This is a genomic window from Veillonella rogosae JCM 15642 (assembly GCF_002959775.1).
Lineage (GTDB): Bacteria > Bacillota > Negativicutes > Veillonellales > Veillonellaceae > Veillonella > Veillonella rogosae.
The window spans coordinates 230,686-461,371 of the sequence record NZ_PPCX01000010.1 but is presented as its reverse complement, the minus strand read 5'-3'; the positions used below and the strand labels follow the sequence as shown (position 1 = coordinate 461,371).

The following is a 230,686-nucleotide window of genomic DNA, read 5'->3' as shown; positions in this document are numbered from 1 at the left end:
GAATGCTTTTGAACGTAAAATCATTCACACTGCCCTTCAAGGGGACAAACATATTGTAACGAACAGCGAAGGGGACGAACCGTTCCGTCACGTTGTGATTACGTACAAAAAATAATATAGTGGTGCAGCTTTCGAGTAACTGGGTTTTTCGGTTATTTGGGGGCTGCCCCCTTTATTCTTTAGGTTATGGTGAAAGCTAACCTAAGTTAATCTTCGCGCGGGTAAGATTAGTTTAGTTTAACTTTCACAGGCGAAGACATGAATATTGGATATATCCAAAACATATATTGTAAGCAGTAAATCAAAACGATGAATCTTGATTTCATATGTCTTATGAAATGCATAATAGATTATCGAAATACGGAGATTTTTATGTATATAGATGATACAATAGCGGCCATTGCGACGCCGCCCGGCATCGGCGGGGTTGGTATTATTCGTGTTAGCGGCAAGGATAGTTTTCCTATTGTAAATAGCCTGTTCAAGAGCGCTGGCACAGTTCCTTTGATGGACCGCCAAAATAGAACGATTCAATACGGAACCATTGTGGATCCAGCAACGAACAAGACCATCGACGAGGTTCTTGTGTTATTAATGAAAGGCCCTCATTCTTACACGGCAGAGGATGTGGTGGAAATTCAATGTCACGGCGGTATTGTGCCGGTTCGACAAATCTTGAAATTGCTCGTAAATCACGATGTGCGCATGGCAGAGGCCGGCGAATTTACGAAGCGTGCCTTTATGAATGGACGTATCGACCTCACCCAAGCGGAGGCGATCATTGATATTATTGAAGCGAAAACGGAGGACTCCCTCTCTCTCGCTGTATCGCAGCTGGATGGCACAGTTTCGTCCTTTGTAAAAGATGTGCGTGAACAGCTCATCGCTATGATTGCTCATTTAGAGGTAACCATCGATTATCCTGAGGAGGATATTGAGGACGTAACGAGCCAAGAGGTTCGTGAGCAACTAGAGCCTATTTTGAAAGCTATGGATGAACTCTTATCCACAGCGAATACGGGACGCCTCATTCGCGACGGTATTACGACGGTTATTGTAGGCCGTCCAAATGCAGGTAAATCGAGCCTTATGAACGCTCTCTTGCGCGAAAACCGCGCCATTGTAACGGATATTCCGGGGACGACGCGGGATAGTATTGAAGAATATATGACCGTAGAAGGCATCTCTCTGCGCCTCATTGATACGGCAGGTATTCGAGACACACAAGATACGGTAGAAGCCCTCGGTGTGGAACGGGCTCGCGATTATATTAATAAAGCGGATATCGTACTCTGCGTTATCGACGGGTCTACTCCATTAACCCCTGAAGAAATCGAAATTTTGACCTCTGTTAGCGGTTTGAATACCATCGTACTCCTCAATAAGTCCGATGTGGCACAAGTTGTTACAGACGAAAATATTAAAGAACACGGAACCTTTACGGCTATCGAACGCATCAGCGCTAAAGAAGGCGAAGGCTCTGCAGTTCTCTCCAAATGGGTACAAGAACTAGTCTATGGCGGTCGCGTGAAACAAGATAACAGCGCCATGATCAGTAACGTGCGTCACATCAGCCTTGTGGAACAAGCAAAGGCACAAGTCGAAGAAGCCCTCTCCTCCATCGATATGGGCATGCCAGTAGACTTTGTAGCTACCGACCTGCGCAGCGCCTGGGAACTACTAGGCGACATCACGGGCGATACCATCCGTGAATCTATGATCGACGAACTATTCAGTCGCTTCTGTTTAGGTAAGTGATGATGACAATGAGTACTTCCAAAAAGTCTCCACTGGCCAGGTCTGACTTCGGCCTACGGCCTACGCAGGGCCAAAGTCGTTTTTTGAAAGCCCTCATTGCCATTCTATGGAGAATAGGGGTAACTCGGCCTACGGCCTAGTAATTTAAATAAAATAAGCTTTCAATATAAGTAATATATAAGGAAATTCATATGTACACAGTAGATAATTATGATGTCATCGTCATCGGTGGTGGTCATGCTGGTTGTGAGGCGGCTCTTGCCGCTGCCCGCATGGGTCATCGCACGTTGATGGCGACCATCAGTTTAGATAATATTGCGCTTATGCCGTGTAACCCCGCCGTGGGTGGTCCTGGTAAAAGCCATCTTGTTTATGAACTTGACGCTTTAGGCGGTCAAATGGGTATTAACGCAGATGCTACGGCTATTCAAATGCGTATGCTCAACATGGGTAAAGGTCCTGCCGTGCATTCCTTGCGCTGCCAATCTGATAAAATCAAATACCAACATTTGATGAAACAAACCATTGAAAATACAGAGAATCTCAATGTTAAGCAAATCATGGTAACAGAGCTTAAGGTTGAGGATGGTAAGGTAACAGGTATTGTTACAGAACTTGGCGAATTCTATGGCGCTAAGGCTGTTGTTCTTTGTACAGGTACCTACTTGAAAGGTAAAATCCTCATTGGCGATATCGACTACGTAGGTGGCCCAAATGGTCAACGCGTAGCAGAACATTTCTCTCAATCTTTGCTCGACAATGGCATTGAGTTGATGCGCTTCAAGACTGGTACGCCAGCCCGTGTAGATAAACGCACCCTTAACTTTGAAAACATGGTGGAACAAGCAGGCGATGCTCACCATCACTCCTTCTCCTATATGGACGAGTGGATCAACCGTAACGAAGACGTATGTTGGTTGACGTATACTAATGAGAAAACTCATGAAATTATTCATAGCAATATTCACCGCGCTCCAATGTACAGCGGTAAAATCGAAGGCGTAGGCCCTCGTTACTGCCCTTCTATCGAAGATAAAGTAGTGCGCTTTGCCGACAAAGAACGTCATCAATTATTTGTAGAACCAGAAGGTACTGGTACAAACGAAATGTATGTACAAGGCATGAGTACGTCCCTTCCTATGGATGTACAATATGCGTTCCTTCGTACCATTCCTGGTCTTGAAAATGTTGAAATCATGCGTCCTGCATACGCTATCGAATACGATTGCTTGAACCCAACGCAATTGACGCCAGCGCTTAAAGTGAAACATATTGAAGGCCTTTACTCTGCTGGTCAAGCGAATGGTACATCTGGTTATGAAGAAGCAGCGGCTCAAGGCCTTATGGCTGGTATCAACGCAGCCTTGTGGATTGAAGGCAAAGAACCTTTCATCCTCGCTCGCTCCGAAGCGTACATCGGTGTTCTCATCGATGATCTCGTAACAAAAGGTACAAACGAACCGTACCGCATGATGACAAGCCGTAGCGAATATCGCCTATTGCTTCGTCAAGATAATGCAGACATGCGCCTTACTGAAAAAGGCCGTGAAATCGGTCTTGTAAAAGACGATCGTTGGGCTAAGTTTACTGCAAAAAAAGCTAATATCGAAGAAGCGATGGAGCTTTTACGAAACACACCTGTAAATCCATCTAAAGAAACGCAAGCCTTGCTTGAAAGTTTAGGTACAGCCCCTATTAGAACGGGCATCCACGCCTACGATCTAGTAAAACGTAACGAACTTTCTTATGCTGTCGTAGCCGAAGCATTTGGTTTGAAACGCTATACACCTGACGTTGAAGAAGCTGTTGATATCTCCATTACTTACGAAGGTTACATCAAAAAGCAAATGGACCAAGTCGATAAGGTTCGCAAACTAGAAGAAAAAATTCTTCCAAAAGAATGGGATTATACAGAAATTAAGGGCATTTCCCTTGAAGCACAACAAAAGCTCAATAAAATTCGCCCTCACTCCATCGGCCAAGCAAGCCGTATCTCTGGCGTATCCCCAGCGGATGTATCTGTTCTACTAATTCAATTGGAACAATATAACCGAAGCAAATAAAATATGTGATTGTATATAAAAAAGCTAGCTAATGTGTGATTAGCTAGCTTTTTTAGTAAATATTTATAGTTTTAATTAGCTTAATGGTTTAGACCAATCTTCAACTTCTAATTGGGTTACTCTTTCAAACTCTTTTGTATTATTAGTAACAATGGTAAGACCCTTTGATTTTGCGTGGCTTGCAATAAGTAGATCCATAGGACCAATAACTTTCCCTTGTGATTGTAAATCCGCTTTTATTTTTCCATATTCCTCAGCAGCGTGGCTGTCAAAATCAACAATTTGGATAGGTGATAATAAAAGTGTTAAGGCTAATCTATTTTTATCTTTAGATTGACTTTTTTCTACACCATGCATTAACTCAGCATATGTAATTGATGATATACATATATCTGAAGGATGATGCTTTAAAATTTTTTGTAGTACAACTTCTGGCTCTTGCTTAATGGCATAAATACATATATTTGTATCTAACATATACTTCATAAGGCTTCACGCTCCTGATGATCGATATCTTCCCGTCCGTTACACATAAAATCATCTGTAAATAATGATAAACCAGCTACAAATCCTGCCCACTCATCATCTTTTGGCATAAGTAAAACTACATTTCCAATTTTGTTGATGATTACTTCATCACCATTAAACCGAAATTCTTTTGGTAATCGTACAGCCTGGCTGCGGCCATTTTCGAATAGCTTTGCTGTGGTCATACATATCACCTCCTTGTTAATAAAAGTATATACCTTGATATATATTTTAACAAGGTATAATTTTGTATACATATTATAATGGAATTTTTGTGTATATTTGTATGAATATTTATAAAACCTTTATTGTTCTATCTATAAAATATGTACACTAGAGAAGTACACCGAGTGTACATTCAGAATAGACAATTTAACCTATGTATGAAGAAAACATTCATGGTGATAAATTAGAAATAAACAGTGAAATTTAGATACACATTGAAATAGGACAAAATACACAAAAGATAAGTCAAAAAGATAGAGCGATTTCTCAATTATTTATTTTAAATGATAATGTAGGTGTAACATCTCTCCCCTACTCTATTTTGTGTTACACAGGTCATATATTTTGGTTTCTAAATGAGAATAAGTTGAGAATATGCTATAATATAAAGAAACAATACTTAAATATTTCGCTTAAATGGTCATTTTATTAGTTTTCATATATTAACTTATATAAAATAGATTAAAAATGCCGTATAGCTTAAAATTTTGAGTTTTATAGGGTTTGAAATAAGAAATACTATTCTTATAACATATATATTGTTAATTACCTAGATTTGTTTATATGATGTACCATATGACATTAGATTTTCTAACTATATGTCGATTACTTTCACTATCATATAAATATCTGATAATTGATTAGGAGTACTTATGAAAGAAAAATACGATGTGCCTATTGCACCTGAGTCTGAATTTGTTTCATACATGATGGAGCAAATGACCAAATTTGGTCTGCCCTGTACGGAAGAACAAGCAAAAGACTTTTATGTGTATTACGCGCGCATGATTGAAACAAATAAATACCTCAACCTTACGGGTATCACAGATATGAAAGAGGTTGTAGTAAAGCATATGATCGACTCCCTCTCCTGCTATGACTCAAATATCATTAAATCCGGCATGTCTATTATTGATATTGGCACTGGCGCTGGTTTCCCTGGTATTCCGTTGGCAATCTATGACCGTAGCCTTAAGGTTACGCTCTTTGACTCTTTGAAAAAACGTCTTACCTTCCTAGAATCTATTATGGATGAGCTAAATTTGACGAATTGCACTACCTTACATGGCCGTGCCGAGGATCTTAGTCATCAAGATTACCGTGAAAGCTTCGATATTGCTACGAGCCGTGCAGTGGCACGTTTACCTATTCTCTTGGAATGGACTGTGCCCTACGTAAAAGAAGATGGCTACGTGGTGGCTTTAAAAGGCGCTATCTATGAAGAAGAAGTGGGAGAATCCTATAAAGCGCTCAGTACACTAAAAGCTAAGCTTGAAGAAGTACGAACCGTTACGCTGCCAACCTTAGATGATAAACGAGCTATCCTGTACATCAAGAAAACAGGTAAAACACCTAAGCAATACCCACGCAAACCAAAAGATATTAAAGACAAACCGCTAGTGTAATCTTTAAAGGGGAATATAGTTGCTTGTTAGCACAATATAAACAAATACTGTCCTATATAAATAACAAGAGGATGCAAATCATAGATTTGCATCCTCTTTCTCTTTGTACGCCGAATAGGCATGACTAAACCCCCAGTTAAACTGGGGGTCGGTAAAAAATTCTTAGAGAAAAGGAAAGAACCTCCTAGTGATAGAATGAAGTTGGTCTGGCAACCACAACATTTCAACATAGGAGGTTCAATGTCAATGAATGACGTAAAAAGCTTATCACATAGTAAATGGAGATGTAAATATCATATTGTTTTTGCTCCAAAGTATAGAAGACAAATAATTTATGGTCGGATAAAAGCTGATGTAGGTAAAATCTTACGAGATTTATGTAAGAGGAAAAATGTAGAGATTATAGAAGCGGAATGCTGTCCGGATCATATTCATATGCTAGTAACGATACCACCACATTTAAGCGTATCGAGTTTTATGGGATATTTAAAAAGCAAAAGTAGCCTCATGATATTCGATAAACACGCAAATTTAAAATATAAGTATGGAAATAGACATTTCTGGTGTAGAGGATATTATGTGGATACGGTAGGACGATATGAAGGAGCGATAAAAGAGTATATTCGCAATCAACTACAAGAGGATATAGCGCAAGATACATTAAACTTTAAAGAATACACCGACCCGTTTACGGGTGAGCCAGTAAAATAGGCAAAATAAAAGCCCCCGAGTAGGGGGCAGCCAGTGGTAATAGAGTGGTTGTCAGATCATTCAATGCCCTCTTTAGAGGGCCACCACTAGAGAAAGACCCTTATAGGGTCAGAGCAAACCACCCGTTCTACGGGTGGTTATGATTTCCCTAAGGTCGACTTAGCTCACTATGGAGGCCGTGGGAAAGGTGTTCTATGTTAATCTTATAATGACTTATACGTGGTCAATGATATGTAATGTTGTATCGATATCGTTTAAAGGCATAATATGTACGCCTGCAGCGATTTTTTTGATTTGCTCTAATGTTTCGATAGCGATTTCTGTACCCGCTTCTTTACCGCCTTTTTCTACGCGGTCTAGGATTTCTTGAGTAAGGTTGATCCCAGGCACTTTTTCGTGTAGGTATGTAGCCATTTTGAAGCTTTTAAGTGGAATCAAGCCAAGCATAATAGGTACATCGAATTCAGACATTGTATCGATGTAACGTTTTGCTTGTTCTAAATCGTAAATCGGTTGTGTTTGAACAAAGTGCGCGCCATTTTGGATTTTGGCAGCCAATTTTTGGCGTTCAATTTCTAAATCTGGAGCACCAGGATTACCAGTAGCACCAATGTAGAAGCTTGTAGGTGCATCTAAGTCGTTGCCTGCAAGGTCTTTACCTGCATTTAATGTTTTAGCAATGTTGAGCAAGCCCATGCAATCTACTTCGAATACGGATTGTGCAAATGGATGGTCCCCATTGTCTGGTTTGTCCCCAGTAAGGGTTAAAATGTTGTGCACGCCCAACGCTGCAGCGCCAAGCAACTCGGATTGCAAACCGATGATGTTACGATCGCGGCAAGTAAGGTGGAAAATCGTTTCGATCTCTTTGTTGTGTTGTAACAAGTAGGACAAGGAAATTGGGCTCATGCGCATTTTTGACATAGGGCTATCAGCGATGTTGATAGCATCAACCTTCCCTTTCAAACGAGCCGCTTGTTCAAAGACTTTTTCCGCAGAACTACTTTTCGGTGGGTCTAATTCAACTGTAATAGTGAACTTTCCTTGTTGATGTTTCTCTCTTAATGTCATCATGTACCTCTTTATTTAAAATTATTTCTCTAAAGTTTCAAAGAAATCGTTAGCGTGGTTAACGGCTGCGATACCGTCCTTAGCGTAGATATCTGCGCCTGCTTGGTCTGCGTAGTCTTGGGATACTACGGCGCCACCTACCATGATCTTAGTTTTGAGGCCTGCTGCACGGATTGCAGCGACAGTATTGTCGATTTGAGGCATTGTAGTAGTCATCAAGGAACAGATACCAACGAGAGCTGCCTTGTTGTCTTTAATGGCTTGAACGATAACTTCTGGATCAACGTCTTTACCGAGGTCGACGATTTTGTAACCATTGTTTTCAAGTAAGGCCGCTACGATATTTTTACCTAAATCGTGGATGTCACCTTTAACGGTAGCTACAACAACTGTACCTTTATCTAAACTTTCACTAGCAGGAATAATTTCTTTAATCGTGTTGAAAGCAGCTTGCATTGTTTCAGCAGCAAGCATTACTTGTGGCAAGAATAATTTACCAGAACCAAACTTGTCCCCTACTACGTTCATCGCTTCAGATAAGCCTTTTTTCGTAATATCTAATGGGTCCATGCCGTCTGCTAAAGCTTTTTTAACAAGTTCGACGATGGCTTCCTTCTCCCCTTGTTCTACACAAGCGCGAATATTCGCTAATGGATCATTGCTGTCGAAGGATTTTTTCTCTGGACCTTTCGGAGCGGAGTTACCAGGAGCGCTTGATTCGTCTTCGTAGCCATATTCTTTGATGAATTGAGCAGAACCTGGGTCCCAACCTAATAGCGTTGTACTAGATACAAAAGCTTTTTTAGCTGGATAGTTTAATGGGTTCATAATCGGAGTTGTTAAGCCACAAGCAAGGGCCATTGTTAAGAATTGACCATTCAAATATGGACGTTGTGGCATACCGAAGGAAATGTTGGACAAGCCCATTACTGTTGGGAAGCCAAATTTCTCTTTATATAACTGTAATGTACGCAATGTTTGACGTGCACTATCTTCACCGCTGGCAAGTGTTAATACCAATGGATCAAGTAATAAGTCATGTGGTTGAAGACCATAGCCGTAAGCGCGATTTACGATACTTTCAGCTAAAGCAACGCGGTCCTCTGCTTTTTCAGGAAGATCACCACTAGATATTGGCAAGCATAGTAATGCTGCACCATAACGTTTAGCCAAAGGCATAACTTGAGTGATGGACTCCTCCTCCCCATTTACGGAGTTGATTAGGGCGCGGCCTGGATAGTTTTTAAGAGCTACTTCCATGGCTGCTGGATCCAATGTATCGATGGATAATGGAGTTTCAACGAGCATGGATAATTCAAAGATAGCACGCTCCATCAATGGCGTTTGGTCCATGCCAGCTACACCCATGTTTACGTCGAGGATGTCTGCACCTGCTTCTACTTGGTCTAACGCATCGCGTTTTACACGGATGAAAGAACCATCGCGTAATTCTTGGGCTAGAACTTTACGACCTGTTGGGTTAATACGTTCACCAATGATAAGTGGTTTTGTATTGTGACCTAATTCTAACAATCTAGTACGGCTTGTAATGATTGTTTTAGGTTCTATATGAGCACGCTCCTTAGGAGTATGTGCTTTTACAGCGTCGGAAATAGATTGGATATGAGCTGGTGTTGTACCGCAGCAGCCGCCTACATAGCTAGCCCCTGCATCAACGATTGGAAGCATCAATGGGCCCATCTCTTCTGCTGTGAGTGGGAATACAGTTTGTTTATTAATCAGTTGAGGCATACCTGCATTTGGTTGGCAACTGATTGGCAAATTAGTAACGCTAGCAATCTCTTCGATAAGCGGTGTAATTTGTTCAGGTCCAAGAGAACAGTTAATACCGATGATATCAGCACCAATAGCTTCCACGATAGCAGTTGCTACTGCAGGCGGTGTACCTGTAATAGTACGGCCGTCTTCACTGAAAGAAAACTGACAGATGATTTGTACATCTTCCTTTGTCTTCCCTGCTGCTTCACGCGCGTCAAGAGATGCCAATAATGCGGCACGCATTTCTTGTACGTCGATAATAGTTTCGATGATAATAAAATCAGCACCGCCTTCGATTAATGCATCTGCTTGTTCGCGGTATGTATCATAAATATCATCAAAGCTCATGTTTCCTAATGGCTGTAAGAAACGGCCTGTAGGACCCATAGAACCAGCTACACGCGCAGATGGCTTAACCTCTGCAATAGCTTCTTTTGCTACCTTTACGGCTGCAATATTAATTTCTCTTACTCGATCTTGTAAATCGTAATCTTCTAATTTTAGACCACATGCACCGAAGGTGTTGGTAGTAATTATATCACTACCATGTTGTAAGTATTGTGCGTGAATATTCTTTACAACTTCTGGTCTCTCTACATTAAATAGCTCTGGACAATAGCCCTCTTCTAAGCCTGCTGCTTGCAGCATTGTGCCCATAGCACCATCAAAAATATACATAAACATCTTCCTTTAACATCCTAAAATTCGAACTGTTTCACGTGAAACATTATTCTGTTGGTTGGCCTTTCATAGCGATACCTGATACATCAGCAGTAGTTTTACTACTATCTTCCTCTGCCTTATTTTGGTCGTTAGTAGTTGCTTTTTCAGGTAATTTACGAGATGCGCAGTCTTGTTGTGAACAAGAAGTACAGCCTCGTTTTGTTTTAAGGTCTTCATTTGCTGGCATTAAACCGATAATCGCCGTTACAGATTTACGTGGGAACAATAAATAGTTCTCCGTAACTTGTAAGCCGATTAGCTCTGTTTTAATAATATTAGCTAATTGAGGTTGAATCTCTAATGGCCAGTTGCCATAACCAGGGCTAAAACGCCATGTTGGTTTATAACCTTGTTTTTTAGCGATTGTATTGATTACTTCGTTTACTTGATCCGCTACCTGCTCTACTGCTGTAGTTGCAGCTGCGTCAAGTAATAAGCCTACTGTATAATTGCCTTGTTTAAACAATTGTTCACTACGAATTTCTACATCTTCGCCTACTGTTACGCCTAGTACATAGACTTTTGTAGATTTTTCTAAGTGTTTTTCAATGATAGAACCTTCAATTTTAAGCGGTGGATTACTCAAAATTGTTTTAGTTTTTGCATCATAATCGTATTCTTGGTATACACCTTTAGGTGTAGCTAATAACTGGATTTCCTTACATGCTTCGTCAACGTAATTTTGTGGGAAATCCTCAGCGTGACGAAGTCCTGCGTATCGTTTTACTTCTGCTTTATCGATGGCAGGAAGCATTCCGTTATAGATGGGCATGGAAACGCCTCCTCTTCAAAATAAAAAGCTCTGCGTATCCGTAGAGCGTGTGTGCTTACTATTATTTGTATAGTTAGATCATATAGTCAATTAAACTATATTAAAGATTATCAATCTAATTACTACCTAGTTACTAGTATATAGATATGATGAAAGCCTGTCAAAGCTTATAGGGCCTGTATTCTCATATAATTTAGTACTATATAGATATAGTTTAAAGCTATATCTATATGTTGTTTTATAATAAAAGTTATTAGCTCATTTACACTACATATAGTAATAGTTATTTTTAATCTATAATTTAGGCATTGAAACTATTAGAGTTTTACTATAAACATAGTTAGAGTTGCATTACTTATACACCTATACGCCTACACACTTATACATTTATATTTTTATATTTTATAGTTTTATGCTCACACACCTATACTCTTATACTCTTATATAAAACTCTAACTTACGATATTATCGTGTTTTGAATTAGTAACGCGATCTAAGTATCAATAAAAAATTTAGTTAAATTTTACTGTTTCGTATACATTTATATTAAAATCATATTTTTTAACCTAATATTTTTTTGTGACTATTTCTCTAAAGTTTTTGTTTCTACTATTTATTTTACTGTTAGTGTAATTCCCACAACTATTTCTCCTATGGTTTCTAGAATTATATTTGCTAGTATTAGATCTATTATAATTTCAATTTTCTTTAGGTTAGGAAATGTTTCACGTGAAACATTTTTGTAGAAATAAAATTCTGTTTTTATTAATAGAAAGAATTATTGTTTCACGTGAAACAATTGTAATTGTAAATCAAAATGGATTATTAAGTTAGTTGTTAACATATAAGCTAACTGATTCTGATCAGAAATTAAGTTTTAAAATGTAATTACATATATAAATAGATTAATTTTTAAGAATTTGATTTGTAATTACCATAATTACAGTTGTTTTATGTTATAATGAAAAAGAACTATTTTGAACGAATATGCGAGGTGAATTAAGTGGGCAAAGTTATAGCTATTACTAATCAAAAAGGCGGTGTTGGTAAGACTACAACGTCAGTAAATTTGAGTGCTTGTTTAGCTGATGCAGGCAAGAAAGTATTACTTGTTGATTTGGATCCGCAAGGTAATGCAAGCTCTGGTTTAGGCATTGAAAAGGATGATTTAGAACTCTGTGTGCACGATGTTCTAATAGATGGTGAACCTATTGCTGATATTGTTCAGCCTACAATGCTTAAAAAGCTATTTGTGGCGCCTGCAACGATTCAATTAGCTGGTGCAGAAGTAGAGTTGGTTTCCGTTGTTTCACGTGAAACAATGTTGAAAAAAGCTTTGGCACCAGTGCGTGATGAATATGATTTTATTATCATCGATTGTCCGCCATCCCTTGGTTTACTAACATTAAATGCTTTTACAGCAGCAGATAGTGTATTGATTCCAATTCAAAGTGAATTCTATGCACTAGAAGGGGTAAGTCAGCTGGTTAAGACTATAACTATCGTACAACAAACTTCTAATAAAGACCTTGAAATTGAAGGTGTGTTGTTGACTATGTTTGATGGTCGTACAAATTTATCTATTCAAGTAGCTGATGAAGTTAAAAAGTTCTTTGGCAGTAAAGTATATAAAACAATTATTCCTCGCAATGTACGACTCAGTGAAGCACCAAGTTATGGGGAGCCGATTATCGTATATGATCCAAAATCCAAAGGTGCAGATGTATATACTAAATTGGCCAAAGAAGTTATTAAAGCATCTAAGTCTAAATAAATGCTATATGTAAGGTGAGAGAGGTTAGTTATATGCCTAGAGAAGTTAAAAGTAAAAAAAGCAAAGCGTCCGGATTGGGTAAGGGCCTTGGTAATTTGATGAAAGTTGACTCTGTAGAGTCTGTATTGCCTGAAAAGGAAATACATGAATTACCCATTTCTGAATTAGTTCCGAATGCAGATCAACCTCGTAAAAGTTTTGATGAAGATAGTTTAGCTACATTAGCTGAATCTATTAAAAATCTTGGTATTTTCCAACCGATCGTAGTACGTAAACAAAAGAATAAATACCAAATCGTAGCTGGTGAACGTCGTTACCGCGCGGCTATTATTGCTGGTTTAGAAACAGTTCCAGTTATCGTGAAGAAATATAATACAGAAGAGATGACTGAAGTAGCCCTCGTTGAAAACTTGCAACGTGAAGGACTAGATCCAATTGAAGAAGCATTGGCGTACCAAGGTTTAATGGATACGTATAAACAAACGCAAGAAATGATTTCTGCTCGCCTTGGCCGCAGTCGTTCTTATATTGCCAATATGGTTCGCCTTTTAAAACTTTGTGACTCTGTACAAAAAGATCTTATAGAAGGAGACTTAACAGTAGGTCAGGCTCGTCCGTTGTTGGCACTTCGTAGCGCTGCTCAGCAAATCGAAGCAGCTGAACGCATTAAAGAGGGCGAATTAAGTGCTCGTCAAGCAGAGGCTCTTGTTAAGCCTATGCAAAACAAATCCCCTAAGACTAAAACAAATAAACCACAAAGTACGGCAGAAGTACGTGCCTTGATGGATCGTTTAAAATTAAGCTTAGGATCTCCTGTAAATATCAAGTTCCGTGCTGGTAAAAAGGTACAAGGCAAGATTGAAATTGCTTTTTCCTCTGAAGCCGAATTGGAAAGACTCATCGCATACATGGATGGTCAAGACCAAACAGAAGATACAGAAGCAATGGAGTTTAGAGTATAATTAGCTATTACCCATAATCGCACTAGTACTATACTCAATACTCATTCTTAGTAGTTACTACATATAGTGGATATTTACTTAAAAAGTATACTCTAGATACTAAAATTAGCATTAGCCTATGTGAAATTAGTAATGACAAGTTGATAATATTTCTGTATAATGTAAATACAATTTACAATCCACGGTAAAAGCGTAGTCTACGGGCTGCGCTTTTACTGTATTTAAGGGTTTAGTAAAAGAACATGATTCTAGCAAAAGAAAACAATTCTAGCACAAGAAAATAATTCTAGTAAAAGAAAACAATTTCAGTACTACTAGAAGGTTTTTGTAAGATATATACGTTAAGTTACAAGGATAGACTATGGAACAAACACCTAAAGCAAATCGCGTTCATATAGGCTTTTTTGGCCGTTGTAACGCTGGTAAGTCTACATTGATTAATATGTTAACTGATCAGCCTGTGTCTTTAGTATCTGATGTGGCAGGTACGACGACAGATCCTGTGAGCAAGTCTATGGAAATCTTGCCGCTAGGTCCTGTAGTTATTAGTGACACAGCAGGTATTGATGATACAACTGAACTCGGTGTATTGCGCATGGAAAAGACAGAAGAGGTTGTAAAAAAGATTAACCTTGCCGTCTATGTACTTCGCACCGATGAAGAACCAACCTCTGATGACATGCATTGGTTAGGGCTTTTAAAACAAAATAATGTGCCTATTGCGTTATTTATAAACGAAATAAACGATATAAACGAAATCAATGTAGAAAATAAAGAAAAAGTTGAATTAAATACAGCTAATACAGATAAAGTTGAATTAAATACAGCTGATAAAGAAAAACTTGAATCAAATACATCTGCTTATATTAAATCTCATAAGGGGTTAAGTGATCTTGCTACCGTAATTGGTTCAGCTGATTTTACTTCTAATACAAAACGGATTGAATTATTAGATTTACTTGGCGGTTTAACTCCGCTTGATGTAGAAGGGGAGCAAACACTGTTACAAGGCCTTGTGGAAGAGGGGGATGCCATCATTCTTGTGTGCCCTATTGATAGTGCAGCGCCAAAGGGTCGACTTATTTTGCCTCAAGTACAAACGATTCGTGAAATCTTAGACTACAAAGGCTTAGCCTTGGTGTGTCAAACAGAAGAGTTACCGTCTATGATTAACTCTCTTACTCATCCACCTAAAATGGTTATCTGTGATTCTCAAGCCTTTGATCGTGTCGATGAATTGACACCGCATACAATTCCGTTGACCTCTTTTTCTATTTTGATGGCTCGCTTTAAAGGAAAATTACAAGACTTAGTAGCTGGTGTTAATGCTATTAAGAATTTGAAACCAGGTTCTAAGGTTCTTATTAGCGAAGGTTGTACACATCGTCGTCAATGTGATGATATTGGGACTGTAAAAATTCCTAATCTCCTTAAGAAGCAAGGTCATACGGATTTACAGCTAGAATTTACTAGTGGGGGAGCTTTCCCTAAAGATGTATCACAATATGATTTGATCATCCATTGTGGCGCTTGTATGCTCACACGCCGCGAAGTATTACGACGTATTGAATGTGCTGTTGTACAAGGTACGCCAATCGTAAATTACGGTGTACTCATAGCGGCTCTACATGGTATACTAGAACGGGCAATAAGCCCATTTATTGACGAAATAAAAGGATAGATATAATTAATTTATCATTACGCATATTAAATTAAATTGCATGCAGTCATTTAACTTTCACGATTAGAATGGTATAATTAAGTGTTGGAGTTTTGATGATTGTATAGGAAGGAATATACATGTTCGAATCGATTCAACCGTGGATTGGCATGGTCACTATCGTTCTTGTTATCGCTGTATTGGTGTATTGTGTAATCTTACACATTCGTCTAGGCAGCTTGAAAAAGAAATACGATTTCTTTATGCAAGGGGACAATGGTGCGAGCCTAGAGCGTAAATTATCTGTAGAGGTTAGCGAAATTCGCGATGCTGCGAAGGGCCTTGAGTCCTTGTTGACTGAGCAAGCGGCTATCCGCAATACACAGAGCAATACGATACAAAAAATTGGCTTTATTAAATATAACGCCTTTGAAAATATCGGTAATGATCTGTCCTTTGCGCTTACGTTGCTCGATGGCAACAATAACGGCATCTGTATCTCCAGTATTTACGGTCGTAGCGAATCCCGTATTTTTAGTAAACCAATTGTGAAAGGTAAAAGTCTTGTTAGTCTTTCACAAGAAGAATTAGAAAGTTTGAACGAAGCGTTGGGCGAACGTACCAATGAGGAAGCGTTGACGAGCGCCATCGTTTCAAAATAAGGAAGGGTTATATTGAATTTACCGGCATTCATTTCAAACAAAGTTGAAAGAAATGGTGACAACTGCATATTGATGTTAACCACAAAGCAGGCGAAGATAGCAGCTATTGTTGGCTCTATCTTAATCATCGCAGCAGTGGTACTCGGCATTTGGGGCATCGTGCGCCAAGCTGAGGTGGTGCAATTACGGCAACAAACGCAATTGCAATCGGAACAATTGAAATTGTTACAACAAAAAACAGAGGTTCTAGATAAAAAAATCCAAAACTTAAATCAAATTAGTGAAGAGAATAAGCAAATGCTAAAAGGCGCTGAATCTGGCACACCGGCTCAAGGTGGCGGGGATGGTAGCGACCCAAAGGCGGTAGCCGCTGATGAAAGCGAAGTAAAGACGCTAACAGCGGCACAATTATCAGCTCGCTTGTCTAAAATGGACAAAGATGCGCAAAAATTACTCGTTAGCTTCTATACGATGCGCAACATCCTTCGCGATGGTGGTGCACAAGACTTGATGGCATTGCAATCCATCAACTTCTCCGCTGGTTCTGGTGGTGCTGTGAACAGTACGACACCAAGCATCTGGCCGAGCAAGGGCGTTATTACATCTCCATTTGGTAGTCGCGTAGACCCTGTGACAGGTGCTATTGGTGCGTTCCATGAAGGTATCGACATCGCGGATGACTATGGTTCACAAATCGTGGCGACCGCAGCTGGTGTAGTTACGTTCGCTGGTTATACTGACGGTGGTTATGGTAACCTCGTTGAAATCGATCACGGTAATGGCTTCGTAACACGTTATGGCCATAACAGTGCTGTGCTTGTGACGGTAGGTATGAGTGTAAAACAAGGCCAAACTATAGCCTTGATGGGTAGTACTGGTAAAAGTACGGGTGCTCACGTTCACTATGAGGTACGCCTAAATGGTGCCCCTGTAGACCCTATGATTTTCTTGCCAATTAGTAACTAATCGTTGCATTATTTAGGACTCGACGATGATGTAATTCTCTAATTGTTGAGTAAATAATCTAATAGACTTCATATAAAAGAACTTGTTATACGTGCAAATGCACTATAGCAAGTTCTTTTTCTTTCTTTTTGCATATATATATTGTAAAATAAAAGTATATGAACGGAGGTATATCTATGAAGGCCTATGTACAAGTTTATACCGGCGAAGGCAAGGGCAAAACGACCGCTGCTATCGGTCTAGCAATCCGTGCCATCGGCGCTGGCAAGAAAGTCCTCTTTTTGCAATTTATGAAATCTAAAGTATATAGTGAACATACTATTTTACCTACCTTAACTAATTTAACGTTAGAAACTGTGGGCAAGCCATTCTTTATCATAAAAGAAGGGATGAAGAGCAAGGACGAACTCGCTAAATGGGGCGATGAAGTCGTTGTCTTTGAATCTGGCAATCCCCCTAAGGATTATGTAGCACTCATTGAAAAAGGCTACGAACGTGCTCTAGTTGCCATCGGCAGTGGTGATTACGATCTCGTCGTTCTTGATGAGTACAACATGGCACTCTTCTTTGAACTCATTACATGGGATAAAACAAAGGCGTTGCTCGATGCTCGTCATCCAGAAACGGAACTCGTATTTACGGGCCGTGGGGCTCCTCAAGAATTGATCGATGAGGCAGACCTTGTAACGGAAATGAAAGAGGTTAAACATTACTACCTTCAAGGCGTAATGGCTCGAAAAGGTATTGAAAACTAATCATAGGAACACCTAAGGAGGTGATGTGGTTGAGTACAGTGGCTATTGTGGCCCTCGTTATCGTGGCCATCATTGCAGCACTCATCTTGATTATCCTACTGACACCAATCACATATAGCATCGAAGTTGACGGTCGCACGCCTTATCGTGGCGAGGTGCGCGTTAAATGGCTATGGCGTGTATTTTCACTTCATTTAGCATACTTACAGGGCAAACCATTTTTTAAGGAATTATACGTTTTGGGCATGCTCAAGATAGGTCCTGTGAAAGACTATGAAGAATGGCTTGAAAATCGCGTTGACGAAGAATACCAAAAAGTAATGGATGATGATGATATGTCACAAGCAGAGGCTTTTGCTAAAGCTATGCAAGGGGGCGGACAAGGTCCTTCTGCAAGCTCTAATGGCACTAGTTTTGAAGATTTGAAGAGCTCTCAAGGTTCTACTACAACCTTTGGTGACGAAGAATCACCAGGGGCGGGTAGCTCCCAAAATCCAAATGAGCGCGTTGAACGTCCTGCACCAGGTTCTAAAGATATGGATGCACAGGCTCGTGCTGATCGATATGACTCCATTCAGCAAGATCCAACGGCCCATATTCAAGACGATGACGAAGTGGTAAGTCGCGTTACTTTCAACAGTGACGGTTCCATCAAGGAAAAGGTATTTACGAAGGTAAATGATATCAAAACAACTGTGAAAAGTCGTTTTGCAAAGCCAGATCCAAACGATCCGGTAGCATCATTCAAGTCTGAAATTCCTACATTCTGGTTCATGAAACATGTACGAAATACAGAATTGTGGCGTCAGCTATTCCTTGTGTCAAAACGATGTTATGACCACTCTAAACCACGGGATGTGGCCATAGAAGGTCGATTTGGTATCGGTGACCCATATCGCATGGGGATTATTGCATCTATGTTGTACAGCATTTGGCCTGAACAAGCTGAGAATATTGAACTAGATTATGTGAACTGGGCCGGCGAAGGTAGCGGTCACATCAAAGGGCGCATAATTCTCGCTGTATTAGCTTGGCATGGTACTAGATTCTTGGTATCTAAACCAATGCGTTCCCTATTGGGTGAAAGCGCTCGCGTCTTCTGGATTAAACGGAAAGAAGCAAAACAGTTAGAAAAGCTGAAAGCCGCACAAGGCCAAACAGCATAAGGATATATTAAGTCAAACTAAGTAAATGAGCTGTATTAAGACAATATATAAGGTCTACAAATAATGTATATGTCATATAGAAGTAAATACATAGTATGAAAACCTAAGTATTGAACGTACAGCAATGATACTTTCACAAAAAGCGGAGGTACTGTGATGGAAAACAGTAATGTAAAAGAGAATTTGGAAGTCCTATTCGAGAAATTCAGAAATATGATCAAAGTGGAAACGGTAGTAGGCGAAGCTGTACAAATCGGCGATACTACGCTCGTTCCATTCGTTGACGTAACATTTGGTTTCGGTACTGGTACAAACCACAACACGGCGAACAAAAACCACGAATGTGGCGGCGGTGGCGGCGGTGCCAAAATGGAACCAAGCGCTATCCTTGTTATCAAAGGGGACCGCATTGAGTTGTTCAACATTAAGGGCAACCCTTACAGCAGCAGCTTTGATCGTCTCATCGGTTTGGTACCTGACCTCGTGTCCAAATTGAAATCCGATAAATACATCTATATTAACGATGAACAATAATTCGTTACTGAATTATAAATAATTGGTGAAAGCCTCAATACCCACATGTGTGTTCTGAATATGTCCGTCATGACTGCCCTAAGGGCTTCAGAGCATACCTGTGGGTATTGTTTTAATTTCTATAGACATTCATAAGCATTTCATAGGGCTTTATTATGCTATGTAACAGAGTCTTGTGAAAGTTAGCGAGATTTGATATAGTAAAAATAGTACACTATTGGATTGTATAGTGACACTTTTAATCGAGGAGGATTTCAGATGAAATTATCTAAAAAATTGACTACCTTAGCTATCGTTGGTGCTATCTCTGCTACTGCTGCAGTAGCAAGTGCTGCTAACATTGGCTTAGTAAATATGAGCCAAGTAGTAAATAGCTACCCTGGCTATGGTGCATTAGATATGAAAATGCAACAAGTAGACGCTCAATACCGTCCACAAATTGAGAAAAAAGTACAAGAAATTGAAAAAATTCAAGACTCTGCACAAGCAGAAGCTGAATTCAACAAAACTGTAGCTCCATTGCTTCAAAAAGAAAACGAAGAAATCAACAAAATTGCTCAACCTATGATGCAAGCAATTCACAACGCTGTTGAATCTATTCGCGTTGAAAAACAAATGGACGTAGTATTGGATGATCCGTACACAATCCGTGCGGCTGACGCTAACAGCAAAATCGAGAACATTACTAACGAAGTAATTAGCCGTCTTAAAAAATAATACTGGCTTTAAAAATAATATGATATGGCCCCTTGTCTAGTTTTAGATAAGGGGCTTTTTGATTTAAAGGACTTTTATAGTAAGATAGAGAAATATATTAACAGAAGTAGTCTGTATAGAGATAACATTATATAGGGATTTTCTTTAAAATGGATTAGCTTATTTCAATTAAGGAGTGAGATCTAATGAAAGATTTTAAAGCATTAGCCACAGAACGATATTCGGTTCGAAAATTTGATACGAAACCTGTAGAGCAGGAGAAGGTAGATATCATATTAGAGACAGCAAGATTGGCTCCTACAGCTCATAATTATCAGCCGCAACGACTACTTGTATTAAATACAGCAGATAGTCTTAATAAACTTAAAGACTGCACAAATGGTCATTTTAATGCTCCATTGGCTATTATTGTTTGTTACGATAATACAGTGAGCTGGAAACGAGAGTACGATGATGCGGATATGGGTGTTGTAGACGCTAGTATTGTAGGTTCTCACCTCATGTTTACCGTGGCGGATATAGGTCTAGGAACAACTTGGATTGCTCATTTTGATCCAGCTAAAGTACGAGACGCTTATGCTTTGCCAGATCATATCATTCCTGTAGCGATATTCCCTATAGGATACCCACACCCAGACTGCGTTCCTGCGCCAGGCCATACAAAACGCTTTGATGTAAGTGATTTTACAATCTATAACTCCTTTTAAATGATACGGTATTGTTTTAGTACCCTAATCATTTATATCCTAATCGTTTATATAATGTATTATTATTAAGAATAGAGTATGTTAGAGAGAGAATATGTTAAAAAATTTAGTAAAAAAATTCTTTGGATCATCAGAAGCGGTGTCTACAGGTGCTGAGACATCAAATGTTTTATCTTTATATGCACTACAACATGCTGAGCATTTTAAATGTGCCTCATCAACTGACGAGTCAGCGATGTTTATTGATTTAAATTCTGTACGAAGTGTGGAGCATAATCCTCCAAACTATACCTTGCAATTTAATATGTATCTTGTAGAGTATAAAAAGAAACATACTATTGAATGGGTTGTTACGGCAGACTATGATTATGAGTATTCTGTTAGTTCCATTGTAAAAAAGGAAAACCTAAAAGACTATTCTCGTGAGCAGGCTAAACCAATTATCGTTAAACATAAAGAACAAGAATCTGGTATAAAAGGGATTGCTCGAGCGACTAAGTATTATGATTTTGATGGTAACTTAGAAACAGATCTTAAGGCTATGAATGTTAATGTAAAGCATGAAGGTGCTTTTGAGTACGGTGACCCGTTTTATACAGCGGCACATTATGCATTTGATAGGGCTTATCATGTGTTCTTCTAGTTGAAAGATACCGAATAGATAATATATAGATTAGATAGTGCATAGATCAGATAGTATATAGATTAAATAGTATACAGATTAGATAGTACATAGATAAGTTAGTACATATAAAAAGGACAGTTGATTAGCTCAACTGTCCTTTAGTGTTTTATTCAGGTTTGTGGATAAGATTTACTACGAATTCGCTGTCTTCAACAAGTGTTGCTTGGATGTAGTTGTCGCCGTTGAATTCTAATACTTGGCCTGGTACAAGTACGTGTTCTTCAGTTTCGTTAAGGAATACTTGTACTTTACCTTTTACTACTGTAAAAATTACATTTGCTTCTGGGTGGTTGTGTTTTTCAACTTGTTCACCAGCTTTGCCGCCTTTTTTTACGATTACATAGTTAGGACCTTGGAATAATAAACCTAATTCTTGATTAACTGTGCCTGCCATAATAGACCTCCTAATTCTAGCTTTTATGTTTTGAAAGCTGACGCTATCACTTAATTAAATGAACTTATGTAATTACCTTATGCTTACATTATAAATGATATTGCTTATCAATGCTGTGCCTATAGCTACAGTTTTGAAAAAATATATATTAAATATAGATTTAAAATGGATGCAAAAACGAACGAAAATATTTACGTTCGTTTTTGCGCCCATTTTATGATATAGTATATTCGGAAAAATCGATAAGAATCATTTTACCTGTCATTGAACAAAATTTAGATAAATTAACAGCTGATGAAAAGAAAATATATGATATTCTACAATTTAAGGCTTTGCCTTCAGGAAAATTAGTAGAGTATACAGGGTTTGGAAAAACGAAGATATTACAAATTGTTAATAAATTAGTGAAATCAGGTTTTTTAAGAAAACAAGGTATAGGACGTGGTACTACATATACTGTTAAGTAATTGTAGAATATAAATAACAAGATAAAAAGCGAACGTAAAATTTTACGTTCGCTTTTTTGTTCGTTTTCGTTCGTTTATATTTCCTAAGCAAAGGAAATACTCTATATTTATTAATTATTTTTTCTTGATTGTATATAAACGTGTGCCGTTTTCTTCAGTCGTTACAAGTTCAAAGGCTGGATCAATAGCTTTCACAAATGCTTCGAACCATGTTTGGTAAGCTACAGCCATGAATTTAGGGTCAACGCCCGCTGTACGCCAGTAGCCTGCTTGTAATCTGTGGTCACCCACCCATGTGAACTCATCTGGGCTTTCAGAAACCACTTGGTCACCGCCATCACAAGGCATGCCATTTACGTAGAAGTTTTGCAACGCATTGTAAATCGCTGGAGCAGTGTGTTCTTCAAGGTTGTCTTGCGCCACAACGCCACATGCTTGGCCTTGGACAGCAAACGCATCGAGAATAGCTGTTACTACGTTCACCGCTTCGTCGCCGGAGTTAGTGTCAAGCAAATCTCTAATGAAAGCTGCTTCGCGAACGGATGCAATGTTGATTTGGTTAGCCAACCAGCCGTGGATATTGCCGTGGTCGATGATGTTTTCCAGAGGAATGCTTGGGTTGATTGGTTCGCCGTATGTATCTACGGAGATGGAGTGTAATTCCTCTGCCAAATCATCAACAACTTTAGTTGTTTTTTCTAAAATCAAGTTTTCACGCTCCACGAGCAATTGAATTTTACGATATAACCAGTAATGGATGTGACCTAAGAATGCGGACATATTAAGCTCCTTTTCGTGCTGTTTCTAACTTCTCTACTAAATCGTATACATTAAAACCGTGAATTTCTGCGGCTTGCCATAATGGCTCAGCTGTGGCAGAAGGGCAGCCTAAGCAACCCATGCCGATGCCTTGTAATACAGGTACCACATTTGGATATGTTTCCACGATGTCGCGAATGATTGTGTCTGGAGTAATAGGAGAACCTACTTCGAGGCGAGGTGCTTCGACTTCAGGATCGTTACCTTGACCAGGCAAGAACACAGCTGGTTCTTCGGATTTGCTTTCAGCTGGAGCACCTTCAAGGTCGCCCAATACAGCTGCTTTGAAAGCCTCTAAACCAATGCGGTCAATGAATTCGCCCATGCGTTCGATTTGAGCATTTTCTTTATAGTATGCAATGATACGATCTACCAATGCAAGAGCTTCTTTTTCAGTTGTTACTTCAGCGATGAGGTCGCCAATGCGAGGGTGTGCACCGCCGCTACCGCCAGCGTATACATTCCAGCCCTCTACAGTACCGATAATACCCACATCTTTCAGGCGGCTTTCAGTACAAGAATTAAGACATCCGGACACGCCGATTTTCATTTTGTTTGGCATTTCTTGAGACAAATATTTGCGCTCGATTTGCATGCCAAGATGTACGCTATCTTGTTTAGCACGTTTACAGAATGTAGTACCAGGGCAGATTTTTACGCTGCGCACTCGGTTAGATACAGTGTACGCTGGCTCCATGCCGAGCATCTCCCAAGCTTTATCTACGTCTTCTGCTTTCAAATTCGTAATCATAATGCGTTGGCTGGCAGTCAATTTTAGAACGGCGCCGAACTCATAGGCTACGTCGATATATTTTTGTAATTGTTCAGGTTGAATGAAACCTCCAGGAATGCGAGGTGTAATTGCATAACGGCGTTGACCGTTTTTAATGCGTTGTAAATTTGCTGCAATTTGTGCCATATTAAATCCTTTCTCGAGCCCTCTCTGCAGAGAATTGTGGCTAAAACTACTTAGTTAATCTATATGATTCTTTGTTTGTAAAAAATATACGCCATTGGGTTTTGTGAAAGCTTCGCACGTATACGAACAGCGTGATGAGATCAACTAGGCGATGCCTCATCAAAACCCGGCGTAACGATCAGTACGGGTATTAAATACTGACCCGATGTTCCTAGTATAAACTATTTTAACACGTAATAATGTAACCTAAGCTACAAAAATAAAAGTTTTTAATATTAATTATTAATAGTATATATGATTTATAATACTAGATATTATAAAGTAATTTACCTAATTGGTAAATTATATGTTTACATTTATAGTTGAGAGAGTATAATAGAATTAACCTACTAGGTAAATTATTATAAATGGCCATTTATATTGTATCAACCATTCACTATGATTTGAGAGATTGTAGATTAGCATTAGTATAGGAGCTATACATATGAAGATATATGAGAGTAATACCTTTATAGCGATACCACCAGGTATGACTATAAAAGAGGTTTTAGAAGATAGGCATATGACACAAAAAGAATTAGCTACACGAATGGATATGAGTGAAAAACACATTAGTAAGCTTATTAATGGAGAGGTGCCACTAACTCAAGATGTGGCAATGCGTCTTGAGCGGGTGTTTGGTGTAGAGGCTAGTTTTTGGAATGGTTTAGAAGCTAGTTATAGGGAGCAGATATTAAAAGTAGAGTATGAGAATTCTATTGATGAAGAAATCAACTTTGCTAAACCTTTTGGTTATGCTAAGCTTGCACGTTTGGGTATCGTTCCAGAAACGAAAAAGGCAGCTGAGCAGGTCAATAATTTACAGAAGTTTTTTGAGGTAGCTTCTTTAAAAAATGTAGCTGATGAAATGATTATGCCCTTAGTATATGAAAATATTAAGGATATGGAGCCTGATAAAAAGAGTGCGATTTATACACTGGTACAAATCACAAAAGGGCAGGCTCGTTTTGTAGAGGTCAATCCTTACGATGCAGAGTTATTAAGAAAATTTATACCAAAAATTAAGGACCTTTCTAGTGAACCTTTAATCGGTGTGAAAGAGCCTCTTAAGGATATGCTAGCAGCATGTGGCGTAATTATTGTGTATTTGCCAATTATTGATAACATAACCTCCACATGTATTACCTATTCCAAAGGAAACTCCATTGTTCTTGGTATACCAACGGAAGATTCTGATGGTTTTTGGACGTTATTAGGTGAAGCGCTACAGAATTTGGTAGAACGAGATTATCAACGTAGTAATCGGAAATACCGCAATAATGATCCTGTAACTGTGGTGAATTATTAATTCATATTTTGTAAATATGTAAGGTGTTACTTCTTAGACTTTTCTTAGGGCATTCATCATGCAATTTGTAAGGACTTTCAAAGTATAATCCGTAGGACTCTCATCCTGTAACAAAATAGCGTATAATAGACACATAGATTATTCTTGATGTAGGAGTACCGATGAAAGTCCTTTACAATACAATTTTAAAAGCGAAATATACAGGTCGCCCGAACCGTTTTGTGGTGACTTTAGATTTAAATGGTGAAAGTGTGCTCGCTCATTTGCCAAATCCTGGTCGCATGTGGGAGCTTTTGTTTACTGGTGTAACGATGTACATCGTACCTCATGATAAACCTGATGCGAAAACGAAATATCGCGTGGTTGGCATCGAGCGTGATGGCGTAGTGATTATGCTCGATACCAACTATAGTAACGATGTAGCGCAGCATTTGATCGAAAATAAACTCATCCCTGGATGGGAAGAGTGGCGCGTTGTGAGACGGGAGTATACGGTTAAACTACATGGCACATCATCACGTTTTGACTTGCTTCTCACCAATGATAAAGGTGAGGAGTTCTTGTTAGAGGTTAAGTCTTGTACGTTATTCTCCAAGACGGGAGCCATGTTCCCTGATGCTATTACAGAACGAGGGCGTAAGCATTTATTACATTTGAAAGAACTACAAAACGAAGGTTACCACACCGGTGTTTTATTCCTCGTACAATGGGATAAGGCGCAGTGGTTCTTGCCAGACTACCATACAGATTTGGAGTTTGCCAAAACCTTTAAAGAGGTAGCCCCTTCTTTAGACTGGAAAGCCGTTGCTGTAGCTTGGGATGATACTTTTACTATGCCCACTGTAACCCATGAATGTTCCTATCCAAGCAGCATTCTTGACACAGAGGCTCACGATAGTGGCGTGTACGTAATGGTCATGCATCTCGACCATGAGCTAGACCTTGAGATCGGCTCTAAAGGAATGATGCATTTCAAGGCGGGCTACTATATGTATGTAGGCTCTGCGAAGGCGAATTTAACGAAGCGCATTGAGCGCCATAAGCGAAAACGGAAGAAAATGCACTGGCATTTAGATTACTTCCGCGGTCACTGCGAAATGATAGCAGGTCTGCCGATTCGAACTAGCCTAGATGATGCGGAATGCACTCTCGCTGATGTGGTCTGTGTCGTTGCCGAATGGGACGTGCCTAAATTTGGATCCTCTGACTGTGACTGTAAAAGCCACCTATTTGGGATGACGGAAAATCCGATACACAATAAGAAATTTATGGACGTAGTGGAAGACTACCGAATGAATAAATTGGATGCGCTAGTTAAGTGATTGTTGTTGGGGCCCCGTCACATAGTGGTTTACTAGTTAAAAAAGTTAGACACTTATTCCTTCGCTCCATAGTGACCTAAGTCGCTCATTCACAAGTGTCTAACTTTTTTACAACCCTATATGTGGACTAGTCCCAACAACAAAAGCACTTTTCCTTTCGCATGGGGCGAGGCCCCTAATTGGGAGAAGCGGATAAAACAAAAGCTAAGTATTTGATCTCATTTAGATTTAAGGCAAAGAATGATTGGAAAGAAACTATGCTAACAGGCATAGGTAGTACTGGTAATGATACTTCAGGTGTGGAACGAGACTTTGTTAAGATTTTGGACGATATGATATATCATGCAGCTCATTAAATAATAAGCAGGAATAGCTTATAAGTATGAAATAAAATGAGATATAAATATAGAGGGGGATTATATGACATCCTTAGAAAGTGCGATTACAGGAAATGTGATTGTATATCAAGCAGAGAATGAATCTGTTTCTACGAATGTTCTATTCAAAGATGAAACATTTTGGATGACACAAAAAGATATGGCAAAACTATTTGATGTTAATCCACAGGCTATATCCAAGCATTTAAATAATATTTATTCTGACGGCGAATTAGAAAAGCTAGGAACTTGTTCCAAAATGGAACAAGTTCAAATAGAAGGAGAAGCCTTTCCAGCGCAATGTGTATGTTTTTTACGATGAAAGCAACGGTTTTTCTTTTACCATAAATTCTGTGGTGCATCGTCTAACCTTGCCTGCACCTGGTGGTGAGAGAGATAATGATGCAGATTTTGCTTATTCACAGGCGTATTTAGTTCATTTGAACTCCTCTTTGGTGGAGAGTGCTAAGCGGTATGGCATGCGGATGGCCACTCATGAGGAGGCGTTGGAGTTAGCTAAATCTAAAGCGACACGCGTTGCTGGCACTAATAAGATACCTCTATTTACGTACGATGAAATCGTCTTTGTTGATACATCTGTAATGGGTGAAGATGTTCTAACCTTTATGAAGTCCATATATAGCCAATATAAACCGCAAGACAATCCAGCACTGTTGCCTACTGAAAGAAGCATAGGCTTTTACTATTTGCCAAAAGGAGAAGCGGACAAAACAAAAGCTAAGTATTTGATCTCATTTAGATTTAAGGCAAAGAATGATTGGAAAGAAACTATGCTAACTGGGATTGGTAGCACCGGTGCAGACACTTCGGCTGTGGAACGAGAGTTTGTTAGCATTTTAGATCATATGATAAAGCATGTGAAATATTAACTTTGAAATCTATGGTATGAGATATACATATATTGACGTTTGGCTTAACTAGTCAATAATAAGTAAAATAACTTTTAAATCGTAAGCTATTATTATAAATGTTAATAAAATAGTATATCGTAGACTTTATATACTAATGCTAGAAATAAATGTATTTCAACTAGAAGTACTTATTTGTTAACAGCTTTTAGAGGATGACTAATATAGGATAATAATTATAGTTATGGTATAATATTAAAGAAAGATATTGTATATTATTTTATAGCTTTAAAAGCTTAAATTAAATAATTAGCGGTCTGACGAAATTGTCGGACCGTTTTTACATATCGTAAGTTAATGTAGGGAGTTTTCAAAGTATTATTTAAATGTGAGGTGTTAATAAAATGCCAAATGAAAGAATGCTTGAAAGGGAGTTTCAAGATAAAATTTATAATAGCTTAGAAATTCAAGAGAATTTAGTTAATGCACTTGATATAGATCAAAATAGCTTTTTGTTAAAGCGTGAAATTGAATTTGTTAATGGGATAACGGCAGACTTTATTATATCTAATACAGAAACGAATGAAATGCAGGCAATTATAGAATGTAAGCGAGCAGATATTGGTGTTACCGAATATGTTCGTGGAGTTGGGCAGTTATTTCAATATGAACACTTTCAAAAGAAAGGTATTCGACCTAAAAATTTATCACAGATTAGTTACAATGATAGAGAAAATAGAAATGTATTAGTTATACCATCAAGTTTTATAGCTAATACAAATCTCAATATAGGACTTTTTTGTTATCCTGAAACTGCTAAGATACTAGAGGTTCATGTTAATAATAATAGGGTTAGAGAAATATCAAAAGACGAACTGACAAAATTGGCGGATGCAACAGTAGAGAGTCTTAAAACTATTTCCCAATATTATGTTCGTGATAATCGTTTATTTGAATGCTATATAGCATTGCGTGTTATAGGGATATTAAAGCATTTACATATAAGTCTTAATAGATCTGATATTGAAAATAAAATCTTAAGACAAGTTGAGGTTATAAATAATCGTAATTGGAGAAATGCTTTCATAACTTTATCTAGTTTAGGTTTTATGAGTAGAAGAGACGGACTTAGTAATATTGAAGCTCAGCTTATACCTTCAGATGTTTATAACTTTATATCGTCTATGTATAAGGATTATCTGTATCCATATATTGATATATTAATGGATATATTGATAGAAAATAGTACAGACAATATGTGTAATCTTAATAATCAACAGATTAGCAATTTAATAAGAACTCGATATGAGGGCAAAGATGTTCTTTTCTTAACAGAAAGTAATGGTCGCTATATTTCTAGCTGGCTTAATATTATGAGAGATGATTTTGGATGTATTCAATTCGAAGCAAGGAGCTCTGAACGTAAGATAATTTATAAACCAAGTGAGCTGCAGCAATCAGATTTGACTAGAAAGATTAAAGAATATTCAAATGCTAAGCAGTATGTAGACTCTTTTGAAGCGAATATCAATAGAATTATTGTTGATATATTAGCTCAGAATCAGATACATTTTAATTAGGAGGTGGATAGATGTCGGCAAATACAGGATATACTATATTTGAAACCTTCGTTGGTGCAGGTGGATCTCATATAGGGTTTATGCAAGAAAACTTTAGAACTGTTTATGTTAATGACTTTATTGATGATTGTCTAAAAACATTAGTATATAATAATCAAAACTTAATAGAAGAAGGTGCTTATATAGATAATACTTCAATTGATAAGATTGATGCCGAAGCACTCAGAAATAAATTAGGTGTGACTATTGGAGAAATTGATGTTTTTTTTGGGGGCGTTGTTTGTAAAGGTTTTAGTTTAGCTGGAGAGAGAAATCCTATAGATGAGCGTAATTATTTATATCATGCGCAACTAAATTTGGTTAAAGCCTTTAGACCTAAAATTTCTATTATTGAAAATGTTCCTGGAATGCGAAATGCTAAAGTTTTAGTTGGTGATGACGCTGAGCTTCGAAATGAGATAGAAAATCTTTGGCAAGCATTAGAGAATTATAAAGGTAAAAAAGCTGCATTACGTAAAATAAATAAAATTGATGAAACTTTTGAAGCTGAAGGAAAAGCATTAAAAAAGCGTAAAGAATTACTTTTAAAACGTTTACAAAGTTCACCAAATTATATCTCTGTTGTAGAAGATATTAAAAGATTATATGAGGAGATGGGATATACTGTCCATATGGATATTCTGAATTCTGCATGGTATGGTGCTGCAACAAAACGAGAAAGATTGATAATAGTAGCTATAAGAAATGATGTTGAGGATATATTTGAATATCCTCAACCCCAGTATATGGATCAGTCGATATATAGATCAGGGCTTGACAAGAATTTATTAAAATTACCTTCTCCTAAAACTGTTAATGATGCACTTAGGTTAATAGATTATAAAGATGTTGATGATATAGATAATTTACCTATGAATCATAGTGAAAAGACAGTTCGGCGATTTAAATATATTCCTGAAGGCGATAATATAGCGAATCATATGGATTTATTGCCAGATGAGTTAAAAATTAGTAAATTTTATTCTAGGGGAGCGACAATGAGGTTGGCTGGTAATCAACCAAGTCCAACTTTAGTGCCTGGGCATAGTAATTTTCCAGTTCATCCTAAAGAACATAGGAGTATAACTGTAAGGGAAGCTGCGACTATTACAGGTTTTCCTTTAAATTATAAATTTTTTGGTAATCACTCTAAAAGATGTGAGCATGTGGGAAATGCTGTGCCACCACCGTTGGCAAGAGCGCTTGCTCAATCATGTAAAAAGGTTTTAGATAATTATTATAAAAATCAATAATTACTATATTAATTTATACTCTTAATTGTAATAGAAGCATTGAAAGCAGTCTCATCAATACTTTATAAAGTATTGATGAGTACTGTTTTTTTATTTTAGTTTCTATATATTTGCTTTACTCTTCTTTTATAAAACATGGCTTTAGTTACCTAAAAATGCTATAATATTATGATGTATTATAATCAGTGTTAGTAAAATGAGGTGAGATTGTGGCAGACCAACAATGGTCCCACGGGAATATTCATCCCGTTCAGATTGATAAAGAAATGAAGAACGCCTATATCGATTATGCAATGTCCGTAATCGTAATGCGTGCTCTTCCAGATGTGCGCGATGGCTTGAAACCAGTACATCGTCGTATTTTGTACGCGATGCACGAAACAGGCATGACGCCAAATAAACCGTACAAGAAATCCGCTCGTATCGTCGGTGACGTACTTGGTAAGTACCATCCACATGGTGATAGCTCCGTTTACGACGCAACGGTTCGTTTAGCGCAAGATTTCAATACGCGCTACCTCTTGGTAGACGGCCACGGTAACTTTGGTTCCATCGACGGTGATAGTGCCGCTGCGATGCGTTATACCGAAGTACGTATGGCGAAAATTACGCAAGAAATGCTCGCTGATATTGACAAGGAAACTGTTGATTTCATGCCGAACTATGATGAAAGCTTGCAAGAACCTACAGTATTGCCAGCGAAGATTCCAAATCTTCTTATCAATGGTTCCAGCGGTATCGCCGTAGGGATGGCGACAAATATTCCGCCGCATAACCTTAACGAGGTATGTAATGGCCTTACCATGCTCATCGATAATCCAGATGTAACTGTGGACGAATTGATGACGCAAATCAAAGGTCCAGACTTCCCGACTGGGGCGCTCATTTTGGGCCGGGAAGGCATTAAAAAAGCATACTCCACAGGTCGTGGCAGCGTAAAAATGCGCGCTCGTGCAACCATTGAAGAAATGGCGAAGGGCAAGCATAAAATCGTAGTGACTGAGATCCCATACCAAGTTAATAAGGCTCGCGTTATCGAAACGATTGCGAACTTGAGCCGCGACAAGGTTATTGATGGCATCACAGCACTTCGTGACGAATCTGACCGTCAAGGTATGCGCATCGTTATCGAATTGCGCGCTGATGTGCAACCAGATATCGTTCTTAACAAATTATATAAACACACTCAACTTCAAGAATCTTTCGGCGTGATCATGTTGGCCCTCGTAGATGGTCATCCTCGCGTATTGAATTTGAAAGAAGTATTGGGTTACTACTTAGATCACCGTCTCGAAGTAATCGTACGCCGCACTCAATTCGAGCTTAATAAAGCTGAAGCGCGTGCACACATCTTGGAAGGCTTGTTGATCGCCCTTGACCACATCGATGAAGTTATCGCTACAATTCGCAGCTCTCAAACTGATGAAATCGCACGTAACGCATTGATGCAAAAATTCGGGCTTTCAGAAAAACAAGCAGTAGCCATCCTCGACATGCGTTTACGCCGTTTAACAGGCTTGGAACGCGAAAAAATCGAAGAGGAATACAAGGAATTGTTGGCATTGATCGAAGACTTGAAAGCTATCTTGGCTAGCGAAGCGCGTCAACGTCAAATCATCAAAGACGAACTTGAAGATATGAAGAAGAAATACGGCGACCCTCGTCGTTCTGAAATCACAATCGATACGTCTGACCTTGATGTAGAGGACCTCATCGCTGACGAAGAGATGGTTATTACCTTGACTAAACAAGGTTATATCAAACGGATGAACGCGAACGTATATCGCAACCAACATAAAGGTGGCGCTGGCGTTATCGGCATGAAAACGAAGGAAGACGATTATGTAACGCAAATTATGCATGTTCGCACGCATAATACATTGCTATTCTTCACGTCCACAGGCCGTACATACCGCCTCAAAGCATACGAAGTGCCAGAAGCAGGTTCCCGCAACTCTCGTGGTACTGCTATGGTTAACGTATTGCCACTAGCTGTAGGCGAATCTGTTACGACTATGATCGACCTTGAACGCGTTCAAGAAGATGTAAACTTATTCATGGTAACTGAGTTCGGCGTTGTAAAACGTACAGCTATCGAAGAATACCGCAATATCCGTCGTTCTGGTCTCAACGCTATCAACCTCGACGAAGGAGATCACTTGATTTCCGTCAACGTAACGACTGGTGACCAAGATATCTTGATCGGTACTAAATTGGGTATCGCTATTCGATTCAGTGAAAGCGATGTACGCCTTATGAAACGTGCGGCTCACGGCGTGCGGGGCATTAAACTCAATGCAGGCGACGTGGTTGTAGGTGCTGGTGTTATTAATGCTGATGAAAGCGAAGCACAAGTGTTTACTATCTCCGAAGAAGGTTTCGGTAAACGCAATGATGCGGAAGCTTACACATTGCAAAAACGCGGTGGTAAAGGCTCTAAGAACTTCAAGATTACGAACAAAACAGGTGACGTAGTTGCTGTTGAAGTTGTTCATAACGATGATGAAGTAATGCTTATCTCTGAACAAGGCAAAATCATCCGCTTCAACATGAATGATATTGCTGTTAAAAAAGGCAAAGCTATTTCTGGTGTGAAAACACAAAACCTCGACGAAGGTGATAAAGTAGCTAGCATTGCTGTTATTCCAGGTTCTGAAATCGAAGAAGATGTAACTGAAGAATAATTTGTATTAATACTATATGTAAGAAACTATGGGCGGCCATCTTAGATGGTCGTCTCTAGCGTTAAGGAGTTAGAAATGAAAAAATGGTTAGCTGCTATGTTTGCAGCAGGGGTTTTCTTTGTAGGTGGCTTTGGCCAAGCGAATGCCGCTGATTGGTATTATATCGATGCTGATGCTGATGATGCAGCATGGTTTATCGACAACTCTTCTGTATATAAAACAGATGATGCGGCTACAGTACTTGTTAAAATTAACAATGTAGAAGGCTTCACATACATCTACACAGTACGCATCGATCGTAAAGAAAAAACATGGACAGAACTTGATACAACAGTATACAGTGCATCTGGTGTAGCGTTGTTGTCCAGCAAAGACGCACAAAAACCTACGAAAATTGAAGAAGATACCATGGGCGCGGAAGTTATGCAGGCCCTATGGGGTAAATAATCCTTCGGTGTAGGGATGCCCATTCTAGACAGTGTGTTTAGATAGTAGACCCAACACTTCTATGAAAGCCTCCAAAGCGAGCTAAGTCGTTTTCATAGAAGTGTTGGGCCTTTTTATTTCTCATTTACACTAATCTTAGTATGGGCATCCCTATTACAATACGATTATTTAATCCCATAGGGACCTCGCTAGACGTTCCTAGAGGAATAGGCTAAGTCGTTTTCAGAACAGTTCGGGGCTTTCTATTTTCTTACCAATCTTACAGGGCGAATATCAGCCTCAAATCCATTGGATTATTTAAAGCCCATAGGGGCCTCGCTAGACGTTCCTTAGGGGGTCTATATAATTTATGCATTTAATAGAGTTTTTATTAGCATTATGCAATTATGGTGTTATAATGAAGTCATAGTGAATTGTATTATGCGAAATGCATAGTTGTTTAGATTTTCTAATCAGGAGAGAACGGTTATGAAAAAATGGTTTGCATGTTTAGCGGTAGCAGGTTTGTTATTCAGTGCTGGTGTGGGCGTGTCTCATGCTGAAAGTTGGTATCCTCTTAATACTGATGCGGATGGTCGTACTGGTTACATCGACAACGATACGGTAGAGAAAGACGATGCACAGGCTAAGTTGAATTTAAAGATTGTTGACCCTAGCGGTGATCACTCTATTTATACTTTGCAATTTAATCGTGCTGCAAAGACTGCGAAACTGCTCGAGATGAAAGCATACAATCCAGCAGGCTATATGATCGGTGGCCAAACATATGACAATACAGAAATACAAATACAAGAAGGAAGTAATCTAGATCACGTGTATCACTTGATTTGGTAAATTTCCTCTTCGGTTATGAACGGGTGAATATATCTCTACGTCCTCCAAAGCGAGCTAAGTCGTCCTACGAGATATATTCACCCGTTTTCTCATTTCCTGATGAGGAAATGTATCCAAAACGGCGTTTTAGAAGAAAGTGACCTAAGTCGGTCTCAAAGAGATAGAACCCTTTCTGTACGTATGATTAAATTTACTCAAAACTGCGTAGGGGAATAGCGAGCTAAGTCGTCCTACGAGATATATCCCGTTTTCTTCTAATCCTAATGAGGAAATTTACGATATTTGCGTTCGGGAAAAAGCGAGCTAAGTCGTCCTACGAGATATATTCACCCGTTTTCTTATTTCCTGATGAGGAAATGTATCCAAATCGGCGTTTCAGAAGAAAGAGACCTAAGTCGGTCTCAAAGGGATAGAATCCTTTTTGTACGTATGATTAAATGTATCTAAATTATTTATTCCCTTATTTTATGGTATAATTTAAGGGAATAATATGATTTGTAAGGGATTAGAACGGATTGGAGGTGTGTGTATGCGTCGTTTTGAGTATGGTCGGATTCAGTCTTTGTCATGGGATATGGATATGTTAAGTCTTATCGCTGGGATTTATCGGGCAAATGGCAAGGAGGAGGTTTTGCTTTCTCAGAGTCCTGCGGTGTTGGAGTCTCTTGTGGAGTTGGCAAAGGTGCAGAGTACGGAGGCTTCGAATGCGATTGAAGGGATTGTGACGACGAGTACACGGCTTCGGCAGTTGGTGGCGGATAAGACGACGCCTCGAAATCGGGATGAGCAAGAGATTATGGGTTATCGTGATGCGTTGAATATCATCCATGATAGTTATGATTCTATAACGCTGTCACGAAATCATATTTTACAGTTACATAAAATTCTCTATCAGTACCAGTTTAATGCCCGTGGAGGGCAGTTAAAGAGTGTGCAGAATTATATTAGCGCCACCTATCCAGATGGCCGTACTGAGGTTTTGTTTACTCCATTGGCCCCATATGAAACGGCGGAGGCTTTAGATCAGATTTGCACGGAATATAATCGTGTTGTCGGCAATGGTGAGGTGGAGCCGCTATTGGCGATTCCTATATTTATTCATGATTTCTTGTGCATTCACCCCTTTAACGATGGCAATGGTCGCATGAGTCGATTGTTGACGACATTGTTGTTGTATCGTAGTGGCTTTATGGTTGGTAAATATGTGTCCTTAGAGGCTAAAATTGCCGCGAACAAGGATATGTATTATGCCGCTTTGCGCGAGTCTAGTGATGCCTGGTATGGTGAAAGCTCTTGTCCTACGGCTTTCATTCGGTATTGGTTACAAATGTTATTGGCCGCGTATCATGACTTTGAAGACCGCAGTTCTTTATTAGTAAATAGCACCTCTGTGATACGTCAGGTGCAAACTGCTATAGACAATCATTTAGGGGCTTTCACAAAGCAACATATCCGAGAATGGTGCCCAAATCTCAGTGATAGTTCTATTGAGGGCGCAGTTCGTACGCTTGTGAAGAATGGTATAATTAGTCGTAAGGGGGGCGGACGTTCGACCTATTATGTGAAGATATAAAGGTTGAGCACGTTTGTCTTTCATAAAATATTTAGTTTTATCGAATATACTAGATTTAATATTCTTGTATTTAATTCGAGAGGTATAATATGAAAAAAACATTAGCAGCTGTTTTGGCAGCAGGCGCTTTATTGATTGGTGGCATCGGTAGTGTTGATGCTGCTAACTGGTACACTGTAGGTACTGACAGCAATGGTATCACTTGGTCTATCGACAATGATTCCGTTAAAAAAGATGATAAAAAAGCTGTAATGGACATTAAAGCTATGGACTACGAAGGTTACCACTACATCGTGACTGAAGAGTTCAATCATAAAAAACAAGAGGTAAAAGACCTTAAGGTTACTCTTTACGATCCACAAGGTTATGTTGTGAAAGAGGAACAACCTAACAAAAACAGCCGTAAGGTTGAGCCAGGTACTCCTGCACAAGCAGTATTTCAACTTATCTGGGGCGGTAAATAATCTAATCCTATAGACGAGCACAGGGCTTAGCCGTAATACACTGTTGAACAGTCATGCCTCGTTTAGATTAATGATTATTGTAAAAGCTTCACACACGCACGTTCTCCTATGGAGGGCGTGCGTTTTTTGTCTAATGTGGACAATAGTCTTGCTTGTTTATATTTTAATTATTAGCATGCTATCTATTAATTATTAGCATTTTATCTATTAATTATTTATATAAGTCTATTGTGTATTATTCTTTTAATTCCTTTAAAATAGGTGAATTATTTTTTCATTCGTGATAAAATGTGATTTATATTACACTTTTTTAGAGATTTTGTATAAAAGTGTAACAATTCTACATAGTATAAACTTTCACTATAGCGTATACTATAGATACGATGAAGAAGTATGGTTAGGGCGAAGTGCTCCGTAGTTTAGCATATTTCGTCCGAAAAGGTTTGGTAGTTATAGTTTGTTGGAGGAGGTCCTCATGTCTCAATATCAATTAATCGATAAACGTGTACCGATTGCACTCAACAATCCGTCTATTACTCATGATCTTGATAAATGTAAAAATTGTACGTTATGCCGTCGCGCTTGTGCGGACGTAATGAGCGTACTTGATTATTACGATCTTGATGCAAATGGTGATGTTCCTGTATGTATTCACTGTGGTCAATGTGCGGCTGCATGTCCATTTGACTCCATGCATGCTCGTTCCGAGCTTGATAAGGTGAAAGCAGCTCTTGCAGATCCTGAAAAAATCGTTGTTATCCAAACAGCTCCAGCTGTTCGTGTAGCTATCGGTGAAGGCTTCGGCTATGAACCAGGTACGTTCCTTGAAGGTAAAATGGTTGGTGCATTGCGTGCACTTGGTGCAGACTATGTAGTAGACACTAACTTTGGTGCGGACTTAACAATCATGGAAGAAGCATCTGAGCTTGTAGATCGTCTTAATAAAGGTGGTCAAATTCCTCAGTTCACAAGCTGCTGCCCAGCGTGGGTACGCTTTGCGGAAATCTACTTCCCAGAATTGCTTCCTAACTTGTCTTCCACACGTTCTTGTATCGCTATGGAAGCGGCTATGATTAAAACATACTTTGCTGAGAAAAAAGGCATCGATCCTCGTAAGATTGTGTCTGTATCTGTAAATCCTTGTACAGCTAAAAAAGCAGAAACAAAACGTGAAGAAGAGAATGCGGCAGCTCGTTTCCACAACGACGATTCCATTGGCATGGATACAGATATTTCCATCACAACTCGTGAGTTTATCCGTTGGATCCAAGAGGAAAACCTCGACTTCAATGCTATTGAAGATTCCCAATTCGATGACTTGATTGGTATGGAAACTGGTGCATCCATCATCTTTGGTAACACTGGTGGTGTTATGGAAGCAGCTATGCGTACAGCTTACAAACTCGTGACTGGCAATGAGCCACCTCCACACGCATTGACTCACCTTGAGGAAGTTCGTGGTATGGAAGGTGTAAAAGAAGCGACTGTACAATTAGGTGATGATGTAACATTGTCCGTTGCTGTAGTTCACGGTGGTAAAAACGCTCGTGACTTCTTGAATGCTTTGAAAGAAAATGGCAAACACTATGACTTCATCGAAGTTATGGCTTGCCCAGGCGGCTGTATCGGTGGCGGCGGTCAACCGCGCACTAAATTGCCTCAAGCAGTTAAAACTAAAGAAGCTCGTATCGGTGGTCTTTACGAAGCTGATGCGAACTACAAATGGGTTGCTTCCTACGAAAACGAAGAGATCCAAGCGTTGTACAAAGATTTCCTAGGTGAACCATTGGGACACAAAGCACATGAACTCTTGCATACACATTACACAGACCGCAGCGCGGTTCTTGGTACTCGCAAAGACGTAACACCTGAAACTTGTCCAACATCCCCTAAATTCAAAGGCTAATCTTGAATAGCTCGTTAGCAATTGATGAATGATTGATTATTGAACCTGCAAATGTTTTAGTAATCAAAGGAGTTAAGATTGCACTAACTCTTTAGGGTATAACAATATAAAAATAGAATCCTACGAGTCATGAGTGACTTGATACTTTAATAGCTTCGGCTATTGTAAGCATCACCTTACAAACGATTCGTAGGATTTTATTTTTATAGGGTTTAATACGTTTCATTTTATATACTTAAATACGCATTGGATTATATAGAGTACTTATTACTCGATACCTATTTAAGCGTGTAGAGATTATATATTTAGTTGATGAACTATTCTCACTGTATAACCCTATTATGAGAATTCAGTATAAGAACTTGCTTTTATCATGAGGAAAAGATGAATTATATAGTGTATAATATAGAATCATACTATTTGAATCAAAGGGAGAACTATGGGTGTGTGTGGAGAGAAATACATAGAGAGGCCCATAGCTATCATATTGCATAAGCAGTAAGGAGTTTCTAGGAGAGATGAACCAGTTTTTACGGCGTGTCCTGTGTGGCATAGCCTTGATAGTTGCTGCCGTTGGTACAACTGGATGCCAACATGAGAGTCAGGCAGAGCAAGAGGAGGTACGAACCGTATCGTACCGCGCCGTCATGGAATCAAACAAGCCCGTCCCTGAAAAGGTGAACACTTGGCTTGGAGCCATGTCACGAGAGGACAAGGTGGGACAGCTGATGATGATCAGCCTCCATGGCAACACATTGGGGCAATCCCAAAAGGATGTAATCCGCAAATATCGCGTGAGCGGCGTTATGCTAACCAATGAAAATATACATAATAAAAATCAAGTGAAAGCTTTCAACAACGATATCATGCAAACGGCGATGACTGCCAGCATGGTGACGCCGTACATCGCGGTGAATCGCGACAAAGTGTTGCGCACTAACGATAGTTTCTTGCGCTTGCCAGAACCTAATCGGTTAGGTCAATTGCCGATGGAGCGTATCATTAACTTGGCCACCCGATCGGCCATTGAAATGCACGATATGGGCTTTAACCTTGTGATTGGACCCAATGCGAACCTTGGTGTGCCAAATGTGTCCTACACATCTGACCCGACTTGGGCAGGCTATATGGACCTAGCCATGGCGGAGCGTTACCAAATCAATCAAATGTGGTTTGGTTATAACTACTTCCCTGCGGTGACCCTTGGGGACGCATCCTTTAATACCGCTGATGAGGCGAAAAACTACCTCAACAATAATGATGTAGCCGTCTTTAAACGACTCATCGCACAGACGACAGCCAATACCTATATGCTCGTTATGAGCCATATTCAAATTCCAGCTATTGATAACCAGCACTTGGCGAGTGCGTCAAAACCAGTTATCCAAGACTGGCTTCGCAAGGACCTCGGCTATGACGGTATCGTCATGACGGACCGTATCGATGTGGGCGCTTTGCAGGCGAACCAAAAGATAGGTGATTACGCTGTAGCCTCCGTTGTGGCTGGTAGCGATCTCATCCTCGTTGATGCGGACACAGTTCACATCGACGAAGTCCATCGAGCGTTAACACAGGCGGTGGCAAATGGAACGATAACCAATGAACGCCTTAACGAAGCGGTTAAGCGTATTCTATCCATGAAAATGCAAGCACAAATTCAACAATAAAATGTAACAAGAAATGATTACTATAAAATAGCTAGTAATACGAATTCAGCATTATAAATTTTGTGATAAGAATTCAGTATTACTAATTAGCTATACATGTTGAGCAATAATTCAATATGAGTAAAATGCAAATGACGTGTCTTATCTTCTAGGAGGCACGTCATTTTTTATATTTGTTGACTGTAAAATACAGATTATATACCGTACCCCGTATGCTCCTTCAATACCTATATACCTATATAAACGTAGTAAATATCTATACTTTTACAATGGTATGAGTAAAAAACAAACCATAAAATAAGTATATTTTATGCGTAAAAAATTTAACATAATCAAAAGTCATGTTAATAATATGAAAATAAGTTTAAAAATGATTTAAATTTATGATATAATAATCTCCATAGACAGTTGGAGGTGAGAGTATATGAATTTTGTGGGACGTGCTGAGATTATAGAGAGTATCCAGTCCCGTATCGCTGAGGACAATATGAGCTTGTGTGTTGTGTACGGTCCTCATCGCAGTGGTAAATCCTATGTGGCTTCGCAGCTTGTACGCCGTCATAAGGCGTTGTATTTGGCGGGGCGCATGGCTAATGAATCAGTCCATGTGGCTGATATGAATAGAGCTCTGGAGGCACGTTTTGTTCCGACTGATGATCAGGACAAGTTCGAGCCTGTAGATAGCTTGCATCAAGCCTTTGTCGGGCTTTTTGAAAGCAGTGTAAAAACTCCGCAAACCGTGGTGATTGATGACTATCCTTCCATAGTGGAGGCGGTGCCACAATTCCCGATTCACTTGCGTGATTTATTAGATACGTATAAAGATACGAGTCGTTTGAACATCATTTTGATGGCCAATGGTCTAGAACAGCTGGATGGCCGCATCATTGGTGAACGCAGCCTCATCGGTCCGTTCGTGTCCGAATACTTCGAGGTGAAACCATTCTCCTTGGTGGATATGAAATCCTTGGGTCTTCACTATGCCAAGGACGATTTGCGCACTGTATTCGCCGTGACAGGCGGTTTGCCTGCGTACGTGCAGTACTTTGATAATGGTGAAAGTATCGATACGAATATCATTAATTTGTTCTTCTCCGTATCGGGCGCTCTATTTGAAGAAACACAGAATATCTTACATCGAGATATGAAAAACATAACAGGTGCTAACGCTATCCTGTCTGGCCTTGCTACTCTTGAAAGACCATACTACGTGGAGCTTTTACAAGCAAGCCAAATTAAAAGCGGCACCTTTACATCCCGCTTGAACGATCTTATGTCCATGGGGCTCGTAGGTCGCATTCAAGCCAATAGCCGTGGACCTGCTAAATACGCAGATTACCACTTTACCAATAGCATGTTCCATTTCTGGTACCGCTATGTGTATAAATACTGGGGTGACATCGTGCGCGGTAACGGCGCTGATGTGTACCACACACATGTAAAACCGCAGCTCAAAGACTTTGTGCAAGCGGCGTGCATTGCTATCTAATCTAAGATTGTTTATATTTGCCAATCTTTGATTGAGTACTATTACCCAATGATAGCACTATATTCCTCTTATAAAATAACACCACATCATAGGATGTGGTGTTATTTTTGTATATAATATTAGTATTTACTACTATTATTCACTGGTTATTTTATCTACTAGTACTTATTACTAGTCTTTAGTAAGTAGATTCTAGTAATTTTCTATTTTCAGCAATTACTGTGTTGATCGTATAGTTATGACATAGTATGGATAGAAATTACATTATAAATACAATTAAATAAATAGGAACTCCAAAGAATTGCCGATTTGTCAAAATCCCCGTTCCGCGTTATTGTGTAGTTAAGCGCTATGCCATGGCAGGAAAGGGGATTTATGTTATACCAAAACGAAGAACCTTTAGTACAAAGAACATGTATAAAAACTGCAAGCTTACAATCTGAGGTATTAGATTCTAGAAAATCAGTATCTAATGAAACAGTATCTAAGAAACCATTGTCTGAAAAGGCACAATCTGAGGAAATATCTTCTAAGGAATCAGAGTACAAGGTGCCAGAGGAGCTGAAATTACAGACGCTCATCTGTGGGCATCAGGTATTAACATCCTTATCGGATAAGAGCCTCGTGTCGATCTGTCAAAATCCAAATATGCGGATTCAGACGGTTGGGTACCAGCCGTGGACCGTTGATGAGCTGCGCCATGATGCGGCACAAATCGAGCTCTGTCGCAGGTATCGACCACTCATTTTGCACTACACGAATCGCACGGGGAACCGCGAGTTCCGCGAGGATGTAGAGAGCTATTTATGGGCTATCCTCATGGAGTCCATCTATAGCTTTGACCTTGAGGGGCCCGTACCATTTGCTGGCTTTGTGAAAGCTGGTGTTAGATACGGTTACATGCGGTACTGGAAGCGGGAGCGATTGCGAAATCATCGTGAGATTCACATCCCAGACCGCACTACCGACGATGGAGATGTAGCGGTGGGTATGGATATCTTCGCATCTGGCGAGAATATAGCAGACATGATTATGACCGCCGATGAAGAACAAAGGCTGCGAGCCCGTCTCGTATGGGCGTTAGGCAGACTGTCTCCAGATCAGCGTGACCTATTGCGTCGCGTTTACGGAGAATGCCAAAGCTTGGTATCGGTCAGTGAAGAACTGAACTGTAGCCGCCAAGCCATCCAGCGACGCCATGAACGAGCCATTCGAAAGCTGCGGAGGTACTTGACCACAGATTTTAATAAGATAAAAGTGCATTAGAGCAAATTTAGTCTATTGAACTAGGTCTATCTCGAATGTATAGAATACATTAGTCCTAAGAAGCGTTAGTGTAATGTACATGTGTTAATATAATTTAATTTCTTATTTATATTCCGAAATTTGTATATTTCTGTTAATCTCGATTAATAGATATACATAAAATATGCATTTCTCAATTTAAATGAGAAAATATTGACACATCAAGGTATATGTAACTTTTACAAGATCATAAAGTCTTTAATTATACATAAATTTCTATAGTTTTGTGTATATATTTACAAAATATTCAACGTAGTATACAATTAAATCAGCAGCAGATTAAAGCATGCGAATCTGCTTTCACAGAACACGTGTTCATTGTATTGTTGAAAGGAATGTTCCTAATTAGAGGGGAGAGAATTCCTATGATAACACATGATGAATTAACAGATATGATGGCCGCTCGGCTATCTAAGGGAGAGGATTTGGATTTGATCTATACGAATCCAAAGAATCACATTGTTTGTTTTATTCCTACTTATGAGCCCGGTGGTGGGGACAGTACGAAGTGCTATTTCGTAGATGGCCGTGAAGAACTGGTCTGTCTGCCGATGCGAACTATTACGCGGGAGCTGGCGGTACAGGAAGGGCTAAGGCCCAATTATATTATGACCAGCGACGGTCGGCGCAGTAGCTATACATCGCCTAAGACCTATGGTCCGCATCTAACCTTTGCCCATATCAAATGTCGGCGCCCTGTCGGCAAAGACGTGGTGTACGGCCTCTTTAACGTGGCTATACCTTATGAATATATCGTTACGGAAGGTCCGGAACCCGATACGAGCTATATTCACGTAGGGAACTTCGCACCGATTTTGGTGTACCAATCCCCGCGTCACGTTAAACACAAACTGAACGAAGCCATGCTAGAACACTGCAACTACGTGCGTAAAATGCTAGCCCGCATCAAACTCAGCCAAAACCCACAAGTCGTGGCCGAACTATTTATCGCCTGGAGAGACTTAACGAGATAAAACGTTAGGGGGTGAAAGTAGGATTAAGAGGGGAGAGAAAAGGAGGACATATAGGGAGAAAATATAATACAGAAACAATTAGGTGATCAGAAATAAACAATACGCCTCAAACACTTAAATATATTCCAAGAAGGGACTGCAACTAGAATGCGGTAAAACCGCATTCTGTTACAGCCCCTTTTGTATGTTTTTACAAAATATTATTTACGCCATATATAGAAATATTAATTTCTTGGCCAAATTTTTAGTGCTATTTCAGCAAAGTCTTCTTGGCGTTTTACAATTGTGAATGTGGTCCAATCATCAATTGAGACTAGGTCACGAGTCATTTTAATTTCAGATTTCTTATAGATTTCTTTCTTTTTATCAAAGCCTTTGTTCTTAGCTCTATTGTTATATTCTTGGCCTAATAGAGTTAGGTTACCTAAACGCCATAGGTATGTTTCGTGGTCTTCGTCATTGAAGTTGATCCATTCATCATTAATCTTTTTAGGAAGAATATGTTCTACATGAACACGGTTTGAGTCATCTACAATCTTTGTTTCATTAATATCAAAGTTATTTATCTTACGAAGCAAATAACGTATAACTGCGTTTTTCTTAGAGTTGAAAATTCTGAAGTTATTGATGAATTCCTCATCTGATACCATAAGAGAATATAGTTTTTTTAGGATGTCATCTTTTGTTGGTTTTTTACTGGATGCACTATCACTATTAGGTGGCCAAGTTTTATCGCTAATACTTCTAGCGATTTGTGCAAATACAAGCTCATACTTATTGGCAACTAGTCCTGAAACTACAAAGTTACGCACTACTAGTGTTTCTATCGCTTTTAAAACCTCATTTATATCCTCCTCAGAGTAGTTTTGTAGTCTTAGAGCAAAGATTATAGGAATATACGAGGATGCATCTAATTTTTGCATCTCAATAAGACGTTCGTTCAGCTCAGTTAAATCAAAGTCCTTGTTATCGTCAGGGTGTAGTATAGCTGCACATACCTTAGATAAAGAGCGTAGATTTGCTAATAATGTATTAACATCAGATTGTGATGTTATATCTGTACGTAATGCTTTAAATAAATCTTTTTCTCGAGCAAAGCGCTTTGTACTGTTCCAATAGTAGCGAATAAATTTTGTTGGATCTATATTATCAAGATTATCAATAATAGTATTCCAAGTTTCAGTAGCGCTAGGTAAGTCATTTTGTGCCATACGAAGAATATGATTCTTTAATAAGTCAGCGGTTTCTAGTGCTTTACCACGAGCATTGAGGGACTCAAAGATAATATAAGCTTCGTTAATATCATCAGTTTCAACTGTCATAAGGATAAACTGATTAATTAAGGCTTGGTATAGTTTATTTAGTGCTTTGTATTGATTAGACTCATTCTTTTCAAGAAAATCATTTACCTTTCCACTAAAGAATTTACTTGCATAGAAGATATTATAGTTAGATGGTTTAAGTTTCTTTTTATCAAATTTTTTGTCAGTATAATCAATGGCTCCACGTTTTTGTACATATTCAAAGAAGAACTCTTTATCAACACCACCCATAGATAAATATTGCTCTCGCTTGCTTTCAGATATGCGGCCAATATATTTAGCATTAATATCCTCAGAGTCGTCATTTGCATCATTATTGTTTGTTGATTCGGCAATTTCTTTAAATTTTGTTCGCAAGATATCTAGGAAGATAATTGTGGTTGAGATACGTTGCTGGCCATCAATAATATAGCGTTTACCATCTTCCTTATTTTTGTGAATAACAACTTGTCCAAGAAAGTGTTCATCATGTGTATTTTCTTCGTAAATTTGTTCTAAGTCTAGCCAAAAGTCATCTAGTTGAGTTTCTTCCCAAGAATAACCCCGCTGATACTCTGGAATATACAATTTTTCATTCCCTAAGAAAGAACCTAGCTTTGTTAGATTTGAGTTAATAATCCCCATATTACTACCTCCCGTATACATTAATACATTCTTTATAAATATTAGATCACACTTTGAGGTAGAGATCAAATATTATAAAAAAGTAGATAATAAAGTGAGGATGGAGGTATAAAAAGGGGGCTGTTTTTTACAGCCCCTTTATGTTTTATAGACTCATTAAATTACGGTTACCCTTTGTCGAATTTATGAGGTTTTTTCATTTTATATTCATTTTATGAAAGGGTTTCATATTTATAATTATTTGTTTAAATGTAAGTAGTATAGTGTAAATAATGAGAGTTATGTTTTCTACTTTTGTATACAATGAGGTAGTTATTATGAAACGCTTTGTAAGGAAGTTATTGTTATTGTCTTTTTTAGGTGTTAGCTTGGCTCAAGGTGTAATAGCACATACTGATGATTCAGGTGTACTTGGTGGATTAGAAAATAATTCCGATATATATGGGTATTTGAATAACTATAATTATTCATTAATGTTGGCCGACCATAGGTATTCTCGTCATGATATGTATATTTCGTCTGATAAGGCAGTCATAGTTTCTTTATGGGGGAATAGATTGCAGCCAGATATCTATATTATAAAGCCAGGTTACGCTACTAATAAGGGAATAACTGTAGGGATGAGCCGAAGTGATGTAGAAGATACTTATGGCCCTTTAGTGACGTACTCGATTTATCAAAATCCGGTAGAACCTTATGGAGAAATAGAAAAGGGATACGGTAATTACAGTGGTTATTATGTTGGAGAATATGTAGGGGCACATAATAGTGGTTTGTCATTTGTTTTTAACAAATATACTAATAAAGTTGTTTTAATTAGATATCAACAGAATAGACATGGTAATAGCCGTGTAATGAGTGATGTTGATAGTTATCATCTATTACCATATTTGCTCTAATATTGTTAGAGCTATAACGTTTATCTATTACTATTTATTGTAATATATAGTCTATTAGGGAGTTTTAATATGAAATCAAAACTGAAGTTATTTGTTTGTATGTGTTTTAGTATTATGTGCTTATTTTCTGCATTAACTATTGAAGCAGCTCAAGTGTCACTAGATAGTGTTATTCGTGCATCTCAAAAGGTTGCAGGTGATTGGTATGATGCTAGTGGTAATAAGGTGTTGAGCATTTCTAATGGATATATTAATGGTTGCCGTATTGTTGATGGTGCTGATTTTGTAGGTGGCTATCCTGGTGCAGGGGTTTTTATTATCCAAGAGGCTCAAGGTAGAAAAGCTATTCATTTGCAATGGTTAGGGAATGGTGAGCATAAGACCTTAATCATGAATAAAAAAGATCAATTAACCAATCAACTACAAAAAGAGCATTATGAATCTGTTCATGGCGTTTATTTAGGTATGAATCGACAAGCAGTTATTGATTTACTAGGCACACCAAGTTCCATTGAAAAAATGTATAGTCGTGAAACATTAATATATACTAATCTAGACCTTAAGATAGTGACTGAGCATAATATGGTTACCGTTATTACTCTTATTGGTAAAGGTGCTCATTTTGCAAAATCTGGATTGAGTATCGATTCATCAATGTTAGATTATTACAACTTCTATCAATTTAATAGAATCCCGTCTGAACTTTCAAAAGATAAATACCAAGGACCATTCTCTATCGGTCACGGTGAATATATATTCTTTGGAGGTAAAGAGGTTTCATTGACCGTTTATAACACATAATGATGTAAGTTACAATTAACTAAAGGCTCTACCTTATTTTGAGGTAGAGCCCTTTTCTATGCTATATTCGCACTATTTTTTAGTGTTACAATAGGTATATATTACGTATCGTTCTTAGTGTATACATAGTTTTATAGTAAAAGGATGTTGTATGTATAATGTAACAATTACGACGACAGGCATATTCGATGAAATTCGACCATCATTGTTCCCTCTAGTAGAGGGCAAGGAAGGGATTACGTTTATAAATGCTTTGGAGTATAGTACGGATGATATTTTGCCTTTTGAAGAGGGCGATGATATTACAGATAATAGTCCTGAGATTGAGTTAGAGCATGAACGAATTCGCTCTTTTGTGGCAGCTCTTTGTGCAGAACATGGTAAACCGTATAACGAATTACGAGATGAGTTCGTAAAGGCTTTGCCTGAGTTTATGCTCGATGGTACCTATAAAGGTGAAGAGCTACTTTCAACAAAGAGAAGAGGGAGTTACAATGTCCATGCCTTGTACAAGAGCGAGCGTGGACGGGATTTACTATTCCAACGCAATTATAGGGATACAAATGGGCTTCTTTACTTATCTGACCATATGGTGGGATATTTAATAGAGTCTTTATATGGTAGGAGCGGCATTTTTGGAATGGCAGCAGGAGCACAGCGTATTACCACTCCTTTGCGGTGTTATACCATTCATCAAGCAATAAATCGCGTTGATAGATATTATTTACCTGAGTTGATTGCAGTTCAAGCCTTAGATAATACATATTCTATGGATGAATCGAACCGGTCTGAGTTTCTGCTGATTGCTGATGTACTAGGCGCCTATATGGTGCAGGCCATGCATGGTCAGACAGAATCTGAACAGCTAGATACATTGTCCAAAGATCCTTTTTTCCGCAAAGTTTGTGAACCTGTTCATCGATTTTATAGGAATTTGACCAATGATGCCATCATTTCTGTATATGATGAAAGCAACGACTGGACTGATTGCTTGTTACATGATTATATATATAATCTATATGATAGATTCAGTGAGGGGATAGACTACTGGGAGGAAGGAAATGAAGGTGTACTTGGTTACGTAAGGCATCGTATACTGAGTCCTTTGGCGGATGATCTTGTTAGAGAACTATCTCAGGAAAAGCTACGCATCGATTTGTATCCTGGTTTTGATAAAGCTAGAGCGTATTTTGATTTCTTGGTGCCTTATACTAGCTATGCAAAGAAAATGCTTATACACATAGGAGTTAAAGAAGATGATGATTGTCCTGATGATATAACTAATGCTGAGAATATCGGTGTAGATCTATTGTCTCATGTAGAATCACTGTCTCATAAAGGTGCTCAGTTAACGGTATTAGAACGTATATATTGCCTTCTAGATGTTTGTTATGAGGCTGTTCGACGATACCAGAATTATGAAGTACTAGTTTCTATCGTCGATGCTTTGGACGCAGCTATAGGTGAGGTAGATATCGAATCTTCTGACTCTTGGCAGGCTGAATATGTGCAGAGAGTATCTCGCCTATCTAAATGGTATCGCATGTTAGGACATGCTTTCACAGGAAATAATGCCTATCGAAATCTATTGGAAGAACTCATTGCCGCGCAGAAACAAACGCCATTGGTTCATGAGCCTTATTTTAATAATTATATTTGTGATGTAAGCTGTCAGGACAATGTCTTTAATCTTGAATGCTTGCAGTACTTATTATTGCATCATGATATTGAAATAGGTGATTGTGAAAGCTTTGAACAGCGTATTCAGTCTATTGATCATCCGTATTTCAAGATGCCTTTTAAGGCATATGGGCAAATACACAACTTGCTAGACATAGAAACTAAACTCAATAGTAATGATATTGTATATTTCTTAGTTCTTTTGAAATCAATTCATCGTTTCTACCTAGATCAATTAGACCGAAATCTATGGAATGAATTGCTCCGATTATGGTCTATGTATGGTAAACGAAATTTCCAAGACTATTACGCAGAATGCTTATGTGCTAAGTATATGGCTGTGCTCGCTATGTACATGGGAGATAGAGCGGTGGCAGAACGAATCAAGCAGGATTTACACACCAGCTTTGAGAGGGCAAGACATTGGCGTGAGACTGTACCAAGTGATTATAGTTGGTCCACTTTTGCTTTCTATACGATGGCTCAAATCGACGAAGCCCTTGGTCATCTAGATTCAGCGCAAGAGTACTATGATAAGGCCTATGTTACACAAGCCTATACACAAGCTTGTTGGGCTTACTATGAAAGTAAATGTAACAGCCTCTGGAACGGAACTCAGTCATCAATAATTGAAATAAAACTTACAGCAGCTAGTAGTCAACCTGTCGTAGTCGTGACGAAACCTAATTTTGAGTCTGTTATAAAGGAGAATAAAGGGGCATTCTCCACTATTGGTGAATATAAAGAATTTTTCCAGACACATATGATTTGTCTATATATGTAAGTATATGTAAGGTAATAAAAAGACGCTCTTTTAGAGGAGCGTCTTTTTATTTAAAATGAATAAATAATGAAAGTTTATCAAAGTTAATCATTGAAATAAAAATAAGCTAAGCTTATAATTGTAGTATATTGTGAAATTTTGGGTTAGTATTGTTTTTTGTATGTTTATAGTTAGTTAGACCATACTATAAGGGGTTGTATGGCTAAGGTTTTACTATGAATTCAGGGGGAGTCATCATGAATAAGAAGTTGTTAGTATTAGCTGGGATTATGTCTGTGTTGAGCATTAACGTGATGGCAGAAGCAGATATGAGAACTATTGTAGGTAGTCTTAATAATATTACGGTAGACGAAACTGAAAATGAGAATGGCCAAAAGAGTTATACTGTTGGATTGAGCGAAGATGTTCAAGGTCTTCGATCCATTGAGGTGTCAGATAATCCAGCTGGACGCGATAAATATGTTGAAATTAATGGTAATGAAATCAAAGTATCTCATACTGATGGCGTCAAATATTCTAGCTTAACCTTAGATGGATTGGTTGTTGAAAGCGACACAGATCAGATTAATAGAACGATGTATGGCCCTAATGGCATTGTTATTGAAAAAGCCGATGGAGACAATAATACTGATACTATCGTTTCTTTAACAGACAACGGACTCAATAACGGTAACCATAAAATCGTGAATGTGTCCAAGGGTGAGGTTTCCAAGACGTCTACTGACGCTATCAACGGCAGTCAGTTGCACGAAGTGAAAACGCAGGTGGACAATAATACGAATCGCATTTCTACGCTCGAAAATAACACGGTTAACATTGGTGACAAGGTGCTCAACAATGCCAAGTCCTACACGGATCGTCAAGTCTCCAAGGTTGGCGCTGCCTCTGCGGCATTAGCGGGCCTCCATTATCTCGACTACAATCCAAACGATAAATGGTCCTTTGCCACTAGCTTGGGCCACTATAAACACTCCACGGCTGGTGCTATCGGTGCGTCCTATCAGCCGAACGAAAACTCCATGGTTCACGCTGGCGTTACCGTTGGTGGTGAAAGCATGTTTAACATCGGTGCTTCTTTCAAGGTAGGCGAACAAGATCCGACACTCAAAACAAGTCGCTTTGAAATGGCAAAACAAATCAAAGACCTACAAGCTGACAATGCATCACTGCGCGCAGACAACGAAGAACTACGGGCTGAAGTAAACGAAATTAAAGCAGCGTTACAAAAATTACAATAAGCATAAATAGGCACGTTCTCGAGGATATAGTATACTTATTCTAATACTAATGAGAGAACGTGCCTATTATTGTTTGAGAGGTGTTGTATGAAACTAAAAAGTATTTTGTTGAGCTTGGCTGTGACAGTCGCTTTCACCATGCCTATTGATGCAGCGCAGTACACTGTTCCTGACGGGCAACCACCTGTGCCAGGGGCTGATGCAAGTATTCCAGATAATGCGTATCAGAACTATCGTTATGATAAGACTCGTAATATTACCACTGCTGATCACATTAAGAAAATTGAAGAGTATAATAAGCGGATTGATGGTGAGGTTCTTGAGAAGAAAGGCACTGCAGAGCAAGCAGAGCAATTAAAAAAAGCCTATGCGAAGTATTTGGATTTAATTACGCATGAATCCACCGTAATTTTATTGCACGAAGGTGACTATAAGGCTAAAGTGACATTGCCTATTGTAGTGGTAGAAAGTTATTTTGAGGACTTGGATAAAAAGGGGAAAGGCTCGTATGTTTTTGAACACAGTGTTACTGCTGGTCTAGTAGGTGCTAATGAACGAGTTGAAGATTCAGGATTTAATAAAAAAGCTCAACGTAAAGGGGAATTTATGTATCCGGGTATTAGTAAAGGATACTGGGGAATAAGAGAGCAATATGCGAATGGAAATCTACCTATAATGTATGGTGCCGTTACTTTTGATAAATACCCAAATCAGACGTATATGGTCATCTTAGGTAATAAGAATCAACCTATTACAAATAATCTAGAATCTACAATGGCTAATTTTGTAATCCCTTCTATTCAATCATTAGAGAATTTAGATAATACTAGTGATGCTATTACATGGGATAATCTGAGTTATCGACTACCTAAGGGAATGACTTTAGATATTGTGGATAAAAGCGATGATTTTCAAGGTCGTGTGTATGTTGGAGATGGTATGAAACTCGTTGTTGCACGGAGTCCTTTAGTTGATAAGGGAGAGCCAATCCAACTGTATACTCAGAGAGTTTTAAACCACTTTTTTTATAAAAAGAATCCAACATTATTAAAGGATATACCTCTTCAAGCAGCTTTAGTATTGAATAATGGTGTTCCTTCTTATCTTCTAGATCAATATAATCCGGGTAAGAAATCTCGTATTTATCAACTGATAACAGATGATAAGTATGAATATTATATGTTCCTTACCTATGAAGATGGTAAAAACAAGTATAGCCATATTGAACTACGCAATATAATGGAATATTTAGACTTTGGAAATGCGAAGCAAATAAGACAAGCTAGGAATAAAAGATTAAAGAAATAAGAAAAAGACCGTACCTTGGGGTGCGGTCTTTTCAGTGTTTATCTATATATTTCTATTATTCGTTCCTTATTGTATCGTATATTAGTTCGTTCTATAATAGACTTAGGATAGTCAGATGAGGTTGGGCCTCTCTTCGTCATCGAAGGGAGGGATAAGCCTATGAGTGATTATGAATTAATCATGCTCTTATTACAGGTGATAACTGTGGTTATTGCCTTTGGGGCATTAATAGCGCTTATTTGTCTTGGAAAAGACAAATAGCCCTTCGTTATCTTAGATGATTCGATAACTAAAAGGCCATTTCTCAAGATTCTTTGCTTTTAGAGATGAGCCTGACGTTACGACTCGTCTGACTATCTATTTATATTATAATAAGGTTATGATATATCGTCAAATTATGATGAACACGTGTATAGTACACAATTGGATGATGTGGTTGTAACATAAGAAAACTCCTATTGGCTTTCACCGATAGGAGTTTTCTCTTTAGTGTATTCTTTTAGAATGTTCTTTTACATTATTCTTTTAAATGATCAGGAATTGCCGGTGGAGCCGGTGGTTTACCCATGGATCTTTCAATGAACACCACAGCCACAAAGACGATGAGGCTGACGATGGAACCGAAGATGATGGACATAATGCCGTATGGGTTGCCCACGAATTCCCAGTACACGCCTGCGATAGAGCCGAGCACGATAGACCAAATGCCAGCGCCAGCTGTTGCATTTTTCCAAGTGAGGCCAAGTAGGAATGCAGCGAATGGGCCAGCGGATCTCATAGTGAAAGCAAATACGAGCATCGGAATGATGGCTTTGCTTACAAGGGAGATAACGATGGCGATGATGCCGAGGAATAGTACGCATAGACGGCTATAACTTGTGAGCTGTGCATCAGTGAGGCTTTTACCAAAATGATGTTCTACAATATCCTTGGTAAATACAGTAGCGGCGCCTAATAGGTCGCCTGCGCCTGATGAAAGCGTAGCCGATACGACAGCGGCCATAACGAAGCCAGCCATAATTGGAGGCATGAGGTTAAGTGCTACCGTTGCCACCGCGTTGTTCGCTTCGATGTTCGGGAACTCAGCCAATGCTACGAGGCCCAATACGGCGGGAACGAAGGCAAATAGAGCCATGATAATACCACAAATGATGGAACCAAGAACGGCTGTTTTTTCGTCCTTCGCGGCGAAGTACCGTTGTACGGACTCTTGGCCGGTGGAGAAGGTCATGAAGTACATGATAATAAGGCCGATGATGGTTTTCCAACCTACCTTAGTGAAGCCGAGCTGTTCAGGTGGTAATTTTGTCACTACCGATTCCCAACCGCCCACATTGTGCAATACGAACGGCACAGCGAGGGAGAAGCCCCCAACGAGAACGAAGAAATGGATAACGTCCGTCATTGTTACGCTCCACATACCGCCGGACATGGTGTAAATTACGAGAACCGCGCCGCAGATGAGGATGGCGAGTTCTGTTGAAAGCCCGGTGAGAACGCTAATAATAGTTGCTGTCGCTGTAATCTGTACACCTGCTAATGTAATTGTGGCAAGCATGGACAGAATAGACGTAATTAGATGGCTAGAGCCACCGAAGCGACGACCGATGATCTCTGGCACTGTTGTTGCCATAGCACGACGTAAAAGCGGTGCGATGAAAGCAACGAGAATAACCCCAATCCCTGCAGAGACTACGTACCAACCTGCAGATAAACCCCAAGAACCATACGCTTTCGCGGCTACACCAACGGTACTCCCGCCACCGATCTCCGTAGCTGCTAACGTGCCTGCCGTCATAAGAACCCCAATACGACGACCTGCGAGTAGATAGTCAGTACTATCTTTTACACGAATATGACAATACACGCCGACCAATAAATTCAGTAATAAATAGGCACAAACAATAACCCATATAATAGTTAAAGAATCCATATGCCACCTCCTAAACTACAAACTAGTTAGAGACACATACTAAATCACCCTTACCTACTTGTGGTGTGTACGCAAGTATAACTTTATTATCCCTAAAAATAGGGGAAATTACAACGAGGAGTTTCTTGGCGCGTTGGAGAATGTATATATAGTAGGAGTAAAAAATAGCCCGTTAATGACGGGCTTTTTTATGGTATTAGATAGGAGAGAGGCAATGAGTATACTCAAGTACATCAAAATTATATTAGTGCTTTTGTTTAAGGCTTATCTTGTTTATCTATGGATTAACTCTGTAGAGACCTTTACTCAGCTACTCTATTATATTTATGTATTGAAAGTATCTTCATTGGAGCAGTTCGGCCTATTTCTATTCTTTCTCTTTGGTAATATATGTTGTATTCTGTGGCTTGTTTTATGGTGTAAGCGATTACCGCCAGCTTTTAACAAACCAAAAATATATTATAAAATTAAAGACTGGATACGATCCAAGAAACAAGAAGCACCTATCTATAAAGTTCTATTTGGCAGTTTACTGCTTTTGCTAAAACTATGTCTTGTAGTGTATATCTTAATCGCTGTCTCTACTGTTTTAAGTATTCCATTGATAGATTATTAGTCTATTTTCAAAATTTAAATACACTAAAAACCGAGTTACTATTTGATTAGTAGCTCGGTTTTATTTGTCTTACAAAAAGCAAATAATAGGCACGATCCTACTTGCATAGTATACTTATGATAATAGGATTGTGCCTATTAGATTGCTTAAAAGTTGGTTAAAGATTGGTTAGATTCAGTGGGTAAACTTATATACGTCATTAAAACTATACTAGTGCTTTATTTCAAGCTTTTGCTTGTGATTATATGGGGGATTTCCGTAGGTCTTTTTTCTACGATGTCCTATAATCCCGCATTAGAGCCCTATTCACTAGGGGATTTAAAATTATATATAATTCTCTTATTGGGGAATATATGCTGTATCCCGTGGCTTGTGTTATGGTGTAAACGATTATCTCCGGCCTTTAATAAACCGAAAATATACTATAGGGCTAAAGACTGGATCCACACCAAGAAAGAAGAAGCATTTACTTATAAGGTTATTTTTCTCTGCTTAGGTATTCTGGTAAAAGCATATTTAGTAATTTATCTTGCTATTTTACTTGGCTACTGTATTGCTGTAAGCCTTCCATTTTTATTTGGGATACTGTCTCTTATTACCACTTTAATTATTTAAGAATCTGAAAGCCGAGTTACTTATTGATGCGTAACTCGGCTTTTATTAGTTAATTCGTATATTTGTATAATGTAATGCTTATTGTATCGTATATTAGTTCGTTTTATAATAGGCTTAGGATAGTTAGACGAGGTTGGGCCTCTCTTCGTTTTTGAAGGGAGGGATAAGTCTATGAGTGATTATGAAATAATCATGCTCCTCTTACAAGTCTTGGCTATTGTCATTGCTTTTGGAGCCTTAGTAGCCCTTATTTGCCTTACAAAAAGCAAATAGCCCTCCGTTGCCTAGTGTGACTAGATAACTGAAAGGCCATTTCCTAATCTTTTTTCAATTTCGAGATGAGCCTGACGTCACTACTCGTCTGACTATCTACCTATATTATAGGGATAAAGATATATATCGTCAAATAGAGATAAACCTTATAAATATCAATCTTAGAAATATCAATAGAAGTAAATCCTATATACTAAATTATAAAATTATTAATAATAGGCACAGCCTTGTTTGCATAGTATACTTATGCTAATAAGGTTGTGCTTATTTTATTGAGAGATAAGATTATTTTTTGAGAGAGGTTTTTATGGTTCAACGTATTTTGATGCTAGCCCTTGTGTTGTTAGCTTTCACCATGCCCACAGAGGCGATTACATTACAAGAATTACAGACATCACCACAGTTTAAGTTAGTTCATACTCGATCGATGAATGGTCCCATGGCGAGTGGTGGCTTGTATATCTATTTGAACACCTATTCTATTGAGGCAACTCATTATGCACCCCCACAGTATTCTTTGCGTGGTACCTATTATGTCGTAATAGATACAGATTACCAATCTACGATTGAAGAGAAACAACTTACTGTGGATTATGATACAAACTATTCTCTAGCTACCTTAATCCATTCGTCTCATATGATGAATCCTAGCCCGTCTACGTTGGCTTTGATTGAGGCTAGTGAAAGTAAATCTGGCTTATCTCTAGTGGACGTAGCTGTGGCAAAATATTCATTCGATGGGGCAGTACAGCAAATGCAGTATCGAAATGATATGCGCAAGTTCCCACTCAAGCGAAATAATACCATTATGTATGGTATAGCAGAGGCTATGTTTATGGCTGCCTATCAGCAGCATTTTGATGATATTGTGGTACAGTGAGGTGGACGATGAAACGCATATATTTACTTTCACTATGGTTATTAGCCTGCATCGTATTGCCCATGAAAGGTCAAGCCGTATCACAGGCTGACTTATTAAACGCAGAGCGATTTGAGCACATCGATTCGAGTGCTGACTCTGGACGAGGGGATGGAAAATATTTGGACCTTTCATCTGTTAAGCCTGTAACGGCACCGAATGGTCATCGTCGTATCGAAGCGGTCATCTATGTTTCTATGCCTGCTGCTAATATGATTCAAGGACTTTCAGTACAATACGATTACCAAATAGATCGTTCTTTGCGCCATTTGATTAATGCTCATGATAAAGCTCTAAAACAAGGCAATAAGATACCGTATATCTCTATTTGGCGTACAAAACAAGGGAACTCAGGAATCACTGGAACTGTTAATGATGGTGGTACCTATTACAATAATGGGCAGAATCGTCAACAACGAATCTATGCAGAAAATCTAAAAGCTATGATTCTACCTGCTGATTTTGGTGATGAAAAATATAAATTGCCGAATTTGCTCTATCAAAAAGCATATGATATAGCTTACGATGATGAGCCGTGATAGCTTATGAATAGTACTGGAATGGTTAGAACAGCGAATAGACTCCGATGGATAATTAAACTTGTTTTTGGGCTCATGTTAAAACTTATACTTTTGTTTATTTGGGGAGTCTCTATTTGGGTTTTTTATGAATTACTCTATGATCGATATGTATTAGAAGCATATCCATTAGGGCATTATCTTCCCGTATTAATATTTACCTTTGGAAATATTTGGATTTTGCCGTGGCTTATTTTGTGGTAAAAAGCTATACCCCGCATTTGATACGCCTAAGGTATATTATGGAGTAAAAGATTGGTTCGTTTCTTTGAAAGAGCAATCCCACGTAGGGGTGCTTATCTTTTATAGCATAGAGTTTTTTATAAAGTTATGTTTGCTCATATATGGCACGATTATAATGCTAGCTTGTATTATTATAGGACCAGTGCTATTGGCAATCATTAGCATGATATGTCATCAGCTTTTAGACAGTATTATATAAAATTACTAGTTTGAGTTGTTTATCAGAACGTTTAGGAGAGAGGCTATGAAAAGGAAACTTATAATTATGGGGCTTGTTATAGGCATGCAAGTGGTAAGTGGTTATAGTTATATGGCAGATGCAAGTTGGCTGAGTAAAACTTGGGACCGTCTTGAAACAAATGCAGCAAAGCAGTCTAATGATTGGCCGAAAGCTGAGCAATACACTCATTATGCGGGTGGGCAAATTGTAGGGGATACTTTGCCAGAAGCGGATATGATGATTCTTGGTGTTTCACTAGGCAATACATTTGATAGTGTGAAAGCTAGTCTAGGACAGCCTACTAAAGAGACAAGTAGAGGACTTACCTATGGTGGTGTTACATTTGGAAATTTAAAAATGGATGGTGTAGGGCCAATCGTTACATATATGATGATTGAGAATCGTGATGCCGTTACACATAGAGGTATTGCCGTAGGCGATTCCATGCGAAAAGTTCTCAATGTATATGGTAGACCTGATTTAGTGGATTCTAACAATCGATGGTTTTATGGAAAATATCGCTATCGGACTGATATTATGCATGGAATACAATTTGAACAAAAAGGCGATAAAGTCAGCAAAATTTTGATTTATAGATAATTATATTGGAATATCAGGCACAAAAAAGCTGAGCTATTTAGTTATAGAATTAGCTCAGCTTTTATTAGTTAATTCGTATATTTGTATAATGTAATGCTTATTGTATCGTATATTAGTTCGTTCTATAATAGACTTAGGATAGTTAGACGAGGTTGGGCCTCTCTTCGTTTTTGAAGGGAGGGTTGCTTATGAGTGGTTATAAAATCATTATGATTATCCTTGGGATTTTATCAGTCATGATATCCTTTGGAGCACTTGTGGCGCTTATTTGTCTAGAAATAGCAAAATAGCCCTTCGTTTCTTCGGAAATTAGATAAAACGAAAAGGCCATTTCTACATGTTTCATTTAGTTTAGAGATGAGCCTGACGTCACTACTCGTCTGACTATCTACTTATATTATAGGGATAAAGATATATATCGTCAAATTAAGATAAACATTATATATACTAATTAGAGAAAATTCCTACACAATCTAAAATATAAATAGATAATAGATAATAGGCACAGTCTTATTTGCATAGTATACTTATGCTATTAAGTTACTTTTACTATGTATATGATTAGATAGAGAATAGCAAATGAGTACATTTAAATACATTTTTAAAATTATACTAGTGCTTTACGTTAAGTATTTGCTCGTTTCTCTATGGATAGGCTCCATAGAGGCGTTTATTCATAGCTTACAGAAACCTGACTTAACGCCGTACTTATATCCCTTAGGGAGTTATGACTTATATATGATTTTTCTCTCTGGTAATATCCTCTTTATTCCTTGGCTTGTTCTATGGTGTAAACGATTACCACTAGCCTTTAATAAACCTAAAGTATATTATAGGGCTAAAGCTTGGATACAATCTAAGAAAGAGCAGGCACTGATTTATAAAGTCATCATTAATAGTCTGGTGGTTTTACTAGCATTGTGTCTTTTGATATATATTATTATCGCCATTGGAACTTTGCTTGCATTAATTCCTTACTTTATATATGCTATATTTCATTACATATTTTATTTCCGATCTCTATTCATTTAAATAACTTACATGTCTGATTCATATGAATAGAATAAACACTTAAATATAAAATTATAAATAATAGGCACGACCTTATTTGCATAGTATACTTATGCTAATAAGGTTGTGCTTATTTATGTTGTAAATGTGAGAGAAGAAAAGAAGAGAGGGTTGTATGTTACGTAAAAGTATAATCATGATGGCATTAGCGGCTGCTTTCACCATGAATGTAAGCGCTGTACAGATCGAAGTTCCAGCTGGACAGCCACCTATGCCAGGTGCTGATGCGAGTATTCCTGCCAATGCATATGAGAATTATCGGGCCGGTAGCTTGAGTAATATAGGAACTAGTGATGTTATAAAGTTAGATTCTAAATCTGAAAAGAATAAGGAAATGTTCATAACCGACTGGGGACTAACACGAGATGAAGCTAATGAGATAGCAAGTGGTTCTAAAAAGGTGATAGATTTAATCGCTAATGAGTCTGCAGTTGTGTTATTGCATGATGATCGTACTAACATCCGAGCATCTGTTCCTGGACTACTATTAGCAAGTAAATACTATCCAAAACTCAGTGATGGTGAACGTTTATCTATTGTAAGAGAACATTCCGTGTTTTTTGCCATCGGTACGAAACAGAATTATGATGATGCATTAGGCAAACTAAAAACAGAGCGAAAAGGGGAGTTTATATATCCCGGGATCACACATGGTAAATGGGCTATTGAAACCGAGTCTTTCGGCGAAAATAGGCCTGCTATGGTTGCCGTAGTTGGTTTAGATAATCAGCCAAATCAAGAATATATCATAGGGCTTAGCTACAAAAATCAGCCCGTTACTGACAAGCTCGAACGCGTTATGAGTAATTATGTGATTCCGTCGATTCGCTCTTTAGATGATATGGATCAGTATAGTGAAAGTATCAACTGGGATAATCTCATGTATCGTATTCCTAAAGGTCTTAAACTCATAGCACAGAAATCCTTAAAGGACTCTACTGAAGTGAGGGACTATCGTGGAGCGGGTATACGATTTGTTGTGGCCAAGAAACCTATAAAAGTAAAAGATAAATATATGTATTCCTTTTTTAATGAACTTGTAGAAGTACGACCAGAGCGCCAGATAATAGGTGATGCGCCTATTCAGGCAGCATCTGTTTGGAATAATGGCGTTCCTAGTCTTTTAGTAGATAATTATCAACCAGGAAAAAGATCTATAATGCATCGATTCTTATACGATGACAAGAATGTATATATTATGAGTCTAGTTTATACTGATGGAGCTATACCATATTCTCATATTCAGCTACGCAATACGGTAGAATATTCTGACTTTGCAAATGTTGAAACATTGAGAAATAAGGTAATCCGCATTCAAAGTCAAGAAAGAATGTAATACGAAAATAAAATACGAAAATGTAATGCAGTTGTGTGTATTTAGTTTGTAAATTTTAAGAGGGTTTTATGTTACGTAAAAGTATAATCATGATGGCATTAGCAGCCGCTTTCACCATGAATGTAAGTGCTGTGCAGATTGAAGTCCCAAAGTGGCAACCACCCGTTCCAGGTGCGGATGCGAGTATTCCTGCTAATGCTTACGAAAATTATTCCTATATTAATGAAAAGGCAATACAAGAGGCGGAGATATTTAGCGCTAAAGTACAGAAAAATGTGGAAAAACCCAAGACTGCGATAGAAAAGGTTTTTAAGGAGAAAACTGGATTGGCTCAAGCTGTTAAGCTAGGGGAATTCTCAGAATCTACTGTTATCTTACTTCATGAAGGAGAAAATAATATTCGTTTATCTGTGCCAAATATTAGCTTGCGTGGAGATACGGTTGAATCTAAATCGAGTGATGGGCTTTTATTTGCTGTTCATGGTTATACAGGCATTTTATTGGTAGGGCCACCACATGGTAAGAAGATTAATAAATATATACAGAATGAGGGAATATATACATATCCAGGGTTAGAGAATGCATCTTGGAAAATTTTTAAAGGTAAGACACATGTGATGTATACGGAGTTTACGCCAAGTAAGACAAAAACGACGTATGGTATTACGTATCTTGGTGGTGGCGATGTGAAGGATCCATACCAAGATAAATTTGCTGAAGTGGTAATGAGTAATTATATTATTCCATCTATTGAGCCTTTGTCTGGGCTAGATAATTATAGCCATGTTAAGCATTGGGATAATTTCGGTTATCGTATTCCTAAAAAGGCTAAGCTGGTGAGCGAAGCTATGGAAGATAATAAATATGAGGTTCGTACTTATGAAGATGTAGGAGTTAAAATTCGTGTATTACGCTTTCGAATAGATCCTAATATTGTTGATAAAAGCTTAGCAAAAAAACAAATTTTTACCTTTTTGAATAAATATGGTGATCTTGAGGCTCCTACACAGTATGCAACAGTTTGGAATAATGGTCTTCCAGGATTCTTAATTGATCGATATAAACCTAATGGAGAGTCTTTTTTGCGCCATTTTACAAAGGATTCTGAATATTATTATAGTTATCGCATTGATTATGATGAAAGCAAATCTTTGTATAAACATAAACAATTGCGCGATATGATCGAGTATGTCAGCTTTGATAATGCTGAAAGTTTACGAAAAAACACGCAGTGGCGTATAGATAATAGCCATAAAAAGAAATTTGATACGGATCCAAGCTTTAATCAGTGGTATATGGGATGGATTAATATATTAGCTCAATAAGAAATTTTGTTTTTTATTTGCCTTACAAAAAGCAAATAGCCCTCCGTTACCGCATGGTAGCTAAGTAAACAGAAAGGCCATTTCCTAATTTTTTTACTGATTTAGAGATGAGCCTGACGTTGCGACTCGTCTGACTATCTACTTATATTATAGGGATAAAGATATATATCGTCAAATTAAGATAAACATTATAAGTACTAATAGAGATAACTCCTATACAATCTAAACTATAAATGATAAATAATAGATAATAAATAATAGGCACAGTCTTGTTTGCATAGTATACTTATGCTTATAAGGTTGTGTTTATTTATTTTGTACATGTTTAGAAAGATGAGAGGATATATGTTACATCGATTTTTAATAACGCTAGGGCTTATGCTAGCTTTCACCATTCCAGCCCAAGCAATTACGATTGAGGAGCTCACGTCTCAGCCGCAGTTTAAGCAGGTATCTCAGTTTGTGTCGGATATTCCTAATGTAGACGAGCGTGGCGCGTCCTATATTGATGTGAATACGGTAAAGGTAATCGGGTTTGAGCCGCCTATTTATACGATTAAGGCGACGGTATATAAAGCGTATCAGTGGAATGATGAGAAAGTGATTACCGTTAAGGACATGACTTTCACCTATGATAGTAGTAATTCAGCAGCTAGTAAGATCTATCGGGCGCAACAGCAAGGGACAACGAAGGTTAATACTGATGCGGATGCGAATATGGATATGAATATGAATGAAGATATGTGGTCTAATCCAGGTATTATGCACGATGAAGAGGAAATCAGTCGCTTTGGTTTTGACGGAACGCCTCGACCTATCCATCGAGGTGCTTTTGCGCGCAGACCCGTTGTGAAAGATTCTCTAAATAAAGAGTTTTACGATATCGCTGATGCGGTGTATTATGAAGTATATAAAGAACATTTTGATGAGGTTATTGTTAATTAAATTCTATGTTCGGAGGTTATTATGAAAGCATTTGAAACAAAAGATTATAAGGCGTTTACCATGTTTGAGGAACGTTGGGCTCTTGTTACAGCGGGTACGCTTGATGATTTTAATACGTGTACAGTTAGTTGGGGCAGTATGGGTAACATGTGGGGCATGCTTGGCAATGATATATCTACCGTGACTGTGTACATTCATCCAGCTCGCTATACTCAAGAATTCATGGCGAAATACGATACTTTTACAGTTAGCTTATTCCCTAACAGCCAGCGTAAGGCTCTTGGCTATTTAGGCTCTCATTCTGGTCGCGATGAAGATAAGGTTGCCAATTCTGGTTTAACACCAGTGGCAGTCGGTGATGGAGTGACTTTCAAAGAAGCAGATTTAACATTTGTATGTAAAAAGTTATATGAACACCAATTCGATGAAGCTCATTTGGCAGATAAAATAAAGGAATATTATGCAGCAAACCCTACTGCCTATACTCAAATTGGTCATGATCGTTGGGAACCACATTATATGTACATCGGCGAAGTAGTTGAGGCTATAGAAGGTTAGTCTTATATAAGGCCTATTTATATTGAGGGAATTATATGATAAAGAAAGCAATTTTAACAGGTCTTTGCTCACTTGGCCTTATGGTAACAGCTCATGCTGCCAATATAGATATCCCTGGTGGTGATGCCATGGTGCCTGATACTGCTTATGAAAGCTATTCTTATAATAGTGCTGATATGGATCTTGTGGAGGCTCAATTTAGACGTCGTTCAGGTCCTGTTGTAGCACAGACTGTAAGAGATGGGCGTAGGACCTTGGAGCAAGCTAAGTCATATATGGAGGGTAATGCTAAGTTTTTAAAACGTCAAGCTAATCAGAGTACGGTGTTTATCTTTGACAATGATACACAGCATATTCGTTTTTCTATGCCTTATCCAAGCCTTGAAAATAAGGTGATTAATGATGGCACTAATTCAGTAGTTAATGTAGTAAATGGTAGCCCTCAATATTATATTAAAAGTATGAATGCAGATATCGTTGTGGATGTAGACCATAAGACCACCTATGCGGATCGTGCTTTCACATATAAAACGGTAAAAAATGGCCAGTGGCAGCAGAAGTATGGGATTATAACACGCATCCCTGGAAAAGAGGAGAAGACTGAGCCACGTACGAGTACGGGTGTTGAGTTTTCCTTACCTAGTGATATGAACCATGTGTATCGTGTTAACATCATAAACCGTGGCAATGGCAATCCTGATCATATTAATTATGCAGAAGGGGCTTTAGCGAATTATGTGATCCCATCGGTAGAGGATACAAAAGCAATAGATCGATATTCTAATGTTGAAAAATGGGGAAACTTTGAATATCGTGTGTTCAAGAATAGTAAGCGAAAAGCTGATTACGAGCCTACCTCCTATGGTGAGGAAACACGCGTTTACGAGGGTGGCGGTATAGTGCAGCTAGTTAAGCGTCGTCCGATTTTCCCAAATGATGAAAAACATTTTTATGCAGGTGCTTTTGCTACGATAGATACGGTGAGTCGAAAATATCCGTACTCAGCTAATGATAATGCTACCATTTGGAATAATGGTGTGCCTGCATTTAGCGGCAGTATAAAATTTGATAATGGTACTAATTATACATATTTTACAATCCGTGATGATCAATATGTGTATAGCATTGAAGTTGCTTATAAAGCCAATGAGGTGAAGAGGTCTTATCATGATATTCGTAATATGGTAGAAATGGCAAGGCTGATTAGTCGTCAGAATAAGCAAGAGTTTCCTGTGCTGAAGCACCTTTGGGAAGCTGATGTTTTTAAATTGCCTTAAAGCTTAATTAATATGTTATCTATCTGCTTGGGTACACTTGTGTCTAAAAAGAAATATAGAGAGAAAAACAGCCAGTATTGCGATTTGCAGTACTGGCTGTTTGGTTTACACGTTTGATACTATTAGGTTGATTTTGAATGGTGTTTTAATGGGTATCGCTTACCTCTGTTTCTGGGAATAGAACATGCACTTTCAGTTTAAAGTTAGGATTATTGGTAGACTCAAAAAACTCGATCATATTCCGTAATTTTTGAACTTCCTCAGTATGTAAAAAACTTGGGTAAAAGATGATATAGGTAAAGCTATAGGTCCCATCATAGGATTGAAAGGTTAGGATGTGATCATCCTTATGAGGTGTATAGATGTGTGTGGATAGTCCAGGAATATTATTATTCCATATAACGGTATAATTAATATAATCTGATGTTGGTTGGTAATAGTAAATATCCCAGAACGTATTTAAATTAATTTTAAAATTGTAATGACCGTTTACAACAAGATCGCGCGCATATGGGTTTTTAGGAATATTATTAGTAGAAACAAAGAATGTTATGTTCCCTTTTTTGTAGTATCTAATATCTTGGTACTCGGTGCCCTTTTCTTCACCTTTGTATATGGCGTCTTTTGGTACGCGGTATTGTACACCGTTTAAGTTTTCTATGCGTGAATATTGATTTAATTCATTTAGGTTTTGCACAGAGGGAAGTACATAATTGGCCAGTACTTTATCTGTAGGAACCTTGTTCAGAACGGGGGTATTATTATAATAGACAAATCCTGCGTGATATAAGGGATGACGCATGTTATAGCCCTTAAATTTAAAATTGATCGTGTCGATAGTGAGCGTTGTTTTTTTACCGTTTTCAAGGTGCGGCATCTTCATGCTATCCCAAGTGCTGTAGGTAACAGTAGGATATGAAAATACAGTGCCCTTTATATCAGAAATGTGTTTTGCTGGATTATGTTTTGCCATGTCCTGAAAGAAATCACGAACATTCTTGTCCGTTAGTTTTTCATAAGCTATTTTTGTGTTACGCCAGTCATAGTCTTTGTAATCAGCATAGTCAATTTCTAAATTGAGACTTCCATTATCGGTAAACACTCGATAGTCCTCAATGGTTCGACTCGGATTTTTGTAACGCCCTATATTATAATCACTTTTTATGCCCGCTACGGGGAATGAAAGCCGGATTTGGTTGTATTTGTCATGAACGGAAATGACCGTATTATGGTAATGTTGACCGCGATATATGGCGGCAGCTTTAGCGTACTCCATTTCGCTTTTGTTAATACCTTCAGTTTTGTCCGTTGCTTTTAGTGTTTCCACATAGTTTGCTACATCCTTTTCAATATCAGGATTCGTGGTTTTGTAATTTATGTAGGCATCCTTTGGAATCTTCGGATCTGCGCCAGGAATATTAACATTGATGGCTCCTACTGATGATAAGATAGTGCTCATCATGAAAATACCCGCTAATAGTGGTAGTTTTATCATGGTAGTATCTCCCGTTTATACTCTCATATCTATTGATATTGTAGTAATCCATAGGCTAAGTTATTAAGTATAATTATATAACTAAATGACTATATTTTTAAGTTGTATGAAGCATTAGGTTCTAGTTTCCATGTGATTATGTTAATATTGCCCTATAGGTCATTAATAGTTTGAGAAACTAGGAGAGAAACATGAAAACAAAATCTATTGCAATTAGTTTAGGTGTGGCTTTATTACTGGCTAGTAATGTGAGTTCAGTTGCTGATGCTAGTTGGCTGAGTAAAGCCATGGATCGATTGGAAACAAGTAATGCTAAGCTTTCACCAAATTGGCCTAAAGCAGAGCAATATCGTCATTATCGACCAGGACAAGTTATTGGAGCCCCTTTGCCTGCTGAAGATATGAAGCTTGCCGGCGTTTCACTAGGTACGTCCTTTGATGCGGTAAAAGCTAGCCTAGGTCAGCCAACGAGTGAGAAACGTGATGAGCTCACGTATGGAGGGATTAAATTTGGACATACATTGATGCAAGATAGTCGCCCTATCGTATGGTATATGACTGTCAGCAATCGTGATGCCGTGACATCTCGTGGCATTGCTGTTGGAGATTCCTTGAAAAAAGTAATGGATATTTACGGCCGTCCCGATTTTATCGACTTTGATAATCGTTGGTTCTATGGGTATCTACGTTATAACAGTGACAATATCATAGGTATATTTTTCGAGCACAATGGCAGTAAGGTGACGAAAATTATTATTAGTGATCGCTAAACTGCAAAAATATATAATTTAATAGATAAAAAAATATAGCTAAAATGATTTTTGCCGTTGTTTAACGTAGAAAGTGAGACGGTATTTATCAAAATAAGTCATAAATTTGATGAAAAATAAGCATATATGAACCATTAGTGCAGAATGGCTTATATAGTGGGTTCTTTTATTGATAACTACTATAAATTGTATATTTTAGCAAAATTTTGTGACTTTTAACCCCACAAAAAAGCCAAAATCTGATATAATAATAGTACAGAAATCGATGTATAAAAGGACTAAAAATCGTGTGTGTGAATTGATGTTTTTAGATTCACCTTTGGGCCTAAAAATATCTGTAGTTCTTATAATTAAATCGATGCGATCGGAACGTTGTATATATGAAACGACTACGCAGATGCGTAGTTTTTATTATTTTGTGTTTGGCGTAGGTAGTCCCATGAGTGTAGTGAAGCCCTTATTATGGCTATTAGAACCGTATATCGTATACAAAGCCTATTTGTGGGGCGCTCGTTTTGTAGCACATCCTCTCACGTGGGAAGGCGAAGTTGACTGGTTTGCTTTGATGTTAACCGTCTTGCTCATCCTTGATGCGGTGGCTTTACCGCTAGTGATTTTCTATTGCCCTGGCTTAAACCCTAGAGTGCGCGTACCAGATTGGATTCATCGTTTGGGTACGCCCATTTACATCGTCCATAATTGGCTCGACGGCAAGGTGGGTGGCGGTACGTCTACACCGATTGTATGGCTTCGCAAAGCCTTGCATTCTCTATTGTTATTCATCTATTATCTCGTGCCATTTTACGTAGGTGGACATCTTGTGATGGGCCTTGTGGTGGCGCTCATGTATGACGTCCTTGTATGGGCACATGGGGGTGTATAATGAAAAAGATTACTTGTGAATGGCCGACGACACCTTTGTATCAGGCGTATCACGATCATGAGTGGGGCCGACCAATTCATGATGATAGGCTTCAATTTGAACATCTTTGTCTTGAAAGCCTCCAATGTGGCCTTAGCTGGCTTACTATTTTAAATAAACGCGACATCATTCGAGGCTGCTTTGATAACTTTGATATTGAGGCAGTCTCTTCTTATGGTGAAAGCGACATCGACCGGATTCTGCAAACCGAGGGGATGCTCAAATCTCGTCCTAAAATCGTAGCAATTATAAACAATGCTTCCGCTTTTAAACGTATTCAATCTGAATTTGGTTCGTTCTGCAATTATATTTGGGCTTTCACAGATAACAAGACAATTATCTATGAAAATCATCCTGAAGGGCAGGTACCAGCTAAGAACGGCCTATCTACGCGGATTAGCAAAGACCTAAAGAAGTGGGGCTTCAAGTTTGTTGGACCTGTTACCATCTATTCGCATCTTCAAGCTAGCGGCCTTATCAACGATCACGGTAAAGACTGTCCTTGCTTTGATGAGATCAATCAAAGTGCAGATATAGTGCGACTACCTGCCGACGAAGAAGGATACTAGTATTATAAGTTAACAATAATTTTCGTGCATAGTAGATGTTACAAAGGTGAACTTGTTATTCTATAGAGTCGGGTGTACACTAAAGTCGATGAGGTGATAGCGACTCATCATATGTCAGTCCGCTTTATATACAAACACATTCTCTCTCCAAAGCGGAACTCTCATAATCTTCTCTCTCAAACGCTATAAATCTGCATAAAGCCTCTGTCCTTAAGTGGATAGAGGCTTTTTGTGTTCATTTAGTTGCATACCATATAAATTGATTTATTTCGATGTAGTTGCTATACTAAACATGATTTAACACAGTTACTTTCACAATTAAAGAAGGGAAATATATGATTGGTTTGGGAACGGCCATTAACATTGGTCTTATTATAGCCGGCAGCCTTTGTGGCCTCGCATTTGGTCGGTTTATGAAAGAAAATTTAAAACAGACACTCATGGTGGTGAGCGGCATCATCGTGTTACTCCTCGGTATGAGTGGCGCCATGCAGTATATGCTCGTTATCGTGAACGGTACGCTACAAACGACGGGGCCTTTGCTGATGATTATTAGCATGGTGGTTGGCGCCATTATTGGCGAGGTCATCGATCTTAATCGATGGATTACTGTGTTTGGTGACTGGGTGAAAGCTCGTACAGGTAACGCCGGTGATCCAAAGTTTACCCATGCTTTCATTACAGCATCCCTTACCTTTACCGTAGGTGCAATGGGCGTACTAGGTTCCATTCAAGACGGTCTTACTGGTAATTACCAGACGCTATTACTGAAAGGCATCCTCGACGGTATCATCGTTATGGTTATGGTATCATCCATGGGCAAAGGGGCGCTGTTCTCCTTTATTCCTGTAGGCATCACCCAATGGATTATCACTGCCATGGCACACATCGCAGCACCGTTGATGACACCGAGTGCTATCGATAACCTGTCCTACGTGGGCTCCATCCTAATTTTCTGCGTTGGTATCGACCTCATCTGGCCTGGTAAAATACGTATCGCTAACCTCTTGCCAGCTATCTTCGTGGCTATGGGCCTAACATTCTTGCTGTAAATAGTACTACAAATATCATTATAAGAAACCTATATCCTCTAAACCTTTGATGTACACCTTGTACATGAAACGGTGGAGGATATAGGTCTTTTTATTTTCTAAAATTATTTCGTAATAAATTAACTCATGATATTTCTCAACTTAATCAAGTTGATGATATTCTTCGATTCAAGTAAGTTGATAGATATAGATCCTTACGTTCCGAAATAGGTGACCAATAGAGTCACTGTTAAAGTAGGATTTGACTGGTATTATCTAGAAATCTTTTACCGAAATGGCATGCAGAATCATTTTAATGTTCAATATGCCTGTTATTCAGGTATAATCAAAGGAGAGATTCTATGATTTCATGGCTCCACCGGGAAACCGATTGGAATTGCTCCAAGGAGATCGCTTTGGTCAGTATAGTTTACGAATTAATAGCCAGTATAGGCTATGTTTTAAAGTAAAAGACATTAATAGTTTTTATGATGTAGAAATTATAGATTATCATTGATAGAGAGGGAATATATATGGATAAGTTTATTTCGACACCTACCATTAGTGAAATATTGAAGGAAGAGTTTATGGAGCCATTAGGGTTATCTGCGTATAGATTAGCTAAGGATATACATGTGCCTGTCTCACGAGTCCAAGAAATTCTGAATGGCACACGGTCTATTTCTGCAGATACATCTTTGCGTCTGGCAAAATATTTTGGCGTTTCAGAAGGTTATTTTTTACGTTTGCAGATGGATGTTGATTTACGAACGGCAAAACTTAGTGCAGGTATGGAAGAAGCGCTAGCATCTATTAAGCATTGTGAAGCATTAGAACCTGTAGATTGCCAATAAGATATTGATAATTTTCGATATATTTGGTATACTTAATATATAAATAAGTTGTTATAATATTGAATATTGATATAAGGAGAACTTATGCTATTCGTTGAATACCCTAAATGCACAACATGCAAAAAAGCAAAGAAATTCTTAGATGATCATAAAGTTAAGTACACTGCTCGTGATATTAAAGCTGAAAATCCTACAGCAGAGGAAATCGCTGCTTGGTATCCACAATCTGGCAAGGATTTGAAAGCATTCTTTAATACATCTGGTATGATCTACCGTGAACAACAATTAAAGGATAAATTGCCAAACCTTAGCGAAGAAGAAAAAGTAGCTTTATTAGCATCTAATGGCATGTTAGTAAAACGTCCTATCTTGGTTCTAAAAGACAAAGTTCTCGTTGGCTTTAAAGAAGCAGAATGGATTGAGGCGTTGAAGCTCTAATTTCATATCAGTAACCGAAAGAACAGGTCCCTAAAAGCCTCCAAAGCGAGCTAAGTCGTTTTTAGGGACCTGTTCTTTCTACATCTAATAAAGAAATTAGAGCTATCAACTAATACCTCTTAGTGTTAAGTCATTTTTAGAGATGGGGGCTTTTCTTTTTATATGAAATCAGTATCTTCAACTAAGACTTATTAAAAGGTCTCCAAAGCGAGCTAAGTCGTTTTTAGGGACCTGTTCTTTCTACGTCTAATGAAGAAATTTAAATCTTCAATACAGCGTTCTTACTTATCAATAATTTTAATTTGTATTTATTACGTATTTTATGTATAATATTTGTACCGTAGATATACCCCTATGGGTATTGTTTTGTTTTTGTATTTCTTTCCGGACTGAGTTTGGCCGGTTCTAGTACCTAGAGAGGTATTTATGAAGCTTTTACAATCATTAGTAGCGCAGGTGTCGTTGCGTACGCAAGGTAGCATTTTGGCGCTAGGTATTTTGTTTATACTATTAGATTTAATCACAGAGCCTTTGTATCCAGTCATTGATTTGGCTTGGGTCACTGTTATCGTTTGTGGGTTGCCATTGCTGATTAATAGTGTGCAGAGCATTTGGGATAATTTAGAGATTCACGCTAATTTTCTTATTGTTGTAGCTATGGTAGCGCTCATCGCCGTTGGTGATTATCATACAGCGGCTTATGTGGGTATCATGGTGCACGCTGGCTTCTTCTTGGAGCAGCTCATTACAGGTGAGACGCATTACACCTTGGATGTTGATATGTTACCGACTATGCCAACACAGCTTGTAGCATTGCGTCAAGGTATCAATAACTATTCATCGGTTATCGTCGTGGCCGTTATGTTGCTATCCATGGGATCCTTTGCATTAACTGGTGATCTCATGCATACGGCGACCTTGTTATTAGTGCTTTGCCCATGCTCTTTGGAGCTCATTCTCGTGGCGCTCATGATGGGCTCCCTTGTGGATAATAATTCTCCGACGGCAGAGCTTTCAAAAGAGGCAAAACAGTGTCATTTGGGCCTGCTCATCGTGTCCGTTCTATTCCACATAGGCATCATCGGTGCTGGTGTGTTCGGTTCCATTAATCCTGTAACGGCGGTTGCCTTACATGGTTTGGTGCGACTTGGTCTCGTGTATAATCTGAAAGTATTAGACGGCTCTTTGTGCGTTGCGTAAATTACAATGACTCATATACATTAACGTGAGTCGCGTAAATTACAGTAAGTCACATAAATTGAAGTATATTACCTAAATTAAAGTCCCCTAGTAATTAGTTTACTAGGGGATTTTTGTATTCATTAATTATCTTATAGGCATAGTTGTAGGTAAACAATATCGTTAATCTACATATGTCACTTTGTAGCCTTTTGGCTCAATTTCGCGGCGGTTCAGGCCGTTTGGCAAATTTGGATAGCCGATTGCTAGGCTAGCGTAGACTTTTTCGTCTTCTCCAAGGCCTAGTTCACGCATTTTAGCTTGAATGCGTTCGTTATCTTGAAGATGGCGGATTTGGTTAACCCAGCAGCTGCCAAGTTCTAGTTCGTTGCAAGCGAGCATCATGTTTTGCATTGCACATGACACGTCAGCAAAGTTGTTGGCATAACTTGGTTTGCTAGCCAATACGATGAGTACAGGCGCTCCATAGTTAAATACAAACTTGCCTTCAGCGGACATTTTAATGATATTCACCATATATGGCAATGTGTTTTCTGTAATCGGCATTTTGCCGTATTCTTCCTGAACGAGTGTTACTAGTTCGCTTAGCACATCTTGGTTCGTGATAACCATGAAATGTGTTAATTGTGTATTGCCACCAGACGGAGCACGGCGACCAGCGTCGAGCACTTGATCAATGAGCTCTCGAGATAATTGATCAGCTTTAAACTTACGCGTACTATGACGAGTTTTGATACATTCTAAGGTATTCATGAGGGCCTCCTATGACAAATGAGATTTGATATAGAGTTTCTTTTATTATACTACAAGGACGAACCTAGAAGAGGCTACATTTTACTAACTATCTAATTAAAACAAGCATATTGACAAAAATAGATATAGGGTTTACAATAATAATTGTATAAAATTATATTTGTAACTTTTGATTTTGTTGAGTACTCATACGTGAGTAGTTACTTAAAGTTTTAAATCTATATAGCTTATTATAGAATTAGACCATGCAAAGCGACTTGAAGAAGCGATGAAAGCGTGTAACATAGAAGTCTAATATCAAAAAAAATTATAACTAGGTTCACAGTTTTATGGTAAGATTTTTGGGCATGAATTCTATAGAAATTGGCAATTATTAACGAATAAGAAAAAAAATATTAATTAATTGACAAATTTAAAAATATCTGAACCAAGTAGGGGTTTATCGTTGACTGCTTACTGTAAAATTGTGTACAATTAATTAGGTAGATAATTGTGTGCATGTGGAGGTAGAATATGGCAGAGATCGGCGTACTCGAAGGATATAAACATAAAGAAGATGTTCCAGATTCTGAATATTTAAGATTAGAAAACCAGTTGAGCTTCCCACTTTATGTAGTGGCGAAGGAGATTGTTAATGCATATCGTAGTCACTTAGATCCTTTGAATTTGACATATACTCAATACATCGTAATGATGGCATTGTGGGAATATGGTGACTTATCCGTTAAAGAATTAGGTCAAGTATTGCGCCTTGATTCTGGTACGTTAACACCGCTTTTAAAGAAATTAGAAGCAAAAGCATTCTTGAAGCGTAAACGTAGTCGTCAAGATGAACGAGTAGTTATGGTAACCCTTACTGATACTGGTAAAGCATTACGTGACGAAGCTGTTCATATACCGCGCCGCTTGTCTGAAGCTGCAGGTCCAATTTTCGACGTAGAAGAAACGCGTCAACTGCGTCAGTTGCTTAATAAATTATTACAAGCAATCGATAACGCCAATAATAAAACGGCACAAACTTTTAAAGGCTAATTTTATAGAACCTCATATGCATTCATTCTGTAACCGAAGATATCCTATATTTTATTAAATATGTGATATACTATACATATAGCGTATTGTACAGAGGTCATGTGAGAGTATGACCTAATTGTGAGTGGCCTTCGTGGCATAAAGGAGCGCATTATGAATAAAAATTTATTAGGTGCATTTGTATTAGCAGGTACATTATTAGTGGGTGGCGTTGCAAACGCAGCAAACTGGAATGGTTTAGCTAACTACCCAGAGGTTCCAAACAGTGCAAATGGTACAGAAACGTATTTCTTCGATAAAGCATCTGAGTTCAAAGGTATCGACAGCAGCCGCAACTATGTATTTGGTATTAATGTAATTAACATGCATAATAACCAATACGGTGAAGCTACATTGTTCAAATATCTTGTACACCCAAGCTTGCATACTGTATATCGTTTCTCCCCAGATGGTCAAGTATATCAACTCCAACCTGGTAGCAACGAATTCAATATGTTCATGGCTGCTTGGAAAGAAGTATACGGCACTGACTTCTCTTTCCCAGCGTTATAATTTAGTGGCGCTTGCCGTAATAATTACATAACTATTGCTGGTGAAAGCTCCTTTTGGGCTTTCACCAGTGTTGTTTATGGAGGTTTTTCTATGTCTAAATCTGAATTTGCTCAAGCCTATACGGAGCGCATGTTCCCTGATATTGCAGCCCCAGCAGGTTATATTGATCCTGAGTTTGAAGTTTTGTTTGATAATTTTGCATTCGATGAAGTCATCACTGAAGAAGGCCGCAATGTGCCTGCAAAGGATCGCTTCTTGGCTATTCTTGCTACCTTAGTTGGTGCCTTTGCTGTTGATGAATACGCATTGATGCTACCAGCAGCGCTCAACTTTGGGTTGATTCCTGACGAAGTGGTGGAGCTCATTTATCAGGCGGTACCATATCTTGGTATTGGTCGTGTGCGCCCATTCTTTAAGGTGACGAACAAGATTTTTGACTATCGTGGAGAAACCATTACTGATCCATCTCGAAGCACGATCACTGGTGAGTCTCGTCTTGAAAAAGGCGTGGAAAAACAAGTGGAAATCTTTGGTGAAGCTGTGCGTAATTCCTATCAAGAAGGTCCTGAGGATACACGTCACATCAAGAAGTGGCTGGCCAATATGTTTGGTGATTATTATACTCGCAAAGGCCTTAGCGTAGCTCATCGCGAAATGATTACCTTCTGCTTCTTGGCCGCTCAAGGTGGCTGTGAACCTCAGCTGAAGGCTCACGTAGAAGGCAACTTGAACGTAGGGAACAGCAAACAATATTTGATTAATATCGCATCCCAATGCGTACCGTACATCGGATATCCGCGTACCTTGAATGCCCTTCGTTGCATTCAAGACGGCTACACCGCATGGGAAGCCAAACAATAAAGGAGTTTTATGTTATTTTCTGGTATTAGTTTAACGATGATTTTAGCGTCTATTCCAGCGCTTATCATTGCAGCTGCAGGGCATGAATTTGCTCATGCCAAGGTAGCAGATATGCTCGGCGACTCTACGCCGCGCTCCATGGGCCGCTTGACCTTGAATCCCGTGGCACACCTTGATTTAATCGGCTCTATAGCCTTCCTTATCGGTGGGTTTGGATGGGCTAAGCCTGTAATGGTTGATACGTCTAACTTCCGCGATCCTCGCACAGACTATACCTTAGTATCTATTGCGGGACCGGCGTCTAATGTGTTGATGGCCTTTTTAGGCTACTTAGCACTACGTTTTCTTGGAAGCTACGGCTTGTTGACAAATGACTCATTAGAGTTAGTACTGACACTGATTGTTGTATATAATATTAACTTTGCCATTCTCAACATGATGCCCATACCACCACTTGATGGTAGTCGCATTATTACAAGCTTGTTGCCTAGGGACTTGCAATTTACATTGGAACGGTTAAGCTTTGTCAGCTTGATTGTACTTATCTTAGTGCTTAATACACCAATTGCGAGTAAGATCTTCATTCCATTACAACAAACTATTTTGCAATTCTTTGAACGCATTGTGAGCATTATTTTATAGGGATTTAGCGTAAGGCTAATATGGTAAAAGCTACATGGTAACACTATATAGCTTTTACCATATAATAAACGTTTTATGGCAAGTGCTATCTTTTAAATTTTATGTTAGATTCTTCACTATATTAAAAAGTATCGATATAATTCGTAAAATATGATATACTAAGTACAGAAATCGTAAATTTTCGATATATTAAATCGATATAGTATATAGATATTCAAGTGAATAGATGAGGAATTACATATGAATTTTGAAGATAATCAAGTGCCAGAGGCAATTCTGGACAAGCTTACAAAGGTGTGTACGTGCCGTAGCATTACGCGCAAAACGATTAAAGAAGCCATTTTAGATGGGGCTCATACATTTCCAGAGGTAAAAGAAGCAACTCGTGCTGGCACGGGCGCTTGCGGTGGTAAAGGCTGTGGCCCTCGCATCGTAAAGCTCTTAGCTGAAATGAAAGAGCAAGGCAAAATTTAAGTTAACTATTTAACTGAAACAGTTAACTCAAACGTTAACTTAAACATTAACTCATATAAAGACTATTACTTCGAACCAATACGGTATACGTAGGTTTTGGGTAATAGTCTTTTTTCGTTATAACCTATTATTTTGCAGTATTAACTAGAATTTGTGTTGATGGATGTGATAGCATATCGTACTATTCATAGTATTTAGTATTATGGGGAAACTAAATATCTTAGTTTGTTGGGGCTGATTATTTGATATACTATACATAATACTTTTTAGAGATTTTGGAGGTATATATGTTTCGACGTTTTGTAGCAGCTACGATGATTGGCGCCTTAGCGATCACCACGGGTTGCGGTTTACATAATCCATTTACTTCAAAGGCTGAGCCTGTGACCTATGAATCCGTAGCACAGAGCGAGCTTTCACCAGAGCAAAAGGTAGATAAATTAGTGGCTAATATGTCCGATGCGGACAAGGTTGGTCAATTGATGATGATTGGTATTCACGGCAAGTCCTTGAACGATGATGCTAAATTCATGCTTAATGAGTATCGTGTGGGCGGCATTATCTTGTTTGACCGTAACATGGAATCCAAGGATCAAGTTAAGACGCTCATTGCAGATATTAACAAGGCCGGTAAAAGCGCGGGCTTAACGCCATTGTTCCTCGGTATCGACCAAGAGGGTGGTGCTGTAGCGCGCATGGACGATAAGCTCATCAAGGTTCCTCCTGCGGAAGAGGTAGGTAAGGAGCCTGTAGAGCAAGCTGCAGCCTTGGCGAAAGAGGTAGGAACTGAGTTAAAAGACTTAGGTTTTAACATTAATTTTGCTCCTGTAGCCGACTTAGGATTAACCTATGGCCGCTCCTATAGTACGAACCCTGATGAAGTGGTTCGCTATGCTAGCGCTGTTGGTAAATCTTACGACGAAGCGGGCCTGTGGTATTCCTATAAACACTTCCCAGGCATCGGTAAGACTGACGTAGACTTGCACGCAGACACAAGTATCGTTCCTGTATCTAAAGAAACGCTGCTTTCAGAGGACACAAAGGTGTTCGTAGACCTCATTAAGCAGTCCAAACCGAATACATATACAATCATGGTGTCTCACGCAATGTACCCACAAATCGATCCAGACCATCCATCTAGCTTGTCTAAGGCCATTATTACGGACTGGTTGCGCAAGGATATGGGCTATAACGGCGTGGTCGTAACGGACGATATGGACATGGGTGCCCTCGCGAAACATTATACCTTCGGTGATATGGCGGTGCAATCCATCCTCGCTGGCAGCGATATCTTGCTCGTATGCCATGAATACGAACACATGCAAGAGGCTTACAATGGCCTTATGAAAGCCGTGAAAGACGGGCGTATCTCTAAAGAGAGACTCGATGAATCTGTGAAACGAATCTTGCTTATGAAAATGAGCAGAGGTATGTAAGTCAGAGATACATTTATACTCTACATTCTGTATAAAAATATATAGTGTATACATAACGAGCTATCAAGGATTTTAATAAACCGATAGAGAATTAATAAGTAAAGTGATTCTCTGTCGGTTTATTTTTTATTGTATAGTTTGTTTTGTCAGGAGTGAAGTATATGGCTCGCAGAATTATGTTGAATGGTACGTCCTATTTTGGACAAGGGGCGATTCAGGAGATTGTGAACGAAATTAAGAATCGTCATTTCAAAAAAGCCCTCGTTACATCTACACCAGATTTATTTGAATTTAAAGTGGCTACTAAGGTAACAGATTTACTTGATGCGGCAGGCATCGATTATGAAATCTATGACGGCATTAAACCAAATCCTACGATCGAAAACGTAACGGCTGGCGTTGATGCTTGTAAAGCAGCTGGCGCCGATGTTATCGTTGCTGTTGGTGGCGGTAGCCCAATCGATACAAGTAAGGCGATTGCTACTATTATTACGAATCCTGAGTTCGCCGATGTGCGCAGCCTTGAAGGTTTAGCGCCTACTAAGAACCCTTGCTTGCCAATCATCGCTGTTACAACTACATCTGGTACGGCTGCAGAGGTTACCATCAACTACGTTATTACAGACGTTGAAAAGAACCGCAAATTCGTTTGCGTTGACCCTCATGACATCCCAATCGTAGCTATCGTAGATCCTGATATGTCCGCGTCTATGCCGACAGGCCTTTGTGCGGCAACAGGCATGGATGCTCTCGTACATGCTGTAGAAGGGTATATCACAAAAGGTGCGTGGGAACTTACTGATATGCTTCATTTGAAAGCTATTGAAATCATCGGTCGTTCCTTGCGCAGTGCTGTGGCTGGTGATTATGCAGGCCGCGAAGCTATGTCCTTAGGTCAATACATTGCGGGCATGGGCTTCTCTAACGTTGGCCTCGGCATCGTTCACTCCATGGCGCATCCATTGAGTGCTGTGTACGATATCCCTCATGGCAAGGCTTGTGCTATGCTTTTAACAGCCGTATTGAAATTCAATGCTCCTGCAACAGGCGAAAAATATCGTGAAATCGCTCGCGTTATGGGCGTTCCTAATGTAGACGCTATGGATGAAGCAGCCTATCGTCAAGCAGCTATTGACGTAATTCAAAAATTAGCTGATGACGTAGGTATTCCTAAATCTCTTAGCGAAGCAGGCGTAAAACGGGAAGATATTCCATTCCTCGCTGAATCTGCTTTCAACGATGCATGTACACCTGGTAACCCACGTGATGTATCCTTAGAAGAAATCATTGGCATCTATGAATCTATATACTAACAACCAAATTAGATTCTACACCGCTCGTATGCCTCCGATTATGTAAAGACAACATCTATAAACACTTGCTAAACAAGACTAGATATCTCTTTTGCTGTAGAGATGTCTAGTTTTGTTTTTTAGGAGCTTAGCGTCATATCTAGATTTACTTTTTGAGGTGCTTACTGCGATGGACAGCTGTCTAGATTTACTTTTAATAGCGCCTTGAAAATCATAATTTACATAAGTATACTAAAGATATGAATAGATAATTGTTAGACTAGATCACAATTCGGAAAGATACTAGTTAAATAGTAGTTAGGCTTATTTATCCGTTGATGTATTACTACTAAAATTACAAGGATTAGTAATAATAGTAATCCAAATAGGTACATAATCGTTATATATGCTGAGGAGGAAATCTTATGAAACTATGGAAATTTAATAAGCGCAGTTCTACCTTAGCAGATATGTCCATGAATCGTGTACTCTTAACGGAGCTTATCGCAAAGGGCGCTGTCGTTGGCGTTGTGGCAGGTTTTTGCGGGGCTACATATCGCTATTTAATCTTAGAGTCCGAGCATTTGCGTTGGCAGTTGATGGAGGGCATTACTCTGGAGTGGGCTTTAGGTTGGCTCATAGCTATGGTCGTTTTTGCCTTTATCGTAGATCGATTATTGACTTGGGCACCGTTGTCTGGTGGTTCTGGTATTCCTCAAATCGAAGGGGAGATGCTAGGTCTCTTTGATATGAAGCCTTATCGGACGCTTGTGTCAAAGATGATTGGTGGCGTACTGACTGGATTTGCGGGCTTTTCCGTAGGTCGTGAAGGGCCAGCCGTACAAATCGGGGGCTCTGCCGGTAAAATTGTATCCTATTGGATGAATTCAGGGCTGCGTGAGCAGCGCATCTTGACTTCTGCTGGCGCAGGGGCCGGCTTAACGGCTGCCTTTAGTGCACCTGTATCGGGGGCGATATTCGTCTTTGAAGAGGTTCATAAAAGCTTTTATCCGTACCTCGTTGTGCCAACCTTTGTGGCCACATTGATTTCTAACTATATTACAGTTAGTATCTTTGGTCTCGACCCAGCTCTTGGATTTTCGGTAACCTCAGGGGTTCCTCTTGAGTACTTTCCTGTACTGCTTATGGTGGGCGTTATTATGGGACTTTGTGGGGTGCTTTTCTGTCGCATGATCTTTGTGTTCAAGAAATTCTTTGAGTGGCTTAAATGCTCTCGGTTCTTGAAATTAGCCCTCACCTTTGTGACTGTGGCCGTCATCGGCTATGACTCGCAACTTCTTTTAGGTGGCGGCAATGATCTCGTAGGTCAGCTCGCCTTTCAATCTCATGGCGTGTTGCTCTTGGCGGGCATCGTGCTAGGCAAGATGTTGCTCACTACCTTCTGTTATGGCAGTGGTGCTCAAGGGGGCATCTTTTTACCCATGCTTGTTATCGGTGCGTCAGCAGGTGCCTTTTGTGAAAGCCTACTTTCAACGTTAGGCCTCATTTCTCCTGATTTTGTACCTCAATTCGTCATCTGTGCCATGGGTGGTATGCTAGCAGCTGCTATGCGAACCCCGATTTTGGCGATTCTACTCGTTCTTGAAATGACGAATAGTTTTTCTAATATTTACGCTATTGGTATCGTTACATTGGTGGCCTATCTTGTGGCAGATCTTTTAAAAGAGCCGCCGATTTACGATTCCTTATTGCAAGCTATGACTGGGCAAAGCAATCTAGAAGCTGTACAAACCTTCTTCCAAACCAAGGTGCCTGTAGTGGCAAACTATACAGATGTACAACTACAAGACTTGGCATTGCCAGAGGGGACATTAATCGTAAGTATTCGCCGAAATGGTACCTACATTGTACCTCTTGGGGATGTGAAACTTGAACCAGGTGATGAACTACAAGTTTCGTGTGAACGAGGTCGATTGAAAGATGCAAAAGCATTCTTCCAGTCTAATTAAAGGAGGGCTTACCATGTTAGATAACATAGTATTATTCTATATATTCTTTACTATAGTTGGCTTTTTAGCGGCTATGCTAGGCACTATCATTGGTGCTGGTGGAGGCCTTATATTTGTACCTCTTTTTATGTACTGGTTCCCTGAATGGTCTCCGTCTATGATTGTAGGGACGTCACTCTTTTCTGTTATGTGTAATGCTATCTCTGGATCTATAGCGTATCTTAAACAGAAAAAAGTATATATCAGTGCGGCTCTCGTCTTTAGTGTTGCTACCTTCCCAGGGGCTATTTTAGGGGCTCAAATGTCGGGGTGGTTCTCTGGTAAAGGCTTTATGTTTGCCTTTGGTTGCTTTATGCTCTGTGCTTCCTTCTTGATTGGGTTCAAGAACTTCCGTAAAGGAGAGCGCAAGGAAGAATCCCTTACCTTGGATCAGCTAACCTATAGTAAGCCCGTTGGTATTAGCATTAGCATCGTTGTAGGTTTTATTTCCAGTATCTTTGGTATTGGTGGCGGGCTGATTCACGTACCGGCCTTGATTTATTTAATGGGCTTCCCTACGCATATGGCGACAGCCACTAGCCAATCCATCCTCGCCGTATCTACTACGGTTGGTGTTATTACACATTTAATAGAGAATCATATCGTCTTTAGCATTGCTATTCCTACTAGTATTGGAGCCATCTTTGGGGCTCAAGCTGGTGCGCGCATTGCCAAACGCCTCAAGGCAAAAGCAATCCTTGCCCTTATGAGCGTAGCCGTGTTTGCGTTGGCTGTACGACTCATCCTTAAATCGGGGATTCTAGGATAAGGTTTATGGTATCAATTCATTAAGATGAGCCATATCTTTAATAAGCATAGTTTAATAAAAGCCCTCTGGTGGTAGCTCGTAAGAGTTGTATCACTAGAGGGCTTTTTGAATTTCTGACGTTTTTTAAAAGGGTATAACTAAAAGTCATAGGACTTTGTAATTGAGAATGGAAAAATTAAAATTAGTAAATCATAATAGTTTTATGCATGAGCTTTGTAATCTATTTCCTATAGAATTATATGCAGTATAAATCATAGTTTATCTAGGTTTTCGTATATATCTATAAAATATATCGATTAATCCTTAATAAATAAGGATTCTTGATTAGATATGTGAAGAAATGAGTACATGATAATGCCATTGAGATGCACTTTCAAGTAAAGAAATAAAAAAGCGATGCATATCGAGAATTATTAGAAGACATATAATTTATGCATAATTATAGTAGTGAGAATGAGAACGGCGTATACTAAAAGTAACACATGTTCCTTATGAGAGGATAGGAGGAAATACAAGTGAGTACGCTTATTAGAGATTATGAACGTTTTGCCAAGGAGGCAAAAGAGATTTGTAAAGGTCGCGTGTATACCGATCATTTACGTCGTTATGCGTATGGCGTTGATGCGTCCTGCTATAGCTATTTACCAAAGGTTGTTGTAAAAGCTGAGGACGAACGCGAAGTAAGACGCCTTATTCGTCTATGCCAACAATGCGGCACGCCATTTACATTCCGTGCAGCTGGTTCTTCGTTGTCTGGTCAGTGTTCCAGTGAAGACGTGCTCATCGTATGTAATGATGGCTTCAAAAAAATGGAAGTTATCGACGATGGAAAAGCCTTAAAATGTGAGTGCGGTGTTATCGGTTCTGATGCAAACGATTTATTGAAACCGTACAATCGTAAAATTGGTCCAGATCCTGCAACGCTTGCTACAGCATTAGTGGGCGGTATTTTGAATAATAACTCCTCTGGTATGTGCTGTGGTACAGCGCAGAACTCGTATAAAACAATTCGTTCTATTCGCGTTGTTTTATTAGACGGCTCTATTCTTGATACGTCCGACCAAAAGAGTATCGATCAATTCCTCAAAGAAAAACCTCAAATGGTAGAAGATCTCTTGCAATTGCGCAAGGAAATCTTAGCTGACGAAGAATTGACGCATTTGATTCATCACAAATATAAAATTAAAAATACTACAGGTTACGGTTTGAACTCCCTCGTTGATTTTGAAGATATTATCGACATCATCAACCACTTGTTCATCGGCTCCGAAGGTACATTGGGCTTCGTATCTGAAATCGTGTACAACACTGTTGAAGACGTGCCTCATAAAGGCTGTGGCCTCATGTTCTTCAAAACATTGAACGATGCATCCCTTGCAGTTGTAGCGCTCGCTAATATGGGCCGTGAAAAGGTTATCGCTGCAGAAATGATGGACTATCAGTCCTTGCGCGCCGTTCAAAGCCTTGAAAATGTACCTGACTTCGTTCGTGAAGTGCCTGAAGGTACAAGCGCTATCTTGTTCCAAACTGAAAGCTACACGAAAGAAACAGTAGATGAAAACTTGGCTTTCATTAAAGACCAATTGAAAGATATCCCTACAGCCATCCCTAGTCTTTACTCTCAAGACCCTAAGGAATACGATTCTTGGTGGGCTATCCGTAAAGGTATCTTGCCAATCGTTGGAGGTCAACGTAGAAAAGGCACCACTGTTATTACAGAGGACGTTTGCTTCCAAATTGAAGACTTCACTAAGGGCATCGAAATGATTACGGAATTGTTCCATAAATACGATTTCGTAGACGGTGGTGTAATCTTCGGTCATGCTCTGTCTGGTAACGTTCACTTTAATATTACACCCGATTTCAGCGACCCTAAAGATACTAAGAACTTTGGAGATTTAGTAAAAGAAATGTCTGAGCGCGTATCTGGTTTCGGTGGTTCTTTGAAAGCTGAACACGGTACAGGCCGGATGGTAGCACCATTTGTTGAAATGGAATGGGGCAAAAAAGCGTACGAAATCAATCGTCGCATCAAAGCCATCTTTGACCCTACTCGTATCTTGAACCCTGATGTAATCATCACAGATGATCCAGATGTGTACAAGAAAAACCTTAAGGCACAATGTGCTATCGATGATGCTTTCACAATCTGTATGGAATGCGGTTTCTGTGAAAAACATTGTCCAAGCCGTAATTTAACATTGACGCCACGTCAACGTATTGCGTTGTTGCGCGAAACGAAACGCCTTGAAAACGAAGGTAACTTCACATTGGCATCTGAGCTCAGAAAGGGCTATGAATACTACGGTGTGGAAACTTGTGCAGCCTGCTCTATGTGTAAAGGTCTTTGTCCACTTAGCATCGATACTGCTCAAATCGCATTGTCCATGCGCCGCATCGATCCGCCTGCACCAGAATTGGCTAAGAAGATTTACGACAACTTCTCCACAACCCTTCAAATGGCTCGTGCCGGCGTAAGCCTCGAAGGCATTGCTGGTTCTATCATTACGCAAAAAGCAATTTCCAAGATTACCGACGGTTTACATGGTGTCACAGGTATTACACCGTACTTACCTAAGACAACGCCTAAGGCTAACCATTATAGATTGAGAAATCGCATTAAACCAACTAACTTTGAAAAGGTTGTATACTTCAGTACTTGTGCGAACCGTGCCTTCAAACCGAACCAAGGTTATGATGATGATCGTAGCTTACAACAAGTCGTGGAAAGCCTCTGCAACAAGGCTCATATCGATATTATTTACCCACAACATATTGAAAACCTCTGCTGTGGCTTGAGCTTTGAAAACTACGACGACGTTCATGAACGGGCTGTAAAAGACTTGCACGATGCATTGATGAAAGCATCTCAAAATGGTAAATACCCAATTGTAATCGATCATAGCGCATGCTTCAACCATGCTTTCAAACATATGCCAGACTTAGAAATTAACGATATTTCTGAATTTTTGTGCAAATATGTTGTGCCGCATCTCGACATTGAAAAATGCGATGAACGAGTTATCGTACACAAACAATGTAAGATTAAATCTTTGAACAAATCTCAATACATTGAAGACTTGGCACGCCTCTGCACTGACCATGTATTCAACATTAAATCCTTTGCGTGCGATGGCTTTGCTGGTCAAAAAGGCTTCTTCACACCAGAACTTAACAAATCTGCCACAAAAGACTTGGCTGGCGAAATCGCTGAATACGGCGCTACACTAGGCGTAAGCTCCAGCTCCACATGTGAAATTGGTCTTGGTGAAAACGGTGGCATCCCATTCGTAGGCGTTGCATTCCTACTAGACCGTTGCTCTAAAGCAAAAAAATAAGATTTATAACATTACCTACCATATAACGAAAAAGGACGAGTTGCGGCTCGTCCTTTTTTGTATATAGTTTTGGTATAATTGTAATGGTATTTAATAAATTATGTAATAGTACTACCTATTGTAATCATAGTAAACAATGAAGATATACGACATAATGTGGTTGTATTATATAGATAATATAGAGGTAATATATGAAATATATTCTATTATGTATGTGTTTGCTTAGTCTATTAGGTTGTGGCACAGATACTAAGACCCAACAAGACACTAAAACTACAACAACAGCTAACGAACAAGTTAAAACAGAGCAAGATGCTCATGTTATAGCCGCTAAGCAAGCTCTATCCTCTGGTGATTATGCTAAAGCCATCGAGGAGGCAACAGCTTCTATTAAGGATAATCCAAATAATGCAGACGCTTATTCGGTTCGTGGCTTTGCTACGGCGTTGAATGGCGATACAGCTAAAGGTTTAGCAGATACTAAAAAGGCTTACGATTTAGATCCAAACAATGTAGCTAATTACTATAATATGGCCATGGTATATAAGCTACAAGGTCAGTTAAACGATTCTAAACAGTGGTTTGAAAAGGTATTAGAAAAGGACCCTAGTAATACTTGGTCCGTCTATGGCATTGCTACCATTTATGCAGACCAAGGGGATGATACTAAGGCCCTTGATTGGCTTGAAAAGGCGATTAAAATTGATCCATCTGTAAAAGCTGTGGCAGCAGAACAAGACCATTTCGAGCGCTTTCACAATAATACGCGATTTAAAACATTAGTTGGATTATAGGCTTATAACACTCGAAAAGACTAGATTATTGATAGTAATGGGATTGTCATAATGGATAGTAAACAAATCATTCGCCTTATTATAAAGTTAATAGGCTTCGTATATTGGCTTGGCTTTTTGTACGTAGGCAGATTAATGATCATGGACTGGTCAGGTTTTATGACTCAGTACAACATAGAAACACCAATCTTTCTTACCTATATCGTATTGGTAGGCTGTTTTGTGACGCCGTATCTAGTATTTTACTGGAAAAAACTAAATCCTAATACTAAACCGCCCTATTTAGAGCGCTGTCTCAGTTCCTACATGGAGCAGCTAGAGGACCGACATAGCGTTTGGTTTGATGTGCTCTATGTGTTGAAACTATTGCTCTATTTCGTGACCATCATGTGGATGATTTGTGTAGGCTTACTAACGCTGGCAATCATTGCATGGACCGTAGTTCTAATTTTACTAAGTAATTGATGGTGTAAATTTACATTGTTTTCTCTACTAACGCTTCTTGTAAAAGCTGAGAAAAATTAATCCCTTTAGCTAGTGCTCTATCGTTAAGCCATGCTGGAATTGTTAAGGTTTTCTTTACGGACTTACTATTTTTAGCTAAATCAATATCTGTTTGTACTAGCGTAGGATAGGTTGTATCCGTACAAGGTAAGTTTCGAATAGATGTAGGTGTAGGTAAGCTTTCTCCATCTTCTAAAGCTCCTAAAATATATAGCTCCATTGCTTCTTGAGCATTAGTTACGAGCTCTGTTAGTGTTGCGCCCGTACTACTTGTATATGCTAAGTCTGGAAACTCAGCCCAGAAACCATCGGCGTCATCATGGATTATGGCAGGGTATATAAATTTCATAGTTCCTCCTTATTTTAGTTGATATAGGATATATCTTACTTTTTTAGGCTAATGCGTGTTGTAATTTGGCTTGATAACGAGAATAATACTAATGCTATCCATATACAACCGAAGGCGATCATTTGTGGTGTGCCAAAGCTTTCACCAAAGTAGAAGATGGCCAAGAAAAAGCCCATAGTTGGAGAGAGGTATTGTAAGAATCCTAACACGTTAAGTGGCAATAAACGAGCCCCATATGAAAAAAGGATTAGGGGCACGGATGTAGTAAAGCCTGAACAAACGAGTAGTAGACCGGTGGGGGTCATGTTTTCAATAAAAGACCATGATGTAGTATCTACTGTTAGTACATACCATAGAGCTATAGGTGTAATAAGCCACGCCTCCAAGGCAATGCTCGAAAATGGATGGATGGTGAGTCGTTTTTTGACGGCTCCATAGAGGCTGAAAGTTACGGCTAGTGCAATGGAAACGGTCGGCAACGAGCCTAGCTCATAGGTCATGATAGATACGCCTAGCACGGCGATAGCGATGCTTAATTTTTGTGACCACAGCAAGGTTTCTTTATAGATGACGATACCTAGTAATACATTGAGTAGTGGATTGATATAGTATCCGAGGCTAGTATCGAGAACGTGTTGGTTGGTAACAGCCCAAATATAGGTGAACCAATTGATACTAATCAACATAGCAGCCAGTAATAATAGTCCTAATTGAGTAAGGTTGGTGCGTAAATAGTGGATATCGATGCGTAGTTGTTGGCGACCGGTGATGATAACAAGGAAAAACATCCAAACACCGGACCAGATGATGCGGTGCGATAGCACTGAAAAGGAAGAAACTTGATTAAGTAGTGCCCAATATAGGGGGAGTAATCCCCAGATTAAGCAACAGAGTAAAGTCGTACTGAGCCCTTTTTTGCTTATTTCATTCATGATGTAACCTCCTCGTATTGATAAAATCATTATATCATGCTGATAGCATGTATAGTGTTGATAATAGTAAGTATACTTTTAACTATTTCATGAATACTTAAAATAGCATTATGTATTTTAGTTATCACACATGACTTTCAGTTATAACCTAAAATTTGGTACTTATGATTAACTGTTATGTTCATTGACTTTGTGCATAATCTTACACTATATTGGACTTAGAACAACGAATATAGAGAATAGGTGTCGCAAGACTTAATAGAGAAATCGGTACAAGCCGATGCGGTCCCGCCACTGTAAGGACGAGCCTGCTTTCATATATGTCACTGGAGAAATCTGGGAAGGCGAAAGCGAGGCAATGAGCCCGAGCCAGGAGAACTGCCTATTTGATAATCACCGTTATGTACCTACGAGCGATAGGAAGGGGATTGAGGTATGCTGGCTTCAGTGTTTTTTGGTGTACCTTTCAATAAGAAACCTTACGTGTCACTTTTGGGTGGCACGTTTTTTATTGCCCTTGAAAGTGGCTGTTTAGCATATGAATCAGGCTTTATAATTATTGAATTAATGGATACAGATTTGAGGTTGATGTGATCCAAGTATAGGAAAGCTCGTGTGATTCATAGATAGAACATTTCGCAGGTACGGTGCGCTGTTTCTCGGTATGGTTTCGAGTTGAAAAGGAGGCACATATATGTCTGACAAAAAGACTTCGAAGGACGCAGAACGCGATCTATTAGCACCTGTATCCTTTGACGAATTTGAGAAACCTACGTATGAACAATGGCAGGCTGAAGTTGAAAAGGCGTTAAAAGGTGGCGACTTCCACAAGAAGATGTTCACTAAAACCTATGAAGGTATTACGTTGCAGCCAATTTACACACCTGCGCTACATGGGGAAAAAATTCCAAAAGGTGTATACCCTGGGGCAGGCGAGTTCCTACGTGGCACTAAGGCAAGTGGTTATATTAAAGAGTCTTGGGGCGTATCCCAGTACGTAGACGATTCCTTGCCTAAAGATGCCAATCATGCAAGTTTATACGAAATTGTAAAAGGCGGCACCATTCACAACATCCGACTTGATGAAGCGACGCGCCATGATCAAGATGTGCAAGTAGGCGCATCTGTTGGCGTTGGTGGGACATCCTTGTCCACCATGGATGACTGCAAACAATTAATTGAACGTTTCAATCTCAAAGAGAATCCTTTATACATTGAAACAGGTGCTTCTGCAGCCATCTTGCTCGGTATGTTGGCAGCCACTGTGAAAGGCTCTAAAAAACAAACGGCTGACTTGAAAGGTCTCGTTGGTGCAGACCCTGTTGGCGTTTGGGCTAAAGACGGTGCATTGCATATTTCCTTAGACACAGCCTTTGACGAAATGGCACATACTGTTGTGTGGGCTAAAGAACAAGCTCCGGAACTTAAAACAGTACTTGTATCTGGCGATGTATACGCTAATGGCGGCGCTAACGATGTACAGGAAGTAGCGTACGCATTGGCAACAGCCGTTTGCTACGTGCGTCAATTGGCACAACGGAACATCGATATACACACCATCGCTAAGAGCATGATGTTTACATTCTCCATGGGTGCTAACTTCTTCATGGAAATCGCTAAATTGCGTGCATTGCGCGTACTTTGGGCTCGCATCATGGAGGCCTTTGGTGCTGAAGAAGCGGACAGCGCTGTTCATGTACACGGCAGAACATCGGCTTTCACAAAAACTGTATACGACCCATATGTAAACTTGTTGCGCAATACGACACAAGCATTCTCTGGCGTTGTAGGCGGTTTGAACAGCCTTGAAGTATCCCCATTCGACCAACCAATTCGCAAAGCGGACGACTTCTCTCGCCGTATTGCTCGTAACATCCAAGTTATGTTGCAAACTGAATTCGAGTTGCGTCAACCTGTGGACCCTGTAGGCGGTTCTTGGTACGTGGAAACATTGGCTGCTGAATTATGCGAAAAAATCTGGGCTGAGTTCCAAACGATAGAATCTAAAGGCGGCATCGTGGCGGCTTTGAAAGAAGGCTATCCACAAGCTCAAGTTAAAGCGATTCTTGATGAACGCTTCAAAAACCTTGCATACCGCAGAGATGTTGCTGTAGGTAACAACATGTATGCGAACATGACAGAAGAGCTATTAGATCCTAAACCAGAAAATCAAGAAACATTGCGTCAAAAACGTGTTGCTCACATAGAAGAATACTTGGCAAGTGCGGAGCCAGATGCTATTTCTAAAGCACAGGCTACCTTAGAAGCAGGTACGACAGAGCCTGGCGCTTTGATTGGTCTCATCGAGCTTGGGGCGTTGCAAAAATTGACGATCCGTCAAATCCGTAAGTCTTTAGACGCTGGCGATATTTCTTCTGAAACGATCGAACCAATTACGGCTCATCGCTGGACTGAACAATTTGAAGCACTTCGCATGCGCACTGAAAACTATAAACAACGTACGAAAGATAATGTGAAGGTATTCTTGGCTAATATGGGCCCAATTCCTCAACACAAACCTCGTGCGGACTTCTCCACAGGCTTCTTCGAAGTAGGTGCATTTGAAGTGATTAAAAATGACGGCCATGAAACTACGGCTGATGCTGCGAAGGCTGCTCGTGAAAGTGGTGCTGATGTTGTCGTTATCTGTTCCACAGATGACACATATCCAGAATTAGTACCGCCACTAGCGAAAGAATTGAAAGAAACTATGCCGAATGTAACAGTTATCTTGGCAGGGGCGCCGCCTAAGGACCTCGAGCCTGTATACCGTGAAGCTGGCGTAGACGACTTCATTTCTGTTCGTGCAAATTGTTACGAAATCTTGAATACATTACAAGATAAGAAAGGGATGTGAGCTCATGTTTAAAAATCCAGACTTCTCCTCTCTTGGCTTGGGAACGCAGTCACCGACATCTCGCGATGCATGGCTTGCTGAACTTCAAAAAGAAACAGGAAAAAGCTTTGAAGATTTATATAATACAACAATGGAGCAAATCCAAGTAAAACCTCTCTATACAGAGATGGATTATGAAGGGATGACACACCTTGACTATATGGCTGGTGTACCTCCATTCTTGCGTGGACCTTATTCCACGATGTACGTAACTCGTCCTTGGACAGTACGTCAGTACGCTGGTTTCTCCACTGCGGAAGAATCCAATGCGTTCTATCGTCGTAACTTGGCAGCGGGCCAAAAAGGTTTGTCTATCGCCTTTGACCTTGCTACTCACCGCGGTTATGACTCCGATCATGCTCGTGTAGTGGGCGACGTTGGTAAAGCGGGCGTTGCGGTAGACTCCATCCTCGACATGGAAATTCTATTCTCCGGTATTCCTCTTGACCAAATGTCCGTATCCATGACAATGAACGGCGCCGTATTACCTGTTATGGCGTTCTACATCCTAGCAGGTGAAGAACAAGGCGTTGATAAAAAGGTTATGGCTGGTACAATCCAAAATGATATCTTGAAAGAGTTCATGGTACGTAATACCTATATTTACCCTCCAGCTACGTCCATGCGCATCATCGGTGATATCTTTGCGTATACATCCCAGTACATGCCTAAGTTCAATAGTATCTCCATTTCTGGCTACCATATGCAAGAAGCGGGCGCTACTGCGGATATCGAATTAGGTTACACATTGGCTGACGGCCTTGAATATATCCGCACAGGTGTCAATGCAGGCCTTCACGTAGATAAATTCGCACCACGCTTGTCCTTCTTCTGGGCAATCGGTAAAAACTACTTCATGGAAGTGGCAAAAATGCGTGCGGCTCGTATGTTGTGGGCTAAGATTATTAATAGCTTCGGCTCTGAAAATCCTAAATCCATGGCACTTCGTACACATAGCCAAACCTCTGGTTGGTCCTTAACAGAACAAGATCCGTTCAACAACGTAGCTCGTACATGTATGGAAGCGATGGGTGCCGCTTTGGGCCATACTCAATCCCTACATACAAATGCGCTTGACGAAGCCATTGCGTTGCCTACGGACTTCTCTGCACGTATTGCCCGTAATACACAGCTTTACATCCAAGATGAAACTAAGGTATGTAAGGTTATCGACCCATGGGGCGGTTCCTACTATGTAGAAGCATTGACTGATGAATTGATCCGTCGCGCTTGGGGCCATATCCAAGAAATCGAATCCCTTGGCGGTATGGCGAAAGCGATTGATACAGGTCTTCCTAAAATGCGTATCGAAGAAGCTGCGGCTCGTCGCCAAGCTCGTATCGACTCTGGTCGTGAAGCAATCATCGGTATCAACAAATACCGTCTAGATAAAGAAGATCCATTGGATATCCTCGACGTAGATAACACAGCTGTACGTGAAGCGCAAATTCGTCGTCTCGAACAATTGCGTGCTAACCGTGACGAAGATAAGGTTCAATCCTGTCTCGAAGCGATTACAAATGCTACAGAATCTGGGGAAGGCAACTTGCTTGCCCTTGCACTTGAAGCCGCTCGTGCTCGTGCATCCTTGGGTGAAATTTCCTTTGCTGTTGAAAAGGTATGTGGCCGTCATAAAGCTGTTATCCGCTCTATTTCTGGCGTATACTCCAGCGAATATGAAGATGATGATGTAATCAAGGAAGTTCGCCAAATGGCGGATGATTTCGAAGATCTTGAAGGTCGTCGTCCTCGTATCATGATTGCTAAGATGGGCCAAGACGGTCATGACCGCGGCGCCAAAGTTATCGCTACATCCTTCGCGGATATGGGCTTTGACGTAGATATCGGACCTTTGTTCCAAACTCCAGAAGAAACAGCACAAGATGCGGTGGATAATGACGTTCACATCGTCGGCTTCAGTTCTCTTGCGGCAGGTCACAAAACATTGTTACCTCAACTTGTAGAAGAACTCAACAAGCGAGGTCGTGGAGATATTTTAGTTGCCATCGGCGGCGTAATCCCTGCTCAGGACTATGAGTTCCTACGCGAACATGGCGCAGTGGCTATCTTTGGCCCTGGTACAGTTTTGCCAGTAGCGGCGAAAAAATTACTAGAAACATTGACTAGCCACGTTCAAGACGAAGGCGATGACTGACACCTACCGTCCTGACTGGGTGCCAGAAGATGCGAAAAAAGATGATACCTTTGCGTGTCACGTGATGAAAGGCGTCAAGGAAATGCACGACGGCCTCTTGTCTAGCTCCGCTCATCTGGCTCCGTCGGTACGTCCCGTACAGCGGCGAAAGAAGTTAACTGTCGCTGATTATGTACGCGGTATCGAGCAGGGGGACCGCGTTATACTTTCACGGGCTATTACATTAGTAGAAAGTAATAATAAGGACCATTTCAAACTAGCTCAACAAGTATTACAAGCTATATTGCCTCGTACGGGCAAGGCGTTGCGCATCGGTATTACTGGTGTGCCTGGGGCCGGTAAAAGTACATTTATTGAAGCCTTTGGTAATATGCTCATTGAAGCAGGTTACAAGGTGGCCGTACTTGCTGTAGACCCTACGAGCCAAGTCACAAAAGGCAGTATCTTGGGCGATAAAACGCGGATGGAAACGTTGACGAAACATCCTGAAGCCTATATCCGTCCATCGCCGGCTGGTGGTACACTAGGCGGTGTGGCTCGTAAAAGTAGAGAAACGATGCTACTTTGCGAGGCTGCTGGGTACGATATTATTCTCGTCGAAACCGTAGGGGTTGGGCAAAGCGAAGTTACTGTGCGCTCCATGGTAGACTTCTTTATGCTCATTGTCTTAACTGGTGCAGGCGATGAATTGCAAGGCATCAAAAAAGGCGTTATGGAACTTGCCGATGCTATTGTGGTCAATAAGGCTGATGGGGACAACCTCAAGCGTGCGCTCATCGCTCGTAGCGATTACGATCGGATGTTACATTACATCCGTCCAGCTACGGAAAAATGGAAAACCCAAGCCTACACATGTTCTGCAGTGACTAAGGATGGTCTCGACGAATTGTGGGATGTGATTCAAGAGTTTGCTGAACAAGGTAAAGAAAATGGGGTATTCTTAAAACGACGTCAAGAACAATCTCTCCGTTGGGTACGTGATATGATTGACGAACACTTGCATAACCTATTCTTTAACAATGTAGTCATTCAAGGTCGTATGGGCGAAGTTGAAAATGCTGTCTTAGACGGTGAAATGAGTGAATCACAAGCCGTAGAAGAATTGATTACCATTTTTGATAAATCCTTACGATAAGTAGTTCCATACATATACAAGATAAGTAGGCATAACTTATCTTACTTACACACTCCTCTTTATGGACCTACTTTATGGGCTACTAATTTAGATATAACTTAAGATGTATCCATAAAAGGCATAGTGCCAATGTTCTTATTGAGTTCAGCTCAATGGGCATTGTATACTATGCCTTTTTCTGTATTTTAATACTTAATTTATTAGTTTATCCATTCATTTATTTTAATGAATAATTGCTATTGGTTAGCTAATGAAAGTTAGATAATCTATAAGTTTATCTTTTTAAAATGCTAAAGTCGGTGTATAATTAAAGTATACTCACCGTTTAATGTTAAGAGGGGGGACATTCAAATGAACAAAAAACTGTTATTACCAATTGGTGTAGTCATTTTGATTATTGGTATTGCCATTTTATTGTTAAATCCAGATCCAGCGGCGGCTAATTTGGAAATTGCAAGAAATGCGACTAATGCGCAAGCAGCGGCTAAGGCTATTTCTGCGAATAACCAATCTTACACCTTGTGGTATTCTATCGGTATGTTCTGTAGCGGTTTAGGATTGGCTTTAGGTGTAGGTGGCTTCATCGTAAACATCATTAAAAAAGACTAATCAAGTTCAGGGTCTAACGATGTAAAAGGCTGTACTAGAATGGTAATCATTTTAGTACAGCCTTTTTATAATGTTAATCCTTAATTTATGTGGCTTTTACGTCGCATATCTTATTTTTTGATAGGGTAAAACGTGGTATAATTAACCCTAATAGAGCCTAAAGGGTAGAAGGCTTTTGGAGGTTAGTATGAGTAGCATAGCGCATTTATTTGTGGCTGGTGGATTTGTTATGTATCCGCTAGTAATTTTTTTGCTCTTTGCATTGATGATTGGCATTGAGCGTATCATTTTATATCGTAAGTTTACAAAGGACTTGCGCCGCTTTAATAAGGTATTAGAGAAGAATCAATCTTGGGTCATGTTACCAAGTATTCTGGAACGCGACACAGAGGAGCTTGGCGCTTTATTTGCTCGCGCTATGCGCAGTGCAAAGAACTATAATGGTTTAGAAAACCGTTTGCAAGACGTAGTATCTTACGCCGATGAGCGTTTAAAACGCGGCCTTAGCTGGCTTAGCATGATCGTAACCATGGCTCCACTATTGGGTCTATTGGGGACCGTGCTTGGCATGATTCGCGCCTTCGCAGTAGTAGGCGGCGATATTGGTGCGCCTACCATCATTACAGGGGGTGTATCTGAAGCCTTAGTGGCTACGGCTACAGGCTTGACTGTAGCGATTATCGCTCTCGGCTTTCACAGTTACTGTGCAGCAAAGGTAAACGATTCTATTACTACCTTAGAGCATGAGTGCGGCAACATCCTCGATGCGTACAACGAGGAACATGATATATGAGACGACGCACATTAGGGGTTAAAAAAGAACCGACCATCATGATTATCCCCATGATCGATATCGTATTTTTCTTATTGGTATTCTTCATGGTGGGCACGTTGTACATGAATACAGAGCAACAAATTCCGCTCAATTTGCCATCTGCATCGACATCTACGGCAAAATCTATTGAGCCTATTACGATTACGCTCACCACAACGCACACGCTATATATCGACAATCAGGAAATCTCTTCCGACCGCTTGGCTGAAGAGGTACAATCTATCGTGAAACAAGCACCTCGACAAGCTTTTGTCATTCGCGCATCTAAGGATGTTTACTATAGCGAGGTTATCGCCCTGTTGGACATGCTCAAGGTGAATGGCGCTAAATATATTAGCGTCGCTACGGAACGGAAGTGATTCTATGTTTGAATCGCATTATTTAAAACCGTTTATGGTGTCCTTGGGAATCACAATTATCCTTATCTCTGGTATGGGCCTTTCTTTGCGTGGTATGGCTGGTACTGGACCTGCTCATGATGCGGCGGAAATTAGCTTTAATTTGCCTGATGATGGTGAAAGCGACACAGGAGTAGCCGCTGTTGAGGAACTGCCTACACCTGTGGAGAAGCTCATGGAAAAACCTCAAGATGTAACTCCAGAGGGGGCCGCTCCTAAAGTGAATCCCTCACTGGATGAGCGCAAGCAAGAGAATGAACGTACTAAGGAGTTAAGTGAAAGTACAGCAGCATCTAGTGTGCGCCGAGAATGGGCCGTTCCAAAGGCTATTGAATCGGAAACGAGCAGTAGTGAACAAGCTGTAGTTACGCACGGAGCAGATTCTAAGGATGGAAAATCCTCTAAGAATAGTAAAGCGCCTGTCGGTAAAGATGTAACATCGGATCCGAATGCAACTGGAAATGGATTGCTTGAATCTAGTGACTTATCCTTCTTATCTGATTTAGCATTGAGTTTATTGACGCCAGGGCAACAAGCGCTTTTACAAAAACCAGATATTAATCCTCATGACTATTTGCGGACTGTACAAGAACAGGGGCGAGCATCTGTCGTAACAGGCAAGGTAGTAGTACGAGTTAACTTTGATGTTAACGGCAATGTTATCGTTGGCGAACATACGCCATTGATTGTGGACGATGTACCACCAGCTGTACGAGACGAAGCGCTGCGCATTATTAAAAGCAGTGGGTCCATCGTTAACCGACGGGGTGAACCTGTTTACTTAGCAGTTCCCGTTATTCTAGGACAATAAAGAGGCATATCTCATACAAATGTATGTAAGATATGCCTCTTTTGTTATGTTTGTATTAGTCTTGATTAGTAAGCATTGTCTTAGTGGAGTTGAATACCGCAAGGTACACGATGGCCCCACCGATGAACAAAGTGGCCTGCATTGGTGTACTAAACTGATTTGCACGCCATAACGCTAAAGCGTAGAAGAAAATGGTAATCAACATAATGAGATAAGCGATGATAACGCGTACATTTGTATGTACCGCCAAAGAGGTAGTGATGCGGGATTTGTTCATTACTACATAAATCAAGGATACTACGATGTTTACAGCGTATATAGAGACGATAAAATTGTAATCAAGCTCGCCGAATAGTACTACCGCTAAGCCGATAAAGCTGAGTAGAAAGAATAGACGTAATATAATGCCTGCTGTATTAGATTCGTTGCGCTGTGCACGACGCTCTTTTCGATTTAAATTTGCCATGAAAGCCTCCCAGTAATGATATACAAGTCCCTGTATATTTCAGATAGCTCTAGTATATCATTTTATTCGTGTAAATACATAGAGATAGTATTAATATAACTAAATTCTTATAGTTACTGCATCTGCTATAAATAATTGATTACAAACGAATAGGAAATCGCCAAGAAATACGAACAATTAGTAAATTTAATATAATTATCATTCGGAAATGTATTGGTCTTTCGTTGAATGGAGCTTTCACATATGGTACAATAATCCTATAAATCTAGCTTTTATCATGCAAAGGAGACATCATGATACCACGTTATACACGAGAAGAAATGGGCCATATTTGGAGCGAACGCAACGAGTTTGACACAATGTTATTGGTGGAGATCCTCGCATCCGAGGCGCAAGCTGAATTGGGAGTTATCCCTAAAGAAGCGGCAAAAACAATTCGCGAAAAAGCCGATTTCGACGTTGAGCGCATTCATGAAATCGAAAAAGAAACAAACCACGATATCATTTCCTTCGTAACAGCAGTAGGCGAATACGTAGGTCCTGAAGCGGCTAAATATATCCATCTTGGTCTTACATCTACAGACGTTAAAGATACAGCACTTGGTTACATGATGAAACAAGCGTGCGACATCTTGATTGCTGATTTGAAACGTTTGCACGAAGTATTGCGTCGTCGCGCAGCTGAATTCAAATACACACCTATGATTGGTCGTACTCACGGTATCCACGGTGAACCAACTACATTTGGCTTGAAATTGGCGTTATGGATGGCTGAAGTAGAACGCGATATCGAACGCATGGAGCATGCTCGTAAAAGCGTTGCGGTAGGTAAATTGTCTGGCGCTGTTGGCACGTACTCCAACATCGATCCATTCGTAGAACAATACGTATGTGAAAAATTAGGCCTTGAACCTGTTAAAATCGCTACGCAAGTCGTACAACGTGACCGTCACGCTGAATTATTGTCTACTATCGCTGTTGTAGGCGGTACATTAGATAAAATCGGCAAAGAAATTCGTCACTTGCAACGTACAGAAGTGCGCGAAGCGGAAGAATATTTCAGCCCTAAACAAAAGGGTTCCTCTGCGATGCCGCATAAACGCAACCCTATCACTTGTGAAAGAATCTGCGGTATGGCACGCTTGCTTCGCGGCTATGCTCAATCTGCTTTCGAAGACCAAGCTTTGTGGCATGAACGCGATATTTCCCATAGCTCTGTAGAACGGGTAATCTTGCCAGATGCAACAATCGCGTTGAACTACATGCTTCATTTAACAATCCGCACCATCGATAAATTGTTGGTATATCCTGAAACAATGCTTAAAAACCTTAACCTTACAGGTGGCCTTGTATTCAGCCAAACAATTTTGACTCACCTTGTAGACAAAGGTGCAGTGCGTGACGAAGCATACCGTTGGGTTCAAAAATACGCTATGGAACGTTGGCTTGAAGGCAAAGATTTCGCGACAGGTCTTAAATCTGATGAAAACATCAAGAAATACATGACTGCTGAAGAAATCGATGCATGCTTCGATCCTCATAAATTGTTGAAACATGTTGATACAATCATGGCTCGCTTTGGCCTATAATTGTAGGGTACTTCCCATATAACATATGAAAGACTAGGGTAGGTATAGACCAACAAGCCTATGGCACATGCATTAGGTGTTGGCTATATCTACTCTTTTTATTTTGAAAGTAATCCGTTATTTACATTATTTTGCGCACAATTATGGGATAGTTTCTTCGTGAGTATCTCTGTATCTTAGGGAAAATTAGCTATCTTATTAGGAGGTTATATGAAACGTATGATACGAAAGTACGGACCGCCTATTTTTCATTGTATTAATGACTTTGGTCAAGGTTCGTTAGCTGCATTGATTCCGTTCTTTATTGCTAACTTTGGCCTTAATTACTATCAATCAGCTACCATTATTTTTTGTAATACCGTGGTGGCCTCTATCGCCCAGCCTGCATTGGGCTACGTGGCCGATCGGTGGCGCGTACCCTGGTTCATTCCAGCAGGCTTTACGGTGACTCTCATGTCTATTAGTGCTATAGCGCTAGCCACGAGCTATGAAATGATCCTAGCCTTGTCACTCTTGGCCGGCGTAGGGGCAGCATTATTCCATCCTGAGGCGGCCCTCCTTGTGAATCGTACACAATCTCATGAAATCGGCAACGCTATGGGCCGCTTTGCAGTGGGCGGCAGTGCGGGCTTTGCATTGGGTCCTCTCATTGCAGGTGGTGTCTACGTCTTTGGCGGTCATTTCCTTTGGGTGTTCACCGCTATTGCTTTGCTCGGTGTATTGCTATATCTCTATGCCTTTACGGGCGAGGCTGACACGACTAATGCTGGTGAAAGTAAAAGCTCTACTACACCTACTCATACGGGTACGAATGATTGGTCGAGCTTTGGTAAGCTATTCTTTGTAATCGCTTCACGATCCATATTGTTCTCTGTACTATCTATCTTTATTCCTATCCTGTACATTACCGTTATTAACGGCGAAGCCCGTGCCTCTAGCTTGGCTTTAACCATGTACTTTGCAATGGGCGCAGTCCTTACCTATATGGGCGGGGCTTTATCCGATAAATTAGGTTTCCTTAAAACGGTGCGCTTAGGTAATCTTATCTTCTTGCCATCCGTTTTAGTATTTATCTTTGTCCCAAATATATGGGGCTTCTTCGGTGCTATGATACCGATGGCCTTTGGCGTATTCTCACAATATGGACCGATTACCGTACTCGGTCAAAAATACCTTGCTAAAAATGCAGGCTTTGCGTCGGGAATTACACTAGGCCTTGGCATTACACTAGGAGGACTTGTAGCACCTTATATCGGACACTTGGCAGATATCTATGATGTGCAAACTGCTTTGATGACCTTGATACCTGTAGGACTTATGGGGCTCCTAATGAGCCTATGGCTTAAAGAACCAAAATAGTACTTAAGAAACAGATAAAAATTGAAAATGGAATAGTATCTAGGGCAAAATAGAATACTTTGACTAGTTAAAATGTCAATACATGGGAGGTGACTAATGGTCACCTCCTATTTTTTTACTTTACGGGGCTAGATACTTATATTGGATGTAGTAAGACTTTAAATTTCTATATCTCATATCTTTACTGAATATATGTTTTAACATATAATTTAAGTAAAGATTTCTTCTAGTACTAGGAGGAATATGATGGATACGTTTTCTATTGTTTTTTATGAAACTCTACGTGGAGAAAAGCCAGCAAAAGTATTCTTAAATGAGCTTTCAGATAAGCAACGAGCTAAAACAATTCGAGATCTAAAGATACTTGAATTATATGGTAATCGTTTGAGAGAACCTCAGTCTAAACATTTAGAGGATGGTATTTATGAGTTGCGAACGAAGCAAGGGTCCAATATTTCTCGGATATTATATTTTTTCTTTGTAGGCAGACAAATTGTATTAACAAATGGTTTTGTAAAAAAATCTATGAAAACACCGAAGAATGCTATTGAATTAGCTGTTAGATATAAGAATGATTATATTGAGAGGTATACATAATATGGAAACGTTAGATCAATATTTAGAGAAACAATTAAAAAATCCGAAGTTTAAAAAAGAGTGGGATGAGTTAGAGGATGAATATCAAATCATTCAGAATATTGTAGAGGCTCGTCTCGCAGCTCATATGACTCAGATGGAGTTGTCTGAATTAACAGGCATTACTCAGTCTGATATTAGTAAGATTGAAAATGGAAATGGCAATCCATCTTTGAAGACTTTACAGAAAATAGCTCATGCATTCGGCAAGAAACTAAAGATTGAATTTGTATAAATACTTTCACAGAGTCTGAACATTGTTGTATAATGATAATGAATTATTTAGACTTTCACATGGAGGATATAGATATGGCAACAAGTATGGTTATCGGCACTCAATGGGGTGACGAGGGTAAAGGTAAGATCGTTGACTGGATCGCGGAACGTGCAGACGTTGTTGTGCGCAGTCAAGGTGGTAATAACGCAGGTCATACTGTTGTAGTAGATGACAAAGCATTTGCGCTTCGCCTCTTGCCAAGTGGCATCTTGTACGATAACAAACAAAATATCGTTGGTACTGGTGTTGTTATCGACCCTAAAGTTTTGTTACAAGAAATTGAAGGCCTTGAAAAACAAGGTAAATCTGCTAAATCTCTTCAAATTTCTGACCGTGCGCATGTTATCATGCCATATCATATCGCTTTAGATAATGCAGAGGAAGCATCTAAAGGGGACGCTAAAATCGGTACTACTAAAAACGGTATCGGTCCTTGCTATGCTGATAAGATTAACCGTATCGGCATCCGTATCTGCGATTTGTATGACTTGGATACATTCAAACAAAAATTATCATACAATGTAGAATTCAAAAACAAAATGCTTACAAAGGTTTATGATGCTGAACCTGTTAACTACGATGAAATCTTAGCGGACTACATCAAATACGCTGAAGCTTTGAAACCATATGTAACAGACACTAACATCGCTGTTTTGAAAGCAGTTCAAGAGGATAAAAAAGTATTGTTTGAAGGCGCGCAAGCAACTATGCTTGACCTTGATCATGGTACATATCCATTCGTAACATCTTCTCATCCAATCGCAGGTGGTGCTTCCACAGGTGCTGGTGTAGGTCCTAACTACTTGAAAAATATCTTCGGCGTAGTAAAAGCTTATGCAACACGCGTTGGTGCAGGCCCATTCCCTACGGAACTTCTTGACGAAACTGGCGAAAATCTTCGTAAACTTGGTCATGAGTTCGGTACTGTAACTGGTCGTCCTCGTCGTTGCGGTTGGTTAGACCTTATGGTTGTAAAATACGCTGCAGGTCTTAACAGCCTTGATTACCTTGCGATCACTCGTTTAGATATTCTTGATACGTTCAAAGAATTAAAAATCTGCGTAGGTTACAAATTGAATGGTAAAGATGTAGAAGGCTTCCCAGCTAACTTGAAAGATCTTGAAGCATGTGAAGCAGTGTACGAAACATTGCCAGGTTGGGAAACTGATATCTCTGGTATCCGTAAATATGAAGAACTTCCAGAAAATGCTCGCAAATATGTAGAACGCATTGCAGAAGTAACAGGCGTACCTTTGGGTATCGTATCCGTTGGCCCTAACCGTAGCCAAACTATCGACTTAGTAAACGTATTCTAAGCTATACTAATTTGATATAATATAAATGATTACATTCGATAGCGTCGATGTAGTAGTATAATTGCTATAATTTTACTGCTATGCAATCGATTTATAGAATTATACAGATAAGGCTCCTCTAAGAGGAGCCTTTTGTAATGAAATGATTTAGACTACAAAAAAAGTATAATACATCTAATCCTTTCGGTCACTAATGTGGTGCGGTATATCGAAGTATGCTATAAGGTTATCGGAAAATGTGTATATCGGAAATTCTATAGAAGAAAATTGTATAAAATCTTTATATATACGATTTAATGTATAACTAAATAAATCTATGAGATGAAAATTTATTTAAAATATTCATGATATACAACCTGTGGCGTGCTTAAATGAGTTTATAATGTGATAAAAATTACTCATTTATTTAAAAATGATATTCATAATAAATTATTAAGATACAAATATAAAGAAAAAAATAGATTTACATTAAGAAATAGTATATAATAGATTCAAGAAAGTAGATTGACATTTTTTGATACGGATTTGAGGAGTTAAAGATATGGTTGAAGTTTCTTATGAACGTTTAGCTACGATTTTCAAGGCATTAAGCGATGAAACAAGATTACACATCATCGATATGTTGTCTTGCAATGAATTATGTGCAGCTGATATTTTAGCTAGCTTCAATTTGTCTCAATCTACGTTGAGCTACCACATGAAAATCTTAATTGATGCAGGTGTAGTTAACTCTCAACGTAATGGCTTATGGACTCGTTATTCCATTAATGAAGCTACATTTGGCGATATTTTAGAGATCATCCCTCAATTATATAAATCTAAGGATGAGTGTATTTGCGCACAAATTAAATACTGCCGTATTTCTGAGCACGAAAAAGAAGCGTAACAATGAGACGATGGATTATGCATGTTGATATGGATGCATTCTTCGCGTCCATCGAACAACTGGATCATCCAGAATATAAAGGCCACCCCGTTATCGTGGGTGGTCTTTCTTCACGTGGCGTCGTTGCTACCTGTTCCTATGAGGCGCGCAAATTCGGTGTTCATTCGGCCATGCCTATTTCACGAGCTAAGAAACTCTGTCCCGATGGTATCTACGTATATCCTCGCATGGACCGCTATAAAGAGGTATCGGAACAGATTTTTTCCATTATGAAAGAATTCACTCCTTACATTGAGCCCCTATCTGTAGATGAGGCCTTCCTCGAGGTTAGCGGTATGTCTACCATGTACAGTGGACCTAAAGCACTGGGCAGAGCCATTAAAGACCGTGTATTTGAGGAAACTGGACTCATCATCTCTGCAGGTTTAGCACCGAACAAATTCCTTGCTAAATTGGCCTCCGATTTAGATAAGCCCGATGGCCTTGTAGTCATACCTTATGGCCGTGAAAAAGAGATTTTAGCTCCGTTACCGATTAAACGTATTTGGGGCGTAGGTCCCCGTACGGAGAAAATTCTGAAAACAGGAGGCTTTCACTTGATGCGTCATATTCAAGCATTGCCTGATGAAAGCAGTTTAATTCCCCACGTGGGTAACCAGGCGCGCCGCATATGGGAACTAGCGAACGGGATTGACGATAGACCGGTGGAAACCGATCGCAAAATACAGTCTATCGGAGCTGAGGAAACCTACGAAGAAGATTTAACGGATGGTAGTGCCATTGAACTAGAGTTTAGATACTTTGCGAATCGCTTATCAAAACGATTGAGAAAACGCAATCTCTTAGGGCACACCGTGTCGATTAAGGTTCGGTACGATGATTTCACCACCGTATCCCGGCAAAAGCGGTTAGACACGCCATCAGACCATGAGCATGTGTTCTTCGAAACTGCGCTGATCCTTTGGAACAAGCTCATGCAAGATAAGACGAGCAAGCAGCCTAAAGGCACAAAGAAAGATGTGGAAATGTTAGGGGCAACTACAAAGGTAAAGTCTAGGAATTCTAAATATAGTAGTTCTAAAGAGATTACCTTTATGGAGCCGCCTGGTCCTATACGCCTGTTAGGCCTTACTGTCAGTGGACTTGATGAGGAGGTTCCTATGCAGGATAGCCTCTTTGAATCACCACAGGATGAAACGGAAGATAAGCTAGCTAGTGTACTCGATTCGTTAGAGTCTAAATTTGGGGAGACCGTCATCATGAGCGGGGCGCTGTGGCAACGCTTTCACGGAGACAATGGAACACGTCGAAAACGATCAGAACTGAAATCTGCAGTAGATGCTCGTGGAGATGCACCATCTAATACGGTAGGTGATATATCGTCTAATACGGCAGATGATACACTGTCTAATACAACAGATGATACATCTGCCAATGAGGACACAAAATCTACTGATAAGAAGGAACTTAAAAAATTCTGATGAACTCATATTGAATACTTTCACTAATATAATTGTTCATGTTACAATATGGGTATAGTGTTAATAAATTACCGCAAGAGAGGTATAGATATGAGTTTATTTCGCGTAGCCATCCATTATGGCATCAACAGCAATGGTTTCTTGTCCTATGACACAGAAGCAAAAACAGTGTCCGTAGATTTACCTGAACAAGAGTGGGTTGATAAGGTTATCGCTTACTTAAACGACGAACATGCCATTGAGCATGCTACAGGTCTTGATACATATGAACGATTGAACGTAAAGCCATTAGAATCTTTGGACAACTTAAAATTAGCTTTAACACGCATGTGGGAAGCTATCGACGTACAAGTCGACTGGAGCCGTCCAGCGTAAACAAAAGGACATAAACAAAATGCACCTTGTATCCTATTATGGTAGGAACAAGGTGTTTTTTATTTTCAAAAAGGGTTTTAGTATAACTATGTAGAATTACATTGTGTATTGTATTTATACAGAGAGCAAATGTGGTTAGGAGGCAATTATGAAACGTAGTAGTTTGGCATGGTATGTAGCGGTGGCTTGTCTTGGCGGTAGCCTTTGCGTCGGTCCTGTAGTACAGGCGGACTCTCCGACGACGGTGAAAGCAAGTAGCATAGGTCCTACTACTGTTACGACTCAGGCGGAACAGGCAGCGCTCAAGCAAAAGCAGCAGTACCAAGCTGATACTGAGACGATGGGGCTGTTATGGATGCGTACCTCTGCTGAGTACAGAGCACTGGCATATCAGGGGTATAATGTAGCGATGAATCTTGTTAAAATGGCTGTTGCAGATCCGTCTCATCAGAGAAAGCCTTTAGCTATCGTTCTTGATGCTGATGAAACAGTAGTAGACAATACAAAACTGATGGGTGAAAGCATTGCTAATGGCAATGGTCGCTTCGATGCTCCTTGGTGGCGCCAAGCGGTACATCAAGGGAAATCACAAGCCATGCCTGGAGCCGTTGAATTTTTAAATGAAGTTCATAAACAAGGTGTAGAAATTTTCTACGTATCAAACCGTTACGCCCCAGTAAATCTTGATGTAACGATACAGAACTTTAAAGAATTAGGCTTCCCATCTGTTGATAAAAACCATGTACTACTATTCGAAAAAGACTCTGACAAACAACCTCGCTTTGATGCGATTGCTAAGAAATACAACGTAATTGTGTATATGGGCGATAATGCAGGGGACTTCCCAATCGGAACCAAAGGTAAGACCTTAGCTGAACGAAATGCGATTATCGATACTCATAAAGAAGACTTTGGTACTACCTTTGTGGTATTCCCAAACCCTGCTTATGGATCTTGGGTAAGTGCATTAGCTAAAGGCTACCAAAACCTCAGCCCAGAAGAACAAAAACAAGTAAATAACCAATACCTACAACAATAAGGGCGCCTTGCGTATACTTTATTAAAAACGATATAATAAAGTATACATGCGTCTATAGCTCAGGAGGAAAGAGCTGCAGTTTCCTAAACTGTGAGTCGGGGGTTCGAATCCCTCTAGGCGCACCAGTATAGAAAAGAAGGTATACAGCTTTTATAAGCCGTATACCTTCTTTTTTGTATTTTCTTGCAATTCTTATGAGCTAGACTTATAATATTAGAGTAATATTCATATTTTATTCATATTTTGACAATGAATAGTGTATAGAGGGGTACAATAAGATTCAAGTTCCATTAGATAGCTTTGAATCTTTTTTTAGGTTTATTGTTTGTGTTGTCTTAAAAGGGGGAAACCAAATGAAAAAAGAATTACTGTTAACGGCTATGATTACCGCAAGTATTACTACAACAGCACTTGCAGCATCCAACTTAGATATTAGTGCTACCACTGCTGCGCCATTAAGCATAAAGAATTCGATTGCTTATGGTGGAGATAACAAAGTTGAGAATGATATGTTCTCCCCTGTAAATAATATATTGCTCGGTGGTGACAATAATACAGTTCGACCTTCTGCTTCTAATAGTATTACTTCTGGTACTAATAATACTGCATCTGGTCCGGGCAGTATCGTAGCAGGTTGGTATAATACAAACTCTGCTACTCACAGCTTGGTAGTAGGTACTAGCAATACTGTTGGTGGTACTAATAATATCGTAGGCGGCTTTGGCCATGCCAATAATGACGATGCGATTAATTCTTTATTAGTTGGTTCATATAATAGTATTGACGGACATGACTCTGTGGCTTTAGGTAAGAATAATACCATTAAAGGTAATAATGCTTTGGTAGGTGGTACTGGTGCTAAGGTTCAAGGTAATAATGCTATCGCCTTTGGTGATACTGCGAAAGCAACATCCGATGATGCGTATGCCATTGGTCGTAAAGCAGAAGCAACTGCTCTAAATACAGTTGCTATTGGTAATAATGCAAAGGCCAATAACATTATGGGCACAGCGATTGGCTATAATGCAAAAGCAAAAAATGATTACGCTACAGCAGTAGGTTATAGCTCCACAGGTTCTGGTAATCAGTCCTCTGCATTTGGTTTTAATGCGGAAGCAACTGCTATGAATACAACTGCAGTGGGATCTTATGCAAATGCTAGCGGTGCGTATTCTACAGCATTAGGCTTTAAAACTGCAGCTTCTAATGAGGATGCTGTAGCATTAGGTAACTATTCTACTAGTGCTGGTAAAAGTGCCTTTGCTGCTGGCACATTAGCGAATGCAGCAGAAAAGGACTCCTTAGCAATCGGTCATAGCGCAACTACAACAAAGGAAAATGGTATTGCTATTGGTACAAATGCAACTGTAGATGGCGTTGATTCTATTGCTATCGGTAAAGCAGCTAATATCGCAAAGGCTGGTAGTATTGTAATTGGTAGAAATACGACAGCAGATGAGTTAGCAGTATCCATCGGTACTGACTCTGTAGCAACTGGTTGGGGTGGTACTGCAGTAGGTACTATTTCCAAAGCTACTGGTGCTCAATCTACAGCTATCGGTGATAATGCACAAGCATCTGATACATATTCCACAGCACTTGGTGTATCTTCCGTAGCTTCCGGCAGAGCGGCTAATGCGATGGGTCTTTCTAAAGCGACAGGCTTTGCATCTAATGCCATTGGCTTTATAGCAGAGGCTTCTGGTAAAAACTCTACTGCAATCGGCAATACTGCTAAAGCTCTTAATGAAAATTCCATTGCTATTGGTACGAATGCGATGGCTGCCACAGACAATAGCATTGCATTAGGTGCTAAGTCTGTTACGGCTACAGCAGTATCTACTAACTCTGGTGTTATCGGCGGCAGAACCTATAACTTTGCTGGTGGAAATGCGGTTGGTACATTGAGCATTGGTGATAGTGGTGCAGAACGTACGATTACAAATGTAGCGGCAGGCCGTGTATCTGCTACATCTACTGATGCAGTTAATGGGTCCCAACTACATGCCATTAAAGACGTGGTAGATAATCATGAAAATCGTATCACTACTATAGAAGGCGATATTAATACGTTAAATAATCGTATTATTAATGGCGGCGCTAATAGCTTAAATGAAGCCAAATCTTACACTGATCAACAAGTATCTAGCGTAGCAGCCGCTTCTGCAGCACTCGCTGGCTTGCATCCATTAGATTTCGATAAACATGATAAATGGTCCTACTCCGTTGGCTTTGGTAACTATAAAAATGCTAATGCAGCGGCTTTAGGTGCATTCTATCGCCCTAATAAAAACACAATGTTTAATGCTGCCACTACCGTTGGTAACGGTCGTAATTCTATTAGCTTGGGTGCCAATTTCAAATTTGGTAAAAGCTCTGAAGAGGTAACTACTGAAGATGCAGCACAACTTAAGAAAGATATGAAAGACTTAGCTGAAAAGTATAATGAACTAGCACAAAAATATAGTGAATTAGCAGCTAAATTAGAATCTAAATAATGTAATCAAAACTCCTACAAGGTTTCTCTTGTAGGAGTTTTTTTATCCTATGCTTTTATTATAAGTATTCCTTAATAATGATATAATTAAGATACATATTTAGTTACATTTTCAGATACATTTTCAGATACATATTCAGTTAAATATTATATGTAAGCGACAGTATATAGTGGAGAGTGTATATGAGCTTTTACAATTGGATTCAAGAGAAACTGTTCGACAACTACGAAGAATGGCATTTGAAGTGCCCTGATTATAATCGAAATGGTTTTAATATAGTAGGAATAGATAATACTCTAAAGGCTATGCATGATGGATTTTTCATGTATATAGAATTGTATCCACCTCATGCCATCGATGGTTGCACTGCGATGAAAGCGCGTGTAGGAAAAACACCAGATGCAGTAGATATATTCTTAGACATAGATGGTAAGACGTATCGTATGGCTGATGTAAGTTATCCTGACGCAGTGAAGATGATGCGGGCCTTTGTGAAAAAACGCAGAGTACCTGATTGTAGTTTGTGTGTAGAAGTAGCGTATCTAGATATCGATCAGATGCGACCTACATTTACGGAGCTAGCAACATTATTGCTAGGCGATGCTAAACAAGCTAAATCGTTTATGACGAAGGCAAAGTTACGTTCCATGGAAGAATTAGAAGATAGCTGGTGGAATCTCTATGAAAAATTAGTAGCTAAAGGATATGCCGTAGAGCTAAGCTGTAAATGTGAATTAGAGGATTTTATTTATTATGTACAGAAATTAATACGTAACAAGTCTTTAGATACTAGCGAAAATCTAACGATTGACCCAGCAGCATTAGATGAAGATCAAGTTATTATGGACTGGTGTGCTGATCTTAACTCTAAATGGGAAAACTATACGTTAGCAGGCATGGATATTGGGACCGATAGCTTTGTACTTATGGTGCTTTCAAATGAGGAATTCAAAACCGCCAAAGAACTGGCGAAAGAGCTATTACATAGAATCGATGTAGCTGAGCGATTATAATGGTGTTAGGCTATAGACTAGTTATATATTTGCTTGTATGTGATAAATAGGAGAGAGTCATATGAGTGTTGTACGTTTACCAGAATATGAAGCAGAGTTTGAAGCGGAAGAGTTTGAAATCTATGCATTACCTCGCAGTGATGCGAATGGGGCTAGTCCTTATTTAGAGAAGTACCATAGACCACTGGTATCTACCGATGCTATCTTAGATACTCGAACTGGTGTGCTTGACCGTAGCGAAGGCATTTTGACGTGGATTATTGAAGGCTTTGACAATGGTTGGGGGTATAGTTTTGAGCCCCATGGCGTTTACAAATTGTTGGTTAAGAAAGCAAAGCCTATAGAGGATTTGGGCTATATGCGCCCGTCTTGGAATAATCGTTATTATGTGCTTGAGGTGTTAGAGGAACATGCCAAACATAGCGAATTAGAGGCGTTGTCGGCGTATTTGAAAACCCCTAAATATCTTCATACTGATAGGGGCGATTTCCTGTTAAATCGAGAGTATCAATATTACACAGCCAGAATTGATGATTATGCATTCACCCTTGATGTGGATGAGGGCTTTGATGAAAGCTGTACCGTAGCATTGGCTGCTTTCAATACAATCGATAATTTCAAAGCATTTGAACAACGAATTAGTACCTATATTAGTGAAAAATTGCTAGACCTTGCTAATGATTGGCTTGACAATGACGACCAAGATCCGATTACATCAGACGTATTTGCCAAGCGTATTACGATGGGAGAATTAGCGTTTCGCAACGATGGCACCATAGAGGTATATTATGACGACGATGATATCTTCTGGGGGCACTGTATCATAGCTCATATTGATGCGGATGGGAACCCTGTTGATGCGGATATTGCAGGATGATTAACTAATGGAGCGTCCTGATGAGAAAATCGGAATTAATGACATTATGGAATGTTGAAAGCTGGTCTAAAGAGCCGTATGGCGTTTACTTTGTATCTCGCAGATTGGGCACTAATTGTTTAGAGAATGAAGGACAAGCCTTTCAAAAACTTAATATTAGTTGCACCAATTATACTGAGGCAGAGGTGCTTTCACTGCCAATGTGGGAACAATTATATGTTGAATTAGATGAATTAGATCAACTAGCACAGGAACTCATACAACAGAAAATACCGCAAGAAGAGTCTATTGTACTAACCTTAACCGATATTATGCTAGATAAGTCAGGTTGTTACGATGCATTTGCGCTAGGCTATGATGTGGGAAAATCCCCAGCAGGACATCTATATATTTTGGTTTCCTTTGATGAAAACTTTACGGCTCAACAAGATGTGATTTACGAAACTTTATAAAGTTGTTTTAAAGTGGTGACACTGGTGTGGCAGTTTAGCTAAAGATATAAGTGATACATAGGAGAGAGACGATGGAAAATCTGTATAAAGAGTTAAGAAGTTTCTTTGTCAATGACATTGATGTAAATGATTTATTTGATTCTGAAGCTATTATCTGGATTGATTGGTGCGAGGATGACGAAGATGTGGTGCGCTATTTTAATGATATGATGGATGAGCCTATCCACATTCAAACCGTTAGCAATGGCAAGCTATATGGTGACGATATTGTGTTACAAAAGGGCGATAATGAACTCTTAATTCCTTACGGTGATGAGAAAGATCGGGATGTAACTATCAAATACTTTAACGACTTCGTTCAGCCTGATTATGAGGTGCGCTGGTTTGTTGAAAGCTTTGGAAACGATACGCTTGGGTTTACCGTGCTTTCAGGGGCAGAATGGGCCAATTTAGAAGATGAATTTGGTACAGATATAGTTCGTTACTATTTTGAACCTATTAATCTTGAAAGTAACATGTTTAATCTCGATATGGACGAGGTTTCTACGTTGTTAGAATTACGGGAAAATAAGAGATGAAATAGAGTAAATATGCGAATCTATAAGAGGTAAGAATATGGATTATTTAAAAATATTACAGGAAGACTCTAGCTTAGCAGCAGATTTTGATGCTTTATTTGATTTCTTTTTGCTCGATGAGCCAACGGAGCGGGATGAGGTAGAGGGGCGATGCACCTTTTCCTTGGATGGAAAGGCTTTTGCTCGAGATGGTGCCGGCGGTGAATATCATCAATTAGAGGATGGCTCTATCGGTTATGTCAGCAGCGAAGGTCAATGTGGTCGTATAGCTGAAAGTATAGATGATTTAATCTATTTGTTGGTATATAGCATTTGCTGGCATGATTATTGTGACTCCAGCCAGTATACAGACATGGGTACTCTCGAAGCCTATGCCAATGAGCGTTATGATGAAATCGCTTCTTATACAGAAATGGAAATATGGGAAGAGGTTGTCAAGGCGCTAGGTATGCCTTCCGAAGCAAATGTGGCTGTTGAATTACAAAAGTTCTATGATGCGGCACATCGAGAACCTCTGTACCAAGGCTTTTACCATGAAGAGGATGGTAGCATTACACCATATGAAAGTCTATTCTTTTAATATGTAAAATGGGAAAATAATCAGCAATAAAAGAGTATTTCAAACGGTTTTGTGTTGTTATAGGAGAATCGTATGGCAATTGACGGAGTGAAGATCATAGATAGTGACGACGGTCATGATATTTATAATGCCATTGTTGAGCGGTACAAGGATGGTATCAGTGTAGATACGATCATTTCTGACATTTTAAGTGAAGAAGAAAATTTTTGTACTGATGAGTTTTATACAGAAATTTATTGGACTGCGGTGGCCTATTCGTTATGGAAGATAGGGCATCTATCAACTGATATTAAACAGAAAGCCTTGGATATAATCGCTCAGGGTCCTAATGAGTTTTGGCTGGAAATCGATGATAAGGCCCTTAAACAGCGTCAAAAGGTATTGGATAAGTTAGCAGTACAGCTACAGAGCGAAAATCCGAAGCCTATTAAGGTTCGTAAATCTAAAACAAAAAGAGTACCTTATTTTAAGGTGGGCGACGTATTAGCTGTTAAATTTGAAAACGAGTATGGTGCTATTTTTGTCTCTGACGTGGATCAATCACCGCGGAAAATCGAATATCATTTAGCCTGTACGCGGCTTTTACAAGAAGAAAAACCGACAATGGAGCAGTTTCTAAACAGCAAAATCGCATGCCGAAAAGATAATACAAATTTTGGTATCGATACAGACTGTTGGTTCAATCATAAGGACTTAGGCTTGTTACTGGATAATTTGGAAATTATCGGGACAGTTGAACTATATCCGTGTAAATTATGGACACTAGCACCAAGAAGAACGCTTGAGGATATCTATGAGGAGATTACAGATGAGCCTAGGATTGGAAAACTGCGTCTCATAGACACCTATGAACTAGTGAAAGAGGTTGTTCAGGAATAATCATCGATAAATGCACTGATCTATGGCGTACATATAAATGTGCAAATATAAAATTGTTACTATAAAGGTGTAAATTTAATGGATACTGTAACTAAAAAATACATAGAGACCGTACAAGTCAGTGATATACCGTGGCATCGGTTAACGACCTCTTATGGACGGGGCACAGATTTTCCTAATCAATTTGATGTTTTATGGAAGATGGACAGTATTGAAGCTGTTGATGTGGCTGGTGAGGACATAGCGTTAAATATTGAGCATCAATCCACATTGTGGCATGCTACACCATTCGCCATGATTTTCTTGCTTCGTATTTTTAAGAAAGCCCAGGAAGAGAGCGCTCAGAATGAAGTAGCTCATTATTTAGCAGAACAATTGGTTGAGTTGTTTGCTGTGATTGCTGAGTGTATCCGAGATGGTCTTATGCTAGAGCATGCAGATCCATTGCCGAACTTTGAGGATATGCTCAACGAAGAATACCTATGGTCTGAAGACTACGATGAAGACGAAGATGTTCTTAGATATGAGGAAGAGGAAATATTCCCTGATGATTTATTCTTTAGCTTCTATTACTACTCACTGCAAGTGCTTTTACTAGGTAAGCCATTATTAAATAAAGCTAATGAAGGAGAGGCTAATTTACTAGAATTACTGACAGAGATAGAGTACTAAATAAGCGATAGAGTACTATATATCTAAGGGGATTACAGATTATTACATATCTACTGAGATTATAGGATTAGGAGGTTATGGACTATGGGATTAATTGCTAATTATAGCTGTTTAAGCGATGCGAATTTAAAAGAGCTTAAAGCTATGGGCTCAGAAGAAGAGGAAATTCTTGAAAGCGTTGAAGAGTGGAATGACGACGATGAATTATTGCTCGATATCGACAAGATGTGGGATGTACTTCACTTTGTGCTAACTGGCGTAGGAACTGACCATAAGGATGATAATAACCCTCTTAGCCAAGCTGTGCTTGGCATAACAGCTGTTGAAGAAATATCGGATTATTTGGCGTATACTGAACACGATAAGTTAGCAGATATCGTGGCGGCTCTAGATCAATTTGATATTGAAAGTGCACTCGAATCTTTTGATATGACTGCTTGCAAAGAAGCAGAGCTTTACCCAAATATTTGGGACTATGATGAGGAAGAGGAGGAAATCAAAGATGAGATTCTCCACGATTTCGAGCAGATGAAGGTGTTCTATAAAAAAGTGCTAGAAGCGAAGGGGCATGTGCTTGTATCGATTTGCTAGGCCCGTTATAATCTGTTGGACATGGCTCTGGTTATAGATAAACTAATTATAGGACTGACGAAGATGAGGAATTGTAAATGGCAGTGTTAACAGAAAAGCAAATTAAATATGGCTTTGACTACTATCATAAGGATGAGAAACAACTAAAATCTGTAGTTGAGGTTTCTGAATATGATGGTGAAGACAAGCTGATAATTAATTGCACACAGCTAGATGAAGACTATTCTGCTAAAGATAAAAAACGAATTTTACAGGAGTGGTGTAGTTTTTTAGTTGAACATCCAGATATCTTTACAGAGCTCATGTTTTGTACAAGAATGCCACAGGAGTTATTTGATGCGGTGTGTGCCCAGCGTAGACTTAAAAGGTTACATATAAAATGGGGCGTTTATCCAGATATTTCAAAATTAGAGAACTTACAAGAACTAGAATATCTACACATTGGGTCCGGAAGAAGTGTATCGAGCTTAGAGCCTATTTCAAGATTAGTAAATTTAGTAGCGCTGTCGATTGAAAACTTTCAACAAATTGATGATTATGCGCTATTAGCTAATCTAAAACATCTTGAAAGTCTCGCCTTAGAAGGTGATTTTGCTTCGCCAAAAATTCTTAAGGTTCGATCATTAGGATTTTTACGGCATATGAAACAGTTGCGTTTTTTTAGCTTTTTAACGGCAAAGGTGATAGATAAAGACTACTCTCCCATTTTAGAACTCAATAATTTAGAACATCTTACGTTAAAATCTTGTAAAGAGGTTAAGCAGTTGTATCCTGAATTCGTTAAACTACCAAAATTAAAATATGGCACTGTATTAGAACGACCAGAATTATATGAGAAATAAGGCTTGAGATATAAGTCCTGAGCTATAACTTATAAGACATAAAAGGGAGTAATCATAATGGATAAAGCGCGTAAAAAGGAATTATTGAAAGGCTATAAAGCTAAAGAAAAACAGAATTTTAAAGATAGTTTACCTATGGACGAAGAATTATTTTGGAATCTCTTTGACTATGTAGACGAGAAATTAGAAACAAATGACGGTTGCGACCATAGTCTGACTTTCACAAGAGAGTTTTTAGAAAAACAAAAGGTAGATGTTGAAAGCGTACTAGACTGGATTATCAACGAAGGTGGCGGCTGTGATTGCGAGGTTATCTACAATGTAGAGGAACGTTTTGAAGAGTACGGTGAATAGTATTTTCTATAGTTAACTCCTTTTATTTGCAGGTGTTACCATATAGGTATATAGTATAGGCATGTGATGGATATAATCACATGTCTATTTCTTTATAAGGAGGACGCTATGCAACACGTTCAAACCCGCAGTACTACGTCCGCGTTAGTACTCACAGCCGTATTGATTGCCCTCGCAACACTGTTTACCATGTACACGAAAATTCCAGTACCTGGCATTCGCGGCTATTTCAATGTTGGAGATGTCGTTATTATGACGTCAGCTCTATTATTAGGTCGAAAATATGGCGCCTATATTGGTGCTATCGGCCCAGCGTTAGCTGATTTATTCCTCGGCTACGCAGTCTTTGTACCAATCACCTTCGTGGTGAAAGGCATTGAAGGCTATCTTGTCGGTACTGTCTATAACAATAAGACAACTACCTCTGCCTTGGTGGCAACTATCGTAGGTGGCATTATCATCGTAGCAGGCTACTTTATCGCCGAATACTTTGTATTCGATCCAGGCGTAGCCATTGCTAGTATTGTGACCAATACCATTCAAGCCGTTATGAGCGTTATTATTAGCATGATTCTCTATGCTATCTTGCGTAGACGATTGAGATAGGATTAGTGATTCACAATTCATATACAAATTATGATATAATTTGTATATGAGGAGGTGCTTTTATGGGGTTATTACGTGAAAGTATCCGGCCATCGTCGGATTTAAGAAATAAATATAATGAAATCTCTACAGTTTTGAAAACAGGGGATGAAGCTTGTATTATGACGGTAAATGGTCGTGGTGATACGGTATGTATGGGATATGAAACCTATAATAAATTGAAAGCACAGATAGAATTATTAGAGGCTATTGCCTTGGCAGAGGAAGATGAACGAAAAGGTAGAATGGGTCCTATTGAGGATACTTTTGTCAGCATAGAACAGTTGTTAGCTGAGGCGGAATAGTTATGGAAGACACTGCTTATCGTATCATTATTATGGCGCAGGCCGATCAGGCATTGCATCATATTGTTCTGCATGTAAAGCAATCTTTTTCCAATGAAACTGCCAAGTCTGTTTATCAAGAGATTAAGGATAGAATTCTTTTATTAGCGGATAATCCTTATATGGGCATGATTCCAAGACATACTGTTTTACGTAATAAAAACTATCGTATGTTGATTATTAATAAAAATATTATTCTATATCGTGTCTTTGATGATGAAAAAGAAGTGCGCATATATAATATATTTAGTCAACGGCAAGATTATTTACAACTTCTGCAAGGATTGTAGATGTTTAGTTGATTTAGTATAGATGAATAAAGGGAGACTCCGTTGTGAGTCTCCCTTTTGTAGTTATTTCCTTTGAGCATTGATAGTGATGATTTGTCGTAATAACGACAAATAGCCCTTCGTTACCAACTGGTAGCTGAAAACGAAAGGCCATTTCTGCATGTTTTATAATGTTTTGGGATGAGCCTGACGGAACCACTCGTCGACTATCTATCTATTAATTAATTAATAGAGGGATTATCATATATAGTCAATTTGAACTAGATAAGTAAATATGACATCATTGTAAATTAATTGGAACTTGGACTGAATGGACATATTTTCTTTGTTTTGTTAATATAAAACTCAATAATTGAGTTAGATCCAAATGAGAATATATCTAATGATGAGATATATTCAAAATTAGTACAGTCTGCAAAAGATACAGTTTGGAATATAGGGTATATTGATGTTAAAGAAGATCTTGTTATTTATGTTCCTTTTCATTTTATAATATCCTCTAAGGACGATGTAAATTGACAGCCTCTAGAATTCAGACTATACTATAAGTACAAAAGAGCCAGTTAACGTGTTCTAGGCGTTAGGCTCATCAAAGAATAGTGAATTTGATAAACCTAACGTGTCTAAGTATTGCAGTACTTAGTCTTAAACGTTAGGTTTATCTTATTTTGTAACTATTTACTAGTTACTTTTTAAGAATTAACACTACGAGGGTAGCGAATAAAATCATTAATGATAATGCTTCGTATACAGTCATAATGTCACCTCCCTCGAAAAGACGGAGATGAACCTAACTCACGTTAATGGCTCTTTCGTTATTAGTATATAGCGGAATTTGAATATTGAAAAATACGAATTAATTTCGTACAACTTTTACACAATTATAAGGATAGTCATAGGTATTATATGGTATAATACTATCATTATGTAGTGAGAAAAGGAGATCTAAATGGCAAATTTACCTAACTGCCCTAAGTGCGGCGACGAGTATACATATGAAGATGGTCATATGTTTATCTGCCCTATGTGTGGCAATGAATGGACAGCGGCTGACGCGCAAGCTGCAGCTGAAGCAGGTATCATTCGCGATGCTAACGGTAACGAGCTAGCTGATGGCGATACAGTTGTTGTTGTAAAAGACCTCAAAGTAAAAGGTGCGGGCATCTTGAAACAAGGTACGCGCGTAAAAAATATTCGCCTCATCACTGGTGCGAGCGATGGACATGATATCGATTGCAAAATCGATGGTTTCGGTGCAATGGCCTTGAAATCCGAAATGGTTAAGAAAATCTAACTATAAATAAATCCCTACTGATTATGCATCGGTAGGGATTTTTTCGTGGTATAATCAACGTATACTGCGTGTAGCGTGAGAGTATTTAGTCGAGAGGAAACTATGTTAAAACGTGTTGTGTTACTAGCCTTATTGGCTTCTACGATGGGAACTGTTGGTTCTTTGGCGGCTGATTTAAAGCCTACAGATAAGCGTACCTATGAATTACAGCAACAAATCTCTTATAATGTCATCATTCCTAGTGAGGCTTTCAAAACGAGTGCTGACGGTACCTTGATTGTTCCAGTAGAGATTAAGACCGATGATAAGGGGAATATTGTGGCTGTTGAAGCGGGGCCTAATAATTGGAAATTAGATCGTGAGGCTTACCCCATCTTTGAAGAGGCTGCCAAAGAAGCGGCTTGGAATACAAAGCATGTCGATACAGAGGAAGAATTGGTGATAACCATTCCAGTTAGTATTGTTATGCTATCCGGAGATAAGCCTAAGAAAAAATAAAGGAGCACTTATGGAATCTACAAAAGATTTAGAGAAATATACTTACGACCTACTGGCGGAGCGTGGTGTTACGTTAGAGGATATTGCAGAGCTCGTTTTATACGTTCAAAAACCGTATATGCCGAATTTAAAGATTGAAGAGTGCCGTGAGCATGTGGCATCCGTGCTTTCAAAACGAGAGGTACACAATGCGATAATTACAGGCATTGAGCTCGACAAGTTAACGGAACAAAATAAATTGTCTCAGCCTTTGCAACGCATCGTGGCTAATGATGAAAGCCTCTATGGCATCGATGAAATCTTGGCCTTTTCCATCGTTAATCTGTATGGTTCTATTGGCTTTACGAACTATGGCTATTTAGATAAGGTAAAGCCGGGTATTATTAAGAAGCTAGATAGTGAAGAGGGCGGTCACTGTAATACATTCCTCGATGATTTAGTGGGCGCCGTGGCAGCCGCAGCAGCAGGTAAATTAGCCCATAATAAACCCGATCGAGTGCGCCATGCATTGGCCGAAGAAAAAGAATAAATGACTGCTATTGATGTTATCAAGAATTAAGAGTATAACTAGTAGTGTAGTGAATAATTAACGTGTTTTTTGTAGACTATATACAGGAGGAACTATGCAAAAGGTTCTAGTTGTTATCGATATGCAAAATGATTTTGTAGATGGTGCCCTTGGTTCGACGCAAGCACAGATGATTGTAGATAATGTGCGTAAAAAAATTGAAAGCTTTGACGGGCCAATTATTTTCACCCGCGACACGCATGGTATAGATTATCTTGAGCACCAAGAGGGAAAAATGTTACCAGTGCCGCACTGCGTAAAAAACACAGAGGGCTGGCATATTGTGAAAGGTTTAATCGAAGCTGCAGAAGGGCGTCCTATCATGAGCCCTGTATCCTTTATCGATAAGCCAAATTTCGGATCCTTTGAACTATTATCTCGTTTGGAAGGCATGAATTCGGTGAACCCCATTGAGTCTATCACGCTCGTTGGTTTATGTACTGATATTTGCGTTGTTTCTAATGCGATTATACTGAAAGCAGGTTTGCCAGAAATCCCTGTTTACGTAGATTCTAGCTGCTGTGCTGGCGTTACGGAAGAATCTCACCAAGCGGCATTAACAACGATGAAAATGTGTCAGTGTATCATTGACTAAAGCTGTATACTACATGCAATATTGAATGATTAGCAAAGACTATATTGAACTATTTTTTTAATAGTGATATGCTGAAGATAATTACATAGCAGAGTATGCAAGGGAGTCTATATAATAGGCTGAGAAAGGGCTGTTAGCACCTGACCTTTGACCTGATCGGGATCATGCCCGCGTAGGAAGCACGCAAAGACCATAAAAGGGTATCGATCAATTTTCGATACCCTTTTTCTTGTATACAAAGCTACATGGTTTTATTCAATAGGAGGATATGTAATATGTTTTACACTCAATTGGAAGCTGCTAAGAAAGGCTTTGTAACGGATGCGATGAAAATCGTAGCGGAAAAGGAACAGGTTCCTGTGGAACGCATACGAGAACTCGTGTCTCTTGGGCAAGTAGTGATTCCTTGCAACAAGAATCATACGTGCATTGATCCGGAGGGGATAGGAAAGGCGTTGCGCACTAAAATCAATGTAAATCTAGGCACTTCGCGGGATGTGACGGACTATGATAGCGAATTAGAAAAGGTGAATTGGGCCATCCAACTAGGGGCCGAATCGATTATGGATTTATCTACTCACGGGGACACTCGTATTTTTAGACGCAAGTTGACTGGCGAGTGTAAGGCCATGATTGGCACGGTCCCTGTATATGACAGTGTGATTCACCATAAAAGAGACTTAGCAGAGCTGACAGCACAGGACTTTTTAGACACCATCCGATTGCACGCGGAAGATGGGGTAGACTTTGTGACCTTGCACTGTGGTATTACCCGTCAAACGATTGAACAAATTAGAAAGCATAAACGTAGATTGAATATTGTAAGCCGTGGTGGTAGTCTCATCTTTGCGTGGATGAGTATGACCGGCAAGGAAAATCCATTCTACGAATACTTTGATGATATCTTGGATATTTGCCGAGAATACGATGTGACAATCTCTTTGGGTGATGCATGCCGTCCAGGGTGTTTGGCCGATGCTACGGACGTATGTCAAATTGAAGAATTGGTGCGATTGGGAGAACTTACAAAACGAGCTCATGAAAAAGGCGTTCAAGTCATTATCGAAGGGCCTGGCCATGTGCCGCTCAATCAAATTCAAGCTAATATGGAAATTGAGGAAACCTTATGTGGCGGAGCTCCGTTCTATGTACTAGGGCCGTTGGTAACAGATATTGCACCTGGCTATGACCATATTACGGCTGCCATCGGTGGTGCCGTAGCAGGTATGCATGGGGCGTCTTTCCTTTGCTATGTGACTCCAGCGGAACATTTGGCGTTGCCTAATACGGATGATGTAAAAGAGGGCATCATGGCGTTCAAAATTGCAGCTCATGCGGCAGATATAGCGCGAGGCATCCCTGGTGCTCGAGATAGAGATGATGCGATGGCTGATGCGAGACGCGTCCTTGATTGGGAGGCGCAATATGCTTGTGCTCTCGATCCTGAACGAGCTCGCAGTATTCGTGAAAGCCGTGCTCCAGAGGAAGGTCATAGTGAAACTTGCAGCATGTGTGGCAAGTTCTGTGCTGTACGAAGTATGAATAAGGCATTGAACAGCGAATATATTGATATCCTATAAATAGTATTTGTGAGCGGCTTATGGTTAGTGCTTTTAATGGTTTTTTGTAGTATATGGCCCATAAGGGAATCATACGGATGTATTTGATCTATGCATTATCGGTCTTATAGGCATATTGACGATTTTCTATATAGAGCATATAATAAATAAAGAATGATAATTAATATTAATAATAAATAACTGATGCAGGTGCATCGAATAGCTTTCACTAGAACGATACGTACTGATACATATCGTTCCATGCCCTAAATTTAAGGAGGACTATTATGAAACCTTTCGAACTTGCACCATTACCATACGCTTACGATTATCTTGAGCCTGTTATCGACACAGCAACAATGAAATTGCATCATGACAAGCACCATCAAGCGTATGTTAATAATTTAAACGCTGCTATCGCGAAATATCCTGATCTAGCTTATGGCTGCGTAGACTGCATCCTCGGCGACATCGCTAATGTGCCAGAGGACATCCGCCAAGCTGTTATCAATAACGGTGGCGGTCATAAGAACCACACTATGTTCTGGGAAATTATGACAAAACCAGATACCTCCAAATTGCAAGGCCCTTTGAAAGAGGCTATCGACGCTGAACTTGGCGGTTATGATGCTTTCGTTGAAAGCTTCTCTGCTGCGGCGGCTACACGCTTTGGCTCTGGTTGGGCTTGGCTTGTAGTAAATCAAGAAGGCAATCTTGAAGTTACATCCTCTGCGAATCAAGACAATCCTTTATTAGAAGGTAAAAAGGCCATTCTTTGCTTAGACGTTTGGGAGCATGCGTACTACTTGCACTACCAAAACCGTCGCCCGGACTATATTAAGGAATTCTTCCGCGTTATTAACTGGGATAAAGTTTCTGAAAACTACGAAAAAGCATTGAAACCGCATCATGATTAAGTGATATACTTGTTAGAAACAGAAACAGAAACAGAAACAGAAACAGAAACAGAAACAGAAACAGAAACAGAAACAGAAACAAGATCTAAATTAGAAATAGAAAACTAATTTTAATATATAACGGATAGTTGGTTAATCTCCTCTCAAGGGGCGATGTATCATCTATCCGTTATTTTTTATAGTCACTTAGTTGCTGGATGGAACAACCTCCATCATCTTGAGATATCCATATGTGATTTTTTAAATATCCTCATGCGTTTTCTTAAGATATCCCTATGTGTTTTATAGAAATTTTAGGAACTACTTTCAAAAGTATAGCCATGGATACAGATTTAATAATCGATATCGTTTATTATAGAGTCATAGGTTATGAATATAGACCTGTAACATGATATTAGAACAGCCTTATATACGCATCGAATAGGCTTATAATTAGTATATGAATAGAGTTTTTGACACGAGGGGATCAAAATGGAAAAGAAATTAGATTTATCCAAATCTGTATATGATTTGGTAACAGAATATCCTGAAGTAGTAGATATTATGAAAGAATTAGGGTTCAGCGAAATCACAAATAAGGTGATGTTGAACTCTGTTGGTAAAATCATGACAATCCCGAAAGGGGCTAAGATGAAAGGCGTATCCATGGTCGATATCGTAGACGCCTTCATGAAAGCTGGTTTTACTTTGACTGGTGAGATGCCAAACGTATCTGGCGATGGCACTCAAGGTGCTAGCATGCCTCCTAGCGGCGTAGCTGCTGGAAATTCTGCAGCTGCTACAGCTACAGCTGTGAAGGCTGAGTCTGTAGAAACATCTGCTAATGCTGTAGCATCTAAGACTCCGGAAAACTCCGAAAATAAAACTGACGATTCAGTTCAAGATACCGTGCAAGATAGCGAGCGCGTAGAGCAATTAAAAAGCTTCTTGAAACGTTTAGGTACAGGTGAGGAGCTTGGTGCGGTTCGTGAAGATTTTGTTAGTCAATTTGCTCATGTAGAGGCTAGTGAAATCATGAAAGCTGAGCAAGGTCTCATGCGTGAAGGTACGCCATTGGCTGAGGTTCAACAATTATGTGACCTTCACTCTGCTTTGTTCCACGGCTCCACTATCCATGAACAAATGGATGCGGAACACGCTAAGGTAGAAGCTGTACTAGAAGCACAAGAAAAAAGCCAAAGCGTAGTAACTTTAGTGGAAACAGTAGGTCATCCGCTTAACCGCTTAACAGAAGAAAACAAAGCTCTCGATGCTTTGATTGAAGCTACAAAGGTTAAAGTGGCCAGCAAAACAGCTACCGTAGATGATGTAAACGAAGTACGCCAAGTATCTATTCACTACGCTAAGAAGGGCGACCTTTTATATCCTCATTTGAAAGTAGCTTACGATATCTCTGGTCCATCCTTGGTTATGTGGACTGTTGATGGCGATATTCGCGATGGCTTTGGTCGCCTAGCTCGTGCTGAGTCTATTGATGATGCTTGGTACGAAGAGTTTGATGGTCTTCTCACACGTGCTCAAGAGATGATCTACAAAGAGCAAAATATCTTGTTCCCAATCTGTGCAGAGAACTTTAGTGCTGAAGAATGGTACCAAATTTACAAAGATACTGAACAATACGAAGAGATTTTCGGCGTAGAACGCGTTGCTTGGGCAGAGGCTGAGTCTGCACTAGCTGCTAAAGCAGCACCGACAAGTGGTGATAGCAATACTATCGCTTTAATTGGTGGTAGTTTAACGCTAGAGCAATTAGACGCTATGCTTAATACAATGCCGATGGAAATCACTTTCGTTGACCATGTAGATATTAACCGTTATTTCAATGATGGTGAAAAGGTATTCAAACGCCCTACAACAGCTATCGGTAGAGATGTATTCTCTTGCCATCCTCCAAAGGTAGAGCCAATTGTACGTGGTATCATCGAGTCCTTCCGCAATGGTGAACGTGATAACGTGGCAGTTTGGCTCGAAAAGGTAGGCCGTCCATTCTATGTAAACTACATGGCGGTACGCGATCAAAATAATAACTACCTTGGCACATTAGAACTAGTACAAGATATGCAATTTGCTAAGGAACACTTCGCAAGAATTAAATAAAATCCTATGTAATGCCAATCGTGCAATACGGCGAAATTAGAATACAAACATATGTGAACTGCAATATTGATATGTTGTATAAACTAATAGTATAAACTTATAATAGAAAAAGGCTGCTCTAACATTGAATGATGCTAGAGCAGCCTTTTTAGCATGCACTATAGTATACATCCTATGGATGTATGTGTTGAATCATACTATTTGTGGCTATTTTAATATTTTCTAGGCTGGTGGCTAAATTGAGCCGCACAAAGGTAGCGTAGCTTTTACCACCGAACCACTCACCAAAGCTAGGGGCGATACCACATTGATTTTCAAATATATTATGCATGTCTTCAGCTTTCACATAGGCGCCAAAATCAATCCACGCTAAATAGGTGCCATCCATAGGGCTGATGCGGAGTTCAGGTAGCGCGTGCAGGAGTTGGCTGCACATATACTCATAGTTTTCTTTCACTACTGCAAGTAAATCTGTTAGCCACATTTCTGCCTCAGGATGTGTGTAGGCCGCTGTAATAGCTATTTCGGCAATGACGTCCGAATCAGTATGGTAAACAAGGCTTTTACAGGTATTGTACTGGCGTCGTAGATCTTCGTTAGGGATAATGACCTCTGCATGGTGCAAACTAGCCATATTAAACGATTTTGACAGAGAAGACATGGTGATAATGTTGTTTGCGTAGGCTCCGTTAGATACGGTTAAGGCAGAGGTAAAAGGAAGAGGGCCCGCAACGAGGTCTTGATGAATTTCATCGCTAATGATGAGTACACCGTGACGCTTACAAATGCTAAATAGCTGGTCCATCTCGTCTTCGGTCCATACATGACCTACTGGATTGTGGGGATTGCAGTGAATGAATACTTTGACATCGTGTTTAACGATAGCCGCTTCAAAGGTTGAGTAATCAATAGAATAGCGGTTATCTTCGTTGCGGTTCATAGGGACTGCAATAATAGGGCGTTTAGCATCGCTAGCACTCGCATCAAATGCTCCATATACGGGGGTGAGGACTGCGATGGCATCATTTGTTTTTGTGAAAGCTGCGATACACCACATAATGCCTGTAATGACATTTGGAGCACTGGTGAGCCAGTCTTTAGAAAGTATACAGTTGTGGCGCCGCTTATACCAATCTATCACTGCTTCAAGATAGTTGGGATTTGTCATGGTGTAGCCTAAAGGATGGGCTTTCACATAGGTACAAATAGCATCTTGTATGCACCGAGGTGGCATGAAGTCCATATCTGCTACCCATAGAGGCAATAGGTCAGTGCGATTAAATTTTAAATGCTGGCCGTCCCATTTGCGGGAGTGCGACCCACGGCGATCGATATAATACGTTGATGTAAATTCGGCTGGATTCATAGTTGGCCTCGTATAAAGAATATTTTTTTTGAAATATTCAATTCATTGGAATATTACTTGTGGAGCTGTTCTTTTAATAGCTGTTTTTCTTCTTCAAGCCAAGATAGGAATGCTTTCACTATTTATGTATCTCTTATTAGTATACATGTTAACGAGAATATGCAAAAGTTGACACTAGTTTTGGTAAACATCATTAATGACTTCTTCGATCGTACCAATAGTAAACGATTAAAATGGGTACCTCTTTTTCTATGCAATCCTTGCATGAATAGGGGCTATATTGGTATACAAAAGGTGCTATATTTGCTTGACTGTTGGGACTTTCACAATTTAGAATATACTATAGAATAGTGTGTGTCTGACCAGTGACCACACGTCTATCGAATGGTTACAAAAGATAAATGTTAGCAGCATGTGGCGGCATACCTATGTGAGAGGGCTCATCGGAATGTTTAGGTGCATGCAACGCTGTATAAGTATAGTACTGGATCCTTGTTAGGAGGCATGTGCCATGAGTAACGAATTAAAACCACTACATTTTGATGCGGATTATACGATGGAGGAAGCGCTCGCCGAGGCGAAACGTTGTCTCAACTGTCCAAGACCATTGTGTCAAATGGGCTGTCCTATTGAAAACGAAATTCCTCGTTTCATCCAAGCCATCGCACACGGTAACTTTGGTTTAGCCAATGATATTTTGGCGGAACGGACCAACTTGCCATCCATTTGTGGTCGCGTATGTCCACGTGAAAATCAATGTGAAGGCAATTGTATTATGAACAAGGCGAAAAAACCGCCTATCAATATCGGTAAATTGGAACGCTTTGCTGCTGACTTTGAAAGTATCAATGAACTTCGCAAACCTAAGAAAATCCAACAAAATCTTGGTAATGTAGCTGTAGTAGGTTCTGGTCCTGCAGGCTTGTCCGTAGCAGGCGATATGGCTAAGCTTGGCTATAATGTAACTGTATTTGAAGGCCAATCTGAACCAGGTGGCGTACTCTTATTCGGTATTCCAGAATTCCGTTTGTCTAAATCTGTTGTACGTCGTGAAATCGCTCGTCTTGAAGGTTTAGGTGTTAAATTCGTATGTAATATATTTATCGGTCAAGATAAAACATTGGATGATCTTTTTGCTGAAGGCTTTGATTCCATCTTTATCGGTACTGGTACTCATATTCCTCAAGAAGTACGTATGGAAAATGATGAAGTACACGGCGTATTCCAAGCGATGTACTTGTTGACGAATGTACAATTAGTAGAAAACGGCGATCTTGATGAGTCTCTAATTCCTGTGAAAAAAGGTGATCGTGTCATTATCATCGGTGGTGGTAACGTAGCGATGGATGCGGCTCGTACATGTGTACGTTTAGGCTGTGAAGCCGTAACTGTAGCGTATCGTCGTAGCCAAGAACAAATGCCAGCATTGTTATCTGAATACGAAGAAGCACGTGCTGAAGGGGTTCAATTCCAATGGTTCGCTTCTCCAGTAGCTGTAGAAGGCAAAGATAAAGTAGAAGGTTTCAAATACGAAGTCATGGCGCTTAACGACGATGGTGCAGGTATCCACGGCACAGGTAACTTCCAAGTTATGCCTGTAGATAAAATTATCATCGCTGCTGGGCATAAACCAAATGCTCGTCTCATCGGTGAAGGTAATAATCTACAAGTAGACGATAAAGGCTACATCATTACTGCAGAGGATCCATATGGTATGACTAACCGTAAAGGCGTATTCGCTGGCGGTGACGTAGTACATAAACCTGCTACTGTAGTACTCGCTATGCGTGAAGCTAAAAAAGCTGTTGACGGCATGGTTAAATACATGGAAATCAAAAAAGCGCAAGATAGCATTACTGAATAATCTTATAGAGATAATCAAAGGGGTCTATACTTAGTATAGGCCCTTTTTAGGGTTATAGGACAAAACGTGTTGGTTTTATAGGCGATGGGGCCAGTAAATTACTGCTTCCATCGCCATTTTAAGTTCTTTTGATAAACTTAGAGGGTGGACAAAATGTGTTGGTAAAAAGTCCCAAACCCCTTGATTTTACTGGCTTCAATAAGGTTATATCTTCTTAGAAAATCGTGTTCTAAGTGGAGGGAATAATCATGCTGGTAAGATGTATAAATTGTGGATTTTCTTGTCAAAAATATGGGAAAACTAAAGCTGGATCACAACGATGGCATTGTAAGCAGTGTAACATCACCTTTACACAAACTATTGATAATACTACTAAATGTTTTCATCGATTTCTAAATTGGTTATTTAGTAAAGAAACACAACAGGACATGCCTGGGCAGGGCCGTACATTTCGTAGACAGATAGCTGATTTCTGGCAAATATGGCCTATGCCGCCCAAAATTGAAACCTCGAGAGATGTGGTATTCGTTGATGGTATTTACTTAGCTAAAAAAGCTTGTATTTTGATCTGTTATGATGGTGAATATGTATTAGGGTGGTATTTATGTAGGTCAGAACAGTCTCGCTCATGGCAAGCTCTTATGCAGCGAATAGCGACACCCATTGTGGTCGTTTCTGATGGTGGACCTGGTCTTAGAAAAGCATTAAAAAAAGTTTGGCGTACCGCCAAGCTTCAACGTTGTATTGTTCATGCCGTATGGCAAGTACATCGTTACACTACTAGGCGGCCTAAGACATTAGCAGGCATTATGTTAAAAGATTTAGCAAGCGATTTATATAACGTAAAAACACAGGAAGATGCAAAAATATGGATTCAACGATTATTTAATTGGAGGGTGACTTTTAAAGAGTTTCTAAGTGAAATGACACGTGATAGTAATGATAATTTAAGAGCTACGCATGAACGATTATTAAAAGCCTATAACTCTCTAGTGGTATTAATTAATACAGAGACAATGTTTCGATATTTAGATGAAACATTGGTGTTGGATAAAGAATGTCCGAGGACTAATAACCCTATTGAAGGCGGAGTAAACGCACAACTCAGACGTTTATTGCGTTACCATCGAGGGATGTCTGTAGAAAAACGCATAAAAGCGGTCTTTTGGTGGTGTTATTTACACTCACCAAGACCGCTTTCTGCAAAAGAAATACTTAAGGTAATGCCAACTGATGCAAGTATTTCTAAAATATATAGTTCTATGAATGAAAGAGCCCAACTTCAAGGCATAATTCCAACTTGGGGGGATGCCATTTCTTGGGGTGATTTGCATAACTATGACAAATTATCTTTCAATGATTGGGATTAAAGTACCAACACGTTTTGTCCTATAACCCCCTTTTTACTATAAGGATTTGAATATTTTTTTACTATAAGGTCTTAATCCTTATATTGTTTTAGCAGTGTTTTATTATTGTTTTCAGATTAAGGTAAAAGTGGAGCGGAAATGCATATATGTACCTATTATGATGTAGGCTAATACAGGATGATATTAGAATTCAAATTTGCCTTTCCTGTATAGATAATGTATAGAAGTCGCGATAAATGCTTATAAACACTGAGTTTGTTGCGTGCAATACCTGTATTTTTAGCCTTAACTCTTTCTAGATATACTAAAATTCCACGAATTGATGAAATCGGACATAACTTAATAGACGTAGAAAAAAGCCTTAATAGAACTACTGTGGATGTTAGTTTTTATTAAGGCTTTTACGTTATCACTTTTCAACTGCTACTAGTCAGCGCCAACAGTTAATCGTTATAGTTAGGTCATAAGCATGTGTTGAGTGTGAAAGTAGATAGAGGTTGGTATGAATCCTATCGTTTGTTGTCGAGATTTACAAATTCGACAAGAAGTTCACAAACTCGGTGTGTTGATTTTGCTTTGGCGCAGACAATTGGGCATGACACAGTATCAATTAGCAGATAAATCAGGTCTAGCTCAATCTTATATAAGTGATCTTGAAAGTGGTGCCATCGACCCTAGATGGTCTACGATTTATAGAGTCGTCAATGGACTTGGGCAGTTGAGTGTTCAAGACTTTCTAAATGGCCCTCAAGCTATTAGAAGCCTAAAGATTCATTGATGACAATGACTTCCATGGTTTGCATATTGCGCATCTTTTTATAGTAAATAGTTAAGGCATTACAGATGCGGTCAGAAGATCCGCAATCATAACATTGTTGCTCTAATGTAGCGCAAGGGTTGAGCGTACTCTTTTTGTTGAGTTTACTATTGAGGGGCGCCGCTACATTGCGTGCGCGATAAATGGCAGAGGCTAAATCAGGGGTAATCTTGTTAATACCTAGTACAAAGAATACCTCTTGGGAGCCAAATAAGGAGGCTGCTACACGATTGCCTGTGCCGTCGATATTCACCATCTCTCCCGTTTGTGAAAGGGCATTTACCGAGGTGAGAAATACATCGCGTCCCATGGTGCGTAACGCCGTATCGCGAAAGCTTTCACCGGGCAGGGGACGCTGAATGTCTGTGATGTCCTCGTTGACCTCAGATAAAGCATCATGAACACCTATTTCTAATAAAGTGCGAGAATCGCCGATGGCTACACATTTGTTTTGGATGCGGTTTTTTAGATACGCAACGGCTTCGGCGGCCGTTTCAAAATAATGGGCCACGAATTTATTGCGTTCTAAGGCTTTAATCGTTTTCTCTATATCTATAGGTGCATCGTTGTTTTGCGGATTAACAACGGCATTGATGGTCGTTTCTGTATTTGCCATGGGGCCTCCTAATAGATGTATGACTATAATTAGGAATTTGAAAGAATCTGTAGTTTCTATTATTGTAACCTTTTATGTGTAAACAGCTCAATAAAAGGGTTAAGCTTTCTTCGTAATCTTCTACTGAAAGTTGGAATTGAATCCTAATTAGTCGTAAAATGGTGTAAAAGTTGGAATGAAATCCCAATTCATTGCTAGATACTAGAAAAGTTGGAATGGATTCCAACTTTCACCAAAAGGGTATAAAACTAGGAGTGATAGGGTGAGAAATAATTTTTACTTTTACCAATAGGTTGAATTTGCTATAATAATAGTATTGATATGGCGTAATGCCAATGTTAAGGAGGCAAAAATCGTGGATTTAATTCAAAATTTGAAAAACCAAGTAAAACCATTAGGTAAAAAAGTCGTATTGCCAGAGTACCAAGACGAACGCGTTTTGGTAGCTACTGAAACTATTTTAAAAGAAGGTTTCTGTACACCTGTATTAGTAGGTAACCCTGCTGAAATCGCTGAAGCTGCTAAAGCTGCTGGCGTATCCATCGAAGGTGCTGAAATCATCGATCCAGCTAACTACGCTCGTTACCAAGAAATGGTTGATACATTCGTAGAATTGCGCGCTAAAAAAGGTATGACTCCTGAAAAAGCTGACGCAACTATGAAAGGCGACTGCTTGTTCTTCGGCGCTATGCTTGTTCGTCTTGGCGAAGTAGACGGCATGGTTGCTGGTTCCGCTTGCCCAACTGCAAACGTATTGCGCGCTGCATTACAAGTTGTAGGCACTAAACCAGGCCTTAAAACTGTATCTTCCACAATGGTTATGTTCACAAATAAAAAAGAATATGGTGATGATGGCGTACTCATCTTCTCCGACTGTGGCGTATTGCCTAACCCAACTAGCGAACAATTAGCTGATATCGCAGAATCCACTGTAGAAAAAGCTCGCAAAGTTGTTGGTATGGCTGATCCTCGCGTATCCATGTTGTCCTTCTCCACTAAAGGTTCCGCTTCCACTCCAGAAGTAGACAAAGTAGTAGAAGCTGTTAACATTTTGAAAGAACGTAATGTAGACTTCAAATTCGACGGCGAATTACAATTGGACGCTTCCATCGTTCCTTCCGTAGCAGAAAGAAAAGCTCCTGGCTCTGAGGTAGCTGGTAAAGCTAACATCTTGATCTTCCCTGATCTTCAATCTGCTAACATTGGTTACAAATTGGTTCAACGTTTCGCTGATGCTGAAGCTATTGGTCCATTGATTCAAGGTTTGGCTGCGCCTATCCATGACCTTTCCCGCGGTTGCTCTGCTCAAGACATTGTAGAGGTTGCTGCAATCACTGCTGTTGAAAGCATCTAATTTACACAATAACTTCATTTGAACGATTCAATGAAATATAAAAAGCTGATTCTTCGGAATCAGCTTTTTTGTTTTATACAGATATTGTTTGATATCTATTGTAAATATATTGGTGAAAGCATCTAGTGTTTGTCAGATAATTTAGAATATAGAGTGTGAGAAAAATATAGTAGTTGTTTAAACTTATATAGAAGGTGTAAGATTAAGTTGATAGTATTTGATTAATATATTTAATCAATGTATTGAGTGCATGCACTTGATATGTACAAGTGTAATTGTGTTTAGAGGCGTGAAAAGGAGAGGGCTATGATTTCTGTATTCGACACAAATCCCGTTGTTTTTGAAGGTAATGATCGTACTTTAACAATTAGTTACAATGGTGTACTTTGCAAAGATGCAAATGGTACGGTTATAACTGACATTGATTTTGAAGATGTAAATGAGCTATATCTTACAAGATATCTAAATTCAAATAGTAATTATACGATTATGTTTAGAGACCATAATTGGAAAAATATAGAAGGCCAAGATTTAGATACGGACCGTACAGAATCTAATGCTGGTCACAACATTCGTGAAACAAAAGCAATTATTGCCGCGTTTGCGCGTCATAAATTGACAGCAGACTTCCCTGCAAATTTGGATACTCTTCAATTACCATTGGACTATTCCATTATGGGTAAACGAGAAATCACTATTAAAAACGGTGTTATCTCAAATGGCAAGGTAGATATTCCTATTACAGATATCCGTCGCGTAGTATGTGCATCTAATGGCACGATTAGTAAGCTTTTAGTATACAAGGAAGAAAAGCCTAGCTCATTCCTTAAAAAGATGTTTGATTCTCCTGATATGAAAATCACATTGAATGCCATCACATTACCTTTGTTGGAGGCCATTGTAACGCGCAATACAGGTCATGGCATTGACTTCAGTCGAGGTAATGGCTTTGATCAAAAAGATTCCAACTATATTATTATCCGCTATCTTGACTCTGGATTCTTCCTTGAGAAAGACGGCACAGCACCTACAGAATGGCAAAAAACAGCTGCTGAAACAACAGCTAAATTTGGCTATGACGTGAAAACATTATTGGGATAGTATCGGTTAATAAAACTTTTTAGTATAATAATTGTAATATGTTAAAGCTCTATCTAGGATAGTTATATAGAGTGTATTTGTCCTTGTGAAAGTGCAAATACACTCTATTTTTAGGAGGCATATCATGACTGTATATGATTACTCTTTACTCAATAAAGCTGGTGAAGAGCAAAGCTTAAAAGACTTTGAAGGTAAAGTGCTTGTTATTGTTAATACTGCTAGTAAATGTGGTTTTACTCATCAATATGATGGGTTAGAGGCTCTTTATAAGAAATATAAAGACCAAGGTCTAGAAATTATTGCTGTTCCGTCTAACCAATTTGGAGAAGAAGAACCTGGCTCTAATAACGAAATCCAATCCTTTTGCAAATTGAATTATGGTGTTACTTTTACTGTGATGGGGAAATCTGATGTGCGTGATGAAAGTGCCTTAGACCTATTCAAATATATGATTAAAGAACAACCATTTAAAGGGTTCCCACCTAGTGATAAGACAGAAATGCTTACAGACTATCTCAATGGCATTGATCCTAACTATTTAAAAGACGATGAGGTAAAGTGGAATTTTACTAAGTTTGTTATAGATCGTAAAGGTAATGTAGTAGGGCGCTTCGAGCCTGTTGTGAAACCGGCTGAAATGGAACCCTTCATCAATGAACTGCTATAATTTAATCAAGGAGAAAAAACATGCCAGATCAGTTAAAACCTTACCTTGAAAAATAATAGACATGTAAAAATGGCTTGTACCATAGGTGCAAGCCATTTTTGTATGTATAGATTTTATAGTATTAGTATGTAAGTTATTATTCTGCATCTTCAAAAATAAATCCTGTCATCGATAGGGAGCCTGAATTATAGCTTTGGTTAAATACTGTTGGTTGTAAGCCTTCGATGGCGCCTTCACGACGAACGACGCCTATAACTTGATGACCTGCTTTGAGTGCCTTTTCGACAATACGACGACCTGCGTTACCATTTTTTCAAAAAGTTTTGTACCCTAAAAAATGATACTATAAAATGCTTGCAATACGATAAATTTGTGATATGATTTGAACTACATTAGAAAAACATATTTCTAATCTTGAAATGGAAATAGTAGTATAGCTATACATAGTTGAGCTTAGCTATAGAGGTTTAGCTTTGTTATAACGAGCTACTTAAGCTATATAGAAAAGGAGAATTACAATGGCAGAGCAACTCGTAAATATTCATGATTTAGTGGGCCGCTGTCCGTTTGCAACGAGTCAAAAGTTATTAGCCGGCAAATGGTCTTTGTTGATCATGCACGAATTATCCGAAGGGCCTGTGCGTTTCCGTGAATTAGAGCGCCGCTTATACCCAATTACACAAGCAACACTTACTAGAGCATTACGTCAATTAGAGGATGATGGCCTTGTACACCGTGAAGTATACGGTACGATTCCACCAAAGGTTGAATATAGCCTTACCGAAGTGGGGGCAGGTTTTAAAACAGTTCTGGCATCCCTTGAAACTTGGGGTAACCAATATATTGACTACATGAAATCTTCCGGTCGCATTTAAAGAGAATTGTTCTAAACTGTATCGCTATTATTCATGCCCTGTCTTTATAAAAATATGGTATAATAAACAATGCGAATGATATAAATTCTCAATAAACTAGAGGTATTGATAATAATGTTAGATGTTACTTTTTTAGCTCATAGTGGCTTTGTCGTAGATGATGGCAAGCGTTGCTATGTGTTTGATTATTATAAAGATCCTAATAATATAGTTTGGCAATTAGCTAAACGAGGTCGTGAGCTTTGGTTCTTTGTGAGCCATACTCATGGTGATCACTTTAATCCGTCTATTACGGAGTTTGATGGTCCTCAAACTCGTTATATTTGCCATCAAGATGTACCATTAGAGGGTAAGGTGAAAAAATGTATTACCATGCGCCCTGGCCAAGATGCTACACTTGATGATGTAGGCATCCATATGTATGGTAGCACCGATGAAGGCGGTTCTTTCTACGTAAAGACAAATACGGCTAATATCGACTCTGATTCTATCTTCCATGCCGGTGACCTCAACTGGTGGCATTGGCTTGGTGATACACCAGAAAATAATGCAGATGCAAAGCGTATGGCTTGGCGTGAGTTTAAGGAGCTGGAAGGCTTGTCTGTAGATGTGGCGATGTTCCCTGTCGATAATCGTCTCGAAGACGCTATGGAGTGGGGCAGCATTGAGTTTTTACGCCGCGTGGACGTGAAAAAAGCCTTTATTCCGATGCATCTAAATGGTCCATTATGGACTCCATCCGTGTATTTTGAGGCCCTCTTTGGAGATGTGCCGATTTGGGCGCCTCAAAAAGATGGCGACGAATGCACATTCTAAATCTACTTTCACCGTTTGTAGTTTGTGAAAGTCCGTGACACTAGAGGTCACTACGTTATATGGGGAGAGTCTATATACGTAATTCAGTAAGTTAGGATCAAGTGATGATGAAAACTAAACCAGTGGCAACTACCCTGTTGGTTGTCATGGCTATTATATTTTTAATTGCATATCCACAACGACAGGATACGTTCTGGGCGTTTATCATGCACGTATCTGGAGCGGCCATGATTGGTGGCTTGGCGGACTGGTATGCGGTAACGGCACTCTTTACGAAGCCTTTGGGTATTCCTTTTAAGACAGCCATCTTGCCGCGTAGCAAGGAGCGTCTTATTCAAATAGGGCGTACCATGCTCAGTGAAGAGTTGCTACGTGTGCCGCAGATGTATTATGCCATCAAAAAAGAACGCGTAATGGTTCGTATTATCGAATACGGCATGAGTGATGTAGGACAAGGTCAGATTAAAGAAATCTTGTACGGTGTAGGTAATCAAGTCTTATCCCATATGGATATTGAGCCTATGCGTCAAGAAATCAATAAGGCTGTTTATAAAGGTGTTACGAACTGGAAGGCGACGCCTCTCGTTATCTTGTTTGGCCGCTGCATGTTAGAACGCCAAACAGCAAGTATTTTCTGGCTCTACTTTAACCGTACCTGTCAGCGTGTTATCGCATCGAATCAGGTATACCCTTATTTGTATCGCGTCATGCTAGACATTATGAAAACCTATACGAAGGATTCCTTCTTCCGCGAACTGGCTATTGCCTTTGGTGGGGATGGGCTTTCACCAGAACGATTGGTGGAAACGGTGCAGAAAAAGGCCGTTCAATTTCTCAAGGAAAATGAGTCCATTGATTCTGCGCTAGGTCGTTATGTATGGGGCCAAGCGATTCGATTCTTCAATAATTTGGAAACTAATAAGGAATGGCAAGCATTTATTGAAGAACATAAAGACCAATGGATCCGAATGGTTCTCGAAGAATGGGAAGGCAAGCTCATCGACGGCGATACTGTAGACTGGAATCGCCTCATGGATATCATTATCGACCGCTTTAATGTGCTCGGTACGGAAATCTTGTTGAATCCAGACAAGCAGGCGCCATTTGAACGGTTCTTCTTGCTTCGTAGCATTCCGTGGTTACAAAAATTGAACCCTCTTATCGATAAGGTGGTGGGGCAGGAACTATCTCGCTATTCACCTGAGGAAATTACCCAAATCGTACGCGGCAAGATGTACTATGACCTTCAAATGGTTCGTATTAACGGCTCACTCGTAGGGGCTGTTTTAGGTGGTATATTCTACGGTTTATACCTTTTGATAGAGGGGGTGCTCAAATGATTAGCTATTTGAAATCCCTCACCTTGCGACAGCGCGCAAACGGTATTCTTGGTTTGACTGCTCTATTGTACTGTTTTGCTTTCGTAGGTCAATTTTTCTTTGGTTCTGAAAGCTGGTACCAGCCGCTTTATTGGGCTGTGCAGTCCGCCCTTATCGGTAGCGTGGCCGACTGGTTTGCTGTAACTGCTTTGTTCCGTAAGCCACTCGGTTTCCCATACCATACGGCGCTCATTCCAAGAAATAAAGATCGCCTAATCAATGGTGTTATTAAGCTGGTTGAGACGAAGATGCTTACCAAGGATCGTTGCAAGGTGCTATTAAATAATGTGGAATTTGTTCCATTGTTTGAAAAATTCTTGCTATCACCGGAAGGGCAACGGGCAGCACGTCTCGTTATCCATCAAGGGTTGCATCTATTATGGAAATCTCAAACGAGCGAGGAATGGGCACAGTGGGGGGCAAAACGCATTCGCGGTTTGCTAGAAAAACACTCCCTCGTACCTGTGTTAAAACACGTATTGCTCGATTTATGTGAACATAATCGCTATGAAGGCATGGTTGTACAGGTATTGAACGTAATTCAAGAACGTATCAACCATCCAGCTATGGTGACATGGCTTACAGCGGTTGTAGCAGAAGAGGCTCATAAGAAAAAGAGAAAAGGCTTCTGGTCTGATTTCCTCATCTCTATGTCTGAAGCGACTGATGTGGTGAACTACCATGAGTTGGCACAGGCTATCGTTCAAGAGGCTTATGCTATGCTTGAAAACTGGAAGCGACCAAATAGTCCTGAACGGACTGCATGGCTTCGCCAATGGGTAGATCCCATTCGCAATATTGAAGATAATCGCGAAGTTTGTAATGCCCTCGATGAAGCGTGGGAGCGTTGGATTCGCGAACAAGACTGGGAATCTGTCATTGAAAACCATTTATGCCCGTATGTAGAAGAACTATTACTCGTAGGGGATGAAAATGGGGAAACACCAGCTCAAGTGTTAGTTAATATCGCCCTTGAATTGTGGACCGTATACGGTCAATCTGAAGACCTTAGAAATCGTATTGAAGTTACATTACACGATATAGGGATCTATGTCCTTGAACAAGGCTATGACCTCATTGAAACCATCATACGCCAAGTGCTCGGTGGCCTTAGCACAGAGAAGTTTATTTACTTCATCGAATCTAAGGTAGAGGACGACCTCAGCTGGATTCGCATCAATGGTGCTATCGTTGGTGCTGTAGCAGGTCTGCTCGTATGGACATTCCTAGAATATGTGTACATGCCATTCTGGCAACAATTTGTAGGATAAAATTAGATAACAGCAAAGGGACTGACCATTGGTCAGTCCCTTTAGTTTATTCTTCACTTTGATTGTACGGTAATCGCACGGTAAACGTAGTTTTTACTTGCGGTTCGCTAGTGGCTGTTACTGTGCCGTGGTGCAAGCTAATAACTTTGTTTACAAAGTACAGGCCAAGGCCGATACCGTGGTTTGATTTTTTATTACGGGATTGTTCCGTTTGATACATGCGGTCCCAAATGTGCTCTAGGTTTTCTTGCTCAATACCGATACCATTATCTGACACGGTAATAACGAGCTCATGACCTACGAGTTTTGCTGAAATATCGATGGTAGTATTTGTGAACTTAATAGCATTATCCACTAAGTTTGTAATAGCTCGACGCAAGGATACTTCGTGAGCCGTCATGCGTAAATTTGGCTCAATTTGAGATGTTATGGTGATTTGCTTTTCTGTGTTTTCTGCACAAAGTCGAGTATAGTCATGAACCATATTCGTCAGCATCCCTGATACATCTACAGGAGCGAAGGTAAGATCTTGTGCATTCTCTAGGCGAGCTACATCAAGCAATTGGCTTACGAGATTGGTCATAAACTTAGCTTGTTCTAAGATATGTGTCAAACCTTCCCGCAAATCGTCTTCGGTGCGGCCGTATTTTAAAGCAAATTCACTTTCTGCTTTAATAACCGCAATCGGTGTCCGCAACTCGTGCGAAACGTCAGAACTAAACTGTCTTTCACGGTTTGAAGAATCTTCAAGACCTGAAATCATGCGATTAAATGTAGTAGTTAGTTCGTAGATTTCATCCTTCGCAGTGCGCGGTGGAATGTCGATACGGCGGCTCAAGTCGTTGTTCTTACCGATAACTTTAGCTGTTTTGGTCAAGGTTCGGACTGGTTTAAGTCCTTTCTTGATAAATAGATAACCACCTAGTGAGGAAATCAGCAAGAATATGATATTTCCTAATAGTAAGCTGTATAAAAGGTTTTCAGTCTTTTTAGACGCTGTTTTTACCTTTGTAACGGCACGCAAAATACCACGATAATTCGGTTCGTTAACCGGTGTATCGTAGTAGTAGAAGGTGTCATCACCAACAGCGATTTCTCCAACCTGTCCTAAGGAAAGGACTGTTTGATTAGGGAAACCATCCGGTAAGGCGCCTTTAATAATATAACCGTCTTGGGTGGATACGAAGAAGAATGTATTATCTTGATAGGGTTTAAACTTTCGAATATCCGTAGCCATAATCATCGCTTGCTGCTGCAAACGTTCTCGTACTTCCTTGTTATCGGACTCATGTGTATATGCATAAATCCATGCGGAAGCAACCATCAAAATGATGAGCAAAAAGATGGTATACCAAGACATAATTTTAAAGGTTAGGGGCAGCCGATTGAATAAATCGGTGGCTGCCCCGGACATGGTGTCCAAATCCCGGTGGGGATCGTTAGTTTTCAGTTTTGAGGACATACCCTACTCCACGAACCGTTTGAATGAGTTTCACATTCTCATCGGTATCGATTTTTTTGCGCAAATCTTTAATGTATACGTCGATGAGGTTAGAGTAGCTTTCATAATCGTATTCCCAAACGTGGTCAAGAATTTGTTGACGAGACAATACGATATTTTCGTTACTTGCTAAATAGAATAAGAGGTCGAATTCTTTTGCTGTCAATGTAATCGTTTCGCCATCGCGTTTAACTGTACGTTGTGGAACATTAATAGTAAGAGGACCAACATGGATGTCGTTTTGTGCATGACGCGCATTACGGCGAGCCAATGCATAAATACGAGCTGTCAATTCTTCAAGATCAAAAGGTTTTACAAGATAGTCGTCAGCGCCAGTATTAAGGCCGGTTACTTTATCTTGCAAGGAATCTTTTGCTGTTAAAAGCAACACAGGTGTTGTATTGCCATCGTTACGCATTTGTGCAAGAGCACTAATGCCGTCGAGGATCGGCATCATAATATCCATTACGATAACGTCATAGCTAGATGTGTTAACATAATCAATCGCTTGTTGACCGTTGAAGCATGTATCAACAGTCATATTCTCAGCACGCAAATATTTGGCCGTAATGCCATTCAGCATTTCTTCGTCTTCTACAAGTAAAATTTTCATTCTCTGTTCTCCTTATGTATGAGTTAAATATATAGCTCTCCAACTACTATAATATAGTCATTATATATATAAGCTTTCTTTTATTGTGAAAGCCACAACACCATATAAGGTGACTATATATATAATATTATATAACTTATTTATCTATTATCATACCTTATACAATAGGAATGAGCAAAAGATGAATGTCTATGCGAGTTTATAAGCCTCTTCTTCATGTTTTGGAACCCTAAAAATGGAGAAATACTGAAAGTTAATGAATTGTACTAATGAATGAAGATGAACTATATCGAAGATTGCCGTATGCGCATAGATGACTAAGATTTTATTGATTTTGGATGATGTGAAAGAAATCACTAAAAAAACTTGTGATAATTATTATCACAGAGATAAATACTTGTTATGGGTGAAAAAAACCGATGACTTTCGATAGTTAAATTCGAGGTAGTTTTAGTAGGAATTTAACGGATATTAATTATTATGAACAGTTGGGAGAAAGTAAAAAGCTAGTATTTATGGGGATCGCATATGTGTTAGGAGAAATAAAAATATACAAAAATTTCGGAACCGAACTACTTTCGTAATATCCTTAAGTTCTTGTGAAAATTATTCATATTACAATTTTTTTTTCTCATAATTTTACCTAAAAAACATTAAGTGAAATAAATTATCAATTAGATTAATCAAAATTAATTATGCATAATAGGGTTTAGACATGACTAAAAATGCTCTCTATAATTATAGGTAAAGAAATAGAAAAATCGCATAAGTATGAGGTTTTTCTTGAAAGAAAAATGATTAGGTTATCAAAAATTTTTATAAGTTTTTGAAATGAGATAGTCTAACAAGTTTTCTTATTAATAGGTAGTTATGAGGAGGTCATTATGGAACAGTTTGATGTTCTAGTAGTAGGTAGCGGTGGCGCTGGTCAACGCGCGGCTCTTGAAGTTGGTCGTCGCAAAGGCTTAAAAGTAGCTCTTATTACTAAAATTTTCCCAACCCGTTCAGCAACAGCAATGGCGCAAGGCGGTGTCAATGCATGTTTGAACAACGTAGCAGCTGAAGATACTGTTGAAACGCATACTTTCGATACAGTAAAAGGTTCTGACTATCTTGGTGACCAAGATGCGATCGAATTCTTCTGCTCTCGTTGTCCAGAAGGCGTACTTGAAATGGACCACATGGGTGCTCCATTCTCTCGTACAGAGCAAAACAAAATTGCTCAACGTAACTTCGGTGGTCAATCTTATCCACGTACTTGCTATTCTGCGGATAAAACTGGTCACGTAATTTTGCACACTACTTATGAACAATGCTTGAAAGAAGGCGTACACTTCTTACAAGAATGGTACCTTTTAGATCTTGTTAAAGACGCAAATGGTCACGTTGGTGGCGCAGTTGTGTGGAACATGAAAGAAGGTAAAGTAGAGCAAATTAAAGCAAAAGCAATTATCTTGTCTACTGGTGGTGCAGGTCGTATTTTCTGGACTCGTACTACAAACCCATTCCTTTCCACAGGCGATGGTATGGCAGCAGCATTCCGCGCTGGTAATGCATTGAAAGATATGGAAATGATCCAATTCCATCCAACTGGTCTTGGTCGTACTGGTATCTTGATGTCTGAAGCGGTTCGTGGTGAAGGTGGTTACCTTCTTAATGCTGAAGGCGAACGTTTCATGAAAAAATATGCGCCTAACAAAATGGAATTGGCATCCCGTGACGTTGTAGCGAAAGCAATCGAAGATGAAATCGCTGCAGGTCGTGGTTTCGGTTCTGGTCTTAACGCATACGTAGTAGCTGATCTTCGTCACTTAGGTCCTGAAGTTATCATCGAAAAACTTCATGGTATTCGTGACTTAGCTATGACTTTCGAACATTGCGATCCATTAGTACAACCAGTACCTATTCGTCCAACATGTCACTATACAATGGGCGGTATCGACGTAGTTGACTACAAAACTTGTGCATGTGAAGTGCCTGGTTTGTTCTCCTCCGGCGAAGCTTCTTGTATCTCCATCCACGGTGCTAACCGCTTAGGTGGTAACTCCTTGGCTGACGGCGTAGTATTCGGTAAAGTATCCGGTGCTGGTGCAGCTGACTATGCTGAAACACATGAACAACCTAACGTAGATGCAGAATTGGCTGCAGCTGCTAAAGCTTGGGAAGCTAAATTCACTGAAGTAACTACTCGTGAAGGCGGCCGTCCTGTAGTTGAAATCCGCGATGCATTGGCTGATGCAATGTGGAATAAAGTAGGTATCTTCCGTAACGAGCAAGGTATCACTGAAGCATTAAAAGAAATCGACCAATTGATGGAAGATTACAAAACTTGTTATGTAGGTGACCCTGAACGTACTTACAACATGGCATTCGTAAACTATTGTGAAATCGGTTCCATGTTAACAGTAGCGAAAGCTATTGCTATGGGCGCTTTACACCGTCGTGAATCTCGTGGTGCTCATATCCGTGAAGACCATCCAAAACGTAATGATGAAAGATACTTAAAACACTCTTTGATCAAATTGGGTGCAAATGGCGAGTACGAATTAACAGAACGCGACGTAGTGTTCACTAAATACGAACCACAAGAAAGGAAGTACTAAGATGAGACAAATCACCTATCATATCCACCGTTACCAACAAGGTCGCGCGTTTGTACAGACTTTCAAATTCGACTATGAAGCTGACCGTACAATTCTTTGGGGCCTTCAAAAAATTAAAGACACTCAAGATCCAACATTAACATTCTTGGCAGCTTGTCGTTCCGCAGTTTGCGGCGCTTGCTCCGTTCGCGTAAATGGCGAAGCAATGCTTGGTTGCGAAGCTAAAATCGATGAATTAACAGAACGTTATGGCACTGATGAATTAACAATTGCACCTATCGGCAACTTCCGCGTTATCCGTGACTTAGTTGTTGACTGGGAAGCAAAAGTTGATCGTTTGAAATTGGTTGCTCCTTGGATCTTCCTTAAAGCTGAATTCAACGAAGGTGACAAAATTGTTCGCCAAACTCCAGCTGATTTCAAAAAATTCGTTGCTGGTACAGAATGTATCCTTTGCGGTTGCTGTGCATCTGAATGTAACAAATTGACTGCACGTCAAGATGACTTCTTAGAACCATATGTATTCACAAAAGCTAACCGTTTTGTATTGGATAGCCGTGATGATGCACCTATGGCTCACATTCAACCTGCATTCGACAATGGTCTTTGGAAATGCGTTCACTGTATGAACTGTATCTCCCGTTGTCCTAAACACTTAAAACCTGCTGTGGATATTTCTAACTTGCGTAAAGAAGCTACTAAAGCTGGTCTTACTAACAGCAAAGGCGTTCGCCATGCAGTTGCTTTCAAAGACGACCTCTACAAAACTGGTCGCTTGAAAGAAGTATCTATGAGCTTGAAATCTGATGGCGTTGTTGATTCCGCTAAACAAGCATTCTATGCTTTACGTTTGTGGAAACACAGCAAAATCAATCCATTTGAACTTGTAGTACCTCAAAAACCTGTAAACGGTATTGATGGTGTTCGCAGACTTATGAAAGCAGCTGAGGAGGTAAGCAAATAATGAAATACGCATTTTTCCCAGGTTGCGTTCTTGAAAGCGCTGCCAAAGAAGATTACTTAGCAACAGTTGCTGTAGCTAAAAAATTAGGCATCGAGTTGGAAGAGCTTGACGGCTGGACTTGCTGCGGCGCGTCCCACGTTCAAGACATCGCTCCAGAAATTACACTTGCTACAAACGCACGTAACATTGCATTAGCAGAAGAAAAAGGTTTGAACCTTTTAACTGTATGTAACACTTGTACTTTGATGCTTCGTGAAGCTAAAAACGAGCTTGATAAAAACGAAAAAGAAAAGAACGAAGTTAACAAAAAATTAGCTCAAATCGGTAAACAATACCGCGGTACAACTGATATTACTCATTTCTTGTGGGTATTGATCCGCGATTACGGTTTGGACAAATTGAAAGCTAAAGTTGTTAAACCTTTAACTGGTTTACGTGTAGCTGAATACTATGGTTGCCATATTCTTCGTCCTCAAACTGAATTGGGCTTCGAAGATTATCAAATGCCTACATCCTTAGCAGAATTGATTTCCGCTATCGGTGCTACACCAATCGACTTCTCCCGTAAGCTCGATTGCTGCGGTTTCCATGCTGTATACCCTGCACATGATTCCGTAATGCAAATGACTGGCTCCATCAACAAAGATGCAGCTACAGAAGGCGCAGATTGCGTAGTAACTCCTTGCCCACTTTGCCAAATGCAACTTGATATGTTCCAAAAAGAAGCTAAAGAAGTTGTTGGCGGTGGCAAAGATATGCCAATCTTGCACATGTCCCAATTAGTGGGTCTTGCTCTTGGCATCTCCCCTGATGAAATGGGTATGCCTAAACGTCACTTAACTGACACTGCAGCAGTGACTAAATTCGTAGGTTAATTCGTTTGATTTAGGACGCGACCTCAGTTGGTCCTAGCATTGTCCTATATCTAAACCTATTATCATAATTACCAGAAGAACCCCCTAGCTTAGGCTAGGGGGTTTTTCTATTAAATACTAGTTTTATAAATAAATTTGATTTTGATATCAATTGAGAATTATAGTATAATGAGCATATTGATTGTATACACTTATATGAACAATGACTTATATAACAGCATTAGTTTATAAATCACAATAATGTTGGGCTTATAATGTAGAACTTATACGATAGGGAGATTCGTTGTATATAGAACATCTACTTTAAGTGAACGATTATGTAAAAGGGATTTTTAACATTATTAAGTGCTATATACAGGGAGGATATAATGAATGATATGCTATTAGAATATATCGATCGGATGATCGATCAAGAGAAAGACCATCGCGTTTTTCCTGTAGAATTTAATAACCAAAAATATTATGTAAAACAAGATATTAGTAATCATCGCTCTAGTTGGATTAAGCCAGCTCCTAGAGCTTCTTTTGATTATGAGTTCTATAAAATTTCCTTTGTGAATACACAGTTGCCTGTAGCACCAACGATTGCAGGCTTTAGAGAACATTACTTTGTTACCGAAGCGTGTGGTAATACTTTAACTTATTATAGTCAATTGCCTGCGCAACATCCTGATGACGATAGTTTGGATGATATGGTAACACATATCTTTTATATATTTGGGAAGACCTTAGGTCAGTTACATGACTATGGTTTATCTCATGGGCGTCCTGCCATGCGTGATATTACCTATGATCCAGATACTGATAAGATTACGTTGCTAGATTGGGAAAATGGCCGTCGTTGGCCTGAATTAACACCGCAAGGTTGGGATTTACTTATCTTTGTTCACAGTTACTTGCGTGAGGACAACCTACCGATTTCTTATCTATACGCCATGATGAATGGTTATAGTTCAGCCCGTACAGCACATGATACGGTATTGCATGTAAAAGAAATCTTACGCAAACACGAATGTCTTTTTAAGTTCTGTCGTATGCTAAATCCGTTCCATTTTGTAGATACAGAAGCAGCTGTTAAAGCTTATGACTTCATGTTGGCCTTGAAAACCGAATAGTGTTGAATTTAAGCGTTTTAACATACCGGTACTATTGCTAATGGTGCTCTATAGTGTTTATAGACCTTTACGGTTCCTATTTATATATTTGTATAACTAGGAATTGGTAAAGGTCTTTTTGTATTTATAAAAGTCGTATTGTTTTAATACTGCAATAAGTACAGAGTTGAAGCTGTAATTCCCAAACTTTCACAATGATTACCTTAATTACTCTAGCGGGGGTTGTCGAGAGGGACCCTCAGGAATATAAGAGGGTGAAAGGAGGTGATACGATGGCTAACATTAAACGTACTAAATTGGTGTTGCGTTTTAACATCGGTACCGAAGATGCGCCGAAGTACAAAGACGTAACCTATACACGTGTTGCAGAAGAAGCGTCCGACGATAATGTGAAAACCGTTGGTAATGCGCTGGCAGCCTTGTATGACCACAGCTTGTCCGACGTGGTCCGCGTCAATGAAGTATCTTTAGGACATTAATTGTAGATTATCTACATATTCTTGTTTTAGTTGCTCCAAACACATCCTAAATTGCTGATTTCATACATCCTTACATAGTCGTAAAAGGGTGTAGCAATCGCAAGTCCACACATTCCCATCCTTATTGATATGAATCGTAGATAGATATATTTAATCTAAGTGTAATTTGTGTAATTACAGAATTACAGAGTTACAGAGCTATAGAGCTACAAAGATCATCCTATTCTATCTAAATTCGAGAACTTGTTTATGAAACGTGAAAGGAGGCGCCCACATGGCGGAAAAACGCGTTGTATATCTTACATTTTCTACGGTCGGTGGTAAAAGCACATCAGTCACAATTAGTGCTCCTCGTGCTGGAATTACTTTACAAGATGCTAAAACAGCGGCTAATGCGCTAGTAGCTAACAAAGTAATTCTTGGTTCTGGTGATGCAGAACTTGCTGCATTTACTACGGCTCGTGAAGTAACAACTCAAACTACTGAATTGCAATAATCGTATACTGCAAATCGTTAAAAGGGCTCTCGCCGGTGGTGAGGGCCTTTTTATTATGGTAAAATATAAGGTATACCGAACAGGTATGGTAATGATGAAAATACTATGTCCAAAAATTGGTGCATCATGTAATCCGAATGGGAATTTTTTTAAGGGGTAAAACAGTGGAATATATCATTTCGTTTATGGAAACTTATGGCTATACAGCCATGTTCATTGCAATGGTTCTAGAAAATGCTAACGTACCTATTCCGAGTGAGATTGTACTTGGTTTTGCAGGATATTTGATCGCTCAAGGTATATTTGATATGCATACGACGATGGTCGTAGGTACTTTGGCGGGGATTGTTGGCTCTGTATTATCCTACTGGATGGGTGAATATGGTGGTCGTCCTCTATTATTAAAATACGGTAAATATGTATTCTTTAATGAACATAAATTTGAATTAGCAGAAAAGATGTTCAATAAATACGGCGGTGCGGCCGTATTCTTTGGTCGCCTTTTACCTGGTGTTCGTACCTTCATTTCTTTCCCCGCAGGTATGGCGCGCTATCCAATGTGGCACTTCATCATTTGGACAGTTCTTGGTACGATTCCTTGGACGATTTTGCTCGTTTACCTTGGCAAGATACTTGGTGAAAATTGGCAAGATCTTATCGAATACAATCATGAATTCTTGATTGTTATGGTTGTTGTCTTTGTAATTATAGCTGCAGTACTGGGCTTTAAATACTATCGCAATCGTCGATAAGGAGGGGCCTTATGAAACTCTCTCGCTTAACACCAGTCATGTTTATTGTGTGGCTCGTGTTCTACATGTTCGGCAATAATATGTTGCCTGTTACCGATCCTGTTGAATCTAATTACGCGTTAACCGCGAAGGAGATGGTTCTTTCTGGTGATTGGTTGTCTCCTCAAATTTATGGTACCTATTGGTACGACAAACCGATTATGATTTATTGGCTTATCGCCCTTAGTTTTAAACTTTTTGGTATCGCCGATTGGGTGGTTCGTCTACCAAGTGCTATCTTTGGCGCGTTGTCAGTAGCGACCATGTATCAATCGATGCGCACTATAAGCGGTAAGTGGGCTTTGGGGCTCATCGGCGGTTCTGTTCTGGGTACATCTCTCATGTTCTGGACCGTAGCTCATGGCATTATTACGGATATGGTCTTACTATATACGACATTGATGGTCATGATTTACTCCTATAAGGGGATGGTGGAACAGAAACCATACGCCATGATTGTAGCTTATGTATTTGCAGGGCTAGGTGTACTGACTAAAGGGCCTGTAGCACTTGTCTTGCCAGGGATGATATTACTTGTCTTCGCAGGCATCAACCGCTCTTGGTCCATGGTGAAAGCCATCTTTGATTGGCGTGGTATTTTAGCATTTTGTGCAGTCTGCTTCCCGTGGTATGCGTACATGTACAGTGTTCACGGCCAAGATTTTATCGATGGTTTCTTAGGTCTTCACAATGTAACGCGTGCCACACAATCCGAGCATCCAGAGGATAATGTTTGGTGGTATTATCTGGCTATCTTCCTCGGCGCTTCTATGCCGTGGACGGGGGCCGTTATTTACGGTATTATCGATGGTTTAAAACAACGTCATACAGGTTTTATCTATAATATGACTTGGGGTATAGGTATTGTTTTATTCTATACCTTGATGGCTACTAAATATCCTTTATATACCTTTGTTAGCCTCGTTCCATTTAGTGCTATTGGTGCCATGGGCGTTATGAAGCTTATTCGTAAAGGCAAGTCTAGAGCTTTAAAATGGATTATTGTAGGGCCGACGTTGCTGTTGTGGCTTGCCTATGTAGCGGGAACATTCTTCGCTCCGTGGGGCTTCTATTTCTTGCTCTATGTAGTGGTGGCTATAGCGGTACTACTTATGCTTCATGCATGGTTTACAAGAAGAGGCTATCGTTTAGTCACTATTATCGTCCTTGGTACGATGGTGATATCCTCTATCGTTGTTGTAGAAGGCTTAGAGCCATTTATTAAACAACGTAGTAATATTGATGTAGTACCAGTAGTAGATTCTTATGATGGCGATGTATATTACTATAACGGTTATAGTACAGCGACTGTATACTATACAGGGCATAAGATTATCAAAATCAACGGTGATGAAAGTCGTTGGGATGATCGAGATAAATTGAAAAAACGCAGTGCTGAATGGGCAAAGAAATATCTTATGGAACAAGTCAATGAAGAGGAGTTTAACAAGATTATAGCGTCAGGTAAACCGGTGATGTTAATCGTTCCAAAAGGCGAAATTAAGCATTTCCGTCAATCCTCTATTTACCCGAATGTATCAGAATTTAGCGAAGCCGGTACATCAGAGGTATATGTATTGAATAAAAAGACTATATTCAAGTAAGTCTAACAAGTAAATAACGACTGCAAATAGGTAGCATCCTTTGGGTGCTACCTATTTTTAATATATAGATGTTTTTCGCACCCAAATAATAATACCTACAATATTACTATGTTTTGTTGACAGAATTAATACACATTGATATAGTAGGGTATAAATAAGTTTAGAAGACAAGGTGTTCTAGAACCAGACTTCATCTAGGTTTTAGAAAAGTGCGAAAAAAGACATGTGTCAAAAACGCCCCTTGTTATGAGGTAGAAAGAGGGGAAGTTATGAAGAAGACTTGGTATCTAATCATCGGAGTGGTTCTCTTGGTTATTGGCTGCATAGCCTATGGTTATTATGAACACCATAAACCAAAGACGGCACAAGAATTAAAGACTGTACGCGTAGCCTATTTACCAATTACTCATGCATTGCCAGTATTTGCTACAAAAGAGCTGGAAACGGCAGATGGTCCTGTTCATGTAGAGCTTGTTAAGTATGGGTCTTGGCCAGAGCTTATGGATGCGTTAAATACTGGTAAGGTAGATGCCGCAGCTGTTCTTGTTGAACTTGGTGTAAAGGCTCGTGAACAAGGCATTGATGTCCGTGCTGCTGCACTTGGTCATACAGAGGGTAATATTATTATCGTCAATAAGGATATTAACTCCGTTCAAGACTTAAAAGGCAAATCCTTTGCGATCCCTCATAAACAATCAACTCAAAAAATTCTCGTGGATTGCATGCTTGAAGAAGCGGGTCTTTCTGAAAAAGATGTGCAAATCGTTGAAATGAGCCCTCCAGAAATGCCTTCTGCTCTATCGGTAGGACAAATTGCTGGGTATAGTGTAGCCGAACCATTTGGCTCTCTAGCCCTTGAAATGGGAACTGGGAAGGTCTTCGAAGATCCTGACCATCTCTGGCATGATAATATTTGCTGTGCCCTCGTGTTTAATGGTCAATTCGTCGATGAACATCATGACTTGGCAAAAGCTTTCACCAAGGCCTATCTCGATGCAGGTAAATACCTAGATGAGCATCCAGAGTCCCAAAAAGAAATTGCCTTAAAATATTTAAAGTTTAAGGATCCTATTATTGAACGTTCCTTACAAGTGATTGGGTTTAAAGATTTAGCCCTTACAGAGGACCGTTATAATGCGCTTGTGCATCATATGACACATATTGATTTAATCAAAAAAGTGCCGACCTATTCAGAGTTTGTAGATACATCATTGTTACCATAGGAGGGGGACCATGAAGAAATATACATATGTGCCGGGCTCATTTATCGCAGCTTGGCTAATTTGGGAGTTAATCGTTCGCCTCGGCGGTTTTAACGAAGCGCTATTGCCAACGCCGTATAAGGTGTTGGTCGGCTTTGGTGAACTCATTGGAGACGGTGTCCTCTTTAAGGATATTGCAGATAGTTTAGTACGGTTCTTCATTGGTTACATCATTTCTGTTGTGGCTGGTGTATTCTTCGGCCTTATCTTGGGGTGGTATAAGGGGATTTGGAACTACATCAATCCAATCGTTCAAGTCATTCGACCAATTTCTCCTGTGGCGTGGTTGCCCTTTATCGTTCTCTTCTTCGGTATCGGCCAAGCACCAGCTATCGTTATCATCTTTATCGCAGCATTCTTCCCGGTGCTATTGTCCACCGTGTCTGCTATTCAAAATATTGACCCTGTGTACATCAAGGTAGCGCGCAACTTTGGTATTAAACAGCCAGAACTGTTATTTAAAATCGTATTACCTGCCGTATTCCCAGGCATTGCATCGGGTCTTCACATCGCTCTCGGTACGGCGTGGATCTTCCTTGTAACAGGTGAAATGGTAGGCTCCCAAACAGGCCTTGGCTTCCTCATTATCGATATGAGAAATAACTTGCGTAACGATCTCTTGATGGTAGCCATTTTGACCATCGGTTTCGTTGGGCTTTTACTCGATTGGGGCGTGTCCTTCATCGAAAAATGGATTTACAAACGTTGGGGTATTGAGAAATAGGAGGTGGCCTCATGGGTTACATTTCGGTGCGTAATGCACACAAGGAATTTATGAAAGATGGGGAACCACTCACCATTCTTGAAGATATTAATCTAGATATTGAAAAGGGTGAGTTTATTTGCCTCCTAGGCCCTTCTGGTTCCGGTAAAAGTACGCTATTAAATGCTATAGCAGGCTTTGAGCTCGTTACATCTGGTTCCATTACTATCGACGGTGAAGAGGTGAAAGCGCCTCAACTCAGATATGTAACGGTATTCCAAAATTATGGCTTGTTGCCATGGCGTACGGTGGAAAGCAATATTGAGCTAGGTCTTGAAAGTAAAAAGGTGCCTAAAGAAGAGCGTCCTGCTATCATCGATAAATACGTTAAAATGGTAGGCCTTGACCACGCCCGCAATCGCTATCCAGCAGAACTATCTGGGGGCATGCAACAACGTGTATCCATTGCCCGTGCACTAGCGGTAGATCCAGATATTATCTTCATGGACGAGCCGTTAGGCGCTCTTGATGCATTAACACGTATCAACTTACAAGACGAAATCTCTCGCATCTGCCGCGAAGAAGGTAAGACGGTTGTATTTGTTACCCACGACATTGAAGAAGCCGTAGTTCTTGCGGATCGCGTTGTAGTACTAGCGGCAAATCCAGGTCGTGTACAAACTATCATCCCTGTAAACATCATCGACAGAACAGACCGTACATCGCCGAACTTTGTTAATATACGGAACCACATCTTCGAACAATTCCAATTAGCAAAAGAAGACAAAATCGAGTTCTATATTTAGTTGTTTTACGGTATACTATAATAAGCTAAAGATTGTAAGTGCTCCACTGAGTGCACAAAAGAAACCACCTAGGGACTGCGACATACCTAGGTGGTTTCTTTAATTATAATGGACAAAATTCTAAAATAATGTATACTATAAGTAGCTGAAGGATTATAAGAATTCACTGTTAGCACAAAAAAACTCCCTCAAGAACGGCGAAATACTTGAGGGAGTTTTTTATTGCTTATTTTTATATTTCTTATGCAATTCGTGTAATTATCATGTATAGTAGATATATATCGGTAATAACGTATGAAATTTAAATTGGAGGCTGTATGTCTTTATTTGAGTTAGAGAAGAGCTTGTCTTTTGATGAATATATAGAGTCCTTTGATGCGGAGCGTGTAGCGAAGGTACGCGGTTTTGTAGATTGGCTCGCACAGTATCAAGGTAGTCTTATCCATAATCCTTGGGGTGAGGTAAACCCCGATTTAGAAATCGTTACAGATGGTTTTGATGCGGCTCAAGTGCGCCGAGATAATTTAGTCGCTTATCTATTGCCGCGCTTAGGTCGAGCTAAGGTTTTTGTGGTGGCTGAGGCTGTAGGCTATCAAGGGGGACGCTTTACAGGTATTGCTATTACTTGTGAAAGAATGCTACTAGATAAGCACAAAACCATTCGTGCGAAGGATGTCACGCCTATTCGTTTAGAACGAACTAGTTCTCCTAGTAGTGCTCTGTTGAAAGATACACAGCAAAAAGACGGCTTTAATGAGCCTACGGATACTGTGGTGTGGAGTGCTATTGTTGAAAAGGGCATCGATCCCTATGACACGTTGCTGTGGAATATATTCCCTTTCCACCCACATAAGGATGGCAACCCATTGACGAACCGCACGCCTACGGATAAAGAACAACAATTAGGCTGGGAATATACAAAACGCTTATTAGATTTACATCTTGAGCTAGGTGGTGTAGAACCTCTTATGCTCGCCGTAGGACAAAAATCTGCTGATACGATGGGCAAATTTGGCCTGTCTGCCATCGGTTTACGCCATCCTGCAAACGGAGGAGCTAATCTATATCGACAAGGGTTTGCAGAGGCTGTAGATACATACTTAAAATAATAGGTGATTGAGATTATTAAAATAATAAGCAATTGAGATAGTTAAAATAATAAAAGATTGAGAGTTTCGGAGAGAAGTTTATGAAACGTTATTGTGATACTTGCCGTCAGTATTGTGATGAGGAGGCTATGTTTTGCCCTACTTGTGGGCAGTATACAGTGGCAACAGAGGTGGAGCGTATCGCACCGGAAGGCGATGTAATCTATCCTTTCGCCCATTACCAAATGAGTTATAAGGATACGTTCCTTTATGTAATGGGGAAAAAGTTCATGGATACCGATGGACGTGCTTCCCGTAGGGAGTTTTTCCAATTTATATTCTTGTGGAATGTAGTGATAATCTGTATATTAGCAGTGTTCTGCGCGTTGACTGCTATATTTAAAACAGGCCCTTATTTACTTGGTTTAGCATGGATGATTATCTCGATTTTAGGACTCGTTTCTTTTGTGCCTATGGTTGCACTCTGTGTCCGTCGTCTCCATGATACAGGAAAAGGTAGTGACACATTATTGCTATTCTTCGTTCCTTTTGTAGGCCCTTTGATCGCATTAGGTTTATTGAGTAAAAAGGGGCAACCCCAGGATAATCAATATGGCAGCGCCTTACAACATATCGTAATCGACAAGCGCTTAGCGTCTATTATGAAAGTGTCTCCTACTAGCAGCTCTTTAACAACGAAAGTTCTTATCGCTGTAATCGTAAGTGCTCTTTGCGTTTCTGGTCTTTCCATGCGTTATATGGCGCCTTCTGATAAGACCATATCCATGGGGTGGTTCGCGAATGCTGTAGTAGGTGAAGGTAGTGAAGAAGCTGCGGAAGCATCGGTAAAAGAATATTTTAATGCCGTTAATAACAAAGATTACGACAAGGCTTTCACCTATGTTATTGATCAAGCTAAGGCTAACCCAACAGAGAAACAAAAGTGGATTGAGTCTATGAAGAAGGCCCCTAAGGTTGACGTTGTCTCTTTAGGCGTTTCTCAAGTGAGCCGCGTAGGTAATTTGAAGCGCATTACCTTCGAGGCGAACTTGCAAATGACAAAACCTAGTGAAGGTGCCGTAGAAGCGACACATACGAAACGCTATATTTCCGTCATTGAAGAAAATGGGGCATGGCATATTGAAGGCTTTTACAAAGATGATCCTAATGATAAATAATTAGATCTAATACAAATAAAATAGCTGTATCATATAAGCATAAAGTACCTAGATCGATTTAAGAATAAAATAGTTAGCTATAAGGATTAAAATAGATAATTAAAATTATATAATCTATAGAATTGACTTGATTTTGTGCGCTTTTGAAGCACTTAACAGTCGTGTAAAGTTCGTGTAATAGCGTTAACATAAGGGTTCCCTCTTTTGTTAGCGCTATTTTTATGTTACAATAGGAGTAACGTATGAAAGCGAGGCTTTCATTAAAATCGATCGGATTATATTGCTAGACCCATTGGATAGGGACGAAGAGAACGTACCCGTCGCGGCTGACATATCTAATGAGGGCAATATACTCATTTGCTATGGCAAATGGTCACAACAACACTAGGAACGGCAAAAATTGATAGCGCATCTTTGCGCCTATTTGACGAGACGCTAGTATTTTAGCGCCTTTTTCTTTGTGTGGCCTCCGTAGCATAGATCAATTCAAGTGATAGGTGAGAAAAGAAACTATGTTAAATAAAATAATGAACAAAATTTTAGGAGGAACTGTGAATACAACAGATAATCAGGTTACTGCGCAAGTGAAAGCAGAACCGACAGTAGCAAGAAATGCTACTCGTGCAGCTGCGGCTGAAGGCGAACAAAAACAGACTCGTCGCCGCACTAATACACGCCGCCCTACTGGCGAGGGTCGTACTCGTCAACATGCAGTAGGTGAAGGCGAAGGCACAACACGTCAACGCCGTACAAATACTCGTACAAATACAAATGGTGGTCGTACAAATACGACACGCCGTACCAGTACACGTCGTAATGCTGAACAAGGTGAGGGTCAAGAACGTACAGAACGTAAACCTCGTCAAACTCGTGCACCACGTGGTGAACGTAGTGAAAATACACGCAATACGAGAACTAATAATGGTCGCAATGGTCAAAACCGTAACAACAACCGTCCAAATAATCGTTCCACAAATCGCAACAATCAAGAGGCACCTGTGGAACTAGTAGGTCGTACACCAAATGGCGCTAATAAGGGTAAATTCCAAATCATCCCTCTTGGCGGTCTTGGTGAAATCGGTAAAAACATGACCATCTTCCAATATGAGGATGAAATCATCGTTCTCGACTCTGGTCTTGCGTTCCCTAGCGAAGATATGCTTGGCGTAGATATCGTTATTCCTGATATGAGCTATATCATCGAGAATAAGGATCGCGTGAAAGCTGTCGTAATTACCCATGGTCACGAGGACCATATTGGTTCCTTGGCATACCTTATGAAAGAAATTAACTGCCCAGTATATGCAACAAATCTCGTTTGTGGTTTGATTGAAGGCAAGTTTAAAGAACATAAGGTATCTCCAAAATGTCTTTGTACTATTGCTGCAGGCGATGAAGTTCAAATTGGTCAAGTGAAGGTTGGTTTTATCCAAACAAACCACTCCATCCCTGACTCCTGTGCTGTGTACTTCGATACACCAATCGGTACTGTACTTCATACAGGTGACTTTAAAATCGATCAAACCCCAGTTGATGGCCGTTTGATGGATATGCACAAATTTGCTGAGCTTGGTAATAAAGGCGTGTTGGCCTTGATGTCCGACTCTACAAACGTTGAAAAACCAGGTACTACAGGCTCTGAAAGCTCTGTAGGCCCTGCTATTAAACAAGCTGTTGGAGAAGCGAAAGGCCGCGTTGTATTGGCTACCTTCGCATCTAACGTATCTCGTATCCAACAAGCTATTGATGCGGCCGTTATGTTCAACCGTAAGGTTGTCGTTATGGGCCGCAGCATGGTAAATGTTACAGAAATCGCGCAAGAACGCGGTTACTTGAACATTCCGCCAAATACAATCATCGACGTAGATGTAATGCACAACTACACAGATGATCAAATCATGATTTTAACAACTGGTTCTCAAGGTGAACCGATGGCAGGCTTGTCCCGTATGGCTACAAGCAACCACCGCACTGTAGAGTTGGCACCGAATGACACAGTTATTATCTCTGCTACACCAATTCCAGGTAACGAAGGTGCTGTAGGTAGAACTATCGATAACTTGCTTCGTTTAGGTTGTAATGTAGTCTATGGTAAGGACCGTGGCATCCACGTATCTGGTCATGCGAGCCAAGAAGAGCTTAAAACTATGCTCAACCTTGTTCGTCCAGAATACTTCATTCCAGTTCATGGTGAGTACCGCATGTTGCGCCGTCATGGTGAACTTGGTGTTGCTATGGGCGTAGATCCTAAGAAAGTCCTTATCGGCGACAATGGTCAAATCTTTGAATTTGATAAAGATGGTGGCCGTAAAGGTGGCCGTGTACAAGCTGGCGCTATCTTCGTTGATGGACTTGGCGTTGGCGACGTAGGTAACATCGTTATTCGTGACCGTCAACAATTGGCACAAGAAGGTATGGTTATCGTTGTAATGGCGATGGATAAAGCTTCTGGTACAATCGTAGCTGGTCCAGACCTCGTATCTCGTGGCTTCGTATACGTACGCGATGCAGAAGAGCTCATGCTTGCTGCAGAACGTAGGGTAGAACAAGTTCTTGATGATTGCGAAGCTCAACGTATTAAAGATTGGACTACGATTAAGCAAAACGTACGTGACGCGTTGGGTAAATTCTTCTACGATAAAACTCGCCGCCGTCCTATGATCTTGCCGATTATTCAAGACGTATAATCACATATATTTTTACAAGCAACTATTATAGATTTCTATAACAGTTGCTTGTTTTTTTGTGCTAGATAGTTGTAATATAAAAGTAACATAAAAGTAACATAAACGTTTTATAAAAGTGGTATAGGTAGATTAACTAATTTATACTAATGTGTTGTGGATAATATAGTAGGTGAGTTTATAATAAGGGGGTGAAAGTATGGCGAATCGTTTTCCGGTAAGTAGCGAGATTTTAAATTGGTTACCTAAATATAGTGGAAAGGGATATGAGGCATTTTATACGCGCTATCCTAAATATGATGAATGGGTTGTAGGGTCTTTAAGTCCAACATTTAATCAAATAACAGACTTAGCTGTATTTTCCAATGTACCTTTGGGATACATGTATTTACAAGCTCCGCCTAATATAGCTGAAAAAGAAATTGCTGATTTTAGAAGAGTAAATGGGGTTGAAGATAGTACTCCTTATAGTTCTGAATTGAGAGATACAATTTATGATATGCAAATTCGACAGGATTGGTTGAGTGAGTATCGCAAGCTTAATTTAGCTATGGATCAAATACCTTATATAGGGGCGTTTTCTCAAGATATGAATGTTAAGCAATTAGTTGAAAAAGCTTATTCTTTATTAGGTATCAAAAAGGGTTGGCAAATTCGAGAGGCTGATCCTTTCACATATATACGGAGTCGTCTTGAAGCTATTGGAATTACTGTTTTTGTTAATGGTGTTGTTGGCTCTAATAACAACCGTAAGTTGTTAGTTAGTGAGTTTAGAGGATTTACATTACTTGATTCTTATGCACCTATTATTTTTATAAATGGCAGAGATTCGAGTAATGGGAAATTATTTACGATAATTCATGAGTTTTGTCATGTTTTATTAGGTGAAGAGGGGGTTAGCGACGGTAACTCTGAACCTTATTGCAATCGATTTGCTGCAGAGTTCCTTGTTCCAGAGTCTTTATTTCATTCTAGATGGAGTGAATCTCCACAAGCGTATGAACAAATCGCAAAATATTTTAAGGTTAGTCAGTATGTTATATATCGAGTTGCATTAACACATGGTTATATAAATCAACGACAATATGAACTTTTAGTAAAAAAGTTTGAGCAATATTTGCAGAATATACCTGAACGTACATCTCAAAGTGGGGGTAATTTTTACGCGACCGCCCATATACGTTTGGGAGAGTCTTTTAGTCGTGCCGTTGTTCAAGCGGCTAGAGCAGGAGCATTGGCTTATAGAGAGGCTTATGAGTTATTGGGGTTACGGGGAAACACTTTTTCTAAATATGTAAATAAATATGGCTTTTAGGAGAAGAAAGCTATGTATGTACTTGATAGTAATACTTTTATCGATGCGAAGAATCGCTATTATGGATTTGATATAGCTCCATCGTTTTGGAAGAAACTGATAGAGAATAGTCCAGAAAATATTCTAACTATTAAACCGATTGAATCTGAAATTATGGCAGGCCATGATGAACTATCGTCATGGTTTGAAGATAACTATACTATTCATACTTACTCAGTAGATGCAACGGAAGTTCAACAAGCATTTGCTAAGATTTCTGAGCATGTGACTCAGAATATTCAATATAAAGATTCAGAGAAAATTCGTTTTTTATCTAAGGCAGATCCTTGGATTATTGCATATGCATATGTAAATAATTGTGTAGTTGTAACACATGAGATATTGGCATCTGGATCTAAAAAAGTCAAAATTCCTGATATTTGTAACTTTTTAAATGTGCAATATATAAATGTATTTGAAATGCTTAGGGAGTTACATATTCAAATATAGAAAATAGGAGCCTCTGTTGGAGAGACTCCTATTTTCTATTTTATATCTAATGTGAAGGACTTATCATATACTTGTTCGAATGATTTGTTTTTATTATTTTAACATAATAATTAAAGTATTTATTGGGAAAGTTTAGTGTGATGGGACTGTTTGAAGTTACCCTTTTAAACTGTTATAATTAAAAGATACCAATTAATCTATCTTCTTATATGTAGAATGGAGATTTATGAAACAAACAAATACAAGAGCGATGGTAGAAACAGGATTTGTATCAACCATTGTCGCTATGTTGACTATAATTGGGGCAGTCATGCCGTTTTCAGCTTTTCTAGCAACTATGGTAGCTCCAGCAGGTATTTCTATCATTGGTATCCGTTGGGGTAGTAGATATAGCTGTACTTCCTCAATAGTAGCCTTCATGTTAGTAGCACTCTTTCTTGGTCCATTAATTGCTATGTCTACAGTCTTAGTATATTCATTGCCGAGTATATTTTTGGGTGAAGCTTTTAGAGCAAACTGGTCTTTTAGAAAGTTAATATTAGTGCCTGCCGCTGTATTGCTTAGTATGGGCCTCTTACAATTAGTGTTTGCTAATAGTTTTGCATCTGTAGATTTTATTACCTTAGGACAAAATGTAAATAATGAGTTAAAAGACGCTATGATTGAGTCTATAAGACAACAATCGATACCGCAAGAACAGATTGATACGATGATTCAGCAACTCAATTATTCATTTGCTCAGGCAGAACGTATGATGTTGTCATTGTGGTTCTGTGCGTGCTCTGTCATAACGTATATCATGGCTAAATTAGTATCTTATATTGGTCGTCGGACTAATACAGTTCATAGAGAATTACCGCCAATGGATACATGGCGTATGCCAATTTGGGGTGCTGGTGTTTTAGCTATAGGGATTATTATTATTTATGGATTATCCTATATTGGATATGATAATAGTTTACTTAAAGACATCGGAATGAATATTGCTTTTGCAGGTTCTTTCATTTGCTTAATTAATGGTATTACCTGTTTAATGGCTGTTATGAAAACTTACGGAGTAAATGGATTCTTTCAATTTTTAATTCTTTTCTTCTTATATACAATGAGTCCTTATGGTCTTGTTTTTTATGGTATTTTTGATATGTTTTTAGATATGCGAGCACGTTTCCAAAAACGTAGCTTGTAATAGAAAGGAGGCCGTTATGAAATCCTTTCAACGGAAATGGCAAGGTTTAGAAATTACCATTATCACCGTTATCGTAGTATTGTTATTATTGTTGGCCTATTTAAACTGGGCTGTGGCAATTTTAGCACTAATTATCGTGGTAGCGGCGTATTTGATTAATTACAATACCATTCATAACCGCCGTCGCTTGGCAAGGGAGCAGCTTGGGGCGATGATGAAAAACGTCACACAAGCATCTAACTTTGCTTTACAAAACTTGCCAATGGGCATTGCTCTTGTTAATAAACAAGGCACTTTAGTATGGAATAACAGTGTCTTTGCAGACTGGATTAAAGTAGACTGGAATAAACTTCAAAAAATGTCTGCTCTTTTACCAGGCTTCCGCCTTGATAAAATCTGGGGTAAATCCGGATATATGACGGAGCAGTACGAAGACAAGCACTTCCAAATCATTTACAAATTTATTGATCCTCGTGATACACGGCCAGATCTTCATAGTGAAGATGAGCTAGCTGAACATGCTGTAATGGCGCTATACTTCAAAAACATTACAGAAGTAGAAAAAGCGCGTATCAAGGCTGAAGAGGATCAGCCTGTATGGGGCATGATTCAAATCGATAATCTCGAAGAGTTGACAAAAGGTCTTAGTGACCGCGAGTATACTAGCGTTTGGTCCGATATTAACAATATCATCGTAGATGAAATCGACGGCCATGAAGGTTTCGTTCGTAACTTCCAAGATGATATGTATACCTTTGCCATCTCTCGTGGCGCTCTTCGCGCGATGGAGGAAAAGGGTTTTAAAATTCTTGAGAAAATCCGTAAATTGCCTTCTCCACGTCAGGTGCCAGCTACGATTTCTATCGGTATTAGTGAGAACGTAGGCTCTGTAAAAGATGTGTCTAGTCGTGCTCGCGCCGCCTTAGATATCGCATTAGGTCGCGGTGGTGACCAAGTGTGTATTATGGATGGTGAAAGTACCCGCTTCTTCGGTGGTAATACAGCAGGTGTTGAGAAGAATACACGTGTTCGTGCTCGTGTCGTATCTCAAGCCTTGCATGAGCTCATGATCGACTCTGATAAGATTCTTGTTATGGGTCATCAACGGGAAGACTATGATGCATTAGGTGGCATCATCGGTGTCACCTCTATTGCTCGAGCACTTGGTAAAGACGTACGTGTTGTACTTTCAAAAGAATCGAGTGCTATCGATAAAATGGTGGCCGTTCTCAATGAATCTGAGTTCTGGCAAGAGCATTTTATCACCCTAGAAGGTGCAAAGGTATGGGTAGATGCGAATACGCTCACTATCGTGTGTGATACGCATCGTCAAGAAATGGTAGCAGCCCCAGAGGCGCTTGAAATTTCTGAACGACGCATCGTTATCGATCATCACCGTCGCGCAGCGGACTTTGTAGAAAATCCATTACTTACGTATTTGGAACCTACTGCATCGTCCACATCTGAGCTCGTTACAGAGCTCGTACAATATGCAGGTGTTCCTGTGAAGCTTTCAAAAGCGGAAGCTACAGGCATCTATGCAGGTATCGTTCTAGATACGAAGAACTTTGTTCAACAAACTGGTGCGCGTACCTTTGAAGCGGCTGCATTCTTGCGCCGTGCAGGGGCGGATATCGAAAAGGTGAAACAATTATTTATTGAAACCTTCGATTCTGTTCAATTGCGTGCTAAAATAGTATTTGAAGCCAATCGCACCGAAGGGATTGCTATTTCCGTAGCACCTGAAGGCTTGAAAGATATGATGGCATTAGCTGCACAAAGTGCGGATATGCTCATCAGTAATGAAGATATTGAAGTAGCCTTTGTATTGTATTCCTTGAATGACGGCGGTATCGGCGTTAGTGCTCGATCCAAAGGCAAGGTAAACGTACAAGTTGTAATGGAAGCCTTGGGTGGCGGTGGTCACAGAACTGTGGCTGGTGCTCAATTACAAGGTATGACCGTAGAGGAAGCGAAGCAGGCTATCTTGGAGCGTGCTCTAGAAGCCCTTCATTCCGCTGAACAAGAGGAGGAACAACAATGAAAGTAGTATTGTTAGAAGACGTTAAAAAAGTTGGTAAAAAAGGCGAAATCGTTGAAGTTAGCGACGCATATGGTCGTAATGTATTGATTAAAAAAGGTCTTGGCCTTGAAGGTACAACGACTAACGTAAATAACGCAAAACAAAAACAAGACTCCATTGCTCACCACAAAGTAGTAGCGAACGATGAAGCTAAAATCTTGGCAGCTCAATTGACTAAGGTTGAAGTAACTGTAAAAGTTCGCATGGGCGAAGAAGGTCGCGTATTCGGTTCTGTTACTGCAAAAGACATTTCCGATGCAGCTAAAGCTCAGTACAAAGTAGATATCGATAAAAAGAAAATCGAAATCAAAGAACCATTGAAAACATTAGGCGTACATGACGTTTTAGTTCGTGTTCATCCTGAGATTACAAGTACTATCAAGGTTAATGTAGTAGCTGAATAATAGTATTCACCATGCTCTTTGAGTATGGTGAATTCTTTTATCCATAGTGGTTGTGTGAAGGGGATTATCATGGATGTACGCATTCCACCGCATAATCTAGATGCGGAAAAGGCCGTTTTGGGGGCCTTATTAACCAATGGATCGAACTCGGGCGCTGTTGTTGATACAGTGACGAGCATTCTAAAATCAGAAGACTTTTACCGCGATGCGCATCGTATTATTTATGATGCTATTTTAGAAATCGTGCACGCCAATAAGACGGCAGACTTTATCACTGTTGGTGAAGAGCTAGATCGTCGCAAGCGACTTGATGCGGTAGGTGGTCTTGCTTATATTACATCTCTTGCTAATGAATCGGTGTCCTACAATGTGGAGGAACATGCAAAGATTATCAGCGAGAAAGCTCAGTTGCGCCGCCTTATCGATGCAGGGAATAAAATCGTAGGCATGACGTACGCTGGTGAAGATGAACCAACGACTATCCTCAACAAGGCAGAGCAAATGGTACTAGACGTAAGTGGTCAAACTCAATCTGAATCATCCTTTGCTCCAATTAGTGAGATCGTATTATCTAACTTAGATAGATTGAACGCATTGCAACAGCATGATGGTGCCATTACAGGCGTTCCAACAGGCTTTAAAGATGTAGACCATGTATTTAATGGTCTACAAAAATCTGACCTCATCCTCGTAGCAGCCCGTCCTGCAATGGGTAAAACGGCTTTCACCTTGAACATCGCCCAAAACGTAACGATGATGTACGACAAGACGGTAGCCTTCTTCTCCTTAGAAATGGGCAAGGAACAGCTCGTTGCTCGTATTCTGTCCTCCGTGGCAGGTGTGAGCTCTGAAAAACTGCGCCGTGCGAACATGGACCCTGCTGACTGGGAAAAGGTTATCGCTGCAGCGGATCGCATGAGTAAATCCAAGCTCTTTATCGATGATACGCCGGGCCTTACTGTGCAAGATATGCGCTCTAAATTGCGCCGTCTTAAGGTGGAACATGGTCTCGATCTCGTTATCGTCGACTATATTCAGTTGATGCAAGGCCGCAACTCCGGCAAGGGCAGCGAGAACCGTCAACAAGAGGTATCTGAAATCTCTCGTAACCTCAAATTGATTGCTCGTGAGTTTAACGTGCCTCTCATTGCCTTGTCTCAGTTGTCTCGTGGTGTTGAAAGCAGACCAGATAAACGGCCTGTACTGTCTGACCTTCGTGAATCTGGTTCCCTCGAACAAGATGCGGATATCGTTATCTTCTTGTACCGCGATAAATATTACGATGAAAACTCTGAAAAAGGGGACAATGCAGAAGTCCTCATCCGTAAACACCGTAATGGTTCCGTCGGTACTGTGGAACTCCAATTCGTTGGGGAATTAACACAATTTAGAGACGTGGAATTCCGAGACATGGGGCCGGAACAATAATGAAAACTATCGTGGGGTGCCGTATATTGATGGGGCCCGACTTTATTTCGACAACTTAGTTACAAAAAAGCACCACCTACCTCGTGGCTCCAAACGACGCGTAAGTCGCCCCTCGATAGGTGGTGCTCTTTTTGTATTACGTTAGCCCAAATAAGTCCCATCAATATATTGGCACCAGATAGTTTTCAGTGTATTGTTGAAAGAACTGGGAATAGAAGTTTTGGGTTAGGTTATACATGTACTTAAGAGTATCTACTATTAGATTTGATGTCTAATAGTAGGTACTTTTTCCTTTTTATGTCCAAAATTTGCCACTATAATAACAAACATATGTTTGAAAATACTCTGTATTTTTGTTATACTAATCATAGAAATTCTTCTTTTTATATTTCTTGTAGAGGCTAGTTATTTAGCGGTTTGAGGAGGTGTTTGTATGGGTTCAGTTGATACGGATCGAATGTATATGTGCATTGATTTGAAGAGTTTTTACGCGTCTGTGGAGTGCGCCGATTTGGGGCTGGATCCGTTTACAACGCCTTTGGTGGTGGCCGATGGGTCTCGTGGCAAAGGGGCTATTACATTGGCCATTTCACCAGCCTTAAAAAAGCTAGGTGTTAAGAATCGTAGTCGTCTTTTTGAGATTCCTCCGCACATTGAGTATTTGACGGTGAAGCCTCATATGAAGCGGTATATGCAGGCGTCTGCTGAGATTTACGGGATTTTGCTCAAGTATGTGGCACCTGAGGATGTACATGTATACTCTATCGACGAGTATTTTATCGATATTACGCCTTACTTACCGCTCTACAAGAAAACGCCTCGAGAGCTAGCGCAGATGCTACTTGATGCGGTGTTAGAGGCGACCAAGATTTATGCCACCGTTGGGATTGGAACAAACTTATTCCTCGCCAAGGTTGCTCTCGATATCCTGGCAAAATATGCGCCTGATTTTATAGGATATCTTGATGAAAGCCTCTTTAAAGAGAAAATTTGGTATCATCAGCCCTTGACCGACATTTGGCAGATTGGTAAGGGAATAGCCAACCGCTTACATAAATATGGAGCTTATGATTTGCATGGCATCACCATGGTTCCAGAGGCCAAGTTGTACAAGGAATTTGGTGTTAATGCAGAGCTCATTATCGATCATGCTTGGGGCCGTGAGCCGTGTACGATTGCAGATATCCATGCGTATCGTCCTATTAAGCATTCTATCTCGCATAGCCAGATTTTGTTGCGTAATTATACCTATGAAGAGGCCTACGTGCCTATGCGGGAAATGGTGGAGTCCTTGGTACTAGAGCTTTTACAAATTAAAGGGGTTACGAACCATATTCATGTTCATATTGGCTATGCAGATGATATGGTGCGCTCTACTGGAGGTTCTAAAAAGCTTAAACAGTACACTGATTCATTGCAAGCATTAACGACGGCAGTAATTAAATTATATGAGCAGCATTGCCATAAAAATGAGCTCATCCGTCGTATTGGAATAAGCTTTGAGGATTTAGTAAATCGTTCCGCAATCCCTCAAGAGGAGGATTTATTTAGCGCCCTTGCGACAGATACAGAGGAAAAGGAACGGCAAGTACAAGAGGCAATGCTATCTATCAAGGAGCAGTTTGGTAAAAACGCTATTTTACGTGCCTCTAGCTTGCAAGATGAAGGGACAATGCGCTTTAGAAATACCTTGGTAGGTGGCCATAATGGGGAATAAATTAATGAAACATCGTATGTCTCGTTTGCAACGGGCGAAACAATTTATGCCCTTTGCGGCATTAAAGGGATTTGAAGTATTACTGGCAGCTGTGGCACGGCCTAAAGAGAATCGTGTAGAGCTATCGGAGGATCAAATAGAGGAATTAAACCGTACTATACAATCCTTGGTGGAAGGGGATTTTGTACGAGTGCTTTATTATACAGGTCATTGCTATACGGAATTAGTAGGGACTATCGAGGCGATAGGTAAACCTACACATAGTCTATCTATTGAGGGCGTAGCCATTGCTTTTAAAGATATAAAGGAAATTAATCTTTTTGAATAAGAATCCTTTTGAATAAGAACCTTTGAAGAGTTGATAATAATAACACTAATGTAATTGGTAAAGTAATCAAATAAAGAAACTCAGTAAAGTAAATTGTAAAGTGAAGAAAAATAGATTTGGCCTATGCTCATGTATGATGAGTATAGGCTATTTTACTATTGTTTATTATCATAGATATTTTGATAATTCTTCTTGACATACACCATATCTTCTATTAAAATAAACATATGAATAGGTATTCATATAAATGAAAATATCTGATGAAAAATGTTTAGGAACATATATAACAAAATATGAAACAAGATATGTCTAATAAGTATTAGAAAAATATTACCTATTAACTTACAATACAGGATAGAAACTTTCACTATTATCAAAGGAGATATCATGGAAGAAACATTGTTATTGAAGAATTTGAACTGTCCGAACTGCGCAGCAAAAATTGAAGATCGTATCCGTAAAATGGATGTGGTAGAGACTGCAAATTTCACACTTGCTACACATCAATTAAAATTAACCGGCTCTTGGGAAGACCGTGAAGCTCTTAAACGTGACATTCAAGACATTTGTGATGCCATCGAAGAGGGCGTAACCGTAGCAGATTATGAACGTAAATCTAAAGCGGCTATGGATGATCATGGTCCTGACCAGGATCGTGGTGGTGATGCTGTAACAATTGCAGTCATCGTAGCAGGCTTGTTATTTATGATTTATGACGTTTTGTCATCCTTTGTGCCGTCCATCGGCTTGCCAGAGTCTATCGAAACTCCAATTTACTATATTGCCTATATTCTTCTTGCGTTCCCTGTATTGCGTATCGCAGGTCGTAATATCTTAAAAGGCCAAGTGTTCGACGAGAACTTCTTGATGTCTATCGCTACATTGGGCGCTATTGCTATCGATGCATTGCCTGAAGCCGTAGGCGTTATCTTGTTCTACCGTATTGGTGAGTTCTTCGAAGAAAAAGCAACTGATCGTAGTCGTACAGAAATCATGAACGCTGTCGATATGCGTCCTCAGGAGGTGCGGGTTGTAGATACAGACTGCGGTGGTGAAATCGTAGTTATGGCTCCTGAAAAGGTTGAAGTAGGCTGGACTATCGAAGTTCGTCCTGGCGATTTAATTCCTCTAGACGGCACAGTGCTTGAAGGTGAAACACGCGTTAATACAGCACCTGTAACAGGTGAACCTGTACCTGTTCGCGCCGTACCTGGCACTCAACTTATGTCTGGTTGCATCAATGAATCTGGTCGCATTACAATGCGTGTAGATAAGGTTCTTGAAGAATCCATGGTTACTAAAATTCTTGATGCCGTGGAAAATGCAGCATCTTCTAAACCTAAAATCGACCGTTTCATTACGCGTTTTGCTCGCGTATACACACCAATCGTTGTAGCTCTTGCATTGGCTGTAGCTATCATTCCATCCCTTATTACTGGTGAATGGCATAAATGGATCTACACAGCCTTAACATTCCTCGTTATTTCTTGCCCATGTGCATTGGTGCTTAGCGTGCCACTTGCATTCTTCTCCGGTATCGGCAATGCGTCTAAACACGGTATCTTATTAAAAGGTGGTCGCGTTATCGAGGCGTTGGCTAATGTGAAAGCAGTAGCTCTTGATAAAACTGGTACTATCACATCTGGTGAGTTCAAAGTTCACAGCGTAGAAACTGTAGGCTCTCATGTAAGTTCCAGTCAATTGTTATCCATGGCGGCAGCTATCGAAGCCGTTTCTACACATCCAATCGCAACAAGCATCGTGTCTGAAGCAAAAGATCAAGGCCTTACAGTGGAACCTTCTGATTTCGTTCAAGAGTTAGCTGGTGAAGGTATGGTGGGTATGACTGATGGTCAACAAGTACTTATTGGTAACCGTCGCCTTATGGAACGCTATAATGTGCAAGGCTATCCAACAGAGGCTGCTGAATATGGCACAGAAGTTCTTGTTGCAGAAGGTAATACATACTTAGGTCGTATCATCATCGCCGATGAAGCTCGCCCAGACTCTGCTGAAGCGATTGCTAATCTTAATGGTCAAGATATTAAAACTGTTATGCTTACAGGTGATGCTGAAGCAAGTGCAAATTATATCGCTAAAGAAACTGGCGTAAGTGCTGTACGTGCTCAGTTGTTGCCTCAAGATAAATTGTCCGTTGTACAAGATATTCGCTCTGAATATGGTCCAACTATGTTCGTAGGGGATGGCATCAACGATGCTCCAGTACTTGCAGGTGCTGATGTAGGTGGCGCGATGGGTAGTGGTGCTGATGCGGCTATCGAGGCAGCAGATGTTGTATTCATGCGTCCGTCCTTGACTGCTATTGCACATATCCTTGACTTGTCCAAAGCGACATTACGTGTAGCATGGCAAAACGTAGTATTCGCTATTGCTGTAAAAATCCTTATCATGGCGCTTGGCCTCATGGGCTATGCATCCATGTGGTGGGCAGTATTTGGTGATACTGGCGTATCCATCCTTTGTATCTTGAACTCTATTCGTATCTTGCGCCGCAATTAGGTGAAAGCAGAGTTTATAGCTCTGTAGAGGAACGAAATAAATTATATTATCCTGATCTGAATGATTAGGGCCGATATAAATAACCTCTAGGTTAGTAACTAACTAACTTAGAGGTTATTTTATTGTGTGGATTAAACATGTACGATACTTTTACTATATACATTTGTACATCATAAATAGACATAAAACTGTATATGTATGTTCTAGATACACAAAACTTTCACAATTGAATTGAATAATAGCTATAAAATAGTATATAATTTATTAGATGATTACTATAAGTTCGTTGGAAGGAGGGATAGCATGATCACGGTGTACAAACACATAGAAGAAGAGTTAGTTTCAGACTGCACTGTATCAGATGCCACAAAAGGTTCTTGGGTAAATTTGGTGAACCCAGACCCCGATGAGTTATCCCTTATCAATATTTTGACAGAAATTCCAACGGACGTTTTAAAGACCGCCCTCGATATGGAAGAACGTTCTCACGTGGAGTTAGAGGACAATTATATCTTTGTTGTTATCAACATTCCAGTTGTTCGCGGTAACGATATGTACGATACAGTGCCGCTTGGTATCTTCTTGACGCCGGACTTCTTTATTACGGTCTGCCTCGAAGAATCTGAAGTGTTGTATCCGTTTATTTCCAATCAGATTTCTACGTTCTATACGTTTAAAAAGACCCGTTTCTTATTCCAAATCTTGTACCGCACAGCGACTATGTTCTTGCGTTACTTGCAACAAATTAACCGCCGTACAGACGACATTGAAGTTCAATTGCGTCATACTACAAAGAATAAAGACTTCTTCCAATTGTTGGAATTACAGAAATCCATGACATACTTTACCTCTGCATTGCGTACGAATGGTACAGTTATGGAGCGTCTATTGCGCTTGCGTGGACATAGCTCTTATAGACATTTGCTCAAAATGTACGAAGAGGATGAGGATTTACTAGAGGACGTTATCATCGAGAATAAACAGGCCATGGAAATGGTTGAAATGTACTCCAATATCTTGATGAACATGATGAACGCCTTCACGTCTATCATCTCTAACAACCTCAACATGGTTATGAAAATGTTGGCAACCTTAACGATTACCATGGCCGTGCCAACCATCATATTCAGCTTGTGGGGGACAAATGTACACTTGCCGTTCCAAGATGATCCAGACGGATTTGTGAAAGTTGTCGTTATTTCTATTATTTGCTCTGCCGTTGCTATCTTTGGTATGTGGAAAAAAGACTTGTTCTAATGATGATGAACAGTTGAAATTTCGAATTCATATCAACTGTACAGGGGAACACTACATATATGGCGACCATAAGTACATATGGAAGCATTAAATACACATGAAAAAAGCTGGCTATGAGCCAGCTTTTTTGCTTGCTTAACTATTACGTTATTGCTTATTATTAGACCAATCTGATATAATAATACCGTTATGGAGAGGTGTCCGAGTGGTTTAAGGAGCTGGTCTTGAAAACCAGTGACTCCGCAAGGGGCCGTGGGTTCGAATCCCACCCTCTCCGCCACTTAAACGAGAATATGCCAGAAGTGCTATGAAATCTACAGAAACGTAGATAACACATAGTCTTCTGGCATTTTTTATATGTTTATATATGTTCGTGAATGATCGTATAAAAGTGGCTAATTTTTCCCCATTTTGTCCCCGTAGTTTCCCCTTTTTCGAGACATAAAAAAAGCACCGTAAAAGGTGCTTTTCTCATACAGATAGTGTGTCTAAAAACTGTTGTTCTTGCTCTTTCATCTCGTCGGTAACGTGAGTGTATGTCGATAATGTAGTCTTAGGTTCGTTATGTCCGACACGTTCCATAATCGTTTTTAACGGAATATTAGCCTCGGCTAACAAAGATATGTGAGTATGCCTAAAGGTATGTGTCGATACATGCTTATGGAATGGAATACTCTTTAATAATTTATTTAAAAACTGAATATCGTATGGCTGGCCACCATCTGTTACGAATATATAGTTATCTGGGTTATTATAATTCTGAACAATTTGCTTGCGTGTATGGTTTAGCTGTAACCACTCGACAAGTATTTTTCGAGCCGGCTCTCCTAGCGATACTTTTCGAGCTGAATACTCATTCTTAGGAGTTAAGCGTTCATTCTTTTGAGATAAGGTAGCATTTATATCGATATATGCTTCTTTAGCATTATAATCTTGTGTCCGTAATGCTCTTAATTCACCGATCCGTAAGCCTGTTAAGGATAAGAATTTAAATAAAGTGGCGACTCTATGATTCTTTTTATCGACTAGACTTAATAATGTATCTAATTCGGTCTTAGTTAAAAACTTATTCCGAGATGCCTGTAGCTGCTCTGGCGTCTTCGACGGCTTTCTTAGTACGACATCATCGAAGAGGTCGATATTAGAAATATAACCCATTCTTTTACCGTATTTAAAAGATTGTCTTAAATATCCATAAGCAGCTTTAACATAGGACCAGGATAATTCTGTCAACTTCTGATTAATAATGCGTTGTACATGAATAGCTTTTAATTGCGTAGCTATAATGTCGCCATTAAACCACTTTTTAATAATAACGGCATATTTGTCGATGTTACGCTGTGTCGTAACCTTTCGGATTCCACGTTCAGAATTAGCAAATTCGTCGACTAATTCGCCGATAGTCATCTGTTGTTTATGGTTAGCTCCATTAAGTATCGTTTCGATCTTATCGGATAAGATACGTTGCATCTCCTTATGAATAGCCTTCGTATTCTTAGACGATGTAGCATAGACCTTCTTATTCTTACCTGTCAAAGGATCCTTATAGCTCTCACCGTAACGATACGATAGAGTACCGTTTTTTAGTTTACGTTCCTCAATAAACATTAAGTCCTCCTGTTATTTCATCGACGAAATAATCGTATATAACGCTCGTACTTGTGTTTCCTCGAGATTGATGAGAAGCCTATTAATGTCCGCAATTAATAGCTCCTTATTGTACTCATCGACCTTCGGCATTACGATATCCTTCATCTCATCGAATTCAACATTAAGAATTTTAGATAAGGCTTCGATAATATGCTTAGGCGGCGATTTAACCTTACCATTCTCTAACATAGTATAAGACGTTCTTTTGAAAGAAGCATTCTTTAAGTCTTCTGGCGTAAGGTTAGAGCCTTTATCCTCGACAATTCTTCTCCGAAGTTCCTCCTCGATAGCTTTAGCAATAGCATCGTGAGTATTAAAACCTTTTTGGATACGAAGATCCTTTAATTTGTGTGCTCTCATAGTGAAAATCCTCCTATATACATATACTACTACAAAATCTTTATAAAGTCAATTACATGTTCTTGACTGAACACATACGATCATTTATAATATATTTATGATAGATAATAACTCCATCAGTGTTAGTAAAAAGGAGCTATATGACAACAAAAGAATGGACTAGCGTTACAGATTTGGGCAAAATCTTCGATATTGGAAGAACTAAAACGACGGAACTAGTACATCAAATGGAAATCGATCCAGAATATCGTGACAATGTTATCTCTTTTAGTCATCGTAAGAAAAGCGTTAATATTGAAGCGTTTAAAGCATATCTCGTTAATAAGGTTAGTCGTAAATGGGTTAAATAATATTAACTATGCAAAACTGATATAGTTAGACACGCATAACTTCATGACAAAAGTAGGTAATATCCCATTGAATCGCAAATTAAGCGACACATTATTATTTAATTAACGAGGTTTCAAAAATGACACTTAAAGAACGAATCCAATCCAAGACAACTGAATACACTATTATTAGCCATGAATACATTAAAGGTGAAGGTCATGTATGGACTGTTAAAAATAATAGTACTGGCGAAGTTAGCAAGAAAAATACACACGAGCTAACTGGCGGCCTCCAAACAGCTGCCAACAATTATAAAAATAAGACTAATCGTAAGCTTAAAGACGGCGCTAAGAATGTTAAGCACGGCATGTCTAATACTAAGTTCTATCGAGAATGGAAACAGATGAAGAATCGTTGTAACAATCCTTCTCAGCCACAACATGACAAATACAGCAAGAAAGGCTATTCTCCACGATGGGAGACATTCGAAGGCTTTTATAACGATATGTATGATACCTATGAAGAAGGCTTAACAATCGATCGTATCGACGGCGACTTAGGCTATTTCCCAGATAATTGCCGCTGGGCTGACAGAATCACGCAACAACGGAACATGAAGTCTAACGTTAGAATCAACTGGTTCGGTACTGATATGACGTTAGTTGAGTTAGTCGAAAGACACGGCTTAACTAACTACGGCATGTGCAATTACGATTTACGACGTTATCAAAATATGGGCTTTAGTTTAGATATGGCGGCTGTTATGATGGTCTTAGGATTTGCTACCGGTATCAGATTACTTAAAGGCAATCCTAAAGCTAAAACTGTTAAAGCTGGTAAGGAATTATATGGCGATGTATTCGGTACCTTAAGCGATCCTTTAAATCCAAATAATCTAGCGGCTATGTGTAGAACGTCAGAAGTAGCCGATATGGAAGCATTATAAAATAAAAACTATCCTCTACCTGGAGCAATCTAGGTAGGGGATCTTTTTCGTTATGTATAAATATTTGACGTCGCTCTGTATCGAGGTAGAATTTACGTTAGGATAAATCATACATGGTTAATATCAAAACTTCCGTACAGCTTAAATAAATGAATTTTATAGCTATTCCTGCATCTGAGATATATGTAGTTGGACAGTAAGCGCGGGCCGAGGCTGTAAAGCCGAGTATTGGTTATCCGTAGTTAATGTTCTTGAGCGATTTAAATAAAGCGTCTGTATTGGAAGTTGTTTATAGCTACAGTATAAATGTATCGCCATTATTTAAAACTTCCGTATAGCTTAAATAAATGAATTTTATAGCTATTGTTAAACGTTAGATATATGTGATGTTCGATCTAGATGTAGTTTAATTAGATAATGTAGGAGTAGCTGTTAATGGTGAGATTATTATGGAGTGTTTACTGGCGGCTGCTATTAGTGTTCTGGAAGTAGTTATACATCGAACATCTGTTCTTATTATCGATACGACATGAGAAGCAGTATTTCGCGGCCATGTTGTTAGATAATGAATGCCTGGCAATATATTGTGTAGTCGATACTTTATTGATGCCGGCAACATAAAACATTTGCTGATCGTATGTCGTTGCAGAAGAGAAAGTAGCCGCCATTATTAACCCACAATATATAATCCATTATTATTAGCTCCTACTACATTATCTAGTGACTCTCGATAATATGATGTAAGAAATGCTTTTAGCGTGGCTATGCTCTAAAACTACATAGCTTAAAGATTCTTTTGATTATGTCGATAATGGCTATTAAATGATTATCATAATATACATCGGACGTGATTATAACGTATCACATGGCGGCGACCTTAAACATTATAATAATATTCCATTAACAGCTCCACTACATTCTAATAGCTCCAACATTAAAATTATCTAATATCATTTTTTATATAAACAACATTTATCTAAACCTATATATCCTAGCTAAACTACATATCGATATTTAACTACATCATCATGGCCGCATCAAACAATATAAGATAATTTTCCCCGTTTTCCTGTCGATAACCATAATATACTATGTAGAAGCACTATTCATCTAAACTATACCGAATGCATCTGCCATATATAAAAGTTATGGCTATAATATATTGTATCTAGCGACAACTTTAATATCGACTATAACATTTTTAATATAAAATTAGTGTCGCCATAACTTAAAGCTATACAAGATTTTTAGTTAAACTAAATAATATACTACTATCAACATTATTATCTAACACGACATCATATGTAGCTAAAACAGCTTATTAACTACATCTAAAGAGTCGCTTCGCTCCTCCTAATGAAACTAACTCGCTCACTTCGTTCGCTTCGCCAGTTTCATTTAATTTCACTACATCAAAAAATATTTTTTATAAAATGTAACAACTTCATATTTTTGTGAGTAATATATCATCGTAGAGGTAAAACACTTCCGAATGATTTATTCGTTCGCTGGCGCTCACTTCATAATCATTCTACAGTGATCGTCGCCTCAAGCATTAAAAATGTTCCTGGACATATTCCAGTTTTTTTTAAAAAAAATATTGTCAATGACTTGCGGGCGACGAAAATATTTAGTATACTATATGTAGAATGTTAGATGTAGATCAACGTATCGAATTTGATCTGATTAAAAAAGTTGCTTTTTAGTATACTTATAGGCGCAAAACTTCAGAAGCTTAACAAAGCTAGGCAACTACTGGCTTGAAGCCTATTTGGAGGGTTATGCATTTACATAAGATACAATCCTTAACTTTATGCATTTGCATAAAGAAATAATTAACGATAAGAATATGCTATTAAGTTTCTTATATAGCAAATAATACATCAAAATCGTTTTAAAGCCAGATAAAATCTAGCTTATCATGCATTGGAAGGGTTACCCATTTGGGCAATATATTAGTCAACACTTTACCCATTTGGGTAAGAAAACTTAGTAGTAAACCTTTAATAAAGAAATATGCTATTAAGTTTCTTATATAGTAACAATACATTAAAATCGTTTAAAAGCCAGATAAAATCTAGCTTAATCCACAATTTCAACCTTACCTATTTAGGCAAGAAAATGACTGTAACTTTACCCATTTGGGTAAGAAAACTTAGTAGTAAGATTTAGATTAACGAGGTAACAATATATGCCACTAACAGAAACATTTGATCTATTTGATGAGGTCGAAAAGACTTATGTTCCATCTTTAGATAGTCCCGAAGCTATAGCGGAGAGAAATATCAGAGAAGAACAAGAAAATAAAGAACGTCCTTTAAAAAGAGACAAGTTTGGTTTTGAATATGGAAAAAGATTTAATATAAAACTTTTTAGCAGCAATAGTAAATCTATAAACTTAAACAATTATTGCTTAACAACTCGAGACGAAACTAAGCGAAGAAATGAATTATATAATTTAATTGAATCATATGCGATACTAGAAGCTTCAAGTGCTGGCAAAAAAAGAAATGGTTTTGATTCTTTTATTTCTGCATTAGCAAGAATAGGCTGTTATGTAAATTCTAATAATATTATCGTCGGAAGAAATCCTAATGATTTTTTAAACACTGATCGCTTAAAAGGGCTTTTAGCAGATAAGCCATTTAATATGTCTAAAACAACAGCTGAACAGTTTATTCGTTGTGCTAAAAAAGCCAAAATATTAAAGAAAATAGGGAAAAGTAAGGACTGCATGTATATGGTTAATCCTATAATTCATATGCCATATTATACAAAAATAAGTTCAGAAGTATTTTTTGAGTTTCCATTATCTTCGGAGTTATTTTTTAGTGACGAGCAGTTTAAAGCTCTAAAATTGGCGATCAATGATGGAAATTTTAGTAGAGACGAAGTTAAAAGAATAGAGGCTGGTATTAAATATGAACGAGAATAAAGAGCTTATAAAAAAACAACTTGTATATGCAGTGCAGGAGCATCGACTAATAGGCAATAATTTACCGCCTTCGCAATTAAGATTTGTTTTTGACGGCATTATAAAAGATCTCTTACCAGATTTTACAATTATATATACTTCTATCATAGAGAATCCCGATGAAATGCAAGAGCTATATGCCGCTTATATCAAAGTTAAGGATAAAGACGGAGTAATTTATAAAGCCGGCATGTCTCATAATTTAAATTATGGTGTATATGTAACAATAGAAGAGGTAAACAATTAATGACAGAAAAAGAAATTAGTAAAGAGAGCCGATATTTAACTAAAACTAAAAATAAAATCTCTAAGGCACTTATGAAAGAATCATCTCTCTGGATACATCATAAAGACTATCCATCTAAAGAAGCACTAGAACAAGCCTTTAAAGACGACCTACAAAAAACGCTCAAAGACCTTAATGTAGTCGATGTTTATATATTGCAAAATGACAATGGATATTCTAAAGCTTTTTTTGCAATTATTGAAGACGGTAAATATCAGTTCCAGGCGGCACGACTACCTGGTATATATGAAATTATGGCCGAAACAACTTTTGATTTTTTAAATATGCCGACACAGAACGAGGACTAATACTATGAAACCAGATAAAATGACATTCACAGAAAAAACTTTATTCGCTTTTTATGCCAACGCTGATACAGTAAGATCTTTATTTACTACTAGAGACTATATTTATTGTCTTATTGACACCGATAAGGGATGTAGTGTTAAAGCTAAGGTAAAACAACTCCTAAAAAGAATACGATTAGATATCAAATTGTTAGATGTTAATGTAAAAAGAAGAAAAAATCTAGTGTTTGATGAAATGGAAGTAGAAACCATAAATATCTTATTAAATATTGATGAAATTAATTATACTGTGAAAATCAATGTAGGTTTAACTGGCGAGATTACAATAGTGCTAGGTTTTAAATTTGCTGACAAACCAGAAGAAATAGCCGTTTAAACAGCTTAATTCAATAATTATACAATAATAGGTATTATCATGAGTAAGATATTTACGCTAACAAAACAAGATTTTGAAGGGCTTTTAATGGCTTGTAAATTTAATGGATATACTCCAATACGAGCTATCGACAAGTTATTAAATATCAAAAAGATAAAACATAGCTATCTCGACGTTAAAGTACTACATCCAATAGGACCTGGAGGACGAAAAGAGACACAATATCAATTCTTTTATATAGATGAGAATAATGAAGAAGTTAATGTTTTGGCCGATAAGAAAGGCTTTAGAGTAACGACAAACTTTTATTGCATGGATTAATAAAACTTCATCAAAATTTCATTAAAAATATCGCTTAAGACCATCATTCAGTGCGTAATATACCACTGAATGGCGAACAGCGAAGACAATTTAATAACCTTAGATCAGGCGCCAAGAGACAATCAACTCTGGCGCCTTTTCTTTTTAAGTGCGGACGACGCCATATCCCATTTATTTATTAGGCTCTACTACATTATTAAAGGAAACACTATTAATATTATGAAACTATCTTATCTAATACCAACAACAGAATACCTTACTAAGGAAGAAGAAAAAGCTCTATTCGAAGAGTATCATAAAACACCATCTTTAAGGCGCAAAAAAGAAATTAAAGAAGATTTAGTACTTAATCAAGCAGGACAAATAATCAGTATCGCTTCTATCTATAAAGATGCCGACGATATCGAAGACCTTTTCCAAGAAGGAATGATCGCAGTACTAGAATCGTTTGAAAGCTATAACTATACAAAAGAAGCATCGTTTACGACATACACAAGAAATGGCATCTTCCGGCAAATATGCTATTATCTACGGCGGAATAAAACGATTAGACTTCCCGCTATGGCTGTCGAAAAGCTTAAAAAGATTAATAAGGCAAAAGACCTTCTGACAAGACTCAATAAGCCAATTACGACAGACGCTATCTCCGAAATCACAGGCATTAAGGAGTTTAATGTTATCGAAATATTAAATAGCCTTACAGTCGAAGAACTAGATCGGTTACAAAATGATGGGGAAGGCGAAACCTCTCGATTATCTCAAATCGAAGATCCGACAGCAGAAAAAGCACTCGATCAAGTACTCGAAGACCTTACACCACCAAGCATCGATTTATCATCGTTAACTGCACGAGAAAAGGCTGTTATCGAATTATTCTACTATAAAGAGTATTCGTCGAATAAAATTGCTAAAACACTCGGTATTAAACCTAGTGCAGTACATGAAGCTAAAAGCCGAGCATTATTTAAGCTACGCGAAAGCATGACAAAGGAGAAGAAATAATCATGAATCTTAAAATCAGAAGACAACGTCCTGGCGAAGAACCTAATATTTATATAGACCATGCTAACGACAACATCGTTATCGTATCGACTTTCTATTTGAGAGCCCTCGTATATGGGGCGCTGGCATTCATATTTTTATTAGCTTATTTCATCATTTCTTTATTTAACTAAATAATATCTAAAGGAATACTATGACATATACAAAACAACAAAAGAATCTTATTAAAGAACTCCTAGATAAATCTAATAACTATTTAGAGCAACCTCTTTTTAATGAAGACCATCCTTATTACAATACAAACTTAGCCAGAAAATATCTTGAACGGTATAAAGAGGCTAAGATTAACCTTAAACAGTCGAATGCATTAACTAAACTATACGATCAAGATATCTCACGTTTCGACGACGAGGAACTACAGAACTTACTCCAGGAATATAGGCGTCAAGAAGTACAGTCGCAAAAAGAGTATATTAAAATTCAACAAGAGGTTATTAATACAATTAACCAGGTAGAGGATGCCCGCCATAAGTTATTATTAACTAACTATTATTTAAACGACATACCTTTAGTACAAATAGCAAGTAATTGGGAATTATCTTACACACAGAATAAAGGATGTACTTTTAGAGCTATTAAATATATCCTAGTCGAAGCCCTTAAACAAGTATGTGTTATTCTACAGGGAGATACTAATGGACGGTGAATTAATGATTATATTATTTTTAATATGCGTCGGTATGTATTTGCCGATGATCATATTTTCTTTAATCTGATTTTTGAATACGAACAACTACATCAAAACAATAAACGGCGGCCGAACATAATCGACCGCCTTTTAATTTTTATTAGCTACTATCACTTCTCTTATATATAACAATACTATTAACAATAAAATAACATTATCTAACATCTTTTCCCCTCTTTTCCCCTATAACAATATAATATATATACTGTAAGAGTAAAACAATACATAATACATACCTCCTATTATTTTTGTAACAATACTTTTACAGTGAATGTCATTTTTTGAATTCCTTTCTTCCAAAATTTACTAAGAAAAAAGATACCCTCCTAACAAGAGGGTACTTTTTTTATCCTTAAAACAGAACATATATTCGAATTAATATATACAACGAAAAGAGGTGAGACTCATTGCTATAACGCAAGACTCCAAAGGAAGAATCGTTGTAGATGGGTATACGCTCACTTTTAAACAAGCCAGGTTTTGTGAAGAGTATGTTTCTAATGGCAATGTTATTAATGAAGCCGTTATTAAAGCTGGTTATTCAAAATCCAGTCCATCGGTCGTAAATAGCATGGGCCTAGAGAACCTCAACAAACCCGCTTGCAAGGCTTATATAGCCGAATTACAACAACGATTTAAACAAACTGCTGACCATAGGGTAGCAACAATAGAAGAACGTCGTAATTTACTTACTCAATGGATATATAGCGACGATGTCAGATATAACGACAAACTTAAAGCACTCGATATCCTCAATAAAATGGATGCAGCTTATGAACAACGTATCAAGATGGACACTACGATTAATAATCCGGTCCAATCATTAACGACAGAAGAGCTCAGATCTCTAATTGAGAATGAACCCGATTAACTTTCCCTATGTGATTTTTAACATTTACGAACGCATACGAACACTAAAAGGAGGTGAGACGAATTTCTAAAGCAAGCCAAATGAGAATGACGCCAGAGTTAAAACGACGAATTCAGTACGAAGCAAAACTAGAATTAGCTCGACGTGACTTCTTCGATTATTGTGAGTTAATGGCTCCAGATTTCTATAAAAGATCGCGCCAATATCTTATTCACTTAACAGGTATTCTTCAAGACTTCGTATTCAACTCCTCTAAAAAAGTATTAGTAGTATCAATGCCACCTCGTACAGGTAAATCACGTACAGGTACATTATTTGTCGAATGGTATCTCGGTAAAGATCCAACACAAAAGATAATGACGGGTTCCTATAACGAAACCTTATCGACACAATTCGCTAAATCGGTACGAAATGCTATTCAAACACAAAAAGCCGATCCCTACGTTCCAGTTTATTCCGACGTATTTCCCGACGTAAAGATTAAACAAGGTGATGCGGCCATGAATATGTGGTCCCTCGAAGGACAGTATTCATCTTATTTAGCTACATCTCCTTCGGGTACGGCAACCGGTTTCGGGTGTTCCTTAATGATTATAGACGACGTTATTAAGAATGCCCTCGAGGCAAATAACCAACTTACTAAACAAGCTCATTTTGAATGGTTTACTAACACGATGCTATCTCGTTTAGAGGAAGGCGGCAAAATCATTATTATTATGACTCGTTGGGCTTCCGACGATTTAGCTGGTCGTATTATTAATCACTTCCAGGACGATGCCGAGGTCGTATCGCTTAAAGCACTCCAAGACGACGGTACGATGTTATGCGACGAAGTACTTTCCAGAGAGTCATACGAGGAGAAAAAGAAATTAATATCTCCCGATATCTTTTATGCCAACTACCAACAAGAACCGATCGACCTTAAAGGACAGCTTTACTCGTCGTTTAAGACTTACGATAAGCCTCCTCAATTCGAGAAGATACAGTCTTACACAGATACGGCCGATACGGGTACCGATTATTTATGTTCGATTATATACGGCATTTATCAAAAAGAAGCCTATATACTCGACGTGATATATACCAACGATCCGATGGAAGTTACAGAACCACTCGTAGCAAAACATTTGTTCGATTATAAGGTTAACGAAGCGTACATCGAATCGAATAACGGCGGCCGAGGGTTCTCTCGACAAATATATCATTATTTAACAGATTCTTATAACACTAACCACACAGTAATAAGACCATTCCATCAGTCTAAGAATAAACAATCTAGAATTCTTTCAAATGCTACCTGGGTAATGGAACATATATACTTCCCGTACAACTGGCATAACAAATATCCAGAATTTTATAAAGCAATAACTTCATATCAACGTGAAGGCAAAAACCTACACGACGATGCTCCCGATGCACTAACAGGCGTCGCCGAAAAGATTAATACACAAACTCCTATATTCTCTTTTGATTAATAAAGGATATCCAATGAATACTACCGAACAATGGATCGACATTATACGTCAGAATCGAGGCATATCGGAACAAGAATTCGTTAAAGCCGAACTCGAAAAGTTTCTATTCTCCTCTAAACGACGCAAAATGATCCTTTCTCGAAACTATTATCTCGGGAAGCAGAATGAACCTAAGCATCTTATCTACACACAGAAGAATAAGATGGAAGATGCTTCTGGCATTATCCCGAATAATAAGATCATTAATAACTTATTCGACGACTTAGTCGACCAGAAAACAAATTATCTATTATCTAAACCGATCGATACTCAAACTAACGACGATATTGATTTAACTGAGTACTTTAATCCAAGCTTCCAGAATCTACTTAAAGAATTAGGTAAAGACGTATATCAGTGCTCTATCGGTTATCTGCATCCATATATCAATGATAAAGGCAAATTATCCTTTAAGCGTTTTAAGCCGGAAAACGTTATCCCGTTCTGGCATGATGACGAGCATAAACAACTCGATGCATTTATTTACTTCTACGACGTCGAGGTATATCAAAACACAAATCTAACGACGACCGAAACACACGTCGAATACTACTTACCCGAAGGCGTACATTATTACACGTACACTAACGGCTCTATATATCCCGATACGACTAAATACAATACGTCATATATTCAGAAGAACGATATCTCGTATAACTGGAAATCAGTTCCGTTGATCTGGTTTAAGCCTAATTCCGACGAGACATTCTTAATCGACCGCATTAAAACACTTCAAGATGCTCTTAATCAAATGTTATCTAACTTCGCTAACGTAATGTCTCAAGACGTACATAATACGATTCTTGTACTTAAAGGGTACGACGGTACTAATCTCGAAGAATTCCGACATAACTTAGCTAAACACGGCGTTATTAAAATCTCTTCGACTCCGGAAGTACAAGGCGACGTCGAAGCATTAAACGTTAATGTCGATGCGACTAACTACACGACAATTATTAAAGAATTAGAACGAGCTATCATCACGAATGGTCGAGGCTTCGATGCTAAAGACGATCGCATGCGTAATAACCCTAATCAGATGAATATTAACTCGATGTATTCCGATATCGATTTAGATGCTAACGAAATGGAAGCCGAATTCCAGGCTTCGTTACATAATCTCGTAGAGTTTATTAATGCTTATCGATCCCTTAATAATTTACCTTTAATAGATTCTATTAAATTTATATTCAATAGAGATTTACCTATTAATCAAACAGATACTATCGAAGCTATTAAGAATTCTGTCGGCATCCTCTCCGAAAGAACGTTAGTCGCTAATCATCCGTTTACAATTAACGTCGACGAGGAGCTCGAACAAATTAAAAAGGAACGAAAAGAAGTACTTAATCAAGATTATACGTACGAAGGTAACTAACTATGTATTGGGAAGATCGTTTTATCCGACAAAAAGAAGATGGCTTACTCGATGCGCAAAAGCAATTTAACGATCTTACGTCGATAACCGAGTATGCTCTCGAAAAACAAGTATCACAGATACAGTCGTTCTATCAGAAATATGCCGATACTAACGGCATAACACTACAAGAAGCCAAAAAACAATTAACGGCAAGAGAATTAAAGGCGTTTAAATTAACGTTAAAACAATATGTAAAGCTGGCACAACAAAAAGATTTATCACCTAAACAAATTAAGCTGCTCGAAAATGCATCGTTAAGGTCACGACTCTCTCGTATTGAAGCACTTTGGATACATACGCAACAGTTTGCCGAAGAGATGGCCGCCGACACTAATGCTCATTTAACAGATTTCCTTTCTAAACAATATGAATCTAATTATTATCAATCAGCATATATAACACAATCATTATTAGGTAAATATCAAACTTTTAGACAAGTACCTAAGAAACAGATATTAGCTACTATACGACAACCGTGGAATGAAAGTAATTTCTCCGATCGTATATGGCAACAAAAAGACGTCCTTATTAATAAGCTACGTCAAGAGATAACACGTTCCTTTATAGCACAAGAATCATCGGAACGCACGACAGAACGTATATCACAATCATTTAATACACAAATATCTAATGTACGACGCTTAGTCGAAACAGAAACAGCATACGTTCAAGAATTAGCGTTACACGATTCCTTTAAGGAGTTAAACGTAAAAGAATATCAGATCTTAGCGACGCTCGATACGCATACATCGTCTATATGCAGGCGACTCGATAAATACGTCGTACCGTTATCCGATTTTAAACCCGGAATAACGGCGCCTCCGTTTCATCCATATTGTCGATCGACGATGATACCGAACGTACCGCTTAACTCACGAGCATCCAGGCCAGATCAGAAGACAAAGTACATACCCGATATGACTTACGAAGAGTGGAAGTCCGATTATTTAAGATAACCGGCGCCACTCTTATTATATTGTCTTTTTCTTGTTTGAAGACGATAAAGAACAAGCAATAACAATTAATCAAATGTGAGATGTGACTCACGAGAATCAAACGAAACGTATTAATTTAAGGAGCTTTCCCCCTATGACTAAAGAACAACTATTAGCACTTAACCTTACCGAAGATCAAGTTACAGCAATCATCGAAGACTACGGTAAAAACTATGTATCTAAATCACAATTTAACGAAAAAAACGATGCATATAAGCAAGCTAAGCAAGAAATTGAAAACTTAACAAACGATATTAACACGTTATCTAAAGCTAACGAAGCGAACGAAGCATTACAACAACAAATTAAAGATCTTCAAGACGCCGCACAACGAAGAGAAAGCGATTATCTCGAAAGTATCAAGACTATGAAAATCGATACGGCAATCGCAAGAGAAGTATTAGAAGCCGGCGCCATGAATACAACAATATTAACAGGCTTATTAGATCGCTCTAAGATCACTTACGATAACGAAACTATCACCGGTATTCAAGAACAAATTAAATCTTTAAAAGAATCCGATCCTTATTTATTTAAACAAGATTCTATTAAAGGCGTTATTCCAGGGGAAGCAACACCTAAAACCGACAACGGTTTAACTAAGGAACAATTTAATAAATTATCTTACAAGGATCGCGTAGCTCTTCAAGAGCAAGATCCAGACCTTTATAACGAATTATCTCATTCATAAGGAGAACATCTTACAATGGCTAACGAAACAAAACTAGCAAATATTATTAATCCTCAAGTTATGGCAGATATGGTATCTGCTGGCTTGCCTAAAGCACTTAAATTTACTCCGTTCGCAAAAATCGATACGACTCTCGTAGGCGTACCTGGTTCCGAAATTACTATCCCTTCCTGGAATTACACTGGCGCAGCTGAAGAAGTAGGCGAAGCAGTTTCTGCTACAGCATCTGTTATGACAGCATCTACTAAAAAAGCGGCAGTTAAAAAAGCCGTTAAAGCTATCGCGCTTTCTGACGAAGCAGTTCTTTCCGGTTATGGCGATCCTGTAGGCGAAGCTACTCATCAAATCGTAATGTCTATCGCCGACAAATTGGATCAAGACGTATTAACAGCTCTCGGTACAGCTACATTAACTTCTACCGATGCTAAACCTATTTCTTATAAAGGCGTAGTAAATGCAGTCGATAAATTAGCTGAAGAAAGTAACACTGAAAAAGTTCTTTTCGTAGCTCCTTCTCAAGTAACGACTCTTCGTTTAGATCCAGACTTCATCGATCGCAATAAATACGGTAACGACGTAATGGTATCTGGTGAAATCGGTATGGTCGCTGGCTGTCGTGTAGTCGTATCTCGTCGTATTAACGATACTGGTGCTACTATCGATAACTTCATCGTATGCTTGACTCCAGAAATCGAAGACGGTACTCCAGCACTTCCAGCAGTTACAGTCGTATTGAAACGCGATATTCAATTAGTTACAGCTTATAAAGAATTGGAAGGCGTTACTAATATCGTAGCTAATAAACACTATGCAGTAGCTCTTACTAATGAATCTAAAGTAGTTAAAGCAACATTCAAAAAATAATATAGGTTAAATAATCATGGATAACATCAAAGAACTTATTCGCTTCACGACACATTTTAACGTGACGCCAGAATATGACTCTGTTCTTCAATATATCTATGATGCGGAAAGGCAATATCTTCTCAATATATTAAACGACGAAGAGTTGCCTTCCGAACTATCTGGACTGCTCGATAAAAGAGTAGCCGCAAGGTTTATCGACCACCATAAAGACACGATTCTTAAAGAAGCAGATCTCCAACCAATCACCAGATTAAAAGAGGGCGATACGGAGATTGAGTTCGGCGGCGATAATACCTTATCAAATTTAACAGCTCTTACATCTAAATGGTTATCTTTAGAAGGTACAGAAATAACATGTTATCGAAAATTAAAATGGTAGCTCGTCAACATATCGAGCGTCTTTATACAGATACATGTATCCTTACTGAACAGAAGAAAGCCATACAAGATCCTCTTACTGGCATAATTAAGAACGGCGAACTCGAAGCAATCAGTTACCCTTGTCGAGTTTCATTCAAAACTCTTCAATCTAACGACATTATCAATAAGCTACCATCTTCTTCTCAAATAGTAGTCTTATTCATTTCGCCCGATCTCGAGATTAAGCCAGGTACCGATATCGAAGTGATACGTAATGGCCGACACTTCGCTTATACAGCTTCCTCACAAGTAGCGTTATACGATACTCACCAGGAGATCCAATTAACGCTTAAGAGTAAACATAATGGCTAACGTTACAGTCGACCTCTCGGGTTTCGAAGATTTATTAAAGAAGACGCAAGAGCTTCAGAATAATATATCTTCTCTTAACGAAGAAATCACCGACAACTTAGCACAACATTATTTAGCCGAAGCTATAGCGAATACACCAGTCGGTCAACTACAAATATCACCGGACGGTAAATACCGTTCCGAATCGGAACACATGAGACGATCCTGGGAAGCAGAACGTATTAACGATACGACTGTTAAGGTACAAAATACGGCTTCCTATGCATCGTATGTAAACGACGGCCATAGACAAAAACCAGGACGTTTTATACCCGTACTAGGTAAACGTCTTACCAAGTCGTTTGTTAAGGGCTTACACATGCAAGAGAAGGCAGAAGCGGCTACGAGAAGAGCTTCAGATAAGATTATGAAGAACGCGCTCGACGACTACTTATCAACGTGGAGCAAATAATGAACTATATCAACGAAATTATTGACGGCATAGCTAAATCATTATTTAACAGTTTTAAATATCCTATATACATCGACGAGATTAAATCAGATGCACAATTTCCTTGTTTCGTTATAGAAACGCTTAATACAGAACAGAAGCATTTACTAGACATTCGTTATGAACGCAGAAATGACTTCGATATTATGTTCTTTATATCTGACGACGACTATATCGAAGAGCAGAAAGTACAGATTAATCCGATCACGGAAAGCTTATATTTCGACTTAGAATACATAACCCTCTCCGATGGATCACTACTCAACGGCATCGATATGAGTCACAGGGTAACGGACGGCATCTTACATTTTAAAGTCTCTTATGAGTATCACATATTAAAAACTATTAAAAGAGATCCTATGCTTAATTTAAAACAACATCAAGAGGTAACAGATAATGCCAAGAAAGAAACAAACTGAAGAAGTAGTAGATACTAATATTTTAGTAGAAGAAACTGCTGCTCCAGTTCCTACTTTTACTCCAGAAGTGATTATTGCTTCTGAACGTTTTAAACAATACGCCGACTTAATTGCCGCTGTCATCGAAGATCGCGAATACAGCATCGAAGAGGTCGAAGCTTTACTACAAGATACTCTCAATAAACCGATCGTTGAAATTTTTAACGATTAATTATTTTAAATAAAAGGAGAACTACTCAATGGCATTAGGTGGCGGTTACTGGCTATTTCAAAATAAAACATTGCCAGGCGCATATATCAACTTCGTCTCCAAATTAAAACCATTCGCAGAAATCGTAGATCGCGGTTATGCGACTATGGCACTTTCCTTAGATTGGGGCGAAACAGGCAAAATTGTACGTATCGAACAAGAAGAATTCCAAAAGGATTCCCTTCGTATCTTCGGTTACGACTATGCACATGAAAAAATGAAAGGTCTACGTGACTTATTCATCAATACTAAAACATTATACTTATATCGTTTAAATTCCGATGCAGTTAAAGCACAATCTACTATCGCTACGGCTACATGTGGCGGTGTACGTGGTAACGATATTGCTGTCGCAGTAGCGGCCGATATTAACGACGCATCTAAATACACAGTAACGACTTATTTGAAAACTGACGGCGTCGTTAAGAAAGTCGACGAACAAACTGGTTTAGCTACTCCTAAAGAGCTAGTTAACAATGCATTCGTTACGTTTAACGAAATGTCCGCATTCACAGCTCAAGCAGCTACTTATTTAAATGGCGGTACTAACGGTACTCAAGTACAAGCATCCGACTATCAGAAATATATCGAATTGATCGAGCCGTTCTACTTCAACGTATTAGGTTATGCCGGCACAGATCAAACGATTCAAAACTTATTTATCGCATTCGCTAAACGTACTCGTGAAACGACAGGCCAAAAATTCCAAGTATGTCTTTATAACAACACTAAAGCTAATTACGAAGGCGTTATTTCCTTAGCTAATAAAGTTAATGATCACGCAGCTGAACCTGGTTCTGGTGTCTACTGGTTAACTGGGGCCGAAGCATCTTGTCCTATTAATAGATCCCTTACTAACCATGTATATGATGGTGAATATGATTTTAACGTACAGTATAAACAATACGAATTAGAACAATTTATTAAAGGCGGCCAAATCGTATTCCATAATGTAGCCGATTCTGCTTCCGGTAACGTTAAAGGCAACACTCGTCTATTATCAGATGTAAATACATTTACTAAATTCTCTAAAGAACGCACTAAAGACTTCGCATTAAATCAAGTTATTAGAGTCCTCGATAATTCCGCATACGATGTAGCTCGCTTATTTAACAACTACTACTTAGGTAAAACTCCTAACGATAAAGACGGTCGTATTGCTTTATGGAACGATATCGTTAAATTATTCGAAGATTATGCTAAAGTACGTGCAATTAAGGAATTTGAATCTAAAGACGTTCAAATCCCGACAGAGGGCGACGAAAAAGGTTCCGTAGTCGTTAACTACGAAATTAACCCGACAGTCGCTATGGATAAATTGTATGCTACTTGCTACGTGAAATAAGGAGCTAATTATTAATGGCAAATGTTCAAACTATGCTACCAAATGATGTTATTCGTGCAGTCGAAGCTCGTGCTTACATGACTATCAACGGTAAACGTCGTTTGTTGCTTAACGCTAAAAAAATCGAGATTAAACTCGATAAAACTAAAGAAGAAGTGGCTATTTTAGGTCGCATCACTAAAGGCAATAAATCTGTCGGTGCTAAAGGTACTGGCTCTATGACTGTATACGATAATACACCGATCTTCACAGAGCTTATGCTCGATTTCATGAATAAAGGTAAAGACGTATACTTCGATCTTCAAGTTACAAACGAGGATTCTAATTCCGCAGCCGGCAATCGTACAGTGATCGTTAAAGGTGTTAACATCGATAACTTTAATCTTACGTTAGCCGATGCCGACGGTAAATACCTCGAACAAGACGTAGACTTCACATTCGAAGGTCTTGAAATCCCAGAAAACTTTAAAGAATTAGACGGTATGCAAGCCTAATTCATAATATGTAAATCTTAGATAAGGGGCCTTATGGCTCCTTATTATTCTATACAAGGAGATTAACCCTCTATGGCAGATATTAAAACTATGTCCTTAAATGGTTTCTTTAAATCTAATGTAAAAACTCTACCCGATCTTCGTGTCGTAGTATCTGAACGCTTCACTAACGAAGACGGTACTCCGATCGAATGGGTACTACATCCTATTAGCACTAAACGCGTCGAAGAAATCACGAAACGCAATTCTCGTACTACGCTTAAGAACGGCAAGAAAGAAACGACTGTTAACGAAGAAAATCTTAATGCCGAACTCCTCGAAGAAGTCGTATTATTCCCTCGTTTAAACGATGCCGAACTACAAGACTCTTACGGCGTTACTTCCGTTAACGAATTATTAAGCGTTATGTTATACCCTGGCGAAACTCAAGTATTAACTAAAGCGCTACAAGACGTAATGTCCGGTGTTAAAGCTAACGATATCGACGAACTAAAAAACTAATAGAGGAGAATCCCGAGGCATATCTCTACCATAGGGCCCTCCAAGATTTACATATACGTCCGCTCGAATTAAATTCTATGGATGATCAAGAACGCAATTTTATTTTTGCTTCGATCGCGATGAGAGAACAGGAGCGGGCCCACATCTCTAAAGAATTAAAACGAAATAAATCAGGAGTAGAATATGTCTATACTATCTAACACGATTAAGTTAAATAACGGTGTTTCTCCTGTCTTAAAAGATATAACTCAAACGGCTAGTAATGCTTCGACCGGCATGTCGAGTTTTGCACAACAAGTTACGAATACTGGTAATGCGGCCAATAAAGCAAATGGTTCATTATCTAACCTTAAAGCGATCTTCTTAGGTTCTTTAGGGGCTAATATAGCGGCGGCAGCTATTGCTAAAGTCGGCGATGCAATCAGTGGAGTATTCGAAGCCGCTCAAGAATTTGCTTCGATACAAGCACGATTAAAATTAGTAGCCGGAGAGCAAGGCAACGTAGTCGGGTTAAATAAACAAATTTATGAATCCGCAAGGCGTTCCCGTACTGAATATGCTTCGATGGCCGAAACAGTAGCGACGTTAGCACAATCGGCTCATGACGCATTCCCCGATCCTAAAGAAGCTATCGATTTTGCCGAAAAGATTAACAAAGTAATGGCTATCGGTGGTACTACTGGCGTTAATAAGAAGAACGCTATGATCCAGTTAACACAAGGTTTAGCTTCTGGTGCATTACAAGGTGACGAATTTAGAAGTATCGCCGAAAATGCTCCGATGATTGAAAACATCATTGCTAAAACTATGGGCGTTTCTCGTGGCGAATTAAAGAAATTAGCCTCTGAAGGTAAGGTTACGGCCGAAATTATTAAGAAGGCTATGACAGATAATGCGGCCGAAATTGAAGAAGCCTATCGTTCCTTACCTCATACATTCGCAGACTGGGCGACAGATATTAAATCAGTAGCTCAATATGCCTTTGCTCCATTATTTAACGTTATTAACGATTTAGCTAATTCACCAGAATTCAGACAATTTATCGATAGTATCGAAAACAATATCCAATACTTAGCTCCGATCATTACTAATATAGCTAACGAAATATCGTATGCATTTAAACAAATATTAACAGTCGGTCAACAAGTATTTAGTTGGTTACAAGAAAACGGTGAAATCGTTAAAGCTGTATTATTCGGTTTAGCAACCGTTGCTCTCGTATATGCCGCTAACTGGGCCGTAGCTACAGCTTCGACTATTGCGGCGACTATTGCACAATGGGAATTAAATACTGCTATGTTAGCTTGTCCGGCGACCTGGGTAGCATTAGCTATTATGGCTATTATCGGCGTTATTTATCTCGTAGTCGATGCTTATAATGACTGGGCCGGTACTTCGGTAAGCGTAGTCGGAATTATCGGTGGTTTATTCGGCTTCTTATTCTCCGTTATTCATAACGGTATTGCTTTTGTATGGAACATGTTTATTGCATGGGCTAATTTCTTAATGACTGTATTTAAAAACCCAGTACAAGCTATTAAGAATTTATTCGGTGACTTATGGAATAATATCGTCGATTATGCCGTACAAGGTATTAATGCGATGATCGATGTATTATCGAAAGTACCTTTCTTAAAAAATCTATTATCGGGTGTCGGTCATGTCGTAGCCGGTAACTTCCACGTAGAAACGACTAGCGGTCCTCTTAGCGACTATAAGATGAATTATACCGATACGATGAACGAAGCTACTTACGGTTATAATTTAGGCCAATCCGGTGCAGAACGTATCGGGAATATCTTTAAAGATAACGGTAGCTGGACTAACGGTAAAGAAAGCGATATCGACAACAATAATAAACGTGATGCCGTAGCGAATGCTGCTAAAGATACTGCTAAAAACTCTAAGAAAACGGCTAAAAATACCGATAAAATGGCTAAAGGTATCGAGTTGACGGCCGAAGAAATTAAAAATCTTCATGGTTCTTACTTAACAGATGCCGTTAAAGAATGGTCTAACCGCACAATTAATTTAAATGTCGTTAACCATAATAATATCGATTCTGACGTAGACCACGGCGCATTCACGACCAACTTCGTAGCCGGTCTAAAACAAGCACTCGAATCTAATCCTACGACTGGAGGTGTCATCTAATGAAAGGTCAATATTATTTCTATATCGGCAATATTCAAATTCCGATCCCTCCAGAGCAACTTAATATAGCTTTTTCTAATAAGAACGAAACAGTCGATTTATTGAGTACTGGCGAAGTTAATATCCCGAAGGATATGGGCCTCACCAATTATTCGTTTAGACTCTTGTTGCCGAATAGCAATTATCCATTTAACCAATCTTTATTATTTAAATCCAAGAAGGCAAGCTACTATATCGATGAGATCATGAAAATGAAGAAGGCTAAACAACCTGTTAATTTCATCGTGATACGTATGAAGCCAGATGGCACTATGTTGAGTATGGTAAATACGAAAGTAACTATCGAAGATTTAAATACAGAAGAAGCCTGGCAACATGGTTTTGACGTGTACTTAGATATCGTATTAAAAGAATGGAAATCATACGGTACTAAGAAATTAACGACGACCGAAAATGCTGACGGCACTAAAACACAAAAAACAGAACAGACTCGAGAATCTGCTAAGACGCCTAATAAAAATGTCGAAGCTCCTTCTGGCGGCATTAAATCGACATTACAACGAGTTATTAAGAAAGAGTTAGGTAACACTAATAATTTATTTGCGATAGCGGCTTTAAATAAAGTAACGGTACCTTGTTATTTAGCCGGTAAACAAGCGTTACAGTTATACGAGAACGGTAAAGGAGTTAAATAATGGCGGCGACTACTCAAACATTAACAGTTAAGCCAGCTCCTTTATTAGTCGACTATTCGTTAATTATAAAAAACGATAAAGGAGAGTTCCTTATCGATCCTCAAGACGGGGTTACGTTAGATCGTAGTCCCGATCTTGCTCCGGCTAAACTTAAATTTAAAGTCTTTAAGGACGAAGTACTCGATTTCGAAGAAGGGAATCAAGTTACGTTCGCCGTTAACGGTGAAGTTATCTTCGTCGGCTATGTATTTGAAAAGAGTCGTAGCAAGTCACGATTTATCGAAGTCTTATGTTACGACCAGCTTCGATATTTAAAATCGTATGGATGCTATGTATTCGATAATACGAAAACAGCTTCGGAACGTATTAAGGCCTTATGTGACGATTTCGGCATTAAGGTCGGCGATATAGTCGATACGAAAGTTAAGATCGATCATGTATTCGATAATAAAACGGTACAAGATATTATTCAGACGCTTCTTATGAAGTCGACGATCGCATCTCCCGTTAACGATAAGACGAAACATAAACCGATCTATGTCGTATACGACGATAAAGGCCTTCTATATATAAAAGAGATGGACGATATGATAACCGAAGTCTTGATCGACGAGACTCAAGTCGAAGACTACGAATATGTATCGTCGATCGATAAGAATACCTATACTCAATTATTAGTAGTACGTGAAGCGCCTGTTAAAGGCAAGAACAAGAAAGAATTGTTGCGTACTGGCGGCGCATACTGTAACGATAACATTAAACGCTGGGGCGTACTTCAAAAAGTGTATAAACCAGACGAGAAAGATGTTAATGCTATCGATAAGGCGAAGAAGATGTTAGAGTCTTTATCTAAAAAAACTCATACCTTACGACTAAGAGGAGTATTAGGTGATACATCGTTAAGACCTGGTAGCGGCATCTACGTTAATTTTAATTTAGGTGATCAGTTGTTAAACGAATTAGTATATGTTAATGCAGTCGAACATACCTTTAAAAATCATGAACACCGAATGGATTTAGAGTTGATTTACTTCGACAAACAACAGCCTAAAATCGAAACGAAAGATTATGGCGATGCTGAAGTTAGAAAACGTATCGAAGAATATAACAAGAACAAGCATAAATCTAGTAAGTCTTCGTCTAGCGCGTCTAAAACGTCGAATGCAACTAATTCACAAGTTCAAGCTGGTATGAGTGCTATCGAAGGTACTTCTTATCCGGTCGATCCTTCTAATGGATGTGTTAACCGTGCTTTAGCCGGTGCTAGTTACTATAACGCAGATTGCGCCGATCTATATAATCAAGGGATCGATAATGTCGATGATATGGAAACCGGTTTAAATGCTAAAGGTTATGTTTCTGAAGCATATACTGGACAAGCTAATGCTGGCGATATATTAGTATACGGCGATAATCAACACGTCGTTATTGCTGACGGTAACGGTGGTTTCGTCGGGAATAGTACTAGTCGTGGTTACGTTATTCAAGGGAACGACGTTAATTATGCATTCCGTAACGGTGTAGCTCCGGTAAAAATCATAAGAACGGGTGTTAAATAATGAACAACGATTATAATAAAATACTTAATTTATTTAAAGAAATAGCTACGAATACGATAGATAGTGCTGTTCCGGTAAGTATTTTAATAGGCTCTGTAACACAAGTTAACCCGTTAGTTATCTCGTTAGGGGCTAATTTACCGATCCCGGAAGAACGTATCGTATTAACGAAAAACACATGTGAATGGACTATGGAAATGTCCGTCGATCATATCACAGAAAATAGGTCCGGTGGTGGTGGCTACGCAGAATTTGCTAGTCATAACCACGAATATAAGGGCCGTAAGAAATATCTAGTACATAATCAGTTGCAAGTAGGCGATAAAGTACTATTAATTCAAGAAACCGGCGGGCAACGATATATTGCCTTAGACCGTTTATATAATCCGAATGTGGGGTGTACGACTAAATAATGGCACTTACTCCATCTAATTCTAACTACGACGTTTTCGATCCGACTCTAATTAGGAAAGAACCTTCTTATACGTTTAGAGTGCGATACGAAGACGACTACAAATTACTCGACATGTGTGACGATATCGAAGCCATGAAGCAAGCAATTTACAAAATCATTAATACGCCACGATATAAATATCTTATTTATAGCTGGGACTACGGTATAGAACTCGAAGATTTAATCGGCGAAGCTATACCGTATGTTTATGCCCTTATCGAGCAACGTATTAAAGAAGCCTTACTCCATGACGATAGAATCACCGATGTCTACGACTTTGAATTTTCTAATAACGAAGGTTCAGTCTTATGTATATTTACATGCGACACCATATACGGTGTTATTAGCAATATCAGTAAGGAGATTAACGTTTAATGTACGAAAATAAAACATACGAAAATCTATTAGCCGATATGCTATATCGTGTTAACTCTAAATACGATAAACGTGAAGGCTCTATGATTTATGATGGTGTAGCTCCGGCCGCGTTTGAGTTTGCCGAAGCTTACATCATGGCAAGAGCTATTATTAAACAAACGTATGCTAAGACAGCCGATCGCGATTTCTTAGCGTTACGTGCAATCGAATTTAATATTGTCCCTCGTGAAGCTACGACAGCCGAAGTTAAAGGTAAATTTAGCCAAGCAGTCGACATCGGTACTCGATTCAATTATGAGGATATTAACTTCCGAGTAACAGACGTTATCGATTTATCTAACAACGAATTTAAATTAATATGCGAAACTCCTGGAGCTAAAGGTAACTATTGTATAGGTCGTATAACACCTATTAATACAATACCTGGGTTACAAAATGCTGAAATTAAAGAAGTATTAGTACCGGGCCAAGACGAAGAAGATACGGAAGCTTTTAGGGAACGCTATATCCGAGCGTTAAAATCTAAAGCTTATGGTGGTAACGGCGCCGATTATAAAGAAAAAGTATTAACGATTGCCGGCACTGGTGGATCTAAAATATACCGATGCTGGAATGGTGGCGGTACTGTTAAAGTCGTATTAATTAATAACGAATTTAATAAGCCGTCCCAAGAATTGGTTAAAGAAGTACAGAATGTCTTCGATCCGACTCCAAATAAAGGTAAAGGCTACGGTTTAGCTCCGATCGGACATACCGTTACAGTCGAAGCGGCACAAGAAGTCGTTATTAACTACGAGATACCGGTCGTAATGACTGCCGGTCATGAACCTAACGAAATTAAAGAAGAGCTTACTAAGCGTATCGAAGAACGTTTGAAAGCACGTCGTAAAGAATGGACGACTCAAGACGAGAATCAATACTTAACGGTTAGAACTTCTATCGTAACTTCCTTAGCCGTCGATTTAGATAAAGTAGTCGATGTAGGCGATATTAAAATTAACGGCCAAAAAGTTAAGCGCCTCGACTTACAGCCTAATCAAATACCTAAACTCGGTACTGTTACATTAATAAAAGGTTAATCATTATGACAGTATTCGATAATTATAAACGCATCATCGATTTATCCGAATTTGCCGTTCCGGTATCGGGTAACGTCGCCGAGATGCAAGAAATATACAGAGTCGAGAGCATCGAAATGCAAGCTTTATGGAACACGATGGTCGAGATTTTTAGGGAACAGTTTATTATGACGGCTGAATCTCATGGCTTAGAACAATGGGAATCTCTCCTCGATATTATCCCCGAAGTCGACGATACGATCGACGACCGACGCTTTAATATCTTATTAGCTCTTGCCGGTCAACGTCCTTATACCGAGATAAAGCTAAGAGAACTTCTCGACGGTATTTGCGGTAAAGGAAACTATCAGATAATCGAAGATTATAAGAACTATAACGTTCATTTTAAAGTGGCTCTCGGCGTTAAACGTCAACGTAATGCCGTTAATAAGCTATTAAGAGATTTAATTCCGATGAATCTGATATACGATGTTGAACTACTCTATAACCGTCACATCGATTTAAGCAGATATACGCATAAAGAACTCGCACAATTTACTCATTTTGCATTAAACCAGGAGGTTTTACCTAAATAATGGCTACATATACAAATAAAATAAACTTACTTAAACCGGCCGAAACAGAAAAATACGACGTAAACCTCAGAAACGATAACTGGGATAAAATCGATAAAGCTATCGGCGATACTAGCGATGCTCTTAAAAAACACAGAGAGCTTAGTCCGATCGACCATCCAGACGGCTCCGTTACGACTCCGAAGTTACGCGATAAATGTGTAACGCCGGCTAAACTTAGCGAAGAACTTAATCTCAAGTTAAAAAACGACTTCGTTAAGCGTAGTGGCGATACAATGCAAGGCAATTTAACACTTAATAATTCAAGTATCGGCTTTAACAATGGAACTGGTATTTATGATACAAAAATTAGGATTGCTTCTAATGGCAATTTTGATATCGGAGTAACGGAAGATTCCGCTAATAAAAATGCTACTTCTCAGCTATTGCTACACAGCCAAAACAAGCCTAAATGGTACAATTCGGCTAGTGGCGGTAAAGTATTAGCGACTGAAGAGTATGTAAATACCGAAACAGCTAAATATTTACCGTTAGCCGGCGGTACGATGAAAGGCGATATTACATTTAAGCGTAACCAATCATCTATTAAGTTAGATGGTGGCCCTAATAAAATGCATACTATCGATGTAGGCGGTACAAGCGGCGAAAATCTCGATATCGGTAATGCTAAACAAACAGCAGAAGCTAATTTATGCTGCTATAATCGTCCAGGCTGGTACGGTAAGGATAAGACTAATACGTTTAAACCATTCTTATTCGACGACGATATGGTAATTACTTCCGGTACTATTGCTCACAACCAATTACTACCAATTCCAGAAGGCTTCCGTGAAGACGAATGCCACTGGATATTAACGGTAGCTGAGTCTACCCTTGATCTCAATGATAGGAATAGCACAATACATATAGAAAGCGGTGCTTTTGGCGTAAGTGTAATCTGTAAACGTGAAGGCCGTAAGGTTAAAGTCGGTACACAATACCATACTGGCTCTGGGAATGTAGACTACTACCGAGGTTTACTATTCAAGCCCGGTACTGCTAACTATGTATGTATTTGTCGACGTCGTTTCCAATAAGGAGTTTAGATAATGGAACAAGTTAAACGTAAAGACGAAACATTGTATCTAGGCTCCGACTGGGCTCGAGGTTACGAAATTAAGGGCGGTTTCGATCTTAAAGATGCGACTGTCGTATGTAAGTTCCGTGATAAGAACGATAACCTTCTTTTCGAAGCAGAATGTACGATCCAAGAAAATTGTATCTTCGTATCGGTACCTTCTGCACTTAGCTTAACGATGCCTCGCACTATACGACAAGGTCGCTACGATATTTTTATCGTCGGGGCAACGTTTACCCATAAGATCATTATGGGTTCCGTTACTTTCGTTCCCGACGTTAGTATGCACTAGGAGATTAATATGGGTAAAAATATAGAAATTATCCCGATCGAGATAAAATGTCCGAAGCCTACCGAAGTCTTATTGTACGGCATGAAGAAAGGTCCGAAAGGCGATCCCGGTAAGGACGGTATCGATGGTAAAGACGGTCTTCCTGGACCGGCTGGACCTCCAGGCCCTAAAGGTGATCCTGGCGATCCTGGTACTCCCGGTGAAAAAGGCGAACGTGGTGAACAAGGCTTACCTGGTCTTAAAGGTGATCCAGGCGAACAAGGTCCTCAAGGCGATGCGTTTACCTACGACGATTTCACTCCGGAACAACTCGAACGACTTAAAGGTCCTAAAGGCGACAAAGGTGAACCTGGCGAACGTGGCGAACAAGGTTTCCGTGGTGAACGTGGTGAAGCCGGTCCTAAAGGATCGCAAGGTGAACGTGGTCCTCAAGGTCCGCAAGGGGAGCCGTTTACTTACGATAAATTTACGACCGAACAATTAGCTTTACTTAAAGGTCCTAAAGGTCCGAAGGGTGATACTGGTCCTCAAGGTCCTCGAGGCGATGCTTTTACGTATAACGATTTTACCGAAGAACAGTTAGCACGTCTTACTGGTCCTAAAGGTGAACGTGGTGAAGATGGTCGTAAAGGTGATAAGGGCGATCCTGGCGAAGTCGGGCCGCAAGGTCCGGCTGGTCCTCGTGGTTTAACCGGTCCAGAAGGTCCGCAAGGGGAACCGTTTACATATAACGATTTTACGAGAGAACAGTTAGAGCTATTAAAGGGACCTCAAGGTGATAGAGGCCCGCAAGGTCCTCGCGGTAAGGATTTTAAATACGAAGATTTTACTCCAGATCAACTAAACTTATTACGTGGTCCTCAAGGCCCGATAGGTCCGAAAGGCGATCCTGGTCCGATAGGCGATCCATTTACATATAACGATTTCACTGAAGAACAGCTCGAAGCACTCAAAGGCCCTAAGGGCGACGATGGTCCGCCCGGTCCAGTCGGTCGTGCTTTTACTTACGACGATTTTACACAAGAACAGCTTAAAGCGTTACAGGGGCCTAACGGCCCGAAAGGTCCTAAAGGTGATCCCGGTCCTAAAGGCGATCCGTTTACCTACGATGATTTCACTGAAGATCAATTATCTAAATTAACAGGCCCTCCAGGTGAACGTGGTCCAGAAGGTCCTCCTGGTCCAGATGGTCCTCGTGGTGAAGCCGGTCCTCCAGGGCCAAAGGGAGACGACGGTCCTCAAGGTCCTCAAGGTAAAGACGGTAAGCCATTTACTTACGATATGTTTACAGAAGCACAACTCGAAGGTCTTAAAGGCCCGGCCGGTCCTAAAGGCGATCCTGGCGAACAAGGCCCTATTGGTCCAGAAGGTCCTCGTGGTTCTAAAGGTGATATCGGTCCAGCCGGTCCTCGTGGTGCAGATGGTCTTCCGGGACCTAAGGGTGAGGACGGTCCTCCAGGTCCTAAAGGCGACGATGGTAAACCATTTACTTACGATATGTTTACGCCGGAACAACTGAATGCATTAAAAGGCCCGGCTGGAGAACGCGGCCCAGAAGGTCCTCCAGGCCCAGCTGGCCCCGCCCCCGATATATCAAAATTCGTTATTAAGACCGACTTCCAGTTAATTATCGACGAATTAAAGAAAATTAATGGAGGTATTTAGTTATGCCGGAACAACATGTCGAATCAGTATTAGCCGAACTTAGGAAATTCGAGACTCATATTACAAGAATAGGCGACGCTATTATAGAAAAAGGCGTTCAGTCTCATCGTAAACTATATGATTTTGCCGACGAGATTAAGAAAATTAAAGGGCATCCTTATAGCGATGCTATGTTATTAGCTATTAGTAATGGGATGGGCGTAGGCCTTACCGACGAAGAAATTACGAAAGGTATTATCGATTTTACAACTAATAACGTACAAATCAATTTTACAGAAACCTCTATACCTATTAATAAATATAAAAATGATAAGACTATTAAGCCGCTTCATACTTATTTCCGTGTAAATACGATAGGCAATTATGCTTTTAATGGCTCCAACTTAAAAAAATTAACGTCGCCTATTACGACTAAAATAGGGCTAATGACATTCGAAAACTGTAGTGAACTAGAAGAATTAAATCTAGGCGGTTTCAAATATAAACCTGGCATCGATACTAGTTTTAGTTTAAAAAATTGCCCTAAGTTTAAGAAGTTAATCGTTAATGATGATTCTAATATCACTATGTCAGATTATAGAAATAAGTTAGCCGTCGCTAATAACACGTTCGAAATCTATACGTATAGTGGTAAGAAATATAATAAAGTAACGTATAGTTTTGAGTAAGGAGTTAAATAATGAATCAAATTAGATTCGGCGGCATCCCTTATCTACATCTCGACGTGTATCAAGGACACGATCATGTCTTTAATATTCAAGTCGAAGATGATAGTACTAAGGAGATTATCCGCTATCAAGAAGGAGTATTAACGTGTAAGGTACGTCGCAATAACCCTCAAGGTGGCGTCGTACTTACGTTAACTCCAAAATTTAATAATGATACTAACTGTGTCGACTTATTATTTAACAGTGAATGTACATCGACTATCGTTTTCTCCTACGACAATATCAAAGAGGAAACATTCTACTACGATATTCGTTTAGATCACGAAGATAAAGACGAAGTAGTATGTTATGGTGAAGTGCTATTAAAGGCGGGGTGTAGTCAATGATTAAATTAAAACGTGGCCATGATAGAAATATTGTTTTATCTAAAGAGGCCCTTAAAGAGATTCGTGGTTTATCGGCTTATGAAATCGCTAAACAAGAAGGCTTCACTGGTACCGTCGATGAATGGTTAGCATCGCTTAAAGGTGCTAAGGGGGATAAAGGTGATGCGTTTAAATTATCTGACTTATCACCAGAAGAATTAGCTAAGATTAAAGGACCTCGAGGAGAGACCGGTTATCCCGGTCCTCAAGGCCCGATCGGTCCAAAAGGCGAGCCAGGTCCTCAAGGTCCTCGTGGTATTCAAGGTCCAGAAGGACAACGTGGTGTACAAGGTGAACGTGGTCCGATTGGTCCACAAGGTATCCCGGGTTTAACTGGTCCGATTGGACCTAAAGGCGATAAAGGTGATCCTGGTCAAATGGGTTTACTTTTCACATACGCCGATTTCACTCCGGAACAGATTAACGCTTTACGCGGTCCTCAAGGTCCTAAAGGTGATCCTGGCGAAGTCGGTCCTCAAGGTCCTCGTGGTGAAGTCGGTCCTACTGGTCCAGCTGGTATAAAAGGCGACAAGGGTGATCGTGGTGAAGGTTTCGATATCTTTAAAACGTATCCTTCTTTAACTGCTATGAATAACGATTTAAATAATATTCCGTTAAATAAATTAGTTATGATTAGTTCGACTACTGACGATGAAGATAACGCTAAAGTTTATTTAAAAGAAGCGACCGGCCTTACATTCTTTATTGACTTAAGTGGTGCGCAAGGTATTCGTGGCGAAGCCGGCCCTAAAGGCGATAAGGGCGATGCTTTCAAATATACCGACTTTACAGCTGAACAATTAACTTTACTTAAGGGCCCGAAAGGTGATCGTGGTGAAGTCGGTCCTCAAGGCCCTAAAGGCGATCCTTTTAAATATGAAGATTTTACTCCGACTCAACTGCAAGGCTTAAAAGGACCAAAAGGTGATATTGGCCTAACTGGTCCTCGTGGAGAACAAGGTATTCGTGGCGATATCGGTCCACAAGGTCCAAAAGGTGATGCTTTTAAATATTCTGATTTTACGCAGCAGCAACTCGAAGCATTAAGAGGACCTCAAGGTTTACAAGGCCCTCAAGGTATTCAAGGTCTTAGAGGCGAGAAGGGCGATACTGGTTTAACCGGTCCTACCGGTCCTCGTGGTGAAGCTGGTCCGATTGGTCCGACTGGTCCACGAGGTCCGAAGGGCGATGCCTTTAAGTATTCTGATTTTACACAACAACAGCTCGAAGCATTACGCGGTCCTCAAGGCCCGAAGGGCGATAAAGGCGACCCTGGTCCTCAAGGTCCACAAGGTATTCAAGGTCCTCCTGGTACTGCTGAAAATATCGACTTAACTCCTTTCGCTAAGAAAACCGATTTAAATAATTATGTAACAACAGTTAGTGCGAATAATACATATTTAAGTAAAACAGATGCTAATAGTACATATGCTACGACGGCTAGTTTAAATAGCTATGTAACGATAGCGGCAGCTAATAGTACATATTTATCTAAAACCGATGCATCTAATATATATGCGACTAAAGCTAGTCTTAACGATTATGCCACTAAAACAAATCTTAATAGCTATTTAACAACGGCTAACGCGAATACTACGTATCTAAGTAAAAACGATGCGGCTAACGCTTATGCTACTAAGACTACTTTAAATGATTATTTATCTAAAACGGATGCTTCTAATACGTATGCTAAAAAAACAGACTTAAACAGTTATGCTGCTAAAACTAGTCTCAACGATTATGTATTAAAGAATCAATATAATAACGACATAAATTCTTTATTAACTGCATTTAAAAATGTTAATGATTAAGGAGAATACTATATGACAGTACAAAATATTATTAATGAAGTAAATAGTATTCAAATTAAGAAAAAAGCTATTAAAGAAGCTATTACAGCTAAAGGTGTAACGTCCGAAGGTAAATTAAGCAAATTTGCCGACGAAATTAATAAAATTACGACTAAGGAACCAGACTGGTATATCGTTAATAAATTCCGTTATGAAAATGGCAACGAAGCTTTATATGTCAGAACTAGCGATAAAAATGCGATTAGAGCTAATAAATATCAGATGGTCGAGATCGGTGGCGGCGTTACTAAAGATAATGATATTCGTGGTCATTTTAATTATGGTTATAATAACGACATTGGCATCACTAACGGAACTTACTTTCCTCGAGAAACAGCTTATCGTAGCTTTACGACAAAAGATAGCTCTAATGTCGTATTTAACGGTCATAACGACAATCTTAAACTAAGACTTCGCAACGGCAAGGAAATAGTCTTTAACGACGTTAATGCTTACAACTGGCTAAAAGGCTACAGAAATCAGCCACTAGCCGATTATAATACTCTTTATCTAAAATCTGACGGTTTTTCTGAAAGAATTCCAAAGAATCTAAGCGATTTTTTAGCTCCGACAAATAAATCGACTACGTTAAAAGTAGGAACATTTGGAGAAACTCCAATCTTATTAATAGACTCATCTATCATGCTTCAAGCGATGAATTTAAGAGAAATGTCTAAAATCGGCTTTATTTCCTACTCCGATAAGACAGTCGATACTATTTCTTTAGCTCCAGTATATTATGCAAATAATGAAATTTATGCTCCATTTTATGACGATAAAGAACGGTATTATGGAAATTTATCTCCAGGTAATTACGTTCACTTATTTAAAAATTATATGTTATTTATCGTATTTATTAGTGTAAACTATGTTATCGATAATAATGGTCAGCAGCATAAAAATATCGAAGTATGTATCTACAAAATCACTGAAAGAGATGGTTCTAGGATAGACGTTAATAAGATCGATAATAAACCATTTGAATTATATTTAACCTTCTCTCAACAAGCACAACAACAGTTACAACAAGCCTCTGATATTAAAGCCTTTAGAAAACAAGTATTAGCAGCTAACGGTACTCCGGAGGCATAATATTATGAGTTTAACGAACAATAAGGAGAGCCTATGACAACAGTAGAAATTATTATGTCGATTATTGGCATTGTAACGTTAATCGGTGGTTTTATTAAAGCGATCCATAGTATCGAAGATAATCAAGCCGATCGCAAGGCCTTCGAGAAGAAGACGTTAGCGATCCTCGAGAACATCAATGAACAATATAAAGAATTGCAAAAACAGATAGAGGCTTCGAGGGAAGATCGCCGAGCACTCGATCGTCGTATCTCGATAGTAGAGGAATCTACTAAATTGAGTCATACACGTATCGATAACTTATCCGACAAGCTTGAAGCCTTACGAGACAAAATTAATAAATAATTTAAATAAAGGAGCCTTTAACGGGGCTCCTTTTATAATACGAGGTTTTATGTTCAATAACGACAAATTACAAGCGATAGTTCAGTTAATAGCTGTCGGCGGTCTCGTAGTCGCATTAATTATGTCGATACTATGGGATCGAACAGAATTATCGACAAATATAGCTTCTGGTTTAGTCGGCTTCATCGGTGGAGCCGCAATTATTCGTAAAGGAGAAGACAAATGGCATTAGGCGATTTAAGTGCGGCATACGAGTCTAACGGTAGACCTGGATGTGTTAGCACTGGATATGGTGATTTAGGCGGTATTAGTTACGGAGCTTATCAATTAGCTAGTAATGTGGGCAGTGTCGACGCATTCCTAGAATGGGGCATTTTATATGGTGGTTATTATACTGATTATGCGAATAGCTTAAATCAATACGATATTAATAGCGATGCTTTTATTAATCAATGGAAGTATTTAGCGTCAGCTGATCCAGAAGGCTTTTTAAGAATGCAACACGACTTTATTAAAAGCGAATACTATGATCGAGCATGTCGATATTTAGCTAACGAAGGTTTCCATGCCGATAACCATTCTAATGCTTTAAAAGATGTTATCTGGTCTAGAGCTGTACAATATGGACCTGGTAATGTGGTCGATTTATTTAACGAAGCATTAAGATATGTACCTGGTTATACTGAAGAATGGAACTTATCCTGGGTAGATGCATTACGTTTCGATTATGATTTAATCGTCGGCATCTACGAGTCTAATAAAAGTGACGAATGGATTAGTCCGCGATTAGGCTACGATGTACGTCAAGGCGTATACGATCGTATGGATAATGAAAAACAAGAAGCATTAGCTATGTTTATGAAGGAGATTTAAATAATGAATGATTTAAGTAAAAAAATCGTTAACGATGCGGTCGAACTGGCTAAAGTAAATGCTCTTAACGTATTAAAAGGTCTTAAATTCGACGATATTAAAGCTTTAGTCGAAGCAGAAATGACTAGTATTATTAAGCCGTTAGAAGACGAAATTAAAACGACTTCTTCTTACTGGGTTAAGATTCGTAACCGTCTATATATATCTATATTAAATAATAGTATTAACAGTATCGTTAATAGTATTCAAAAGAAAATTAGAGAAATGTAGTTAATTAAATTAAGCCCTGGCTCAACAGCCGGGGCTTTTCTTTTTGCCTTCATTATGCTACCATGAATTTAATATGAAGTTGTGTTTATAGGAGGTTTTATGTTGAACGTATTATTGGGTTTAATAGCTGCCGCATTGGCTGTGATTTGTTTTTTAGCATTCTTTATTCTTGCTCCTCATTTGTGCATATTTTTAAGTAGTGTGATTAGTATAGTTTATTTAGTAAGGAGAGATTAATATGTCATTACATACATTGATTATACAGGTATGCGTTGCTATATTTGTAACGGTATTTAGAAAAACTACAGGTGTTACTAGCGATACAAGAACATGGACAGCAGAAGGTCGAAAGCAAGTAAAAGAAGAGCAAGCCAAAGCCAAAGCACTCTATGAAGAAAGACAAAATGCAGAACGAACTACTAAAAACTTTCTCGAAACAATAGAATCCTGTTACAATGAAGAAATATTTGATCCTAAGGTTGGAGAGACTGGTAAAAATCTTGAATTTAATTTAATTAAAGTAAGAAGATCTGTTATCGATCCCAATAAATATAAAAAGAAAGATATTGACAGAGGCTATATAACTGCTAAAAAAATTTTACAAAATAGTAAGTATGATGTAGTATCGTGTAGATATTGTTCACTAAAAAATTTATTGGGGGACATCCCTAAATTTAATCATGAAGACATAATAGGCCCGTTAATTAAAGATACAGGTTTTATTAAAATTCGTGAATTTTCAGATTTTAAATATTTTAATATAAATCCTGACAAATCACGAAAAGGTTTAATGGATTTAATTTTTCAGACTATAAAGAAAAAATATCCTAACGTCAATAAATCAGATTTAAAGTATGCTATATTTAAAGCTAGGAGTGAATATACTAAGATAGAAGAGTTAGAAGCAATTGCTTTTCTAGTTGAAGTTAAATCTTAATCTGATTAGTTAGAAGAAATTGTAAATAGGTATTATTTCGATGATTAATAGTATTTCCCCATCCGTTTCCCCTTGAAGATAGTTAATTATATAATAGTATATATTTAGTGGTTTTATTAGGTCCCATCCTATTATCTCCGCCACATTAGAAAGCCCTTTAGGTTATGATATGTACCCCCTTTACTGGATAACCAGTAAAGGGGGTATTTTCATGAGATATAGTTATGAATTTAAAAGAAAAATATGAGTTAGTATGCCAAGTTCTTTCTGGTCAAGGTTTAAGGGCAGTAGCTATTGTAGCGGGTATTAACTCTGGATAACTGTATCAATGGGTTCATAAATACAAAACTTTGGGATACAATGGTCTTATTAATAAACCTAAAGGACGACCTTTATTAGCGGACTTACTAATTGCTAACTGCTGTGCTTTAATCGCAGAATATTCGCCTTCAATGCGATTTAATTCTCTTGCTACAGTAGAATGGTGAACACTGATTAAGCTAGCAATTCTGCGAACAGAGTACTATGAGCCGGAATGTGGAAGATTTATCAACCAAGATCCGATTGGATTGGCTGGTGGTAGTAACCTCTATTGGGCTTTACAAAACAGTCAAATGTGGGCTGACACATTAGGGTTAAGTTCTAAAAAATCGCCTGGAACATGTAATGATCCATGTGCAGGACAAGATCCTGCCGGTGAAGCGGCTGGCTAGCAAGGAAGTAAGGACTATTCAGGTGTAGATAATTGGAAAAATGTTGTCCTAGAAAAAGGGACAATATTGTTTACACTGTATCCACATGGGCCGACAGGTATGGCTTCTGCCCATGGGAATTATTTTGTTCGAGGATACGCTGTACGTTCTGCAAGAGGAAATGCCAGAGCATTTAACGATTCTGTACAGGTGAGACATAGTGGAAATGCTACTGCCGCACGTGACATGAGAAAACAATTACATATATTTGTAGTAGAAGAAGATATTTGCGTAGGAAAATCAAAAGCAAATAAAAAATATGGCGATGGGGGAGCAACCCAATATTATATTCGAGATATGGATAAACCGAAATTAACAAGTACTGGCAAACTTCGATCTTTCAGGAGGTAAAATTACATATGAATCAAATTAAATTATTTATACAACAAAAAAACATTGTCATCAATAATCTCTCCTTAAACTTTAATGATATTAAAGACATTAAAGAAAAAACTAAATTAATAAATTTTAAAAATATACAAGAAGGTATTTATTTATTTCAAGAAAATATTTATTACCTTGGAGAAGAAGGAAAAATATTTATTGACATATACAAAAAGGAAATTGATATCTTATTTAATGACTATTTTTATTTAACTAAAAACATCTTAGAATCAAAAATTATTCAAAATTTTCTTAATTTATATCCTCCTTTAAAATCATATTGTGTACTAAAAAGTGCTCCAGTACTCGAATTTAAAGGACCTGAATTGGCATGGAATTCCCTTTTGTTCATCTATGACTCCAAACAGGCGTCAATAAGGCTGAATATTTCATTCTAAAATTCTAAGAAAAATATGGTATTTAACAATTAGCTATGACGCTTATTATCGTGGTAATGGACGCATCTTTCTATCTACGGTACTGCATAACTTTGGGGGAAACTACAAATACCTTACTTGACTACTCTATAGATGATGAAGATTATATTTTTTATCAAAAATCTATTGGCAAAAAATTAAGAAATTTCGGCTTTGCAGATAACCGAGAAATCCTTATTGATGAACTGGGAAGAATTTATTTTATTCCTGATTCTGGAGATTTATATTATTTGGGAGGTAAATTTTATGAGGGATTATATAATTTAATATTTAGAACTGGAAATTCATTTATCGTAGAGGAGGATGGGGAACTTTTTGTAGAATCAGAAGTAGGTATTTCACCAGGAAATATGAATATTAGAGATACTGAGTAAACATAGGTTTTCCCAAGCTCTATTGCCCCGTAAGGTCGTTTCCCCCCTTTCAGACAGCCTCGACGGCCAACCCCCGCTGCGGATTACCGAGTTCAAACGCGATATATTGGGATGCTTAATCCATACCCTCGTCCGTGCCGCCAACCACCACAGCATCACCTGCTTCTACTACAACGGCAACCGTACCGCCATGACTTGTCCCTCTCACAAACCTCAGAGCGTTCAAAAGGAATGGTTGACATATCTGACTCAAGAGGATATTTTTTTTCAAAGACAAAGAAACAACTATTTGCCATGAAAATAGTAGTTATTAGGAAGAATTAATGGTTAATTCTATAAAGAATATGACTAAGGTTTAACTTAAGAAAGTGCGAATTGTTAAGTCAAGATCCTACAGTAGGTAGCAAGGTTATATGAGGTAATTAAAATGAAAAAGCTTTTTTTAAATCTAGAAGTAATTGATGGTTATCCTCCAGTATCTATGGAAAGCATTTGGGCAGAAGTGACTGAAGAAGGCTATCTTAAAATAAATAATATTCCTTTTTATAGCAAAGAAGTCTCTTTTGGTGATATTGTTAGCGTAATACAAAAGGAAGAAAATTACTTACTATATGATAAAACTATAATTTATAGTAAAAATAGTACATTGCGGATTGTTTTCTTTAATGAAAATCAGAAATTTAAAGATAAAATATTAGCTAAACTAATAGATCTTGGATGTGAGTCTGAAGCATTTAATGCAAATTTCCATGCAATAAACATACCAATTCAAGTAGATATAGAAGAAATATATATTTTCTTAGATGAGTTTGTGGAAACTGACGATTTAGATTATGACACAGGGTATTTGGCACAATAATTTGTGCAAGCTATAACTTGGTAATATCGTAATATGTAGAAAATTCTAGCATTGTTTACGTAGTAGAAATTTTAAGACTATGTAATACCAGCCACCTCTTGCAAGAAATCCACCCGGACGGAAGATATACTTAACATGGAGAAGTTGAAAAATATGATAAACGAGGAAAATAACCTTTCCCAATGGAAAAATTGTAGAAGCTGTTGATGATTTTGTACAAAATCCCAAAAAACAAAGCCAAATTAAAAAATGTTGCTGAAGCAGCTGTCCAAAATTTTCCAAATAACACGAGAGATTTCTTTACTACTTTAAAAGTATTAGGAGGATCAGATGGCAGCTAAGATTTTTAAAATAAGAGATTTTTTAGAAAACGGTACTTTTTTAAAGGATTTCTCAACCGAAAATATATCATGCTTCCTAAAAGAGAACAGCAATGAGTCATTCGGAAAGGATATTGTAATGTATTACTTTTATTTTAAGGGATATGATATATCTTTTATATACGATGAAAGTAAAGGTATACTTAAGGGAGAGCAAATAGAAATCTCTAACCATAAAAAAATTAAGAGTAAAAGAATATCTTCTATATTGACATTTGAAAATTTGAAATTAAGCAAATTAAATGGGGATATACATTCTATATATCAAGATGATGATGAGCTTGTCGTTTTTCTTCAAAATGGATTAAATCTTTACTACAACAAATTTAATAAGAAAAAATTTCTACTTACAAAAATAATTAGCCCAGACGAAAATTCTAGAAAGTTAGTAAAATCTACTATGAATCTTAGAACAGTATATTGAAAATATATTTGTAAAACTACTTAATATAAATTCAATCAATAGAGAAAAATGGGTTTTTCCATACTTTAAAACTACGTATTCTGATGGCACGTCATTTATGGATGGGAATCCCATTTTTTCAGCACGAGCTCCCAATAAAAAGAAAATTATAAAAATCATTGTAGATGATAATTATGATACTATATATGATTTTAATAGTTCATTTGATGAAAATTTACTGTATACAGTGATAGTTCCTATTAAATTAATTGATAATATAGATGTTTTAATAACAAGTTTTCTACTATCAGAATAGCAAGCCGTAGCCCGTATGAAACATCGAATCCTGACGTAGGGTGCGTGCGGTACGCACATACGCGGTTTCGCCTATCGAAGCCCCATCACTGGAGCCTGCATTCTAGAATGTGACTCTCAACATGGAGAAGTTGAAAAATATGATAAACGAGGAAAACACCTTGGCGCATTTTCCTCTAAGACTGGCAAACAATTAAAAGACCCTATTAAAAACAGAAGGATAGAACGGTGAAAAAAATCATAAGATTTATATCAAAATTCGAAAAAAATGGAGAAAAATTTATTGAAGTCATACATTTTAAGAATGAACCACCTCTTAATTTTCTACAAAAAATTTTTCATGAAACTAGCCCGATGTATGAAGAATATTGGATATCAAATGAAGTTGCAAAAGTAATTGAACCTTATTTATGTGAGAAAATAGACATAAATAATTATGACTACTTCTTATCTTGCGAAGAAGATAATATTAGTTATTTGAAAGAATGAATGTATGATTCTATAAAGAATATTACTAAAGTTTAACTTAGGAAAGTGCAAATTGCTAAATCAAGATCCTACAGATAGGACAAATGCTTTACATCCTTTATTTACAATAGAGAGGTTTGTTATGTTAGATAATGATTTTAAGGAGTATCTTAATGATGAATTTGGTAGAATATTCCCAGAAAGTCAGGAGGAATATCGTAAATTATTCAAAGAGTTAGGTTTTGGGGAGGTAAATCATGACTTCATTGAATTTTGGGCAACATATAGTGATGAAATTTATGGGAAAATTGGATATTTGGTTGATTTAGCAATGGACTTAGAGGATTTTTCAAGTAGCCAAACAGAAATTTTGAGAAAAAATATTGGCTTACCTGATAATTATTTTTCCCTGTTGAATAATGAGTTGGATGATTATATCCTGTATGATAAAAATACTGATGAGGTTTTTTTTGTAGAGGCTCCCACTATTCAAAAGTTTATAGAAAATAAACAATTTAGCAAACATTGGGACAACTTTGAATATTTTATTAAAGATTATCTAAATTATAATGCTTAAGATGTTTGAGCAGCCGTAGCCCGTATGAAACCTCCAATCCCGACAGCTACGAACCCTTGGCACAGGTACACAACCGGACCAACATAGTAATAAATACTCTTTAAAGAATGCACATAAGAAGGATAAATTATGTATTTAGATCAAGTAAATTATGAATTAAACAAAAAAATCAATGATTTTGTATGTAACTCAAATGATGCAACTACGCCGGAGGAAAGCATTGATATTCTGAATCAAGCATGGGAACTTTTACCCAAACCAGCCACTCAATTCGTTGAGCCTACTTCGGCAATCGCCTGTGGTATTTCAGAAAATTATAAAAAATTAGGTGATTATCAAAAAGCCCTTGAGTGGATGTTAGTTGCACTTGAGGCACGAAAAGATGAACCTGCAGCAGGTGTGTTTATATGGACAGGAATCGTTTATTACGAATTGGGTGATATGGAAAATGCCTATAAATATTTTGACCTAACTTATAATGAGCTACGTTACACACCTTTCTCTATGGAAGACAAAAAATATTGGCAATTTTATAAGCAACGTAAAGAAGAATTAAATTCTAAGAAAAAAACCAAAAAGTAAGATTCGATATTTTCAGACGATCTTTTTTGTACCGTACTTAACCGCCGCTACGCCTACTTGGACAAGAGCAAAAAATATTGAAAGATTAAATCCAAAGAGGACAATATATACTGATGGTACAAACTTTTATTCTTTAGATACACAACATGGAAGGTTTGAAAAACTAAATAAGAAGGGTAAACACATGGGTGAAGTTGATATGTGTTTAAATGAAAAAGGTAAACAAGGTTCTAGTAGTGAACACGATATAAGGATTAAATGATGCAGAAATTAGTAAATTATCATAGTAATTTGACGCATGGTACCGTTTTTAGATTTCCAGGTTCATATCCACATGAAAAATATGTTGATCTGATATTAGTTGAATTTCCAGATAGTGATAGAAAATTTGGTCTTGTTGTATCTACTGGTCATAAAGCGGGATTGATTTTAATTAAACTTCCAAAGGAAGCTGAATCAAATAACTTTGCTGGAATAGATAGACAATGGGTAATAGATAACTGGAATAAATGGATATATGAGACTTGTAATGTTGATGATGTCTATGTAATTCAAAACTACCCAATTCCTGTTATTGATTACAGCAAGCCGTAGCCCGGAGAAAACCTTCAGTCCTGACGTAGGATATGTGCGGTACGCACGCACGCGGTTTCTATTTTTCAGACGACCTCACTATTTTCTTTGAGGTCGTCTGAAACATTTGTTCTTTAACAATCTCATTAGCAATGGCATTCTATCTAGAGGTCGTTTTTCCTGATGGCTGAGAAGCTAATTGACATAGACAAATACAGGAAAGGATATATATTATGTTGAAAATATTAAATAATTCTTTGGATGGAATTGTATTGGGTCAAAAAAAGGCTGACTTTGATGATGTTATTTTAAATAATCCTAATTATTCATTAGAGTTTAATAAAAAACACAAGATACAATCTGATTCAGAATTGATTACTGTATCTTCCTTGAGGAATTGTGATGAATTTTGCTTAAATGGAAAAGTTATTAACTTTTCAAATCTTGAAAAATTTTTAGAAGAGGGGGATCCTCTAATAGAAGTTTCGGATGAAGAAAATTATTTTTATATTTTTCCAAAATATAATTTAGTTTTATATGTTGACTATAAGGATAATTTGTTTCTGCAGATATTAATTTACGATGAGAGTATAAGAGATTTATATGATAATAAAGGTAAAAAGTACTCAGACTTTCAAAAAAGTAAACTTAAAAAACCAACTTTAAATCATGATAAATTAATATTTATTCCTTATAAGAGCATAGGCGATTTTGAATTAAATTGTTCTCTATCAGATGTTATAAGAAAATATGACATATCAAACAATGTTATCCCGAAGGTAAAAAATATTATAGAGATAAACAATTTTGTACTAAGGTTTGATAATGAAAAGTTAACTGAGGTTACAATTTTCAATGATAAGAAAGTAGAGTTTGCAATATACTATAATGAAATGGATATATCATCAAAAAAAGGGCTTACTGAGTTATTAAGTCAATATGATGTTATTGAGAGAACGAAATCTAAATATCTTTTCAAAGAATTAGGTCTAGTTGTAGAAAAAGATCTGTCCGAATTTCGTTTTTTTGAACAATCATTATTAAAATTTTGGATAAATTTGCATAGACCTATTACTAGCTGGTAATCACAAGTAAGCCATAGCAAACCGTAGCCCACACAAAACCTCCAGTTCTTACGAACCTTTGGCACAGGTCCGCAATTGGACAACCGCAGACAGCGAAAGCCGTCAACCAGTATTGCGACCTTGAAACTGGGCTGCATTACAACTTCTTCAGGTACTATGAGCCTGATGCGGGTCAGTTTGTGAATCAGGATCCGATTGGGTTGATGGGTGGGACAAACTTTTATCAGTTTTCGATGAATGCACTGGGAGGGGTTGATCCATTAGGGTTAGCTAGAAAACCAATTAGCAGAAGGCTAAGAAGGTAGTAGAACTGGGCAATTGGGGCAAAAAAGAAATGAATATACATGACAAGGAAATTGTTGGTTTTTTATATAAGAAAAATGATCAATTACTCGTATTACTTTCATCTGATGAAAATAATATCTTTTTTAATTCAGTAATTTTTTTTCATTTTAACAACGTTTCGGACCAAAATATTATTTTTGATATATATGAATGGGGAAAAGAAGATATTCCAAATGAAATTATTAAACTTTTTCCTTGTATAAATCCCTTTATAGAAGATAAAGAAATATATAATTTTCATTATATAAATTCATCTGTTGGACTAGAGGGTATTGTTATCACTAAAAAATAACATTTCTGCGCAAAATATCGTTATGCTGAGATACTACTGACATCTAAAGAAAACTTGACCTACGATAACCGGCTATCAGAAAAACGACTTAGAAGCTTCCAATGACAGCAGCTATTACTACGGCTACTTCGATGACCTGACCCACTGGGAACTAGCCAACGGAAAAGTGCAGAACTACTTCTACGACCTGCATGACCAACTGGTTAAAGCGGAATTCTTTAAAAAAGATGGTACGAAAGAAACTTGGGTGTACAGCTACAATGCCTTAGGCAGAAGGATAGGCAAAGGCCATCTGAAAAACGAAGAAGATTCAGACGGCCTCGAAGAAGAAACCAGATTTGTTTGGGACGGCAGGTATACCTATTTCTACACCGATCCCGACAGTTACGAACCTTTGGCGCAGGTACGCAACTGGACAACCGAAGAAGGCGAAAGCCGCCAACAAACCCACTACGTCCACTGCGACCAAATCGACATCCCACGCGAGATTGTCGATAAGGACGGCAATCTGGTTTGGTTCGGCGATTATTACGGTTGGGGCAAACTGAAGAGTGAAACCAACATATCCGGAACTGCTCACCAGCCGTTCAGTCTGCAGAACCAGTTTTGCGACCATGAAGCTGGGTTGTACTACAACTTGATGCGGATCGGTTTGTGAATCAGGATCCTATTGGTGGGGAGAATCTGTATGCTTTTGCGCCGAATGCGCAAGGGTGGGTTGATCCATTAGGATTATCCGTGCAATCAGAGAGTGCTCAACGTGGAATTGATAAAGCAACTAAGTATTTAAAAAGTAGAGGTTTTAAAATTTAATCAGATGAAGTAACAAATAAAGTTCTCGATAGAACAGGGGAAAAATTGAAAAGGTCCGAATTCGTCCTGATATAGTCGCAATGAAAGATGGAAAAATCTATTTTATTGAGGTAAAAAATAATACAGGACGATTAACGAAAGGTCAAAAGAGATCAGGGGTATTCAATTGTTGTGAAAATTATTATGAAAAACTTAGAAATTAAAGAAATTCTAATAGATTTAATATTATCTATTGACGATAAAGAAAATACATATAAGCTTAATACATTGCTTAATGAAGGATTAGATCCTAATCTATCATTCTCTTTTGATGAGTCTGACTCCAATCAGACTTTATTAGAACATTGCTGTCGTTTTGGCTTAACGAACTATGTCGACATTCTCATTAAGCATAGCGTTAAATTAGATATACTTACAGAAGATAATGAAACCGTACTACATTTATTAGCGTATAATATTTTAGATAACACCTTAAAGGAAAATAGTAATAAAACCTATAAAAAAAATTATAAAAAAACTGAAATACTTAATTAATCATCAGGATAGCGATGGAAGAACTCCATTAATGCTTGCTATAAAATCTGGAGATAAAGATAAAGCCAACTCACTAATAGAAAACGGAGCTAATGTGAGTATTGTTGATCATTGTGGCAATAACTGTCTTCATTTTTGCTTTATGGAAAACCATTCAATCAACTTGCAACTAGATTTAATTGATTTATTAATTCAGAAAAATGCTGACCCTTTACAAACTAATAAATTAGGTTTATCACCCATCAATTATTACTTAAAATTACACCCTCCCTTATGCCAAACACCTTTTTCAAAAAAGAAAGTAGAGAATGAAGAACTTTTTGTAGAATCAGAAGAAGGTATTTCACCAGGGAATATGAATATTAGAGATACTAAGTACAACACATAGGCTTTCCCAAGCTCTAACGCCCCCGTAAGGTCGTCTGAAAAATTTTCAGACGGCGTAAGTAATCATGTTCTTTAATAATTCGATTTCCACGGCTGCTGCCGCAACGGCTATTAGGAACAACTAATATTGAAGATAAAGCTGCACCTCAAGGTTAGGGGTTGCCTGGTGGACAAACACAAAAATATATTAATGACTTAGAAAGGTTACTAAGACAATGAATCAGGAGCAATTTATAAAAAAGATTAATATAGTTTTAGTCGAAATTGATAAAATGATTAATAATTGTGATGAATATAGTTATACAAATAAACAGCAGTTGATTTCTATAAAAAATGAACTATATGACATGATTAATTATCTAAATTCAGAAAGTATTTTTCAACAAAATAAAGGAAAAGAATTTTTATTGTCTCGGATAGTAATTGATTCTTGGCCATTTAATAATGAAGTTGGTAAACTCCTTGTAGAATTAGAAGAAGATTTCAATTCTTTGACAAGAAAAAATATAAAAATGTCTAAGTTAAAAATTTTGAATGAAACTCCTTTAGACTTTCAAGAAAAAAATTTTTTTGACGAATGGGAAGTCAGTTACCTTGATTTGATGGAAGTAAATCAAGGTTCTCCCTTAGTTGGAAGTCTATCCATTAACGGTCAAGTTATTATTAAAGAACAGGGTTTTGGAGGACCTTTGTTGTATTTCAATAGAAAAATATATATTCCAGTTTTCATTAGACGATTTTGCGTTGTTGGATTTAGGCTTGCAATATTAAATTTAGATGATTTATCAATTGAGTATATTGGGGGGATCGAAGACTTGGTTTATCTGAAAGAGATAAAAGATAATAGAATTTATTTCTATACAGATATATATAAAAGCACAGAAAAGAATTTAACTTTATATGAATAAATATAACTCAAGGCTATGCTGTAAACATCATAGCCAAAGGACTTTCATATTAATTAAATTTAAAGAATTTATTCAAAAGTATTGGATAAGTATAACAAAGCTCAAACAGATAGATACATGAGTAAGCAATTAACTAGAATTGGTGGTAAGGTTTTTGGAAAATACGGATCACGTAGTAAATGTGCATAGAAACTGATTGATAACAAAAACTTATAAAAGGAAAACTAAAATGAGTATTTTAAGTAATTATATAATTCAAGATTTAATCCAGAATGTATCTAAAGGAGTTACAGAGTCATTTAAATTTGTATTAGAAAGATATAATTCTAATGAAGTTTTTGCCTATACATTATATATTGATGACTATTGTTCATATCTGGGGTGGGCTGCTAACACTATTTCTCACTACGAAATAGAAAAAGTAATCTACTCAAAAGAAGATCAGCCTTTTATTAAATGGTATTACCCTCAATTTGCAATAGGACTTGGAGAGGTTCCTGAGAAAATAGATAGTATATTCAATAATGAGATTCAAAATATTCTTAATGATGCAAATACATTAATATCAGAAGATAATTTTGAGCAATATCAGGCGGAAGTATATGATTCAATTATAGAAGGATTTAAAAAAGCAATAGAAAATATAGATAAGAAAAAAACAAATAATGTCATATTTTTTGTTTCTATTGTAGATAGTGATAATTCTGAGATTATGGAAAATTATTCTGCTGAACAACTAAATTCATATGATAAATTTCTTACGTTCAAAAATAGATTTCAAAGCATACCGTAGCCCGTATGAAACCTCCAATCTCGACATAAATAAGAACGCACATCCTAAGATGGCTTTATAAAAAAATTAGGTTTAAAATTGGAGCAAGTAAAAAGTAATGGATTTTGCTTGTGAATATGATGAGAGGAAATCTAATCAAAATTTATAAAAATAACATTGAGGTAAGAAAACCTCTCCAAAAGAGAAGAGAGAATAAAACTGGTGCTTGTTAAATTGTTAAAGGAGGTTGTTATGCTTAGCTTTTATGATTGCGATAAAAATTTATCTGAAATTGATATCAATGATGTTGAGAAAAAATTAGAAGTATCTTTTCCATCTTCATTTAAGTCACATTATTTCAAATGGAATGGAGGTGATCCCAACCTTTCTTATTTTGTCAATGATAATATCGATTATGACTATATTGAAATTCGCGACTTCATTCCAATGAAATATTCTAAGCAATTTGAGGATGATCCAGATTTTACATTGGAAGGAAGAGCAATAAATGAATGGAAACTTAATGAGTTACCTAAAAATCTGATTCCTTTTGCTTTTGATTGGGGAGGGAATTACCTCTGTTTAGAAAAAAATAGTTGGCAAATTATTTATTATGTAAGGGACGTATGGAGTGAAAATATATCAAGAGAAGCTAATTTTAAAAAAAATTCAATTATTATTGCGAAATCATTTGATGAGTTTTTAAATTGTTTGGAAGAAAATCCTGATGATTAATAAACTGGCGTAGCGTCGTGTATATATAGTAAGTGTAACAAGCCATAATCTTAGGAGGGTATTATGAAAAAGTTATTAGTGTGGGGATATGCTCTACAAAGTATGGATAAAGCAGAAAAAATGGGATTACCACGAGTAAGTAGTGGAGTCTTAGGTATATCGGAGGTATTCAACCCTAAAAAAACACATCCTGATTTTGACTTTCCCTGGAGTTGGTTCGTAAAGGGGCAAGAAATTCCTCCAATGCCTGAAAAGGTTTATGTCTGCTTAAAGAAAGCAAGAGGTGTTACTTTTGATTTTCTTCCATATAATGATTTCTTTATCATGTCAGCGCGTTTTTTGGAATTTATAAAAAAATATGGGTTTGACTATGATTTTGGAATGAGTAAAGCAATTATTGTCAATACAAAAGGTGAGTTATTGACGAACGAAGTCTATTATTTAGTAAGAATAGTTAATTGGGAAATTGAGGATGAAATTGTTTACCCAGATTTAGCATTAGATGAAGATGATTTTTCACTGGAGGCATATACTAATTCAGATAAGGATATTTTATTGTCTTCCAATCACAATTATTCAGGAGCATTCATGGTATCAGAAAATTTAAAGGGTAAATTATTGGAAAAATTTTCTTTGCCTTTTCTTTATTCTTTGGAAGAGTGGAAGGAATTAAATAATTTAGACTCTTATTGGGATTAATATAAATCAAAGAAGTGTTGGATGAACTTTTTCCATCCCAACATCTACTCCCTCTCTCGTGGGAGAGGGCTGGGGAGAGGACAAAACGACAGCTACGAACCCTTGGCACAGGTCCGTACCCGGACCAATGAAGACAGCGAAAACCGCCAAGAAACCCACTACTTTCACCGCGACCAAATCGGTATCCCTCGAGAGATGACCGATAAAGATGGATCGACCCTAAAGGCTTGGCAGTTTTTGCAATACCCCTTATTGGCTCTGAATTGATTGCGTTAAGTAAAGCTGCGCTTGTAACTTTAGGTATAGGTATTATTTATGAATAAGGGAAAAAAGCTCTTGATACAGTAATGATGGCAGCAAATGGTAATCAAGTAGATACTGGGGTTGCTAATCAAGTTTATGAAAAAATAAATGAGTATTTTCAAAGCACGGAAAAAATAATATGGTAAATGATAGAATTTCAAGTTTTGACGCTTTTTTAGAATGTAAAGATCTATCAATCAATGACTTATTAGAAAAACTACTACATTCTAATTCTATTATTCAATATGAAGCAGCAAAAAGACTACAATTTTTTCAGTATAAAGAGATTATTGATATAATCAAAAACACCCTCTTAACAAGTCGATATAGTAAACATAGAGAAATTGCAAATTTTATTTTGGGACAAATACAAGAAGAACTTAGCACTACGGAATTGAAAGAAATTTTCTCTATATTAATTTACTCTATTCAAAATGACAAAAGTATTAAAGTGAAATCATCTGCAATATCTTCTTTAGGACATCTATTCAAAAAATATAATCTAGGAGAAGAAGCGTTTCGCACTATAGAAAATAATATTAGTTCTATTTGGAATATAAATAGATATTCTATAATTATTTCTATTGCATTTAGTTCTGCATATTTCCCAAAAAGAAATTATATAAAAGAATATCTTATAAAAAATTTAAACAACAAGCATCACAAAATTATTTCATGGGTATTGTATGGATTAAAAGGAAAACATTATAAATCAGAATCAATTGAAAATTTACTAATACATAAACTAAGCCAATTTAATGAAAAATCTTATATTTACAATGAAATTATTGCATTTTTAATTTCAATTAGTTCTAAAAAAGTTATCCCTTATATTAAAAAGACACTATTCACTCAAAGTAAAATCGATGATGAAATTTATACTGAACTCAAAAATAATTTATCGGATGAATTTGCGGAATTAAGAAAAAAATTATTGGAAGAATTTAAATAGTTTCTTGACGTACGCCTCAACCGCAAATCTGCTTTCGTCTTCAAAACCAGTATGCCGACCGTGAAACTGGACTGCATATATGGTTTCAACAAAAAATAAGGATAAGCAAACGGATGTGGGTTCAGCCAAAGGCGTTGCTAGCTTTATGACTTTAGTATTCAAAGATTGATTTTAAGGATGATAATTATGAAAAGTAAAGAATTTATTCAAGGGCTTATTGAATATTTAAAAAATAATTTGAATATTCCTGATGCTAATTTTCTAAAAGATAGGATTAAATTTAAAAAAGGAAAATATGTTTATGGTGAAATATCCTTTAGCAATTCTCGTACTTTCGAGGGGGTCATACTTCACCTATATGCATACAATTCTGAAATGGGAAATTTTTTCTCCCAAAATGTTCCTCCTTATGATAAATCGTCAAATCCATATGACTTAGTATTTGTACAACCATCTATCTCGCAGGCGCATTTTTTTAAAGCTCCCCCTATTACCTCATTTCCTTATGGAGATACCATTAAATTACCTGAATCTGAGAATGATGCAAAAAACATCTATCCAGATGTATTAAAGCATTTGCAACAAGATCATATTCCAATCATTATGGCCTTCCATTCCGGTAGCAAAGAAGTTTTAAAATATTTAGCACTTTATCCAGAGGCTTTTCGTTTTAAAGCATTAACCGCTATTTTTATTATAAATAAGAATGAATTACCACTAAATGATCCTTTAATACAGAATATTTTATTGTTTGATAAAAAAGTATTAGAAAATGATAATGGATTGTTTAGCAAGCATGATTTGATCTTCCTGGAAAATTCTTTTGACCAAAAATTAAAACAACAAATTATGCAATAATTAGTCTTTGTAACAAGCCGTAGCTCGCACAAAACTTTCAATCCTGACGTAGGGTGTATGTGGCACGCACGCGGTTTTTGTTTTTCAGACGACCTCGAAGAGGAAACCGGATTCGTTTGGGACGGCAGATATACCTATATCTACACCGATTCTGACGGCTACGCCCTCTTGGCCCAAGTCCGCGATTGGATAACCGAAGACGGTGAAAGCCGCCAGCAAACCCACTACTTCCACTGCGACAAAATCGGCATCCCAAGAGAAATGACCGATAAGGACAGCAATCTGTTGTGGTACGGCGAATACACCGCCTGAGGGCGTCTGAAAGAGGAAACCAAGGTAACAGATAGCGCATACCAGCCCTTCTGTCTGCAAATCCTCAGGATTTATTGGAAGTTATGTTGATAAGGATACAGGAGATGAGACTCCGACAGAATGGGGAATAATTCATTCATCCAAAAAAGAGCCCATATTATTCCTGCATTGCCTGATATAACATAAATTCTATATTTTATCTGAGGAATTAATTATGAAAAAAAAAGAAATTATTTTAAGTATGCAAACGGCTTTTCTTGGAGCAATTTGTAAAAAAGTCAGACTTATTGCATTTGATATGACTGAAGAATTATTTACTCTTTATGTATATATTGATTCGCCACTGACAGATGATGAGTATGAAGCAATAGATAGTGCTGTTACAGATGTATTGGCTGATTTTCCAAATTTTCTATATGAAAAAATATTTATTATTGAGAATAATGATAATATTCTTTTATTGAATAGGTATAAAGGATGTTTTTTTATGCGATTTGAAAATAAATTTGATTAAATAACTCGTTATCCCTACCGTTCAAGATAACCGCCTGAAAACCTACAACGGCACAAGTTACTACTACGATGACCTCGGCAACCTCTTATTGTTCGGCAACTACACTGGCTGGGGTCGTCTGAATGAGGAAATCAAGGTAACGGATAGCGCATACTAGCCCTTCCGCTTGCAAAACCAGTATTGCAATCGTGAAACAGGAAATAAATGCGGCATTGACAATAGAGATGAATTTAATCAATGGAAGCGCGAGTTCTGGTACGACCAAGCTTTAAAAGAATTATCTAGAAGAGGTATTAAATGATTAGTTACGAAACAATGAATTTACTTATTAAATATTTTCAAGATTACCCTGAGCTTAAAGGGATACCCGCTAGTAGTGAGGAAATTAAACATGCTGAAAATATTTTAGGAATAAAATTTCACGATGATTACATTGAATTTATTAAAAAATTCGGCGGCGCAAGCGCTGGTTTGGATATCCATGCTTTCCATAATTCAACATTAATTGGAAAAGAAACAGTTATCGAATTAACTCAGGGATTTCAAAAACTTTTAGAATTACATGAACAACCAATGAATAAACTTTATGCAATATCAGATGATGGTTCAGGTAATCCTATTTTAATGGATCAACAGGGACATATTTTTATTTATTACCATGATTCATCGGAAATGGAAATGTTATATGAATCACTTGATAGCTTATTTAAAGAAACATTGTTGGGGGAATAGCAAGTTGTAGCCCGTATGAAACCTCCAATCCCGACGTAAGTGTGCGCGGTACGCACGCAGCTTCTATTTTTCAGACGACCTCACTATCCTCTTTAAGATCGTCTGAAATATTGGTTCTTTAAGAATCTCATTACCAGTCATTTGCAAAATGTAGTTTCTCGAGGAGCATTATAATATTATGGAAATTAGAAAAGAGTCTAATGACTATATTATTAAATTTAACAACCATGAAGTCTTAGTTTTTTTTGAATGGCTTGTTAAGTTCGTTGAAAATAATCAAATTATTGATGAAGCTGAGCAAAAAATACTATATGACTTAGAGTGCTTATTAGAATCCACATTAGAAGAACCTTTTATGGAGAATTATAAAGATCTAATACATATAGCTAAAAAATCTATTATCAATAATTAGCAAGCTGTAGCCTGAACAAAAACTCTTAGTCCTAAGGAGTATTTTATGAAAATCAAAGAATTAATTGAAAAATTAGAACAAAAAAGATTTGGTTTTTGTTATGATAGTTTTATAGAAACTCATGCTACACCTGATGAGTCTCCCATTATTGCTAAGTCATTTACAGAACTACTGGAGAAATTGGTTTCCAATGAAAAAGAATGGTTTTGGTTAGATTCCTCTTTTCAAAGCTATGGTGATGCTTATGAAGATGAATAAGTAAGTTGTAGCCCGCATGAAACTTCCAATCCTGACGTAGGGCATGTGCGGTACGCACAGGTACACCCCTTTAATATCATGTAAACAACATCCGGAAAGAAATTTAAAATGACTAACTTTATATCAACAGGTAGTACTTATTGGCTTTCAGATGAAGAAATTCAAATTCTCGAAAAGAACGCCACTAATGGAGATAAAAACTCAGCATTCAAATTATATCAATACCATATGTTTGTATCTTTAGATCAAGATTCGGCATTTAAATGGCTAGAGATAGCGGCAAAAAATGGACATCCAATTGCCCAATCCAATTTAGCCGATTTATTTTTCACACAAGGCAATAAAGAAAAAGCCATATTTTGGGCTAAAAAGGCATATAGAAATGGTGCCAAACTACCAGACGAATTAAAAATATTGATAAATATCAATTAATTAATAAGATTTAGCGGATTATCGTTACAAACCTAAAACTTCTGGAGGAGGATTAAGAAAAGAAGCTAAGAAATTTCTTAGAAAATTGAAAAAAGTAGGTGAGAAATGCCCTTAAATTTTTAGGAGAATTTAAATGGAAAAAAATGGATACGTTAATTTTAACTTTTTAGATAGCAAATCCAATATAAATAATATATTAGTTGGGCTAGATTTAGACTATTCAAATAAAGTGATAGCGCCAGATGGTCATGAGTTAGCATTGGTTGCTTTTATACCAATTGAAAATCTATTAACTATTGCACCTCAATTTAAAACAGATTTTCAGGATATGGAATATAAAGATAAAGCAATTTACGTTTTTTCTTATTATGATAAAGAAGATTATTTTCTTGACTACATTACTGAAATTGACGATGCTATTCAAGGACACACGAGAGTGATCATCGGAGATAAAAATCAGTTCAAGTTTAACCTAGATAAATTTTATCCAATTAATCCTATTGAGAATTTAGATGAAATGAGTTTTCTAGGAGGACAACCTGAATATTTACAGCAAGAGAGTGATGATTTTCTAGAAAAATATATTTTCATAGGTCAAATCTTAGGAATGGATCTACCTGAAGAAGTAAATGAAATTTTTTATCTAACTGAGAACATCGGATATATTTTTATAAATCGAGATCTATCTGGTGGATTATTCTTCGTACAAACGACTTAAACAAAACTAAAAAGGATTTAACCGGACCAAAGAAGACGGAGAAAGCAACCAATACGAAATAGCTACTATCTCTTCCACAATTTAGAAAGCCCTTTAGGTTATGCCTAGAGGGTTTTATATATAGCTTTAATCTCGTACTTGTGCTATATTATTCGTATAATATAAATCTTTAGAGATTGGTTGGGCCATTTGTTGCCTGTTGCTCGTTTCTTTTGATTTATTAATATACTTGGTAAGGCAATTGGAGCCCGTTCCTTGTATAATACTAGAGATAACCCTTTATCTAATCGGTAGAGGGTTCTTTTTTATGTTATCCGTCATGCTTTGTATTTGAAAAAATCTTTCTATTTATAGTATGATTACTTTATATGTTTTTATTCTGTAGAAAGGAGCTCGTATGAATCGACTTAGTTTCTCGCGAACTCAGATTTTAATTCTCCTTAGCGTATGGCTCACGTTCTTGTTGAGTTTTGTAATGCGCTTATCTTGGTCTTCTGTTATGCCTATCCTCAACGAGGCTTTGCACTTTACTGCAAAGATGGGAGCACAGCATATTTCGGCCTTTTACTTTGGTTATGCCTTAACAGTATTGCCAGGTGGTATCTTAGCCGACAAAATTGGTTATAGACGAACTATCTTATTTAGCTTAATTGGTATGGCTGCTGTAACGGCTCTTATGAGTACCATTACAGACTACAACATGGCTTGGGGCTTGCGCTTCTTGTTAGGCGTTATGTCTGGTCCCGTACAAGCTTCTTGCTTGAGTGCAATCGGCGATCACTTTGGGCCTAACCAACGTGGTGCGGCTGTAGGTATCTTTATGAGCTGTACTTCCTTCGGTATTACTACTGTAAATCTTTACGCACCCTATGTAGCTACACATTACGGTTGGCAAACAGCATTCCTGGCTACAGCTATCTTGCCGTTGGCAGTACTCGTATTATGTTACTTCACGGTACGTAAGCCAAGTGCTGAAATCATGGCGCAACGCGAAGCAGAGGCTTCCGAAGCAGCGGCTAAGCTCGGCGTAGGTCAAACGTCCTTGAAAGAGAACTTAAAGCATATCCTTTCAAACCGTAATATTCGTTGTTTAGCCATCGCTGGTTTCTTTGCAACAGGTACAACTTGGGGCGTAACGCAATGGGCAAACTTGTACATGGTTAAACAATTAGGCGTAACCGCTATCTACGCAGGTCAAGTTATGAGTGTGTTCGGTACGGCAGCACTTATTGCAAAACCAACCATCGGTATCTTGTCCGATATTTTACCAATCAAGAAAAATCATTTAGCCGCGCTTGTTATGTTCCTATTTGGTCCGGCTTTGATCTTATTCGCTAGTACATCCAATCCGAATATGCTCTTCATTACAGGTCCAATCCTCGGTATTGGTGCTTTCATGCACAGTGCCTTGACTAATGCTCTCGTAGTTCAATCCGCAGCACCTCATTTACGCGGTACCACAGCGGGCTTCGTAAACTTATTCAACCAAATCGGTGCTCTCTTGGCGCCACTTCTCTTGGGCAATGTCCTCGTTATGACGGGCAGCTACCAAATGTCCTTGATGTCCATCGCTATTGCGCCTGTAATCGGTGCATGTGCATTGTTCTTTATTCGTCTTAAATAATGTGAAAGCATCTAATTAGGATATATAGGTACATAAAAGTATAAATACTATAACAAAAGAGGACCCGTATGGGTCCTTTTTTGTAGTCTTGTATTCTATTAGGTAAGCTTCAAACTAATGAAAAACCTAGCTAATGTAATCGTAGTATAAACTCATATCTAAGGGATATAGTTAGAATAGAGATACGTTCCTATGGTCTAGGAGGCGCATTATAATCTGGTTGTGGGCCCCATTGACTCATAGGTGTGTTCGGATCTGGTAAATCTTGATTTTGTATATCAAGAGCCCAATCAGGGCGTGGTCCTGTTGGCGGTGGTGGAGGAACTGGTCCATATACACCTAGTTTAGATGGCGCTAAGCGCGGTTGATGATACGCATAAGGCGATTCTAGTTGGTTCAGTGGTTTATATACACCTTCAGGTGGTTGAACGCCAAATAATGGTTTCTCTGCCGTAGGAGCAGGGGTGTTCATCGGTTTATATGGGCGTGGTGGCACATAGGGATTTGTGAAGGTATATGTGATTCGCTCCATTTCTAACGCATTGTGCAAGATAAACTGACCTATTTCAGCGACGGCTGAACCTTTCGGAGCTACGCGAGCACCTGTAGATAAAACGGAGCGGTGATTGTCTGCCATTCCAATAGGGGCACCATTTACTTGGTAGAATTTAGCAGGAGCCACATGCCAGTCCATGAGGTAAATGTCTTTAGACGTTTTACCACGATGGTATGTATAATTAGTCATATAGTCTGCAATAATGTTTTGTTGCTTATATAGACTAATAGTACGAGCGTGTAATGTATTATACGTTGGTCCCGCTTGTGCTAGATTGATGGTACTCAAGTCGATATACACAGTCTCAGTAGGGCTATTATAAGCAACTTGGAATTGGGTAGGTTTATTTTCTAATTCGTATTGTGAAATAGCACTAGCTGTTTGAAGACTAGCCAGAGCAATCACTAAAAAGGGATATAGTTTTCTCATCATTGACCTCTCTTATGTGGAAATAGTATACCATAGTCATAGGTGTAATTCCATGAAGAGTGCATATAAAATTCTATATTATGTATATTGTGTATAACATGCTTTTATTATATGATTAATGCATAGTTACAGGAGGGATGAATATGGAAATCATCTGTTTTGGCGACAGCATTACGCGTGGCTACGATGTGCCTTATGGACGTGGGTGGGTTGAAATCTGCGATGCATCTATTGAGAGTGTAAACTTTACGAATTATGGGGTAGATGGCTGCTCTGTACAAGCCATGATTTATAATATTGAAAACTGGGCGGTTACGGCTGTAGCCAATCTAACGCGCCATATCTTCTTAATGTGTGGTACCAACGATATCTTACAAGGTCGAGATAGTGCATATGTGTTCAAGACTCTGGTGAAAGCCATTGAATTAGCTAGCACAAAGGGACAGGTTATTATTGGTTTGGAAACGCAAATCGACAGCGATATGGATGGTTTAGACCTCATCGTACGAGAGGTTAATGAACAGCTAAAAGCATACGCAGCAGCTCATGATATTAAGGTCATAGATTTCTATACGACCTTGTTTGAAGCGGATCAAATTGGACAAATCGTCTTTGCTGGAGAAGTACATCCCAATGAGCTAGGCTATCGCTTGATGGCTTACAAAGCACTAGAAATTTTTACAAGATTATAGACTTTTTACAAGGTCTAAAGATCTTTAGACGGTTTTGACGTCTTTACATGACTAAAAAAGTCCCCTAATGAGCAACCTCATTAGGGGATTTAGTGATTTATAGTCTTTTTTCATGAAAGCTTATGGCTTTCACAAGTATAATTAAATTCGTAACGAATTAGTAGTTAGAATTAGCGACGTGCGTTGCCAACCTTAGCGGATTGAGCGATTGCGTATGCAGTGCCTTTTACTAAGTCGTAAGCATCAGCACTGTTGCCAGATACTGTTACAGCAGCTACAGTGTCTTCAGTTACTGCGAACAATGCAGTTGCATAAGGGTGTTGTGCACCATTTGGTACAGTTACAGCACCGGATTTAACGATGATGTAACGGCCGCTGTTGTTGAATACGTCGTAATGAGCAGCTTGTTTTACACCATCATAGCTTTCATTGTAAGCGAACAATGCAGCTACTTCACCACCTGCTACTTGACCAGTTTGTTGCATGGAACGCAATTTAGCAGCTGCTACAGCTGTTGGTTGAGTCATGTTAACAGTGATACGTAAAGAGTTGTTGTTTACAACTGCTTCAGTGATTACGTTTGTAGAGAATACATTCGCAACACCGTCACCAGCACGATTATAAGTGCTAGCAGTTTTCACTTGGTAGCCATTAGTGTATGCAGGCAAGTCATATGTGTAAGTTTTGCCGTTCAACAATAAGTCGAAAGCATTTAATTGGTTAGTTTTGTAACGAGAAACGTATGCACTGCCGTTGCCATTAGCTGTTACGGAGTTTACAGTTTCTTGGTATACAGGTTGGTAGCTAGGTGCGATAGGGTCCATGATTTGAAGACCTACAGCAGTTGTTTGAGGTGCTACGAAGATTGGATCGCCCAATTCTTTAGATACAGGCATTTGTTGAGCCATGTCACCTGCTGTGTAAGGAACCGCTGGCAATGGTTTGTAACCAGGGCGTGGTGCACTTGTTACGTAGCCAGATTGGTAAGCTGGTGTAGCCGCTTGAGGTGCTGCGTAAGTATATTGCTCTGCTGCAGCGCGTTCGTAAGCGCGTGCATTAGCATCGATGGATGCAGCGAAAGCGGAGAAGGACATAGTTGTAGCCGCGAATACTGCGAAAGCAGCTGCTAAATGTTTTTTGTTCATAATAATTCACTCCTAAATACATGATTTTTACAAATAACACAAATACTAACATGTATTATATATGAAATTCTGTTAATTGTAAATAAAATATAAATTTTTTTCTTAATTATAAACAAATATAATCAAATGAGTCAAATATTGTACAATTAGCTTAAATTAACCCCAGAATTAAGCACAGAATGTCATATTACTATATAATAGTATTTATGAATAATGACATTATTATATCGAAAAAAATAGTTTTAGGCTAGACCTAAGAACAAGAAATATATAAATAAGATGAAATTTGCGAATTATATAAATTATATAAACTGAGATGGTGAAAGTTTCACTAGGGAGGTCTCATGAATATTAGCGTCTATTATGGACGAGCAGGATCAGGCAAGACACGTGCCGTATATGAACGGATACGTCAAGTGATGACCGATTGTCCAGGGGAACCCATAATCTTACTCGTTCCTGAACCAGCTACCTATCGGGTAGAGAGGGAACTTGCTGAATTTATGCCTGAAAAAGGCTTTACTACGGTTCGTGTCGTAGGCTTTGGTCGTTTGGGGTACCAAGTATATCAATCCATAGGCTCCAAAGGGGCCGGTCAATCAAGCTTATCTAGCTTTGGCCGGTCGATGTTGTTGCGCCTTGTTATGAAACGAAAACAAAAGGAGCTAGGTCTCTTAGAACAGGCTACTAAACGTCCTGAGTTTTCTTCTGTATTGCAACAGCTCTTCTCTGAGTTTCGCGCATTCCGCGTCGGTCCTAATGACCTTGAACGTGGGGCACAGTCCGTAAAAAATAAAGTATTACAAAAGAAATTGCGCGAACTTGCCATCTGTATGGCTGCCTATGAGGAGGAAATCACTCGTCATGGGGAGCGCGATATCGATCCTATCATGGAAATCGTTGAGGCTTTGCCTCAATCTCCTCTGATGGAAAATAGCCATGTCTTTATCGATGGCTTCCATTGGTTTACACCTACACACTACGAGTTAATCTATACCTTGTTTGAGTTGGCGAAGGAAGCAGTTATTACCATTGACTTGCCAATGGCTCCAAAGGCTTTACATATTGCACGTCGAGGGGAACATCTCTTTAGCCGTCCTTTAGAGATTTATGACACCTTAGTGGCTCGTTATGGTTCTAGTATTAATTGGGTTGGTTTTGACGGGAAACGGGGCCCTCACATCGTTCAAGAATTAGAAGCGAATTACTTTACTAGCCCTAGTAAGCAAAATTCTACGGATACTACTGTTCCACTCATTCGTGGTTACAACCGAGAACGAGAGGCTGATGCGGTGGCTCGCCGTATTTTAGCCTACGTAGAGTCCTCTCCAGAGGCACGTTACCGCGATGTATGTATCATGCTTCGCGAGTCGGAAACGTACGGCGATACCTTAGAGAAGGTCTTCAGTCGTTATGGTATTCCGCATTTTATCGACCGCCAGCGGCCTATGAAAAATCATCCATTAGGCGAATTGTTGACAGCCCTCTTTGACATCGTGCGCCATAACTACAGCCGAGACAGCATGTTCCTCCTGCTCAAAACAGACTTGATGCCCCTTACTCGTGAGGCCGTAGATGAATTAGAGAATTATGTTCTTGAATTTGGTATTGACCATTATAAATGGGAACGTGAAAGCTGGCCGTATTTACGAGGCTTTCATGAGGGGCAAGATGAAGAAGGGCACGCTGATGCACCTCGTAGAGCACGTGTTAATAAAGCACGACAAACTATTATGGAGATCCTATCCCCATGGTTTGACTTTGCCGCTCATAGCGAAGGACATACGGGCGCTGAGTGGGGTGCGCAGCTGTATGGTTTGTTAGAAACCTT

At 38.7% G+C, this 230,686-nt stretch carries 238 protein-coding genes, 2 tRNA genes, 2 pseudogenes and 2 riboswitches (2 of these 244 running past the window's edge); of the genes and pseudogenes, 217 read left to right on the top strand and 25 right to left on the bottom strand.

Features of this window, described 5'->3' with window-relative positions:
- The 3 genes from jag to mnmG form a co-directional block, all read left to right on the top strand.
- Positions 1–115, top strand: the 3' portion of a protein-coding gene (gene jag, locus VRHSUH09_RS07505) for an RNA-binding cell elongation regulator Jag/EloR (protein WP_105081812.1). It extends 686 nt beyond the left edge of the window; 115 of the gene's 801 nt are visible here — the last part of the coding sequence; its start codon lies beyond the left edge, outside the window; its stop codon occupies positions 113–115.
- 257 nt (positions 116–372) lie between these two features.
- Positions 373–1,758 (top strand): tRNA uridine-5-carboxymethylaminomethyl(34) synthesis GTPase MnmE, encoded by a 1,386-nt coding sequence (mnmE, locus tag VRHSUH09_RS07500; protein WP_105081811.1) that lies wholly within the window; start codon positions 373–375, stop codon positions 1,756–1,758.
- Between the two features lie 191 nt (positions 1,759–1,949).
- Entirely contained in the window at positions 1,950–3,821 is a 1,872-nt protein-coding gene (gene mnmG / locus VRHSUH09_RS07495) for a tRNA uridine-5-carboxymethylaminomethyl(34) synthesis enzyme MnmG (protein ID WP_105081810.1), read from the top strand.
- Between the two features lie 75 nt (positions 3,822–3,896).
- Here mnmG and vapC read toward each other — a convergent pair whose 3' ends face one another.
- Together vapC and vapB are read right to left on the bottom strand one after the other, a co-directional pair.
- Entirely contained in the window at positions 3,897–4,307 is a 411-nt protein-coding gene (gene vapC / locus VRHSUH09_RS07490; RefSeq protein ID WP_009351515.1) for a type II toxin-antitoxin system tRNA(fMet)-specific endonuclease VapC, read from the bottom strand.
- On the bottom strand, positions 4,304–4,534 hold the full coding sequence (vapB, locus tag VRHSUH09_RS07485) for a type II toxin-antitoxin system antitoxin VapB (protein ID WP_005384838.1): 231 nt from the start codon (positions 4,532–4,534) through the stop codon (positions 4,304–4,306). Before vapB ends, vapC begins: the two co-directional genes overlap by 4 nt.
- Before the next feature lie 693 nt (positions 4,535–5,227).
- On the opposite strand from vapB, the gene rsmG reads away from it, so the two are divergent.
- Together rsmG and tnpA are read left to right on the top strand one after the other, a co-directional pair.
- Positions 5,228–5,980, top strand: a complete 753-nt coding sequence (rsmG, locus tag VRHSUH09_RS07480; RefSeq protein ID WP_054747907.1) for a 16S rRNA (guanine(527)-N(7))-methyltransferase RsmG — start codon at positions 5,228–5,230, stop codon at positions 5,978–5,980.
- A gap of 246 nt (positions 5,981–6,226) precedes the next feature.
- A complete protein-coding gene (gene tnpA, locus VRHSUH09_RS07475) occupies positions 6,227–6,691 on the top strand; it encodes an IS200/IS605 family transposase (RefSeq protein ID WP_038125930.1) in 465 nt (154 codons plus the stop codon).
- Positions 6,692–6,904: 213 nt separating this feature from the next.
- Here the strand turns inward: tnpA and VRHSUH09_RS07470 are convergent, their stop codons facing one another.
- From VRHSUH09_RS07470 to VRHSUH09_RS07460, 3 genes are read right to left on the bottom strand one after another with little or no spacing between them, the layout of a single operon-like run.
- A complete protein-coding gene (locus VRHSUH09_RS07470) occupies positions 6,905–7,762 on the bottom strand; it encodes a methylenetetrahydrofolate reductase (RefSeq protein ID WP_105081809.1) in 858 nt (285 codons plus the stop codon).
- A 21-nt stretch (positions 7,763–7,783) separates the two neighbouring features.
- Entirely contained in the window at positions 7,784–10,219 is a 2,436-nt protein-coding gene (locus VRHSUH09_RS07465; RefSeq protein ID WP_105081808.1) for a homocysteine S-methyltransferase family protein, read from the bottom strand.
- A 49-nt stretch (positions 10,220–10,268) separates the two neighbouring features.
- A complete protein-coding gene (locus VRHSUH09_RS07460) occupies positions 10,269–11,036 on the bottom strand; it encodes a methionine synthase (protein ID WP_054747448.1) in 768 nt (255 codons plus the stop codon).
- 1,003 nt (positions 11,037–12,039) lie between these two features.
- Here VRHSUH09_RS07460 and VRHSUH09_RS07455 point away from each other — a divergent pair.
- The 11 genes from VRHSUH09_RS07455 to VRHSUH09_RS07405 all read left to right on the top strand — a co-directional run bounded on the left by VRHSUH09_RS07455 (position 12,040) and on the right by VRHSUH09_RS07405 (position 21,582).
- Positions 12,040–12,810 (top strand): ParA family protein, encoded by a 771-nt coding sequence (locus VRHSUH09_RS07455; RefSeq protein ID WP_105081807.1) that lies wholly within the window; start codon positions 12,040–12,042, stop codon positions 12,808–12,810.
- A 32-nt stretch (positions 12,811–12,842) separates the two neighbouring features.
- Positions 12,843–13,772, top strand: a complete 930-nt coding sequence (locus VRHSUH09_RS07450) for a ParB/RepB/Spo0J family partition protein (RefSeq protein WP_054747444.1) — start codon at positions 12,843–12,845, stop codon at positions 13,770–13,772.
- Positions 13,773–14,133: 361 nt separating this feature from the next.
- Positions 14,134–15,453, top strand: coding sequence for a [FeFe] hydrogenase H-cluster maturation GTPase HydF (gene hydF, locus VRHSUH09_RS07445; protein ID WP_105081806.1), 1,320 nt, complete (start codon positions 14,134–14,136; stop codon positions 15,451–15,453).
- Positions 15,454–15,572: 119 nt separating this feature from the next.
- Positions 15,573–16,094, top strand: a complete 522-nt coding sequence (locus VRHSUH09_RS07440; RefSeq protein WP_009351560.1) for a DUF4446 family protein — start codon at positions 15,573–15,575, stop codon at positions 16,092–16,094.
- A gap of 9 nt (positions 16,095–16,103) precedes the next feature.
- Positions 16,104–17,060, top strand: a complete 957-nt coding sequence (locus VRHSUH09_RS07435) for a M23 family metallopeptidase (protein WP_043005911.1) — start codon at positions 16,104–16,106, stop codon at positions 17,058–17,060.
- A gap of 176 nt (positions 17,061–17,236) precedes the next feature.
- Entirely contained in the window at positions 17,237–17,815 is a 579-nt protein-coding gene (locus tag VRHSUH09_RS07430; protein WP_105081805.1) for a cob(I)yrinic acid a,c-diamide adenosyltransferase, read from the top strand.
- Between the two features lie 29 nt (positions 17,816–17,844).
- On the top strand, positions 17,845–18,981 hold the full coding sequence (locus tag VRHSUH09_RS07425; RefSeq protein ID WP_105081861.1) for a hypothetical protein: 1,137 nt from the start codon (positions 17,845–17,847) through the stop codon (positions 18,979–18,981).
- Positions 18,982–19,137: 156 nt separating this feature from the next.
- On the top strand, positions 19,138–19,515 hold the full coding sequence (locus tag VRHSUH09_RS07420) for a GerW family sporulation protein (RefSeq protein WP_009351604.1): 378 nt from the start codon (positions 19,138–19,140) through the stop codon (positions 19,513–19,515).
- A 258-nt stretch (positions 19,516–19,773) separates the two neighbouring features.
- Positions 19,774–20,232, top strand: coding sequence for an OmpH family outer membrane protein (locus VRHSUH09_RS07415; protein WP_054747438.1), 459 nt, complete (start codon positions 19,774–19,776; stop codon positions 20,230–20,232).
- Positions 20,233–20,417: 185 nt separating this feature from the next.
- The gene (locus VRHSUH09_RS07410) at positions 20,418–20,939 is read left to right on the top strand and encodes a nitroreductase family protein (protein WP_054747436.1); all 522 of its coding nucleotides are present in this window, start codon (positions 20,418–20,420) and stop codon (positions 20,937–20,939) included.
- 94 nt (positions 20,940–21,033) lie between these two features.
- Positions 21,034–21,582, top strand: coding sequence for a hypothetical protein (locus VRHSUH09_RS07405; protein ID WP_054747432.1), 549 nt, complete (start codon positions 21,034–21,036; stop codon positions 21,580–21,582).
- Between the two features lie 148 nt (positions 21,583–21,730).
- Here VRHSUH09_RS07405 and VRHSUH09_RS07400 read toward each other — a convergent pair whose 3' ends face one another.
- The 3 genes from VRHSUH09_RS07400 to VRHSUH09_RS07385 form a co-directional block, all read right to left on the bottom strand.
- Positions 21,731–22,018, bottom strand: coding sequence for a cupin domain-containing protein (locus tag VRHSUH09_RS07400; RefSeq protein ID WP_009351598.1), 288 nt, complete (start codon positions 22,016–22,018; stop codon positions 21,731–21,733).
- A 581-nt stretch (positions 22,019–22,599) separates the two neighbouring features.
- Positions 22,600–23,265, bottom strand: coding sequence for a hypothetical protein (locus VRHSUH09_RS07390; RefSeq protein ID WP_054747429.1), 666 nt, complete (start codon positions 23,263–23,265; stop codon positions 22,600–22,602).
- Position 23,266: 1 nt separating this feature from the next.
- A complete protein-coding gene (locus tag VRHSUH09_RS07385) occupies positions 23,267–24,223 on the bottom strand; it encodes a DUF1858 domain-containing protein (RefSeq protein ID WP_054747427.1) in 957 nt (318 codons plus the stop codon).
- A 484-nt stretch (positions 24,224–24,707) separates the two neighbouring features.
- Between VRHSUH09_RS07385 and VRHSUH09_RS07380 the strand changes: the two genes are divergently transcribed.
- The 17 genes from VRHSUH09_RS07380 (at position 24,708) to VRHSUH09_RS07305 (ending at position 44,354) form a co-directional block, all read left to right on the top strand.
- Positions 24,708–25,571 (top strand): HigA family addiction module antitoxin, encoded by an 864-nt coding sequence (locus VRHSUH09_RS07380; RefSeq protein WP_054747425.1) that lies wholly within the window; start codon positions 24,708–24,710, stop codon positions 25,569–25,571.
- Between the two features lie 161 nt (positions 25,572–25,732).
- Positions 25,733–26,893: a DNA/RNA nuclease SfsA gene (gene sfsA / locus VRHSUH09_RS07375; RefSeq protein ID WP_054747423.1), complete on the top strand. Its 1,161-nt coding sequence runs from the start codon at positions 25,733–25,735 to the stop codon at positions 26,891–26,893.
- 179 nt (positions 26,894–27,072) lie between these two features.
- On the top strand, positions 27,073–27,249 hold the full coding sequence (locus VRHSUH09_RS10425; RefSeq protein ID WP_167386479.1) for a hypothetical protein: 177 nt from the start codon (positions 27,073–27,075) through the stop codon (positions 27,247–27,249).
- 64 nt (positions 27,250–27,313) lie between these two features.
- A complete protein-coding gene (locus VRHSUH09_RS07370) occupies positions 27,314–27,592 on the top strand; it encodes a virulence RhuM family protein (protein ID WP_054747421.1) in 279 nt (92 codons plus the stop codon).
- On the top strand, positions 27,573–28,160 hold the full coding sequence (locus VRHSUH09_RS07365) for a hypothetical protein (protein ID WP_245876007.1): 588 nt from the start codon (positions 27,573–27,575) through the stop codon (positions 28,158–28,160). The genes VRHSUH09_RS07370 and VRHSUH09_RS07365 overlap by 20 nt, the downstream gene beginning before the upstream one ends.
- Positions 28,161–28,543: 383 nt before the next feature.
- Complete coding sequence (locus VRHSUH09_RS07360; protein ID WP_054747419.1) at positions 28,544–29,719, top strand: hypothetical protein; 1,176 nt, start codon at positions 28,544–28,546, stop codon at positions 29,717–29,719.
- Positions 29,720–29,730: 11 nt separating this feature from the next.
- Positions 29,731–31,011, top strand: a complete 1,281-nt coding sequence (locus VRHSUH09_RS07355; RefSeq protein WP_105081804.1) for a DNA cytosine methyltransferase — start codon at positions 29,731–29,733, stop codon at positions 31,009–31,011.
- A gap of 209 nt (positions 31,012–31,220) precedes the next feature.
- Positions 31,221–33,695, top strand: coding sequence for a DNA gyrase subunit A (gyrA, locus tag VRHSUH09_RS07350; RefSeq protein WP_105081803.1), 2,475 nt, complete (start codon positions 31,221–31,223; stop codon positions 33,693–33,695).
- Between the two features lie 75 nt (positions 33,696–33,770).
- Entirely contained in the window at positions 33,771–34,142 is a 372-nt protein-coding gene (locus tag VRHSUH09_RS07345) for a hypothetical protein (RefSeq protein WP_054747411.1), read from the top strand.
- A gap of 468 nt (positions 34,143–34,610) precedes the next feature.
- Positions 34,611–34,976, top strand: coding sequence for a hypothetical protein (locus VRHSUH09_RS07340; protein WP_054747409.1), 366 nt, complete (start codon positions 34,611–34,613; stop codon positions 34,974–34,976).
- A 529-nt stretch (positions 34,977–35,505) separates the two neighbouring features.
- Positions 35,506–36,549, top strand: a complete 1,044-nt coding sequence (locus tag VRHSUH09_RS07335) for a Fic family protein (protein WP_105081802.1) — start codon at positions 35,506–35,508, stop codon at positions 36,547–36,549.
- A gap of 89 nt (positions 36,550–36,638) precedes the next feature.
- Positions 36,639–37,013 carry a hypothetical protein gene (locus VRHSUH09_RS07330; protein ID WP_105081801.1) on the top strand — a complete coding sequence of 125 codons (375 nt, stop codon included), beginning with the start codon at positions 36,639–36,641 and terminating at the stop codon, positions 37,011–37,013.
- A 475-nt stretch (positions 37,014–37,488) separates the two neighbouring features.
- On the top strand, positions 37,489–38,919 hold the full coding sequence (locus VRHSUH09_RS07325; protein ID WP_105081800.1) for a [FeFe] hydrogenase, group A: 1,431 nt from the start codon (positions 37,489–37,491) through the stop codon (positions 38,917–38,919).
- Between the two features lie 518 nt (positions 38,920–39,437).
- Positions 39,438–40,586 (top strand): glycoside hydrolase family 3 N-terminal domain-containing protein, encoded by a 1,149-nt coding sequence (locus tag VRHSUH09_RS07320; protein WP_105081799.1) that lies wholly within the window; start codon positions 39,438–39,440, stop codon positions 40,584–40,586.
- Positions 40,587–41,010: 424 nt separating this feature from the next.
- Positions 41,011–42,075, top strand: coding sequence for an AAA family ATPase (locus VRHSUH09_RS07315; protein ID WP_105081798.1), 1,065 nt, complete (start codon positions 41,011–41,013; stop codon positions 42,073–42,075).
- Between the two features lie 375 nt (positions 42,076–42,450).
- Complete coding sequence (locus VRHSUH09_RS07310) at positions 42,451–43,341, top strand: sigma-70 family RNA polymerase sigma factor (protein WP_105081797.1); 891 nt, start codon at positions 42,451–42,453, stop codon at positions 43,339–43,341.
- 404 nt (positions 43,342–43,745) lie between these two features.
- Entirely contained in the window at positions 43,746–44,354 is a 609-nt protein-coding gene (locus VRHSUH09_RS07305; protein ID WP_009351599.1) for a hypothetical protein, read from the top strand.
- Between the two features lie 224 nt (positions 44,355–44,578).
- Here the strand turns inward: VRHSUH09_RS07305 and VRHSUH09_RS07300 are convergent, their stop codons facing one another.
- Positions 44,579–46,300: a DUF262 domain-containing protein gene (locus tag VRHSUH09_RS07300; protein ID WP_167386487.1), complete on the bottom strand. Its 1,722-nt coding sequence runs from the start codon at positions 46,298–46,300 to the stop codon at positions 44,579–44,581.
- Between the two features lie 317 nt (positions 46,301–46,617).
- Between VRHSUH09_RS07300 and VRHSUH09_RS07295 the strand changes: the two genes are divergently transcribed.
- The 5 genes from VRHSUH09_RS07295 (at position 46,618) to VRHSUH09_RS07275 (ending at position 53,010) form a co-directional block, all read left to right on the top strand.
- Positions 46,618–47,199 carry a hypothetical protein gene (locus VRHSUH09_RS07295; RefSeq protein ID WP_105081795.1) on the top strand — a complete coding sequence of 194 codons (582 nt, stop codon included), beginning with the start codon at positions 46,618–46,620 and terminating at the stop codon, positions 47,197–47,199.
- Between the two features lie 69 nt (positions 47,200–47,268).
- The gene (locus tag VRHSUH09_RS07290) at positions 47,269–48,000 is read left to right on the top strand and encodes a hypothetical protein (protein WP_054747397.1); all 732 of its coding nucleotides are present in this window, start codon (positions 47,269–47,271) and stop codon (positions 47,998–48,000) included.
- Between the two features lie 151 nt (positions 48,001–48,151).
- Complete coding sequence (locus VRHSUH09_RS07285) at positions 48,152–50,464, top strand: hypothetical protein (RefSeq protein WP_054747395.1); 2,313 nt, start codon at positions 48,152–48,154, stop codon at positions 50,462–50,464.
- 236 nt (positions 50,465–50,700) lie between these two features.
- Complete coding sequence (locus tag VRHSUH09_RS07280; protein ID WP_105081794.1) at positions 50,701–51,702, top strand: YadA-like family protein; 1,002 nt, start codon at positions 50,701–50,703, stop codon at positions 51,700–51,702.
- An 87-nt stretch (positions 51,703–51,789) separates the two neighbouring features.
- Positions 51,790–53,010 (top strand): hypothetical protein, encoded by a 1,221-nt coding sequence (locus VRHSUH09_RS07275; RefSeq protein WP_054747390.1) that lies wholly within the window; start codon positions 51,790–51,792, stop codon positions 53,008–53,010.
- Positions 53,011–53,527: 517 nt separating this feature from the next.
- On the opposite strand, the gene VRHSUH09_RS07270 is transcribed toward VRHSUH09_RS07275, so the two are convergent.
- Positions 53,528–54,943: a sodium:solute symporter family protein gene (locus VRHSUH09_RS07270; RefSeq protein WP_105081793.1), complete on the bottom strand. Its 1,416-nt coding sequence runs from the start codon at positions 54,941–54,943 to the stop codon at positions 53,528–53,530.
- 1,811 nt (positions 54,944–56,754) lie between these two features.
- Here VRHSUH09_RS07270 and VRHSUH09_RS07255 point away from each other — a divergent pair.
- From VRHSUH09_RS07255 to VRHSUH09_RS07210, 8 genes are all read left to right on the top strand, one after another.
- Positions 56,755–57,327, top strand: a complete 573-nt coding sequence (locus VRHSUH09_RS07255; protein WP_105081792.1) for a hypothetical protein — start codon at positions 56,755–56,757, stop codon at positions 57,325–57,327.
- Between the two features lie 8 nt (positions 57,328–57,335).
- Positions 57,336–57,905 (top strand): hypothetical protein, encoded by a 570-nt coding sequence (locus VRHSUH09_RS07250; protein ID WP_054747386.1) that lies wholly within the window; start codon positions 57,336–57,338, stop codon positions 57,903–57,905.
- A gap of 526 nt (positions 57,906–58,431) precedes the next feature.
- Complete coding sequence (locus tag VRHSUH09_RS07240; protein WP_105081791.1) at positions 58,432–59,007, top strand: TonB-dependent receptor; 576 nt, start codon at positions 58,432–58,434, stop codon at positions 59,005–59,007.
- A 1,186-nt stretch (positions 59,008–60,193) separates the two neighbouring features.
- Complete coding sequence (locus VRHSUH09_RS07230) at positions 60,194–61,414, top strand: hypothetical protein (protein ID WP_054747380.1); 1,221 nt, start codon at positions 60,194–60,196, stop codon at positions 61,412–61,414.
- A gap of 68 nt (positions 61,415–61,482) precedes the next feature.
- Positions 61,483–62,739, top strand: a complete 1,257-nt coding sequence (locus VRHSUH09_RS07225) for a hypothetical protein (RefSeq protein WP_105081790.1) — start codon at positions 61,483–61,485, stop codon at positions 62,737–62,739.
- Positions 62,740–63,084: 345 nt separating this feature from the next.
- Complete coding sequence (locus VRHSUH09_RS07220; RefSeq protein ID WP_105081789.1) at positions 63,085–63,684, top strand: hypothetical protein; 600 nt, start codon at positions 63,085–63,087, stop codon at positions 63,682–63,684.
- 21 nt (positions 63,685–63,705) lie between these two features.
- Complete coding sequence (locus tag VRHSUH09_RS07215) at positions 63,706–64,242, top strand: flavin reductase (RefSeq protein WP_105081788.1); 537 nt, start codon at positions 63,706–63,708, stop codon at positions 64,240–64,242.
- 35 nt (positions 64,243–64,277) lie between these two features.
- The gene (locus VRHSUH09_RS07210; protein WP_105081787.1) at positions 64,278–65,519 is read left to right on the top strand and encodes a hypothetical protein; all 1,242 of its coding nucleotides are present in this window, start codon (positions 64,278–64,280) and stop codon (positions 65,517–65,519) included.
- A 145-nt stretch (positions 65,520–65,664) separates the two neighbouring features.
- On the opposite strand, the gene VRHSUH09_RS07205 is transcribed toward VRHSUH09_RS07210, so the two are convergent.
- Positions 65,665–67,014, bottom strand: coding sequence for a hypothetical protein (locus tag VRHSUH09_RS07205; protein WP_105081786.1), 1,350 nt, complete (start codon positions 67,012–67,014; stop codon positions 65,665–65,667).
- Positions 67,015–67,205: 191 nt separating this feature from the next.
- On the opposite strand from VRHSUH09_RS07205, the gene VRHSUH09_RS07200 reads away from it, so the two are divergent.
- From VRHSUH09_RS07200 to VRHSUH09_RS07165, 8 genes are all read left to right on the top strand, one after another.
- A complete protein-coding gene (locus tag VRHSUH09_RS07200) occupies positions 67,206–67,784 on the top strand; it encodes a TonB-dependent receptor (protein ID WP_105081785.1) in 579 nt (192 codons plus the stop codon).
- Positions 67,785–68,223: 439 nt separating this feature from the next.
- On the top strand, positions 68,224–68,667 hold the full coding sequence (locus VRHSUH09_RS07195; protein WP_105081784.1) for a hypothetical protein: 444 nt from the start codon (positions 68,224–68,226) through the stop codon (positions 68,665–68,667).
- A complete protein-coding gene (locus VRHSUH09_RS07190) occupies positions 68,646–69,275 on the top strand; it encodes a DNA-3-methyladenine glycosylase I (RefSeq protein ID WP_174683241.1) in 630 nt (209 codons plus the stop codon). Before VRHSUH09_RS07195 ends, VRHSUH09_RS07190 begins: the two co-directional genes overlap by 22 nt.
- A gap of 335 nt (positions 69,276–69,610) precedes the next feature.
- Entirely contained in the window at positions 69,611–70,327 is a 717-nt protein-coding gene (locus tag VRHSUH09_RS07185; protein ID WP_009352236.1) for a DUF554 domain-containing protein, read from the top strand.
- A 349-nt stretch (positions 70,328–70,676) separates the two neighbouring features.
- Entirely contained in the window at positions 70,677–70,823 is a 147-nt protein-coding gene (locus VRHSUH09_RS07180) for a type II toxin-antitoxin system RelE/ParE family toxin (protein ID WP_245876006.1), read from the top strand.
- Positions 70,824–70,839: 16 nt separating this feature from the next.
- On the top strand, positions 70,840–71,160 hold the full coding sequence (locus VRHSUH09_RS07175; RefSeq protein ID WP_054747368.1) for a HigA family addiction module antitoxin: 321 nt from the start codon (positions 70,840–70,842) through the stop codon (positions 71,158–71,160).
- Positions 71,161–71,244: 84 nt separating this feature from the next.
- The gene (locus VRHSUH09_RS07170; RefSeq protein ID WP_009352301.1) at positions 71,245–71,598 is read left to right on the top strand and encodes a Spx/MgsR family RNA polymerase-binding regulatory protein; all 354 of its coding nucleotides are present in this window, start codon (positions 71,245–71,247) and stop codon (positions 71,596–71,598) included.
- 426 nt (positions 71,599–72,024) lie between these two features.
- A complete protein-coding gene (locus VRHSUH09_RS07165) occupies positions 72,025–72,798 on the top strand; it encodes a hypothetical protein (RefSeq protein WP_054747366.1) in 774 nt (257 codons plus the stop codon).
- 162 nt (positions 72,799–72,960) lie between these two features.
- On the opposite strand, the gene VRHSUH09_RS07160 is transcribed toward VRHSUH09_RS07165, so the two are convergent.
- Positions 72,961–73,551 (bottom strand): nitroreductase, encoded by a 591-nt coding sequence (locus VRHSUH09_RS07160; protein WP_105081782.1) that lies wholly within the window; start codon positions 73,549–73,551, stop codon positions 72,961–72,963.
- Between the two features lie 513 nt (positions 73,552–74,064).
- On the opposite strand from VRHSUH09_RS07160, the gene VRHSUH09_RS07155 reads away from it, so the two are divergent.
- The 12 genes from VRHSUH09_RS07155 to VRHSUH09_RS07100 all read left to right on the top strand — a co-directional run bounded on the left by VRHSUH09_RS07155 (position 74,065) and on the right by VRHSUH09_RS07100 (position 87,215).
- Positions 74,065–74,583 (top strand): MarR family winged helix-turn-helix transcriptional regulator, encoded by a 519-nt coding sequence (locus VRHSUH09_RS07155; RefSeq protein WP_054747364.1) that lies wholly within the window; start codon positions 74,065–74,067, stop codon positions 74,581–74,583.
- Between the two features lie 153 nt (positions 74,584–74,736).
- Complete coding sequence (locus VRHSUH09_RS07150) at positions 74,737–75,135, top strand: hypothetical protein (RefSeq protein ID WP_009352527.1); 399 nt, start codon at positions 74,737–74,739, stop codon at positions 75,133–75,135.
- A gap of 90 nt (positions 75,136–75,225) precedes the next feature.
- Complete coding sequence (locus VRHSUH09_RS07145; RefSeq protein ID WP_105081781.1) at positions 75,226–75,996, top strand: carboxymuconolactone decarboxylase family protein; 771 nt, start codon at positions 75,226–75,228, stop codon at positions 75,994–75,996.
- A 9-nt stretch (positions 75,997–76,005) separates the two neighbouring features.
- Entirely contained in the window at positions 76,006–76,638 is a 633-nt protein-coding gene (locus VRHSUH09_RS07140) for a site-2 protease family protein (protein ID WP_054747360.1), read from the top strand.
- Between the two features lie 240 nt (positions 76,639–76,878).
- Positions 76,879–77,112 (top strand): (2Fe-2S)-binding protein, encoded by a 234-nt coding sequence (locus VRHSUH09_RS07135; protein ID WP_009352375.1) that lies wholly within the window; start codon positions 76,879–76,881, stop codon positions 77,110–77,112.
- Between the two features lie 287 nt (positions 77,113–77,399).
- Complete coding sequence (locus tag VRHSUH09_RS07130) at positions 77,400–78,548, top strand: glycoside hydrolase family 3 protein (RefSeq protein ID WP_054747355.1); 1,149 nt, start codon at positions 77,400–77,402, stop codon at positions 78,546–78,548.
- A 161-nt stretch (positions 78,549–78,709) separates the two neighbouring features.
- Entirely contained in the window at positions 78,710–79,861 is a 1,152-nt protein-coding gene (fucO, locus tag VRHSUH09_RS07125; protein WP_105081780.1) for a lactaldehyde reductase, read from the top strand.
- Between the two features lie 404 nt (positions 79,862–80,265).
- Positions 80,266–81,810 (top strand): ClC family H(+)/Cl(-) exchange transporter, encoded by a 1,545-nt coding sequence (locus VRHSUH09_RS07120; protein ID WP_105081779.1) that lies wholly within the window; start codon positions 80,266–80,268, stop codon positions 81,808–81,810.
- A gap of 13 nt (positions 81,811–81,823) precedes the next feature.
- On the top strand, positions 81,824–82,618 hold the full coding sequence (locus VRHSUH09_RS07115; RefSeq protein WP_009352252.1) for a sulfite exporter TauE/SafE family protein: 795 nt from the start codon (positions 81,824–81,826) through the stop codon (positions 82,616–82,618).
- A 515-nt stretch (positions 82,619–83,133) separates the two neighbouring features.
- The gene (locus VRHSUH09_RS07110) at positions 83,134–85,956 is read left to right on the top strand and encodes an FAD-binding and (Fe-S)-binding domain-containing protein (protein WP_105081778.1); all 2,823 of its coding nucleotides are present in this window, start codon (positions 83,134–83,136) and stop codon (positions 85,954–85,956) included.
- A 191-nt stretch (positions 85,957–86,147) separates the two neighbouring features.
- Positions 86,148–86,750 (top strand): tetratricopeptide repeat protein, encoded by a 603-nt coding sequence (locus VRHSUH09_RS07105; RefSeq protein ID WP_105081777.1) that lies wholly within the window; start codon positions 86,148–86,150, stop codon positions 86,748–86,750.
- Between the two features lie 51 nt (positions 86,751–86,801).
- Positions 86,802–87,215, top strand: a complete 414-nt coding sequence (locus VRHSUH09_RS07100) for a hypothetical protein (protein WP_054747350.1) — start codon at positions 86,802–86,804, stop codon at positions 87,213–87,215.
- Positions 87,216–87,225: 10 nt separating this feature from the next.
- Here the strand turns inward: VRHSUH09_RS07100 and VRHSUH09_RS07095 are convergent, their stop codons facing one another.
- Positions 87,226–87,603, bottom strand: a complete 378-nt coding sequence (locus VRHSUH09_RS07095) for a type II toxin-antitoxin system HicB family antitoxin (protein ID WP_105081776.1) — start codon at positions 87,601–87,603, stop codon at positions 87,226–87,228.
- Between the two features lie 35 nt (positions 87,604–87,638).
- Positions 87,639–88,535, bottom strand: coding sequence for an EamA family transporter RarD (gene rarD / locus VRHSUH09_RS07090; RefSeq protein WP_105081775.1), 897 nt, complete (start codon positions 88,533–88,535; stop codon positions 87,639–87,641).
- A 224-nt stretch (positions 88,536–88,759) separates the two neighbouring features.
- Positions 88,760–88,935, top strand: a riboswitch (cobalamin riboswitch).
- A 294-nt stretch (positions 88,936–89,229) separates the two neighbouring features.
- On the opposite strand from rarD, the gene VRHSUH09_RS07085 reads away from it, so the two are divergent.
- The 7 genes from VRHSUH09_RS07085 (at position 89,230) to VRHSUH09_RS07055 (ending at position 97,374) form a co-directional block, all read left to right on the top strand.
- On the top strand, positions 89,230–91,392 hold the full coding sequence (locus VRHSUH09_RS07085; RefSeq protein ID WP_105081774.1) for a methylmalonyl-CoA mutase family protein: 2,163 nt from the start codon (positions 89,230–89,232) through the stop codon (positions 91,390–91,392).
- Positions 91,393–91,396: 4 nt separating this feature from the next.
- Positions 91,397–93,586 (top strand): methylmalonyl-CoA mutase, encoded by a 2,190-nt coding sequence (scpA, locus tag VRHSUH09_RS07080; RefSeq protein ID WP_105081773.1) that lies wholly within the window; start codon positions 91,397–91,399, stop codon positions 93,584–93,586.
- The gene (meaB, locus tag VRHSUH09_RS07075) at positions 93,579–94,721 is read left to right on the top strand and encodes a methylmalonyl Co-A mutase-associated GTPase MeaB (protein WP_105081772.1); all 1,143 of its coding nucleotides are present in this window, start codon (positions 93,579–93,581) and stop codon (positions 94,719–94,721) included. Before scpA ends, meaB begins: the two co-directional genes overlap by 8 nt.
- A 351-nt stretch (positions 94,722–95,072) precedes the next feature.
- Entirely contained in the window at positions 95,073–95,330 is a 258-nt protein-coding gene (locus tag VRHSUH09_RS07070) for a hypothetical protein (RefSeq protein ID WP_054747346.1), read from the top strand.
- Between the two features lie 187 nt (positions 95,331–95,517).
- Positions 95,518–96,123, top strand: coding sequence for a MotA/TolQ/ExbB proton channel family protein (locus tag VRHSUH09_RS07065; protein ID WP_105081771.1), 606 nt, complete (start codon positions 95,518–95,520; stop codon positions 96,121–96,123).
- Positions 96,120–96,524: an ExbD/TolR family protein gene (locus tag VRHSUH09_RS07060; protein ID WP_009352440.1), complete on the top strand. Its 405-nt coding sequence runs from the start codon at positions 96,120–96,122 to the stop codon at positions 96,522–96,524. The genes VRHSUH09_RS07065 and VRHSUH09_RS07060 overlap by 4 nt, the downstream gene beginning before the upstream one ends.
- A gap of 4 nt (positions 96,525–96,528) precedes the next feature.
- Complete coding sequence (locus VRHSUH09_RS07055) at positions 96,529–97,374, top strand: hypothetical protein (protein WP_105081770.1); 846 nt, start codon at positions 96,529–96,531, stop codon at positions 97,372–97,374.
- 55 nt (positions 97,375–97,429) lie between these two features.
- Here VRHSUH09_RS07055 and VRHSUH09_RS07050 read toward each other — a convergent pair whose 3' ends face one another.
- Positions 97,430–97,840, bottom strand: coding sequence for a hypothetical protein (locus VRHSUH09_RS07050; protein WP_054747342.1), 411 nt, complete (start codon positions 97,838–97,840; stop codon positions 97,430–97,432).
- Positions 97,841–98,133: 293 nt separating this feature from the next.
- Between VRHSUH09_RS07050 and purB the strand changes: the two genes are divergently transcribed.
- The 24 genes from purB (at position 98,134) to VRHSUH09_RS06930 (ending at position 117,413) form a co-directional block, all read left to right on the top strand.
- Positions 98,134–99,429, top strand: coding sequence for an adenylosuccinate lyase (gene purB, locus VRHSUH09_RS07045; protein WP_105081769.1), 1,296 nt, complete (start codon positions 98,134–98,136; stop codon positions 99,427–99,429).
- 210 nt (positions 99,430–99,639) lie between these two features.
- Positions 99,640–100,788: an MFS transporter gene (locus tag VRHSUH09_RS07040; RefSeq protein WP_105081768.1), complete on the top strand. Its 1,149-nt coding sequence runs from the start codon at positions 99,640–99,642 to the stop codon at positions 100,786–100,788.
- Between the two features lie 243 nt (positions 100,789–101,031).
- Positions 101,032–101,385 (top strand): type II toxin-antitoxin system RelE/ParE family toxin, encoded by a 354-nt coding sequence (locus VRHSUH09_RS07035; RefSeq protein ID WP_245876005.1) that lies wholly within the window; start codon positions 101,032–101,034, stop codon positions 101,383–101,385.
- 1 nt (position 101,386) lies between these two features.
- Complete coding sequence (locus tag VRHSUH09_RS07030; protein WP_054747336.1) at positions 101,387–101,659, top strand: helix-turn-helix domain-containing protein; 273 nt, start codon at positions 101,387–101,389, stop codon at positions 101,657–101,659.
- Positions 101,660–101,733: 74 nt separating this feature from the next.
- A complete protein-coding gene (locus VRHSUH09_RS07025; protein WP_105081767.1) occupies positions 101,734–103,017 on the top strand; it encodes an adenylosuccinate synthase in 1,284 nt (427 codons plus the stop codon).
- Between the two features lie 541 nt (positions 103,018–103,558).
- The gene (locus VRHSUH09_RS07020; protein WP_009352539.1) at positions 103,559–103,903 is read left to right on the top strand and encodes an ArsR/SmtB family transcription factor; all 345 of its coding nucleotides are present in this window, start codon (positions 103,559–103,561) and stop codon (positions 103,901–103,903) included.
- Between the two features lie 2 nt (positions 103,904–103,905).
- The gene (gene dinB / locus VRHSUH09_RS07015) at positions 103,906–105,384 is read left to right on the top strand and encodes a DNA polymerase IV (protein WP_245876004.1); all 1,479 of its coding nucleotides are present in this window, start codon (positions 103,906–103,908) and stop codon (positions 105,382–105,384) included.
- 90 nt (positions 105,385–105,474) lie between these two features.
- Positions 105,475–105,759, top strand: a complete 285-nt coding sequence (locus VRHSUH09_RS07010; protein ID WP_054747333.1) for a hypothetical protein — start codon at positions 105,475–105,477, stop codon at positions 105,757–105,759.
- Between the two features lie 148 nt (positions 105,760–105,907).
- Positions 105,908–106,798 (top strand): 5'-nucleotidase, lipoprotein e(P4) family, encoded by an 891-nt coding sequence (locus VRHSUH09_RS07005; RefSeq protein ID WP_105081766.1) that lies wholly within the window; start codon positions 105,908–105,910, stop codon positions 106,796–106,798.
- Positions 106,799–106,846: 48 nt separating this feature from the next.
- Positions 106,847–106,923 (top strand) — tRNA-Arg (locus VRHSUH09_RS07000).
- A 228-nt stretch (positions 106,924–107,151) separates the two neighbouring features.
- Positions 107,152–109,296: a YadA-like family protein gene (locus VRHSUH09_RS06995; protein ID WP_105081765.1), complete on the top strand. Its 2,145-nt coding sequence runs from the start codon at positions 107,152–107,154 to the stop codon at positions 109,294–109,296.
- A gap of 182 nt (positions 109,297–109,478) precedes the next feature.
- On the top strand, positions 109,479–110,309 hold the full coding sequence (locus tag VRHSUH09_RS06990; RefSeq protein ID WP_054747329.1) for a DUF6630 family protein: 831 nt from the start codon (positions 109,479–109,481) through the stop codon (positions 110,307–110,309).
- A gap of 61 nt (positions 110,310–110,370) precedes the next feature.
- On the top strand, positions 110,371–111,186 hold the full coding sequence (locus VRHSUH09_RS06985; protein WP_105081764.1) for a DUF2262 domain-containing protein: 816 nt from the start codon (positions 110,371–110,373) through the stop codon (positions 111,184–111,186).
- 20 nt (positions 111,187–111,206) lie between these two features.
- The gene (locus VRHSUH09_RS06980) at positions 111,207–111,638 is read left to right on the top strand and encodes a hypothetical protein (RefSeq protein ID WP_105081763.1); all 432 of its coding nucleotides are present in this window, start codon (positions 111,207–111,209) and stop codon (positions 111,636–111,638) included.
- A gap of 71 nt (positions 111,639–111,709) precedes the next feature.
- On the top strand, positions 111,710–112,216 hold the full coding sequence (locus tag VRHSUH09_RS06975) for a hypothetical protein (RefSeq protein ID WP_105081762.1): 507 nt from the start codon (positions 111,710–111,712) through the stop codon (positions 112,214–112,216).
- Positions 112,217–112,253: 37 nt separating this feature from the next.
- Positions 112,254–112,796, top strand: coding sequence for a hypothetical protein (locus VRHSUH09_RS06970; protein WP_054747326.1), 543 nt, complete (start codon positions 112,254–112,256; stop codon positions 112,794–112,796).
- A gap of 72 nt (positions 112,797–112,868) precedes the next feature.
- Positions 112,869–113,675 (top strand): hypothetical protein, encoded by an 807-nt coding sequence (locus VRHSUH09_RS06965; RefSeq protein WP_054747324.1) that lies wholly within the window; start codon positions 112,869–112,871, stop codon positions 113,673–113,675.
- A gap of 78 nt (positions 113,676–113,753) precedes the next feature.
- On the top strand, positions 113,754–114,347 hold the full coding sequence (locus VRHSUH09_RS06960) for a hypothetical protein (protein WP_054747322.1): 594 nt from the start codon (positions 113,754–113,756) through the stop codon (positions 114,345–114,347).
- Positions 114,348–114,431: 84 nt separating this feature from the next.
- Entirely contained in the window at positions 114,432–114,938 is a 507-nt protein-coding gene (locus tag VRHSUH09_RS06955) for a YfbM family protein (RefSeq protein ID WP_105081761.1), read from the top strand.
- 77 nt (positions 114,939–115,015) lie between these two features.
- On the top strand, positions 115,016–115,780 hold the full coding sequence (locus VRHSUH09_RS06950; protein ID WP_054747318.1) for a leucine-rich repeat domain-containing protein: 765 nt from the start codon (positions 115,016–115,018) through the stop codon (positions 115,778–115,780).
- A gap of 57 nt (positions 115,781–115,837) precedes the next feature.
- On the top strand, positions 115,838–116,134 hold the full coding sequence (locus VRHSUH09_RS06945; RefSeq protein ID WP_054747317.1) for a DUF2695 domain-containing protein: 297 nt from the start codon (positions 115,838–115,840) through the stop codon (positions 116,132–116,134).
- A 108-nt stretch (positions 116,135–116,242) separates the two neighbouring features.
- Positions 116,243–116,740, top strand: coding sequence for an ECF transporter S component (locus VRHSUH09_RS06940; protein ID WP_054747315.1), 498 nt, complete (start codon positions 116,243–116,245; stop codon positions 116,738–116,740).
- A gap of 62 nt (positions 116,741–116,802) precedes the next feature.
- The gene (locus VRHSUH09_RS06935) at positions 116,803–117,084 is read left to right on the top strand and encodes a type II toxin-antitoxin system Phd/YefM family antitoxin (RefSeq protein ID WP_024066751.1); all 282 of its coding nucleotides are present in this window, start codon (positions 116,803–116,805) and stop codon (positions 117,082–117,084) included.
- A 2-nt stretch (positions 117,085–117,086) separates the two neighbouring features.
- Complete coding sequence (locus VRHSUH09_RS06930) at positions 117,087–117,413, top strand: type II toxin-antitoxin system RelE/ParE family toxin (RefSeq protein WP_024066750.1); 327 nt, start codon at positions 117,087–117,089, stop codon at positions 117,411–117,413.
- Between the two features lie 685 nt (positions 117,414–118,098).
- Here VRHSUH09_RS06930 and VRHSUH09_RS10690 read toward each other — a convergent pair.
- Complete coding sequence (locus tag VRHSUH09_RS10690) at positions 118,099–118,170, bottom strand: putative holin-like toxin (protein WP_219565824.1); 72 nt, start codon at positions 118,168–118,170, stop codon at positions 118,099–118,101.
- A gap of 192 nt (positions 118,171–118,362) precedes the next feature.
- On the opposite strand from VRHSUH09_RS10690, the gene VRHSUH09_RS06920 reads away from it, so the two are divergent.
- From VRHSUH09_RS06920 to VRHSUH09_RS06890, 7 genes are all read left to right on the top strand, one after another.
- Positions 118,363–118,707, top strand: coding sequence for a zinc ribbon domain-containing protein YjdM (locus VRHSUH09_RS06920; protein ID WP_060923753.1), 345 nt, complete (start codon positions 118,363–118,365; stop codon positions 118,705–118,707).
- Positions 118,708–118,809: 102 nt separating this feature from the next.
- The gene (locus VRHSUH09_RS06915; protein WP_105081760.1) at positions 118,810–119,205 is read left to right on the top strand and encodes a hypothetical protein; all 396 of its coding nucleotides are present in this window, start codon (positions 118,810–118,812) and stop codon (positions 119,203–119,205) included.
- Positions 119,206–119,215: 10 nt separating this feature from the next.
- Complete coding sequence (locus VRHSUH09_RS06910; RefSeq protein ID WP_054747312.1) at positions 119,216–119,734, top strand: phosphatidylglycerophosphatase A family protein; 519 nt, start codon at positions 119,216–119,218, stop codon at positions 119,732–119,734.
- A gap of 94 nt (positions 119,735–119,828) precedes the next feature.
- Positions 119,829–120,368 (top strand): cysteine hydrolase family protein, encoded by a 540-nt coding sequence (locus VRHSUH09_RS06905; RefSeq protein ID WP_105081759.1) that lies wholly within the window; start codon positions 119,829–119,831, stop codon positions 120,366–120,368.
- Between the two features lie 89 nt (positions 120,369–120,457).
- Positions 120,458–120,564: riboswitch (TPP riboswitch) on the top strand.
- Between the two features lie 79 nt (positions 120,565–120,643).
- The gene (gene thiC / locus VRHSUH09_RS06900; protein ID WP_105081758.1) at positions 120,644–121,948 is read left to right on the top strand and encodes a phosphomethylpyrimidine synthase ThiC; all 1,305 of its coding nucleotides are present in this window, start codon (positions 120,644–120,646) and stop codon (positions 121,946–121,948) included.
- A gap of 266 nt (positions 121,949–122,214) precedes the next feature.
- A complete protein-coding gene (locus tag VRHSUH09_RS06895) occupies positions 122,215–122,844 on the top strand; it encodes a superoxide dismutase (RefSeq protein ID WP_054747307.1) in 630 nt (209 codons plus the stop codon).
- Between the two features lie 471 nt (positions 122,845–123,315).
- On the top strand, positions 123,316–124,941 hold the full coding sequence (locus VRHSUH09_RS06890; protein ID WP_105081757.1) for a DUF438 domain-containing protein: 1,626 nt from the start codon (positions 123,316–123,318) through the stop codon (positions 124,939–124,941).
- A 172-nt stretch (positions 124,942–125,113) separates the two neighbouring features.
- On the opposite strand, the gene VRHSUH09_RS06885 is transcribed toward VRHSUH09_RS06890, so the two are convergent.
- The gene (locus VRHSUH09_RS06885) at positions 125,114–126,307 is read right to left on the bottom strand and encodes a MalY/PatB family protein (RefSeq protein ID WP_105081756.1); all 1,194 of its coding nucleotides are present in this window, start codon (positions 126,305–126,307) and stop codon (positions 125,114–125,116) included.
- Positions 126,308–126,818: 511 nt separating this feature from the next.
- On the opposite strand from VRHSUH09_RS06885, the gene VRHSUH09_RS06880 reads away from it, so the two are divergent.
- From VRHSUH09_RS06880 to VRHSUH09_RS06870, 3 genes are all read left to right on the top strand, one after another.
- Positions 126,819–128,171 carry an NAD(P)-dependent oxidoreductase gene (locus VRHSUH09_RS06880; protein ID WP_054747304.1) on the top strand — a complete coding sequence of 451 codons (1,353 nt, stop codon included), beginning with the start codon at positions 126,819–126,821 and terminating at the stop codon, positions 128,169–128,171.
- Positions 128,172–128,419: 248 nt separating this feature from the next.
- Positions 128,420–129,541: an IS1249 family transposase gene (locus VRHSUH09_RS06875; RefSeq protein WP_009351498.1), complete on the top strand. Its 1,122-nt coding sequence runs from the start codon at positions 128,420–128,422 to the stop codon at positions 129,539–129,541.
- A gap of 502 nt (positions 129,542–130,043) precedes the next feature.
- A complete protein-coding gene (locus VRHSUH09_RS06870) occupies positions 130,044–130,319 on the top strand; it encodes a helix-turn-helix domain-containing protein (protein WP_105081755.1) in 276 nt (91 codons plus the stop codon).
- Here VRHSUH09_RS06870 and VRHSUH09_RS06865 read toward each other — a convergent pair.
- The gene (locus tag VRHSUH09_RS06865) at positions 130,297–130,974 is read right to left on the bottom strand and encodes a lactate utilization protein (RefSeq protein ID WP_105081754.1); all 678 of its coding nucleotides are present in this window, start codon (positions 130,972–130,974) and stop codon (positions 130,297–130,299) included. The genes VRHSUH09_RS06870 and VRHSUH09_RS06865 overlap by 23 nt on opposite strands.
- Before the next feature lie 355 nt (positions 130,975–131,329).
- Between VRHSUH09_RS06865 and pta the strand changes: the two genes are divergently transcribed.
- The 7 genes from pta (at position 131,330) to VRHSUH09_RS06830 (ending at position 138,437) form a co-directional block, all read left to right on the top strand.
- Positions 131,330–132,328, top strand: a complete 999-nt coding sequence (gene pta, locus VRHSUH09_RS06860) for a phosphate acetyltransferase (RefSeq protein WP_105081753.1) — start codon at positions 131,330–131,332, stop codon at positions 132,326–132,328.
- Positions 132,329–132,634: 306 nt separating this feature from the next.
- On the top strand, positions 132,635–133,429 hold the full coding sequence (locus tag VRHSUH09_RS06855) for a hypothetical protein (protein ID WP_054747172.1): 795 nt from the start codon (positions 132,635–132,637) through the stop codon (positions 133,427–133,429).
- Positions 133,430–133,553: 124 nt separating this feature from the next.
- Positions 133,554–134,096 carry a glutathione peroxidase gene (locus tag VRHSUH09_RS06850; protein WP_105081752.1) on the top strand — a complete coding sequence of 181 codons (543 nt, stop codon included), beginning with the start codon at positions 133,554–133,556 and terminating at the stop codon, positions 134,094–134,096.
- Positions 134,097–134,614: 518 nt separating this feature from the next.
- Positions 134,615–134,971, top strand: coding sequence for a winged helix-turn-helix transcriptional regulator (locus tag VRHSUH09_RS06845; protein WP_105081751.1), 357 nt, complete (start codon positions 134,615–134,617; stop codon positions 134,969–134,971).
- Between the two features lie 114 nt (positions 134,972–135,085).
- Entirely contained in the window at positions 135,086–135,787 is a 702-nt protein-coding gene (locus VRHSUH09_RS06840) for an MBL fold metallo-hydrolase (protein WP_105081750.1), read from the top strand.
- A gap of 104 nt (positions 135,788–135,891) precedes the next feature.
- Positions 135,892–137,127, top strand: a complete 1,236-nt coding sequence (locus VRHSUH09_RS06835) for a DUF445 family protein (RefSeq protein WP_105081749.1) — start codon at positions 135,892–135,894, stop codon at positions 137,125–137,127.
- The gene (locus VRHSUH09_RS06830) at positions 137,124–138,437 is read left to right on the top strand and encodes a DUF445 domain-containing protein (protein ID WP_105081748.1); all 1,314 of its coding nucleotides are present in this window, start codon (positions 137,124–137,126) and stop codon (positions 138,435–138,437) included. The genes VRHSUH09_RS06835 and VRHSUH09_RS06830 overlap by 4 nt, the downstream gene beginning before the upstream one ends.
- Positions 138,438–138,483: 46 nt before the next feature.
- Here the strand turns inward: VRHSUH09_RS06830 and VRHSUH09_RS06825 are convergent, their stop codons facing one another.
- The gene (locus tag VRHSUH09_RS06825; RefSeq protein ID WP_167386486.1) at positions 138,484–139,899 is read right to left on the bottom strand and encodes a sensor histidine kinase; all 1,416 of its coding nucleotides are present in this window, start codon (positions 139,897–139,899) and stop codon (positions 138,484–138,486) included.
- Complete coding sequence (locus VRHSUH09_RS06820) at positions 139,877–140,551, bottom strand: response regulator transcription factor (protein ID WP_004698139.1); 675 nt, start codon at positions 140,549–140,551, stop codon at positions 139,877–139,879. Before VRHSUH09_RS06820 ends, VRHSUH09_RS06825 begins: the two co-directional genes overlap by 23 nt.
- A gap of 884 nt (positions 140,552–141,435) precedes the next feature.
- Here VRHSUH09_RS06820 and VRHSUH09_RS06815 point away from each other — a divergent pair.
- From VRHSUH09_RS06815 to VRHSUH09_RS06695, 25 genes are all read left to right on the top strand, one after another.
- Positions 141,436–143,154: an FAD-binding protein gene (locus tag VRHSUH09_RS06815; protein WP_054747164.1), complete on the top strand. Its 1,719-nt coding sequence runs from the start codon at positions 141,436–141,438 to the stop codon at positions 143,152–143,154.
- Position 143,155: 1 nt separating this feature from the next.
- Positions 143,156–144,118, top strand: coding sequence for a succinate dehydrogenase/fumarate reductase iron-sulfur subunit (locus tag VRHSUH09_RS06810; RefSeq protein ID WP_009352451.1), 963 nt, complete (start codon positions 143,156–143,158; stop codon positions 144,116–144,118).
- Entirely contained in the window at positions 144,118–144,993 is an 876-nt protein-coding gene (locus tag VRHSUH09_RS06805) for a CoB--CoM heterodisulfide reductase iron-sulfur subunit B family protein (protein WP_105081747.1), read from the top strand. Before VRHSUH09_RS06810 ends, VRHSUH09_RS06805 begins: the two co-directional genes overlap by 1 nt.
- Before the next feature lie 368 nt (positions 144,994–145,361).
- A complete protein-coding gene (locus VRHSUH09_RS06800; protein WP_054747159.1) occupies positions 145,362–146,108 on the top strand; it encodes a BUD32 family EKC/KEOPS complex subunit in 747 nt (248 codons plus the stop codon).
- 272 nt (positions 146,109–146,380) lie between these two features.
- Positions 146,381–146,587 (top strand): DUF1659 domain-containing protein, encoded by a 207-nt coding sequence (locus tag VRHSUH09_RS06795; protein WP_009352393.1) that lies wholly within the window; start codon positions 146,381–146,383, stop codon positions 146,585–146,587.
- A gap of 274 nt (positions 146,588–146,861) precedes the next feature.
- Positions 146,862–147,083: a DUF2922 domain-containing protein gene (locus tag VRHSUH09_RS06790; RefSeq protein ID WP_009352278.1), complete on the top strand. Its 222-nt coding sequence runs from the start codon at positions 146,862–146,864 to the stop codon at positions 147,081–147,083.
- A gap of 164 nt (positions 147,084–147,247) precedes the next feature.
- The gene (locus tag VRHSUH09_RS06785; protein ID WP_054747157.1) at positions 147,248–147,835 is read left to right on the top strand and encodes a DedA family protein; all 588 of its coding nucleotides are present in this window, start codon (positions 147,248–147,250) and stop codon (positions 147,833–147,835) included.
- An 11-nt stretch (positions 147,836–147,846) separates the two neighbouring features.
- Positions 147,847–149,478 carry an ArnT family glycosyltransferase gene (locus VRHSUH09_RS06780; RefSeq protein WP_105081746.1) on the top strand — a complete coding sequence of 544 codons (1,632 nt, stop codon included), beginning with the start codon at positions 147,847–147,849 and terminating at the stop codon, positions 149,476–149,478.
- Between the two features lie 269 nt (positions 149,479–149,747).
- Positions 149,748–150,701: an ABC transporter substrate-binding protein gene (locus VRHSUH09_RS06775; RefSeq protein ID WP_105081745.1), complete on the top strand. Its 954-nt coding sequence runs from the start codon at positions 149,748–149,750 to the stop codon at positions 150,699–150,701.
- Between the two features lie 10 nt (positions 150,702–150,711).
- On the top strand, positions 150,712–151,464 hold the full coding sequence (locus VRHSUH09_RS06770; RefSeq protein ID WP_105081744.1) for an ABC transporter permease: 753 nt from the start codon (positions 150,712–150,714) through the stop codon (positions 151,462–151,464).
- Between the two features lie 11 nt (positions 151,465–151,475).
- On the top strand, positions 151,476–152,249 hold the full coding sequence (locus VRHSUH09_RS06765) for an ABC transporter ATP-binding protein (RefSeq protein ID WP_105081743.1): 774 nt from the start codon (positions 151,476–151,478) through the stop codon (positions 152,247–152,249).
- A 317-nt stretch (positions 152,250–152,566) separates the two neighbouring features.
- Positions 152,567–153,358: a uracil-DNA glycosylase gene (locus tag VRHSUH09_RS06760; protein ID WP_105081742.1), complete on the top strand. Its 792-nt coding sequence runs from the start codon at positions 152,567–152,569 to the stop codon at positions 153,356–153,358.
- A gap of 80 nt (positions 153,359–153,438) precedes the next feature.
- Complete coding sequence (locus VRHSUH09_RS06755; protein WP_105081741.1) at positions 153,439–154,515, top strand: DUF805 domain-containing protein; 1,077 nt, start codon at positions 153,439–153,441, stop codon at positions 154,513–154,515.
- 551 nt (positions 154,516–155,066) lie between these two features.
- Positions 155,067–157,202, top strand: a complete 2,136-nt coding sequence (locus VRHSUH09_RS06750; protein ID WP_245876003.1) for a ribonuclease J — start codon at positions 155,067–155,069, stop codon at positions 157,200–157,202.
- Positions 157,203–157,398: 196 nt separating this feature from the next.
- On the top strand, positions 157,399–158,514 hold the full coding sequence (locus tag VRHSUH09_RS06745; RefSeq protein ID WP_105081739.1) for an ImmA/IrrE family metallo-endopeptidase: 1,116 nt from the start codon (positions 157,399–157,401) through the stop codon (positions 158,512–158,514).
- Positions 158,515–158,526: 12 nt separating this feature from the next.
- Positions 158,527–159,003: a DUF4411 family protein gene (locus VRHSUH09_RS06740; protein WP_054747148.1), complete on the top strand. Its 477-nt coding sequence runs from the start codon at positions 158,527–158,529 to the stop codon at positions 159,001–159,003.
- A gap of 226 nt (positions 159,004–159,229) precedes the next feature.
- Complete coding sequence (locus VRHSUH09_RS06735; protein WP_105081738.1) at positions 159,230–160,189, top strand: DUF2232 domain-containing protein; 960 nt, start codon at positions 159,230–159,232, stop codon at positions 160,187–160,189.
- A gap of 16 nt (positions 160,190–160,205) precedes the next feature.
- Positions 160,206–162,233: a DHH family phosphoesterase gene (locus VRHSUH09_RS06730; RefSeq protein WP_105081737.1), complete on the top strand. Its 2,028-nt coding sequence runs from the start codon at positions 160,206–160,208 to the stop codon at positions 162,231–162,233.
- Positions 162,230–162,676, top strand: coding sequence for a 50S ribosomal protein L9 (rplI, locus tag VRHSUH09_RS06725; protein ID WP_009352526.1), 447 nt, complete (start codon positions 162,230–162,232; stop codon positions 162,674–162,676). The genes VRHSUH09_RS06730 and rplI overlap by 4 nt, the downstream gene beginning before the upstream one ends.
- 69 nt (positions 162,677–162,745) lie before the next feature.
- Positions 162,746–164,104: a replicative DNA helicase gene (gene dnaB / locus VRHSUH09_RS06720; protein WP_105081736.1), complete on the top strand. Its 1,359-nt coding sequence runs from the start codon at positions 162,746–162,748 to the stop codon at positions 164,102–164,104.
- A gap of 433 nt (positions 164,105–164,537) precedes the next feature.
- Positions 164,538–165,821, top strand: a complete 1,284-nt coding sequence (locus VRHSUH09_RS06715) for a Y-family DNA polymerase (RefSeq protein ID WP_105081735.1) — start codon at positions 164,538–164,540, stop codon at positions 165,819–165,821.
- 4 nt (positions 165,822–165,825) lie between these two features.
- Positions 165,826–166,149: a YolD-like family protein gene (locus VRHSUH09_RS06710; protein WP_174683244.1), complete on the top strand. Its 324-nt coding sequence runs from the start codon at positions 165,826–165,828 to the stop codon at positions 166,147–166,149.
- Between the two features lie 387 nt (positions 166,150–166,536).
- Positions 166,537–168,669 carry a heavy metal translocating P-type ATPase gene (locus VRHSUH09_RS06705; protein ID WP_105081734.1) on the top strand — a complete coding sequence of 711 codons (2,133 nt, stop codon included), beginning with the start codon at positions 166,537–166,539 and terminating at the stop codon, positions 168,667–168,669.
- A gap of 303 nt (positions 168,670–168,972) precedes the next feature.
- Positions 168,973–169,926 carry a magnesium transporter CorA family protein gene (locus VRHSUH09_RS06700; protein ID WP_105081733.1) on the top strand — a complete coding sequence of 318 codons (954 nt, stop codon included), beginning with the start codon at positions 168,973–168,975 and terminating at the stop codon, positions 169,924–169,926.
- A 191-nt stretch (positions 169,927–170,117) separates the two neighbouring features.
- Positions 170,118–170,206 (top strand) — tRNA-Ser (locus tag VRHSUH09_RS06695).
- Between the two features lie 191 nt (positions 170,207–170,397).
- Here the strand turns inward: VRHSUH09_RS06695 and VRHSUH09_RS06690 are convergent.
- Together VRHSUH09_RS06690 and VRHSUH09_RS06685 are read right to left on the bottom strand one after the other, a co-directional pair.
- Positions 170,398–171,534, bottom strand: coding sequence for a tyrosine-type recombinase/integrase (locus VRHSUH09_RS06690; protein ID WP_054747140.1), 1,137 nt, complete (start codon positions 171,532–171,534; stop codon positions 170,398–170,400).
- Positions 171,535–171,546: 12 nt separating this feature from the next.
- Positions 171,547–171,936 carry a hypothetical protein gene (locus tag VRHSUH09_RS06685; protein WP_054747138.1) on the bottom strand — a complete coding sequence of 130 codons (390 nt, stop codon included), beginning with the start codon at positions 171,934–171,936 and terminating at the stop codon, positions 171,547–171,549.
- A 140-nt stretch (positions 171,937–172,076) separates the two neighbouring features.
- Between VRHSUH09_RS06685 and VRHSUH09_RS06680 the strand changes: the two genes are divergently transcribed.
- The 43 genes from VRHSUH09_RS06680 (at position 172,077) to VRHSUH09_RS06475 (ending at position 206,244) form a co-directional block, all read left to right on the top strand.
- Entirely contained in the window at positions 172,077–172,286 is a 210-nt protein-coding gene (locus VRHSUH09_RS06680; RefSeq protein ID WP_054747136.1) for a hypothetical protein, read from the top strand.
- Between the two features lie 119 nt (positions 172,287–172,405).
- On the top strand, positions 172,406–173,212 hold the full coding sequence (locus tag VRHSUH09_RS06675; protein ID WP_054747134.1) for a hypothetical protein: 807 nt from the start codon (positions 172,406–172,408) through the stop codon (positions 173,210–173,212).
- Between the two features lie 2,191 nt (positions 173,213–175,403).
- Positions 175,404–176,147, top strand: coding sequence for a hypothetical protein (locus VRHSUH09_RS06670; protein WP_054747131.1), 744 nt, complete (start codon positions 175,404–175,406; stop codon positions 176,145–176,147).
- Positions 176,134–176,433, top strand: a complete 300-nt coding sequence (locus VRHSUH09_RS06665; protein WP_054747129.1) for a hypothetical protein — start codon at positions 176,134–176,136, stop codon at positions 176,431–176,433. The genes VRHSUH09_RS06670 and VRHSUH09_RS06665 overlap by 14 nt, the downstream gene beginning before the upstream one ends.
- Entirely contained in the window at positions 176,433–176,780 is a 348-nt protein-coding gene (locus VRHSUH09_RS06660; protein WP_054747127.1) for a hypothetical protein, read from the top strand. Before VRHSUH09_RS06665 ends, VRHSUH09_RS06660 begins: the two co-directional genes overlap by 1 nt.
- A 4-nt stretch (positions 176,781–176,784) precedes the next feature.
- Positions 176,785–177,156, top strand: coding sequence for a hypothetical protein (locus VRHSUH09_RS06655; RefSeq protein WP_054747125.1), 372 nt, complete (start codon positions 176,785–176,787; stop codon positions 177,154–177,156).
- Between the two features lie 39 nt (positions 177,157–177,195).
- Positions 177,196–177,477 (top strand): hypothetical protein, encoded by a 282-nt coding sequence (locus VRHSUH09_RS06650; RefSeq protein WP_054747123.1) that lies wholly within the window; start codon positions 177,196–177,198, stop codon positions 177,475–177,477.
- A 219-nt stretch (positions 177,478–177,696) separates the two neighbouring features.
- Positions 177,697–178,479, top strand: coding sequence for a sigma-70 family RNA polymerase sigma factor (locus tag VRHSUH09_RS06645; RefSeq protein WP_167386485.1), 783 nt, complete (start codon positions 177,697–177,699; stop codon positions 178,477–178,479).
- A 2-nt stretch (positions 178,480–178,481) separates the two neighbouring features.
- The gene (locus VRHSUH09_RS10420; RefSeq protein ID WP_167386484.1) at positions 178,482–178,652 is read left to right on the top strand and encodes a hypothetical protein; all 171 of its coding nucleotides are present in this window, start codon (positions 178,482–178,484) and stop codon (positions 178,650–178,652) included.
- A 20-nt stretch (positions 178,653–178,672) separates the two neighbouring features.
- Entirely contained in the window at positions 178,673–179,185 is a 513-nt protein-coding gene (locus tag VRHSUH09_RS06640; RefSeq protein ID WP_054747119.1) for a hypothetical protein, read from the top strand.
- Between the two features lie 439 nt (positions 179,186–179,624).
- Positions 179,625–180,098 carry a terminase small subunit gene (locus VRHSUH09_RS06635; protein WP_054747117.1) on the top strand — a complete coding sequence of 158 codons (474 nt, stop codon included), beginning with the start codon at positions 179,625–179,627 and terminating at the stop codon, positions 180,096–180,098.
- A gap of 53 nt (positions 180,099–180,151) precedes the next feature.
- Entirely contained in the window at positions 180,152–181,573 is a 1,422-nt protein-coding gene (terL, locus tag VRHSUH09_RS06630) for a phage terminase large subunit (RefSeq protein WP_245876002.1), read from the top strand.
- 13 nt (positions 181,574–181,586) lie between these two features.
- Positions 181,587–182,990 carry a phage portal protein gene (locus VRHSUH09_RS06625; RefSeq protein WP_105081730.1) on the top strand — a complete coding sequence of 468 codons (1,404 nt, stop codon included), beginning with the start codon at positions 181,587–181,589 and terminating at the stop codon, positions 182,988–182,990.
- A 2-nt stretch (positions 182,991–182,992) separates the two neighbouring features.
- Positions 182,993–183,988 (top strand): minor capsid protein, encoded by a 996-nt coding sequence (locus VRHSUH09_RS06620; RefSeq protein ID WP_054747111.1) that lies wholly within the window; start codon positions 182,993–182,995, stop codon positions 183,986–183,988.
- A gap of 133 nt (positions 183,989–184,121) precedes the next feature.
- Positions 184,122–184,718, top strand: coding sequence for a phage scaffolding protein (locus VRHSUH09_RS06615; RefSeq protein WP_105081729.1), 597 nt, complete (start codon positions 184,122–184,124; stop codon positions 184,716–184,718).
- A gap of 15 nt (positions 184,719–184,733) precedes the next feature.
- The gene (locus tag VRHSUH09_RS06610) at positions 184,734–185,582 is read left to right on the top strand and encodes a N4-gp56 family major capsid protein (protein WP_054747107.1); all 849 of its coding nucleotides are present in this window, start codon (positions 184,734–184,736) and stop codon (positions 185,580–185,582) included.
- Positions 185,583–185,598: 16 nt separating this feature from the next.
- Entirely contained in the window at positions 185,599–185,964 is a 366-nt protein-coding gene (locus tag VRHSUH09_RS06605; protein WP_054747104.1) for a hypothetical protein, read from the top strand.
- 345 nt (positions 185,965–186,309) lie between these two features.
- The gene (locus VRHSUH09_RS06595; protein ID WP_054747100.1) at positions 186,310–186,768 is read left to right on the top strand and encodes an HK97 gp10 family phage protein; all 459 of its coding nucleotides are present in this window, start codon (positions 186,310–186,312) and stop codon (positions 186,766–186,768) included.
- On the top strand, positions 186,768–187,226 hold the full coding sequence (locus VRHSUH09_RS06590; RefSeq protein ID WP_054747098.1) for a phage tail terminator family protein: 459 nt from the start codon (positions 186,768–186,770) through the stop codon (positions 187,224–187,226). Before VRHSUH09_RS06595 ends, VRHSUH09_RS06590 begins: the two co-directional genes overlap by 1 nt.
- Positions 187,204–187,437, top strand: coding sequence for a hypothetical protein (locus VRHSUH09_RS06585; protein ID WP_054747096.1), 234 nt, complete (start codon positions 187,204–187,206; stop codon positions 187,435–187,437). Before VRHSUH09_RS06590 ends, VRHSUH09_RS06585 begins: the two co-directional genes overlap by 23 nt.
- Positions 187,438–187,465: 28 nt before the next feature.
- Entirely contained in the window at positions 187,466–188,821 is a 1,356-nt protein-coding gene (locus VRHSUH09_RS06580) for a phage tail sheath C-terminal domain-containing protein (RefSeq protein ID WP_105081728.1), read from the top strand.
- A gap of 14 nt (positions 188,822–188,835) precedes the next feature.
- Positions 188,836–189,315: a phage tail tube protein gene (locus VRHSUH09_RS06575; RefSeq protein ID WP_167386483.1), complete on the top strand. Its 480-nt coding sequence runs from the start codon at positions 188,836–188,838 to the stop codon at positions 189,313–189,315.
- 72 nt (positions 189,316–189,387) lie between these two features.
- Entirely contained in the window at positions 189,388–189,816 is a 429-nt protein-coding gene (locus VRHSUH09_RS06570; RefSeq protein ID WP_054747092.1) for a phage tail assembly chaperone, read from the top strand.
- Positions 189,817–189,999: 183 nt separating this feature from the next.
- Positions 190,000–191,970 (top strand): tape measure protein, encoded by a 1,971-nt coding sequence (locus tag VRHSUH09_RS06565; RefSeq protein ID WP_105081727.1) that lies wholly within the window; start codon positions 190,000–190,002, stop codon positions 191,968–191,970.
- Positions 191,970–192,665 (top strand): hypothetical protein, encoded by a 696-nt coding sequence (locus VRHSUH09_RS06560; RefSeq protein WP_054747088.1) that lies wholly within the window; start codon positions 191,970–191,972, stop codon positions 192,663–192,665. Before VRHSUH09_RS06565 ends, VRHSUH09_RS06560 begins: the two co-directional genes overlap by 1 nt.
- Positions 192,665–194,224 carry an XkdQ/YqbQ family protein gene (locus VRHSUH09_RS06555; RefSeq protein WP_105081726.1) on the top strand — a complete coding sequence of 520 codons (1,560 nt, stop codon included), beginning with the start codon at positions 192,665–192,667 and terminating at the stop codon, positions 194,222–194,224. The genes VRHSUH09_RS06560 and VRHSUH09_RS06555 overlap by 1 nt, the downstream gene beginning before the upstream one ends.
- A complete protein-coding gene (locus VRHSUH09_RS06550) occupies positions 194,224–194,637 on the top strand; it encodes a DUF2577 domain-containing protein (RefSeq protein WP_105081725.1) in 414 nt (137 codons plus the stop codon). The genes VRHSUH09_RS06555 and VRHSUH09_RS06550 overlap by 1 nt, the downstream gene beginning before the upstream one ends.
- Before the next feature lie 80 nt (positions 194,638–194,717).
- On the top strand, positions 194,718–195,053 hold the full coding sequence (locus VRHSUH09_RS06545; protein WP_245876001.1) for a DUF2634 domain-containing protein: 336 nt from the start codon (positions 194,718–194,720) through the stop codon (positions 195,051–195,053).
- Positions 195,053–196,135: a baseplate J/gp47 family protein gene (locus VRHSUH09_RS06540; protein ID WP_105081724.1), complete on the top strand. Its 1,083-nt coding sequence runs from the start codon at positions 195,053–195,055 to the stop codon at positions 196,133–196,135. Before VRHSUH09_RS06545 ends, VRHSUH09_RS06540 begins: the two co-directional genes overlap by 1 nt.
- Positions 196,136–196,140: 5 nt before the next feature.
- Positions 196,141–196,710, top strand: coding sequence for a putative phage tail protein (locus VRHSUH09_RS06535; protein WP_054747073.1), 570 nt, complete (start codon positions 196,141–196,143; stop codon positions 196,708–196,710).
- Positions 196,710–197,786, top strand: coding sequence for a hypothetical protein (locus tag VRHSUH09_RS06530; RefSeq protein ID WP_054747070.1), 1,077 nt, complete (start codon positions 196,710–196,712; stop codon positions 197,784–197,786). The genes VRHSUH09_RS06535 and VRHSUH09_RS06530 overlap by 1 nt, the downstream gene beginning before the upstream one ends.
- A gap of 12 nt (positions 197,787–197,798) precedes the next feature.
- Positions 197,799–198,119: a hypothetical protein gene (locus VRHSUH09_RS06525; protein WP_105081723.1), complete on the top strand. Its 321-nt coding sequence runs from the start codon at positions 197,799–197,801 to the stop codon at positions 198,117–198,119.
- 9 nt (positions 198,120–198,128) lie between these two features.
- The gene (locus VRHSUH09_RS06520; RefSeq protein WP_105081722.1) at positions 198,129–199,784 is read left to right on the top strand and encodes a collagen-like domain-containing protein; all 1,656 of its coding nucleotides are present in this window, start codon (positions 198,129–198,131) and stop codon (positions 199,782–199,784) included.
- Positions 199,785–199,786: 2 nt separating this feature from the next.
- A complete protein-coding gene (locus VRHSUH09_RS06515; RefSeq protein ID WP_054747065.1) occupies positions 199,787–200,452 on the top strand; it encodes a leucine-rich repeat protein in 666 nt (221 codons plus the stop codon).
- Positions 200,453–200,463: 11 nt separating this feature from the next.
- Positions 200,464–200,838, top strand: coding sequence for a hypothetical protein (locus VRHSUH09_RS06510; protein WP_105081721.1), 375 nt, complete (start codon positions 200,464–200,466; stop codon positions 200,836–200,838).
- The gene (locus VRHSUH09_RS06505; RefSeq protein WP_105081720.1) at positions 200,835–202,688 is read left to right on the top strand and encodes a collagen-like protein; all 1,854 of its coding nucleotides are present in this window, start codon (positions 200,835–200,837) and stop codon (positions 202,686–202,688) included. The genes VRHSUH09_RS06510 and VRHSUH09_RS06505 overlap by 4 nt, the downstream gene beginning before the upstream one ends.
- 12 nt (positions 202,689–202,700) lie before the next feature.
- Complete coding sequence (locus tag VRHSUH09_RS06500) at positions 202,701–203,819, top strand: hypothetical protein (RefSeq protein ID WP_054747059.1); 1,119 nt, start codon at positions 202,701–202,703, stop codon at positions 203,817–203,819.
- 33 nt (positions 203,820–203,852) lie between these two features.
- Positions 203,853–204,164, top strand: coding sequence for a hypothetical protein (locus VRHSUH09_RS06495; RefSeq protein ID WP_054747057.1), 312 nt, complete (start codon positions 203,853–203,855; stop codon positions 204,162–204,164).
- A gap of 49 nt (positions 204,165–204,213) precedes the next feature.
- Positions 204,214–204,396: a hypothetical protein gene (locus VRHSUH09_RS06490; RefSeq protein WP_054747055.1), complete on the top strand. Its 183-nt coding sequence runs from the start codon at positions 204,214–204,216 to the stop codon at positions 204,394–204,396.
- Positions 204,387–205,037 carry a VgrG-related protein gene (locus tag VRHSUH09_RS06485; RefSeq protein WP_105081719.1) on the top strand — a complete coding sequence of 217 codons (651 nt, stop codon included), beginning with the start codon at positions 204,387–204,389 and terminating at the stop codon, positions 205,035–205,037. The genes VRHSUH09_RS06490 and VRHSUH09_RS06485 overlap by 10 nt, the downstream gene beginning before the upstream one ends.
- 3 nt (positions 205,038–205,040) lie before the next feature.
- Positions 205,041–205,307 (top strand): hypothetical protein, encoded by a 267-nt coding sequence (locus VRHSUH09_RS06480; protein ID WP_174683240.1) that lies wholly within the window; start codon positions 205,041–205,043, stop codon positions 205,305–205,307.
- A gap of 99 nt (positions 205,308–205,406) precedes the next feature.
- Positions 205,407–205,544 (top strand): hypothetical protein, encoded by a 138-nt coding sequence (locus tag VRHSUH09_RS10415; RefSeq protein ID WP_167386482.1) that lies wholly within the window; start codon positions 205,407–205,409, stop codon positions 205,542–205,544.
- 1 nt (position 205,545) lies between these two features.
- The gene (locus VRHSUH09_RS06475; protein ID WP_105081718.1) at positions 205,546–206,244 is read left to right on the top strand and encodes a hypothetical protein; all 699 of its coding nucleotides are present in this window, start codon (positions 205,546–205,548) and stop codon (positions 206,242–206,244) included.
- Positions 206,245–206,617: 373 nt separating this feature from the next.
- On the opposite strand, the pseudogene VRHSUH09_RS10685 reads toward VRHSUH09_RS06475, so the two are convergent.
- A pseudogene (locus VRHSUH09_RS10685) lies at positions 206,618–206,767 on the bottom strand (helix-turn-helix domain-containing protein); the annotation flags it as partial.
- 46 nt (positions 206,768–206,813) lie between these two features.
- Here VRHSUH09_RS10685 and VRHSUH09_RS10680 point away from each other — a divergent pair.
- From VRHSUH09_RS10680 to VRHSUH09_RS06290, 33 genes and pseudogenes are all read left to right on the top strand, one after another.
- The gene (locus VRHSUH09_RS10680) at positions 206,814–206,957 is read left to right on the top strand and encodes a hypothetical protein (RefSeq protein ID WP_252895772.1); all 144 of its coding nucleotides are present in this window, start codon (positions 206,814–206,816) and stop codon (positions 206,955–206,957) included.
- Between the two features lie 99 nt (positions 206,958–207,056).
- Complete coding sequence (locus VRHSUH09_RS06455; RefSeq protein ID WP_146104578.1) at positions 207,057–207,347, top strand: hypothetical protein; 291 nt, start codon at positions 207,057–207,059, stop codon at positions 207,345–207,347.
- Positions 207,348–207,355: 8 nt separating this feature from the next.
- Complete coding sequence (locus VRHSUH09_RS06450) at positions 207,356–207,778, top strand: hypothetical protein (protein ID WP_049514526.1); 423 nt, start codon at positions 207,356–207,358, stop codon at positions 207,776–207,778.
- Positions 207,779–207,834: 56 nt separating this feature from the next.
- Entirely contained in the window at positions 207,835–208,191 is a 357-nt protein-coding gene (locus VRHSUH09_RS06445) for a hypothetical protein (RefSeq protein ID WP_218017066.1), read from the top strand.
- Between the two features lie 427 nt (positions 208,192–208,618).
- Positions 208,619–209,050, top strand: a complete 432-nt coding sequence (locus VRHSUH09_RS06435) for a DUF4265 domain-containing protein (RefSeq protein WP_105081716.1) — start codon at positions 208,619–208,621, stop codon at positions 209,048–209,050.
- A 330-nt stretch (positions 209,051–209,380) separates the two neighbouring features.
- Positions 209,381–209,854: a hypothetical protein gene (locus VRHSUH09_RS06430; protein WP_054747043.1), complete on the top strand. Its 474-nt coding sequence runs from the start codon at positions 209,381–209,383 to the stop codon at positions 209,852–209,854.
- Positions 209,855–210,206: 352 nt separating this feature from the next.
- Positions 210,207–210,380, top strand: a complete 174-nt coding sequence (locus VRHSUH09_RS10675) for a colicin E3/pyocin S6 family cytotoxin (protein WP_105081045.1) — start codon at positions 210,207–210,209, stop codon at positions 210,378–210,380.
- A complete protein-coding gene (locus VRHSUH09_RS06415) occupies positions 210,377–210,637 on the top strand; it encodes a DUF7683 domain-containing protein (RefSeq protein WP_054747039.1) in 261 nt (86 codons plus the stop codon). The genes VRHSUH09_RS10675 and VRHSUH09_RS06415 overlap by 4 nt, the downstream gene beginning before the upstream one ends.
- Before the next feature lie 121 nt (positions 210,638–210,758).
- Entirely contained in the window at positions 210,759–211,193 is a 435-nt protein-coding gene (locus VRHSUH09_RS06410) for a hypothetical protein (protein WP_105081026.1), read from the top strand.
- Between the two features lie 129 nt (positions 211,194–211,322).
- The gene (locus tag VRHSUH09_RS06405; protein ID WP_105081715.1) at positions 211,323–211,775 is read left to right on the top strand and encodes a tetratricopeptide repeat protein; all 453 of its coding nucleotides are present in this window, start codon (positions 211,323–211,325) and stop codon (positions 211,773–211,775) included.
- Positions 211,750–212,037, top strand: coding sequence for a colicin E3/pyocin S6 family cytotoxin (locus VRHSUH09_RS10670; protein WP_174683242.1), 288 nt, complete (start codon positions 211,750–211,752; stop codon positions 212,035–212,037). Before VRHSUH09_RS06405 ends, VRHSUH09_RS10670 begins: the two co-directional genes overlap by 26 nt.
- Positions 212,034–212,369 carry an Imm45 family immunity protein gene (imm45, locus tag VRHSUH09_RS06395; RefSeq protein ID WP_054746996.1) on the top strand — a complete coding sequence of 112 codons (336 nt, stop codon included), beginning with the start codon at positions 212,034–212,036 and terminating at the stop codon, positions 212,367–212,369. Before VRHSUH09_RS10670 ends, imm45 begins: the two co-directional genes overlap by 4 nt.
- 212 nt (positions 212,370–212,581) lie before the next feature.
- Positions 212,582–213,433 carry a hypothetical protein gene (locus tag VRHSUH09_RS06390; protein WP_105081714.1) on the top strand — a complete coding sequence of 284 codons (852 nt, stop codon included), beginning with the start codon at positions 212,582–212,584 and terminating at the stop codon, positions 213,431–213,433.
- Between the two features lie 74 nt (positions 213,434–213,507).
- Positions 213,508–213,738, top strand: coding sequence for an RHS repeat-associated core domain-containing protein (locus VRHSUH09_RS10665; protein ID WP_105081713.1), 231 nt, complete (start codon positions 213,508–213,510; stop codon positions 213,736–213,738).
- Between the two features lie 29 nt (positions 213,739–213,767).
- Positions 213,768–214,070, top strand: coding sequence for a hypothetical protein (locus VRHSUH09_RS06380; protein WP_105081712.1), 303 nt, complete (start codon positions 213,768–213,770; stop codon positions 214,068–214,070).
- 166 nt (positions 214,071–214,236) lie between these two features.
- The gene (locus VRHSUH09_RS06375) at positions 214,237–214,728 is read left to right on the top strand and encodes an RHS domain-containing protein (protein ID WP_218017065.1); all 492 of its coding nucleotides are present in this window, start codon (positions 214,237–214,239) and stop codon (positions 214,726–214,728) included.
- A gap of 326 nt (positions 214,729–215,054) precedes the next feature.
- Positions 215,055–215,417, top strand: a complete 363-nt coding sequence (locus VRHSUH09_RS06370) for a hypothetical protein (protein ID WP_054746991.1) — start codon at positions 215,055–215,057, stop codon at positions 215,415–215,417.
- Complete coding sequence (locus VRHSUH09_RS10515; RefSeq protein ID WP_105081854.1) at positions 215,365–215,805, top strand: ankyrin repeat domain-containing protein; 441 nt, start codon at positions 215,365–215,367, stop codon at positions 215,803–215,805. Before VRHSUH09_RS06370 ends, VRHSUH09_RS10515 begins: the two co-directional genes overlap by 53 nt.
- Before the next feature lie 214 nt (positions 215,806–216,019).
- Positions 216,020–216,712 carry a hypothetical protein gene (locus tag VRHSUH09_RS10570; protein ID WP_105081710.1) on the top strand — a complete coding sequence of 231 codons (693 nt, stop codon included), beginning with the start codon at positions 216,020–216,022 and terminating at the stop codon, positions 216,710–216,712.
- Positions 216,713–216,941: 229 nt separating this feature from the next.
- Entirely contained in the window at positions 216,942–217,505 is a 564-nt protein-coding gene (locus VRHSUH09_RS06355; RefSeq protein WP_054746987.1) for a DUF4303 domain-containing protein, read from the top strand.
- Between the two features lie 231 nt (positions 217,506–217,736).
- Entirely contained in the window at positions 217,737–218,219 is a 483-nt protein-coding gene (locus tag VRHSUH09_RS06350; protein WP_105081709.1) for an SMI1/KNR4 family protein, read from the top strand.
- A gap of 63 nt (positions 218,220–218,282) precedes the next feature.
- Positions 218,283–218,918: an Imm43 family immunity protein gene (locus VRHSUH09_RS06345; RefSeq protein ID WP_105081708.1), complete on the top strand. Its 636-nt coding sequence runs from the start codon at positions 218,283–218,285 to the stop codon at positions 218,916–218,918.
- Between the two features lie 344 nt (positions 218,919–219,262).
- A pseudogene (locus tag VRHSUH09_RS10660) lies at positions 219,263–219,367 on the top strand (polymorphic toxin type 34 domain-containing protein); the annotation flags it as partial.
- Complete coding sequence (locus tag VRHSUH09_RS06335; RefSeq protein WP_054746980.1) at positions 219,361–220,173, top strand: hypothetical protein; 813 nt, start codon at positions 219,361–219,363, stop codon at positions 220,171–220,173. The pseudogene VRHSUH09_RS10660 and the gene VRHSUH09_RS06335, both read left to right, overlap by 7 nt.
- Before the next feature lie 186 nt (positions 220,174–220,359).
- Positions 220,360–221,031, top strand: a complete 672-nt coding sequence (locus tag VRHSUH09_RS06330) for a growth inhibitor PemK (RefSeq protein WP_105081706.1) — start codon at positions 220,360–220,362, stop codon at positions 221,029–221,031.
- A gap of 57 nt (positions 221,032–221,088) precedes the next feature.
- A complete protein-coding gene (locus VRHSUH09_RS06325) occupies positions 221,089–221,343 on the top strand; it encodes an RHS domain-containing protein (RefSeq protein ID WP_054746976.1) in 255 nt (84 codons plus the stop codon).
- A 214-nt stretch (positions 221,344–221,557) separates the two neighbouring features.
- Positions 221,558–221,857 carry a MafI2 family immunity protein gene (locus VRHSUH09_RS06320; RefSeq protein ID WP_054746974.1) on the top strand — a complete coding sequence of 100 codons (300 nt, stop codon included), beginning with the start codon at positions 221,558–221,560 and terminating at the stop codon, positions 221,855–221,857.
- A gap of 297 nt (positions 221,858–222,154) precedes the next feature.
- The gene (locus tag VRHSUH09_RS06315) at positions 222,155–222,589 is read left to right on the top strand and encodes an SMI1/KNR4 family protein (protein ID WP_105081705.1); all 435 of its coding nucleotides are present in this window, start codon (positions 222,155–222,157) and stop codon (positions 222,587–222,589) included.
- Positions 222,590–222,767: 178 nt separating this feature from the next.
- Entirely contained in the window at positions 222,768–223,001 is a 234-nt protein-coding gene (locus VRHSUH09_RS06310) for a hypothetical protein (protein WP_054746971.1), read from the top strand.
- 45 nt (positions 223,002–223,046) lie between these two features.
- Positions 223,047–223,259: a hypothetical protein gene (locus VRHSUH09_RS06305; RefSeq protein WP_238672549.1), complete on the top strand. Its 213-nt coding sequence runs from the start codon at positions 223,047–223,049 to the stop codon at positions 223,257–223,259.
- 108 nt (positions 223,260–223,367) lie between these two features.
- Positions 223,368–223,691, top strand: a complete 324-nt coding sequence (locus VRHSUH09_RS06300; protein WP_054746969.1) for a tetratricopeptide repeat protein — start codon at positions 223,368–223,370, stop codon at positions 223,689–223,691.
- Positions 223,692–223,824: 133 nt separating this feature from the next.
- Positions 223,825–224,409 (top strand): hypothetical protein, encoded by a 585-nt coding sequence (locus VRHSUH09_RS06295; protein ID WP_054746967.1) that lies wholly within the window; start codon positions 223,825–223,827, stop codon positions 224,407–224,409.
- A gap of 397 nt (positions 224,410–224,806) precedes the next feature.
- Positions 224,807–226,033, top strand: a complete 1,227-nt coding sequence (locus VRHSUH09_RS06290; protein WP_009352425.1) for an MFS transporter — start codon at positions 224,807–224,809, stop codon at positions 226,031–226,033.
- Between the two features lie 190 nt (positions 226,034–226,223).
- Here the strand turns inward: VRHSUH09_RS06290 and VRHSUH09_RS06285 are convergent, their stop codons facing one another.
- Entirely contained in the window at positions 226,224–227,021 is a 798-nt protein-coding gene (locus tag VRHSUH09_RS06285) for a hypothetical protein (protein ID WP_245876000.1), read from the bottom strand.
- 140 nt (positions 227,022–227,161) lie between these two features.
- Here VRHSUH09_RS06285 and VRHSUH09_RS06280 point away from each other — a divergent pair, with 140 nt between their 5' ends.
- The gene (locus VRHSUH09_RS06280; protein ID WP_105081704.1) at positions 227,162–227,710 is read left to right on the top strand and encodes an SGNH/GDSL hydrolase family protein; all 549 of its coding nucleotides are present in this window, start codon (positions 227,162–227,164) and stop codon (positions 227,708–227,710) included.
- 170 nt (positions 227,711–227,880) lie between these two features.
- On the opposite strand, the gene VRHSUH09_RS06275 is transcribed toward VRHSUH09_RS06280, so the two are convergent.
- Positions 227,881–228,855 (bottom strand): hypothetical protein, encoded by a 975-nt coding sequence (locus tag VRHSUH09_RS06275; RefSeq protein ID WP_054746962.1) that lies wholly within the window; start codon positions 228,853–228,855, stop codon positions 227,881–227,883.
- Positions 228,856–229,199: 344 nt separating this feature from the next.
- On the opposite strand from VRHSUH09_RS06275, the gene VRHSUH09_RS06270 reads away from it, so the two are divergent.
- Positions 229,200–230,686 carry the 5' end (the start) of a PD-(D/E)XK nuclease family protein gene (locus tag VRHSUH09_RS06270; protein WP_105081703.1) on the top strand. It continues 2,026 nt past the right edge of the window, so only the first 1,487 of its 3,513 coding nucleotides appear in the window; the start codon lies at positions 229,200–229,202; the stop codon falls past the right edge of the window.

Bases quoted from the DNA above. Each gene is read 5' to 3' on its own strand.
- VRHSUH09_RS06730 (WP_105081737.1), top strand. From the start codon at position 160,206: ATGAAATCCTTTCAACGGAAATGGCAAGGTTTAGAAATTACCATTATC.
- VRHSUH09_RS07215 (WP_105081788.1), top strand. From the start codon at position 63,706: ATGAAAGCATTTGAAACAAAAGATTATAAGGCGTTTACCATGTTTGAG.
- VRHSUH09_RS06655 (WP_054747125.1), top strand. From the start codon at position 176,785: ATGAAACCAGATAAAATGACATTCACAGAAAAAACTTTATTCGCTTTT.
- VRHSUH09_RS07405 (WP_054747432.1), top strand. From the start codon at position 21,034: ATGTTAAAAAATTTAGTAAAAAAATTCTTTGGATCATCAGAAGCGGTG.
- VRHSUH09_RS07340 (WP_054747409.1), top strand. From the start codon at position 34,611: ATGAAAAAATGGTTTGCATGTTTAGCGGTAGCAGGTTTGTTATTCAGT.
- dnaB (WP_105081736.1), top strand. From the start codon at position 162,746: ATGGATGTACGCATTCCACCGCATAATCTAGATGCGGAAAAGGCCGTT.
- VRHSUH09_RS06345 (WP_105081708.1), top strand. From the start codon at position 218,283: ATGAAAAAGTTATTAGTGTGGGGATATGCTCTACAAAGTATGGATAAA.
- VRHSUH09_RS07305 (WP_009351599.1), top strand. From the start codon at position 43,746: ATGATAACACATGATGAATTAACAGATATGATGGCCGCTCGGCTATCT.
- VRHSUH09_RS06335 (WP_054746980.1), top strand. From the start codon at position 219,361: ATGGTAAATGATAGAATTTCAAGTTTTGACGCTTTTTTAGAATGTAAA.
- VRHSUH09_RS07385 (WP_054747427.1), bottom strand. From the start codon at position 24,223: ATGGCACAAATTGCAGCAAATTTACAACGCATTAAAAACGGTCAACGC.
- VRHSUH09_RS07115 (WP_009352252.1), top strand. From the start codon at position 81,824: ATGTTAGATAACATAGTATTATTCTATATATTCTTTACTATAGTTGGC.
- VRHSUH09_RS06310 (WP_054746971.1), top strand. From the start codon at position 222,768: ATGGAAATTAGAAAAGAGTCTAATGACTATATTATTAAATTTAACAAC.
- VRHSUH09_RS06985 (WP_105081764.1), top strand. From the start codon at position 110,371: ATGAGTGTTGTACGTTTACCAGAATATGAAGCAGAGTTTGAAGCGGAA.
- VRHSUH09_RS07250 (WP_054747386.1), top strand. From the start codon at position 57,336: ATGAAACGCATATATTTACTTTCACTATGGTTATTAGCCTGCATCGTA.
- VRHSUH09_RS06975 (WP_105081762.1), top strand. From the start codon at position 111,710: ATGGAAAATCTGTATAAAGAGTTAAGAAGTTTCTTTGTCAATGACATT.
- VRHSUH09_RS07065 (WP_105081771.1), top strand. From the start codon at position 95,518: ATGAGTAGCATAGCGCATTTATTTGTGGCTGGTGGATTTGTTATGTAT.
- VRHSUH09_RS07035 (WP_245876005.1), top strand. From the start codon at position 101,032: ATGATGGATACGTTTTCTATTGTTTTTTATGAAACTCTACGTGGAGAA.
- VRHSUH09_RS07200 (WP_105081785.1), top strand. From the start codon at position 67,206: ATGAAAACAAAATCTATTGCAATTAGTTTAGGTGTGGCTTTATTACTG.
- VRHSUH09_RS06735 (WP_105081738.1), top strand. From the start codon at position 159,230: ATGAAACAAACAAATACAAGAGCGATGGTAGAAACAGGATTTGTATCA.
- VRHSUH09_RS07255 (WP_105081792.1), top strand. From the start codon at position 56,755: ATGGTTCAACGTATTTTGATGCTAGCCCTTGTGTTGTTAGCTTTCACC.
- VRHSUH09_RS07345 (WP_054747411.1), top strand. From the start codon at position 33,771: ATGAAAAAATGGTTAGCTGCTATGTTTGCAGCAGGGGTTTTCTTTGTA.
- mnmG (WP_105081810.1), top strand. From the start codon at position 1,950: ATGTACACAGTAGATAATTATGATGTCATCGTCATCGGTGGTGGTCAT.
- VRHSUH09_RS06305 (WP_238672549.1), top strand. From the start codon at position 223,047: ATGAAAATCAAAGAATTAATTGAAAAATTAGAACAAAAAAGATTTGGT.
- VRHSUH09_RS06455 (WP_146104578.1), top strand. From the start codon at position 207,057: ATGGCTTCTGCCCATGGGAATTATTTTGTTCGAGGATACGCTGTACGT.
- VRHSUH09_RS07095 (WP_105081776.1), bottom strand. From the start codon at position 87,603: ATGAAATTTATATACCCTGCCATAATCCATGATGACGCCGATGGTTTC.
- VRHSUH09_RS06355 (WP_054746987.1), top strand. From the start codon at position 216,942: ATGAGTATTTTAAGTAATTATATAATTCAAGATTTAATCCAGAATGTA.
- VRHSUH09_RS06705 (WP_105081734.1), top strand. From the start codon at position 166,537: ATGGAAGAAACATTGTTATTGAAGAATTTGAACTGTCCGAACTGCGCA.
- VRHSUH09_RS07315 (WP_105081798.1), top strand. From the start codon at position 41,011: ATGAATTTTGTGGGACGTGCTGAGATTATAGAGAGTATCCAGTCCCGT.
- VRHSUH09_RS06895 (WP_054747307.1), top strand. From the start codon at position 122,215: ATGAAACCTTTCGAACTTGCACCATTACCATACGCTTACGATTATCTT.
- rarD (WP_105081775.1), bottom strand. From the start codon at position 88,535: ATGAATGAAATAAGCAAAAAAGGGCTCAGTACGACTTTACTCTGTTGC.
- VRHSUH09_RS06675 (WP_054747134.1), top strand. From the start codon at position 172,406: ATGACACTTAAAGAACGAATCCAATCCAAGACAACTGAATACACTATT.
- VRHSUH09_RS06780 (WP_105081746.1), top strand. From the start codon at position 147,847: ATGAAACTCTCTCGCTTAACACCAGTCATGTTTATTGTGTGGCTCGTG.
- VRHSUH09_RS06840 (WP_105081750.1), top strand. From the start codon at position 135,086: ATGTTAGATGTTACTTTTTTAGCTCATAGTGGCTTTGTCGTAGATGAT.
- VRHSUH09_RS06330 (WP_105081706.1), top strand. From the start codon at position 220,360: ATGAAAAGTAAAGAATTTATTCAAGGGCTTATTGAATATTTAAAAAAT.
- VRHSUH09_RS06990 (WP_054747329.1), top strand. From the start codon at position 109,479: ATGAGCTTTTACAATTGGATTCAAGAGAAACTGTTCGACAACTACGAA.
- VRHSUH09_RS06960 (WP_054747322.1), top strand. From the start codon at position 113,754: ATGGATACTGTAACTAAAAAATACATAGAGACCGTACAAGTCAGTGAT.
- VRHSUH09_RS07415 (WP_054747438.1), top strand. From the start codon at position 19,774: ATGAAATTATCTAAAAAATTGACTACCTTAGCTATCGTTGGTGCTATC.
- VRHSUH09_RS06755 (WP_105081741.1), top strand. From the start codon at position 153,439: ATGAAACGTTATTGTGATACTTGCCGTCAGTATTGTGATGAGGAGGCT.
- VRHSUH09_RS06380 (WP_105081712.1), top strand. From the start codon at position 213,768: ATGAATATACATGACAAGGAAATTGTTGGTTTTTTATATAAGAAAAAT.
- VRHSUH09_RS07220 (WP_105081789.1), top strand. From the start codon at position 63,085: ATGTTACATCGATTTTTAATAACGCTAGGGCTTATGCTAGCTTTCACC.
- VRHSUH09_RS07100 (WP_054747350.1), top strand. From the start codon at position 86,802: ATGGATAGTAAACAAATCATTCGCCTTATTATAAAGTTAATAGGCTTC.
- VRHSUH09_RS07105 (WP_105081777.1), top strand. From the start codon at position 86,148: ATGAAATATATTCTATTATGTATGTGTTTGCTTAGTCTATTAGGTTGT.
- VRHSUH09_RS06940 (WP_054747315.1), top strand. From the start codon at position 116,243: ATGCAACACGTTCAAACCCGCAGTACTACGTCCGCGTTAGTACTCACA.
- VRHSUH09_RS06495 (WP_054747057.1), top strand. From the start codon at position 203,853: ATGACAACAGTAGAAATTATTATGTCGATTATTGGCATTGTAACGTTA.
- VRHSUH09_RS06595 (WP_054747100.1), top strand. From the start codon at position 186,310: ATGGCTAACGTTACAGTCGACCTCTCGGGTTTCGAAGATTTATTAAAG.
- VRHSUH09_RS06890 (WP_105081757.1), top strand. From the start codon at position 123,316: ATGGAAAAGAAATTAGATTTATCCAAATCTGTATATGATTTGGTAACA.
- VRHSUH09_RS07280 (WP_105081794.1), top strand. From the start codon at position 50,701: ATGAATAAGAAGTTGTTAGTATTAGCTGGGATTATGTCTGTGTTGAGC.
- VRHSUH09_RS07430 (WP_105081805.1), top strand. From the start codon at position 17,237: ATGAAGGCCTATGTACAAGTTTATACCGGCGAAGGCAAGGGCAAAACG.
- VRHSUH09_RS06775 (WP_105081745.1), top strand. From the start codon at position 149,748: ATGAAGAAGACTTGGTATCTAATCATCGGAGTGGTTCTCTTGGTTATT.
- VRHSUH09_RS06865 (WP_105081754.1), bottom strand. From the start codon at position 130,974: ATGGCAAATACAGAAACGACCATCAATGCCGTTGTTAATCCGCAAAAC.
- VRHSUH09_RS07225 (WP_105081790.1), top strand. From the start codon at position 61,483: ATGTTACGTAAAAGTATAATCATGATGGCATTAGCAGCCGCTTTCACC.
- VRHSUH09_RS06830 (WP_105081748.1), top strand. From the start codon at position 137,124: ATGATTAGCTATTTGAAATCCCTCACCTTGCGACAGCGCGCAAACGGT.
- VRHSUH09_RS06625 (WP_105081730.1), top strand. From the start codon at position 181,587: ATGAATACTACCGAACAATGGATCGACATTATACGTCAGAATCGAGGC.
- VRHSUH09_RS06500 (WP_054747059.1), top strand. From the start codon at position 202,701: ATGACAGTACAAAATATTATTAATGAAGTAAATAGTATTCAAATTAAG.
- VRHSUH09_RS07135 (WP_009352375.1), top strand. From the start codon at position 76,879: ATGAATTTTGAAGATAATCAAGTGCCAGAGGCAATTCTGGACAAGCTT.
- VRHSUH09_RS06795 (WP_009352393.1), top strand. From the start codon at position 146,381: ATGGCTAACATTAAACGTACTAAATTGGTGTTGCGTTTTAACATCGGT.
- VRHSUH09_RS07165 (WP_054747366.1), top strand. From the start codon at position 72,025: ATGAAGCTTTTACAATCATTAGTAGCGCAGGTGTCGTTGCGTACGCAA.
- VRHSUH09_RS06910 (WP_054747312.1), top strand. From the start codon at position 119,216: ATGGAATCTACAAAAGATTTAGAGAAATATACTTACGACCTACTGGCG.
- VRHSUH09_RS07285 (WP_054747395.1), top strand. From the start codon at position 48,152: ATGTATAATGTAACAATTACGACGACAGGCATATTCGATGAAATTCGA.
- VRHSUH09_RS06800 (WP_054747159.1), top strand. From the start codon at position 145,362: ATGAATGATATGCTATTAGAATATATCGATCGGATGATCGATCAAGAG.
- meaB (WP_105081772.1), top strand. From the start codon at position 93,579: ATGACTGACACCTACCGTCCTGACTGGGTGCCAGAAGATGCGAAAAAA.
- VRHSUH09_RS06640 (WP_054747119.1), top strand. From the start codon at position 178,673: ATGACATATACAAAACAACAAAAGAATCTTATTAAAGAACTCCTAGAT.
- VRHSUH09_RS06620 (WP_054747111.1), top strand. From the start codon at position 182,993: ATGTATTGGGAAGATCGTTTTATCCGACAAAAAGAAGATGGCTTACTC.
- VRHSUH09_RS06945 (WP_054747317.1), top strand. From the start codon at position 115,838: ATGGATAAAGCGCGTAAAAAGGAATTATTGAAAGGCTATAAAGCTAAA.
- VRHSUH09_RS06835 (WP_105081749.1), top strand. From the start codon at position 135,892: ATGATGAAAACTAAACCAGTGGCAACTACCCTGTTGGTTGTCATGGCT.
- VRHSUH09_RS07155 (WP_054747364.1), top strand. From the start codon at position 74,065: ATGGCAGAGATCGGCGTACTCGAAGGATATAAACATAAAGAAGATGTT.
- VRHSUH09_RS06660 (WP_054747127.1), top strand. From the start codon at position 176,433: ATGACAGAAAAAGAAATTAGTAAAGAGAGCCGATATTTAACTAAAACT.
- VRHSUH09_RS06965 (WP_054747324.1), top strand. From the start codon at position 112,869: ATGGCAATTGACGGAGTGAAGATCATAGATAGTGACGACGGTCATGAT.
- VRHSUH09_RS06390 (WP_105081714.1), top strand. From the start codon at position 212,582: ATGTTGAAAATATTAAATAATTCTTTGGATGGAATTGTATTGGGTCAA.
- VRHSUH09_RS06700 (WP_105081733.1), top strand. From the start codon at position 168,973: ATGATCACGGTGTACAAACACATAGAAGAAGAGTTAGTTTCAGACTGC.
- VRHSUH09_RS07465 (WP_105081808.1), bottom strand. From the start codon at position 10,219: ATGTATATTTTTGATGGTGCTATGGGCACAATGCTGCAAGCAGCAGGC.
- VRHSUH09_RS07460 (WP_054747448.1), bottom strand. From the start codon at position 11,036: ATGCCCATCTATAACGGAATGCTTCCTGCCATCGATAAAGCAGAAGTA.
- VRHSUH09_RS06850 (WP_105081752.1), top strand. From the start codon at position 133,554: ATGACTGTATATGATTACTCTTTACTCAATAAAGCTGGTGAAGAGCAA.
- VRHSUH09_RS06560 (WP_054747088.1), top strand. From the start codon at position 191,970: ATGAAAGGTCAATATTATTTCTATATCGGCAATATTCAAATTCCGATC.
- VRHSUH09_RS07025 (WP_105081767.1), top strand. From the start codon at position 101,734: ATGGCAACAAGTATGGTTATCGGCACTCAATGGGGTGACGAGGGTAAA.
- VRHSUH09_RS06575 (WP_167386483.1), top strand. From the start codon at position 188,836: ATGGCAAATGTTCAAACTATGCTACCAAATGATGTTATTCGTGCAGTC.
- VRHSUH09_RS07300 (WP_167386487.1), bottom strand. From the start codon at position 46,300: ATGGGGATTATTAACTCAAATCTAACAAAGCTAGGTTCTTTCTTAGGG.
- VRHSUH09_RS07440 (WP_009351560.1), top strand. From the start codon at position 15,573: ATGTTCGAATCGATTCAACCGTGGATTGGCATGGTCACTATCGTTCTT.
- fucO (WP_105081780.1), top strand. From the start codon at position 78,710: ATGGCTCGCAGAATTATGTTGAATGGTACGTCCTATTTTGGACAAGGG.
- rsmG (WP_054747907.1), top strand. From the start codon at position 5,228: ATGAAAGAAAAATACGATGTGCCTATTGCACCTGAGTCTGAATTTGTT.
- VRHSUH09_RS06880 (WP_054747304.1), top strand. From the start codon at position 126,819: ATGAGTAACGAATTAAAACCACTACATTTTGATGCGGATTATACGATG.
- VRHSUH09_RS07450 (WP_054747444.1), top strand. From the start codon at position 12,843: ATGCCTAGAGAAGTTAAAAGTAAAAAAAGCAAAGCGTCCGGATTGGGT.
- VRHSUH09_RS06765 (WP_105081743.1), top strand. From the start codon at position 151,476: ATGGGTTACATTTCGGTGCGTAATGCACACAAGGAATTTATGAAAGAT.
- VRHSUH09_RS06540 (WP_105081724.1), top strand. From the start codon at position 195,053: ATGTACGAAAATAAAACATACGAAAATCTATTAGCCGATATGCTATAT.
- VRHSUH09_RS06405 (WP_105081715.1), top strand. From the start codon at position 211,323: ATGTATTTAGATCAAGTAAATTATGAATTAAACAAAAAAATCAATGAT.
- VRHSUH09_RS07470 (WP_105081809.1), bottom strand. From the start codon at position 7,762: ATGACATTAAGAGAGAAACATCAACAAGGAAAGTTCACTATTACAGTT.
- purB (WP_105081769.1), top strand. From the start codon at position 98,134: ATGATACCACGTTATACACGAGAAGAAATGGGCCATATTTGGAGCGAA.
- VRHSUH09_RS06740 (WP_054747148.1), top strand. From the start codon at position 158,527: ATGTATGTACTTGATAGTAATACTTTTATCGATGCGAAGAATCGCTAT.
- imm45 (WP_054746996.1), top strand. From the start codon at position 212,034: ATGATGCAGAAATTAGTAAATTATCATAGTAATTTGACGCATGGTACC.
- VRHSUH09_RS06515 (WP_054747065.1), top strand. From the start codon at position 199,787: ATGCCGGAACAACATGTCGAATCAGTATTAGCCGAACTTAGGAAATTC.
- VRHSUH09_RS06535 (WP_054747073.1), top strand. From the start codon at position 196,141: ATGACAGTATTCGATAATTATAAACGCATCATCGATTTATCCGAATTT.
- VRHSUH09_RS06525 (WP_105081723.1), top strand. From the start codon at position 197,799: ATGGAACAAGTTAAACGTAAAGACGAAACATTGTATCTAGGCTCCGAC.
- VRHSUH09_RS07060 (WP_009352440.1), top strand. From the start codon at position 96,120: ATGAGACGACGCACATTAGGGGTTAAAAAAGAACCGACCATCATGATT.
- VRHSUH09_RS06450 (WP_049514526.1), top strand. From the start codon at position 207,356: ATGAATCAAATTAAATTATTTATACAACAAAAAAACATTGTCATCAAT.
- VRHSUH09_RS06745 (WP_105081739.1), top strand. From the start codon at position 157,399: ATGGCGAATCGTTTTCCGGTAAGTAGCGAGATTTTAAATTGGTTACCT.
- VRHSUH09_RS06585 (WP_054747096.1), top strand. From the start codon at position 187,204: ATGCCAAGAAAGAAACAAACTGAAGAAGTAGTAGATACTAATATTTTA.
- VRHSUH09_RS06350 (WP_105081709.1), top strand. From the start codon at position 217,737: ATGCTTAGCTTTTATGATTGCGATAAAAATTTATCTGAAATTGATATC.
- VRHSUH09_RS07410 (WP_054747436.1), top strand. From the start codon at position 20,418: ATGAAAGATTTTAAAGCATTAGCCACAGAACGATATTCGGTTCGAAAA.
- VRHSUH09_RS07150 (WP_009352527.1), top strand. From the start codon at position 74,737: ATGAATAAAAATTTATTAGGTGCATTTGTATTAGCAGGTACATTATTA.
- VRHSUH09_RS10420 (WP_167386484.1), top strand. From the start codon at position 178,482: ATGAATCTTAAAATCAGAAGACAACGTCCTGGCGAAGAACCTAATATT.
- VRHSUH09_RS07290 (WP_054747397.1), top strand. From the start codon at position 47,269: ATGAAATCAAAACTGAAGTTATTTGTTTGTATGTGTTTTAGTATTATG.
- VRHSUH09_RS06815 (WP_054747164.1), top strand. From the start codon at position 141,436: ATGGAACAGTTTGATGTTCTAGTAGTAGGTAGCGGTGGCGCTGGTCAA.
- VRHSUH09_RS07190 (WP_174683241.1), top strand. From the start codon at position 68,646: ATGGGCACATGGGGGTGTATAATGAAAAAGATTACTTGTGAATGGCCG.
- VRHSUH09_RS07335 (WP_105081802.1), top strand. From the start codon at position 35,506: ATGCGTCGTTTTGAGTATGGTCGGATTCAGTCTTTGTCATGGGATATG.
- VRHSUH09_RS06315 (WP_105081705.1), top strand. From the start codon at position 222,155: ATGATTAGTTACGAAACAATGAATTTACTTATTAAATATTTTCAAGAT.
- VRHSUH09_RS06820 (WP_004698139.1), bottom strand. From the start codon at position 140,551: ATGAAAATTTTACTTGTAGAAGACGAAGAAATGCTGAATGGCATTACG.
- sfsA (WP_054747423.1), top strand. From the start codon at position 25,733: ATGAAAGTCCTTTACAATACAATTTTAAAAGCGAAATATACAGGTCGC.
- VRHSUH09_RS07390 (WP_054747429.1), bottom strand. From the start codon at position 23,265: ATGTCCGCATTCTTAGGTCACATCCATTACTGGTTATATCGTAAAATT.
- VRHSUH09_RS07005 (WP_105081766.1), top strand. From the start codon at position 105,908: ATGAAACGTAGTAGTTTGGCATGGTATGTAGCGGTGGCTTGTCTTGGC.
- VRHSUH09_RS10415 (WP_167386482.1), top strand. From the start codon at position 205,407: ATGTTGAACGTATTATTGGGTTTAATAGCTGCCGCATTGGCTGTGATT.
- VRHSUH09_RS07325 (WP_105081800.1), top strand. From the start codon at position 37,489: ATGTCTCAATATCAATTAATCGATAAACGTGTACCGATTGCACTCAAC.
- VRHSUH09_RS07270 (WP_105081793.1), bottom strand. From the start codon at position 54,943: ATGGATTCTTTAACTATTATATGGGTTATTGTTTGTGCCTATTTATTA.
- VRHSUH09_RS07400 (WP_009351598.1), bottom strand. From the start codon at position 22,018: ATGGCAGGCACAGTTAATCAAGAATTAGGTTTATTATTCCAAGGTCCT.
- VRHSUH09_RS07120 (WP_105081779.1), top strand. From the start codon at position 80,266: ATGAAACTATGGAAATTTAATAAGCGCAGTTCTACCTTAGCAGATATG.
- VRHSUH09_RS07230 (WP_054747380.1), top strand. From the start codon at position 60,194: ATGTTACGTAAAAGTATAATCATGATGGCATTAGCGGCTGCTTTCACC.
- VRHSUH09_RS07070 (WP_054747346.1), top strand. From the start codon at position 95,073: ATGAACAAAAAACTGTTATTACCAATTGGTGTAGTCATTTTGATTATT.
- VRHSUH09_RS07185 (WP_009352236.1), top strand. From the start codon at position 69,611: ATGATTGGTTTGGGAACGGCCATTAACATTGGTCTTATTATAGCCGGC.
- VRHSUH09_RS07085 (WP_105081774.1), top strand. From the start codon at position 89,230: ATGTCTGACAAAAAGACTTCGAAGGACGCAGAACGCGATCTATTAGCA.
- VRHSUH09_RS06950 (WP_054747318.1), top strand. From the start codon at position 115,016: ATGGCAGTGTTAACAGAAAAGCAAATTAAATATGGCTTTGACTACTAT.
- VRHSUH09_RS07370 (WP_054747421.1), top strand. From the start codon at position 27,314: ATGACATCCTTAGAAAGTGCGATTACAGGAAATGTGATTGTATATCAA.
- scpA (WP_105081773.1), top strand. From the start codon at position 91,397: ATGTTTAAAAATCCAGACTTCTCCTCTCTTGGCTTGGGAACGCAGTCA.
- VRHSUH09_RS06905 (WP_105081759.1), top strand. From the start codon at position 119,829: ATGCAAAAGGTTCTAGTTGTTATCGATATGCAAAATGATTTTGTAGAT.
- VRHSUH09_RS07170 (WP_009352301.1), top strand. From the start codon at position 71,245: ATGCTATTCGTTGAATACCCTAAATGCACAACATGCAAAAAAGCAAAG.
- VRHSUH09_RS06825 (WP_167386486.1), bottom strand. From the start codon at position 139,899: ATGTCCTCAAAACTGAAAACTAACGATCCCCACCGGGATTTGGACACC.
- mnmE (WP_105081811.1), top strand. From the start codon at position 373: ATGTATATAGATGATACAATAGCGGCCATTGCGACGCCGCCCGGCATC.
- VRHSUH09_RS07295 (WP_105081795.1), top strand. From the start codon at position 46,618: ATGAAACGCTTTGTAAGGAAGTTATTGTTATTGTCTTTTTTAGGTGTT.
- VRHSUH09_RS06530 (WP_054747070.1), top strand. From the start codon at position 196,710: ATGGCTACATATACAAATAAAATAAACTTACTTAAACCGGCCGAAACA.
- VRHSUH09_RS06805 (WP_105081747.1), top strand. From the start codon at position 144,118: ATGAAATACGCATTTTTCCCAGGTTGCGTTCTTGAAAGCGCTGCCAAA.
- VRHSUH09_RS07210 (WP_105081787.1), top strand. From the start codon at position 64,278: ATGATAAAGAAAGCAATTTTAACAGGTCTTTGCTCACTTGGCCTTATG.
- VRHSUH09_RS06410 (WP_105081026.1), top strand. From the start codon at position 210,759: ATGTTAGATAATGATTTTAAGGAGTATCTTAATGATGAATTTGGTAGA.
- VRHSUH09_RS06715 (WP_105081735.1), top strand. From the start codon at position 164,538: ATGGGTTCAGTTGATACGGATCGAATGTATATGTGCATTGATTTGAAG.
- thiC (WP_105081758.1), top strand. From the start codon at position 120,644: ATGTTTTACACTCAATTGGAAGCTGCTAAGAAAGGCTTTGTAACGGAT.
- rplI (WP_009352526.1), top strand. From the start codon at position 162,230: ATGAAAGTAGTATTGTTAGAAGACGTTAAAAAAGTTGGTAAAAAAGGC.
- VRHSUH09_RS07180 (WP_245876006.1), top strand. From the start codon at position 70,677: ATGGCTCCACCGGGAAACCGATTGGAATTGCTCCAAGGAGATCGCTTT.
- VRHSUH09_RS06885 (WP_105081756.1), bottom strand. From the start codon at position 126,307: ATGAATCCAGCCGAATTTACATCAACGTATTATATCGATCGCCGTGGG.
- VRHSUH09_RS06320 (WP_054746974.1), top strand. From the start codon at position 221,558: ATGAAAAAAAAAGAAATTATTTTAAGTATGCAAACGGCTTTTCTTGGA.
- VRHSUH09_RS06295 (WP_054746967.1), top strand. From the start codon at position 223,825: ATGGAAAAAAATGGATACGTTAATTTTAACTTTTTAGATAGCAAATCC.
- VRHSUH09_RS07275 (WP_054747390.1), top strand. From the start codon at position 51,790: ATGAAACTAAAAAGTATTTTGTTGAGCTTGGCTGTGACAGTCGCTTTC.
- VRHSUH09_RS06475 (WP_105081718.1), top strand. From the start codon at position 205,546: ATGTCATTACATACATTGATTATACAGGTATGCGTTGCTATATTTGTA.
- dinB (WP_245876004.1), top strand. From the start codon at position 103,906: ATGAGACGATGGATTATGCATGTTGATATGGATGCATTCTTCGCGTCC.
- VRHSUH09_RS06920 (WP_060923753.1), top strand. From the start codon at position 118,363: ATGGCAAATTTACCTAACTGCCCTAAGTGCGGCGACGAGTATACATAT.
- VRHSUH09_RS07330 (WP_105081801.1), top strand. From the start codon at position 36,639: ATGAAAAAAACATTAGCAGCTGTTTTGGCAGCAGGCGCTTTATTGATT.
- VRHSUH09_RS06760 (WP_105081742.1), top strand. From the start codon at position 152,567: ATGTCTTTATTTGAGTTAGAGAAGAGCTTGTCTTTTGATGAATATATA.
- VRHSUH09_RS06610 (WP_054747107.1), top strand. From the start codon at position 184,734: ATGGCTAACGAAACAAAACTAGCAAATATTATTAATCCTCAAGTTATG.
- VRHSUH09_RS06605 (WP_054747104.1), top strand. From the start codon at position 185,599: ATGGATAACATCAAAGAACTTATTCGCTTCACGACACATTTTAACGTG.
- VRHSUH09_RS06855 (WP_054747172.1), top strand. From the start codon at position 132,635: ATGATTTCTGTATTCGACACAAATCCCGTTGTTTTTGAAGGTAATGAT.
- VRHSUH09_RS06645 (WP_167386485.1), top strand. From the start codon at position 177,697: ATGAAACTATCTTATCTAATACCAACAACAGAATACCTTACTAAGGAA.
- VRHSUH09_RS06665 (WP_054747129.1), top strand. From the start codon at position 176,134: ATGAACGAGAATAAAGAGCTTATAAAAAAACAACTTGTATATGCAGTG.
- VRHSUH09_RS06435 (WP_105081716.1), top strand. From the start codon at position 208,619: ATGAAAAAGCTTTTTTTAAATCTAGAAGTAATTGATGGTTATCCTCCA.
- VRHSUH09_RS06670 (WP_054747131.1), top strand. From the start codon at position 175,404: ATGCCACTAACAGAAACATTTGATCTATTTGATGAGGTCGAAAAGACT.
- VRHSUH09_RS06615 (WP_105081729.1), top strand. From the start codon at position 184,122: ATGACTAAAGAACAACTATTAGCACTTAACCTTACCGAAGATCAAGTT.
- VRHSUH09_RS06275 (WP_054746962.1), bottom strand. From the start codon at position 228,855: ATGAACAAAAAACATTTAGCAGCTGCTTTCGCAGTATTCGCGGCTACA.
- VRHSUH09_RS10570 (WP_105081710.1), top strand. From the start codon at position 216,020: ATGAATCAGGAGCAATTTATAAAAAAGATTAATATAGTTTTAGTCGAA.
- VRHSUH09_RS06955 (WP_105081761.1), top strand. From the start codon at position 114,432: ATGGGATTAATTGCTAATTATAGCTGTTTAAGCGATGCGAATTTAAAA.
- VRHSUH09_RS06325 (WP_054746976.1), top strand. From the start codon at position 221,089: ATGTGGCACGCACGCGGTTTTTGTTTTTCAGACGACCTCGAAGAGGAA.
- VRHSUH09_RS06550 (WP_105081725.1), top strand. From the start codon at position 194,224: ATGAACAACGATTATAATAAAATACTTAATTTATTTAAAGAAATAGCT.
- VRHSUH09_RS07140 (WP_054747360.1), top strand. From the start codon at position 76,006: ATGTTATTTTCTGGTATTAGTTTAACGATGATTTTAGCGTCTATTCCA.
- VRHSUH09_RS06510 (WP_105081721.1), top strand. From the start codon at position 200,464: ATGAATCAAATTAGATTCGGCGGCATCCCTTATCTACATCTCGACGTG.
- VRHSUH09_RS06935 (WP_024066751.1), top strand. From the start codon at position 116,803: ATGGGGTTATTACGTGAAAGTATCCGGCCATCGTCGGATTTAAGAAAT.
- VRHSUH09_RS06520 (WP_105081722.1), top strand. From the start codon at position 198,129: ATGGGTAAAAATATAGAAATTATCCCGATCGAGATAAAATGTCCGAAG.
- VRHSUH09_RS06430 (WP_054747043.1), top strand. From the start codon at position 209,381: ATGGCAGCTAAGATTTTTAAAATAAGAGATTTTTTAGAAAACGGTACT.
- VRHSUH09_RS06590 (WP_054747098.1), top strand. From the start codon at position 186,768: ATGAACTATATCAACGAAATTATTGACGGCATAGCTAAATCATTATTT.
- VRHSUH09_RS06285 (WP_245876000.1), bottom strand. From the start codon at position 227,021: ATGATGAGAAAACTATATCCCTTTTTAGTGATTGCTCTGGCTAGTCTT.
- vapC (WP_009351515.1), bottom strand. From the start codon at position 4,307: ATGAAGTATATGTTAGATACAAATATATGTATTTATGCCATTAAGCAA.
- VRHSUH09_RS06280 (WP_105081704.1), top strand. From the start codon at position 227,162: ATGGAAATCATCTGTTTTGGCGACAGCATTACGCGTGGCTACGATGTG.
- VRHSUH09_RS07030 (WP_054747336.1), top strand. From the start codon at position 101,387: ATGGAAACGTTAGATCAATATTTAGAGAAACAATTAAAAAATCCGAAG.
- VRHSUH09_RS07420 (WP_009351604.1), top strand. From the start codon at position 19,138: ATGGAAAACAGTAATGTAAAAGAGAATTTGGAAGTCCTATTCGAGAAA.
- VRHSUH09_RS06300 (WP_054746969.1), top strand. From the start codon at position 223,368: ATGACTAACTTTATATCAACAGGTAGTACTTATTGGCTTTCAGATGAA.
- VRHSUH09_RS06650 (WP_054747123.1), top strand. From the start codon at position 177,196: ATGAGTAAGATATTTACGCTAACAAAACAAGATTTTGAAGGGCTTTTA.
- VRHSUH09_RS07240 (WP_105081791.1), top strand. From the start codon at position 58,432: ATGAAAAGGAAACTTATAATTATGGGGCTTGTTATAGGCATGCAAGTG.
- vapB (WP_005384838.1), bottom strand. From the start codon at position 4,534: ATGACCACAGCAAAGCTATTCGAAAATGGCCGCAGCCAGGCTGTACGA.
- VRHSUH09_RS06555 (WP_105081726.1), top strand. From the start codon at position 192,665: ATGGCGGCGACTACTCAAACATTAACAGTTAAGCCAGCTCCTTTATTA.
- VRHSUH09_RS06810 (WP_009352451.1), top strand. From the start codon at position 143,156: ATGAGACAAATCACCTATCATATCCACCGTTACCAACAAGGTCGCGCG.
- VRHSUH09_RS07055 (WP_105081770.1), top strand. From the start codon at position 96,529: ATGTTTGAATCGCATTATTTAAAACCGTTTATGGTGTCCTTGGGAATC.
- hydF (WP_105081806.1), top strand. From the start codon at position 14,134: ATGGAACAAACACCTAAAGCAAATCGCGTTCATATAGGCTTTTTTGGC.
- VRHSUH09_RS07160 (WP_105081782.1), bottom strand. From the start codon at position 73,551: ATGAATACCTTAGAATGTATCAAAACTCGTCATAGTACGCGTAAGTTT.
- VRHSUH09_RS06685 (WP_054747138.1), bottom strand. From the start codon at position 171,936: ATGAGAGCACACAAATTAAAGGATCTTCGTATCCAAAAAGGTTTTAAT.
- VRHSUH09_RS07320 (WP_105081799.1), top strand. From the start codon at position 39,438: ATGAACCAGTTTTTACGGCGTGTCCTGTGTGGCATAGCCTTGATAGTT.
- VRHSUH09_RS07310 (WP_105081797.1), top strand. From the start codon at position 42,451: ATGTTATACCAAAACGAAGAACCTTTAGTACAAAGAACATGTATAAAA.
- VRHSUH09_RS07355 (WP_105081804.1), top strand. From the start codon at position 29,731: ATGTCGGCAAATACAGGATATACTATATTTGAAACCTTCGTTGGTGCA.
- VRHSUH09_RS07380 (WP_054747425.1), top strand. From the start codon at position 24,708: ATGAAGATATATGAGAGTAATACCTTTATAGCGATACCACCAGGTATG.
- VRHSUH09_RS06995 (WP_105081765.1), top strand. From the start codon at position 107,152: ATGAAAAAAGAATTACTGTTAACGGCTATGATTACCGCAAGTATTACT.
- VRHSUH09_RS06485 (WP_105081719.1), top strand. From the start codon at position 204,387: ATGGCATTAGGCGATTTAAGTGCGGCATACGAGTCTAACGGTAGACCT.
- VRHSUH09_RS06710 (WP_174683244.1), top strand. From the start codon at position 165,826: ATGAAACATCGTATGTCTCGTTTGCAACGGGCGAAACAATTTATGCCC.
- VRHSUH09_RS06845 (WP_105081751.1), top strand. From the start codon at position 134,615: ATGGCAGAGCAACTCGTAAATATTCATGATTTAGTGGGCCGCTGTCCG.
- VRHSUH09_RS07130 (WP_054747355.1), top strand. From the start codon at position 77,400: ATGTTTCGACGTTTTGTAGCAGCTACGATGATTGGCGCCTTAGCGATC.
- VRHSUH09_RS07020 (WP_009352539.1), top strand. From the start codon at position 103,559: ATGGTTGAAGTTTCTTATGAACGTTTAGCTACGATTTTCAAGGCATTA.
- VRHSUH09_RS07050 (WP_054747342.1), bottom strand. From the start codon at position 97,840: ATGGCAAATTTAAATCGAAAAGAGCGTCGTGCACAGCGCAACGAATCT.
- VRHSUH09_RS06490 (WP_054747055.1), top strand. From the start codon at position 204,214: ATGTTCAATAACGACAAATTACAAGCGATAGTTCAGTTAATAGCTGTC.
- VRHSUH09_RS06290 (WP_009352425.1), top strand. From the start codon at position 224,807: ATGAATCGACTTAGTTTCTCGCGAACTCAGATTTTAATTCTCCTTAGC.
- VRHSUH09_RS07175 (WP_054747368.1), top strand. From the start codon at position 70,840: ATGGATAAGTTTATTTCGACACCTACCATTAGTGAAATATTGAAGGAA.
- VRHSUH09_RS06980 (WP_105081763.1), top strand. From the start codon at position 111,207: ATGAGAAAATCGGAATTAATGACATTATGGAATGTTGAAAGCTGGTCT.
- VRHSUH09_RS06565 (WP_105081727.1), top strand. From the start codon at position 190,000: ATGTCTATACTATCTAACACGATTAAGTTAAATAACGGTGTTTCTCCT.
- VRHSUH09_RS06770 (WP_105081744.1), top strand. From the start codon at position 150,712: ATGAAGAAATATACATATGTGCCGGGCTCATTTATCGCAGCTTGGCTA.
- VRHSUH09_RS07040 (WP_105081768.1), top strand. From the start codon at position 99,640: ATGAAACGTATGATACGAAAGTACGGACCGCCTATTTTTCATTGTATT.
- VRHSUH09_RS06690 (WP_054747140.1), bottom strand. From the start codon at position 171,534: ATGTTTATTGAGGAACGTAAACTAAAAAACGGTACTCTATCGTATCGT.
- VRHSUH09_RS07205 (WP_105081786.1), bottom strand. From the start codon at position 67,014: ATGATAAAACTACCACTATTAGCGGGTATTTTCATGATGAGCACTATC.
- VRHSUH09_RS06870 (WP_105081755.1), top strand. From the start codon at position 130,044: ATGAATCCTATCGTTTGTTGTCGAGATTTACAAATTCGACAAGAAGTT.
- VRHSUH09_RS07195 (WP_105081784.1), top strand. From the start codon at position 68,224: ATGAGTGTAGTGAAGCCCTTATTATGGCTATTAGAACCGTATATCGTA.
- VRHSUH09_RS06790 (WP_009352278.1), top strand. From the start codon at position 146,862: ATGGCGGAAAAACGCGTTGTATATCTTACATTTTCTACGGTCGGTGGT.
- VRHSUH09_RS06915 (WP_105081760.1), top strand. From the start codon at position 118,810: ATGTTAAAACGTGTTGTGTTACTAGCCTTATTGGCTTCTACGATGGGA.
- VRHSUH09_RS07360 (WP_054747419.1), top strand. From the start codon at position 28,544: ATGCCAAATGAAAGAATGCTTGAAAGGGAGTTTCAAGATAAAATTTAT.
- VRHSUH09_RS06570 (WP_054747092.1), top strand. From the start codon at position 189,388: ATGGCAGATATTAAAACTATGTCCTTAAATGGTTTCTTTAAATCTAAT.
- VRHSUH09_RS06680 (WP_054747136.1), top strand. From the start codon at position 172,077: ATGACAACAAAAGAATGGACTAGCGTTACAGATTTGGGCAAAATCTTC.
- VRHSUH09_RS06505 (WP_105081720.1), top strand. From the start codon at position 200,835: ATGATTAAATTAAAACGTGGCCATGATAGAAATATTGTTTTATCTAAA.
- VRHSUH09_RS07145 (WP_105081781.1), top strand. From the start codon at position 75,226: ATGTCTAAATCTGAATTTGCTCAAGCCTATACGGAGCGCATGTTCCCT.
- VRHSUH09_RS06970 (WP_054747326.1), top strand. From the start codon at position 112,254: ATGGATTATTTAAAAATATTACAGGAAGACTCTAGCTTAGCAGCAGAT.
- VRHSUH09_RS06930 (WP_024066750.1), top strand. From the start codon at position 117,087: ATGGAAGACACTGCTTATCGTATCATTATTATGGCGCAGGCCGATCAG.
- VRHSUH09_RS06480 (WP_174683240.1), top strand. From the start codon at position 205,041: ATGAATGATTTAAGTAAAAAAATCGTTAACGATGCGGTCGAACTGGCT.
- VRHSUH09_RS06580 (WP_105081728.1), top strand. From the start codon at position 187,466: ATGGCATTAGGTGGCGGTTACTGGCTATTTCAAAATAAAACATTGCCA.
- tnpA (WP_038125930.1), top strand. From the start codon at position 6,227: ATGAATGACGTAAAAAGCTTATCACATAGTAAATGGAGATGTAAATAT.
- VRHSUH09_RS06445 (WP_218017066.1), top strand. From the start codon at position 207,835: ATGGACGCATCTTTCTATCTACGGTACTGCATAACTTTGGGGGAAACT.
- VRHSUH09_RS07010 (WP_054747333.1), top strand. From the start codon at position 105,475: ATGAGTTTATTTCGCGTAGCCATCCATTATGGCATCAACAGCAATGGT.
- VRHSUH09_RS06875 (WP_009351498.1), top strand. From the start codon at position 128,420: ATGCTGGTAAGATGTATAAATTGTGGATTTTCTTGTCAAAAATATGGG.